This is a genomic window from Kitasatospora sp. NPDC004745, assembly GCF_042873275.1.
In the GTDB taxonomy this organism is placed as follows: Bacteria; Actinomycetota; Actinomycetes; order Streptomycetales; family Streptomycetaceae; genus Kitasatospora.
In genome coordinates this window covers 1-228,034 of the sequence record NZ_JBIALK010000002.1, presented here as the reverse complement: position 1 = coordinate 228,034, position 228,034 = coordinate 1, and the positions used below count along the sequence as shown (strand labels likewise).

Sequence of the window (228,034 nt, the reverse complement as noted above, 5' to 3'; positions counted from 1 at the left end):
TCCGGGGCGTCGGCGGCCAGCTCGGCGACGGCAGCGCGCCCGAGTTCCCCCAGGAGCCGCACGACGACGAAGTCCCGGCCGACCGAGACGGGCACGGGTCGTCCCCGCGCCCACGCCTCCCAGGTCGCGGTGGGGTCGGCGGTCTGCCGGCCGAGCCAGCGCATGCCCGCGATCACCTGGGTCGTGAGCTTGGCCTGCACGATGACCGCGGGCATCATCTCTACCTCTGTCTCGGGGTTCGAAGGGGTTGCGGATTCCGGCCCGCACCGGAGAGGGCGAGCCGGACAAGGAGGGGATGGGGCCCGAGGGGCACCGCCCGTCTACGGGGCTGCGCCGCTCTCGCGTCACTGGGCTCGGCTGTGGCGGCGTCGGGCGAGCGCGAGGGATCCACGCGCACGCCGCAGCGCCACGGCCAGGACGTCGTAGCCGGTCAGGGTGCCGGTGCCGTCCGGGGTGACCAGCCATTGCAGCGAGCCGACCCGGCCGACTCCCGGCGCCGGCATCAGCACCGCCGGGGGCGGGCCGCCGTCCTCGGGGACGGTCAGCAGGCAGGTGTCCCTCATCTGCCAGGCCGTCCCGGGGCGCACCGGCACCAGCCAGTAGCTCTGCCGAGCTCCGTGGTCGTACAGCACCGGGCCCAACGGCAGCCCGCTGGCGTACAGCTCGGCCACCAGCGCCGTGGTCAGGGACTCGCCGTGGACCCGGACCACGTCGAAGCGGCAGCTCACCTGCACCGGCGCCAGCTGGCCGTGCCGCCACTGGTCCGTGATCGTGCTCGGGGTGCTGCTGACGCCGGCGAGCCAGCGTCCGCCGAGGACGTGCGGCGGAACCCGGGCAAGCGCGCTCATCGTGTTCCTCTCGTCTGGATGTTGAAGGGCATGACCCGGCCGCCCCAGGCCGGGGGCAGTGGGGCGGCCGGGCGACCCGACGCCTTCCCGCGCTGCGGGTTGGGGAAGGCGCCGAGGCGGGTGTGGAGACCGATCGCCCCTGATCGGCGTCGCTGCGCAGCTCACGACGACCGGAGCCGCACCACCCGCTTCGGGGTGGACCATGTCGCCTACGCGGCGCGGAGGTTACTGGTGCGGCGGTTCGACCGCCCCACCGTGGTCAGCCGCCTCCGCGTGACAGCGGACGTCGCCACGGTGTGCGGCCCGAGGACGGGGATGGGCTTCTCCAGCTGCACTTCCGCATCAGCGGTGGCCTCACCGGAGGGGGGCGGCAGCTCCTGCACGCCCAGCTCGAACCATACGGACCAGCCCACCTGGGCCTCGCCATCGAGACGCGGGCCCCAGCCGATGTCGTCCGCGTAGCCGGCCACGACCACCAGGCCTCGACCACCGGTCGCGCCCAGGTCGTCGCAGCCGAGCATCTTCGGCACGGTCAGGCCGGGGTCGGTGATGGTGATCCGCAGCCGTTTGCGTGCGCAGTCAATGTCGCCTTCGATGAGCAACTCGGCTCTGTGAAGTTCGTGTTCGATCCGGCTGTACTTGATGGCGTTGTCGATGAGCTCGGACGAGGCGAGCCGAAGCGTGTACGCCTGTTCCTTCTCAAGGATGATGCCGGCCCGGACGACCTGGTCGGCGAGCAGATTGCGGACGGCGCCCAGGGACGCGGTTCCGAGCGGGACGTGGAGCTGTAGTACGCGGTGCAGCATGACGATTCCTCCGGGCCGGCAGGGCGGCGTCAGGTGTTTCCGGGGAAGCGGCCGTAGTGGTCGCGTGTGGCCGTCACGTGCAGCGTGGGGCTGTCCGACGGCTGGTTGCTAAGTCACAGGTGCATGCAAAGCGGTTCAAGACGGGCATCAAGACGCGAAGCGAATCGACTAGCTCTCCGCATCTCGGCAACGACAGGATGTCGCCTGACGATGCCTCAGCGCAACCCATACGACGGCGAAGATGCAAACATTCACTTCGACTCTGATTCCGGTCGCTCTGGACGAGCTGCGCGGTGGCGTGCAGGCTCTTCGGGCGGGCACACTGGTCCACTGAGCACAGGAGGGCATCCGACATGGCTACAGGCGAACGCGTACCGACCGTGCGTCAGCGCCGAATCGCGGGAGACCTACGTCGTCTTCGCGAGAAGTCAGGAATGTCGGCTGAGCAGGTCGTCAGCAAGCTCCCCGACCTCCTGAATCTGCCGAAGCTGAGCCGGTACGAGAACGCACGATCAGCGGTGAGGCCGGAGATCGTCGAGAAGCTACTCGACCTCTATGAGTGCGACGAGGGCCTCCGCGAGGTGCTGCTGGAGATCGCACGCCAGAAGGACCAGCGTGGCTGGTGGCGGGGCTACAGCGACACCATCAACCCGCTCTACACCGACCTGATCTCCATGGAGTCCCAGGCCGTGGAGATCAAGTCCTTCGAACTCGCCTTCATCCCGGGCCTCCTCCAGACCCCCGACTACGCGGCCGCGATCATCACCAAGCTGTCCGCCGTGACCACGGGCGTGGACGCGATGGTCGACGTGCGCATCGCACGACAGCGAGTGCTCACCCGGCTGGAGAACCCGGTGAAGTTGTGCGCGGTCATCCATGAATCCGCCCTGGCGATAAGCGCCGGCGACGGTGTCATGCGGGAGCAGCTCAACCGCCTCGCGAAGTTGAGCCGCCTCCCGAACATCCAGATCCAGGTCATGCCAGCGAACGCAAGGCCGAACCCGGGCTTCAATGGGGCCTTCACCCTCCTTGAGTTTCCACAACGCGCCCTCGACATCGTGCTGACCAGCGGCATGATCCGCAGCAGCTGGGTCGAGGACCCGACGGAGGTGGACACCTACCGCGGGGGTTTCCACGAGATCATGGCCGCAGCCCTGAACGTGGACGACTCCCTCGATTTCACCCAGAAGAGGGACGAACTCACATGACCATCGAGAACGCAGCTGCCCTGAACGTGACCTGGAGGAAGTCCAGCCGAAGCAACCAGAACGACAACTGCGTCGAGTTCGCGTTCGCGGCCGGGCCCGGCACGTTCGTCCGGGACTCGAAGGACCCCTCCGGGCCCGCGTTGGCTCTGAGCTCCGAAGCGCACTCTGCCTTCATCGCCGCCGCGGCGGCCGGAGAGTTCGACTTCGGGCTCGTCTAAGAGATCAGGCACAATACGGCCACGGTCCGGCGCAGATGAAGTGCGCCGGACCGTGCTGCTGTTCTACCCCATCCCTCTCAGGTCCACCAGAGGATCAGTCAGCAGCCGGTCTCAGTCCCCGCTCGGCCGGGATGCGTGGCGGCGAGCTTGCCATCCAACCGGAGCGCGCGGGCGGGGGCCTGCCAGCTTGTGGTGGGCCTCCGATCTGGCGCCCGGGGCCATCGGTCGTGCATGCGGGCCGCGGACGACCAGGAGTTGTAGCCCCGCTTCGGCGAGCTGCTGGCGGCGAGCTGACCGCCCCTCCACGGCGCCCAGGTGTGCCATCGACGGCAGAACGATCCCGTACAGCCCCGGGCGACCCGTGATCTCGTCGAGGTCGCCCTCGGTGATGACCCTCGTGAGGTTGAGCTCCCGCCGGGCGCAGAAGTCGGCGAGGACTGCTGCGAGGGCCACGTACCGGTTGGGCGTTCCGCTGGGCAGCCGCAGGAGACCAACCACGATCGGTGGCGGCACGGCCCGCTGCTCGGTGAGTTCCACTCTCGCTCCCTCGTTCCTGTCGGCCGGGTGGCTCGGTTGTTCCAGCGTGACGCCTGGGCGGCGGGAGTGAAATGCCGTGCTGTGGCAGTTGCGTAGCAGTTTGGACGCACCGCCAGGTCTTGGGGTGCTTCGATGGCCGTCAAGCCGGGAGGTGGTCATGGCGTCAGTAGTCGAATGGACCGGGGTTGAGGCGCGGGCGCTGAGGGTGGCGAGCCGCCGCAGCGTTCGGGTCTTCGCAGCGGAGCTGGGCGTGGCGGTGCGGACGGTGACGAACTGGGAGCGCCTGGGCGCGGGGACTCGGCCGCGTCCGGATACCCAGGCGATCTTGGATACGGCACTGTCCCGTCTCGACCTGGCCGGGGTCCTGCGGTTCGAGGCGGCGTTGGCCCAGCGGGGCCGGGCGCTGGCAGCCCCGGCGTCTGGAGGTCCTCGGCTATGGGAGTACGAGACGTGGTCCGACGATATCGAGCGGGCCGTCGCAGCAGCGTCCCAGCAGGACTTCATGGCCGCGTCGAATCTGCTGGAGCGGTGGCGGACCCGATGGCCGGTGAAGGAGTTGGATGACCGGGGCTTGTACTTGTTCGCGCGGACGACGGCGCTGGCTGGGGACCTCCAGCGGGATCGCGGGGTGCTGCTCGGACCGTGGTCGGCGTCTCGCTCGTACGCGGATGCCCGATCGGTGTTCGGCCAGCTCGGCATCCCTCGCCGGATCGCGCAGCTCGACCTGTCGCTCGCGGTCGTCGCCGAGATGTCCGGTGACCTGCACTGCGCTGCATCCCGCTACGAGAAGTTGTCCTGCGACGGGCGGCTGAGCGGACGGGATCAGCTCCGGGCGCACCTGTGGGTCGGCACCGCATTGGACAAGCAGGGTCTCCACAGTGCGGCGATGCCGCTGATGGCCTCCGCGATCCGGGGGTTCGAAGCGGCCGACGAGCAGGAGGACTGGGCGACCGCGCACCAGAAGTTGGCGCTGGCGCACCGCGGAGCCGGGGAGCTCGGGGAGGCCACACGGCTGATCTCGGTGGCGCAGTCGGCCGGCGGGGGCACCAGCCCGCTGCACCAGGTACGGCTGGCCACCGCGCACGGGCACGTCCTGCTGTCCGACAGGGCGACCGTCGACGAGGGACTCGCAGTGCTCGATAGAGCGGCGGCCACAGCCGCCACGTACGGTATGAGCCACCAGCTCCGCAGCATCGAGAGCATCCGCAAGGGCGTCGAACTGGGAGGTGGTGCCGTCAAGTTCAGGTAATCGGGAGAGATACGTGACCGGCACGACGAAGCGCGAGATCACCGACCAGCAGTGGGCGGACACCGCGCTGCTGTGGGACTACCAGCAAATGGGCCACGATCTTCGGCCGAGTGACGTGGCGATCGGGCTGGGCTCCCACGACCTCGGGGTTGCCGCGGAGACCGCTGACCTCTACCTGCGTGGCCTGGTGAAGCTGATCGTGTTCACCGGCGGCCCGAACCCGTCGAGGCCGGATCACTTCCCGCGCGGGGAGGCGGTGCACTTCGCCGAGCACGCCGTCTCCCTCGGGGTACCCGAAATCGCGGTGCTGATCGAGCCGAAGGCCCGCAACACCGGCCAGAACATCCAGTTCAGCCGCGAGGTCCTCGCCGACGCCGGGATGGCCGTGTCGTCGGTGCTGCTCGTGTCCATGCCGTACATGGAGCGCCGGGCCTTCGCGACGTGCCGGCGGGTGTGGCCTGAGGTGGAGGCGGTGTGCGCCTCCACGCCGATGGACCTGCACGACTACGTGAAGACGATCGGCGACGACACGCTCGTGATCGACAGCCTGGTGGGTGACCTCCAGCGGGTCATCGAGTACCCGAAGCTCGGCTTCGCCGTCGCCCAGGACGTACCCGGGAGTGTGTTCGATGCCTACCAGCGGCTCATCAAGGCTGGGTTCACCAGCCGGCTTCTCTGACCGCCCGCCCGTAACGGGCGCAGGGCTGGTGTGCACGGTCCACCAGCCGAACCTGCTGCCGCGGCTGTCCACGGTGGCGAAGATCTTCGCGGCGGACGTGTGGGTGGTGCTGGACGATGTCCAGCACGTCCGCCGCGACTACCAGCACCGAGCCCGCCTCGGCGCCCTGGACGGCGACACCACCCGGTGGCTGTCCCTTTCCACGCACCTGCCGAACGGCCGGGCCACCTTGATCCGGGACGCCCGCCTCACTGACCCGGTACGTGGTCGCCGTCGGCTTGAGGGCATCCTTCGGGAGCAGTACCGAGCGTCCCCGTTCTGGCCGCTGTTTGCGGAGCAGCTGCGCCCGCTACTGGCCCTGTTCGACGTTACCGACCGGACCGCCGAGATCACCGAGGCGTCCACCCGGCTCCTCCTGGGCGCGCTCGGCTGGACCGGCCGAGTGGTCCGCAGCAGTGACCTGGTGGCCGCGACCGGGCGCACCGAGCGGCTGGTGGACCTGTGCCGGGCGGTTGGCGCGGGCACCTACCTCTGCGGCACCGGCGGTAACGGGTACATCGAGCCGGACCGTTTCGCCCAGGCCGGAGTCGACCTCCGGCGGTTCATCGTGCCGGGCAACGGGGTGTGGCGAGGTGCCCGGTCGCTCAGCGCGGTGCACGCCTTGCTACTCCACGGGCCGGGCCGCGTCCGCGTGACCATCGTCGAGAACGCTGAGTACGTCGGTGAAGTGCGACCGAGCTCCCGTCCCCAGGCGCAGGCACCAGGATGGCCCGGGTGAAGACCACCTCCCCCGCCCAAGGCGCAGCGCCAGACCTGTGGCACCACTACGGCCGCACCCGCACCGAATCCGACCGGACCGTCCCCAGCTCCTTCTCCTGGGTCTGGGCCCAGGACGGCGGCCCCGGAGCCGAGGTGCTGGGTGACCTCGCCGGCTTGGTCGTGGCTGACCTCGGTGCGGGCGCCGCCCGGCATGCCGCCCACCTCGCCGTCCACCACGCCCCGGCCCGGGTCGACGCCGTGGACGCCTCCCCCGCCCAGCACGGGATGGCCAGCGACCTCTACGGTCACCTCGCCCCGCGCCTGCGCCCGGTGCACGCCGACGTGGTCGAGCACCTGGACACGCACCCCGGCAGGTACGACGTCCTCTACTCGGTGTTCGGCGCCGTCGACTTCACCGACCCCCGCCGGCTGCTCCCGGCCGCGGCCCGCGCCCTGCGTCCCGGCGGGCTGTTCGCCGCCTCCACGCTGGGCGACTACATCGGCGGAGCGCCCGCCGAGCCGGACGTGGTGGCCGCCGACGTCCCCGCCCGCACCCCGGACGGCAGCCCGGCGTCGATGCCGCGCTGGGTCCTCCAGGAACACGTCTGGGAGAAGCTGCTGGACGAGGCCGGGTTCACGGCGATCACCATCGACCGGCTCCCTCCCCCGGCATCGGGCGCGCGTACAGCTGACACCCTGCTGCTCCGAGCCTGCCAGCCGCAGTGAGCGAACTCACCGGTCAGGCGTGCCCTCCGGCGGGCGCTCCAGCGGCGGCACGCAGCTCGGTGAGGGCCGAGGCCAGACGGGCCGAGTCAACGGCGCGTGCGAGCTCGGCGGCCCGCGCCGCGTGGTGATCCGCTTCGGCGCGGTTGCCCTGCCGGTACAGCACGGTGGCCAACCGGGTGGTCGCCATCGCCCTCACTCGGACCTGGGCGGTGTCGGCGTCGGCCGCGCGGCGCAGGTCGGAAACGACCTGGGGGTCGTAGCGGCCGGTGGACGCCGAGAGCAGGTACAGGGCGAACCCGCTGTCGCTGCCGATCTTGGCTGCGGTGATGGTCTTCGTCCAGGCCGGTCCCGAGGCCAGGTCGCCGACGCGCCCATAGGCCCGTTCGGCGGCCAGCAAGTGCCCTGCCATCTGCCGTCCGTCGCCGTTCACGGCGTAGGCCTGGGCACGGACGGTGGCGAGCATCGCCCGCGCCGCCACGGGCAGGCGCCCACCCACCTGGTCCGCCAGCTCCAGTGCCTCCACTGAGCGGCGCAGGTGGATCTCCAGGCGGGCCGCGTTGGTCGCCACGTGGCACAGCAGCCCGGCGTCGCCGAACTCCCGGGCGGTGGCGAGGCCGAGGCGGAACAGCGGGCGGGCCTTGCTGTACCGGCCAGCGTCGAAGGACGCCCATGCGGTGAGGTTGGCCAGACGGCTGATCGCGCCGAGCAGCGCGGTGCGCACGTCTGGGGTGGTCGAGGCCTCGGTGAGGTCGACCGCGTCACGGAGTTCGCGCAGCGCGAGGTCGTGAACCGCCCGTCCCCCTTCACGCCGGTCCGCGCGTTCCAGCATGGCCGTGCGCTGCGTGATCATGGTGACGTCGCCCGCTCGCAGGCGCGATGGTGCGGGCCCGGGTGGCAGCAGGGCCGCCATGGCAGCCGTCAGTACGTCTCGGCGGAGCGAGTCACTCACCTCATCGCAGTGGAGTTTGGGTGCCAGGCCCAGGTCGGCCGGTGAGCCGCCCGTACGACGCACCGAACACCAGCACGCGAACCCGAGGACAAGGGGGATCGACCCCCACGGGGTGGTCGGCCCGGTGATCTGGCTATCCTGAGCCCGGCGCCTGCCGGTACCGCGAGACGCACATCTTGAGGGCCATCACCGGCAGGCGCCGCAGCCCGAGCCGACTACCAGCCGCCGCACGGCCAGCCCGCCTGGAGCTCCTCAGCCCGGCAGGGTCAGACGGCGCCGGGAGCGAATTCGCGGCGACGTGCTTTCACATCGGTAGCGGTTCCCTGCCACGCTGGTGTTAAGGGCGGATGGCCACTCCGGCCAGACAGGAGGCGTCGGCGTCGGCGATCTGCGGCGTGTCCGGTTCGGGGCGCCAGCGGGGGGTGGAGGCGATGCCGGGGTCGAGGAGGTTCCAGCCGTCGAAGAAGCGGGCGAAATCCGCGCGGGTGCGGGCCCGTACCGGGCTGCCGGCGTCGCGGTAGACCTGGGTGATGCGGGCCGCGTCCTGGGGAGCGTAGTCGGGGGTGAAGTGGCTGACCACGAGCGCGGAACCGGGGGTGGGCAGCGCGGCCTTGAACGCCTCGGCGATGTCGTGGGCGTCGTCGGCGGTGAAGTGGAGGAGAGCGACGAGGCTCAGGGCGATCGGCCGGGTGAAGTCGAGGACGCCGGTTTCGCGCACGGCGGCGAGGGCGGCGGCGGGGTCGCGGACGTCGGCCTGGACGTAGGCGGTGCGGCCCTCGGGGGTGCTGCGCAGGAGTGCCTGGGCGTGGGTGAGGACGATGGGGTCGTTGTCGGCGTAGACGATCCTGGCGCGCGGGTCGATGCCTTGGGCGACCTCGTGGAGGTTGGGCGAGGTGGGGATGCCGGTGCCGATGTCGAGGAACTGGTCGATGCCGGCCTTGGCGAGCGCCTGGGTGGCCCGCTGCATGAAGCCCCGGTTGGCGCGGGCCGCGGCGGGCGCCTGCGGGTAGACCGCGAGGACGTGTCCGGCGACTTCCCGGTCGGCCGGGAAGTTGGTCTTGCCGCCGAGGAAGTAGTCGTAGACGCGGGCTGAGTGCGGGCGGTGGATGGCGAGGTTGACCTCGATGTCCGGGGGGATCGTGGCGCTGTCGTCGCCGTGCTGGTCTGCTGCCATGCGTATCCCCCTGCGTCGACGGTGTCACGGCCGCAGGCCGGCGCGCGCCATCGACCGCGTGGCGCGGTGTGGCGAACCCCTGGCGCGGGCCTTCATCCACTATGCCCACACCTCATCGCGGGCAATCAAGAGCAAGCCGGACCGCCCGCCGGATCGTGACAACTCCCCAACCGGATGCGACCTACTCTGATCGCAAGTGACTGACCATTAGGTGATTCATAGTCACATATCGGACCTTACAAGCCCATTGGTGATCGTCTTCACATATGGCTTTCCGCCGCGATTGGATGTGCGTGTGGAAAACAGCAGTTCTCCACCAAGCTCAACCGGTTCCGCAGCGGAACCGGCCGAGCGTCGCCCCGCACGGGCCGACGAGGAGGATCATTGACCAGAGACGACGAGTGGGCGACCCTGAGGCCCGCCCACCGGCTGTCGTACGAGGCGCTCTGCGACGATCACGAGCGGGTCTGGCGGGGCCTCGCCCGCGCGCGGTTGCACAACCAGGACCTCATCGAGCGGGCCGTCGACGCCACGCGCGAGCGCCTGCGGCAAAACTGGAGCACCGTCCTGCGCCAGCCCTCCGCAGCCTTCTACGCTTGGATGACCGCGAAGGAGATCATCGCCGACCTCGCGCTGGGCGCAGGGCTGGGCGGCGCCCCGCCGCGGGCCGTCGTCCCGGACTGGGTGGCCGCGATCTACCGCGCCCACGCCCAGTGCCGCATCGGACTTGAGACGTTCGACAACGGCTACGACGACCTCTACGCGGCGATTCTGCGGCTGCCGGAGCGCCAGTACGACATGATCGTGCTCCGCTTCATGCTCGACCTCGACTACCCCCGGATCGCGGCCTACCTCGGCATCACCGAGACCAACGCCCGCACGACCACGAGCCAGGGCGTGGCCAAGCTCCGCCGCCTCCTCGGCGCCGACACCACCACCACGGAGGACATGCAGTGACGCATGGACGCGACCGCTGGGCAGCCGCCCCCTCGGACTGCAGGTACCCGAGCGCACCCGACCAGCCGGTGAGGCTGCCCGACGGCGCGTCCGTCCCCGACCTACGCCGCCTCGTACGCCCCCGCCCGCCGCTGGGCGCGGAACACGTCCAGGCGGGCTACGAACTCGACCTCGCCGCAACTCTGGTCATCGCCCAGCCTGAGGCCGCCGCCTCCTTGAAGCTCTTCACGAACAGCCGCCGCCGCATCCACCCGGGCGGGGCGCTCGTTCTTGCCGCACTCCTGCACCTCACCGGCCACACCGACGCCTGCCAGTTCTGGCTGCAGTTCGCCGCCGGCAGCGGCAACACCACCGCGGCCACCTGCCTCTCACTGCTGCACACCAGCCGCGGCGAACACAACGACGCCGACTTCTGGCGCCACCAGGCCGACGTCCTCGCCTCCGAGCCCGGTACGGCCACGGCAGGCAGCGCCACGGGGCTGGACATCCAGCTGCCCGCCGCGGTGTGGAACGAGGCCCTCGTCGCCTGCCACGAGGGCCTCACACTCCGCTTGCCCCCGCGCGTGGCCGCCGTCGTCCACCAGCTCCCCGTCGACTCCGACGACGAGGACCACGGCGAGATCCCCCAGCCCTCCCCCACCCTCGCCGACGACCTGGCCCGCGCCGCCAACCATCCACTGCCCATCTGAAACCCCGCCGCTGGGCGACGGGCTCTCGGCGCGGGCCGACGACGGGCGCGTGCCCTCCGACAGCCTGCCCGGCCCGCACAGCGTCCCGTAGCCTCGACAGCCGCTGAGCACGAGGTCTTCGACCTGGGTGTCGGACGGGCCCTGGAGCTTGGCCGGCTCCGGCGCCCGTGGTCCGGCTCACAGGGCGCCGCGCGTCTACCGGATGCGTCGCGCGGGGCGCAGGTAGCCGGTGACGAGGTGAGGGAGCCCGTCGTCGCCTGGCCCGGCCTCGTCCGGCCCCAGGACGTCTTGGAGTTGGGCAAGGTGTCGTTCGATGCCGCCGAGGTTGGCGGTGTTGTCCATGGTGACGACGCCGTCGACCACGAGGCGCAGCGGGTCGGTGAGGAGGCGGGCGCGGCGTTCGGCGAGGACTTCCAGGGCGACGGCGCGGGCGCTGTGGAGGCGCTGGTAGCGGGCTTGGAGGTCGGCGGGGTCGGTTGCGGGTCCGAGCTGTGCGAGGAGCCATGCCTTGGTTGCGTCGTCCATCGCGGTTTGTCCTTCGGGATGGGGTGAGGCCCGGCACCTGGGCGGTGCCGGGCCTTGGCCGGTGGCCGGCCGGGTTAGGTGGTGGTGGTCTTCGTTCGGCGGCGGGGGGCGGGTGTGTCCTCGGGCCCGTCGTCGTCCGGCTCGTCGTCGTCTTCGTCGTCGTACTGCTCGGCGTCGACGTCGTCGTCCGGTTCCCAGGCGTCGGGGTGGGTGATCCGGTCGGCGACCTCGGGTTCGGGTTCGTCGCCGGGCTGGAGGAGGAGGCGTTCCCCGGTGGTCGGGTGGTCGATGTGGACGGCGGTGGCGAGTCGGCGCGGCATCACAGCACCTTCGCGACGATGTGGGCGTCGGGGGTGTGGATGATCGGCATGCCGACTGCGGCGCCCTTGGTCCAGATCTGGACCGGGTCGTCCTGGACACCTCGGGTGATGATGATGCCGGGGGCGTCGGTCTTGTCGATCTCGGGGTTGGTGCCGCGGGCGAGGGAGAGGGACTCGGCGGTGGCTCCGTACAGGGTCTCGGCCCACTTCTTGCGGTCCGGGGGCAGGAGGATCCACCGGTCGTCCGGCAGGACCCGGGTGGGGGTGTTGTCGACGCGGACCTGGGCCTTGTAGATGGTGACGGGCGGGAGGCTGTAGTTGCCGCGTACGACGTTGACCTGCTGCGGGGTGAGCGTGGCGGTCGGCGTAGTCGCCGGGTTGACGGAGCCGTAGTAGGCGGCCCGGTACGCCGCGTTCTTGCCGAGGTAGGACAGGGCGCGGCGGGAGGTGAGGACCATCTCCGGCTCGGGCAGGCCGAGGTCGTCCAGGTACTGGATCCAGCCGAGCTCGTCGGTGATGGGGTCCGAGGTCGGATCCGACCACGGCTTCGGCGCGGTTGGCATGTTCGCGGCCGGAACGCCGAAGTCGACCTCGGTGGTGAGGCCGTTCTCGTTCACCAGGGAGAAGCGGCCGTCCAACAGGACATCGCCGGCGGCGAGTTCCATGCGGCTGCGGATGGCCTCAACATGCCTCTCGACGTCGTCGTAGAGCAGCTCGATCAGGCGGTCCTGGTTGGCCCCGTGGGACTGCTCGAGGAGCAGCTGCTCCTGTTCGCCCACCAGCAGCTTCTGCCCGAGGGCGGGGAGCAGGCCCTCGCGGGTGTTCTGCCAGGCCTGGCGCTCGGCGAACGGCACTGAGCTGTCGTAGGCGCGGTACTTCGCGGTGTTGACGTAGCGGCCGGTCTGACGGATGCGCCACTTCACCTCGTTGGCGACGGCGGTGGGCAGGATGTCCTGGGTGAGCAGGTAGTCCTTGGGGCTGGGGATCGATCGGGCGAACGCGGTCAGGTCGGTGGTGCTGACGCCGGTCAGCAGGTCCTGGATGGTCACGGCTCAACCTCCTTTCAGACGAAGCGGATCAGCGGGCCGGTGGACGACGGCAGGATCTTGCTGGGGTCGATGCCGCCGGGGACCTTCGCGGTGCGGACGACGCCGTGCCAGAGCATCGCGGCGGCGACCTTGGTCTGGCCGGGCGAGAACACGGCGTCGGCGAAGAGCAGGCCCGCCAGCTGCTGGCGGCCGTCGGTCGCGGCCGGGTCGAACGGGCCGTAGAGGCCGGACGCGGTGATCCGGGCGACGGGGACGCCGGACAGGACGCGGCTGTACGGCTGGATGGGGTCGGTGGACGCCTGGTAGTGGGTGCCGGCGGTGAACTTGGTGATGTCGAGGGTGATGGTCTCGGTGGAGTCGATGCCGTGCAGGGAGCCGAGCCAGCTGCGGTCGGCGGTGTACGACGCCGATGTGGAGATCGGCTGAACGGTCAAGGCGGCCCCTCCTCGGGGTCGGGTGGGCGGTGGGCTTCGGGCACTCACCGCGCGGTGGTGCTGTCCACGGGCAAGGAGGGGCGTGGTCCCCGCAGGTCCCGGGTGGCTGCCGGGTCAGGTGGCTGTCAGCTGGAGGGCAGGAAGCCGCGGCGGCGGGCCATGTCCAGGCCGGCGGAGCCGGGGGTGGTGGGGGCCTGGCCACGGGGCGGCGGCCCGCCGGCGGGCGATCCGCCGGGAGCGGGAGGCGGCGTGGTGGGTGCGGCGGTGCCGAACAGCTCGGGTCGGCGCTCCTTGAGGGCGGCGGCTGCGGTGGCAACAGCCTGTTCGTCGGCGTCGTCGGGCAGATCGAGAAGCCGGTCGGCGTCGGCGAGGTCGTCGCCGTTGGCGCCCAGTCGGGCGAGCGCGGTCTGACGGACAGCAGCACGGAGGCGGGCGAACGCCTCCTTCTCGCGCTGCTCGGCCGCCCGCTCGCGCTGCTCAGCGGCCTGCTCCCGGCGCTCCACCTCGGACAGCGCGGCCTGCTCGGCGGCGCGCTGCGCCTCGACCCACGTGGACAGGGCAGAGGCGTCAGCGAAGCCCAGGTCAGCCACGAGCTTCTTGACAGCGGCGCGCTCGCCCTGGGACTTCTCGCGGGCAAGAAGGCGAGTCAGGCTGTCCTGGGTGATCAGCGTGCTGCCGGCGTCCACCGTGGGCGGAGTGGTTGGCTGGCCCGTCGGGTCGGTCGCGGGCTGAGGCGACAGGGGGGCGGTCACGATACGGATTCCTCCGGAGCAGCGCCCCCGCGCCGATGATCAGTGTAGCCAGAAGAGAGACCGCGGGTCATGAGCTGCCCGGCTGGACTCTCATCAAGGAGCGGATGCCCACAAGTGGCGGCGCGGGCCCGCGCCCATTGCTCCCACCGGCCCATCATTGTCGTGTCACATATCAAATGGCACGATCTTGGGATTGGAGTAAATACTTATACGGCCGGAAGCACGCAGTCGACTGGCCGCTGTCTCCGTGACCAGCACGGTGTACTCTCGCCGGTCGGTGTCCAGCGGTACGATTCCGTAAGACTCGTCCACCTCGTCCTTAGCCAGGTGCAAGATCTCCCGGACCCGCTCCAGCGTTGCCTCGCCAGCTGGCAAGGTCACGTTGACGAGGAGAGTGTGTTCCTTGAGCATTTGCACCACCAGCTAGTTACTTAGTGCTGCTGAAGTAGCTTCAGCACTTCAGGGACGTTGATGACTCCATAGCCGTAGTCCTCGCTGAATCCCCAGCCGGTGGGATCGGCTGCGGTGCGTTGGAGCATCCGCCGAAGCCGCTCGGGAGTTAGTCGATGGGGTGACCACCTCGTCCGCAGGGCGGCAACCACGCCGGCTGCCACAGGGCAGGCCGTGGAGGTACCCGTGTCGGGCTTGTCCGGGCTCTTGGCCTGAGAACCGAGGAAATGAGTATAGGCACACAGATCTGGTTTCCGGGTTACGAGTCTGCCCGGTCCTTGAGACGAGTAACCTGTGCGGTCGCCATGGACGTTCACGCCCCCGACGGACAACACCTGGGGGTGCGAGTTACCACCGGCGATCGGCCGGGTCTCCCACCTACAGTCTTCGTGCTTGCACTCAGTCCCACAGTTGCCCGCGGCGAACAAGATGTCCGCACCTGCGTCGTCCAGGGCAGCGATTTGGCGGTTCAAGGGGTGCATGAGGTTGTCCGTGTAGTTGCCCGGATGGCCTGGCGGCAGGTCCCATCGAGGACTGTACAGTCCCCAGCTGTTACTGATCACGAGCGCATGCTCATCCTCTGTCGGTAGCACGTCCATGATCCGATGCAGGTGGTCGTAGGCTGCGACGGCATCGGATGTAAGCGCATCGACAGTAGGGAGCTCTGACCGGAGTAAGGCAAGGTCCAGAAGCTGTGCTCTGGGTGCCCCGATCAGCGCGCCGAAAGCGCACATCGTGCCGTGGGGAATGTCGGTCCGCCCTGGGGTGTGATGAACGCTTGGCGGACTCCAGCTGCGGTCCGTGTCCAATGAGAGCTGATGCTGATCTCCGTACGGACGACGCCTCGATAGGTGGTCGGCGCTGACTCCAAAGTCGACTACTGCGACCGCCACACCCCGCCCGTCAAGCTCGTCGGCATGGAGATCTTGGCTACAGATTGCATCTGCCACGTCCTCCCAGGTGCCCACCGCAGCGTCGGAGCCGCATGTCGGGAACGGCTCGATCACCGGGTCGGAAAAAACACCGACGATGCGTGGATGTGCGGCCGACAGCATTGCCATCCTCTCGGCAAGCTGATCATCGGATATCTGGCCTCGGACGATCACCGTGGCTTGATGCGGCTCGTAGGAGAAATGGAGCGGGGGTCGTAGCGAGAGAGGATCTCCGTCGGGCAGCGGTACAGGTCTTGGTAGGGCTATCGGCGGATAAGTCGGATCGAGTTCCACTCCCGGCAGATCACCGACCACGTCTTTGACCTTCTGCTTCCCGGGAACCTCGAGGACGGCTCTCGTCACTTCCCCTGGAAGGCGAAACTCGATCATCACACGCATGGCACACCTGCTCCCACCAACTACAGGTCCAGCTACCAGCGTTACTCGTCACGATGCGGCGCGCACCTGGGGATAGACGCACTGCGAGGTGCGGATAGGTGAGTCCAGGCGGCACAGGCGGCTGGTGAGCGTCCTCGCGCTGATCGGACTCGGCTGGTCACCACCGTGGCGCCCCCGGCGATCGGGCAGCCATTCAGCGGCTCGCCCGGGGACCCGCCAGACCGCGCCCATGAGAATCGGACACACATTCGAAATATCCAGCCTCGCCCTGTCAGTGGGGCTTGGCACTCTGGCGGCATGGACAAGGACCAGTTCATGCAGGGCCGCGTGTACGGGGCTGATCACGAGGAGCCCAGTCGGCGCCCCGGCCACGTGTACCGGGAACTGGTCGCTGGGCCCCTGGATGGGCTTCTCCTGGATGTCACGGGTTGGTCTGATGAGCAGCTGGCCGAAGGCACCGCGCTCCGAACAGAGATCGGCTCGCATGGCCCCGGCGGCCACGCCCACTACGGGCCGCGTGCTGCCGATCCGCGCAGGTGGGACTGGGAGGGCGACTCGGCCTGAGACTGCCTGCCGCGATGGCCTCAGAGGCCCAGCATGCCGCCGATCAGCTCGCCGAGGAGTCTCGCGATCACAAGTGCGCGGCGGAGGCTCCCCTACGGCGAAGCCGTGGGGGATAGGGGGTGAAGGAAGGACGCAGGAAGAAGAAAGGAAGGACAGGGTTCCACCGATGGAACTGGTGGGTTCCACCGATGGAACCTGCTGGGTTCCACTGGCGAAACCCACGTCCCGGTGAACGTGGGTTCCACTGATGGAACCCGAACCGGTCGCAGCGGAATCAGGCAGCGGCAGCAGCCGCCGAGGTGCGAGCCGTGATCCGTTCGATCTCCTGGACGGCGTCGTCGATTGGGTAGCCGGCGGCTGCGAGCATCCGCACGCTGGTCTCCAGCGACAGCACCCCGGCTACGTAGCCCTTGACGACTTCGTTGAGTACGCCGGCGCGGTCGGTCGGGGTGTGGGGGCCCCACGCGAGCCGTACCGGCAGCGTCTCGCCCTCGGGCCAGCCCTCGACGCGCCCGGCCTGGTAAAGGCGCTGGACCATGCGCAGCAGCAGGCTGTACTTGTGGGCACGGGCAAGGCGCATAGAGGCGACCAGCGAGTCCAGCGGGCCCAGCGCCAGCTGGAGAGCGTAGCCGGAGGGGACCGCGGCGGGGCTGATGGTGCCCAGCCCGGAGGACGTGAGCCTGCTGTTGCCGGCCAGCCGGTCCAGGAGGTGGTCGGTGCGGGCCCGGAGTTCGGCGAGCTGGGCGGAAGTGTCGAGGGTGTGCATGGAGCCGCCCTCGGCCAGCGACCACACGGTGCCTCCTCGCACCTGGAGCGGCAGCGTGGCCCCCGTCGTGCGGTCCTTGGGCAGGCGGATGCCGGACAGACCGATAATCGGCGAGCCGGTGGTGTCGCTGGCGGCGGCCGAGTCAGAGTCGGTCGCGGACAGCTCGTCGAGGACCTGCATGACTTTGGCGATCAGCGGCTGGCCCCAGTGCTCCCCTGCGTCCGGGATGGTGTTGGTGAGGTGGATGACCGGAAGAAAGTCGATTTGTAGATCCAATGCCTGAAGGACTTCGCCGTCCGAGCGGACCCGGTAGCGGGCCTTGTGCATCGGCAGGTTGTGGATGTCGTGCTGCGCCTTGAGGTCGTCGAGCAGCCATTCGGCGTCGGTGAGGTAGCAGGTGACGGCGGACGGGCGGCCCGGGGCCCACGGGTAGGTGCGCACGATCATCCCGGTCACCGGGTCTACCGTGTCGCCGACGGTCAGGACCGGGTCCCCGTCCGACCCCGTGACCGGCTCCCGCACCGGGAACCCGCTCTGCGAGCGGCCCGGCCCGCTCGCCGCGCCGATCGGCCCCAGCTCGTACGTGATCCGGCGAAGGCGGGCCTTCAACCCGCGGCGCTCGTCCTCCGGCAGCTCCCACGCCAGGTGGACACGCGCGGGGTACTCGGCGGCGTCGACTTCCTCGTCCGTCCACTCGGGAAAGTAGAACCCGGCGTCGACCGTGCGCAGCACCGGCCGCCCCTTCGAGGGCTCCCACGCCAGGGTGTACACGGCGTCCCCGCAGCGGACTGCCGACCGTTCGGCCTGCTGCATCCGGAACGGCAGCAGCTCGCGCTCGGCCCACACCCTAAGGCGTGCCTGCGCGCTCGCGGCATTCCGGACAGCGCCGGGGGCCACACCGTCCTTCTGCTCGGCGCCGGGCACGACGATCGTCTGCTCGGCCCCGAGGAGGTAGCCGAGCGCCGAGTCAATGACCTTCGACGCGTCGCCGAGCTCTCGCCGGTCGAGGCCAGTTTCGTCTCCGCTGGCTGCGGCCAGCTGCCCGGCCTGGTTGTTGTCGTAGGCGGCGAGCAGCTTGTACGCCTGCAGTCGCCGCAGGTCCTCGTCCGGTACCCAGCCCGAGGCCAGCTCGGCGAACGGCCCGACTCCGCGGCGTGGCGCAGCGGCCATCGCCGGCTTGTAGTTCAACCACGACCAGCAGTCGATCACAACTTGGCGAAGACCCACAGGGGCACTCCAGAACTACCAGGCCCCACGCCAACCACCAGCCTACGGGGCCACAGCAATTCCCTTCCCACCACCGACGTCCCGCTGCCACCATCGCCTCAACGAAGGAGAAACGATGGCACAAGCGATCTTCGACAAGTACGCGCTGGGCTTCAAGACCGCGCGGCACGCCGTCAGCTTCATGCCCGGCTGGGGCACGCACCGCCTCACCCTGCACCTGGAGTGCACGGCCACTGGGGTGTTCACCCCGAACGCGCCGCACGCCGTCGCGGGCTCACTCTGGGCCACCGACCTGCCGGGCCACAGCGGGTGGCTCGGACACTTCACCCTGCCCTGGCCGATCGGGACAACCGAGCACGGGACGAACGTCGGCCTCGACGTCGCCCTGACCGACGTCCAGCTTCACGGCCTGGAGAAGGCGCGGTCCGGCAAGGACCTCACCCTGCGCGCCGACCTCACCGTCACCGACCTCAGCGGGGGCGGCCACTGGCCCGCCCGCCAGGTCCAGGAGTCCATCACCGTTTCCCACGGTGAGTGGGCCAAGGCCCTGGCCAGCCTCAACCAGGGGGCGTTCGTCGACGTCCTCGTGCCGATCACTGACCTCGAGGACCGGGCCACCGCAGCACGCCGGATCCGCGAGGCCCAGGAAGCAATCCGCAACGGTGACTTCGAGGGCGCGGTCATCAAGTCCCGGGCCGCGCTCGATGCGGTACGAGACGCCTGCAGCACCGCCAAGGTCTACGACGCGGCCTCCAAGAAAAAGCCGCAAGAGCGCGACCAGACCGACCGGTGGGCGATGCTCATCCAGGCCGCCTACGCCCTGTGCAGCGGCGCCCCGCACGACGATGCCGGCACCACCGAGCACTTCACGTGGACGCGCGCCGACGCAGTCGCTGCGGTGGCCACGGCCGCGGGACTCCTCGCCCGTCTGGAAGACCTGCCGTAGGGACACTTTCACGCGATTCCCCAACGCGCACCGGGACGTTGGCCTACTGCGGCGCCTGTCGCTGACCTTGTGCCAGCGACGCCCCCTTGATTCGCGCAGCGATGAGAGGAGGTGAGATGAAGCAGCTCAGGGAGATCTATACGAAGATCACGACTAGGACTTGTCCGGTCGATCATGTGACTATCACCCGCCGTACTCGTTGGTCGGGGCATGGGGCGGGGAGATCTCACGGATGCCGAGTGGGAACGGCTGCGGCCGTTCCTGCCGGTCAGCAACAGGCGTTGTGGCCGATGGCGGGACCACCGGCAGGTGATTGACGGGATTCTGCACCGGGTGCGGACCGGTGTGCACTGGCGTGACTTGCCCGAGCGGTTCGGTCCGTGGAAGACGGTCTATGAGCGCCACCGGCTGTGGTCGGCCGACGGAACCTGGGAGCGCCTGCTCCAGCGGGTCCAGGCGGAAGCGGACGCGGCCGACGACATCGACTGGGACGTCTCGGTCGACTCCACCATCGTGCGGGCCCATCAGCACGCGGCCGGCGCCCGCACCGATCCGCCACCGGCTCTCTCGTCAAAGGGGGCTGGGCCGACAGAACACCAGGACGAGACGCCGTGGCAGAGCCTCGTCGCCCGCCTGGTGGAGGTGGTGCGGGAGGTGAGGGCCTGGGCCGCTCGCGGGGCGGGTTCACCACAAAGGTCCACCTGAGCGTGGACGGCCGCTGCCGCCCGCTGTCCCTGGTCATCACTGCGGGCCAGCGGGCGGACTGCACGCAGTTCGAGCCCGTACTGGAGAAGATCCGTGTCCCGCGGGCCGGTCCTGGCAGGCCGCGGAAGAAGCCGGACAGCGTGGCCGCCGATAAGGGCTACAGCAACGGGCCGTGTCACGACTACCTGCGCAGGCGCGGCATTCGGCACAGTATCCCGGAGAAAACGGACAGCCGGGCCGCCCGCCTGCGCAAGGGCTCACGCGGCGGGCGACCGCCGGGCTTCGACGAGGAGCGATACAGGAAACGCAACACCGTCGAACGGGCCATCAACAAGCTCAAGCACGCCAGAGCCGTCGCCACCCGATACGACAAACGTGGATACGTCTACCTCGGCACCGTCACCGCAGCAGCCCTCGTCATCTGGCTCCGCACATGATTGCCCGGACGGAACCCAAGCTGGCCGAGGGCATCGCACTGGGGCGGGGGAGAGTACCGTTGCCCCCCGCCGGGGCTGTCAGTCGTCGGTCGTGTTGTCCTCGAAGTAGAACCAGTTGTCACCGTTCTCGGCGGAGAAGATGTACACCTCGCTGTCCTCCGCCGCCGCCGCGACCGGCTTCTTGTAGACGACGATCGAGGACGCCTTGTTGTTGATGCTGTCCGGCAGTTGCGGAGTGTCCTGGTTCACGAGGTACTCGGTGCCGGTGAAGTCATTGTTGTCGTAGAGCTTCGCCTCGAAGCCTTCGGCGACCTTGACCGAGGAGATGAGGTCGGTCACATCATGGGCCAGCCTGTGGCGGCCCTCGGTGAGCGTGCTCCTCTGGCCGCGGAAGTTCGCCTGGCTCCAAACGGTTGCAGACATCAGAAGTCCCGTTCTCTCGAAGCGTTGTCTGAGAGGAGCTATGAGCAGCTCCGGCACGACGTTAGTAGATCAAGAAGTCAGTGACGGGGACCTGCCATGCAAGATTCATCCAATCGGGTGGATCATGGCTGAAGTTCTGGCGAAAGCACCGCAGCTGCGTCTCTGTCGGAGCATTAGGAGGCTGGAGGTCAGGTAGGGCAAGAGGACCCATGGGTCACGAGGCTCGACCATGATCGCCCGGACAAGGCCTAGTGGTCGGCACCCAAACGGCCATGAGGCCCGGGGGGTCGAGTGGTTGACCCGCGGCAAGAACCTCGCGCAGATAAGCTACGCGGTGGTCAGGATCGCCGCACCTATCCGCCACTGGTAGAACCCCGGGCCTTCATGGCGCCCAGGACGGGCCGCTCGGTGGCCTCCGGGCGGCTCGTCTGGCTCATCTCAGATGAGCCACGGTCACCGTAGCTCGTGAATCCCCATCCATGCGCATAGTTCGGCACTATCGAATGCACTAAACCAGGAACCCGCAGGACTCCAGCCCCGTCCTATCGCTGGAACGTGCAGCCGGCGTCGAAGGCGATCTCGTCCAGCTCAGCTTGACGCTGCGGCCCCAGCTTCGCCCACTCTGCCGCGCACAGGGCCTGCGACCGCTCGTACCCCCGCCCCTCGATCAACGCCTGTGCGAATCTCCCGGCGTCGATCGATCGCTTTTGCTTGACCTCAAACACTGCTGCCCATGACGCGCTCGCGTTCGGGTTCGGCCTGCTCGCGGTGTCCCCCGAAGCAGCGACCCCGGCTACCGCACCAGCAACTGCGACGGCCCCCACGAGCTCCACGGCGATCAGCCGCGCCCCCCTCAGCTTCATGGATCGCCAACCTACCATCGGGTTTGCCAGGGCCCCCTTCACGAGCGGGGCCCTGCCTCCCTGACGATCACAACGAGGCGCAACACTGGGCTGGTGACGTTGACTCTGTACCACTTCACGACCGCTGCGACGTGGCGCGAAATCGAGCGTTCGGGGCAGCTCGAACCGCGCAGCCACCAGGCCGCTCAGCTCGACTCCCGACCGCGGCTGTGGCTTACCGACGACCCAGAACACCCGGAGGCAACCGGCATCGACCCTGCTCGGGCTGAGCTGCTAGTGACCATCCACCCCGAGAACGGGGCAGTCCCCTGGACCATCGCTCGGGAAGAGGTGCCAGGGGCAGGAATAGAGCTGAACACCGAACGCGCCGAACCAAGTACCTGGTACGTCAGCTGGCTCCCTATATCCCTCGACCGCTGTAGCCAGGTCGTCGACCTCAGGGCCAACAGGGAAAACAAGGTGCTGCGAAAGCAAGCCCCTCCCACATCAGGCGGGCGTCCAACCGGCTGGAGGCTCACGTCTGCCGACGTCAAGCATCTTCGAGCCCATATCACGGAAGCCGTGGCTAACCTGGGCAACGGACGGATCCGAGACGGCCACGCACTGGAATGGGCGGCGTTTCGGGCACCGAAGCAGATGAACAAGCTAGAAGAGCTGGTCTCCGACCATAGCGACCGCGGGCTTGTCCGCACGTGGGCCGCTTGGGAGTACCTTGTCGAACGCGCGGTTCACGCTGTCGGCTATGCCCGACCTAACTCCTCCGCGGTCACCTCCCAGACCTGACAGACCGTGACGGCCACAGCGGTGGCGGTAGCCCTACTGTGGCCGTTACGCAATCAGCGGCGGCCGGCCATCCGACCGTCGTCCAGATCCTTCGGCAGGACAGAGAGCTGGTCCGGGTCGGCCAGTTCGGTCAGGCCATGCACCACAGCGTCCATTCTGTCTGGGCTGTCCATGCCAGCCACCCAGGTCACCATCTGCCCCTCCAGCTTCGGGTACTGGCCAACGTGGTGGACTCGGCCCTGCTCGTAGAGCTGCGCGATTGGCTCCGCCCTAAGCCGCTTACCGATCTTGGCGGTCACCTCCAGAATCATCGGCATGAGCATCCCGCGGGTCTGCCCGTCCCGGGCGAGCTGCTCCCAGGCCTGCGTGACCACCTGCTTGGCCATGTCACCGCCGTAGTTGGACTCGACCACGACGGCGTCTGCCCGAAGTTCCAGCGCCAGCCTGCACGCCGTGAGGCCCCAGTCGTTGGCGCCCATGTTCGCGCTGCGGTCCTCGAGGACGTACAGGTGGTCGTCGTAGCCGAGCGCAACGCCGACCACGCCGGTCTCGTCGCCGACCAGGCTCTCCCCGCCGGCGGGGTCGACAGCAACGACGACCCTGGCGAGGTCAAGGCCTGCGAACTGCACTGCGGTGATGCGGTTCTGGTCGATCCACGACCGCTGCCAGACACCGCCTTCCTGCGGACGGGGCTGCTGCTGGAACAGCGACCACCAGACTCGCTCCCCGACAGCGCGGCGGATCTTCGCCAGGGCCTTCCGCCCGTACCTGGCGGGCCACAGCGGTTCGCCGACCTTTCGGCCGAGCGCGTCGTCCGGGCTGTCCGCGACGGCTGGGAGGTTGATCGTGATCCAGTCCTCGGCGGTTTCGCTGGCGAGAATGCGGCCGGCGAGGTCGTCTTCGCTCCACCTGGTCTGGATGACGATCACGGAGCCGCCGGGCTCGATGCGGGTCAGGAGGACGGACTGCCACCACTCCCACAGCCGCTTGCGCATCGTGGGCGACTGGGCCTCCTGGTCGTCCTTGATCGGGTCGTCCACCACGGCCAAGTGGGCGCCCTTGCCCGTCAGGCCACCGCCGACGCCGGCACACACCAGACCGCCTTCGTGCCCGAGCAGGTCGAACCTGTTGGCCGCCTTGCTGCCCGGGTGGAGCGTGACGCCGATCTGCTCGCCCCACGCCGTGATCGCGTCCCGGATCCACCGGCCGTGGTCATCGGCCAGGTCTGCCGAGTAGGAGGCGATCATGACCCGGTGGTCGGGCCGCTGCATCAGGTACCACAGCGGTGCCCACCGGGCGGCGCGCCGGGACTTGCCGTGCCGCGGGGGCATCGTCAGGAGCAGCCGGATGGACTCCCCCGCGGCGATCCGCGCGAAGGCCTGGTCGATGAGGTCCAGGTGCTCGGCTTGCATCTCCCGGCCGCCGGTGAGCAGCGCGGCCATCGAGCCGGGCGAGCGGCGTAGTGCCATGTCCCGCTCGAAGGCGACCAGTTCAGCGCGGAGGGCGGGCGAGGCGGTCTCGGCGATCGCGCGGCGGCGATCGGCGGGCAGGCTCCGGTAGCGGGCGGCCAGCTCCGCCGATATCGCCATCAGGCGTCACCGCCCTCGGCGAAGGCGATGAGCCGGGCGAGCTCGTCGGCGGTCGCCGACTCGACCTCCAGCGGCCCGGCGTCCGGGCCGGACAGCTCAGTGCGTACCGGGCTGTCCAGGCCGAGCAGGCGGGAGTCCCGTTCCAGGATCCGCAGGGCCCGGTCGACCGCGGGGAGGTCCCCGTCCTTCACCGCTCGGCGGAACGCGACGAAGAAGAGCCGCTCCAGGCGAAGGTGGTGGATGGTGCGCAGCTCGTCCACCGACATGTCCAGCTCGGTGTGCCGCTCCTGGAGGGCCTGGCTGACGTCCTTGCAGGCGTAGCGGATCAGCGCGGCGTCGTCCGGCGCCTCCCTACCCTTCTGGTACAGCTCGACTCCGTAGCCCTGCGGGTACGCGAGCCCGTCGCTGTTGATCGTCGGGTCGGCCGCGAGCTTCCGGCCGATGGTCAGCCAGTCGACGCCGGCGAGCTTGAGCTCGACGGCGTCAGCACGGCGCTGCGCGATCGCGGCGCGCTGCGCCTTCGTGGGGCGGGCCATGACGCGGAACCTCCGTCAGGTGCGCCCCCGCGCCGCCTCAATGATCTCGCACTCGCGCCGACCCGCGCCCGCGACCAGCAGACTTGCCCTACTGTCAGCTACCGACGCATGCTTCAACCTGGGAGGTGACCGGGTGGACGAGGTGCAGCGGTTGGCTGACGCCGCTCTTGCTCGCGGGCTCCTCGTCTCAGCAACTGGCAGGCGCTCGCGTTGGGTTGAGGTCGGCCGCTCGCGTTTCGTGGCGCCTACATCGGCTAACTTGTCCGGCTGGATAGACCAGCTCGTTGCGGCTCATCCTGCACCCACCGACCCGCACTCGACTCAGGGGGTCGAACGCGTCCATATTCAGGCGGACGTTGCCTCTTTGTCGACCATTGGGCGGGTGACTTCCGACGCGGTCATGCAGGAGCTCAAGGCGTGGTCTCGGCTCGACACAGAGCCGCGGACCCGCGCTATCGCCGTGGACGCGATGCTGCGGACCCGCTCGACGACTCCCGCTGGTTCTCGCTCCGCGCCTCTGGTGATCATCACCGCCGCGACCGGGTCGGGGAAGTCGCGTACCGTCTTCGATGCGCTGCGCCGCCTGGGCGATGCCGTACTTGAAGGCCAACGCCGGGTCGACGCCCTCCCCACCGTCAGCTCTAGCTTCGTTCTCGACCTCAACGTGCCTACCGCACCCGAACGCCCAGCGGATTCCCGAGCACCGGAGGTCGACTCTCGGGCTGGCGGCGCGCACGCCCTACTGTTTTCTGCCGCAGCCGTTACCCGGAACTTCAATCAGTTATTCTCCGCGATCATCCTTCCCAGCCAGGCCCCCTTGCTGGACGATGTTCCCGACCAGCGCCATCCACCAGCCACGCCAGCCATTCCCGAGCCCTTGGCAATCGCGTGCGGAATTACAAGGTTGGCTCGGCCTCGCATCCCCAGGGCACCCGGCCCTCTCGGTGCGGCCGGTCGTTTCAGGGTGGACTCCGTAGCCGCTTGAGTTCTACACCCTCCCGGTAAATCCCTACTCGGAGGAATTTCATGAACTTCTTCGCCGACCCGGCGGTAATCGAAGCGGGGCTCAAGCTCATCGGACTCTGTGCAGCAGCCGCCGACCTGGCCGCGCAGGCATTGCGTCGCCGGACCCTTGCCGCGGCTCAGGCACGGAAGGCCCTCAGGCCGCGCGGGACCGTCACCCGGAAGTCCGCGCGCCGCCTGGTCGAGCTGCGGCGGCTGCGTCAGAGGCGCACCAAGGCGGCCGCGCGTCCGACCAGTCGGCGCTCGGCGGCCCGCCGGGTGAGTCCCGCCCGCCGGCGCCCGTAGCCCCCGGTCAGGGGGCCGGTCGGCTGACCGGCCCCCTGACCTGTGGCGAGCTATCCGTCGAACCTGCGGTCGGCCGTTAGAGCAGTCGCATCTGTTCAGGTCCTGCCGAAGCCGGGAGCGGGTGCGGCGGCGGGGCGTCAGGGGCGTCGCGGTTCTGGCGCAACCAGTGAGCGAACTGCCAGTTTCGGCAGGTGGCGTAGCCTCGCAGCTGTCGGCGGGGTTCGTCGGCGGGAATGTTGTCCGGCCCCCAACCGGTGATCGGCCGCGCGCCACGGAGTCGCACTTCGAGGCCGGGGACCAGGGCGGGCCCGTCCCAGTGGTACCCGGGGGCGAGCTCGAACGCAAGGTGCGCGTTGGCAGACCAGTTCCACGGGATGGGCAGGGCGCACAGGTACCAGGCCAGTGGAGGGTTGCTGCTGGCCAGGTGGATAGTCTGGAGCTTGGTGTGCGCCCGGACCGCGGGGCGGTCTGGCCGGCCGAAGGATCGCAAGCAGTGCTGGTCGAGCGCGACGTTTCGGATTCCCGCGAGCCACATGATGCTGTAGTCGTCGCGGGCTAGTATCTCGACGCGGATTTGGTCAGCCAAGGCCGCCCCTCATTCCTATTCGCTATTCATGAGAGAATTCCTCTCCATTACCAATTTTATCAACATTTCCACCAATTCATGATGCTTGTCGTGGCGGAAGCCGTTCGGATAGGGCATGTTAAATTCTTCGTCGAAGGCTTTTCGGTAGTCAGCTTCGTCGAGGGCCTTGGGGCTGCGGCAGACCGCCTTGATATTGGAGTCGGCGGCGTCGCGGATCTGGACGTCGTCGAAGTAGGCGCGCAGGAGCGGTTCCAGCGTCCCGGGGGTGTGGAAGCGAAGTTTCTGCCACTTGCCCTGGACGAAGTTCATCTCCACGTTGTTGTCATCGAGGAACGACATGTTCACCGCACCGCCGGTGGTCGCCCGGTTGGCGTTCTCCATCTGGAGTTCCTTGTAGAGCCCGCGGGTTCCGAGGCAGACCACACCGTCCTTGGCGCACAGAGCATTGACAGTTGCGAGCACCCAGTGCTGGTAATCCAGGCTGGTGGTGGCGTTGATGACGCTGTCGAGGACAACGATATCGGCGAGGCCGTGGTCGCGAACGTCCCGGTGCAGGGCACGGATCTGGCCGACGACGGCCCGGATGTCGACCGCGTACTTCCCGGGCGCGGTGCGGTAGGGCTCGTAGTCGAGGACCGCGAAGCCCTTACCCCGCAACATCTTGGCGTAGTCGCCATGGCCGGCTCCGAAGTCGATGACGCGCTGCTCAGGCTGGAGCCAGGGCAGCACCAGCTTCTCCCACGTCTCGGAGCCGTACGTGGGACCGGACTTGGCCTTGGAGCTGCGCTGCCGCAGGCGCTTCGGCTGGACGATGTGCTGGTTCCACACCGGGGCCTTGTCCTCGATGGCGGTCCAGTCGTAGACGCCGTACTCGCCGGTGAGGTCGGTGTACAGCTGGAGGGCGTCCGGGGACGGGACGGTCCAGGCGAGGAGGTCGAAGCGGTGCGCCGCGGCGACAACGGCGTACTCCGAGTTGAGGACGATCCTGCCCTGGTCGTCCATGACCACGGAGCCCCAGGGCCCGTGGCCAGCACACATCTGTCCGATCGCATTCACGAAGGACGCGTTCTTCTGCTCGTCGACGCGGATGGACTGCCACGGTACCCAGGTCCACTGGCCCATTTCGCCGGGGTCGGCGTGGACGACGCTCGACTCGGTCTCTACCTTGTTGTGGAGCAAGTTGAAGCGGATCTCGTCCTGGAGTCGGACGGTCGTGCCGAGCATCACGGCGGGGGTGTGGGTGATCCCGAGCGCGGTCATGCCCTTGGTTCGTTGGTGGCCCGCGACCAAGGTCCCGTTCTGGTTCAAGATCACGGGCTTGACGATGCCGTGGCGGGCGATGCTGGCCTTGAGCCGCTCGAACGCCTCGGGGCTGAGGCGGCGCGGGTTGTAGTCCGCGGGGCGCAGGTCGGCCAGCGGGTAGGCCTCGTGGAAGACCGTGGTGGGGATGCTCACGCGGCGGCCTGCTTGTGCGCGAGCTGCATCAGGTGCCAGCCGAAGCCCAAGTCGCCGTTGGTGTCCTCGACGAACTTCTCGTGCAACGCGTCGAGGGCCTGCACCTCCTCCGCGGTGATCCGCACCCGGGTGGAGGACCACTGCATGTAGCCCCACTGGAGGTAGTCCACGGTGGCTTTCTCGCCAGTGCCGGCGCCGTCGCTGGTGAGCTCCAGAGCGCCGGGCAGTTCGACGTCGTCGAGGAGGCCGTCGAGGTCGTCCTGGTCGTAGCCGGTGCCGTCGAGGTCGGGCAGGTCGGAGAGGATGTCGGCGAGCAGCGCGGTGTCGTAGCCCGCCAGGTCGCTGGTGCGGTTGTCGACGACGACTATGCGGGCGGCGGCCTCGTCGTCCACGTCGACCCAGGTGACGGCGATCTGCTCCCAGCCTCGCTGGAGAGCAGCTTCGTGGGTGTGGTTGCCGGCGAGGATCTCGTTCAGGCGGCCTGTGTGGCTGCCGCGGTTGACGACGATCGGCTTGAACTGTCCGTTGACGCTGAGGCTTTCAGCGACGGCTGCGACGTCGCCTCGGCGTGGGTTGCGGTAGTAGCGGTTCAGGTCGCCGATGGGAACGGCGTTGGGCAGGAGATCGTCGACGATCCGATCGATCGGGTCAGGCACGAGTGGTCCTCCGTAGGCCGAGTCCCCGCGCCCTACGCCGCAACAGCCTAAACGATCAGCTGCTCACTCCCGGGCTACGTTCTTCCCGCGAACCGTTCGGCTCGTGCTCGCCGGAGTCGAGAAGCGCCGAGGGGTGGCCGACTCGGCCAGCGCGAAGCGCGGTGATGATCTGGGGCCGGTGCCTGGGTTCGCTCCCGCGCAAGGCCAGCCACAGCATCACGGCGTTGCTGGCCGAGCGGCACGCCGACGCCGTGCAACGAACAAGTAGCAGGCACATGGCGGGGTCGGTGATCGCGTGAAGCATCGAGAGTCTCCTCTGGGTAGGGGCTGGTCCGTGGTTCGAGGAGATCGCTTCCGGGCCCTGTCCGGACAGGGAGTTGACCATGCCGCGGTCGTTGTCCGGACAGCGCCGGACAACACGGGCCAAGCGGCTTTCCGGTCTTCTACGCTTGGCCGACGACCGCTCGGTGCGCTGGAGGCGCGATGACTCTTGTGGACCTGACCAACTACCTCACGGGTTTGCGCGTCGCGGCTGGTGGCCCGACCGTCCGGCAGATCGCCGCTCAGGCTCACCTCGGGAAGACCACCGTCAGCGGGGCGTTCGCCGGGCGAAAGACCCCGACCTGGGCCGTGACGTCGGGGATTGTGAAGGCGCTTTCCGGCAACGAAGTGGTAGCACAACGACTCTGGGCCGCGGCTGCACGGCCGCCGCAGCCGCGTACGGACATCCCGCCGTGGCTGACCGACGTACAGGAAGACCCTCCGAGACTGGTCGCCGGCCATGGATTCGAGAGCGCCTGCGCTCTCGCGGCAACAGACCCTCGGCAGGCAGTCGAGGCCGCTTGGGAGGCAGTGCGGCTCACGGCCGTGAGCATCTCCCATCGGCACTACGCCGACATCCCCGGCAACTGGACGTCCAACATCGTCGCCACGTACGAGCGGGCCGAGGCAGATGGGAAGCTACCGGGCGGCAGCACGGCCACCGCTCACACCATCCACCGGTACTACCTGACCACCCGCGTCGACCCGAATCCGCCGCCGGTGTCCACCGCAATGCAGGTAGTCGTCCTCGCGTACAGGCTGGCGTGGGAAGCGTGGAAGCTGGTCGCGTCGTCGATTCCTTCCCTCGGCTACCCCGACGACCAGCTCCGGGTGAAAAACACGTAGGTGACGCTGGGGCGCGAAGGCGGCAGGTGCGCGCCCCCGTCGTTGCACCTCGCGCCCTCTGGTCAGCTCGGTCGTGGCGGTGCACGCTGGTCCCGCCCGGGGGTGTGAGTTGCCTCTGGTGGAACGCCACTCGGAGGGGCACGCGACCTCTCCGGTCCACAAGCCGCAGCCGCGGTCACGACTCGCCGTTCGGCCCGCCCTTTCGAACGAAGAGCGGGGGGGGGGGGGGGGGCCCCCCCGCCCCCCCCCCCCCCCCCCCCCCGCCGCCCCCGCCCCCCCCCCCCCCCGGGGGGGGGGGGGCGCCCCCCCCGCCGCCCCTGGGGGGGCGCCCCCCCCCCGCGCGCCCCCCCCCCGCGCGGCGGGGCCCCCCCGGGGGGGGGCGCCCCCCCCCCCCCCCCCCGGGGGGGGGGGGGGCGCCCCCCCCCCCGCCCCCCCCCGCTGCCTGGCCTCGCTCTACTGCAGCCCTACTCCCGTGCGTCGTCGGCGGCTCGCGCCTGCTCGGGCGTGATGGTGCCCGCGCACAACCGGTAGACGAGTTCGGCGCAGCTGCAGAACACTTCGCATGCCGAGTCGATCATGTCGCGTGCTGTGTCGAGGCGGTCGTACAGGTCGTCGAGCTGATCGTCGGTGATGGTGCTGGCTGTTGCCCTGGTCACGGCGGCTGGCCTCCCTCCCCTCGCTCCAGAAGGCGGTATCCGGTCCGGCGCTGCGTGCCGGTGCGGGTGGTGCCGCTCGAGTGCAGCGCGCCGGCGGTGATGGTGCGCTGCCGTTTCGGTCCCGCACCGAGGGTGGCGACATCGACTCTGTCTCCAGTGACGGCGAGCACCTCGATTCGTCGCTGTTCGTCTAGTGGGTGGCAAGCTTGGTAGACCTGTCCTGGGATCACCTGGTGTGCGCTCACCGGCTGTTGCACCGGCAGAGGCTGGAAACGGGGTCGCACCAGGAGTCACAGGCCCGACACCAGATGGCACCAGGTGACGGCGGGGTACGGTCGGGTTCCTGGTCAGTAGTCATTCGGGTTCCGTTCGGTCGGGACTTGAGCGCGCGCAGCAGCACGGCTCGGTGTTCGGCAGCGTTTGGGTCGGGCCATCGGGCGCTGTGGCGACGGGACATGGGGCGAGTCGGCGCTGCGAGTGCGGGGCGGGCGCTCTCTGCGATCAGGGCTCGTAGAGGGCCGTACCGCTCGGTCATCACCCGTCCGTACAGCTCAGGGTCCAGGGCGTCGTCCGCCTCGTAGGTGTCCACGCGGTTTCCTTCGGGTACGCGAGGACCCGCCCCAGGAGTGGGTGGGGCGGGTCCGGTTCATGGGGTGCGGTGCCCTGCGTGGTCTCATCTGGAGGCCGGTGTCTGAGCGGGTGGGGCGCGGGGGATTGCCGCCCGTCAGGCACGTTGTGAGGGCGCCGCGTTGCCATGGCGCTGTTGCCGAGATTCCCGGATGGGGCGGTCACCTCGGCAACGAGATGACCATAGCACTTCGATTAAGTTGCCACCTATCTTTGGGCGACAGCCTGGTGCAGCGGCACACCGAATCCGAGGGCATCGAACGGGGGCGTCCCCAGCTCATCAGCGTCCCCCAGGAGGAACAGGCCGTCCTGGTGAGGCCTCTCCGGCCGCCCGAAGTCCTTCGGGGTGAGCCCCTGCCACTTCGGGACCTCGGGCATCCGGGGCGGCGGAGGGGCGTTCAGTTCGACCGGGACCGGGATTCGGACCGCCACCGTCCTGGCGCGGGCTCCGCTCTCCCGGAAGGCGTCCGCCGGAAGGTGCTGGAACTCTCCGCCGAGCCGTTCGACCCGCTGGCGGAACCGCACCAGGCGCGGACTGTCGCCCGTGATCCCGTTGCCCATGACCGCCACCAGCGCCCCGCCTGGCCTGACGAAGCCCTCGGCGTGCTCAACGTGGCGCAGGTCCTGCCGGCCAGCGAACGGCGGGTTCATCACGACCGCGTCGTAGACCGGTCGGCGGGGCCGCTTGAGGAAGTCGCCCGTGACGACGCTTCGCGCGTACTCCCCGGCGCGTATGCGGGCGGCAGAGTCGGCGTCCAGCTCGATGCAGTCGACGATCGCGCCGCGGGCGGCGAGGCGCTCCGCGATGGCGCCGTCTCCGGCGGAGGGCTCCAGCACGGCCTGCCCGGCCCGCACCTGCGCGAGGTCGATCAGCCGCTCGACCAGGGGCGTCGGGGTGGGGAACATCTGCCGCTCGACGGTGCGCTCGCGTATGGTCTTCACCTCACCGGCCGCCAGGAGTTCGGTGAGCACCGCAGCCGCCTCCCGCTCGAAGACGTGGGCCCCTCGGCCGGGCACGTACCGGCCGCCGGCGGCGACCAGGAGCCGGTTCACCCTGGCGTACTGCTCGACGCCGAGCTGGGCGGGCAGGCGCAGGTCACGCCCGTCGCAGACCGCCCCGTCGAGGGCGGCTCGTTCGGCCGATCGGATCTTCACAGCTCTCCTTCGGGCTGGGGTGCCCGGCGGCGGCGGCCGGCGGGCGTAGGGGATGGGTCTGCACTGGTGATGCTGGTCGTGCGGGGGGCGCGCAACGGGGCGGGGCGGCCCGGTGTGGGCCGCCCCGCGTGCGGTCCGGTCAGGCGGCCAGGTCGACGGCAGCCTCGGCCTTCTCCGCGCCCCCCTCCTTCGTGCTGGACTCGGTGTCGGTCGGGTCCTGCTCGTCGGCTGCGGGCTTCGCGTCGACGGGGGTCTCCTCGGTAGCCGTGCGCTCCGGCTCGGTGGGGGTGACCGGCGCGTCCTGGCTGCCGGTCAGGTTCGGGGCGACTGCATCGGGGTTGAGGGCGATCTGCCGGGCGTCGGCCGCCGACTTGGCCTGCTTGACCTGGAACCGGGCGGCAGCCAGGGCCTTGCCAAGCCGGTCGAGCTGCTCCAGGCGGGCGCCGAACTGGCCGTCGAGGGCGATGACCAGCTCGGGCAGCGTCATCTTGCTGAGGGCGTCGAGGTCGGCGATGGTGCGCTCGGTCTTGTCCAGCTTGCTGCGGGTCGCGCGCTGGGCGGTCTCGCGCTCGGCGCGCTGCTCCTCCGTCAGGTCCTCGATCGCCAGGATGAACGGCTGGTTCTGCTGCTCCTTCACCTGGTAAGCGAAGTGGACCAGGTCGTTCTCGGTGGGGAAGTCGCCGCGGGCCCACTTCTTGAGGACTGCGGCCTGATTGGCCGGGGTCAGCTGCGAGATCTGGACGGCGGCCTGGGTGCCGATGGCGCCCCGGTTGACCTGCTCGGCGACCTCGGGGACCAGGTCGAGGAGCTTGAGGCGGAGGTTGACGAACTGGGTGGTCTTGCCGAAGTCCCGGGCGACGCTCTCCGGGGTGGCGCCGTCCTCATCGTCGAGGATCCGCCGGAAGGCCCGAGCCTCCTCGATCGGGGTCATGTCGGCCCTGTTCAGGTTCTCGGCGACCTGATCCTTGAAGGTCCTGATGGTGTACTCGGTCGTGGTGAGGACGGCCCTGAGCGTCTCGGCGCCGTTCATCTTGGCGGCGCGCCAACGGCGCTCGCCGATGACAAGCTCGTACCGCTCGTCTGCGCCCCAGCCGATCTGCCGGAGGATTGCGGGCTGGAGCTGGCCGCGCTCGGCCATCGAAGCGGCGAGCTCCATGAGTTCGGCGGTCTCGAAGTACTCGCGGGGCTGCCTGGGGTTGCGCTGGATGAGGTCGACCGGGATGTCGAGGATCGCGTCGCTGACGCCCGGGAGGCTGGTCGCAGCGGCCGGGGTCGCCGCGGCCACCGCGGCAACGTCGGCCGGTGCCGGGGCGGCCGCCGTGGTCACCTTCGGGGTGGCAGCCTTGCGAGCGGTCGGCTTGCGGGTCGCCGCCTTGGTGGCAGCGGTCTTGCCGACGGTGGTGGTCTTGACGGTCACTTCGGGCTCCACTCCAAGAGGTGGGGGGCTCCTCCCCCCCTTTCCTTATGAATTAATTTTATCCGCATTAGGAGGGGGGTGCAACCCGGATTTCGAAGTTTTCGCAGGTCAGGCCGGGTTTGAGCTAGCGCGCCCGGCCGCCGCATCCGCCCTCCCCGGCCTCATCATCGACGCTCGCAACATCCACCAGGGCCAACGCACACAGCAGGCGGTCCGCGGCGGCGCCCCCCAGCACCGGGCGACCAGACTTCTCGGCCTCCTGAACGCGCGCCAGCACGCGGTCGCGGTCGATCATCAGGAATTCCCCCTCGCAGCCCTCGGCTGCGGATCGCGTCAGTGAAGATGCGCACCACGGAGCTGCCGGCTACAGCCTCGGCAGCACGCCCCCGGGCCATCATGATCAACGGCCTTCCGGTAGCTTGCATCGTGGACTACCGATTGTCAACGAAGGCTAACAAACCCCGGAGGGGGACATCAGTGCAGACGGTGAGTGCGTCAAGGCGCCGGGCACGGTGATGAGCAGGCAGCCTGCGGCCACCCCGCCGACGACACTGGCCTCCAAGCTCGAGTATCTGCTGCGCCGCACAGCCGCGGCACTCGGGAACAGGCCGACCGTTCGTGAGCTGGCAGCACGGACCGCGCCCGCCCCCGGAGACAAGCCCGCGCTGTCGCACGCGGTCATCAGCGATCTACTAAATGGTAATAAGGCGAATCCTCCGTGTACTACGCTCGTCGCGGTCGCGCGCGCGTTCGATGCCCCGTCGGCTTACCTGCTCCCCGGCTGGGACGACCTCACCGGACTGACCGCTTTCGAGCAGGAGCCGGGGCTTCGGGAGGCCGTACGACTCGTCGCCGACCTCGGCCCCGAGGCCGTGGACGACCTACTCGCAGCCGCCCGGGAGATCCGCGCCCGGCACGCCCCCGGGGTTCCTCCGGTCCCCGAGGTGCCGGTAGTCCCGGAGCTGGCGCCGGAGCCGACACGGCCTGGCCGGCGACGAGGAGGTCGGCGAAGCGACGCCGACATGGCGGCTCGGGCTGCCGACAACTGAGGAGGCAAATCGGTGGGCGATGCCCTGATCTTCGGGCTCTGCACCGCTGTCGGGCTGGGCGCGACCGCAATGAACGTACGGGTGGCGTGGCGCCGTCGCTACGACGAGAGCTCCGGCATCTCGCGGTGGGCGCGGGCCAGCGCCTTCGCCGTGGTCACCATCGGCGTGCTGCTGGCCGTACCCGCCGTCGCGAGTGTGGTCGGGTCGCTGACCGGCGTGCCGAACATCGCCAAGTTGGGTGCGCACCTATGCGCCGTCGCTTGGTGCTGCAGCCTGCAGATCATGTTGGTCGACTGGGCGTACGAGCAGTGGGCGGTGCCCACCCATGTCGGATACCGGATCTTCCTCGGCTGCGGCGTCACCGCGGCGCTCGTCCCCTTGTTCATCGCCGCCTCCGACGACGCGCCCAACATCACTTACACCACCGATTTCGCGGGCAACCGGACTGTCATGGCCTACCTGCTGGTGTACCTGTCGTACGTGGCCGTCACCTGCGCCGAACTGACGTTCCTGTGCCTCAAGGCCGGTGCGATCAACGCCCGCGCCGGCCGTCGCCAGCAGGCCATCGGCCTGCGCATCGCCTCGGTCGCAGCCCTGTTCGGCATGGCCTACGGCGCAAGCAAGGGGTCCTACCTGATCAGCTACACCACGGGAAGCCCCTGGTCCCTCGCCTTGGAGCAGAAGCTGTCTCCTGCCCTGGCAGGCGTCGCGATCGTGGCGCTGATCGTGGGGTTGTCGATCTCGGCTTCCTCCGCGCTGCGCCGTACGCCGCCGGGACCGGCTGGCGAGGCCTGCGGGCCTGCGGACTGATCGACAGCACCGGGCGCCGCTTGTACTCACACCCCTCGGGTGCGCAGGCGGCGCCCGTACGACTCCAGCGCCCCGACGAAGTCCTGCTTCGTCAGGTCAGGCCACAGCGTCGGGCAGAAGTGCAGCTCGCTCTGGAAGCCCTGCCACGGCATGAAGCCGCTGAGCCGCTGCTCGCCGGAGGTACGCAGCACCAGGTCGGGGTCGGGCTGGCCGCTGGTGTAGAGGTGCCTCGCGATGTCCCGCTCCTCGAGGGCATCCGCGATTTGATCCGCGTCGTAGCCGCGGGCGGCGAGCTCGGCGACTGTCCTACGGAAGGCCCCGAGCAGCTCCTCCCGGCCGCCGTACGCGACTGCCAGATTGACCTGTACCCCGCCCGGTTGCTGATTCTCGGCGCCTGCCACCAGTCGCATGATGGCGGCCGTGCGGTGGGGAAGCAATCCGAAGTCCCCGATCGGCCGGACGTCCCACCGGCCGTCGCAATGCAGGTCGAGTGCCAGGTCCTCGATGATGCCCAGCAGCGGGGCGAGTTCGTCAACGGACCGCCGCAAGTTCGCGACCGACAGAACCCACAGCGTGACGACCTGGATGCCGCTCGCCGAGCACCAGCCGAGAACCTCATGCACCTTCTCGGCTCCGGCACGGTGCCCCTCTGAGGTAGACAGCCCGCGGGCCTTTGCCCACCGACGGCTTCCGTCGACGATGATGCCCAGGTGTCTCAGGTCCGTGGCCGGCGGGCCGTCGGACTGGACGGCCGCATCCGGGGTCAGCCGCGCCATCTCAGGACCACTCTGCCGGGCTCGATGTGCCTGACGCCCCGCGCGGACGCCTTGTTGACCTCGATGGCGTCGACGAAGAGACCTACCAGAGCGCGCTTCGAGGCGGCGGGCGCATGCTCCCACCACTTGATCGCGCCATCGACATCGGTCAGGTAAGGCGCGTTGACGACCTGCTCCAGGAAGCGCAGCCGCGCGCGCAGGGGCTTGATCTGTTCGGCGGCCCGCTTCTCAACCGCAACCAGAGTCTGGCGAGTTACCTCTCCCGCAAGGTAAGAGTCGGCCAGTTCGCTGGCTGCCTTCTTCAACTGGTCGACCTGCGCGCGGACCTCAACAGCCTGCTTGGCCCGCTCGACACGAGCGGCTTCGATCCTCTCCTGCGCACCGGGCCGGAGCAGCTCGGCGAGGACGTGCTCGCCAACGTAGTCCTCCAGGACGGCGGCGGCGATGCGCGTCTTTCCGCAGACCTCGCAGCGGTAGCCGGGTGTGTCGGCGTTCGATCGTGCGGAGGCCATCGGGTCGCCCGACTCTCCGCAGATCGCGAGGCCGCCGGTGAAGAGGTACTCGTAGGTGTCCTCACGCGGTTCGACGGCGGCCTCCGCGTCGATCGCCTGGATCTCGTGGAACTCCTCCGGCGTGATCATGGCCGGCTTGCCGCTCTCCACCAGCTCACCCTGGTCGCCCCGGGTGAGGCCGGCGATCTCTGGCGTCCGGAGCAGGCGGCCGACCGTCATGGTCGTCCAGTCCGAGCCGCGGGTGCCGCGAAAGCCTTCGCTGTTCATCCACTCGGCAATCGCGGCCTTGGACTGGCGCAGGCGGCGCCGTGAGGCGGCGCCTTGTACGCCCGGCACCTCAGACGCGCGTAGACGCTCGAAGGAGCTGTCCTCAAAGCCGAACATCCGTGGCGCCATGGGTCCTACCTAGCCGTTGCTGTTGTCGCGCATCCGCCAACCCCGACCGAGACAGCGGCAACTTGAAGTTAAGTTGCCACCATCTTGAGCGCGGTCGGCATCGCCTTACCGGAGCATCATCGGCACCCCGAGGGCCTCCCACAGCGACGCCGTGGAAACCTTCGTGGTCGCTCCCAGCCTAAGCGTCGTAGCCGGGAAGTCGCCCGAGCGGATCAGTTCCATCGCCTTGTTCCGGCCGATACCGAGCGCCCTGGCAGCCGTCTCAACGTTGACGATGGCTGGCAGATCAAGAAGCTCACGCAGAGTCAGGACACCGGACCCCGCCGAACTTGCCGTTGTTGCAGTTGTCACAGCTGCCGCGTTTCTCCCCCGCGCACAACTGCTCCGCAGCATACGGCACTGTCACCCGCCTGGGGCAAGATAGGTCGTTCGGGGACCAGCTAAAGCACGTTAAAACATCACCTATCTAACTTAAAGTAACCGAACGACGCCTATGGGGGGCGAGAAATTGTTCGAGGACAAGACATACAAGCGATGCGGCTGCCACGGGCCGCTCCTCCACAAGCGTGGGCCGCTCAAGGGCACGCCGAAGCTGGATCCCGCGGGCAACCAGTTGACCGGCCCGCTGGACAAATCGTGCCCGCTGCTCAACCGGCGCGACCACGGCTCCTGGTACTACAGCATCGAGTTGGACACCAAGGTGGGCGGCAAGCGCCAGCGCGCCGTCCGGGGCGGTTTCAAGACCCAGAAGAAGGCTGCTGCGGCCGCCAAGACGACCTACGAACAGTCCCGCGCAGGCCTCAAGGTCCTCTCGAAGGAGACGCTCGGGAACTACATGGCCAAGTGGCTCGAAGGGAAGCAAGACCTGGCCACGACCACGGTCCCAGGGTATGAGCGACACATCCGGCTCTACATCAGCAACTACATCGGCCACGTACCGCTCATCGAACTCGACGCAGATCACATCCGGGAGATGTTCAAGGCGATCAACGATGAGAACGAGCGGCGCGACGCACACCGAGCCCAGGTCGAAGCACTCGCCGAGGACGCCCAGGCCAAGGGGTTGATATGGCGCCAGACGCCGCCCGGCGACGCCCGAGCCGAAGCCCGAGCAGCCTGGAACGAAGCCAAGGCCCGCCTCACAGCGGAACGCAAGCAGCTTCACCGCATAACCGACACCCCGACCCAACACCGCATCAAAGCCACACTGTCGTCCGCCCTCGAAGACGCCGTGAAGGCACTGAAAGTCGTTCGGAACTGGGCCGCCCTGGTCGAGCTCCCCACGTACAAGCGCCCCAAGGCGCTCGTCTGGACAGCCATCCGGGTCGCAGAGTGGGCCCGCACCGGCGAACGCCCGTCGCCCGTGATGGTGTGGACGCCCGAACTCACCGGGGCCTTCCTGGACGCCGTCGCAGGGGACCGCCTCTACCCGCTGTGGCATCTCTTCGCCCTGCGCGGACTCCGCCGCGGCGAAGGCTGCGCCCTCCAGTGGTCCAGCATCGACCTCGAAGCCCGCACCATCCACATCTCCCACCAAGTGGTCGCGATCGCCAGCAAGGTCTTCAAGGAGGACCCCAAGGCCGACAGTGTGAGAACAATCACCATCGACCGCGAAACAGTAGAGCTGCTCCGGAGGTGGCAGGCGCAGCAGACCGCGGAACGCGAAGCCTGGAACGAGGCCCACAAGGACGACCTCTGGAAGGACACCGGCGCGGTCTTCACCAAGGAGAACGGGGAGCCGCACCACCCCGACTACCTGACCCACCGGTTCGAGCTGCTGATCACGAAGGCAGAACTGCCGCCCATCCGCCTACACGACCTCCGGCACGGAACAGCCGGCATCTCCAACGCCGCAGGCATGTCCATGAAGGACATTTCCGAGCTGCTGGGGCACTCCGGGATCCAGATCACAGCCGACACCTACACCTCGGTGTTCCCCCAGTTCCAGCATGCTCAGGCCGAGGCGACCCTTGCCGTGGTGCCCCGAGCGAACCGGGTGACGCCGGCAGCGGAGGCCGCTTCGAAGGCCGCCGACCCAACACGGCGCGAGCGGGCAGCCAAGAGGAAGCGGATCCGGGTGGCAGTCGGCGTCTGAGGCATCAATTCTGCGCGGGGATGGGGCCCGCGTGCCTCGTGAATCTCACGCTGGGATCTGCTCGATGGTTCCCAGGGAACGACTTCAGCGTCAACCCGTTCCCATGGCGTTCCCATCTGGGTGAAATCCAGCGTGGCATCCCGGTTTGCTGCTAGGTCTTGGCCTACAGTTCCAGTCGCAGGAGCGAACGTTTTCGCTGGTCAGAGCACACTTCTTGCTGGCACCCTGGTGGTCGATCAGGGGTGGGGCGGGTGGGACTCGAACCCACGACCAAGGGATTATGAGTCCCCTGCTCTAACCGGCTGAGCTACCGCCCCGGTTCGCCGCGCACCGGACATCGGCCACGGCAGCAGCAGACGGCCCCGAAAGGCCGTCCCGGGCAGCATAGCCGGTCGATCACCCGTGGTGCGCGCCGGGGGCGCACACGGGTGCGCACGGGTGTGCGCCTCTTCGGACCGTGCAGTCCGGCTGGCGTCCGGGCGTCCGCGCGGGCAGCCTGGACGGATGACGGTGCGTGGGACGGGAGCGACGGCCGGGGCGCTCGTGGCGGTACTGCTGGCGGCCGGGTGCACGACCTCCGCCGGACCGGGCGGCGGCACGCCCACGGTCACCTCGGCGCCGGCCGCGACCTCGGGACCGGCCGCCGCCGTCAGCAGCCACGGCTGGAGCCGGCAGCGGCTGCGCGGCGCGGTCGCCAGACGCACCGGCGTCACCCGCACCGCGAAGCCCACCGTGCTCAACGGCCTGGTCGGCGCCGTCTTCACCCGCAACGCGGACGGCGACCACTTCTGCACCGCCAGCGTCGTCGACAGCGCCGGCCTCAACCTCATCGTCACCGCCGCGCACTGCGTCTGGGACCTCGACCTCGGACAGCGCAGCGACCTCGTCTTCGTCCCCGGCTACCGGGACGGCGACACCCCCAGCGGCGTCTGGCCCCTGCTGTCCGTCGCCGTCGACGACGGCTGGAAGGACCACGCCGACCCGGACGTGGACGTCGCCTTCGCGGTCGTCCAGGCCCAGAACGGGAAGCAGGTGCAGCAGGTGCTCGGCGCCAACACCCTGGGCGTCAACCGCGGCTACCGGCTGCCCGTGAAGGTCACCGGCTACCCCGGCACCAGCGACGTCCCGATCACCTGCTCCAACACGACCACCGAACAGAGCCCCACGCAGCTGCGGATCGACTGCCCGGACTACACCGGCGGCACCAGCGGCAGCCCCTGGGTGACCGACTTCGACCCGAACACCAGGACCGGCACCGTGGTCGGCGTCATCGGCGGCTACCAGGAGGGCGGGGACACCCCGGACACCTCGTACAGCAGCTACTTCGGCGACCGCGTCCAGGCCCTCTACGACCGCGCGACCGGGTAGCCGGACGGCACCCGCCCCGGCGGCGGTGGCGCCGCCGGGCACGGCCTGGTAGATCTTCCTCTCGAACGGCGGAACGCACGAGCCCGGCACCCGCCCCCGAGGAGACGGAGCCCCGATGGCCCCCCGCCCGATACGGCCCGCGCACGCGGCACGGACGGTCGCGCTGGCGGCCCTGCTGGTCGCGGCCGGCACCGCGTGCGGCGGACAGGACCGGGCGCCCACCGCCGAGGTCGCGCAGCAGAACGCCGCGCGCGACCGCATCGGCACCCTCTCGATCCACACCGCGCAGGGCCCCCGGGCCTGCACCGCGAGCGTCGTGCGCAGCCCGAAGCACAATCTGCTGGTCACCGCGGCGCACTGCGTGCAGAGCCGCCGGATCGGCCTGCTGGACGGCCTGGTGTTCACCCCCGGCTACCGCAACGGCTACTCCCCCTACGGGAGTTGGCCCGTCCAGCGGATCACCGTCGACCCGCGCTGGGTCTCCGACGAGGACCCCGAGTACGACGTGGCCTTCGTCTCCGTGAGCCCGGTCGACGACCGGCAGGTCGAGGACGCGGTCGGCGGCAACCCGATCGCCACCGGCCAGGGCTTCGGCCAGTCCGTCTCGGTGACCGGCTACCCGAACCAGAGCGACGAACCGATCACCTGCACCGTCACGACCCGCTCGCAGAGCCCGACCCAGGAGCGCTTCGACTGCGGCGGCTACACCGACGGCACCAGCGGCAGCCCCTGGGTGACCGGCGGCGGCTCGGTCATCGGCGTGATCGGCGGCTACCAGGAGGGCGGGGAGACCGACGGCACCTCGTACAGCGTCACCTTCGACCAGCGCGTCGCCACGCTCTACCAGCAGGCGACCACCTGAGCCACCGGGGCGCCCCGGCCGGGGGGCCGGGCACCCCCGGCCCCCCGAACGCCACGGAGTGACGAAGGCAACACCGGGCGGAGCCGAGCCAGGACAACACGAAGGCCCCCCGGTCGTCCGAGGGGCCTTCGCTCTGAGCAGTCACCGGGCGGAGCCGGTGAAGCTCCCGCATTTGGACTCGAACCAAAAACCTGCCGGTTAACAGCCGGCTGCTCTGCCAATTGAGCTATGCGGGATCGTGGTGCCCAACCGCGCACCACGCACAGGAGGAGGGCCCTCACCAGGCCTCTCCTGAGCTCCCCCAATTGGACTCGAACCAATAACCTGCCGATTAACAGTCGGCTGCTCTGCCAATTGAGCTATGGGGGATCGGCTCCCGCCCCGGCCCCCGGTTTCCCCGGGCTCCGCGGCGCTCGCTGCGGGACATACATTAGCGCACTCGGGGGGGTGGTCCGCCAATCGCTTTCCCCGGCGGCCCGGGCTCCACCCGGCGCGCCCGGCGCGCGCCGGGCCCGGCCCCCGGGGATGCTGGGGGCGCGGACGGTTCGCCGTCCCGACTGACGGGTAGGGCAATGCGGCAGATGGCCGCCAGGAGAGGGTGGATCCGATCATGTGGAAGCTGTCGTTGGCCGCGGGGTTCGCGGCCGGCTACGTCCTCGGCTCGCGGGCCGGGCGCCAGCGCTACGAGCAGATCGCCAAGGTCACCCGGCAGATCGCCCAGAACCCCGCGGTGCAGGGCGCGACCGAGCGGGCCAGGCAACAGGCCGGCTCGGTCGCCGGGAAGGCCGCGGGCGCCGTCGCGGACAAGGTCGGGGACCGGCTGCCGAACGCGGTCACCGACCGCGTGCCGTACTTCAACCGGTCCCGGCCCGAGGACGACGGCTGGGGTACCTTCCGGCCGTGACGCGGGGGTGACGCCCGGGCGAACGGGGCCTCCCGGCCTCGTTCCGAACGGGCAACACCTCGCCCGGCCCGGACGCGCCGGGGGCCCCGCTGAGGCATGATCTCGACATGGCCATCGTCGCGGGGATAGACAGTTCGACCAACCGCACCCGGATCGTCGCGTGCGACGCGGACACCGGCGCCGTCCTGCGCTCCGGCAAGGCGCCGCACCCCGTCCCCGAGGCCGCGGACACCCGCCCCGGCGAGGCCGACCCGCAGCTGTGGCTGCACTCCCTCGGCGACGCCGCGGCGGGCGGACTGCTGGAGGGCGTCCGGGCCATCGGCGTCAGCGCGCAGCAGCACGGCATGATCGGCCTGGACGCGGGCGGCGTGCTGGTCCGGCCGGCGATCCTGTGGAACGACCCGCGCTCCAGCGGTGCGGCCGCCAAACTGCTGGACGCGCTGGGCGGCCCGGCCGCCTGGACCGCCGCGATCGGTGCCGTCCCCGCCCCGACCTACACCATCGCCAAGCTGCGCTGGCTGGCCGAGTTCGAGCCGGCCAACGCCCGCCGGGTCGCCGAGGTGCTGCTGCCGCACGACTGGCTGGTCTGGCAGCTGCTCGGCCACCCCAGGCGCCGCACCACCGACCGCGGCGACGCCTCCGGCACCGGCTACTGGTCACCGATCACCGGCGAGTACCGGCAGGACCTGGTCGAGCTGGCCCTCGGCCACGAGCTGAAACTGCCCGAGGTGCTCGGGCCCGCCGAACCCGCCGGGCACACCCCCGAGGGCCTGCTGATCTCGGCCGGCACCGGCGACAACATGGCCGCCGCCCTCGGCCTCGGCCTGCGCCCGGGCGACGCGGTGGTCTCGCTCGGCAGCGCCGGGACGATCTTCGCGGTGCACGAGCGGGCCGTGGTCGACGCCACCGGGCTGGTCTCCTCCTTCGCCGACGCCAGCGGCCGCCACCTGCCGATGGTCGCCACCCTCAACGCCGCCCAGGTGCTGCTGTCCACCGCCGCCCTGCTCGGCCGCGACCTGGACGGCCTGAGCGACCTCGCCCTGCACTCCTCCCCCGGCGCCTACGGGCTGGTCCTGCTGCCCTACCTGGACGGCGAGCGCACCCCGGCCCTGCCGCACGCGGCCGGCACCCTGACCGGCCTGCGGGCCGAGTCGCTGACGCCGCAGCACCTGGCCCGGGCCGCCGTCGAGGGGATGCTCTGCAACATCGCGGACGCGCTCGACGTGCTGCGGGCCCAGGGCGTCGGGATCAAACGGGTCTTCCTGCTCGGGGCGGCCGGGCGGCTGCCCGTCGTCCGGCACGTCGCCCCGCTGCTGTTCGGCGTTCCGGTCGTGGTGCCGCCGCCGGGCGCGCACGCGGCCCGCGGGGCCGCCCGGCAGGCCGCCTGGGCACTGGCCGGCACGCCCGAGCCGCCGGAGTGGCCGCTGCCGGACGCCGAGACCGTCGAACCCGACGGGGAGCAGGACCTGGCGATCGGATCCGCGGTGCGCCAGCAGTACCGGGCCGCCCGCGAGCAGGTCCACCCGGAGACGAAGGCCTGAACCGATCGGTGAAGATGCGTCACCGGCCGGCCGGTGGCAGCGTAGGACGGGACACGGCCACCAGAGGGTGAAGGGCGGCAGGATTCCATGGCGCTGCACAAGGGGACCGGCGACGACCGCCGGCTCAGCATCAGTCCGTTCGTCTCGACCGCGGACCCGCTGGGCGCGATGGAGCTGGCGCCACCGGTGCACCGGCTCGCCGACGGCCCGGTCGCGGCGGACACGGCGTACCAGCTGATCCACGACGAGCTGATGCTGGACGGCAACGCCAAGCTCAACCTGGCGACCTTCGTCACCACCTCGATGGAGACGCAGGCCACCCGGCTGATGACCGAGTGCCTCGACAAGAACATGATCGACAAGGACGAGTACCCGCAGACCGCCGAACTCGAACGGCGCTGCGTGGCCATCCTCGCCGACCTCTGGCACGCCCCCGACCCGGACAGCGCGGTCGGCTGCTCCACCACCGGCTCCAGCGAGGCCTGCATGCTCGCCGGCATGGCCCTCAAGCGCCGCTGGATGGCCCGCAACGCCGAGCGCTACGCCGCCGGTGCCCGGCCCAACCTGGTGATGGGCGTCAACGTGCAGGTCTGCTGGGAGAAGTTCTGCACCTTCTGGGAGGTCGAGGCGCGCACCGCGCCGATGGAGGGCGAGCGCTACCACCTCGACGCCGTGCGGGCCGTCGAACTCTGCGACGAGGACACCATCGGCGTCGTCGGGGTGCTCGGCTCCACCTTCGACGGCTCCTACGAGCCCGTCGCGGACATCTGCGCGGCCCTGGACGACCTCCAGCAGCGCACCGGGCTGGACGTCCCGGTGCACGTGGACGGCGCCTCCGGCGGCATGGTGGCGCCCTTCCTGGACCCGGAGCTGGCCTGGGACTTCCGGCTGCCCCGGGTGGCCTCGATCAACACCTCCGGGCACAAGTACGGACTGGTCTACCCCGGCGTCGGCTGGGCGCTGTGGCGGGACGCGGAGGCGCTGCCCGAGGAGCTCGTCTTCCGGGTCAACTACCTCGGTGGCGAGATGCCGACCTTCGCGCTCAACTTCTCCCGCCCGGGCGCCCAGGTGGTCGCGCAGTACTACGTCTTCCTGCGGCTCGGACGGGACGGCTTCCGGGCCGTCCACGGCGCCTGCCGCGAGGTCGCCACCTACCTGTCGGGGGCGATCGCGGAACTGGACGGCTTCCGGCTGCTCACCCGCGGCGACGAACTGCCGGTCTTCGCCGTCACCACCACCGACGGGGTGCCCTTCGACGTGTTCGACGTGTCACGGCGACTGCGCGAGCGCGGCTGGCAGGTGCCCGCGTACACCTTCCCGGACAACCGCACCGACCTCTCGGTGCTCCGGATCGTCTGCCGCAACGGCTTCTCCAAGGACCTCGCCGACCTGCTGCTGGCCGACCTGCGACGGCTGCTGCCGGAGCTGCGGCGCCAGCCCGTCCCGCTCAAGGAGCTCGGTGTGCCGGTCCGCGAGGGCTTCCACCACTGAGCCCCCCGACGGGCCGTCGGCGGGCGCCGGCGGGCCGCCCGGGACCCGTTCCGAAAATGATCACGGCGGGGAGGACGCCCTGGGGCGTCCTCCCCGCCGTGCGTCCCGGTAGACCGGGGCAGCCTCCCCCCGCGAGGCTGCCTCGGCCGTGGGGGAACCGGGGCGTGGATGCCGGACCCACGACCGGTGACCGGTCCGTGTCCGAACGTGTCCGCCGGTCGGTGAACCGCACCGGCCTGAGAACTCTGCACGACGGAAGACGGTTGTTCGAGCGTTCCCGGCGGTTGTGAGACACTTCCGTCCGTCTCAGCGCCATGACCTGGGGTTTGGGACGTCAGGCCGATGACTTTGGAGAAGCGGAGACACCCGAACGGCCCGGGCCGGAGCCCGTCCCGCTCTCCCCGTACCCCGTTCCCGTCTCGCACCGTTGGAAGGCCGCATGGGTTCCGCCTGGAAGAACCTGCCCGAAGAGCTGTCCGAGCCCGCCAGGGACCTGGCCGGGGAGCTCCGGACCATCAAGGACGCCGCCGGACTCTCGCTGGCCGAACTGGCCACCCGGACGCACTACAGCCGGGCCTCCTGGGAGCGCTGGCTGAACGGCAAACGGGTCATCACCCAGCAGGCGCTGGAAGCGCTGATCGGGACCGTGGACTGCGACGGGCCCGCCCTGCGGTCGCTCTGGGAGCGGGCCGTGGCCGCGCCCGGGGCCGGCGCGCCGGTGCCGGCGACGACCTCCGCCGCGGACGCCCCCGACGGCGGCCCGGCCGCCGGGCAGCCGGCCGACCCGGACCCCGCCCCCGAGGAGCCCGGCTCCGGGTCCGCGTCCGGGTCCGGCCTGTCGCTGTCCGTGCTGTGCGGGCCGACGCCGACCGCGACCGGACCGACCGGGTCCGCGCCGGCGGAGTCCGACGCCGTGGCTCCGGTCGTCGCCGAGCTCCCCGACGTGGCCGCGCCCGCGGTCGAGGCGGATCCCGTCCGGCCGCCCGCGGCCTGGTGGCGGCGCCCGGCGACGCTGCTCACCGCCGCCGCCGTGGTGGCCGCCCTGCTGGTGCTGGTCGGCGTGCGCGCCGCCACCCGGCACGACGAGCCGACGGCCGCCGCCGAGCCCGCCCCGACCTCCTCCATCGCTCCGACCGCCTCGGCGTCCTCGGCGTCACCGGCCAAGCCCGCCTCGGCCCCGCCCGCCTGCCAGGCCGTCGGCTGCGCGCACAAGGACCCGAAGACCACCGGCTGCGGCAAGGACGCCCGCACCCTGCAGACCGACGTCATCGGCAAGGTGGTCGTCTACCTCCGGTACAGCCAGACCTGCCAGGCCGCCTGGGCCGCGATCACCGAGGGCGAGCCGAACGACTACGCGACCATCACCGACAGCACCGGTGACAGCGAGACGGCCCTCATCCACTGGGGCTACGACAACTACTCGTCGATGCTGAACGCGGCCGACCCGCACACCGGCTTCGTGGTCTGCGGCTACCAGCCGGCCGGCCACGTCTGCACCACGGCCATCTCCGACCTGGCCGCCGTCGTGGCCTCCACCCCGATCCCGATCGGTCCCGCCTCGCCGCCCCCGGGCACCGGCGCGGGCGCGGCGAGCACCGACCCGGCCCCGGCCGCCACCGACCCGGGAGCGACCGCGCAGCCGTCCGGGACGCCGGGGGCCGCCTCGCCGTCCGCCGCGAGCCCGGACCCGGGTCAGTCGAGGTAGCCGCGCAGCTGCTCGGCGAAGGCGTGGTCGCGGAGCTTGACCAGCGTCTTCGACTCGATCTGGCGGATCCGCTCCCTGGTCACGCCGAACACCGCACCGATCTCCTCCAGCGTGCGCGGCCTGCCGTCGTCCAGCCCGTAGCGGAGCTGGACGACCTGGCGCTCCCGCTCGCCCAGGGTGGCCAGCACCGCGTCCAGGTGCTGACGCAGGAGCAGGAAGGTGGCGGACTCCGCGGGTGAGGTGGCGTCGGCGTCCTCGATCAGGTCGCCGAGCGCCACGTCGTCCTCCTCCCCCACCGGGGTGTGCAGCGAGATCGGCTCCTGGGCCAGCCGGACCAGTTCCCGCACCCGCGCCTCGGTCAGCTCCAGGGCGGCGGCGACCTCGGCCGCGGTCGGCTCCAGGCCGCGCTCCTGCAGCAGTGCGCGCTGCACCCGGACCACCCGGTTGATCAGCTCGACCACGTGCACCGGCACCCGGATCGTCCGGGCCTGGTCCGCCAGCGCCCGGCTCATCGCCTGCCGGATCCACCAGGTCGCGTAGGTGGAGAACTTGTAGCCGCGGGCGTAGTCGAACTTCTCCACGGCCCGGATCAGGCCGAGGTTGCCCTCCTGGACGAGGTCCAGCAGGGTCAGCCCGCGGCCGACGTACCGCTTGGCGACGGACACCACCAGGCGCAGGTTCGCCTCGATCAGCCGCCGCTTGGCGATCCGCCCCCGCACCACCAGGGTGTCCAGCTCGCGCGCCAGCGGGTCGGGGGGCGGGGGCTCGCCGTTCAGCCGCTCCTCGGCGAACAGGCCGGCCTCGACCCGGCGGGCCAGCTCCACCTCCTCGGCGGCGGTCAGCAGCCGGACCCGGCCGATCTCGCGCAGGTACTGGCGCAGCAGGTCCGCGGCCGGGCCGCTGCCGTCGGCCTGCGGACCGGGCTCCTCCTCCGCATCACGGTCGGCCTCAGCGTCGCGGTCGGCGTCGGCCTCGTCATCGGGCTCGGCGTCGACGTCGGCATCGGGCTCGGCGTCGAGCTCCCCGGCGGCCGGATCCGGGTCAGCGCTCTCGGGATGGCCCTCGGGCAGGCCCTGGGCGGGCACCCGGGCGCCGTCGGGCGGAGCCGCGCCGGCCCGGCCGTGGTCCGTCTCCTGCTCCCGCGCCGGCCCGGCGCGGTCCGGTCTCGTGGTGGTGATGGCGGTGGTCGGTGCGACAAGGCCTTGGTCCACGGGCAGCATCCCCTCGGGGCGGGCGCGACTCTGGCGGACCCGCGCTGTACGGAGGTGGGACGCCATCCAGTGTGCGGTACGCCACACTCCGTGGCCGAGACTCGTGCGCCGACTTTCTGCGCACTTCCCGGGGCGCGCCCGCATCTTCCCGCCGGGCGCGCGACCGTCCGGCCACGCCCGGGGGCGGCGCCCCGGGTCGAGGAGCCGCTGGGGCTCGTCCGGCAGGCCCCGGGGCTCAGAGCGCCGCGGCGCCCCGGCTGCGGAGCTGCTGGCCGTACTGCTGGAGCTGCCACAGCTCGGTCTGCACCGCGTGCAGCTGTTCGGCGTCGGCCCGGTGGCCGAGCCGCTGCAGGTAGCCGCGGACCTCGGCGATCCGGCGGTCGACGGCCAGCAGGCGCAGCTTGACCAGGAACTCCCCCGCGTAGACCGCGTCCACCTTGCGGCGGGAACGCACCGGCTCGACGGTCAGCTCGGTGACCAGCGAGCGCACCTGGTCGTCCGGGGACGCCTCGCGCACCGCGCTGGTGAAGTCCGGCAGGGTCGCCCCGTAGGCGGCGCCGCCGGCCTTGGCGACGGCCTGCCGCACGGCGGTGTACGGCGGGGTGGGGAACTCGTCCTCGCCGTAGTGGTCGAAGGCCGGGCTGACCAGGTCCGGGTGCTGGAGCGCCAGCTTGAGCAGCTCGCGTTCGACGAACTGGGCCGGGTCGCGCGGGTTGAGCCGGAACGCGGGCTGGGCGGGGCGCACCGCGGCGACGGGCTGCTCGGTGCGCCGCGCGGTGCTGCCGCGGGGGTTCTGCTGCTTCTCCCGCTCCCAGCGGGACAGCTGGGAGATCCGGCGGACCACGAACTGCTCGTCGCCGGGATTGACGCCGAGCATGCCGGCCAGGCGGATCGCGTAGCCGTGCCGGATCGACGGGTCCTTGATCTTCGCGACGATCAGGGCGGCCTCCTCCATCGCGGCGGCCTGCCCCTCGGGCGTCTCGACCCGGTGCTTCGACACCGCCGTGTTCAGCGCGAACTCGAAGAGCGGGACGGGGTTGTCGATCAGCTGCTTCACGGCCTCGTCGCCCTGGGCCAGCCGCAGGTCGCACGGGTCCATGCCGCCCGGGCTGACCGCGATGGAGGTCTTGGCCGCGAACTTCTGGTCGTCCTCGAAGGCCCGCAGGGCGGCCTTCTGGCCGGCCGCGTCGCCGTCGAAGGTGAAGACCGTCTCGCCGCGGTACTGCGAGGTGTCCATCAGCAGCCGGCGGATGATCTTGATGTGGTCCTCGGCGAAGGCCGTGCCGCAGGTGGCCACCGCCGAGGTGACCCCGGCCAGGTGGCAGGCCATCACGTCGGTGTAGCCCTCGACCACCACCGCCCGGCCCGACTTGGCGATCTCCTTCTTCGCCAGGTCGATGCCGTACAGCACGTGCGACTTCTTGTAGATCGGCGTCTCGGGGGTGTTCAGGTACTTCGGGCCGTTGTCGTCCTCGCGCAGCCGGCGGGCGCCGAAGCCCACCACCTCGCCCGCGATGTCCCGGATCGGCCAGACCAGCCGGCCCCGGAAGCGGTCGATCAGGCCGCCGCGCTGGCCCTGCGAGGCCAGACCGCCGAGCAGGATCTCCTTGTCGCTGAACCCCTTGCCGCGCAGGTAGCGGACCAGGTGCTCCCAGCCCGCCGGGGCGTAGCCGACGCCGAAGGTCCTGGCGGCCTCCTCGTCGAAGCCGCGCTCGGCGAGGAAGCGGCGGCCGATCTCCGCCTCGGGCGAGGCCAGCTGCTCCTGGTAGTAGGCGGCGGCCACCTTGTGCGCCTCGACCAGGCGGGTCCGCTCGCCCTGCTGGTGGCGGGGGCTGTAGCCGCCCTCCTCGTAACGCAGGGTGATGCCGGCCTGGGCGGCCATCCGCTCGACGGCCTCGGCGAAGGTGAAGTGCTCGATCTTCATCAGGAAGGCGATGGTGTCGCCGTTCTCCTGGCAGCCGAAGCAGTGGAAGACGCCCTTGGCGGGGTTCACGTAGAAGGAGGCGGACTTCTCGTCGTGGAACGGGCAGACGCCCTTGTACTCGCCGCCGCCACCGTTGGTCAGCTGTACGTAGTCGCCGACCACCGCGTCGATCGGCAGTGCGCTGCGCACCGCCTGTACGTCTTCGTCCCTGATCCGCCCGGCCACCCCGGAAGTCTACTGGGGCGGCCGGGCTTTCCGGCCGGGCGCGTCCCGCCGGGCGCCGGGGCGGGCCCGACCGGTCAGGCCCAGGAGGCGCCGACGAGCCTGGCGTGCAGGGCGAGGGCCGAGGCGTCGGTGAGGGTGGCGATCTGGTCGATGACCGTGCGCAGGGCGGCCCGGTCGTCCTCGGCCTCGTGGTACTGGGCGGCGAACACCGGGTCCAGGCCCTCGGGAGCGCGCCGGTTGAGCACGTCCGCCAGCTCGGCGATCACGATCCGCTGGCGGGCGCGCAGCTGGGCCTGCTCGTCGCGCTGCATCACGAAGCGGACGGCGACGGCCTTGAGCACCGCGCACTCCAGCCGCACGCCGCGCGGCACCACCAGCTCGGCCCCGTAGCGGGTGAGCCGGCCGGGGCCGTAGCGGGCCCGGGTGGCCTGCTCGGCGGCCAGGCAGAAGCGGCCGATCAGCTGGCTGGTGAGGTCCTTCAGCCCGGCCCGGGCGCGGGCCGTGCCGTCGTAGGAGCGAGGCCACCAGTCCTGGGCGAGCAGCCGGTCCAGGGCGGCGGCCAGCTCCTCCGGCTCGGCGTCCGGGGCGTAGCGCTCGGCGACCTTGAAGAGTTCGGACCGCTCGCCCGGGGCTCGCAGGGCGGCCGGCTCGATGTGGCCGGCCTGGAGGCCGTCCTCGACGTCGTGGGTGGAGTAGGCCACGTCGTCGGACCAGTCCATGACGGTGGCCTCGAAGCACTTGCGCCCGGCCGGGGAGCCGGCCCGCAGCCAGCGGAAGACCGGCAGGTCGTCGGCGTAGACGCCGTACTTGTGCGAGGCCGGGTCGGTGGGGTGCGCGCCGCGCGACCACGGGTACTTGGTGGCGGCGTCGAGGGCGGCGCGGGTCAGGTTGAGGCCGACGCTGCGGCCGGGCCAGGGGGCGAGCCGGGCGGCGGGCTGCTCGTCCTCGGGCGCGAAGCGCTTGGGTTCGAGCCGGGTGAGGATCCGCAGCGACTGGGCGTTGCCCTCGAAGCCGCCGCAGGCCTCGGCGGCCTGGTCGAGCGCCTCCTCGCCGGTGTGGCCGAACGGCGGGTGGCCGATGTCGTGGGCCAGGCAGGCCGTCTCCACGAGGTCCGGGTCGCAGCCCAGGGCGGCTCCCAACTCGCGCCCGACCTGGGCGCATTCGAGGGAGTGGGTGAGTCTGGTGCGGGGGAAGTCGGCGCGCATCGGGGCGACCACCTGGGTGGTGCCGGCCAGCCGCCGCAGCGCCGCCGAGTGCAGCACCCGGGCGCGGTCGCGCTGGAAGGCGGTGCGGCCGGGGCGCTTGTCCGGTTCGGGGACCCAGCGGGCCTCGGCGGCGTGGTCGTACGGGAACGGGGCGGCGGCGAGGCGGTGCGCGGTGTCATCCATATGCCACACACGGTACGCCGCGCCCCTGACAGCCGGGGTGTGCCGCGCACGAAGGGCGCGAGCCGGGGCGTGAATCCTGCGCCACGCGCTGGTGTCGTCCCGCCCCCTCCCACCGCCGGTGTCGTCCCGCCCCCGTCCCGCCGCGCAGGGGCTCAGCCCCGGACGGCCTTCAGGACGGCCGCCGCCACCGCCTCCTGCCCCTTGGCGTTCGGGTGGATCGCCGCCAGGCCGGGGGCCGGGAACGGCGGCTCGACCCAGCGGGCCGCCTCGCCGGCGCACATGTCGTGCCCGGCCGACGGGGCGGCCGCGTCCACGAACACCGCGCCGGCGCCCTCCGCCCGCTTCCTGAGCATCGCGTTCAGCTGCTGCTCCTTCTCCGACAGGAAGCCGAGGTCGCCGGGGGCCACCGCCTTGCCCAGCACCCGCTCGCAGCCCGCCGGGTCGGCCGGGAGCAGCGTCGGGTAGCCGACCACGTACACCCGGGCCCGCGGGGAGCGGCGCCTGATGTCCTGCAGGATCCCGCCGAGCCGCTCGCCGGCCGCGTCCACCCTGCGCTGCACGTCGTCGGTGCCGCCGGAGGCGTAGTGCGCGCGGCAGGGCGAGGCCGCGCGCGAGGCGCCGACCAGGCCCTTCACCGCGTCCACCAGGTTCTCCTTGGCGCACTCCTGGACGACCTCCATGAAGCCCGCGTCGTTGCCGCCGATGCCGACGGTGACCAGCCGGGTGTCCCCGGTCAGCGCGTCGAGCTGGGGCGGGTTGGTGCCGCGGCCGGTCTCCTGGGCGCCGGTGAGGTCGCCGGTGCGGGCGCCGCTGCAGCTGACGTCCTGGAACTGCGCGGCCGCCAGGCCGAGCCCCTTCGCCACCAGCGACGGGTAGTTGACCCCGGAGCGCGAGCAGCCCGCGGGTTCGCCCACCTGCGGGGCGATCTTCAGGCCGGCGGTGTAGGAGTCGCCGAGGGCCACGTACGGGCCGGTCGGCGGCGGCGTGGACTTCGCGGCCGGAGCGGGCACCGCGCCCGCGAAGCCCCCTCCGCCCGTGTCCGCTCCCCCGGCGCCGGTGCACCCGGCGAGCAGGAGCGCGGCGAGCCCGGCCGTCAGGGCGACGGTCGGGCGCGCGGGCGCGGGCATGGTCCGGTACGTGGTCCTCGGCATGGCATCCCCCCGGGGATAGGCGTCACAGCGGCTCCTCGCGGCGCGTCCCCCGACGCCGCAATCCCCAACGAACGGAGCCGGCGGATGACTCCCGGCCCGGACGGCCTCTCACCGCGGCGTCCTCGGGCCGGTGTCCCCGACGGCCGGGCGGACCGGATCCGCTGCGCGGACCGGATCGGCCGGGCAGGGCCTACTCGGCGCCGCGCTCGTGCTCGGCCAGGAACTGCTCGAAGCGCCGGCCCAGCTCGTCCGCCGAGGGCAGGTCGGCCGGCTCGGCCAGCAGGCTCTCCCGGTCCTCCCCGCCCGCCACCGCGTCGTACTGGCCCTCCATGCCGCGGATCGCCGAGCGCAGCTCGCCGTCGCCCTGCGCCAGCTGCTCCTCGATGTCCGCGTACACCTCGCCGACCCGCGCGCGCAGCCGGGTGCCCGGCAGCACCAGGCCGGTGGCGGACTGCACCGCCTCCAGGATCAGCACGGCCGCGGCCGGGTACTCCGAGCGGGCCACGTAGTGCGGCACGTGCACGGCGAAGCCCAGCACGTCGTGCCCGGCCTCGGCCAGGCGGTACTCCAGCAACGCCTGGGCGCTGCCCGGGACCTGGGCCTGCTCGAACCACTGCGGGTAACCGGCCGCGAGGTCGAGCCGGTTGCCGTGCGGGGTCAGACCGACCGGGCGGGTGTGCGGCACGCCCATCGGGATGCCGTGGAAGTCGACCGACAGCCGGACCTCGAAGCGCTCCGCCAGCTCGCGGACGGCCCGCGCGAAGCGCTCCCACTCGACGTCCGGCTCGGGGCCGGTGAGCAGCAGGAACGGCGCGCCCGCGGCGTCGCGGACCAGCTGCAGCAGGATCTCCGGCGGGTCGTAGGACGTCCACTGGTCGCGGTCGAACACCATGGCGGGACGGCGCGCCCGGTAGTCCACCAGGCGGTCGTGGTCGAAACGGGCCACGACCTGCGGCGATCCCGTCTCCAGGAGGTGGGCCACCACCTGGCCGCCGGCCTCGCCGGCGTCCATGAAGCCCTCGAAGTGGTGGAGCAGCACGAGGCCCGCGCCGGTGTCGCTCAGCTCCGCGTTGGCCGCGGCCACCGCGGCCACGCCCTGCTCGTCCAGCTCGTACAGCGCCTGGAAGTCACGCACCGCGCACCCAACCCCGTTCCCTACTCGTCACGGCCTACCGGATTCCTCGTCCTGTCCAGCGTGCCGGGCGCCGCCGGAATTCCCGACCGCGCCCGGCGGCGTGCCCGGGGGCCGCAGCCGACGCCTCCGGACCATGATCGCACCCGGCGACAAAGTCCCTGGTCACAGGGGTTCGGCGGCCCGCCCGGGGGCGCGTTCGACCGGGCCGCGCCGCCATTCGCGTGCCGCGAAGTGACGCACCGCCTTCTGGCGGGTATCGTCCTCTCGCTGCCTCGCATCGTCGCGTCGTCGTCACGTCGTCCCGTAACGCCGTCGGCCACGTCCCGGTCCGGTGCTCGGCCAGCCACCCACGACGCATCTTGCCTTCACCTGGCCGCCTGCTTCCCTTCGCGCTCTCGTTTCCTTCTCGGCCATTTCGCGGACGCACACTGTCCCTTCGCTCATCCCGCCGGACCGGTCCGAGGACCCGTGTCCGTTCCGGCACCGCGCCGCCCGTTCCGGGCCGCCGCCCCCGCCCCGCCCGACCGGACCTCCGGCGTGCGCCGGTCCCGGCGGACGGCCCCAGGACCGGGGCGAACAGTCCCCGCACCCCGTGCCGCACCCCGGCCCGGGAGGCACCCTCCGACCGATGAAGGACCGAAGGTTCCGTGCCCGTACCTGTCATCCTCACCGGCCGCACCGTGCGGCTGGAGCCCCTCGCCGCGCACCACGCCGAGGCCATCGCCGAGGCCGGCGCCGAGGACCGTACGACCTACGCCTTCACCGCCGTCCCGCACGGCCTGGAAGCGGCCCGCGAGTACATCGCCCGCGCCCTGGCCGACCAGGCCGCGGGGCGGTCGCTGCCGTTCGCCACGGTGAACGTCGCCGACGGCCGGGTGGTCGGCTCCACCCGGTTCCTGGAACTCGACTACTGGCAGGGCCCGGTGGTCTGGCCGCCGGTGCCCGGCGTGCCGTTCGGCGACCCGGCCACGGCCGTCCCGGACGCCGCCGAGATCGGCAACACCTGGCTCTCGCCGCGGGCCCAGGGCACCGGCATCAACACCGAGGCCAAGCTGCTGATGCTCCGCCACGCCTTCGAGACCTGGGGCGTCCAGCGGATCTCGCTGCGCGCCGACGCCCGCAACCTGCGCTCGCGGTCCGCCATCGAGCGGCTCGGCGCCACCTCCGAGGGGGTCCGCCGGGCCCACTCGCGCGGGCTCGACGGCGTGGTGCGCTCGACCGCGTTCTACTCGATCCTCGACTCCGAGTGGCCCGCCGTCCGGGACATCATCGAGCTGCGGATCGCCGCCGCCACCTCGCCCAGCGCCCCGGATCCGGCGATCAACCAGGAGTGCCTTAGACACGGCGGCAGCGGTGCCGGGCAGCTGATGATCACGGCCTGAAGGCCTCCCGCTCACCGGTGGCGGCGGTGCGCAGGATCCACGCCAGCAGCGCCGGGGCGTGCCGCTCCCCCGGCAGGGCCAGCCACCGGTTGTGACCGGCCTCCACGACCGCGGAGACCGGGCGCCGGCCGCCGCGGACCAGGGCGACCGCGACCTCCCAGATCGGGTGACCGCTCCGGGAGTCGCAGATCCGCACGGCTCCGCCGGCGGTGTGGACGGCCCACCGGTGGTCCAGGGCGGCCGGGTCGCCGCCGGTGCGGATCCGCTGCCACTGCTCCTCCGTCCACAGCACGTCCGGGACGGCCTGCGGGCGCGGGACCAGCATGGCGGCGCGGCCGCGGCCCCCGGTGACGGAGCCGGGCCGCGGGAACGCCCAGGCCGGCAGCGGCTCCCGGGCCGCCAGCCAGGCCGCCGGGATGCCCCGGGTGCCGGTGTGGGCGGCGACCACTCCCCCGGTGATCGCGGCCACGGTGTCCATGTCGCCGCCGGGCGCGACCGCCTCCCGGACGGCGGCCCGGTAGTCGGTCAGCCGCCGGGCCGCGCACCAGAGCGCGTAGGGGACGGTGTCGGCGGCGGACGTCCGGCTGCCGTTGCCGAGCACCCGGGCGGCCGCGAGCGGGTCCGGCTCGGCGAGCAGGGCGGCCGCCTCGGCCAGGCCGTCGTGGACGGCACCGCTCGGGGTGTGGTGGCGGACCTTCGCCAGGAAGCCGTTCGGCGTCATGGTCCCGGTCCGGGCCCGGACCGCCACCGCGGCGGCGACCGCGACCGCGACCGCGCCGTCCACCGCCTGCGGGTGGGTGTGGGTGGTCACCGCCGTCCGGGCGGCCAGCCGGACCACCTCGTCCAGGTCGTCGGCGAGCGCCGCCCCCAGCGGGGCGACCCGCATCGCGGCGCCGTTGCCGTAGGAGCCCCGGCCGTCGAAGAGAGCGGCGGCGAGCGCCCGGGCGTCGCCGCCCTCCCGGACCAGCCGGAGCATCCGGTTGGCGGCCGGGCCGTAGCCGCGGTCGAAGTCGTGGCGCAGGGCGAAGGCAAGCGTGAGGTCGGCCGGGTCGACGGTGCCGCGCTCGGTGACGGCCGCGTAGACCGAGCAGGCCATCTCGGTGTCGTCGGTCCACGGCCAGGGGCCGGGCGGGTCGGTGCGGTCGGCGAGGTGGGCGGCCGCGGTGGCGGGGACGAAGAACTGCGCTCCGAGGGCGTCGCCCACGGAGAGCCCGTTGAGCGCGTCGAGTGCGGGGCTGTCGGGTGGAGTCGTCATAGGCGGTCCAGCTCAGCGTCCGGACCGACGGTCCGTCAACATCATTCCCGCGGAAGCCTCCGACGGGCGATGTTTCGCATACATCCGAACGGGACGGGCAGCACCGGGTCATGACCCGCGCGAACCCCCTCGACCCCGTCGTGCTGCTCGGCGCCGACCAGCAGCACATCGCCACCCGGGCGCAGCTGCGCCGGCTCGGCGTGCCCTCCGGCACCATCGCCCACCGGCTGCGCCCCGGCGGGCCCTGGCAGCAGGTGCTGCCCCGGGTGATCTGCCTGCAGAGCGGCCGGTTGACCGGCCATCAGCGGCTGCGCGCCGCCCTGGCGTACGCGAGCCCCAAGGGGCGTGAGCCCCGGGCCGGGGAGGTGCTGCTGACCGGCCACGCGGTGCTCGCCGACGCGGGGCTGCCGAGCGCCGGGCACCCGGCCGACCTCGATCGCGTCGACGTCCTGATCCCGGGTCAACGCCGAGTGGCGGAGCGGGAGTTCGTCCGAATCCACCGGTCGGCCGGGCCGCTGCCGGGCGGTTACGAGCGGGACGACGGGCTGTGGAGCGCCACCGTGGCCCGGGCGCTGGCCGACCTCGCGCCGCGCGAGAGCGGGCAGCAGCGCTTCCGGGCGCTGTGCGCCGAGGCCGTCCAGCGGCGGCACTGCGAACTCGGCGAGCTGTTGGACCACCTGCTGGCCAGACCGGGCGCGCTCGGACTGCCGCAGGTGGCCCGGGTGGTGGAGGACCTCACGGCCGGGGTGCGGTCGGTGGTCGAGGGCGAGGCCCGGGAGGTGCTGGCGCACACCGGTCTGCCCGAACCGCTGTGGAACGCGGTGCTCTTCCTGGACGGCCGCTTCCTCGCCGTCCCGGACGCCTACTGGCCGCACGCCTGCGTGGCCCTGGAGATCGACTCCCGCGCCTGGCACCTGCGGCCCGCCGACCACGAGCGCGGCCTGGCCCGCGCCAACCGGCTGACGGCCGTCGGCCTCCCGGTGGTCCGCACCACTCCGACCCAGCTCCGCCGGGACCCGACCCCGCTCCTGCACGAGCTGACCGCGCTCCTCACCACCGGCCCGCACGGCCCGCACCGCCGGGTCAGCTGGCGCCGCGCCAGGTGACGCGGCGGCGGGCGGGCCGGGCGTACGCGGGGCCGGGGGTGGCGCGGAGCACCGGGCGTCGACCGCGCCGGTCAGCAGCGCGGGTCGATCTCCTGGAAGGTGGCGTAGTGGTCGGCGGACCAGTACTGTTCGCCGGCGTTGCCGGTGACGACCCGGCGGGTACCGCGGTCGTTGGAGCCGGGGGTGACCACGGTGTACTCGTGGTAGTAGCCGTCGCCCTTGCGCGGCAGCCGGCTCTCGCGGTTCTCGAAGACGATGCCGTCACGGTTGTACGGGTACGGGCCGCCCTTGGCGATCAGGCCGAGGGTGTCCTGGGCCTGGCCGGGGAGCTTGGAGCGGCAGACGTCGGCGAGCGCCGGGTCGGCGGGCACCCAGGTGCCGGCGGCGGGGCCGCCTCCGCCGGGCGGCGGCGTGGGCTTCGGGGCGGAGGGCCTGGGGGCCGAGGAGCCCGTGGTGGCGGCGGTGGGGGTCGCGGCGGCCCTGGGGTGGCTGCCGCCGCCCCGGGCCGAGAGCAGGTACCCGACCGCGGCGGCGATCGCGAGGATCACCACGGCCACGAGCACGGGCAGACGGTTGCGGCTGGTCATGCGCCCCAGCTTGGCAGGCCCCGGCGGCGGGGGCGGGGTGTCACGCGCGTGGCCGCCGCCACACGCACGTGGGCCGGGCGGGGACGGACGCCGTTGTCCGTCCCCGCCCGGCCGTGTTACGTACGCCGGTTCTCCTGCGCCGAGCTCCGGTGCACGCCCTCCCGGTGGGGAGGGGAGCGGTCAGTCCGGCTCGCGGCCGAGGAGGGGATGCCTACCCTCTCTCAGCGCGAGTCGCTGCCCGCCGTCTCGATGGCGGCGCGGCCGGCCTCCAGGCGCGCCACCGGGATCCGGAAGGGGGAGCAGGAGACGTAGTCCAGCCCCACCTCGTGGAAGAAGTGGACCGAGTCCGGGTCGCCGCCGTGCTCGCCGCAGACGCCGAGCTTGAGGTCGGGGCGGGTGGCCCGGCCGGCCTCGACGGCGTGCTTGACGAGCGAGCCGACGCCGTCGCGGTCGATGGTCTCGAACGGGGAGACCCCGAAGATGCCCTTCTCCAGGTAGGCGGTGAAGAACGAGGCCTCCACGTCGTCCCGGGAGAAGCCCCAGACCGTCTGGGTGAGGTCGTTGGTGCCGAAGGAGAAGAACTCGGCGGCCTCGGCGATCTGGCCCGCCGTCACGGCGGCGCGCGGCAGCTCAATCATGGTGCCGAGCTTGATGTCCAGCTGGACGCCGGTGGACTGGGCGACCTCGGCGAGCACGCGCTCGCACTCGTCGCGGACAAGCTCCAGCTCCTGGACGGTGCCGACCAGCGGGATCATCACCTCGGGGCGCGGGTCCCCGCCGGCCAGCTTGCGCTCGGCGGCGGCCTCGGCGATGGCGCGGACCTGCATGCCGAACAGGCCGGGGATGACCAGGCCGAGGCGCACGCCGCGCAGGCCGAGCATCGGGTTCTGCTCGTGCAGCTTGTGCACCGCCTGGAGCAGGCGCAGGTCGTTCTCGTTCGGGTCCTTGCGGGCCTCGGCGAGGGCGACGCGCACCGACAGCTCGGTGATGTTCGGCAGGAACTCGTGCAGCGGCGGGTCGAGCAGGCGGACGGTGACGGGCAGTCCGTCCATCGCCTGGAAGAGCTCCAGGAAGTCGCTCTTCTGCAGCGGCAGCAGGGTGGAGAGCGCGAGCTCGCGGTCCTTGTCGTTGTCCGCCAGGATCAGGTGCTCGACCTCCTTGCGGCGCTCCTCGCCGAGGAACATGTGCTCGGTGCGGCACAGGCCGATGCCCTGGGCGCCGTAGCGGCGGGCGCGCCCGCCGTCCTCGGCGTTGTCGGCGTTGGCGCGCACCGCGAGGCGGCGGCGGCCGTCGGCGTGCGACATCAGCCGGTGCACGGCCTGGACCAGCCCGCCCTGGACGTCGGCGCCGGCGTGCAGGGTGCCCTCGAAGTACTCGACGACGGGGGACGGCAGGACGGGTACCTCACCGAGGTAGACCTTGCCGGAGGCGCCGTCGATGGAGACGACGTCGCCCTCCTCGACGACCAGGCCGTCGGCGGTGGTGAACCGGCGGGACTTGGTGTCGACCTCCAGCTCCTCGGCGCCGCAGACGCAGGTCTTGCCCATGCCGCGGGCGACCACGGCGGCGTGCGAGGTCTTGCCGCCGCGCGAGGTGAGGATGCCCTCGGCGGCGATCATGCCGTCCAGGTCGTCCGGGTTGGTCTCGCGGCGGACCAGGATGACCTTCTCGCCGGAGCGGGACCACTTGACGGCGGTGTAGGAGTCGAAGACGACCTTGCCGATCGCGGCGCCGGGCGAGGCGGCCAGGCCCCAGCCGATCTGCTTGGACTCGGCGTTCGGGGCGAAGCGCGGGAACATGAGCTGCGAGAGCTGGCCGCCGGTGACCCGCATCAGGGCCTCGTCCAGGTCGATCAGGCCCTGGTCGACCAGCTGGACGGCGATCCGGAAGGCGGCCGCGGCGGTGCGCTTGCCGACGCGGGTCTGCAGCATCCAGAGCTTGCCGCGCTCGATGGTGAACTCGATGTCGCAGAGGTCGCGGTAGTGGTTCTCGAGCTTCTGCATGATCGCCATCAGCTCGTCGTACGACTTCTTGTCGAGCTTCTCCAGCTCGGACAGCTGCAGCGTGTTGCGGATGCCGGCGACGACGTCCTCGCCCTGGGCGTTGGACAGGTAGTCGCCGTAGACGCCCTGGGCGCCCGTGGAGGGGTCACGGGTGAAGGCGACGCCGGTGCCGGAGTCCTCGCCGAGGTTGCCGAAGACCATGCTGCAGACGTTGACCGCGGTGCCGAGGTCGTTCGGGATGCGCTCCTGCCGGCGGTACAGGCGGGCACGGTCGCCGTTCCAGGAGTGGAAGACGGCGTGGATGGCGAGGTCCATCTGCTCGCGCGGGTCCTGCGGGAAGGCCCGGCCGGTCTCGCGCTGGACGATGCCCTTGAACACCTCGACGAGTTCCCGGAGGTCGGAAGCGTCCAGGTCCAGGTCGTTGACGGTGCCCTTGGCGTGCTTGGCCGCGTCCAGGGCCTCCTCGAACAGCTCGCCGTCGACGCCCAGCACGGTCTTGCCGAACATCTGGACCAGGCGGCGGTAGGAGTCCCAGGCGAAGCGCTCGTTGCCGGACTGGGCTACGAGGCCGGTCACCGACGCGTCGGAGAGGCCGATGTTGAGGACGGTGTCCATCATGCCGGGCATGGAGAACTTCGCGCCGGAGCGCACCGAGACGAGGAGGGGGTCGTCGGCCTGGCCGAGCTTCTTGCCCATCTCCTGCTCGAGGGCGTCCAGGTGGGCGCCGATCTCCTCGTGGAGCGAGGTCGGCTCGCTGCCGGTCTCCAGGAAGACCTTGCAGGCCTCGGTGGTGATGGTGAACCCCGGGGGGACGGGGAGTCCCAGGTTGGTCATCTCGGCCAGGTTCGCGCCCTTGCCACCAAGAAGATCCTTGAGGTCCTTGTTTCCTTCGGTGAAGGAGTAAACAAACTTCTGCTGGGACGGCACGGGTCGGTCTCCTCGTACGCGGTTGCCCTGACGCCGGAGAACATACCCATTTCGAAGGCACTTCTCTGCCCCGAATAGGCCGTACGAGGCCGGTACCCAGCGGTAACCCGCTAGATCGAAAGCACATAAAGGCGTTCACCTCTGTTGGTGAAATCGTCCGGATGACGCTAGCCAGCGTTCAAGTCTTGAACGCAAGGAAACGTGAAGATCACACGATTCGGACGGAGGGTAGCGGCGCCGGGTCCGTCGCGTTGCCCCGGCTTGATTTCCTGCACCCGGATCCCCGATCCCCGGCCGACCGGCTTCGGGAAGCGATTCACCGCCGACCTGTCCAATTCGTCCACTGACCCGCCATCAGTCGACACCGTATGTGGCAAGAGTCACCAGCACATCTCGCCCTTCGAGCGTAGGCCACCTCCGCCGATCGTCGCACTCCGTCCACTCGCATGCCCGCAGCGTGACGATCGGGCGCCGAAAAGGAGCCCTCCTGTCCAGATTGGACAAGAGGGCTGGGACCGGGTGGCAGTGGACCCTCGGAGGCCCATTTCGCCACTAAGGACAGATCATCCGCCAGAGGTGTCCGATTCGGCGTCTTCGCCGGGTCGGGCGCAGTCGTACGGATCGTCCAACCACCCCTCCGGCAGGACCACCCGGTTGTTGCCGCTGGTGCGCCCGCGCGGGCCGTCCGCACCGGCCGGCCACCCCTGGGACTGCTCCACCTCGGACAGGGTTTCGGCCAGTTCGGCCAGGGAGGAGGAGCCGGCGAGCCGCACCCGCAGCTCGGAGCCGACCGAGAAGCCCTTGGTGTACCAGGCGACGTGCTTGCGGAAGTCGACCACGCCGCGTGCCTCGTCCCCGATCCACTCGCCGAGCAGCTGCGCGTGGCGCACCATCGCCCGGGCCACGTAGCCGAAGTCGGGGCGGGCGTAGTCGACGTCGCCCTCGAAGATCGCGACCAGGTCCTTGAACAGCCACGGCCGGCCCAGGCAGCCGCGCCCCACCACCACGCCGTCGCACCCGGTCTCGCGCATCATCCGCAGCGCGTCGTCCGCCGACCAGATGTCCCCGTTGCCGAGCACCGGGACGTGCGCGGGGACGGACTCGCGCAGCCGGGCGATCGCCGACCAGTCGGCCGTGCCGCCGTAGTGCTGGGCGGCGGTGCGCCCGTGCAGGGCGATCGCGGCCACCCCCTCCTCGGCGCCGATCCGGCCGGCGTCCAGGAAGGTGAGGTGGTCGTCGTCGATGCCCTTGCGCATCTTCATCGTCACCGGCAGCTCCCCCGCGTTGGCCACCGCCTCGCGCAGGATCTCGCGCAGCAGGTTGCGCTTGTACGGCAGCGCCGAGCCGCCGCCCTTGCGGGTCACCTTGGGCACCGGGCACCCGAAGTTGAGGTCGATGTGGTCGGCCAGGCCCTCGTCCGAGATCATCCGGGCGGCCTTGCCGACGGTCACCGGGTCCACGCCGTACAGCTGGATCGACCGCGGCTTCTCGCTCGGGTCGAACCTGATCAGCTGCATGGTCTTGGCGTTGCGCTCGACCAGCGCCCGGGTGGTGATCATCTCCGACACGTACAGGCCCTTGCCGCCGGACTGCTCACGGCAGAGCGTGCGGAACGGCGCGTTGGTGATGCCGGCCATCGGCGCCAGCACGACGGGCGGCCACACCCGGATCGGGCCGATGTCCAGCGGCGCGAACTCGGTGTCGGGCGCGGTGGGTGCGGACGTGGCTGTCATGCGCGGCTGACCTCGGGGCAGGGGACGGGGACTCTCCATTGTCCCCCACCCGGGTCACCGGCCCGGTGCGGGCCCGGTGCGGGCACCGCCCGGCGGCCGGGGCGGGCGCCGGCCGGCCCCGGGCCCCGGACGCCCGACCGCCCCGGGCTCAGGACGGGTCGATCGTGACCGACCCGGAGCCGACCGAGGCGTGGATCCGGTTCGGGCTGGCGGAGTCCGCCAGGTTCGGGTCGATGTGCCGGCTGCCGCTGCCCGCCTCACCGCTGAAGCCGTACCGGGTGCCCGTCGGCAGGGTCATCCGCAGCGAGCCGGAGGCCGTCCTGGCGTCCACCGACCGCGGGGCCTTCGCGAAGGCCAGCTCCAGCGCGCCCGAGGTGCTCTCCACCTCCACCCGCCCGGAGCTCAGGTCCACGCCCTGCACCATCCCGGAACCGGTGTGCGCGTACACCTCGCCCGAGATGTCGACCAGCCGCAGCTGACCCGAGCCGAGGTCCATCCGGACGCCGCCGCTCAGGCCCTCCACCTCGACGCTGCCCGAGCCCACCTCCCCCGAGACGTCGGTGCCGGCCGGCACCTCCAGATCGATCTGGGCGCCGCACCCGAAGTCGGCGACCGGCAGGACCTGCCGGCAGTCCATGCCGACGGTGAGCACGTCGCCCTCGAAGGTGGCCGACACCACCGGCTTGCGCACCGTCCAGTCCAGGTTCTGCCGCACCACCACGTGGCCGTCCCGGCCCGCCCTGATCCGCACCGCGGCGCTGCCGGTGTCCAGCCTGAGCCGGTGGACCGCCACGTCGTACGACTGGACGGAGGTGGTCTGCTGCTGCACCGCCACCGCCCAGGTCTGCACCCCGGCGCCGATCAGGCCGAGCACGGTCGCGACCGTCCCGGTGACCCGCCAGGCCCTGCGGACCGCCACCCCCTTCTCCCCCGCCACCGCTACCCGACCTCCAGGAACCGCAGCACCGCCATCACCCGGCGGTGGCTGTCGTCGGCCGGCGGGAGGTCCAGCTTGGTGAAGATCGAGTTGATGTGCTTGGCCACCGCGCTGTCGCTGACCACCAGCGCGCCCGCGATCGCCGCGTTGGAACGGCCCTCCGCCATCAGGCCGAGGACGTCCCGCTCGCGCGGGGTCAGCTTCTCCAGCGGATCCCGGTGCCGCCGCACCAGCAGCTGGGCCACCACCTCCGGGTCCAGCGCGGTGCCGCCCGCGGCGACCCGCTGCAGCGCGTCCAGGAAGTCGTCCACGTTGGCGACCCGCTGCTTCAGCAGGTAGCCCACGCCGCTGGTGTTGGTGGCCAGCAGGTCGGCCGCGTAGCGCTCCTCCACGAACTGGGACAGCAGCAGCACGGCGACCTCCGGCCACTCCCGGCGGATCACCATGGCGGCCTTCACGCCCTCGTCGTGGAAGCCCGGCGGCATCCGGACGTCCGCCACCACCACGTCCGGGCGGTGCTCCTCGACCGCGGCCAGCAGCTCGGTGGCGTCCCCGACGGCGGCCACGACCTCGAAGTCCACCGCCTCCAGGACCTTGACCAGGCCGACCCTCAACAGGACCGAGTCCTCGGCGATCACAGCACGCACGGCAACTCCACGGTGATGGTGGTGGGACCCCCGAGGGGGCTGAGAACGGAGAGGGTGCCGTCGACCGCGGCGGTGCGCTTACGCAGACCGGTCAGACCGGTCCCGCCGGCCGGATCCGCGCCGCCCACGCCGTCGTCGCTGACGACCAGGCGCAGCCGGCCGCCGGCCGTCCGCACCGAGAGGTCGACCCGCCGGGCGCGGGCGTGCTTGGCCACGTTGGTCAGGGCCTCGGAGACGGTGAAGTACGCCACCGCCTCCACCGTCGGCGAGACCGGCTCGGACAGGTCGACGTCCAGCCGCACCGGCAGCGGGGCCCGCGCGGCGATCCCGGACAGCGCGGCGTCCAGGCCGCGGTCCTCCAGGACGGCCGGGTGCAGGCCGCGGACCAGGTCGCGCAGCTCGTCGATGGCCGCCTGGGCCTCCTCGTGCGCGGCCACGATGACCTGCATGGCCTCGGGCGGCAGCACGTCCTTGAGGGTGCGCCGGGCCAGGCCCAGGTTCATCGCCAGGGAGGTCAGCCGCTGCTGGGCGCCGTCGTGCAGGTCCCGCTCGATCCGGCGGCGCTCGGCGTCCACCGCGTCCACCAGCCCGGCACGGCTCTCGGTGACCTCCTCCACCCGGCGCTCGAGCCTCTCCGCCCGGTTCGGGCCGAGCAGCAGGCCCGCCGCACGCACCTCCAGCCAGGCCGCCAGGGCCGCCAGCCACGGCGCGGCCGCCAGCAGCAGCACCCCGCAGAGCGTGATCGCGACGTCCAGCCCGGCCAGCTCGGAGCGCAGCCCGCCACTGGGCAGCAACCAGATCCAGCCGTACGTGCAGGCCATCACCAGCCCGGCACCCCAGGCGTACAGCACCGCCAGCGCGCCCACCGCCAGCAGCGGGCCGACCACCAGGTGGTAGGCGCTCTGGCGCCAGGTCAGGCCCAGCAGCCACCGGTGCCAACCGCCGGCCGGGCGCGGCGGCGGCACCTCCACCCCGTGCAGGGCGCGCAGCCGGCCGCGCTGGAGGGCCGTCAGCGGACGGGTACCGCCGAGGACGAGGACGAGCACCGGGAACAGCAGGGCGGACTCGGTGACGCCCAGCCAGACGGGCAGGGCGATCGGGATGCCGGCGGCTATCAGACGGGTGTCCCGCCAGGCCCCGGGCGACCACGGGGTGCGCCGGAGGCTCCTGACGAGCGCTCGGCGCAACGGTGTGGAGGACATGGCCGACAGCGTAGGGCCCGGTGATCATCGACCGCCATGAAGGGGGCGCCCCGGCGGGGGTGTACCTGGGTACACCCCCGATTCGGAGCGGGGCACCACCGACAACGGACCATGATCGACGGAATTCTTGGGCCCATGACGAGCAGCGCACCGCACTCCGCCACCCCGCCGCACCGGCGGCCCGCCCCCGGGAGCCACGGGGCTGCTCCCGACGGCGCGCCCCGCGCGGCGGGGCCGGAGGGCACGCTGCCCGTCGGGGCCGGCCGGGACGGCGGCGCGGCATGAGCACCGCCGTCCTGGCCGGCCGCCCGGCCGCCCCGTTCGTCCTGCCCGCACGCTTCGAGCGGGTGCCGGCGCTGGCCGCCGTCGCGCTGCTGCCCTGGCTCGCGGTCCTCGCCGTCTGCCACGAGACCCCGTGGGTGGTGCTCGACCTGGTCGAGCTCACCGCGCTGGTCTCGCTCGACGCGCTGCTGCGCCGGCGCAGCAGCGCCGCCGCCGTGGCCGGCGCGGCCGTCGCCCTGCTGCTCGCCGGGGACGCGCTGGCCGACGTCGCCTGCGCCGGGCCGGGCCACGCGGTGCTCGCCGCGCTGGTGATGGCGTTCCTCGTCGAACTGCCGCTCGCCGTGGTCTGCGTCCTGCTCGGCCGGGCCGCGGCGGCCGGACGCTGAGGCCGGTCCCTGAGGCCGGTCCCTGAGGCCGGTCTCTGAGGGTCGGTGCCGAGGCGGGGCGCCGGGGCCGCGTCGGCTCCCGCCGCGGGGTGCCGAGCAGGGGCGCCGGGCCGGTCAGCGGGTGGTGGGCAGACGGTTCATCAGCTCGCGGGTCTGCTCGTCGCGCGGGGTGTAGGTGATCATCCGGGTGCCGAGCCGGGGGCCGAGCCAGAGGTTGGTGTACTCGCAGTGCAGCAGTCCGACGCCCGGCACCCGGAAGCGCTTGATGCCGTTGCCCGGGCGCATCACGTCGTGCCGCTGCCAGGCCGCCTCGAAGTCCGGCGAGGCCCTGCGCAGCCGCGCCAGCAGCGTCTTCCAGGCCGGCTCCGCACTGTGGTCGGCCATCCCGGCGCGGAACCGGGCCACCATCACGTCGCGTTCGGTGTCGTGGTCCACGAGCACCTCGCGGAAGCGCGAGGGCGTGAACGCCAGCCACAACAGGTTCCGGTCCTCCGGGGCGAGGTCGGCGAGGTCCCCGACGATCCCGGTGTACTGGGCGTTGTACGCCAGCACGTCGTAACGTGTGTTGATCACTCCGGCCGGGCAGGGCGCCAGCTGATCCAGCACCAGGCGGATGCTGGGCGTCACCGACGGGCAGTCGACCACCGGCGCCGGGTCGTCCGCGCCCGCCAGGGTGAACAGGTGGGCGCGCTCGCTCGGGTCCAGCAGCAGCGCACGGGCGACCGCGTCCAGCACCTGGGCGGACACCTGGATGTCGCGGCCCTGCTCCAGCCACGTGTAACCAGGTCACCCCGACGGCGGCGAGCTGCGCGACCTCCTCCCGGCGCAGGCCCGGGGTCCGGCGGCGCCCGGTCATCGGCAGGCCGACCTGCTCGGGTGCGATCCGCTCGCGGCGGCTGCGCAGGAAGGCCGCCAGGTCGTGCCGACGGGCGTCGGCGGGGGTGTTCCGGGCTTGCGCGGGCGGGGTGACGAGGCTCATGGTTCCCAGCATGCGTCAGCCGCGATCCTGTTGCCAGGTACTTCTCATACCCGGATAACCACACTCTGGTACCAGGGTGCGGAGCAGCGGATCGTATGACCCGTGACCCGACACCTCGCCACCGCAGCCGCACCGGCCCGCGCCGCCACCACCCCCGGCAGCACCGCCACCGCCACCCGCCCCGCCGGCATCCCGGCCACCGACACCCCGGCCACCGGCGGCCCGTCGACCGCCCACCCCTCGACCGGCGGCCGCCCCGCCGTGGCCCCGTCCCCCGGGACCCCCTCCCTCGGCACCGCCGGGCTGGTCACCGTCCTGCTCGGGGCCTTCCTGCCGATGCTCGACTTCTTCATCGTCAACGTCGCGCTGCCCACCATCGACCACGACCTCGCCGCCGGCCCCGCCGTCCTCGAACTCGTCGCCGCCGGCTACGGCATCGCCTTCGCCGTGCTGCTGGTGCTCGGCGGCCGCCTCGGCGACATCTTCGGCCGGCGCCGGCTCTTCGTCATCGGCGCGCTCGCCTTCGCCGTCACCTCGCTCGCCTGCGGCCTCGCCCCCGGCGCCTGGAGCCTGGTCGCCGCCCGGGCCGCCCAGGGCGCCTCGGCCGCACTGCTGATCCCGCAGGTCCTCGGCACCATCACCGCCGCCACCGAGGGGGCCCGGCGCGGCCGCGCCCTCAGCGTCTACGGAGCCGTCGGCGGCATCTCCGTCGTGATCGGCCAGGTGCTCGGCGGCATGCTCGTCGCCGCCGACCTGTTCGGCACCGGCTGGCGCTCCGTCTTCCTCCTCAACGTGCCGTTCGCGCTGCTCGCGGTGGTCCTCGCCGTCCGCTACGTCCCGGAGAGCCGGGCCGCCAGCGCCGCCCGGGTCGACGTCCCCGGCACCGTCCTGCTCACCGCGGCCCTGGTCGCGCTGCTCGTCCCCCTCATGGAGGGCCGCGCCGCCGGCTGGCCGCTCTGGTCCTGGGTGATGCTGGCCCTGTTCCCCGTCCTCGCCGTCGCCTTCGCCCTCGTCGAACGCCGCGCGGAGCGGCGCGGCGACACCCCGCTCGTGCCGCCGACGCTGCTGCGCATCCCCGAGATGCGGCGCGGCCTCGGCATCGCCCTGCCCTACTTCGCCGGCTTCGGCGGCTTCATGTTCGTCATCGCCGTCGCCCTGCAGCAGGGCCTGCACCTGGGCCCGGTGGCGGCCGGCTGGGCACTCGTCCCGATGGCCGTCGGCTACTTCAGCGCCTCGCTCTCCGGCCCGCGGCTGATCGGCCGGTACGGCAGCCGGGTGCTGAGCGCCGGTGCCGTCGTCCAGGCCACCGGACTGGCCACCCTCGCCGCGACCGTGCTCACCGACTGGGCGCACTTCTCGCCGCTGCGGATGGCCCCCGGCGTCGCCCTGGCCGGCATCGGGCAGGGTCTCATCGGCACCCCGCTGTTCCGGGTCGTCCTCTCCAAGGTGCCCACCGCGCGCGCCGGCGTCGGCAGCGGCGTACTCGCCACCAGCCAGCAGGCCAGCCTCGCCCTCGGCGTCGCCACCCTCGGCACCCTCTACCTGTCGCTCTCCCCCGGTCTCGGCATGGACCGCGCCCTCGCCCTCTGCCTGGGTCTCCAGCTCCTCGGCTCGTTCACCGTCCTCTACCTGACCACCCGTCTCCCCCGCTCCATCGGCTGACCCGGCCGGCGGGTCACGGCGCGCAGGACGGCCCCGCGGTCACCCCGTGACCGCGGGGTCCGGCCGTTCCCGGCGGGGCGGTGCCCGTCGGGGCGTCACTCACCCCGCCCCGGGCCCGGGTGCCGGCACCCGGGCGGGGTGAGTACCCGTACTCATGCCGCGCCGGGGCGCCTGCGGAAGGCTCGTCCCGTACCTACCGCACACCCGAGGAGACCGTCGTGTCCGTCGAAGCCGCCCGTTCCGCCCACCGCACCGCGGTCGCCCGGCTCATGGTGGTCGGCGCGGGGTTCTGGGGGGCCGCCCCCTTCTACGCCCTGGCCATGCGGCCGCACCCGGGCGATCGGCTGCCGCCCCGGGAGAAGTGGGGTTCCGCCGAGTACGAGACGGCCCAGATCGACAACCTGGTCGCGGGGATCGGCTTCCTGATGATCCTGCTGGCGGCCGCCACCGCCGTGTGGTGCTGGGCCCGGGCGGCGCACCGCCTGCGGCAGGGGGCGGCGGGCGCGGCGGCCTTCGCGGCGGGGACGGCGCTCTACACCGGGCTGCTGGCCGTCGCCGGCGCGGGCGCGGTCTTCGGCGGCCTGCGCGATCCGGCCGCGGTCGGGGCGCTCGCCGTCCTGCTGCCCCTGAGCGCGGCCGCCCTGGTGGCCACGGCACTGCCCCGGATGCGTCGGACACCGTGGCCGGGCCTCGGCAGCGGGGCGGTCGAAGGCCGCTGACGTCGTGGCGGCCGGCGACCGCAGCGCCCACGGCCGCGGTGCCCCCACGGCCCGCACCGGCTCCCGCCCGCAGTGCCCTCCTGCCAGGCCCGCCCGGCCTTCCTCCCCGCGCTCCGGGCTGTCACCCTGGTCATCCGCCCCGCCGCGGCGGGCACCCCGTACCGACGGCCACCCCGAGGAGGGACATGACCCCAGACATCCACCAGGCACTGGACCTCCAGGAGGACGACAACCTCCTGGAGGCCGGCGCCGCCGCCCCGCCCAACCGCCCGCCGTACGACAAGGTGCTCGCCACCCGCCCGGTCCGCCGGCTCCCGTACGCCTGGGTGGCGCGGAGCAGGCCCGGCGCCACCCTCGTGGCCGTCCTCGGCACCTGGAGCGAGGGCGCCGGCCTGGCCCGGCTCACCGTCCTGCCGGACGGCACCGCCGAGGGCGGGATCATCGCCCGCGCCGACGCGCTCCCCGGCGACGCCGCCCGGTACGCCCGGAGCCAGCCGTACTGGATCACCTTCGCCGGGCCCGGCCGGCCGGCGCGGATCACCCCCACCCTCCTGAGCGACCCGGCGGCCGCCCTCCTCGTCCAACTGGCCTTCCCCGACGCGGAGTACTACGTCACCGTCGGCGAGGACCTGGAGTCGATCCACTGCCTGGCGGCCCCCGGCTCGCTGGCCGAGGTCCGCGACGACACCTACGGCTGGACGGCCCACCAGAGCGGCCGGCGCGCCCTGTGGGACGAGGCCGAACCCCTCCTGGCCGCCTGGCAGGAGGCCGGGCGCCCCGGCCCCACCGCCGTCCGGCTCCGGATCGCCCCGCACACCTGGACCGCATGGGTCCCGGGCCACCCCGCACTGCGCTGGGAGCACCGGTGCCCTGACGCGCCGCCCGGCGAAGTGTGAGAATCGCGTGATCTCCGGGACGGGCGGGGCGACACCTGGAAGGCTGTGGCCCCGATCCGACCGCACCACGACCACCCGGGGGAGCCACCCATGCCGCTGTTCGGCAGCCGCAAGAACCTTCCGAAGCCCCTGTGCGACGAGCACGGCCCGTGCAGGGAGCTCGCCAGGATCTCGGTCTTCGACGTCCGGGACCGGCTGCGGCTCCTGATCACCCCGACCAGCGGCCTGGGGCCGGACACGATGGCGCAGCGGATCGACGACGAGCTGTCGGTGGTCCTCTGCGTCGACGGGGGGAAGCGGGGCGGGGCGACGGCGGCCCTGTCGATCGCCGAGCACGCCGCCGACCAGTGGAGCATCAGCCGCCCGGAGCTGTGGGAGCGGGCGTTCGCCAACCTGCCCGCCCAGGACCTCAACCGGCGGTCCTTCAACGCCACCAACGGCGACACCCTGTACGCCGTCAACGGCACGGGCGCCTGGCCCGGCGCCGCCCGGGCGCTGCGCCTGGAGCAGGCCCTGGGCGGGATCGAACTGCCCTACGGCGCCCTGGTCACCCTGCCCACGGGCAACGCCTTCTGCGCCGCGCCGATCCGCACCAGCGCCTCGCTGAACGCGATCCGCTTCATGATCGACCTGTCCGGGAACCTCGCCGCCGGCGACCCGGCGCCGCTGACCTCGTCGATCTTCTGGTACCGCGACGGCTGGCTCGAGAACCTCAACGTCGGGACGAACGGCATGATGCGCCCCTCGGCCCGCTTCCGCGAGCTCGCCGACACCCTGCCGGCGGCCTGAGCGACGGGCTCCCACCCGGGCCGGGGCGCGCTCTTCCACAGCGCCCCCCGGGGGGCACCCCCGACTGCCGCCCCGAAACCCGCTGGCCCGGACCCGCCCCTTCATGTCAGAGTGACGATATGGACGAGAAGCACGTGGGGCACCCCGGCGAGGCCCGCAGCCGGGCCGAGTTGGCGGCGCTGACGGCGGCCGGAGCGCGGCCGAAGTGGGTGATGTTCTGGGGGCACACCGCGCGCGGGGGCGGGGGCACCCGGCAGGAGTGCCTGAGCCAGTGGTGGCCCGCGGAGTTCACCGTGGACGGGGTGACGTACCCGTCGGCCGAGCACTGGATGATGGCGGGCAAGGCCCGGATGTTCGGGGACGAGGCCATCGCGCGGCAGGTGCTGGAGGCGCGGACCCCGGCCCAGGCGAAGAAGCTGGGGCGGCTGGTCCGGGGCTTCGACGGCGAGGCGTGGGAGGCCGGTCGGTTCGAGCTGGTCGTCGAGGGCAACGTCGCCAAGTTCGGGCAGGACGAGCGGTTGCGGGCGTACCTGCTGGGCACGGGGGCGCGGGTGCTGGTCGAGGCCAGTCCGGTGGACCGGATCTGGGGCATCGGGCTCGCCGCGGACGACGCCCGGGCGGAGCGCCCCGCCGAGTGGCGGGGGGAGAACCTGCTCGGCTTCGCGCTGATGGAGGCCCGCGCACGGCTGGCCCCGTGAGGGCGGTCGTCCCGCTGCTGGACGGTGCCGTGCTGCTGTCGACGGGGGCGGCGCTGGCACTGGCGCCACGGGCGTGGCGGCGCGAGGTCCCGCCCGGGCGCGGGAGCCGGGAGGTCCCGCCCGGGCGCGGGAGCCGGGAGGTCCCGCCCGGGCGCGGGGGGCGCTTCGGCCCGGAGGCGGCGCTGGCCGTCGTCGTCGGACTGATCCTGCTCAACCAGGCCCTGTTCACGGTGTACGTCCGCCGGGTGCACGACGGCAGCGCCGCGTTCGTCGCCCGCCACCTGCCGCCCGGCTGGTTCGACCTGGCGGGCCCGAACGCGCTGCTCGACCGGCTGGCGGCGCACTTCCCCGCACCGGAGCTGCTGGCGCCCACCGTGCTCCGGGTCCAGGCGCTGCTCGAACTGCCGCTGGTGCTGCTGGCGTTCGCCGCCGTGCTGCGCCGGCTGGACCGGGGCCTGTACGTACGGGTGGCGCGCTCGCCGCTGGTCCCGTTCGCCGCCGCCTCCTACACGGTGGCGTTCTGCGCGGTGGAGTGGGACCTGCACAACCCGTACACCGTGGACGACATCGCGCTGCGGATCGTCTCGGCGCTGGTCACCCCGCCGTTGCTGGCCCGGATCGCCGGGCGGGAGCCGCCCGCCGACCGACCGCCGCGCAGCCCGGTGCTGTTCGTGGTCGACCTGTGGCTGTACGGCCACCTGATGCTGGTGCTGTACGACACCGTGCTGCTCTACAACCTGGGCCGGCTCGGCGGGCACCTGCCCGGCGCGCTCGCCGCGGTGGCCGCCCTGGCCGTCACCGCGGCGCTGCCGCGGTCCGCGCAGGAACCCGGCCCCCGGGTCGCCGCGCTCACCGCGACGACCGGCCGCGCGCTCGCCCTCTTCCTGGTGCCGGCGCTCGCGATCCGCTACGGCGCCTCCTTCGGCACTCCCCGGCTCGCCGCCGCCGCGGGCCTGCTGGTGGCGGCGGCCGCGCTGCGCCGGGAGTCCCTCCGACTGCTCCCCGCCGCGGCGGCGGGCCTGGCCGTCGGGTGCGCGGTGGCCGCGCTGCTGCCGGGGCCGTACTTCGAGGCGACGCTGCTCCGGAGCGCGACCGGCGCACTTCTCGCGGCGTCCGCCCTCTGCGAGCTCCTTGACACCACTCGGTCACGACTGGACGTGCTCCCTTAACTCCCCAGCCACATAACGACGCCAGGATGTCCCGCAGTCAGGGTCGAGATGGACAGGGTGGGGCGATCATGCGCATGCGGCCGACGGCAGAACCCGCGGGCCAGCACCTGGAAGGCGAGCACCAGGCGCACGAACTCCGGGCGGAGCTGGACGAGTTACTCCGGGCGAGCCGCTACGCGAGCCAGCGGGAGCGGCGGTTGAACGAGGCGCTGCGGGCGGCACCGGGCCGCCAGCGGCCGGACGGGGACCTGCTGCGCCAACTGGCCCAGGCCCGCACCCTGCGCGAGGGCCTGGGCGCCCGCTGCCTCCAACTGAGCGACCAGCTGGAGGACTTGCAGACCCGGCTGCGGCACCGGCAGTCCGAGCAGGCACCGCACCCCGCGCCGGCGGCACCGCCCGCCCGGCCCGACCTCGGCGCCCTGTCCGAACGGGTGTCGGCCCTGCACCGCGCCGGCGCGTTCGCCGAGGCCGCGGAGCTGCTCGCCCAGGCCGCGACCCGCCTCGAACCGGCCGACACCGCACTGCTGGTCGGCATGCTGGCCCGGCGCGGCCCGTCGGGCGCCTCGCTCCGGCTGGCCAGGAGCGCCGCCCGCTGCTCCCCGGAGCAGGCGGTGGCGGTGCTGGCGGAGTTGCGCGAGCTCGGGCTGGCCGAGGAGGCCGCGGAGCTGTTCCACACCTTCTGGGGCCTCCCGGCCGCCGAGCTGCCCGCCCTGCTGGCGGCGCTGGAGCGGGCCGGTCAGAGCGCGGACGGCGCCACGCTGCTCTGGGAGTGGGGCTCGGCGCCGACACCGGAGCTCACCGCGCTGGCCGACGGCCTGCGGCGCGCGAACCGCCGGGCCGACCTGCGGACCCTGCTGCGCCAGGCGGCGGGCCGGCCGACCGCGGACCTGGCCTCGCTGGCGACGGGCCTGCCGGCCGAGCTCGCCACCGTACTGCTGCACGAGCTGGCCGCGCTGCGCCCGCCGGCGGAGCTGGTCCGGCTGGCGGCCGCCCTGGAGACGGCCCCGGGGCTGTACGAGGAGCTGCTCGCGGCCCTGCTGGCCGACGCCGTCCGGCACCGGACCACCCTCGCCGCGCTGCGCAGCGCCGGCCTGCCGACCACGCCGGCCCCGGCACCGCGGTCCCGCTGGGGCCGCAGGTAGCTGCGCCGGGCCGCGACGGGCCGCGACGACGGGAGCCCCCGCCCGCCCGGTGAGGGCGGACGGGGGCTCCCGGAGGCGCCGGCCGGACTCAGCAGCCGATCAGTCGCGCGGCCAGGTACGACTTGACCTGGTCGAGCGAGACGCGCTCCTGCGACATGGTGTCGCGCTCGCGCACGGTCACCGCGTTGTCCTCGAGGGTGTCGAAGTCGACGGTGACGCAGAACGGCGTGCCGATCTCGTCCTGGCGGCGGTAGCGCTTGCCGATGGCGCCGGCGTCGTCGAACTCGACGTTCCACGCGGTGCGCAGGTCGGCGGCCAGGCCGCGGGCCTTCGGGGAGAGGTCGGCGTTGCGCGACAGCGGCAGGACGGCGACCTTGACCGGGGCCAGGCGCGGGTCGAGCCGCATGCCGACGCGCTTCTCCAGGACGCCCTTGGCGTTGGGCGCCTCGTCCTCGAAGTAGGCGTCGATCAGGAAGGCCAGCATGGCGCGGTTGAGGCCGGCCGCCGGCTCGATGACGTACGGGAAGTACCGCTCGCCGGACTCCTGGTCGAAGTACTTCAGGTCCTGGCCGGACGCCTCGCTGTGCACCCGCAGGTCGTAGTCGGTGCGGTTGGCGACGCCCTCCAGCTCGGAGAACTCGCTGCCGCCGAAGTTGAAGCGGTACTCGATGTCCACCGTGCGCTTGGCGTAGTGGGAGAGCTTCTCCTTCGGGTGCTCGAAGAAGCGCATGTTCTCGGTGCGCAGGCCGAGGCCGACGTACCAGTCCCAGCGCTGCTGGAGCCAGTACTCGTGCCACTGCTCGTCCTCGCCCGGCTTGACGAAGAACTCCATCTCCATCTGCTCGAACTCGCGGGTACGGAAGATGAAGTTGCCGGGGGTGATCTCGTTGCGGAAGCTCTTGCCGGTCTGGGCGATGCCGAACGGCGGCTTCTTGCGCGAGGTGGTCTGGACGGCCTTGAAGTTGGTGAAGATGCCCTGGGCGGTCTCGGGGCGCAGGAACGCCAGGCCGCTGGCCTCCTCGGTGACACCGAGGTGGGTCTTCAGCATGCCCGAGAAGTCCTTGGGCTCGGTGAACTGGCCCTTGGTGCCGCAGTCGGGGCAGTTGACGTCCTTGAGGCCGTTGGCCGGCGGGAAGCCGTGCTTGGCCTCGTACTTCTCCTCCAGGTGGTCGGCCCGGTGGCGCTTGTGGCAGGAGAGGCACTCGGTCAGCGGGTCGTTGAAGGTGGCGACGTGGCCGGAGGCCTCCCAGACCTCACGGGCGAGGATCACCGACGAGTCGAGTCCGACGACGTCCTCACGCGCCTGCACCATCGCGCGCCACCACTGGCGCTTGATGTTCTCCTTGAGCTCGACACCCAGCGGCCCGTAGTCCCAGGCGGCACGCGTGCCGCCGTAGATCTCGCTGCAGGGGTAGACGAAGCCACGGCGCTTGCTCAGGCTGACGATCGTGTCGATCTTGTCGGCGGCCACAGTGCTCTCTTCAGTACGTACGGCACGGTCAGGGCACGGCTGGTTGCGCGTACCCGAATACCTCAGGTTACCGGCCATATGGGTACGTGGTTCAAATCGGTATCGTCCGGTCTCCCCCACCCATCGTCACCTGCCGTTCACCCGTCCGAGTGAGTTGACAATCATTTCCACTAAAGATGAGAATGATTGTCATGATGATCCGACGACGCACCCGCAGCTCCATAGCCCTCGCCGCCACCGCCCTCGCCGCCTCCCTCGCCCTCACGGCCTGCGGCGGCAGCAGCAGCGCCCAGGACGCGAACGGCAAGCTGAAGGTCGTCGCCTCCTTCTACCCGATGGAGTACCTGGCCCAGCAGATCGGCAAGGACCACGTCGCGGTCACCGACCTCACCGCGGCCGGCGTCGAGCCGCACGACCTGGAGCTCACCGCCAAGCAGGTCGGCACCGTCCAGAAGGCCGACGCGATCCTCTACCTCAAGGGCCTGCAGCCCACCGTCGACCAGGCGGTCGCCCAGTCCGGCAGCAAGCACAAGATCGACGCCGCCGCCGCCAGCCCGCTGGTGGACCACCACCTCGACGAGGGCGCCGAGGACGGCGGGGCCGACGGGCACCGGCACGAGGGCCCGGCCGGCGACCCGCACATCTGGCTCGACCCGACCCGCTACGCGGCGGTGGCCAGGAGCGTCGGCGAGGAGTTCGCCAAGGCCGACCCGGCCCACGCCGAGGACTTCCGCCGGAACACCGACGACCTGGTCGGCCGGCTGACCGCGCTCGACGAGCAGTTCCGCACCGGCCTGAAGGACGCCGGCACCCGGACCTTCGTCACCAGCCACGCCGCCTTCGGCTACCTCGCCGAGCACTACGGCCTCACCCAGGTCGCCATCAACGGCGTCGACCCGGAGTCCGAGCCCACCCCGGCCCGCCTCGCCGAGGTGCAGAAGGCCGCCAAGGACAACGGCGTCACCACGATCTTCTTCGAGACCCTGGTCAGCCCCAAGCTCGCCGACACCGTCGCCAAGGACCTCGGCCTCAGGACCGCCGTCCTGGACCCCCTGGAGGGCGTCAAGGACCCGGCCAAGGACGACTACCTGACGGTGATGAAGCAGAACCTGGCCAACCTCCAGGCCGCCCTCGGCGCCACCAGCGCCGCCAGCTGACGGGACGACAGCACGCCATGACCCCTCCGACACCCCCGGCCGTCCGCCTCCGTGACGCCGTCGCCTCGCGCGGCGGCCGGCCGGTGCTGCGCGGCGTCGACCTCACCGTCCAGCCCGGCGAGGTGGTCGCCCTGCTCGGCGCCAACGGCTCCGGCAAGTCCACCACCGTCAAGGCCGTCATCGGCTCCGTCCCGCTGGAGCAGGGCTCCCTGGAGCTGTTCGGCGTCCCGTACGCCGGGTTCCGCGCCTGGCACCGGATCGGGTACGTCCCGCAGCGCACCACCGCCGCCTCCGGCGTCCCCGCCACCGTGCGCGAGGTGGTCTCCACCGGGCGCCTGCCGCAGCACCGGCTGCTGCCGTTCCGCCGCCGGGACCGCGCCGCGGTGGACCGCGCGCTGCACGCCGTCGGCATGCTGGAGCGGGCCGGGGACGGCGTCGCCGACCTCTCCGGCGGCCAGCAGCAGCGGGTGCTGATCGCCCGCGCCCTGGTCGGCACCCCCGACCTGCTGATCATGGACGAGCCGATGGCCGGCGTGGACGCCGCCAGCCAGCAGGTGCTCGCCGACACGCTGCGCGCCGAGGTCGCCCGCGGCGCCGCCGTCCTCCTCGTGCTGCACGAACTCGGCCCGCTGGAGCCGCTGATCGACCGCGCCGTGGTGCTGCGGGACGGCTGCGTCGCGCACGACGGCCCGCCGGTGCCCAACACCGGGCTGCACGCGCTCCCCGGCCACGACCACGTCCACCCGCACGCCGACCACACCCCGCCGAGGCTGCTCGCATGACCGAGATGCTGTCCTACGAGTTCATGCAGCGCGCCCTGCTCGCCGCCGTCCTGGTCGGGATCACCGCCCCGGCCGTCGGCATCTACCTGGTGCAGCGCCGGCAGGCCCTGATGGGCGACGGCATGGGCCACGTCGCGATGACCGGCGTCGGCCTCGGCTTCATCTTCCAGACCAGCCCGGTCTGGATGGCCGTCCTGGTCTGCGTGCTCGGCGCCGTCACCATGGAGCTGGTCCGCTCGCGCGGCAACCAGCGCGGCGACATCGCGCTCGCGATGCTCTTCTACGGCGGCATGGCCTGCGGCAAGCTGCTCGTCTCGCTCTCCGCCCAGGCCGGCGCCGGCTCGCTGGAGAGCTACCTGTGGGGCTCGATCCTCACCGTCGCCCCCGCGGACCTGACCGCCATCGCGGTGCTCGGCGCGGTGGTCGTCGCGGTCACCGTCGGGCTGCGGCGCCAGCTCTTCGCGATCTGCCAGGACGAGGACTTCGCCCGGGTCACCGGGCTGCCGGTGCGCACCCTCAACCTGCTGCTCGCGGTGATGGCGGCGGTCACCGTCACCGTCGCCATGCGGGTGGTCGGCCTGCTGCTGGTCAGCGCCCTGATGGTGGTCCCGGTGGTCGCCGCCCAGCAGCTGACCCGCTCCTTCGCCGCCACCCAGGCGGCCTCGATCGCGCTCGGCGTGGTGGTCTCGCTGGCCGGCGTCACCGGCTCCTACCAGCTCGACGTGCCCTCCGGTCCGGCCATCGTGCTGCTCGCGATCGCCGTCTTCGCGGTGTTCAGCGTGCTCGCGGCACCGCTCGCCCGGCGCCGCCACCGGGCCTCCGCGGACCCAGGACCGAAGGTCTGCGACGTCGAACTGCCGGACCGTCCGGCCGGGTCGCACCCGGGGCAACTCCCGGAACAGAGTTCGTCCGACACGACCACCCCGGGGCGGCGGGCAGGGCTGGCACAATGAGGTGCGAGACGCCCACCACCCCAGGAGGACCCACGGTGACCACCGCAGGCCCGTCGCCGCGCGCCCGATCGACCCGGCAGCGTGCCGCCGTCTCGGCGGCCCTGGACGAGATCGAGGACTTCCGCAGCGCGCAGGAGCTCCACGACATGCTCAAGCACCGCGGGGACTCCGTCGGTCTGACCACGGTCTACCGCACCCTCCAGTCGCTCGCGGACGCCGGTGAGGTGGACGTGCTGCGCACCGCCGACGGCGAGGCGGTCTACCGCCGGTGCAGCAGCGGGCACCACCACCACCTGGTCTGCCGGCACTGCGGCGCCACCGTCGAGGTGGAGGGCCCGGCGGTGGAGCGCTGGGCCAACTCGGTCGCCGCCGAGCACGGGTTCAGCGACATCGCGCACACCCTGGAGATCTTCGGCACCTGCGCGGAGTGCGCCAAGAAGGTCTGAGCGCGCCGCCCGGACGCGACGACGGCGAAGGGCCCGCGGGAGCTGCTCCCGCGGGCCCTTCGCCGTGCCCCGGCGCCGCGCCTCAGCGCTGGGTGGGCAGCCCCACCGGCGCCGGCACCTCGTTCGGGATCGCCCCGCCGAAGCGGCGGTCGCGCATCGCGTACTGCTCGCAGGCGCGCCACAGGTCCCGGCGGTCGAAGTCCGGCCAGAGCACGTCCTGGAACACGAACTCGGCGTACGCGGACTGCCAGAGCAGGAAGTTGGAGGTGCGCTGCTCGCCGCTGGGGCGCAGGAAGAGGTCCACGTCCGGCATGTCCGGGTGGTACATGTAGCGGGCGAGGGTCTTCTCGTTGACCTTCTTCGGGTCCAGCCGCCCGGCGGCGACGTCGGCCGCGAGGGCCTGCGCCGCGTCCGCGAGCTCGGCCCGGCCACCGTAGTTGACGCACATGTAGAGCGTGACGGCGTCGTTGCCCTTGGTCTGCTCCTCGGCGACCTGCAGCTCCTGGACGACGCTCTTCCACAGCTTCGGCATCCGGCCGGCCCAGCGGATCCGCACGCCCATCGCGTCCATCTCGTCCCGGCGGCGGCGGATGACGTCCCGGTTGAAGTTCATCAGGAACTTCACCTCGTCGGGCGAGCGCTTCCAGTTCTCGGTGGAGAACGCGTACAGCGAGATGTTCTTGACCCCGAGCTCGATCGCGCCCTTGAGGACGTCCAGCACGACGGACTCCCCGACCTTGTGGCCCTCGGTGCGCGGCAGCCCGCGCTCCTTGGCCCAGCGGCCGTTGCCGTCCATCACGATCGCGACGTGCTCGGGGACCAGCTCACCGGGGATCTTCGGCGGCCGGGCGCCGCTGGGGTGCGGGGTCGGGGGAACGTACTCCCGCTGCTTGCCGCCGCCGAAGAGCCGTCGCGCTGCCATGTGCTCACTTCTCCACGTATCTCATCGAGCGGATGCCCCGCTCCAAATGCCACTGCAGATAGGCCGCGACCAGGCCGCTGCCCTCCCGCCAGTACCGCGGCTCGCAGGAATCGGCCGTCTGCCAGTCCCCTGACAGCAGCGCCCCGAGCAGTACCAGTGTCTCAGGGGAGGGTACGGCACATCCCGGCACTCGGCAGTCCGGGCAGAGCACGCCGCCCGCCTGGAGCGAGAAGAAACGGTTCGGCCCCTCCAGGCCGCACTTGGCGCAGTCGGTGAAGCTCGCGCCGTACCCGTTCACCGCGAGCGACCTGAGCAGGAAGGCGTCCAGCACCAGGTGCGACTCGTGCAGGCCCGCCGCCAGCGTGCGCAGACCGCCCACCAGCAGCAGGTACTGCTGCACGGCCGGCTCGCCCTCGTTCTCGGCGAACCGCTCGGCCGTCTCCAGCATCGCCGTCCCGGCGGTGTAGCGGCCGTAGTCGGTGACGATCGAACCGCCGTACGGCGCGATGGTCTCCACCTGGGTGCAGAGCGGCAACCCTCGGCCGACCAGCTCACTCCCCCGGCTGAAGAACTGCACGTCCACGTGCGAGAACGGCTCCAGGCGGGCGCCGAACTTGGACTTGGTCTTCCGCACCCCGCGCGCCACCGCGCGCACCTTGCCGTGCTGGCGGGTCAGCAGGGTGATGATCCGATCGGCCTCGCCGAGCTTCTGCGCCCGCAACACGACGCCGTCGTCCCGGAAAAGACTCATGCCAGCCATTCTCCCCCAGCCGCCGGCCCCGGCCGACAGCCGGCGACGACCGCCGGGGCCCGGGCGGGCGCCGACAGCCGTGTTGCCCGCACCGAGTCCGTGGGGGAGGACCGTACGGTGCGGGTCACGGCGGGCCCGGAGGGGGGAGTCGGGCCCGTTTGTGGGGGATGGGGATGGCTCTGGGGTCCGGTCGGACGGTTCAGGAGGTCGGTTTCCAGGGGGCCGGTTCAGGAGGTCGGTTCAGGTCCAGGAGGTCGGTTCGGCGGGGCGGCCCGGCGCACCCGCCGCCGGGGCCCGGCCCGGAGCCGGAGACCGGGACGGGCGGGGCGACTAGTACGGCGCCCGGGTCGCCGCCTCCAGCAGCGCCCCGACCCGCGACGCCGGCAGGTCCAGACAGCGCCCGACCGCGGCCAGCGCCTCGCGCTCCTGCGGCAGGTAGCGGCCGTCGGCGAGGGCGATCGCCGCACCCTGCAGCAGCAGCCGCTCCCGGCCCTGGTGGGCCAGGTGCGGGGCGAGCGGTTCGAGCACCGCGTGCAGTTCCACCGCCAGGCCGGCGGCCTCCCCCAGCCCCTCGCCGGAGGGCTCCCCCAGCTCGTGGGCGTCGCGGAGTTCGCCGCCGAGCCCGGAGAGCGCGGCGAGCGCGGCCAGCACCTGCGCCTCGCCGCAGTCCTCGAAGCCGGCCTCGCGCACCGCCGTGCAGGCCGCCTCGCGGGCCGCCCGGTGGGCGGTGCCGCCGGCCGCGAGCAGGGCCAGCGCGATGGTGTACTGGGCGTCCCGCAGCATCGCTCCGAGGCGCACGCAGGTCGGTTGCTCCAGGCTCTCGACGCCGTACCGGCCGTGGCAGCCGGTGCACTGCACGCTGCCGATCACCGGGCCGAGCGGGAGCACCGGCGTCCCCAGCAACCGCAGCCACCGCCGGCCGTGCTGCCGGCGGTAGTTGCGGTCCCCGCCACAGCCGGGGCAGAAGAAGTCACCGAGAACGTCCGTCCGCCACCGCGGGCGAACACCCCACAACCTGATCACGGCGCCACTCCCCAGACATGGCAGGCGGCCTGCACAACTATGGGCAGGTCACGCGACCGGACACCTGGGCCGTCCCACCGACCCGGCTTTCCGGTGGATCGATGTTGCCACGGTTACCGGCACGTGTCAGTACCCCGAACGCCTTCCGACCCGAAAAGATGTGGCGCAGGACACAGCCGCCCCCAGGTGCGGCGAAGGGCCGCCCCGGAGGACGGCCCCGCCGCGTGCCACTCGTACGAACTACCCGCGCTGCGCCCGGTTGACGGCGCTGATCATCGCCTTCAGCGAGGCCAGCACGGTGTTGCCGTCGATGCCGACGCCCCACAGCACCTTGCCGTCCACCGCGCACTCCACGTACGCGGCGGCCTGGGCGTCGCCGCCCTCGCTCAGCGCGTGCTCGGCGTAGTCCAGGACGCGGACGTCCACGTCGATGCGGGCCAGCGCGTCCGCGAAGGCGGAGACCGGACCGTTGCCGACACCGGTCAGGGTGACCGGCAGGCCGTCCACCAGCGCGCCGGCGATCAGCGCGTCCCGGCCGTCCTCGGTGGTCAGGGTGCGCGAACCGCTCAGCGAGATCCGGCCCCACGGGTTCTCCGTGGTGGGCAGGTACTCGTCCTCGAAGACCCGCCAGATCTCGGCCGGGGTGACCTCGCCGCCCTCGGCGTCGGTCATGGCCTGGATGATCCGGGAGAACTCGATCTGCATCCGGCGCGGCAGGTCCAGCTTGTGGTCGTTCTTCAGGACGTACGCGACACCGCCCTTGCCGGACTGGCTGTTGACCCGGATGACCGCCTCGTAGGTGCGGCCGACGTCCTTCGGGTCGATCGGCAGGTACGGCACGCCCCAGGTGTGCTCCTCCACCGGGACGCCGGCCGCCTTCGCGTCCGCCTCCAGGGCGTCGAAGCCCTTCTTGATGGCGTCCTGGTGCGAGCCGGAGAAGGAGGTGTACACCAGGTCACCGGCGTACGGGTGGCGCGGGTGCACCTCCATCTGGTTGCAGTACTCGGCGGTGCGGCGCACCTCGTCGATGTCGGAGAAGTCGATCTGCGGGTCGATGCCCTGCGAGAACAGGTTCATGCCCAGCGTCACCAGGTCGACGTTGCCGGTCCGCTCGCCCTGGCCGAACAGGCAGCCCTCGATGCGGTCGGCGCCCGCCATGTAGGCCAGCTCGGCGGAGGCCACGGCGGTGCCGCGGTCGTTGTGCGGGTGGACGGACAGGCAGACGAACTCGCGGCGCGACAGGTTGCGCGACATCCACTCGAACTGGTCGGCCTGGACGTTCGGGGTGGCCCGCTCGATGGTGGCCGGCAGGTTCAGGATGATCTCGCGGCCCTCGCCGGGCTGCCAGACGTCCATCACCGCCTCGCAGACCTCCAGGGCGAAGTCCAGCTCGGTGTCGACGAAGATCTCCGGCGAGTACTGGTAGCCGAAGACGGTGTCCTCGCCCAGCAGCTTCTCGGCGTACTCCATCACCAGCCGGGTGCCGTCGGTGGCGATCGCCTTGGTGGCGGCCCGGTCGTTGCGGAAGACCACCCGGCGGAACAGCGGGGCCGTCGCGTTGTACAGGTGGACGGTCGCGCGCGGGGCGCCGACCAGCGACTCGACGGTCTTCTCGATCAGCTCCTCGCGGGCCTGGGTCAGCACCGAGATGGTGACGTCCTCCGGGATCGCCCCCTCCTCGATCAGCGACCGCACGAAGGCGTGGTCGGTGGCACCGGAGGACGGGAAGCCGACCTCGATCTCCTTGTAGCCCATCGCGACCAGCAGGTCGAACATCTTGCGCTTGCGGGCCGGGGACATCGGGTCGATCAGCGCCTGGTTGCCGTCCCGCAGGTCGGTGGAGAGCCAGCGCGGCGCCTTGGTGATCACCTTGCTCGGCCAGGTGCGGTCCGGCAGGTCGACGGTGTCGAACGGCAGGTAGCGCCCGTGCCGCATGCCCGAGGGCTGCTGGCGGACGGAGGCGCCGGTGATCGGGGTGGGGCGGTCGACGAAGGCGCGACCGGCGGGGATGGACGCGGCGGAGCTCTGCTCGGTCATGGAGTGACTCTCTCGGCTTCCTGTGATGCGTGGGTGCGGGGCGGGTCGGGGAAGATCAACACCGACTGGCCGGCCAGCTGCCGCTCGCGATCCTCCGTTGGATCGCCCGATGACGCGCACAGCTCGAATCCCCGCGGCGAGGGAGCCGGCCCGAAATGGACTACAGGCCCTCGACGCGGCAGCTAAGAAGAAGCAGCCCGTTGCGCATGATGTCCCCAGCGTAACCCAGGGCCGCGCGCCCCCGAAGTGATCCGGCCCACCGTTCCACTCCTTGAGACGCCGACCGGTCATGCCAAGAGTGGTGACATCCGGTCATCGAGGCCTCACCCTGGGCCACATGACTGCAGCAGTACCGATCTGCGCGATCGTCCCGCCGTACGTCCTGGACCGCCTCGCCGAGGCCGGTCACGAGCCCGCCGTCCGCTCCCTCGCACTCGACACCGCGCACCGCGCGGCCCGCCTCGCCCCTCCCCCGCCGCCCGCCGGCAGGGCGGCCCCGAGCCGGGTGATCGCCGACGCCGGTCACAGCCAGCGGCTGCCCGGCCGCACCGTCCGCACCGAGGGCCAGGCCCCGGTCGCCGACCAGTCGGTCGACCACGCCTACGACGGCCTCGGCGCCACCTACGCCCTGTTCTCCGACGCCTACGGCCGCCGCTCGATCGACGACCAGGGGCTGCGCCTGGACGCCACCGTGCACTACGGCCGGGACTACGACAACGCCTTCTGGAACGGCCACCGGATGGTCTTCGGCGACGGCGACGGCGAGATCTTCGGCGACTTCACCGCCTGCATCGACGTCATCGGCCACGAACTCACCCACGGCGTCACCCAGTTCACCGCCGGACTGCAGTACCAGGACCAGCCCGGCGCGCTCAACGAGTCGGTCTCCGACGTCTTCGGCTCGCTGGTCAAGCAGTACGCGCTGCGCCAGGACGCCGCCGACGCCGACTGGTTGATCGGCGCCGGCCTCCTCGCCCCCGGCATCCAGGGCGTGGCGCTGCGCTCCATGAAGGCCCCCGGCACCGCCTACGACGACCCCAGGCTCGGCAAGGACCCGCAGCCCGCGCACCTGCGGGACTACGTGGACACCGCCGAGGACAACGGCGGGGTGCACATCAACTCCGGCATCCCCAACCACGCGTTCTACCTGCTGGCCACCGCCCTCGGCGGCCCGGCCTGGGAACGCGCCGGCCGGATCTGGTACGACGCGCTGACGGGCCGCCGGCTGCCCGCCGACGCCGACTTCACCGCCTTCGCCCGGGCCACCGTGGCCGCCGCGCAGGCCCGTTACCCCGACCAGCCGTCGGTGGCGGACACCGTGACGGCCTCCTGGGCGCAGGTCGGGGTCAGCCCGGGCTGACCACCGTCCGGGAGGGCGGCCGGAGGGGAGTCGACGAGGGGCCGGAAGGGGGCCCGGAAGGCGCTCGGAGGGGGATCGGCGGCTGGTCGAGCCGGGCTTAAGGTCACGGTCGGGGAAAAGGCCCGGCAATCCCCCTCCCTGCGTAGCACCATGGACACCATGCGTATCCAGGTGACCCGGACCGGCGGCCTCGCGGGGATCGTCCGCCACGCGGAGCTCGACACCTCCGACCGCACGGACGCCCCGCACGTCCACGCGCTCGCCCGCGAGGCCGTCGCGGGCGGGCTGCGGGCCCCCTCCTACGGGGTGCCGGACGGCTTCCACTACGAGATCAGCGTCGACGGCCGCACGGTGCACTGCGCCGACCCGAAGCTCACCGACTCCCAGCGCGAGCTGGTCTCGCTGGTGCTGCGCGAGGGCGCGTAGGCAGGACGGTGCTGCGCCGCCCGGTGGCCACCCGCCCCCGCGTACGGCGAAGGCCCGCCCGGAGCACTCCGGACGGGCCCGCCCGGGCCGTCGGCCCGGCCGCGGCTCAGAAGCCGAGCTTGCGCAGCTGCTTCGGGTCGCGCTGCCAGTCCTTGGCCACCTTGACGTGCAGGTCGAGGTAGACCGGCGTGCCCAGCAGCGCCTCGATGTGCTTGCGGGCGGTGGTCCCGACGTGCTTCAGCCGCGCGCCCTTGGCGCCGATCACGATGGCCTTCTGGCTCTGGCGCTCGATGTAGACGTAGGCGTGGATGTCCAGCAGCGGGCGGTCCGCCGGGCGGCCCTCGCGCGGGAGCATCTCCTCGACGACGACGGCCAGCGAGTGCGGCAGTTCGTCCCGGACGCCCTCCAGCGCGGCCTCGCGGATCAGCTCCGCGATCATGACCTGCTCGGGCTCGTCGGTGAGGTTGCCCTCCGGGTAGAGCGGCATGCCCTCCGGCAGGAGCTTGGTGAGCAGCTCGGCGACCAGGTCGACCTGCTTGTCGCCGACCGCGGAGACCGGGATGATCTCGGCCCACTCGATGCCCAGCTCGACGCCGAGCTGCTGGATGGCGATCAGCTGCTCGGCCAGCCGCTTGGAGTCGACCAGGTCGGTCTTGGTGACGATGGCGACCTTGGGGGTCTTCTTGATCTCGGCGAGTTCCTTGGCGATGAACTTGTCACCGGGGCCGAGCTTCTGGTCGGCGGGGAGGCAGAAGCCGATCACGTCGACCTCGGCCCAGGTCGAGCGGACCAGGTCGTTGAGGCGCTCGCCGAGGAGGGTGCGCGGCTTGTGCAGGCCGGGGGTGTCGACCAGGACGAGCTGGGAGTCCGGGCGGTGCACGATGCCGCGCACGGTGTGCCGGGTGGTCTGCGGTCGGTCGGAGGTGATCGCGACCTTCGTCCCCACCAGGGCGTTGGTCAGGGTCGACTTGCCCGCGTTGGGTCGGCCCACGAAGCACGCGAAGCCGGAGCGGTACGGGGAGGAAGGGGCACTCATGCGCTCCATTCTCCCTGATCACCGGAGCCCCGCCGTCCGACCCCGCCCGGAACCCGCGACCGGCCGCCGGGGACGGGCCGCCTGCGGGCCGCGAACGGCCCCGGGAGCGGCCCGGGACCAGCCCGGATCAGCCCCGGCGCTCGCCCCTGGCGACGAGGGACATCACGATCAGCAGGACCAGGAAGGCGATGGAGCCCCAGAGCCAGAACGGCGAGCCGGTCTCCTGCCACTTGCCCATCCCCATCACGAACAGCAGCAGTCCGGCGAAGAACGCGACCGCCCCCATCTGCCCAGCCCCCTCACCGAGTTCACTCCCCCGGTGAGATTATCTGCTGAACACAGGACGGTGGTCGCCGGACCGTCGCCGCCCCCGCGGAGCCCGGGCCGGCCCCGGCGGGGCTCCGGACGCCCCGTGGGGCCCCGACCCCCGAACAGGGGCCCGGGCCGGGAGCCCGGGCAGCCCCCCGGACGGCCCCCGCGGTGCCTCAGCGGGCCTCGACCGCCACCCGCAGCACCCCGTCCACCCCGGCCAGCAGCACCGGCGTCCCGGCCCCGCCGAGGTCCCGGACGGCCGCCAGGTCGGCCTCGGCCGGCTGCTCCGCCTCGCTCACCACGGCGGCCGCCTCCAGCGACTTCGCGCCGCTGGCCACCGCCATCGCCACCGCCGTCTGCAGGGCGCTCAGCCGCAGCGACTCCAGCGCGACCGTCCCGGCCACGTAGGTGCGGCCGGTCTCGTCGCGCACCGCGGCCCCCTCGGCCACGCCGTTGCGGGCGCGGGCCGAGCGGGCCAGGGTGATGATCTTCTTGTCTTCGGGGTCGAGCTCGACGATGTCACTCATGCCGCCGAGCATAGGCGGCCCGCCCCGGCGCCGGTCCGGCGACCGGTCGCCCGCCCGGCGGAGCGGGCGGACCGGCCCGGGAAGGCTCCGGACTCAGTGCCCCACGGGATTGGGCGGCCCCGGGCGGAGGATCCTGACGAAGGTCTTCGGCCCGTTGGGCAGCGGCTCCTCGCGCCCGGCGCGCTCGCGCCAGTACGGGTTGTCGTGCGGCAGGTGGCTGCTCACCCTGCCGTACATCCCGAAGGTCGTCAGGACCACCCCGAAGACGAATGCGAACAGCACGTTCGCCATCCGGAAGTTGAGGATGTTGGCGTCCGGCCGCCCGAGCACCGTCAGGCCGTAGAAGCCGGAGAGGACGAACAGCACGCCGACGGCCATGTTCAGGTTGGACGCGAAGTTCCCGCCGATCACCGCGCCCACCACCAGGACCGCGCCCGCCACGATGGACAGGATGCTCAGCGCCCCGTTGGTCGACAGCCCGGCGACGTCCGAGCCGTGGGTGGAGAGGAAACCCGGGTGGTCGGCCAGCCCCAGGCACCCGAACACGATCAGGAAGACCCCCCCGAGCCCCGCACCGATCCGCCACACCGTGACGAGCCGGTTGTCGACGGGCAGTTCGTCTTGCAGCTTCATGGCGGCCTCCACCATGGTGTAGTCGGCCCGGCCGTGGTCCAGCCGTCCAGGCGTCACGGCACCGGGCAGTGATCCACAGGGCACCCCCTAGCTGTAGGGGTGGCTCCCCTGCATGTGCGGCACCTCGTGCATGTAGAGCGAGCCGCACTGCTGGCAGCAGCGCAGCCCCGTGCCCCACTCCTGCTCGGGCCGCGTGTCGGCGTCGTCGGCCATGCTGCGGCCGCAGAGCGCCGTCGCGGGGTCGGTCTCGCGTACCACGTGCCAGACCTTGACCCCGCCGGCCGTCCCCTGCGGGCCGTGCTCCGCGCGAAGTTGGTGCGTCATGCCCTCCATGGTCGCTCCGCGACCGCCCGGCCGCTACTCGCCGGACTCCGCCGCCGCCTCCTCGACCTCCCGGACGGGGGTGGCGACCATCGAGCCGATGCGGTTGCGGCGCCCCGCCGAGGACTCGGCGGTCAGCAGGATCCCGGCCAGGCCGGTGCCGGCCGGCTCGGGCAGCGGGATCTCGCAGGCGGAGCCGGGGATCGGCACCCGCCCGAGGTGCTTGGCCAGCAGGCCGCCCACCGTCTCGACGTCCTCGTCCTCCAGCTCGACGCCGAACAGCTCGCCGAGGTCCTCCACCAGCAGCCGGGCGGTGATCCGGTACGAGCCGTCGCCCAGGTCCTCGATCGGCGCGATCTCCCGGTCGTACTCGTCGGTGATCTCGCCGACGATCTCCTCCAGGATGTCCTCGATGGTGACCAGGCCGGCGGTGCCGCCGTACTCGTCGATCACGATGGCCACGTGCGAACGGCGCTGCTGCATCTCGCGCAGCAGGTCCGCGGCCGGCTTGGAGTCCGGCACGAAGACGGCCGGGCGCATCACCGCGCCGACCTCCTCGGACTCCGCCTCGCGGTTGATGTGGGTGCGCCGGACCAGGTCCTTCAGGTAGACGATGCCGACCACGTCGTCCTCGTTGTCCCCGACCACCGGGATCCGCGAGAAGCCCGAGCGCAGCGCCAGGGTGAGCGCCTGCCGGACGGTCTTGTGCCGCTCGATCATCACCAGGTCGGTGCGCGGCACCATCACCTCGCGCACGATGGTGTCGCCCAGTTCGAAGACCGAGTGCACCATCCGGCGCTCCTCGTCCTCGATCAGGTCGTCCTTCTCGGCGAGGTCCACCAGCGCGCGCAGCTCCGCCTCGGAGGCGAACGGGCCCTCGCGGTAGCCCTTGCCCGGGGTCAGCGCGTTGCCGAGCAGGATCAGCAGCCGCGGGATCGGGCCGAGCACGGCCGCCAGCGGCAGCAGCACGAAGGAGGCCGCGGTCGACGTGGTGAGCGGGTGCTGGCGCCCGATCGTGCGCGGCGAGACGCCCACCGCGACGAAGGACACCAGCACCATCACGCCGAACGCCAGCAGGACGGCCTGCCAGGTCGGCTCGACGTTGCGCACGCAGACCACGGTGACCAGCACGGCAGCCGCCATCTCGCTGGCCACCCGGATCAGGGTGGCCAGGTTGAGGTAGCGGATGGGGTCGGAGGCGAGGGTCAGCAGCCGCGCCGAACCGCGCCGGCCGACCCGCACCGCCTCCTCCGCCCGGAACCGGGAGACCCGGGAGATCCCCGCCTCGGCGCACGCGGCCAGCCAGCCGAGGACGACCAGCAGCACGGCACCCAGGATGAAGCTCGTACTCTCACCACTCACAGGGGTTCGGGCTCCGCGCTCAGTGGGTGGTGGGGGCCGGGGAGATGCCGCCGAGGCCGCGGCCCGCCCGCCAGTCGTCGAGGATGCGCTTCTGGAGGGCGAACATCTCCTCCTCCTCCTCAGGCTCCTCGTGGTCGTAGCCGAGGACGTGCAGCACGCCGTGGACGGTGAGCAGCTGCAGCTCCTCGTCCATCGAGTGCTTGGAGGGGGCGGCCTTGCCCTGCTGCTCGGCGACCTCGGGGCAGAGCACGATGTCCCCGAGCAGGCCCTGCGGCAGCTCCTCGCCCTCCTTGCCGGGACGCAGCTCGTCCATCGGGAAGGACATCACGTCGGTGGGTCCGGGGAGGTCCATCCACTGGATGTGCAGCTCCTCCATCGCCGCACCGTCCACCAGGATCACGGACAGTTCGGACTGCGGGTGGATCCGCATCTTGTCCAGGGCGAAGCGGGCGACGTCGAGGATGGCTTCCTCGTCGGCGTCCCAACCGGACTCGTTGGCGATGTCGATCGACATGACGGGCTGCGTACTCAGCTTTCGGTGCGATGGGACTGGCGGGGTGCGCGGGAGCCGCGCCGCTGGGCGGGCTTGCGGGCGGACGAGGGGTTCTCCTCGGCCTCCTGCCGGGCGTCCCAGCGCTCGTAGGCGTCCACGATCCGGCCGACCAGCTTGTGGCGGACCACGTCGGTGCTGGTGAGGACGGAGAAGTGGATGTCGGGCACGTCGGCCAGGATCTCCTGGACGACCTTGAGGCCGCTGCGGGTGCCGCCCGGGAGGTCGATCTGGCTGGTGTCGCCGGTGACCACCACCCGGGAGTTGAAACCGAGGCGGGTGAGGAACATCTTCATCTGCTCGGGCGAGGTGTTCTGGGCCTCGTCCAGGATGATGAAGGCGTCGTTGAGGGTGCGGCCGCGCATGTACGCCAGCGGCGCGACCTCGATGGTGCCGGCCGCCATCAGGCGCGGGATGGAGTCCGGGTCCATCATGTCGTGCAGCGCGTCGTAGAGCGGGCGCAGGTACGGGTCGATCTTCTCGTAGAGCGTGCCGGGCAGGAAGCCCAGCCGCTCGCCCGCCTCGACCGCCGGGCGGGTCAGGATGATCCGGTTGACCTCCTTGGCCTGCAGGGCCTGGACGGCCTTGGCCATCGCGAGGTAGGTCTTGCCGGTACCGGCGGGGCCGAGGCCGAAGACGATCGTGTGCTTGTCGATCGCGTCGACGTAGCGCTGCTGGTTGAGGGTCTTGGGGCGGATCGTGCGGCCCCGGTTGGACAGGATGTTCGCGGTGAACACCTGGGACGGCGCCGGGCTGTCCGGGTCCTCCGCGGCACCGCGGAGCATGGCGATGGAGCGCTCCACGGAGTCCTCCGTCAGGGGCTGGCCGGTGCGCAGCACCAGCATCATCTCGGTGAAGAGCCGCTGCACGAGCGCGACCTCGGCGCGGGCTCCGGTGGCGGTCACCTCGTTGCCGCGGACGTGGATGTCGGCGGCGGGGAACCCCTGTTCGATCACCCGCAGCAGTGAGTCCGCGGTGCCGAGCAGGGTGACCATCGGGTGCTTCTCGGGGATGACGATCCGGGCGCTGACGCGGCCGTCGTCGGCCGGTTCGGGGCGCGACTGTCCGTTGGTACGGGTCTGCGATGTGTCACTCATAGGTCGGCGCTGGGGCCTGCCTCATCCCATCCGTGGTGTCGTGTGCCGCTCGGTCCTCCGGGGCACCAGGGTACGCCGCGCACGTGATCGCCGCGGCGGGCGGCGGGGCCGCACCCGACGATGCTGCGGCAGATCGCGGGGCGGCGCGAGCCCTTTTCGGCGTGCTCCGCGCGGTTCAGCCCTGCCGCCTCGGCGGGACGGGCACCCGGGCGAGGTCCTCGGCGAGCACCAGGTGCCCGTCGAAGTGCTTGCGGGCGTCGGCCAGGTGCTGCCCGAGGTCCGGGTAGCGCTGGGAGAAGTGGGTCAGCACCAGGGTCCGCGCGCCGGCCTCGGCGGCGACCTTGGCGGCCTGCCCGGCGGTGAGGTGGCCGTGGTCCTCGGCGAGGCGGGCGTCGGCGTCGGTGAAGGTCGACTCGACGACCAGCAGGTCGGTGCCCTCGGCCAGTTCGTGGACGCCGTCGCAGAGCCGGGTGTCCATCACGAAGGCGAAGCGCTGGCCCGGCCGGGGCTCGCTCACCTCGTCCAGGGTGACCAGCCGGCCGTCGACCTCGGTCGCGCCCTCGTGCTGCAGCCGGCCGACCGCGGGGCCGTGGACGCCGAGGGCGGCGAGCCGCTCGGGCACCAGGCGGCGGCCGTCCGGCTCGGACAGCCGGTAGCCGAAGGACTCCACCGGGTGGGAGAGCCGCACGGCGTCCAGGGCGAACCGGGCGCCGGGCGCCGGCAGCGGGCCCGGCTCGTCGATCGGGCGGGGGCGCAGCACGGCCGTCTCGTGGAAGGCGGTGGCGTGCCGCAGCCGCTCGAAGTAGACCTCGCCGGAGGCCGGGAAGTAGACGTCCACCGGGTGGGGGACGCGGTCCAGGTTGATCCGCTGGATCACCCCGGCGAGCCCCAGGCAGTGGTCGCCGTGGAAGTGCGTCACGGCGATCCGGGTGATCTGGGTGGCCGAGACCCCGGCGTGCAGCATCTGCCGCTGGGTGCCCTCGCCGGGGTCGAACAGCAGGCCCTCGCCGTCCCAGCGGAGCAGGTAGCCGTTGTGGTTGCGGTGCCGGGTGGGCACCTGGCTGGCGGTGCCGAGGACGACGAGTTCGCGCTGTGACACGGAGAGCCTCAGACCATGCTCTCGGTCATCGGCTTGCCGCCGAGCACGTGGACGTGGGCGTGGAAGACCGTCTGGCCGGCGCCGGCCCCGGTGTTGAAGATCAGCCGGTAGTCCTCGATGCCCTCGTCCCGGGCCACCGCGCCCGCCTCGGCGAGCAGTTCGCCGGCGATCTGCGGCTCCGCGGCGGCCAGCGCGGCGGCGTTCGGGTAGTGGACGTGCGGGATGACCAGGACGTGCACCGGGGCCTTGGGGGCGATGTCGCGGAAGGCGAGCACCCGCTCGGTCTTGCGCAGGACGGTCGCCGGGATCTCGCCCGCCACGATCTTGCAGAACAGGCAGTCGGACTGCGGCTCGCCGGCCATCGGCTACTCCTCGGGTTCGGGTCGCGGGGCGGTACGGCGGCAGCCTAGCCGAGCCGCCCGACCGCCTGCTGGTACTCCTGCAGGTGCTTCCAGCGGACGGAGCGCATCCCGACGATGTCGCCGTCGTCCAGGTCGAAGTCCTCGGACAGCAGGGTGACCGCGAGGAAGACGAAGCCGAGCAGCCAGCGCCGGGTCAGCCGCCAGGTGTTCGGGCGCATGACGCCCTTGCGGCGCACCACCCGCATCGCCAGGATCCCCTTGCCCACGCTGAACCCGGTCAGGCGGGCGAGCACCACCTGGTTGAGGAAGGACGCGGCGAGTCCGACCAGCAGCAGCGCCACGAAGTAGGGCACGGCCGGGCCCGCGGCGTGGGACGCGTGGCCGGCCACCGCGTGCGCGGCGGGCCTGGGACGGCTGGCCGCGTTGGCGGCGACGAAGCCGAGGCCGACGGCGAACAGGAAGTCGAGCACGATCGCCAGGAAGCGCCGACCGCCGCCCGCCTCCTTGGGGCAGGGCGGCCGGTGCGCGGCGGGCTGCGGCTGCCCGTACGGCTGCTGGTGGGGCGCCTGCCGGTAGGGCGGGTACGGCGCCTGCGGCGGCTGGGGCTGCTGGTACTGCGGCTGCCCCGGGTACGGCTGGGCCTGCGGGTTCCGGCCGTGGGCGCCCTGCCCGTACGGGTCCTGGCCGTACGGGTCCTGGCCGTACGGGTTCTGCCCGTACGGGTTCTGGCCGTGGGCGCCCTGCCCGTACGGGTTCTGCCCGTACGGGTCCGGGTGCTGCCCGTACTGCTGCGGTTGCGGCTGCGGATAGCCCTGTGCCATGTGCTCCCCCGTGAGCTGTGGATGCTCGTTCCCGATCGGGATCGATCAAGAACAGCCCCGCATCCTACTCACCGCCCGGAGCGGGAAGTCGGCCCGTCCGACTTCCCGCTCCGCCGACTCCCGCTCCGCCGGCCTCCCCCGCCGCCGGCTTCCCCCGCCCCCGGGTGCGCGGGCGGCCCCGCTACTCCCAGGGCAGCGCGGGCGCCGGCCGGGCCGGGGTCGCGGCGAGGGCCTCCAGCGCGATCCGGACCCCCTCGGCCAGCTGCGGGTCCTCCCCGGCCGCCCACTGGTGCGGGGCGAACGGCACCTCGACGTCCGGGTCGACGCCGTGGTTCTCCACGCCCCAGCCGTAGGTCTCCAGCCAGAACGCGTACTTGGGCTGGGTCACCAGGGTGCCGTCGACCAGCCGGTACCGGCTGTCGATGCCGATCACCCCGCCCCAGGTCCGGGTGCCGACCACCGGGCCGAGGCCGAGCGCCTGGATCGCGGCGTTGACGATGTCGCCGTCCGAGCCGGAGAACTCGTTGCAGAGCGCGACCAGCGGCCCGCGCGGCGCGTCACCGGGGTAGGGCAGCGGGCTGGCGATGTCCCGGGCGACGTCCCAGCCGACGATCCGGCGGGCCAGCTTCTCGATCACCAGCTGCGAGGTGTGGCCGCCGCGGTTCTCCCGGATGTCGACGACCACGCCCTCCCGGGCCATCTCCGAGCGCAGGTCGCGGTGGATCTGGGCCCAGCCGGTGGTCTGCATGTCGGGGACGTGCAGGTAGCCCAGGCGCCCGCCGGACAGCTCGCGCACCGCGGCCCGCCGCCCGGCCACCCAGTCGTGGTAGCGCAGCGGCTCCTCGTCGGCGAGCGGCACGACCACCGGGTGCCGCTGGTCGGTGCCGTCCTTTCCGGCCACCGTCAGCTCGACCGGCTGCCCGGCGGTACCGGCCAGCAGCGGGGCCGGGCCGGTGACCGGGTCGACCGGGCGGCCGTTCACGGCCAGGACGGCGTCCCCCGGGCGGACGGCCGCGCCGGGCGCCGCCAGCGGCGAGCGGGCCCGCGGGTCGGAGGACTCGCCGGGCAGGATCCGGGCGATCCGCCACTGGTCGCCGTCCTTGACCAGGTCGGCCCCGAGCAGGCCCTGGCGCCGGGCCGGCTCGGTGTGCAGGCCGTGCGGCATCACGTAGGCGTGCGAGGTGCCGAGCTCGCCGTGCACCTCCCAGAGCAGGTCCACCAGGTCGTCGTGGGAGCCGACCCGGTCGACCAGCGGCCGGTAGCGGTCCAGGACACCGTCCCAGTCCACGCCGCCCAGGTCGGGGCGCCAGAAGTTGTCCCGCATCAGGCGGCCGTTCTCGTCGAACATCTGCCGCCACTCGGCGGCCGGGTCCACCGTCACCCGCAGCCGGGCCAGGTCGACGGCCACCTCGTCGTCCTCGCCGCCCGCCTTGTGGTCGGCCGGGACGATCCGCAGCTCGCCCTCGTCCAGCACCGCCACCCGGGTGCCGTCCCCGCTGACCGCGAAGGAGTCGAGCCCGTGCACCAGCTGCTCGGCGCGGCGCTTGCGCAGGTCGAAGCGCTCCAGGGTGGGCCGGGGCCGCTCGTCCTCCAGCGAGGCCGCCTCGTCCCCGAGTTCGCCGAGCAGCGGGACCCGGCTCCACAGCACGCCGTCCTTGACCGCCCTGAGCGAGTCGAAGCGGCCGCCCTCGACCGGGAACGGGACGATCCGGTCGGCGATGCCGTCCAGGTCGACCCTGGTCACCGGCGCGGCGTCGGCGGCGGCCTCCTCGCCGTCCGCCTTCTTGCCGCGCGGCTCGTCCTCGTCCCCGCCGATCGAACGCCCGGCCCGCTGCGGCCCGAACGGCGACGGCGTGTCCGCGGCCAGCGTGATCAGGTACGGGCGGCAGCCGTTGGGGAACGACAGGTCGAAGACGTGCGAGTCGTAGACCGGGTCGAAGTTGCGCACCGACAGGAACACCAGGTAGCGGCCGTCCGCGGTGAACGCCGGCGAGGTGTCGATGAAGCGCTGCTGGGTGGCCTCGCCGACGGTGCGGGTGGCCAGGTTGGCCAGCACGATCTGGCGCAGCGAGTACGGGCCCATCCCCGGCACCGGGCGCGACCACGCCAGCCACGCCGAGTCCGGGCTGAAGGCCAGCCCGCTCACCTCGCCGTCGGTGCTGCGGGCCAGCTCGTGCACGGTGCCGTCGGCGAGCGAGACCAGCAGCACCCGGCCGTCGTGCACGCCGAGCGCCGCCTGCTTGCCGTCCGGCGACACCACCAGGGAGTTCACCCGGCCGAGCTGCCCGGCCGCCAGCCGTCGGCGCTCGGCGCCCTGCACCGCGGGGGCGAACTCCAGGGCGTCCTCGCCCTCGGCGTCGCTGACCCAGAGCACGCCCTGCCCGCCGTCCTCGCCCGGGACGACCCGGGCCAGCCGGGCGCGCACGCCCGGCGTCTCGTCCAGCACCCGGGCCGGGCCCTCGCGGTGGGTCAGCCAGTGCACCCCGCCGCGCACCACCACGGCGCTCGCCCGGCCGGTGCGGTCGGGGGCGACGGACTCCAGCCAGTGCGCGGCGTACACCGGGCGCGGGCGGCGGCCGCTGCGCGGGCCGGCCAGCCGGACGTCCGGGCGGCGCGCCTCGGCACCGTCCAGGTCGTCCAGCAGCCAGAGGTCGCCGGCGCGGTGGAAGACCACCCGGGTGCCGTCGGTGCTGGCGTTGCGGGCGTAGAAGCCGTCCGGGGAGGTGGTGTGCCGGCGCAGGTCCGAACCGTCGGGGAGGCTGGAGTACAGCTCGCCGACGCCCTCGTGGTCGGAGAGGAAGGCGATCCGCTCCCCCACCCACAGCGGCGAGGAGAGCTGGCCGTCCAGCTCCTCGTGGACGCGGACGAACTCGTCCCGGCCGATCCACAGCTTGCCCGCCCGGCCGCCCCGGTACCGCTTCCACCAGGCCGGCTCGCGGTTGTTGACGGTGGCCAGCAGCACCCTCCCCCGGTCCTCGGCCGGGTCGGCACCCGCGCCGTCCGGCTCGAGGGCGAGCCCGCCGACCGGTCCGTACGGCAGCCGCTCCGACGCGCCGCCGTCCAGCGGCACGGCGTGCGCCCAGGTGCGGCGCAGCGTGGCCTCGCCCGCGGTGGTGGTGGCGATCGGGCGGCCGTCCGCCGTCCAGCCCTGCAGCTGGGTCTGGTCGCTGCCCCAGTGGGTGAGCCGGCGGGAGGGGCCTCCGTCGACCGGCACCACGTGCACCTCGGGCGCGCCGTCCCGGGTGGAGGTGAAGGCGATGTGCCGCCCGTCGGGGGCGAACCGGGGGTGGTGGACCGGCAGGTGGTCGGCCGTCAGCCGCCAGGCCCGGCCGCCGTCCAGCGGGGCCAGCCAGACGTCGTTCTCGGCGACGAAGGTGATCAGGTCACCGTGCAGATGGGGGTGGCGCAGGTAGGCGCCCGCAGGGGTGCTCAGGGGTTCCGTCACGCGGCCAGCGTAGGCACGTGCGCGTACGACGCGCTCCGCTTTTCGCAGACTCCGGCGCCCGGGCGAGCCGCCCGGTCCGGCCGGTCAGGACCAGCGGCCGGTGCGCCCCAGCAGCAGTGCGCCGGCGGCCACGCCGGCGGTCGAGGTGCGCAGCACCGAGGGGCCCAGCCGGTACGGCCCGGCGCCCGCCTCGGCGAAGGCCGCCAGCTCCTCCGGGGAGACCCCGCCCTCCGGGCCCACCACCAGCACCAGGTCGCCGCCCTCCGGCAGCCCGGCGTGCGCCAGCGGCCGGGAGCCCTCCTCGTGCAGCACGGCGGCGAACCCCGCGGCGGCCAGCACCGGCGCCAGCTGCCGGGTGGTCATCGGCTCGCGCACCTCGGGGAAGCGCAGCCGGCGGGACTGCTTGCCCGCCTCCCGGGCGGTGGCCCGCCACTTGGCGAGCGCCTTGGCGCCCCGGTCGCCCTTCCACTGGGTGATGCAGCGGGAGGCGGACCACGGGATCACCACGTCCACGCCGACCTCGGTCATGGTCTCCACCGCCAGCTCGCCGCGGTCGCCCTTGGGCAGGGCCTGGACGACGACGATCCGCGGCGCCGGCTCCGGCTCCCGGCGCACCGCCGCCACCGCGACGTCGATCGCGTCCTTGCCGAGCACCTCGGCGACCGTGCCGTCCACGCCCAGGCCCAGGCCGTCGGCGAGGGTCACCGCCTCACCGGCGGTCAGCCGCTTCACCGCGGCCGCGTGCCGCCCCTCCGGCCCGTCCAGGCGCACCACGGTGCCGGGCGCGGCGGCGGCGATCCGCTCGGTCTCGACGACGAAGACGGGGGCGGTCATGCGGGGAACCTCCGGTGGTGGGGCGGAGCGGGGGCGCTCCGGCTGGGCGGGCACGCGAAACCGGGCGGGCACGCGAAAGGGGTGCCGGGCGGATCCCCGGCACCCCCGCGCGGACGGCTACCGGCCGTTGAACGCGTCCTTCAGGCGCGAGAACAGGCCCTGCTGGCCCGGCGCGAACTGGCCGGCCGGCCGCTCCTCGCCGCGCAGCACCGCGAGCCGGCGCAGCAGCTCCTCCTGCTCGGCGTCGAGCTTGGTCGGCGTCTGCACCTCGACGTGCACTATCAGGTCGCCCCGGCCGCCCCCGCGCAGGTGGGTGATGCCCCGCCCGTGCAGCGGGATCGACTGCCCGGACTGGGTGCCCGGCCGGATGTCGACCTCCTCCAGCCCGTCGAGGGTCTGCAGCGGCACCTGGGTGCCGAGCGCGGCCGCCGTCATCGGGATGGTGACGGTGCAGTGCAGGTCGTCCCCGCGCCGCTGGAAGACGGTGTGGGTGGTCTCGGCGATCTCGACGTACAGGTCGCCGGCCGGGCCGCCGCCGGGGCCGACCTCGCCCTCGCCGGCCAGCTGGATCCGGGTGCCGTTGTCGACGCCCGCCGGGATCTTGACGGTCAGGGTGCGGCGGGCGCGCACGCGGCCGTCGCCGGCGCACTCCGGGCACGGGGTCGGCACGACGGTGCCGAAGCCCTGGCACTGCGGGCAGGGGCGGGAGGTCATGACCTGGCCCAGGAAGGACCGGGTGACCTGGGAGACCTCGCCCTTGCCGCGGCACATGTCACAGGTCTGCGCGGAGGTGCCGGGGGCCGCGCCCTCGCCGCTGCAGGTGGTGCAGGTGACGGCCGTGTCGACCTGGAGCTCCTTGGTGGTGCCGAACGCGGCCTCCTCCAGGGTGATCTCCAGCCGGATCATGGCGTCCTGCCCGCGCCGGGTCCGCGAGCGCGGTCCGCGCTGGCCGGCCGCGGCGCCGAAGAAGGCGTCCATGATGTCCGAGAAGCCGAATCCGGCCGCGCCGGCGCCGAAGCCGCCCGCGCCCGCGCCGCCGCCCGGGGACAGCGGGTCGCCGCCGAGGTCGTAGACCTGGCGCTTCTGCGGGTCGGAGAGCACCTCGTAGGCGGCGTTGATCTCCTTGAACCGCTCCTGCGTCTTCGGGTCCGGGTTGACGTCCGGGTGCAGTTCGCGTGCCAGGCGCCGGAACGCCTTCTTGATCTCGTCCTGCCCCGCATCCCGTCGGACGCCGAGTACCGCGTAGTAGTCCGTGGCCACCAAATGCTCCGCTTGTTCCGCCTGTAGAAGTGCTGCGACTGGACACCGCCGTTACCCGTGCAACGGCGGTCGATTGCTACGACTCGGCCAGGATCTGACCCACGTACCGCGCCACCGCACGCACCGCCCCCATTGTGCCCGGATAGTCCATCCGGGTCGGACCGATCACACCCAGTTTGGCCACGCTCTCGTCGCCCGAACCGTAACCGACCGACACCACCGAGGTGGAATTCAGCCCCTCGTAGGCGATCTCGCGCCCGATCCGGACCGTCATCCCGGCGTCCGCGGTCTCACCCAGGAGGCGGAGCAGGACGACCTGCTCCTCCAGGGCCTCCAGCACCGGCTGGATGGTGAGCGGGAAGTCGTGGCCGAAGCGGGTCAGGTTGGCCGTGCCGGCCAGCATGATCCGCTCCTCGTTCTGCTCGGCGAGCGCCTCGAACAGCGTCGCCAGGACGGTGGTGACGGTCGGCCGGTCCGCCTGCTCGAACATCGCCGGGAGCTCCTCCAGGAACCCCGGCACGTCCGGCAGCCGCTGGCCGGCGGCCCGCGCGTTGATCCGGGCCCGCAGGTCCGCCAGGACCGTCTCGCCGACGGTGCCCGGGCAGTCCACCATCCGCTGCTCGACCCGGCCGGTGTTGGTGATCAGCACCAGCATCACCTTGGTCGGGGCGAGGGCGACCAGCTCGATGTGCCGGACGGTGGAGCGCGACAGCGACGGGTACTGCACCACCGCGACCTGCCGGGTCAGCTGCGCGAGCAGCCGCACCGTGCGGGCCACGGTGTCGTCCAGGTCGACGGCGCCGTCCAGGAAGTGCCGGATCGCCCGGCGCTCGGGGGCGCTCATCGGCTTGATCTCGGCGAGCTTGTCGACGAACAGGCGGTAGCCCTTGTCGGTGGGGATGCGCCCGGCGCTGGTGTGCGGCTGGTGGATGTAGCCCTCCTCCTCCAGCGCCGCCATGTCGTTGCGCACGGTCGCCGGGGAGACCCCGAGGTTGTGCCGTTCCACCAGGGCCTTGGAGCCGACCGGCTCCTCGGTCCCCACGTAGTCCTGGACGATCGCGCGGAGCACGGCGAGCTTGCGGTCGTCCAGCTGGCGGATCTCACCGGCCATGGGGCACACACCTCCGTCTTCGCACGTTGTCCGTCTGTGTCACAGATGCTGCCGACCGCTCCGGGAAGGCCCCGGATCCGGTGACCGCCCTGGCACTCTGAACGTACGAGTGCCAGAACCGTACCTGCCAGTGTAAGGCCCGGGCCTTGAGGCAGGAACGGCCCGGCCGGAGTGATCCTGCCCGCAGTTCCCGGCGCGGGGGTGGTGCCGTGGGGCCGTCCGGGTGGCAGCATCGGAAGCGACGGCGAATGGAGGAGCAAGCGATGTCGAGCTCGGGCCAGCACACCCGTTTCGCGCCCGACCGCGGTCTGACCGGCCGCATGGTCGTGACGATGTTCGTGATCGGGTTGCTGTACGTCGGTTTCACCGGCCTGCTGATCGCGCTCCTGCGCGGCGCCTGGCCACTGATCGTCCTCATCTCCGGCGGGCTGTTCGTGGCCCAGTTCTGGTTCAGCGACAAGATCACCGAGCGGGCGATGGGCGCCCACCAGGTGAGCCCGGAGCAGTACCCGCAGCTGCACGGCACCATCGACCGGCTCTGCGCCCTCGCCGACATGCCCAAGCCCCGGGTGGCGGTCGCCGACAACGACATGCCGAACGCCTTCGCCACCGGCCGCAACCCGCAGAACGCCGTGGTCTGCGTCACCACGGGGCTGCTGCGCCGGCTGGAGCCCGAGGAACTCGAAGGGGTCCTCGCCCACGAGCTGTCGCACGTCGCCCACCGGGACGTCGCGGTGATGACCGTCGCCGGGTTCCTCGGCGTCCTCGCCGGCGCGATGACCCGGATCGCGGTGTACGGCGGCTTCATGGGCGGCGGCCGCAACAACAACGACCAGAACGCGGCCATCGTCGCCCTGATCATCCCGCTGGTGTCGATGGTCGTCTACGCCATCAGCTTCCTGCTCACCCGGCTGCTCTCCCGCTACCGGGAGCTCGCCGCCGACCGCGCCGCCGCCCAGCTCACCGGCCGGCCCAGCGCCCTGGCCTCCGCCCTGACCAAGGTCACCGGGCAGATCGCCGCCATCCCCAGCAAGGACCTGCGCCAGGCCCAGCCCTACAACGCCTTCTACTTCGCCCCCGCGCTCGGCGCCCGGGAGACCGCCGCCCAGCTGTTCTCCACCCACCCGACGCTGGAGAAGCGGCTGGACCAGCTGGCGAAGATCTCCGAGCAGCTCGGCCGCTGACCGCGGGGCTCCCCCGCCCACCGCCGCCGCGCCGCCTCACCGGCCCGCCGCCTCGTCACCCCTCCGCCCCGCCACCCCTCCGCCTCGACGCGAAAGGACCACCGTGGGAATCCTGGACGCCCTGTTCGGCCGCACCAAGCCCGTCAAGCCCGACCTCGACCAGCTGTTCGGCGTGCCGTCCGCCGCCCTCACCCTGGAGGCCGGCGCCGGGTTCACCCCCACCGGGCTCGGCTCGGTGTGCTTCGCCGCCGTCGAGGGCGCGGCCTTCGGCCAGGTCGAGCAGCAGGTGCGGGAGCTGCTGGACGCCGACACCGAGCGCGGCGGCGTCCCGGTGGAGGCCTCCAAGGACGGCTACGGCTACTCCTGGCTGCTCGCCCGGCACACCCCCGAGGAGCTGCCCGAGCTGGTGAACGACCTGCACGCGGTCAACAGCGAGCTGGAGGGGAACGGCTTCGGGCCGCAGCTGCTCTGCTCGCTGGTGGGCTTCCGCGACCCGCAGGGCCGGTCGCTCGCCCTCGTCTACCTGTACAAGCGCGGCACCTTCTACCCCTTCGCGCCGATGCCCGGCGGCGGCGAGCGGCGCAACAGCCCGCTCGAACTGCAGGTCAACGCCCTGCTCGGGAACGACCTGCGGCTGGAGAAGGACCTCAGCCGCTGGTTCCCGGTCTGGGGCGCGCCCGGACTCTGACGGTCCGTCCGCACTCCCTATAGTCGCCTGCATGCGCAGCCGCCAGTACGGACCCGACCTGACCCCGCCGTGGAAGAAGCAGACCCCCGCCCCGGAGGTGCCGGCCGACCGGGACCTGGTCGTCGAGGAGGCGGCCACCGGCTTCTGCGGCGCGGTGGTGCGCTGCGAGAAGACCGCCGAGGGCTTCACCGTCACCCTGGAGGACCGCTTCGGCAAGCACCGGGTGTTCCCCCTGGTGCCGCGCGGCTTCCTGCTGGACGGCCGGGTGGTCACCCTGGTCCGCCCGGCCGGCCCCGCCCCCGCCCGCACGCCCGGCCGCACCGCCTCCGGCTCGGTCGCCGTCCCCGGCGCCCGGGCCCGGGTGGCGCGCGAGTCGCGGATCTACGTCGAGGGCCGGCACGACGCCGAACTGGTCGAACGCGTGTGGGGCGACGACCTGCGCATCGAGGGCGTGGTCGTCGAGTACCTGCAGGGCGTGGACGACCTGCCCGCGATCGTCGCCGAGTTCGCCCCCGGCCCCGGCCGGCGGCTCGGCGTCCTGGTCGACCACCTGCTCCCCGGCACCAAGGAGCACCGAATCGCCGCCCGGGTCACCGGCGACGCCGTCCTGGTCGTCGGCCACCCGTACGTCGACGTCTGGCAGGCCGTGAAGCCCTCCTCGGTCGGCATCCCCGCCTGGCCCGACGTCCCCCGCGGCGAGGACTGGAAGCAGGGCACCTGCCGCCGCCTCGGCTGGCCGGCGGACACCCCCGCCGCCTGGAAGCACATCCTGTCCCGGGTGAACAGCTACAAGGACCTGGAACCCGAGCTCCTCGGGCGCGTCGAGGAGCTCATCGACTTCGTGACCCTCCCGGACTGACGTCCGGATCAGAGCGTTCCGAACTCACCGGTCTCCAGGGTCATCCCCAGGACGTCCACGGGGATCGGGTCCCCGAACTTGGTGGTGCGCCCGGACCAGTAGTCCGGAACGCCCGAGGCGGTCGCCGTGCGCGGCTCGGTGAGCATCAGGCACTCGCCCTTCGTCGGATCGACGATCAGGTAGACCGGGATCATCCCCCCGGCATAGATCTCCCGCTTGACGTGGTAGTCGCGGTGGACGCTCGTCCTCGAGACGACCTCGACGACGAGCGTCACCGCCGGTGCGGGGACCAGACGCCCGGGGCCCTCGACGGCGCCCCGCTCGATCACCACCAGGTCGGGCTGCGGCTCGCTGCCGTCCGCGGGGAACGCCACGTCCTGGGTCTGGAGCCGGTGCCAGCGGCCACGGGGAATCTGGTCGACGATGGACTCGATGATGAGGTTGTGGACCATGTCCGGCCCGGCCATCATCACGATTTCCCCCCTGATGAGCTCGGCCTTGACGCCTTCCGGGACCTCCAGGTTCTCGAAGATCCCCATCATCCGGTCATCGATGGCGGTCACTGCGCGCTCCCTCCGACGGCTGACACCACGTTAACGGCCGTCAGTCCACCAGGTCACGCACGACCGCGTCGGCGAGCAGCCGGCCCTGGAGGGTCAGGGTGGCGCGGCCGTCGGCGTACGTCCCCGCGGCGAGGAGGCCGTCGGCGAGGTGGCGGTCGGCGGCCCGGCGGCCCGCGGCGGTGAGCAGCTCCAGGGGGATGCCCTCGGCGAGGCGCAGTTCCAGGAGGACGCGTTCGACGCGGCGGTCCTCCTCGGTGAGGACCTCGCGGGCCTGCGCGGGGGTGCGGCCCTCGGCGAGGGCCTGCGCGTAGGCGGCCGGGTGCTTGGCGTTCCACCAGCGCACGCCGCCGACGTGGCTGTGCGCGCCGGGGCCGGCGCCCCACCAGTCGGCTCCGGTCCAGTACAGCTCGTTGTGGCGGCAGCGGCCCTCCGGGGTGGTGGCCCAGTTGGACACCTCGTACCAGGAGTAGCCGGCGGCGGCGAGCGCCTGCTCGGCGATCAGGTAGCGGTCGGCGTGCACGTCGTCGTCGATCATCGGCAGTTCGCCGCGCTTGACCCGGGCGGCCAGCCGGGTGCCCTCCTCGACGATCAGGGAGTAGGCGGAGACGTGGTCCGGTCCGGCGCCGATCGCGGCGTCCAGGGAGGCCCGCCAGTCGTCGTCGGACTCGCCCGGGGTCCCGTAGATGAGGTCCAGGTTGACGTGCTCGAAGCCGGCCCCGCGGGCCTCGGCGACGCAGGCCTCGGGGCGGCCGGGCGTGTGGTGGCGGTCGAGCAGCTGCAGGACGTGCGGGCGGGCGCTCTGCATGCCGAAGGAGATCCGGTTGTAGCCGCCCTCGCGCAGCTCCGCCAGGTAGGCCGGGTCGACGGACTCCGGGTTGGCCTCGGTGGTGACCTCGGCGTCCGGGGCGAGCCCGAACTCCTCGCGCAGCGCGGTGAGCATCTTCACCAGGTCCCGGGCGGGCAGCAGGGTGGGGGTGCCGCCGCCGAGGAAGACCGTCTGCACGGGGAGGTCGACCGGGCCGAGCACCTTGCGGGCCAGCCGGATCTCGGCGACCACGTTGTCCGCGTAGGTCTCCTGGGAGGCGACGGCCCCGGAGGAGCGCAGCTCGGTGGCGGTGTAGGTGTTGAAGTCGCAGTAGCCGCAGCGGCTGGCGCAGTACGGCACGTGCAGGTAGAAACCGAACGGCCGCTCGCCGAGCCCGGTCAGGGCGTGCGCGGGCAGGGAACCGTCGGACGGCACCGGATCGCCGTCGGGGAGTGCGGAGGGCATGACCCCATTGTCCCGTACGGCCCGGGTGTCCCGTGCGGCCCGCGCACCCCGTACGGTTCGCGCGACCGGGCGCGGACCGTACGGGGCGGGTGGCTCAGGCCTCGTTGGCGCCCGCGTACATCGCGGTGACGGCGTCCGCGTAGGTCCGCTCGACCACCGGGCGCTTGATCTTCAGGCTCGGGGTGAGCTCGCCGTGCTCGATGTCGAGGTCACGCGGCAGCAGGTGGAACCGCTTGATCGTCTGCCAGCGCTGCAGGTCCGCGTTGAGCCGCTTGACGAAGCCCTCGATCAGCTGGTGCACCTGCGGGTCGGCGACCACCTCGGCGTAGGACCGGCCGGCCATGCCGTGCTCGGCCGCCCACGGCATGATGACCGCCTCGTCGAGGCCGATCAGCGCGGTGCAGTAGTTGCGGCCGTTGCCGATCACCAGGATGTTGCTGACGAACGGGCAGACCGCCTTGAACTTGCCCTCGACCTCGCTGGGCGCGACGTACTTGCCGCCGGAGGTCTTGAACAGGTCCTTCTTGCGGTCGGTGATCCGCAGGAAGCCGTCGGCGCTGAGCTCGCCGATGTCCTCGGTGTGGAACCAGCCGTCGGCCTCCAGCACCTCGGCGGTCTTCTCCGGCAGGTCGTGGTAGCCGCGCATGATGCCGGGGCCGCGCAGCAGGATCTCGCCGTCCTCGGCGATCCGGACCTCGGTGCCGGGCAGGGCGCGGCCGACGGTGCCGATCCGGACGTCCTCCTCGCGGTTGACGCAGGAGCCGGCGCTGGTCTCGCTGAGCCCGTAGCCCTCCAGGATCGGCACGCCGGCGCCGAGGAAGAAGTAGCCGATCTCGGGGGCGAGGGCGGCGCTGCCGGAGACGGCACCGCGCAGCCGGCCGCCGAAGGCCGCCCGGATCTTGGCGTAGACGAGCTTGTCGGCCAGGGCGTGCTGGAGCCGCAGCCCGAGCGGGGCGGTGCCGGTGCCGGTGGCGATCCGGCTCTCCTGCACGGCCCGGGCGTGGGCCCGGGCGACCTTGGCGGCCCACAGGAAGATCTTGTACTTGGCCCCGCCCTCGGCACGGGCCCGGCCGGCGATGCCGTTGTACACCTTCTCGAAGATGCGCGGCGCCGAGGCCATCACGGTCGGCCGGATGGCCGGCAGGTTGTGGATGATCCGGTCGACCCGGCCGTCCACGGCCATCACGTGGCCGGTGGCGATCTGCCCGGAGATCAGCGTCTTGCCGAAGACGTGCGACAGCGGCAGCCACATGAACTGGACGTCGTCGGAGCGCAGCAGTCCGCTGGCCTCCTGGGCCCGGCCCTCGTACGCCCAGCAGTCGTGCACCAGGCGCACGCCCTTGGGGCGGCCGGTGGTGCCGGAGGTGTAGATGAGGGTGGCCAGCTGCTCCTTGTCGAGGGCGGCGACGGCCTTCTCGACGGCGTCCGGGTGCTCCTCCAGGTAGGCCGCGCCGCGCTGCTCCAGTTCGGCGAGGGTGAGCACCTCCAGGCCGCCGGTGGCGGGGGCCTCGGCGCCGGGCTCGGGCCCGTCGAAGAGGATGACCGTGCGCAGGTCGGGCAGCTGCCCGATCTGGTCGACGGCCTTGGCCAGCTGGGCGGTGTTCTCGGCGAACAGCGCTCTGGAGCCCGAGTTGGAGAGGATGAAGGCCGTCTCGTCGGCGTTGGTGCTCGGGTAGACGGTCGTCGTGGCGGCGCCCGCGCACATGTTCCCGAGGTCGGCGATGACCCACTCGAGCCGGGTGGAGGCGGCCAGGGCGACGCGGTCCTCCGGCTGGATGCCCAGCGCCATCAGACCGGCGGCCACCGCCTTGACCCGGGTGGCGGTCTGCGCCCAGGTGAGCGAGCGCCACTGCTCGGCGCCGGGGGCGCTGTCCGCGGCCTGCTCGTCGACCGGGGCCGGGTAGCGGTAGGCCTCGCCGTTCGGGGTCAGGGCGACCCGCTCCAGGAACAGGTGGGCGACGGAGGCGGGACGCCCGGCGACGATGTCGGCACTGCCGGAGTCGATCAGGGACTGCGCGGAACTCAACGAGGACCTCCGGGGGCGGGTGGCCGTCTGAGGGATTGTCGCGGCGTCCGTGGGGGCGGTCGCCGGGCCCCCGGTTCACCTGTTCGGTACCGGCGAGTAACAAGGGGGCAATCAGCAGCCTAGGGGGAAACCGGTCATTCCGTAAGGGGGCGAGGCCAGCTGGCACGCCCCCGCGGCGCCGGTGTCCGCCCCGCGACCCCTGCCCGACCCGCGGGAACGGGCCGGCGCGGACCGTACGACCGGGCCCGCGCCGACCTGACGACCGGGCCCGCGTGAACGATACAACCGGGCCCGCCGGGCGATTCGGCAAAGGACTGGACAAACCTCCGGCTCGCACCCCGCGAATCGCCTGTACGAGTGCACCAAAGACCGAGAATTGGGGTGCGAATCCACCCGCCGACGACAAGAGTGTGCCAGTGCTGATCAGACTGCTCAGGGCGTACCTGCGCCCCTACACCCGACCGATCGCCCTGCTGGTCGCCCTCCAGCTGGTGTCCACCCTCGCCGCGCTCTACCTGCCGACGCTCAACGCCGACATCATCGACGACGGGGTGGTCAAGGGCGACACCGGCTACATCCTGCGCGTCGGCGGCGTGATGATCGGCGTCACCCTCGTCCAGGCCGTCTGCTCGATCGGCGCCGTCTACTACGGCGCCCGCACCGCGATGGCCTTCGGACGGGACGTGCGCGCCGCCGTCTTCGACCGGGTGCAGACCTTCTCCTCCCGCGAGATGGGCCAGTTCGGCGCCCCCTCGCTCATCACCCGCACCACCAACGACGTCCAGCAGGTCCAGATGCTGGCCCTGATGAGCTTCACGCTCATGGTCGCCGCCCCGATCATGTGCGTCGGCGGCATCATCATGGCGCTCAACCAGGACGTCCCGCTGTCCGGCCTGCTGCTCGCCGTCATCCCGCTCCTCGCCGCCGTCGTCATCCTGCTGGTGCGCTCGCTGCGCCCCAAGTTCCGCAGCATGCAGGAGCGGATCGACACGGTGAACCGCGTCCTGCGGGAACAGATCACCGGCATCCGGGTCATCCGCGCCTTCGTCAAGGACGACCACGAGCAGGCCCGCTTCGCCGGCGCCAACGGGGACCTCACCCACGTCGCCCTCCAGGTCGGCCGGCTGATGTCCTTCATGTTCCCGGCCGTCATGCTGGTGGTGAACGTCTCCAGCGTCGCCGTGCTCTGGTTCGGCGCCCACCGGATCGACAGCGGCGGCATGGAGATCGGTGCGCTCACCGCCTTCCTCTCCTACCTGATGCAGATCCTGATGAGCGTCATGATGGCCACCTTCATGTTCATGATGGTGCCGCGCGCCGAGGTCTGCGCCGAACGCATCGACGAGGTGCTCGCCACCTCCTCCAGCGTCGTGCCGCCCGCCGCCCCCGTCACCGAGGTGCTGCGCCGCGGCAACCTCGAACTGCGCGACGTCGACTTCCGCTACCCCGGGGCCGAGGCCTCCGTGCTGCGCGGCGTCGACATCACCGCCCGCCCCGGCGAGACCACCGCCGTCATCGGCTCCACCGGCAGCGGCAAGTCCACCCTGCTCGGCCTCGTCCCCCGGCTGTTCGACGCCACCTCGGGACAGGTCCTGCTGGACGGCGTCGACGTCCGCGAACTCGCCGCCGACGCGATCGCCGAGTGCATCGGCCTCGTCCCGCAGAAGCCCTACCTGTTCTCCGGCACCGTCGCCAGCAACCTCCGCTACGGCCGGCCCGACGCCACCGACGAGGAGCTCTGGCACGCCCTGGAGATCGCCCAGGCCAAGGACTTCGTCGAGAAGCTCCCCGAAGGCCTGGACGCCCCCATCTCCCAGGGCGGCGGCAACGTCTCCGGCGGCCAGCGCCAGCGCCTCGCCATCGCCCGCGCCCTCGTCCGCAAGCCCGACGTCTACCTCTTCGACGACTCCTTCTCCGCGCTCGACTACGCGACGGACGCCCGGCTGCGCAAGGCCCTCGCCCGCGAGACCTCGAACGCCACCGTGCTGATCGTCGCCCAGCGCGTCTCCACCATCCGCGACGCCGACCGGATCATCGTCCTCGACGAGGGCGCGGTCGTCGGCACCGGCACCCACCGCGAACTGATGGCCGACAACCCGACGTACCGGGAGATCGTGCTCTCCCAGCTCACCGAGCAGGAGGCGGCGTGACCACCCCCGAGAAGGCCCCCGACAAGGCCCCCGAGGACCAGACCGACCCGGGCGAGGCCCCCGACCTGGGCAAGGCGCCCGGCCCGGGCAAGGCGCCCGGCCGCGGGCCCGCTGCGGCCGGCAGCGAGCTCCCCAGCGACTCGCAGGCCGCCGCCGCCCGCCGCGGCCCGGCCGGCCCGGGCCGCTTCATGGGCGGCCAGGGCACCGAGAAGTCCATGGACTTCAAGGGCTCCGGCAAGCGCCTGCTCGCCCTGCTGCGCCCCGAACGCGCCCTGCTCTCCGGCGTGCTGACGCTCGGCGTCGTCAGCATCGGCTGCGCCGTCGTCGGCCCCAAGATCCTCGGCAACGCCACCGACCTGATCTTCGCCGGCGTCGTCGGCGCCCGCTTCGCACCCGGCACCTCCAAGACCCAGGTCGTCGACGGGCTGCGCGCCCAGGGCCAGGGCGGCGTCGCCGACCTGCTCTCCTCCGTGGACTTCACCCCCGGCCAGGGCATGGACTTCGGCGCCATCGGCACCGTCCTGCTCTGGGTCCTGGCCATCTACGTCGCCTCCGCCGTGTTCGGCATCGCCCAGGGCCGGCTGGCCACCACGGCCATCCAGCGGGCCGGCTACCGGCTGCGCCAGGACGTCGAGGCCAAGCTCTCCCGGCTGCCGCTCAGCTACTTCGACAAGCAGCCCCGCGGCGAGGTGCTCAGCCGGGTCACCAACGACATCGACAACATCGGCCAGTCCATGCAGCAGACCATGGGACAGGTCGTCAACTCGCTGCTCACCGTGGTCGGCGTGCTCGCCATGATGTTCTGGATCTCCCCGCTGCTCGCCGTGATCGCCCTGGTCTCGGTGCCGCTGTCGGTGGTCGTCGCCGCCAAGGTCGGCCGGCGGGCGCAGCCGCAGTTCGTCCAGCAGTGGAAGTCCACCGGCCAGCTCAACGCCCACATCGAGGAGATGTACACCGGCCACACCCTGGTGAAGGTGTTCGGCCGCCAGCGCGAGTCCGCCGAGACCTTCCGCGAGCACAACGAGGCGCTGTTCGCCTCCAGCTTCCGGGCGCAGTTCATCTCCGGGATCATCCAGCCCGCGATGATGCTGATCGGCAACCTGCAGTACGTGCTGGTCGCCGTCGTCGGCGGCCTGCGGGTCGCCAGCGGCGCGCTGTCCATCGGCGACGTCCAGGCGTTCATCCAGTACTCGCGGCAGTTCAGCCAGCCGCTCACCCAGGTCGCCAGCATGGCCAACCTGGTGCAGTCCGGGGTCGCCTCCGCCGAGCGCGTCTTCGAACTGCTGGACGCCCCCGAGCAGACCCCCGAACCGGCCATGCCCGAACGCCCCGACACCGTCCACGGCCGGGTCGCCTTCCAGGACGTGTCCTTCCGCTACGAGCCCGGGAAGCCCCTCATCGAGGACCTGTCGCTCAAGGTCGAACCCGGCCAGACCGTCGCCATCGTCGGCCCCACCGGCGCCGGCAAGACCACCCTGGTCAACCTGCTGATGCGGTTCTACGAGGTCAGCTCCGGGCGGATCACCCTCGACGGGGTCGACATCTCCGCGATGTCCCGCGAGGAGCTGCGCTCCGGCATCGGCATGGTGCTCCAGGACACCTGGCTGTTCGGCGGCACCATCGCCGACAACATCGCCTACGGCGCCCAGGGCGCCACCCGCGACCAGGTCGTCGAGGCCGCCAGGGCCGCCCACGTCGACCGCTTCGTGCGCACCCTGCCGGACGGCTACGACACCGTCATCGACGACGAGGGCACCGGCGTCAGCACCGGCGAGAAGCAGCTGATCACCATCGCCCGCGCCTTCCTCGCCCAGCCGTCGATCCTCGTCCTGGACGAGGCGACCAGCTCCGTCGACACCCGCACCGAGGTGCTGATCCAGCGGGCCATGGCCCGGCTGCGCACCGGCCGCACCAGCTTCGTGATCGCCCACCGGCTCTCCACCATCCGGGACGCCGACGTGATCCTGGTGATGGAGAACGGCTCGATCGTCGAACAGGGCACCCACGACGAGCTGATCGCTGCCGACGGCGCGTACGCGCGGCTGTACCAGGCGCAGTTCGCGGAGGCCGTGGCCGAGGTGGACTGACCCGGACGGGCACGGGGGACGGCCGGAGGGCCGGGGCGGGACTCCACCGCCCCGGCCCTTCGCGTTCCGCACCGGCTTCGCTACCGTGGGCCCGTGATCTCCGAGGACGCGGCCAGGGCCGCCGGTGACGACGACACGGCCGGTGGGACGGGCAGGACGGGCGGGACCGGCGGCGAGCCCGGCGGCGCGACCGCCCGGGGCGGGACCGCCGGTACCGGGACCGCCCGCGCCGGGGTCGGCGACACGGCGCACGACACGGCAGACGACACGGGCGGGGACACGGGCGGGGACACGGGCGGCGACCGCGCGCCGGACGCCTTCGAGGCGAACCGGCGCTACCTCGGCTCCGTCGCCTACCGGCTGCTCGGCTCGTTCACCGACGCCGAGGACGTCCTGCAGGACGCCTGGCTGCGCTGGCGGGCCGCCGACCGCACCGCCGTCCACGACCCGCGCGCCTTCCTGACCACCGTCGTCACCCGGCTCTGCTACGACCAGCTCGGCTCCGCCCGGGCCCGCCGCGAGGCCTACTACGGCGAGTGGCTGCCCGAGCCGTCCGTCTCCTACGCCTCCGCCCCCGACTCCCCCGCCGACCTGGCCGAACGCGGCGAGTCCGTCTCGCTCGCGCTGCTCACCGTGCTGGAGCAGCTCACCCCGGCCGAGCGGGCCGCGTTCGTGCTGCACGACGTCTTCGCCGTCGGCTTCGACGAGATCGCCACCTCCCTCGACCGCACCCCCGACGCCACCCGGCAGCTGGCCTCCCGCGCCCGCCGGCGGGTGCGCGACGGCGGTCGGCGCACCGGCGCCGACCCGGCCGAGCACCGCCAGGCCGTCGAGGCCTTCGCCGCCGCCACCGCACGCGGCGACCTCCAGGCCCTCCTGGAGGTCCTCGACCCGGACGTGGTCTGGCACGCCGACGGCGGCGGCATCGTCCGCGCCGCCGCCCGCCCCGTCCTCGGCGCCTGGAACGTGGCCCGGCTGGTGGTCGGACTGGTCACCAAGTGGTCCACCCCCGACCACGGCTTCGGCTTCGCCCAGGTCAACGGCGAGCCGGGGATCGTCTGGTACGAGAAGGCCACCGGCACCGTCGGCGGCGTGGTCGCCCTCGACGTCGCCGACGGGCGGATCACCCAGGCGTACGTGGTGGTCAACCCGGAGAAGCTGGGCCACATCGACCCGATCGGCGTGTGACGACGGCCCGGTCGGCGTGTGACGACGGCCCGGTCGGCGTGTGACGACGGCCCGGCCGGCGTGTGACCGCGGCCCGGCCGGGATGTGACACGGGTCACCGTCACACTCCCGCCGGCCGCGTCGTCCCCCTCCCGAACAGCGCTCCGCGCGGGCGCACCGAATGGAGGCGGACGAGATGAGCGGCACCACCACCCACCAGCGGATCGTCGTACTGGGAGCCGGCTACGCGGGCCTCAGCGTCGCCAAGCGCGCCGGGAAGCGGCGCCCCGTCACCCTGGTCGCACCCGAGGAGCGGCTGCTCCACCGGGTCCGCCTGCACGAGACGGCGGCCGGTCACGGCCGGCAGTGGCCGACCATCGGCCACCTCGTCCGCGGCCGGCAGGTCGACCACCGGCGGGCCAGGGCCGTCGGGATCGACCTCGCCGACCACCGGGTCCGGCTCGACGACGGCACCACCCTCGGCTACGACACCCTCGTCTACGCCCTCGGCAGCCGCACCGCCTGGCACGACGTCCCCGGCGCCGCCGAGCACGCGTACTCCGCCGAGCAGGCCGCCGAAATCGACCGCCGGCTGCGCACGGCCGACCGGCCCGGCACCCTGGCCGTGGTCGGCGGCGGACCGACCGGCATCGAACTGGCCACCGAACTCGCCGAGAGCCACCCGCAGTGGCGGGTGCACATCGTCGCCGCCGGGCAGGTCGGCGGCATCTACTCGCCCAGGGGCCGCGCCCACGTCCTGCGCGCCCTCGACCGGCTCGGCGTCACCGTCCACGAGCAGGCCACCGTCACCGCGGTCACCGCCGACGGGCTGCGCACCACCACCGGCCCGGTCGACGCCGAGGTCACCGTCTGGGCCGCCTCGATGGAGCCCCACCCGCTGGCCGCCGAGGCCGGGCTGGCCGTGGACGCCCGCGGCCGGGCCGTCGTCGACGACCGGCTGCGGTCGGTCTCCCACCCGGACGTCCACGTGGTCGGCGACGCCGCCGCGGTGACGCTGCCCGGCATCGGCACCCTGCGGATGGGCTGCGCCACCGCCCTGCCGATGGGCCGCTACCTCGGCAAGCTGCTCGACGGGGCCACCACGGCGCCGTACTCGTTCAAGTACGTCGCGCAGTGCGTGAGCCTGGGCCGGCACGACGGGCTGCTCCAACTGATCCACGCGGACGACTCGATGCGGCCCACCGTGCTCACCGGCACGGCCGGGCGGCTGGCCAAGGCGGCGATCGTCGGCGGCGTCTACGGCGCGCTGAAGTAGCCCACGGCGGCCCGGCGGCGGCCACCGGCCGGACCGGACCCGGACGCGCGAAGGGGCCCGGGACGCGCGAAGGGGCCCGGGCGGATGCCCGGGCCCCTTCGGTCGCCTGCGGTTACTTCTTGTCCTTGGGCGCCTCGGCGTCGGTGGACAGCGCGGCGATGAAGGCCTCCTGCGGGACCTCCACGCGGCCGACCATCTTCATCCGCTTCTTGCCCTCCTTCTGCTTCTCCAGCAGCTTGCGCTTGCGCGAGATGTCACCGCCGTAGCACTTGGCGAGGACGTCCTTGCGGATCGCGCGGACCGTCTCACGGGCGATCACCCGGGAGCCGATGGCGGCCTGGATCGGCACCTCGAACTGCTGGCGGGGGATCAGCTTCTGCAGCTTGCCGGCCATCATCACGCCGTAGCCGTAGGCCTTGTCCTTGTGCACGATCGCGGAGAAGGCGTCCACCGCGTCGCCGTGCAGCAGGATGTCGACCTTGACCAGGTTGGCGCTCTGCTCGCCGATGGGCTCGTAGTCGAGCGAGGCGTAGCCGCGGGTCTTGGACTTCAGCTGGTCGAAGAAGTCGAAGACGATCTCGGCGAGGGGCAGGGTGTAGCGCAGCTCGACCCGGTCCTCGGACAGGTAGTCCATGCCCTGCAGGTTGCCGCGGCGGGACTGGCACAGCTCCATGATCGCGCCGACGAACTCGTTGGGCGCCAGGATGGTGCCGCGCACGACCGGCTCGTAGACCTCGGCGATCTTGCCGGTCGGGAACTCGCTCGGGTTGGTGACGGTGTGCTCGGTGCCGTCCTCCATGATCACCCGGTAGATCACGTTCGGGGCGGTGGAGATCAGGTCGAGGTTGAACTCGCGCTCCAGGCGCTCCCGGATGATCTCCAGGTGCAGCAGGCCGAGGAAGCCGCAGCGGTAGCCGAAGCCGAGCGCCACCGAGGTCTCCGGCTCGTACACCAGGGCCGCGTCGTTGAGCCGCAGCTTGTCCAGGGCGTCGCGCAGCAGCGGGTAGTCCGAGCCGTCCAGCGGGTAGAGGCCGGAGAACACCATCGGGCGCGGGTCCTTGTAGCCGCCCAGCGCCTCGGTCGCACCCTTGTGCATCGAGGTGATCGTGTCACCGACCTTGGACTGCCGGACGTCCTTCACACCGGTGATGATGTAGCCCACCTCGCCGACGCCCAGGCCGTCGGCGACCTTCGGCTCCGGCGAGATGACGCCGATCTCCAGCAGCTCGTGGGTCGCGCCGGTGGACATCATGGCGATCCGCTCGCGCTTGGTGAGCTGACCGTCCACGACACGCACGTAGGTGACCACGCCGCGGTAGGAGTCGTAGACCGAGTCGAAGATCATCGCGCGGGCCGGGGCGTCCTTGACGCCGACCGGGGCCGGGACGGTGTTGACGATGTGGTCGAGCAGGTCCTCGACGCCGAGACCGGTCTTGGCGCTGACCTGCAGCACGTCCGAGGGGTCGCAGCCGATGATGTGCGCGATCTCCGCGGCGTACTTCTCCGGCTGGGCGGCCGGCAGGTCGATCTTGTTCAGCACCGGGACGATCGTGAGGTCGTTCTCCAGCGCCAGGTACAGGTTGGCGAGGGTCTGCGCCTCGATGCCCTGGGCCGCGTCGACGACCAGGATGGTCCCCTCGCAGGCAGCGAGGGAACGGGACACCTCGTACGTGAAGTCCACGTGACCCGGGGTGTCGATCATGTTGAGGATGTGCGTCGTCCCGGCGTTCGGACCGGTCTTCGGCGCCCACGGGAGGCGGACCGCCTGCGACTTGATCGTGATGCCGCGCTCGCGCTCGATGTCCATGCGGTCGAGGTACTGGGCACGCATCTGCCGCGGGTCGACGACGCCGGTGATCTGCAGCATCCGGTCTGCGAGCGTCGACTTGCCGTGGTCGATGTGGGCGATGATGCAGAAGTTGCGGATCAGCGCCGGGTCGGTACGGCTGGGCTCTGGCACATTGCTGGGGGTCGCGGGCACCTTGGTCCGATTCTCCGTTGGTCCGGGGCCGGGGGTGTCCGGATCATCGCTGACCGGTTTCCCGGGGACCGGACAGTCTCGTCCGATCGAAATAGTCCCCCCATCCTCCCACGACCACGGCACCGGCCGCCGTTCGGTCCGCCCCGACCGCCCCCGAGGCGCTCCCGGGGCGCCCGTGGGGCGCTCCCCCGCCTTCCGCGGAACGTCCCCGGAACGGCAGGATGGCCCGCCATGATCCTGGAAAGCGCCCTGCTCGACGTCCTGCCCGGCCAGGAGGACGAATTCCTCGCCGCCTTCACCGAGGCCCGCCCCCTGATCGCCGTCCAGCACGGCTTCCGCTCCCTGGAACTGCGGCGCTGCCTCGACGAGGGCCGCGGCTCGCGCTTCCTCCTCCAGGTCGAGTGGGAGACCCTCACCGACCACACCGAGGGCTTCCGCACCTCCGCCGAGTACCAGCGCTGGCGGGAGCTGCTGCACCGCTTCTACCGGCCGTTCCCGGAGGTCGAGCACTACGGGGAGCCGGTGCTGCGGGCCTGACCGGACCCGGGCTCCGGCCGCGGCCGGTTTGGGTCGGCGGCGGGCCCCCTGGTAGCGTGGTCAGCTGCACCTGGCCCCGGCATGCCCTCTCAGCAGGACCGGCGGCCGCCGGTGCAGCCCGTTCAATCCTTTTCAGACAAGACTGAGGCTCCTTCGTGGCGAACATCAAGTCCCAGATCAAGCGCAACAAGACCAACGAGAAGGCGCGCCTGCGCAACAAGGCCGTCAAGTCCTCGCTGAAGACCGCTCTGCGCAAGGCCCGTGAGGCCGCTGCCGCCGGCGAGACCGAGAAGGCCGTCGTGCTGGCCCGCGCCGCCTCCAAGGCGCTCGACAAGGCCGTGAGCAAGGGCGTCATCCACGCCAACCAGGCCGCCAACAAGAAGTCGGCCATCACCAAGCGCGTCAACGCGGCCGCCCAGGCCTGACGCCCCGGGGGCCCCGGCCCCCACCGCCTCGGGACGCCCCGGCCCTCTACCCGGACCCCTGAGGCGCGCGAGACTCGCACCGTACGCGGCCTGCGTTCGCCACGCGGGTGCGGTGCACAGAGCAGTACGACAGGCGTCGCCGCCGACCTCCTCCCCGGAGGCCGGCCGCGGCGCCTGTCGCGTTCCGCGGTCCGGCCGCTATGGTCTGGTCACGCGCGATCGGAGGTGCGGGGAGCACCACGACACCGGGCCCGAGGGGGACTGACTCCATGACGACGCCACCACCACCGCCGCAGCAGCCTCAGCCACAGCCGGGGGCCCAGCCCGGAGCCCGGCCAGGGGCCCAGCCGCACCCGGGAGCGGTGAACCGGCCGGGATACGGCTTCCCGCAGCAGGCACCGGGGCCGGTCGCCGGAGCGGGCACGCCCGCGCCGGGCGCGTCGCCGGGCTTCGGACCGCCGACCGGACTGCTGCCGCCCGCACCCGGCGGCCTCCTCCCGGGAGCCGCCGCACCGGGCCACCCCACACCCGGGCGCCCCGGCGGCGGAAACCTGCGGCGCAACACCGTCTGGGCCTTCGTCGGTGCCCTGCTCGCCTCGGCCGGCTGGGCCACCGCCGTGCTCGTCGTCCCCGGCGTGGTCAGCACCGACTCCTCGCCCCGGAGCGTGAGCGCCTACCAGGTCTCCGACGACTTCTGCACCACCGGCAAGCCCTCCAGCCTGCTCACCACCTACAGCGCCTCCGACACCAGCCCGCCGACCCACCACAGCGACCGGCACCCCGCCCTGGACAGCATGAACTGCTCGATGTCGCTCAAGCGCACCGGCGCCAGCAGCTCCGACACCGACTACGCGTCCGTCTACCTGCGCGCCGACCTGCACAAGGCGGTCAACCCTGCACCCGAGTTCGCCGCCGCCAAGGAGGTCTACCGGGCGCGCGACTACCAGGTCACCGACGTCCCGGGGATCGGCGAGGAGGCGTACTTCCTGTACAAGGACGACGCGGGCAGCTCGGACAAGACCTGGCACAGCATCAGCGCCGAAGTGGACGTGCGGGACGGCGGGATGACGTTCTACATCTCCTACTCGGCCAGCTACACCGAGGGCAAGGGCAAGGTGCCGTCCAGGGACGACCTGCGGTCCGCCCTGCAGACGGACGCCCGCAACGCCGTCCGCTCGATGCACAAGTAGCCGTCGCCGCACCGCCGGACGTCCGGGGCGCGGACGGGGCCGGGGGTGAGGCCGGGGTCGGGCCGCGGGCGCCCGGTGGGCGCCCGCGCGGCAGGCAGGCCGTTGGCGGGGGTGCCGGTCGGGGCGCCGGGTGGGGTGCCGGTCGAGGATGCCGACCGGGGCGTCAGTAGGCGGGGCGGGACCCGGCCCGGGAGGCGCGGGCCACTGCGACCACCGCACGCTCCAGGGCGAAGGCGGGATCGTCCGAACCGCCCTTGACGGCGGCGTCGGCCTGGGCGATCGCGGTCAGCGCGGTGGCCACCCCGTCGCCCGTCCACCCGCGCATCTGCTGGCGGACCCGATCCACCTTCCACGGCGGCATGCCCAACTCGCGCGCGAGGTCGGCCGGGCGCATGTTCCGCCCGGCGGTCGCCAACCGCCCGATGCTGCGCACCCCGGAGGCCAGCGCGTAGGTGATGCCGGTCGGCGGCTGGCCCACGGCCAGCGCCCAGCGCAGCCGCTCCAGCGCCTCCGCGGCCCGGCCGGTGACCGCCAGGTCCGCCACCTCGAAGCCGGTCGCCTCGGCCCGCCCGCTGTAGTAACGGGCCACCACCGTCTCGTCGATCGTCCCCTCGACGTCCGAGGTCAGCTGGCTGCACGCGGCCGCCAGCTCGCGCAGGTCACTGCCGAGCGCGTCCAGCAGCGCCTGGCAGGCCTCCGGGGTGGCCGAACGGCCCAGCGTGCGGAACTCGCCCCGAACGAACGCCAACCGCTCGTTCGCCTTGGCCAGCTTGGCGCAGGCCACCTCACGACCGCCGGCCTTGCGCCCGGCGTCCAGCAGACCCTTGCCCTTCGCGCCGCCCGCGTGCACCAGCACCACGATCACTTCTTCGGCGGGCGACTCGATGTACGCCTTGACCTCCTTCACCGAGTCGGCGGAGAGGTCCTGCGCGGCGCGGACCACGATCACCTTGCGCTCCGCGAACAACGACGGCGTGGTCAGCTCGGCCAGGCTGCCGGGCTGCAGGCCACCGGGGGGCAGATCCCGCACGTCGGTGTCCGGATCCGCCGCCCTCGCCGCCGCCACCACCTGGGCGACCGCGCGGTCCAGCAGCAGCTCCTCCTGGCCGACCGCGAGGGTCAGCGGGGCGAGCAGGTCGTCGGGTGCACTCTTCCTGGCCATCGCCTACCAGCATCCCACGGGGCGCGGACACTCCCCGCCGGGCCGCCGGGTCCACCCCACCCGGCCCACCGGGCAGCCCCGGCGGGCCCGCCCTCCCCGGCCGCACCGGCCCGCGCCCGACCTGGAGAATGGTCCGGTGACCGAGAACCACACCACCGACCTGCCGGTCGTCGACGACCCGCACGCCCGGCAACTGCTCGTCCTGCCCGACCGCGAGGCCGCCGAGGAGGCCTCCGAGGAACTCAGCGCGACCCACCCCGACCTCGGCGAGCTCGACATCGTCCGCGACGCCCTGGCCGGGGAGGACGATGCCGAGGACGCCCAGTGGCTGGTCGTCGTCGAACCCCCGGAGGACGGCTGGACCCCGGCCCGACTCGGCGCCCTCGACGCCCTCGCCGCCGAGTACGAGGGCTGGCGCGAAGCGGGCTGATCCCCGACCCCGACGAACGGGTGAGCCGGTGAGCCCCGGGCCCGGGCCACGTGGCTCCGAACCCAGGAGTCGTGGAACTTCGAAGCCCTGGAACCCTGGGCATCGAGCATCGAGCTGGGCCCTGTGTGGCGCGCTCCGGGCCCGCCCGGAGCGCGCCGCAACCGTTTCCCGGGCCCCGCCCCGCCCCGCCCCCCGTCCCCTCCTCCCCACCCCACCCCTTTCCCTTCCCCACCCCATGAGGTGGGAGGAGAGGAGGGCAGGGGTCATCCGGGCGGGGCTCGCGGGGACCGCGCGCCCCGCCCGGGGGCGGAGGCCGTCACCCCGCCCCCACTCTCGCCGTGTGCATCCGCCCAGCGCGCTCCGTGCGCGCCCTGCGGGTGCACGGACACGCCGAGCGCGGCCGGGGAGTCACCCGTCACCGCGATGTCCCCCGCACGGTCGGTCCGCAGCACGCTCGCGCCCAGCGCCCGTAGCCGGTCCACCGTCCGCGGGGACGGATGACCGTAGGCGTTGCCCTCGCCGCACGAGATCAACGCCAGCCGGGGCCGCAGCTCGCCGGCCAGGGCCCAGTCCTGATGAGCCGAACCGTGGTGCGCCACCTTCAACACGTCCACCCTCCCCACCCGCCCCGACAAGGCGGCCTGCGCCGGTGGTTCGAGGTCACCCAGCAATGCCATCCGCAGGCCGTCCGCCGCCGACACCAGCAGCGCCACGCTGGCGTTGTTCGCCCCCGGCGCCTCCACCACGGACCCCGCCTCGGGCCACACCACCTCCCAAGACAGCCCCGCACCCGCCGACCGCCGCTCACCCCGCCCGGCCCGCAGCAGCGGTACGCCCGCAGCGGCCGACCACGCCGTCACCCTGGCGACCTCACCCGGCGGCTCGTCCAGAGTGGTGCCCTCGACTGCCCCGATCCGGCGACCCCGCACCACCCCCGGCACACCCTCGACATGATCGGCGTGGAAGTGCGTCAGCAGGAGCAACGGCACCTCCGTGACCCCGAGATCCCGCAGACACCTGTCCGCGGCATTCGGGTCCGGACCCGCGTCGACCACCACCGCCCGCTCCGGTACACCCGCCGCGAGGACCGACATGTCCCCCTGACCGACGTCGCACATCACCATCCGCCACCCCGGTGGCGGCCAGCCGGTGGCGATCCTCGTCAGCTGGGGCGGTCGCAGCAGCACGGCCAGCAGGACCACCAGCAACAGCCCCGTCACCAGCGCCCGCACCCATTGCCTCCGCCGCCGGGGGCGGGGGCGGGGCCGGAGATGAGGACGGACGGAGTCGGGTTCCGTGCGCCGCGGCAGCAGGAGCGGCGCCGCCCAGCAGGCCGCGAGGGCGCCCAGTGCGACTGTCACGACCCCGAACCACCCTCCCGGCCAGACGAGTTGGCCACCGGGGAGCTCGGCTCCGCGCCGGGCCACCAGCGCGAGCCAGCCCGCCGCCACCCCGGCCGGCTCGGCGAGCAGGCCGGCCGGGCCGGGCAGCAGCGGCTGCAGTACGAGCACCCCGAAACCGAGCAGCGTCGCCGGGGCCACCGCGAGCTCCGCCAGCAGGTTGCACGGGATCGCGACCAGGCTGACGTGACCGGACAGCAGCACCGTCACCGGCGCGCACAGCGCCTGCGCGGCGGCCGTCGCGGCGAGGGCGCCCGCCAGGTGGTGCGGCCAACCCCGGGAGCGCAACGCCGCGGCCCAGTGCGGCCCGAGGACGAGCAACCCTGCCGTGGCGAGCACCGAGAGCAGGAAGCCGAAGGACCGTGCGAGGAACGGGTCCAGCAGGACGAGGACCAGGACCGTCCCGGCGAGCGCGGGCACCGCCTGCCGGGGGCGGCCGGTGGCCAACGCGAGCATGCCGATCAGTCCCGTCCCCGCGGCCCGCAGCACGCTGGGTTCCGGGCGGCAGACGGTGACGAAGGCCAGCGTCAGGGCCGTCCCGAGCAGCGCGCTGGTGCGCAGCGAGAGCCCCAGTGCCGCGGCCAGCCCGCGTCGCTCGGAGGTCCCGGCCAGCCCGGGGGCGCCCAGCAGCACGCCGAGGACGATCGCCAGGTTGGCCCCGCTGACCGCCACCAGGTGCACCAGGTCGGTGGCCCGGAAGGCGTCCTCCAGGTCGTCGGGCAGGCGGGAGGTGTCCCCGACGACCAGGCCCGGGATCAGCCCCCGCGCATCCGGCGGGAGCCCGTCGGTGGCCGTGCGCAGGCCCGCGCGCAGCCGCCCGGCGATCCGCTGCGGAAGGCTCGGTGGAGCGAGTTGCCGTGGCGGCTCGTGGGCGACCAGCAGGGCCGCGGACTCGGTCTCGTGCCCCTCGCCCGCCGGACGCACCTCGGCCTCCGCCGCCAGCCGCTGGGACGGGAGCAGCCGCTGCCAGGGCTCGGCCTCCGGGCCCCGGACCATGACGGTCACGGGTGTCCGCGTCCGGGTGCTCCGGCCGTCCGGGAGGAGCGTGACGCGGTCGGCCACCGCTTGGACGGTCAGGAGGGTCTGCCCTCCCGCGGGGCCGCTGCGGGACGTGTGGGACGCCGGGTCCCCGACGACGGTCAACTCCACGTCGACCGCCCGGGCGGACCGGTCCGGGGAGTGCGGCGCCGCGTGCTCGGCCGCCCGGGCGAGCTCCGGCAGCGGCCCGCGGTGCAGGTCGGCGGTGTGCAGCGGGGTCGCGACCGCGGCGGCGGCCCCGGTGAGCAGGACGGCCGCCAGCGTCACCGCCGCCCCTCGGCGGCGCCGGAGCCCGCGTCCGGCCAGGAGCAGGCCGGCCACCGCCGTCGCGGCGGCCGCGAACCCGAAGGCGTGGACGTGGTGGTGCGGCGCCAGGCCGAGGAGCGCGGCGGTGACCGCCCAGGCCGACACGGCCGGCAGCAGCAGTCGGAAGTCGGCACCCGCGGAGCGGGCGGTCGAGGCCTGGTCGATGGTGACGGGCATGGCGGTACCCCCTCTCGGCGGGTGGCGGCGGACCGCCTCGGGCGGACGGTCGACGATGGACGGATCGGATGGGTGGACGTCAGAGGGTGAGCAGGGGGCGGAGTTCCGCGAACGTCCGCGCGCCGATTCCGCTGACCTGTCGGAGCTGGTCGAGCGAGCGGAACGAGCCGTGCGACGTGCGGTAGGCGAGGATGCGCTGGGCCAGCGTCGGGCCGACGCCGGGGAGGGTGTCGAGCTGTTCGAGGGTGGCGCGGTTGAGGCTGACGGGTGGTCGGGGCCCGGCGGGCGTCGGGAGGCCGCCGGGCCCGGCGGCGGGGGCGGGCGCAAGGGCCGACTCGCCGACGAGGATCTGCTCGCCGTCCGTCAGCACCCGGGCCAGGTTCAGGTTGTGGGTGTCCGTCTCCGGCTGCGGGCCTCCCGCGGCCTTCAGTGCGTCGGCCACCCGGGACCCGCCCGGCAGGGTGTGCAGACCGGGGAGGTGGACCCGCCCGCCGACGTCGACCACCACGGCCGACCCTGCGTCGGGCGCACCGGGCGGGCCGGGGCCCCCGGTCACGGCCGCCGCCGCGCCACCGGCACCGGCACCGCCCGCGCTCTCGGCGGTGGTCTCGCCCGGGGACACGACGGGCTCGGCCGCCGTCGGCCCTGCCGACCCCGGAACGGACGCCAGCGCCGGCACCGGGAGCGCCTGCGGCCGGGCGAACCAGAAATGCTGCACGGCGTAGCCGACGGCGAACAGCAGCAGCACGGCCAACCCGGCCACCGCCCGCCGGTCGAGCGCCAGGGCCGCGCCGAACCGGAAGCGCGGCGCGATCGCCGGGCCGAAGGAGTCCTGTGGTCCCGGCGGTTCCGGCGCGCCCGGCACGTCGGAGGCGGACGGCGGCGCCGGAGCACCGCGCACGCTCCCCGACTCCGCCGTCGGTACCGGCAGCCCCTCACCTACCGGCGGCCCCGCCCCCGCCGGCGGCCCCGTCGCCGGGGGCTCCCCGGTCACGGTGCCGGAGCCGGGCGCACCGGTGCCGGAGGCGGGGGCACCGGTGCCGGAGCCCGAGCCGGCCACGGGGGCTCGCGCCCCGGCAGTCCGGTCACCGTCCACAGGCAGCAGCGCCGCCATCCGCAGTCGTACGGTCTCGTCGGTCTCGTGGCGCTTCGCCGCGCCCAGGCTCAAGCTCGTCATGCCGAGGACGGTAGGAGCCCTCGGACCGGCGCGCAGAAATTACCCAAACCCTGTGGAAAACCCGGGGGTTGTGGATAAAACAGATCGCTCGCACGAGTGAGTTGAGCCTCGACGAGTTGACCAGGAGCCGCTCAGCGCGGCGCGACCACCACCGCGAGCAGCCCCGGCCCGACGTGTGCGCCGATCACCGCGCCCACCTCACCCACGTACAGCTCGCGCAGCCCGGGCACCCGCGCGCGCAACCGCTCCGCGAGCGGCTCGGCCCGGTCCTCGGCCGCCAGGTGGTGCACGGTGATGTCGACCTCCCCGTCCCCCGAACGCTCGACCGCGATCTCCTCCAGCCGCGCGATCGCCCGTGACGCGGTGCGCACCTTCTCCAGCGGCTCGATCCAGCCCCCGTCCAGGTGGAGCAGCGGCTTGACCGCCAGCGCCGACCCGAGCAGCGCCCGGGCCGCCCCGATCCGGCCGCCCCGTCGCAGGTGTTCCAGGGTGTCGACGTAGAAGAACCCGCTGGTCCCGGCCGCGCGCCGGGTCGCCGCGTCAGCCGCGGAGGCGAGGTCCTGCCCGGCCTCGATCGCCTCGGCGGCGGCCAGCACCCCGTACCCGAGGGCCATGCCGACCAGTCGGCTGTCCACCACCCGCACCGGCACGGGTGCCTCGGCGGCGGCCAGCCTGGCCGCCTCGACCGTGCCGGACAGCTCGCCGGAGATGTGCACGGAGACGACGCCCTTCGCCCCGGCCTCGGCGGCGGCCCGGTAGGTGGCCGCGAAGGTCTCCGGGTTCGGCCGGGAGGTGGTCACCCGCTGCTTGCCGCGCAGCGCCTCGGCGACGTCCTTCGGCGAGATCTCCACACCCTCGCAGAGCACCGAGTCGCCGACCACGACGCTGAGCGGGACGACGGTGATCCCGTGGCGGTCGAGGGCCTCCTGCGGCAGATAGGCCGTGGAATCGGTGACGAGTGCGAGGTCGGAGGGCATGAGGCGGAGGTTACTCCCCGTTCGTCGCCGAGGACAGCGCCCTGCTGCGGGCCCCGTTCAGCCGGCCGTGGGCCCCGCCGACGGCTTCCGCAAGCGCTGCGCCAGCTTGGCCAGCGGGTCGGCGAGCCCGAGCAGCTCCTCCGCACCCGCGCGCCCCTTCCCGTCGGTCAGCCCGGCCCGTGCCGCCGGCTCTCCCGCACCCCCCGCGGCCCCGGCGGAGCCCGACGAGCCCGACGTACCGGACGAACCCGACGCGGACGATCCGGAAGCGGACGACGCCCCGGACGACGGCCCGTCCCAGTGCCGCAGCGCCCCGGCCTCGCTCTCGCACTCCTGGCTGAGCCGGCCGAGCTCGTCGTCGGCGAACCGGTGCATCCGGTCCTGCGCGGCCCAGCGCATGGTCTCCGCCGAGCGGGTGATCCGTTCGGCACGGCGGCGCAGTTCGGGCAGCTTGGCGGCGATCCGGGCGACGTCCGGCTCCCGCTCGAGCATCCGCAGTTCGGCGTCGAGTTCGGCGGCGTGCGCGTCGAGCCTGGTCAGCAGGGCGAGGGACTCACCGAGCTGGCCGTCCTGGGGCAGCCCGCCCTCCAGCACCTGCCGGGTGCCGTCGAGGGAGGTGCGCAGGCCCAGCCGGACGGCGGCGATCTGCCCGGGCGGCCCGGCCTTGGTGTAGGTCTTCGCCTTGAGGGTGGCGTTCTCCACGGCGCGGCGGGCGTTGGCCTCGTGCTGCCCGATCTTCGCGGCGACCGTCTTCGCCGCCCGCACCGTGCCGACCACGGCCAGTACCAGCGCCGCGATCCCGAAGAGCAGGACCAGGCCGATCATCACGCCGAACACGTCCATCGCGAGCCACCTTCCGCCACCGTTTCGGCCCCCACCGGTCCCAACGCGGGCCGCCCTGCCGAGGGTTCCACCGTAGCCGCCGCACGGGGCCCGGGGGCCGGCCGAACGGGCCCCGGCGGCGGAGATCAGGGACAGATCGGGGATTCCCCCAAGGGCACAGGGCGCGCAGGGAGAGGAGCGGGAGCCGGAGCACGGCGGAGAGCGCCGGAGCACGGCGAAGGGCGGGCGCCCCGGAGGACGCCCGCCCACACACCACGCTCGACCGGCACACCGACCGACCGCCGACCGACCGCCCGCCGACCGCCCGCCGCCGACCGGTCACCCGATCCACCGGCCACCCGGTCGACCAGTCACCCGATCACCGAGTCACCGAGTCACCGAGTCACCGAGTCACCGAATCACCGAGTCACCCGGTGACGATGTTCACCAGCTTCGGAGCCCGCGCGATCACCTTGCGCACCGGCGCGTCGCCCAGCGCCGCGACGACGGCCGGGTCGGCCAGCGCCAGCGCCTCCAGCTCGGCGTCCGAGATGCCCGGGGCGACCTCCAGCCGCGCCTTGACCTTGCCCTTGATCTGCACCACGCAGGTCACCGACTCGTCCACCACGTACGCCGGGTCGGCGACCGGGTAGTCGGTGTGCGCCAGCGACTCGCCGTGGCCCAGTCGGCGCCACAGCTCCTCGGCGATGTGCGGGGCCAGCGGCGCGACCATCAGGACCAGCTGCTCGGCCACGGCGCGCGGCGTGGAGCCGCGCTTGACCAGGGCGTTGTTCAGCTCGATCGCCTTGGCCACGGCCGTGTTGAAGCGCAGCCCGGCCATGTCGGCACGGATGCCGTCGATCGCCTTGTGCAGGGCCCGCAGGGTGGCCTCGTCCGGCTCCTCCTCGGTGACGACCAGCTCGCCGGTGGTCTCCGAGACGACGTTGCGCCACAGCCGCTGCAGGAAGCGGTACGAGCCGACGACCGCGCGGGTGTCCCAGGGGCGGGAGACGTCCAGCGGGCCCATCGACATCTCGTACAGGCGCAGCGTGTCGGCGCCGTACTCGTCGGCGATGTCGTCGGGGGCGACGGCGTTCTTCAGGGACTTGCCCATCTTGCCGGCCTCGCGCTTGACCGGCTCGCCCTGCCAGGAGTAGGCCCCGTCGCGCTCCTCGACCTCGGCGGCGGGCACCGGGAAGCCGCGCTCGTCGCGGTAGACGTCCGCGGTGATCATGCCCTGGTTGAACAGCTTGTGGAACGGCTCGACGGAGGAGACGTGGCCCAGGTCGTGCAGCACCTTGTGCCAGAAGCGCGCGTACAGCAGGTGCAGCACGGCGTGCTCGGCACCGCCGACGTACAGGTCGGCGCCGCCGGCCGGCTTGGTCGCGGTCGGGCCCAGCCAGTAGCGCTCGTTGGCGGGGTCGACCACGGCCGCGTCGTTGGACGGGTCGACGTAGCGCAGCTCGTACCAGCAGGAACCCGCCCAGTTGGGCATGGTGTTGGTCTCGCGGCGGTACCGCTTCGGGCCGTCGCCCAGGTCCAGCTCGACGTTGACCCAGTCCTCGTTGCGCGACAGCGGGGTCTTGGGCGAGGAGGTGGAGTCGTACGGGTCGTAGGTGTGCGGCGAGTAGTCGTCGACCTCGGGGACCTCGACCGGCAGCATCGACTCGGGCAGCGCGTGCATGACGCCGTCCTCGTCGTAGACGATCGGGAAGGGCTCGCCCCAGTACCGCTGGCGGCTGAACAGCCAGTCGCGCAGGCGGTAGTTGACGGTGCCCTCGCCGATGCCGCGCTCGGCCAGCCAGCCGGTCACGTGCGCCTTGGCGTCGACGACGCTCAGGCCGTCCAGGGTCAGGCCGTCCCGGGTGGAGTTGACGATGACCGAGTCGTAGGTGTCGAACGCGTCGTCCCAGGCCGCCGGGTCCTCGCCGCGCCCGTCGGTGGGCTCGACGACGCAGCGCATCGGCAGCGCGAAGGCGCGGGCGAACGCGAAGTCGCGGTGGTCGTGGGCGGGGACGGCCATGATGGCGCCGGTGCCGTAGCCCATCAGCACGTAGTCGGCGATGAACACCGGGACGGCCGCGCCGCTGACCGGGTTGACGGCGTAGGCGCCGGTGAACACGCCGGTCTTGACCTTGGCCTCGACCTGGCGCTCGACGTCCGACTTGGCGGCGGCGGTGGCGCGGTAGGCGGCGACGGCCTCGGCGGGGGTGGCGGCACCGCCGGTCCACTCGGCGGGCACGCCCTCGGGCCAGGCGGCCGGGACGATCGAGTCGACCAGACCGTGCTCGGGCGCCAGCACCATGTAGGTGGCGCCGAACAGGGTGTCCGGGCGGGTGGTGAAGACGGTGATCTTCTCGTCGGAGCCGACGGCGAAGTCGACCCGGGCGCCTTCGGAGCGCCCGATCCAGTTGCGCTGCTGCAGCTTGATGGCCTCGGGCCAGTCCAGCAGGTCCAGGTCGGCGATCAGCCGGTCGGAGTACGCGGTGATGCGCATCATCCACTGGCGCAGGTTGGACTTGAACACCGGGAAGTTGCCGCGCTCGGAGCGGCCGTCCGCGGTGACCTCCTCGTTGGCCAGGACGGTGCCCAGGCCGGGGCACCAGTTGACCGGCACCTCCTTGGCGTACGCCAGCCGGTACTCGCCCAGCAGCTCGTCCCGCTCGGCGGCGGACAGCTCGGCCCAGGCGCGGCCGTCCGGGGTGGCGCGCTCACCGGACTCGAACCCGGCGACGAGTTCGGCGATCGGGCGGGCCTTGCCGGCGGCCTCGTCGTACCAGGAGTTGAAGATCTGCAGGAAGATCCACTGGGTCCAGCGGTAGTACTCCGGGTCGATCGTGGAGATCGAGCGGCGCGGGTCGTGGCCCAGGCCCAGCCGGCGCAGCTGCTGGCGCATGTTGGCGATGTTGGCCTCGGTGGAGACCCGCGGGTGGGTGCCGGTCTGCACCGCGTACTGCTCGGCGGGCAGGCCGAAGGCGTCGTAGCCCAGCGTGTGCAGCACGTTGTGGCCGGTCATCCGCTGGTAGCGGGCGTAGACGTCGGTGGCGATGTAGCCCAGCGGGTGGCCGACGTGCAGGCCCGCACCCGAGGGGTACGGGAACATGTCCATGATGAAGCTGTGCGGCCGCGCGGCGACGTCACCGGCCGACGGGTCGGCCAGCGCACCGGTGGGGTTGGGGGCGTGGAAGGTGCCCTCCTTCTCCCAGATGTCCTGCCAGCGGGACTCGATCTCCGCCGCCAGCGCAGCGCTGTACCGGAACGGCTCGGTCACGGTCTCGGCCGTGCCGGACGCAGGGGTCGTCTCGCTCATGGTCCTTCAAGCTCCATCGGTGTCAGTTGGCGAACCGCGCACACGGCCGGCCCGTGAACGGGGGCGGAAAACAAAAAATCCCCTCGCAGGAGGGGACGCCACGCCGACTCCGGCCCCGCCCGAGGGCGCAGCCGGTCCTGGTCAGCGCGGCCGACTAAGGAGCAGGCGCACGGTTCGCATGGGCTCAGGGTACCGCAAGCGGGTCGGCCCGCTCCCGGGTGTACCGCCCTGCGGACCGCCCGCCGCACGCCCTCACGGACCGCCCGCCAGCCGCCCTTCACGGACCGCCGGGGGCGCGCCCCGCACCGGCCGCCCGCCGCACGCCTGCCCCGGACCCCACACGCCTCCCTCGGACCCCACACTCCTCCCTCGGGCCCCGCCCGCCACCGGGGCCGGGCCGCCGCCACCGGAGCCGGACCGTCACCGACGGGCGGCGGCCGACGCACCAGGCCCGCCCCTCACCTCCCGGCCTGCGCCGCCACCCGCCCCGCCGTGTCGAAGTCCCGCAGCGCCCGGGCCAGCCGCTCGGACTGCATGCCCGAGGCGAGCGTCCGGGCGAGCGCCGCGGTCCGGGCCGCCTCCCGCTGGTCGCCGAGGCGCCGGTGGGTCTCGGCGAGGCGGACCATCAGCAGCGCCTTCGACCGGGCCCGGCCGGCCCCGAGGCCCGCGACGGCCTCCGCGAGCAGCGCCTTGGCCAGCCGGTACTGGCCGAGCGCCAGGCGCCCCTCCCCCACCATCCCGGCGAGGTCGGCGCGGGCCTCGGCCGTGCCGGGCACGCCGTCGAGCTCGGCGAAGGCCCTGGCGGCGGCCCGCTCGGTCCGTTCCGCCTCGCCCCGGCGTCCGTGCGCGCGGGCGATCCGGCCGAGCTGGCGGGCCCGCCCGACGGGGCTCAGCGCGGCGGCGTGGACGGTCAGGGCCCGGTCGAGGGCGTCGACGGCGTCCAGGCCCCGTCCACCCGCGCCCTGCGGGGCGAGCGCCACCAGGGCGCCGAGCACGGCGACGCCCAGCCGGGGCTCACCGCTGACGTGGGCGGCGCGCAGCGCGGCGACGAAGGCCCGCTGGGCGGCCGCGTCGTGGCCGAGGTCGTAGGCGGCCCAGCCGGCCAGCCGGGCGAGCCGGCTGGCCGTGCCGTAGAGCTCGCGGCCGAGCCGTTCGTCGTACGCGCCGAGCTCCAGCAGCTTGGCCACCATGGCGAGTTCGGCGCGGGTGGGGCCGAGGACGAGGCCGCCGCCGCAGGAGCGTTCGAGCCGCTGCTTGCTGCGGTAGGAGAGGCCGAGGTCGCCGACCAGGCCGGGGTCGATGCGCAGGGCCCCCTCGCCGCCGCCGACGGGTGGCGGCGGGGAGGCGAGCCGTTCGGCGGCCTGGTCGAGGTCGGCGCCGCGGAAGAGGTCGGTGAGGCGGACCGGTCCGGCGTCGGTGGCGGCCTCGCGCAGCGCGGTCTGGGCGGTGTCGGCGGTCCACGGGTCGGTGAGCAGCCGGGGCGAGAGGATCTTGGCGCCGCGGTGGCCGCCCATCCGGCCCCAGAGCTGCTCGTACGTGACGGCGATGCCGAGGGTGCGGCTGAGGACCTCGCAGACGGTCTGGTCGTGCGGGCTGCGCGGCACCATGCCGCGGTCGCGCCACTTGTAGGGGGCGGTGGAGCTGATGGCCAGGCCCGGCGGCAGGGCGAGGCTCACCTCGCGGGCGAGCCGTTCCGGACTCCAGCCGAGCTGGTGCAGTATCCGGGCCAGTTCCTCGTTCCGCCTTCGCTCCAGATCGGCCATGGCACGAAGGTAGCGGTCTTTCCGGGTCTCCCGCCGGTGGCATGAGCAGAACGACGAAGGGCCGCCTCCCTTTTCGGAAGACGGCCCTCGACTGCTGTGGAGCTATGGGGAATTGAACCCCAGACCTCTTGCATGCCATGCAAGCGCTCTACCAACTGAGCTATAGCCCCTTGACCTGCGATGTCACCGGGGGCTTTCGGCCGTTTCCGTCCGGTTTCCCTCGGCGACATCGACTACTTTACACGGTCCCGGGGGTGCTCCACGAATCCGTTTCCCGCGGCCGCCGACCGGGCCGTGACCTGCGTGGTCCGCCGGCTGCCACGGGCCCCGGACGGGTCGCCGTGCACCCGGTCGCTCCCGCCACCCCGACCCGACCCGACGGACGCACCCCGACGACCCGGCCCGACGGACGCACCCCCACAACGCGAGAGGCCGCCACCCGAAGGGTGACGGCCTCTCCACTGCTGTGGAGCTATGGGGAATTGAACCCCAGACCTCTTGCATGCCATGCAAGCGCTCTACCAACTGAGCTATAGCCCCGCGACACGGGCTCCCCTGCCTGAACAGGATCGCTGGTGCGGAGTGGAGCTATGGGGAATTGAACCCCAGACCTCTTGCATGCCATGCAAGCGCTCTACCAACTGAGCTATAGCCCCGCACTCACCGGATCTCCCGCTTCCCTTCCGGGCCGCGTTCCTTCCCTGCGAACGAGGAAGACTCTAGCTGGTCAGGCCCGGAACTGCGAAATCCGCCCTCTCGGGGCCCTTCCGGGCCCCCTCCGTCCCACCCGTGACGCACCCGTCGCTCAGGTGTCGTCGCCGATCACCGGCTGCGGGAGCGTGCCCGCGTTGTGCTCCAGCAGGCGCCAGCCGCGCGCCCCCGAGCCGAGCACCGACCAGCAGCAGTTCGACAGTCCGCCGAAGCACTCCCACTGGGCGGGCTCCAGGTCGAGCAGCCGCCCGAGCATGGTGCGGATGGTCCCGCCGTGGCTGACCACCACCAGCGTCCCGTGCTCCGGCAGCTTGGCGACGGCCTCGAGCACCACCGGGACGGAGCGGTCGGCGACCTCGGTCGCCAGTTCGCCGCCGCCGCGCCGGACCGGCTCGCCGGCCGCCCAGGCCGCGTACTCCTCGGGGTAGCGCTCGCGGATCTCGGCGTTGGTCAGGCCCTGCCAGGAGCCCGCGTAGGTCTCCCGCAGGCCCTCGTGGTGCTGGACGTCGAGCCCGGTGACCTGGGCCAGCTCCTCGGCGGTGCGCCGGGCCCGGACGAGGTCGGAGGAGATCAGCAGGTCGGGCCGCAGGCCGGAGAGCAGCCGGGCCGCCCGCTGGGCCTGCAGGACGCCCTGCCCGGTCAGCTCGATGTCCGTGGTGCCCTGGAATCGGGACTCGAGGTTCCAGGAGGTCTGACCGTGCCGCCAGAAGACGATGCGCGGGCCCCGCGCGTCCCGGCTCAGTGCAGGTCCTCGGGCTTGCCGAAGTCGTCCGCCGGGGCGACGGCGTTGCCCGCCCCGTCGGTGTGGGCGTCGGGGCGGTTGCGCGAGGCGACGGCGTCCTCGGGCAGGGGCAGCTCGGGGCAGTCCTTCCAGAGGCGGTCCAGCGAGTAGAAGGAACGCTCCTCGGAGTGCTGGACGTGGACGACGATGTCCAGGTAGTCGAGCAGGATCCAGCGGCCCTCGCGCTCGCCCTCGCGGCGCACCGGCTTGATGTCCAGCTGCTCGCGCAGCTGGTCCTCGATCTCCTCGGCGATGGCCCGGACCTGGCGGTCGTTGCCGGCGGAGGCGATCAGGAAGGCATCGGTGATCGACAGCACCTCGCTGACGTCGAAGGCGATGATGTTGTGCGCGAGCTTGTCGGCCGCCGCCTGCGCGGCGACGGTGATGAGCTGCTGGCTGTGGTCGGTGACGGTCACGGTGTTCTTCCGGCTCGGCGGCTTGGGTGCCCCCGGCGCTCGGCCGGGGGTGCCTTCCAGGATCTCACGCCGCCGAGGCGGCCCCGGAACGCTTTTCCGGGGCCGCGCCGCCGCCCGCCGGGCCCGCCCGGGCCGGGGCCCGGGGCCGGGTCCGGCCCGGGCGGGCCCGCCCTACTGGTTCTTCGGCGGCTGGTAGTCCTTGCCGAGCACCACCACGAGGTCCGCGTTCTGGGCGTCCCCGACCTTCTTCGCCGCGGTGTCCGGCAGGCCGAGACTGGTCGCCAGCGACTTCGCCGCGGCCTGCCGGGCGTCGTCGGTGTAGCGGATCTCACTGGTGGCCTGCGGGGCGGTCCTGGAGCCGCCGGGGATGAAGGTCAGGCCGGAGTTGACCACCTGGACCTGTGCGGCGGCGGCCGCCTGGTCGTTCCCGGTGGCGTCCTGGATCGAGACCCGGGCCGGGGCCTCGCCGGAGGCCGCGGACTTCACGGTGCCGCCGAGCACGTCCTTGACCTGCTTGCCCGCGGTGGCCTCGTCCAGGCCGCCGTCCGGCTTGACGGTCAGCGCGGTGGTGCCGAGGTGGCCGTCCTTCGCCTGCTGGGCGAGCTGGGCGAGCACCCCGGCGAGGGCGTCCTCGGGCAGCGAGGGGTCGAGCACCGCGTTCATCCGGTGCACGTCGTCCTTGGCGTCCTTCAGCTCGGTGGGCATGGTGCGCAGGACCGCGTCCATCACCTGCCCGAAACGGGCCAGCTGGGCGTCGCGGTTCTCCCCCTGCGCCTGCAGGGTGGCGTAGGCGACCGCGGCCTTTCCGTTGAGCATGGTGTTCTTGCCCGCCGCGGAGAGCAGCTTGCCGTCCGGTTTGCCGCCCTCGTGGGTCTCGGCGTTGGTGTCCACGCGGACTCCGCCGAGCTGGGAGACCAGCATCTCCAGGTACGGGGTGTCCAGGCGCCAGGTGCCGGCGACCGGGGCCCCGAGCACGGTGGACAGGCCGTCGCGGGTGGCCGAGGCGCCCATGCTGTCCATGGCCTGGCCGACGGTGGTGACCGGCGGGTCGCCGGGGCCGGGCAGCCGCAGGGTGTCGGGCAGCAGCAGGACGGTGCCCTTCTTGCCGGTGACGTCGTTGACCAGCAGCGCGCTGGAGACCTTGCCCTGCAGGTCGCGCAGGTGCACCACGTTGACCTGGCGCGGGCCGGCCGCGCTAGCCGCGGTCTGCTTGTCGCCGGTGAACCAGAGGTAGCCGCCGGTGCCGGCCGCCGCGAGGGCCACCACCACGCCGAGGCCGATCAGCCGGTTGCGCAGCTTGCGGCGGCGCTCGGCGCGCACCTCGCTGCGGGACTCGGCGAACTTCAGCCAGTCGATGACGTCCTCGGTCTCCTCCGCCTCCTCGTCGACGAAGGTGAACTCGCCCGTGGGGTAGTCGTCCTTGGACGCCTTCGAGCCGGCCTTGCCGGCCCGGGCCCCGCCGACCATCTCGGACGGCTGCTCGGGCTTGGCCGGGGCCGCGGCGGGCTTGGGCGCGCGCGGGCGCGGCGGCGCGGGGGCCGGGGGCTCGGCGGTGACGGCTGGTCCGGGTCGCTGCCCGGACCGGGCCCCGGGCTCGGGCTCGGGTTCGGCCACCGCAGGGGCGGCCGGGTAGGCCTGCTGCTGGTAGCCGTCGTAGCCGTACTGCTGGTCCTGGTAGCCGTAGCCGCCCTGCTGCTGGTACGCCTGGCCGGCCTGTCCCGGCTGCACGGGCTGCCCGTACGGGTCGTACTGCTGCTCGTACTGGTCGTACTGCTGCGGCTGCTGCTGGTAGGGCTGCTGCTCCTGGTAGCCGTAGGCGTCCTGGGAGTACACCGGCTGCCCGTACTGGTCGTACTGCTGCGGCTGCTGCTGCGGCTGCTGGTACGCCTGGTACGGCTGCTGGTACTGCCCCGTCGACCACTCCTCCGGCTGCTGGTGCTGCTGGCCGCCGCTGCGATCACTCACGCCCGCTCCTGGTCAGGTCCGGTGCGGCGCGTACAGCGCCCGCTTGTCGATGTAGCGGACCACGCCGTCCGGGACGAGGTACCAGACCGGTTCGCCCTTGGCGACCCGGTTGCGGCAGTCCGTGGAGGAGATGGCCAGCGCCGGGACCTCCACCAGGGAGACCCCGCCCACCGGAAGCCCGGCGTCCGACAGAGTGTGCCCCGGGCGGGTGCATCCGATGAAGTGGGCGAGCGAGAAGAGCTCCTCGGAGTCGCGCCAGGACAGGATCTGGGCGAGCGCGTCGGCACCGGTGATGAAGAAGAGGTCGGCGTCCGGGTGCATGGCGTGCAGGTCGCGCAGGGTGTCGACGGTGTACGTCGGGCCCTCGCGGTCGATGTCGATCCGGCTGACCGAGAACTGCGGGTTCTCGGCGGTGGCGATGACCGTCATCAGGTAGCGGTCCTCGGCCGGGGTGACCTGGCGGTCGCTCTTCTGCCACGGCTGCCCGGTCGGGACGAAGACCACCTCGTCCAGGTGGAACGCGCTCGCCACCTCGCTGGCGGCGACCAGGTGGCCGTGGTGGATCGGGTCGAAGGTTCCGCCCATCACGCCGAGGCGCTTCTTCACCGGTTCCGGTCCGCCGGGATTCCCGGCCTGCTCTCCCATGCCGCCACACCTTACGCGACGCCCGTTACGGTGCGGGAACGCCCGGGTGGGGGTCCTCCGCAGACGCCTCGGGGAGCGTCCGGCGCACGGGCCGGACGCCCCCCGGGCGGCGTCGGGACGGGCTCAGCGGTCCCGGTTGAAGCGGGTGGTGACGAAGAGCAGGAGCAGCAGGATGAACAGTGCGGCGCCACCCGTCAGGTACGGGTTGAGGCTGTCGTGGTTGCCCCCCTCGCCCTCGGCGAGCAGGTTCAGGACGGGGAGTGCGGCGGCAGTGTTCATGGTCGGCGTGACCTTCTCGGCTCGGGTGAACGGACCTGGGGTTCTTCCGGGCCAGTGAGGGCCCACCCGTCATCGTACGGGGGGTCACACCGCAACCGCTCGGCGGCCCACCGCCGCTGACCGGGGGTGAGCCCCGCCGGGGCGGGCAGCAGGTGCGACGCGCCCCGGGCGGGGCCCCGCGGGGCCTCAGTTGCCGCGGAAGGCGCGCGCCATGATCCAGACCAGCAGGCCGACGCCGACGAACGACGCCACCACGATGATCCGCAGGAAGATACCCGGGCCGGCCTCGTTCGAGATGGGCGTGGCCAGGCTGACAAGCGCGTCGGTGGACATCTGCGGGCTCCTCGAACTGCTCGGTACCGCGGCCGGGTCCGGTCTCGGTTCTCCAGGGCATTCAGGGTAAACCGGCCTCACACCGGCGGCCCCCACCGGCCCCCGCGGCGCGGCCGGCCCGGGTCCTGGTGCCCGCCCGGCCCGGGTACGCGTGCCCGCCCGGGGACGAGTACGCAACCACGGACGTTGCAGATTCAGTCGTTGAAGGAGCACAGCAGCGGGGGGCCGGCCGCCGGGCCGGGGCCGCCGTCGACCAGGAGGTACCCGGACCATGACCGACCCGACCGTGAAGACCCCCAGCCGGCGCCGCCAGCGCTTCGCCGGCATCTCCACCCGTGCCTGGGAGCACCCGGCGGACCGGTCCGCCCTGGTCGCCCTGCGCAAGCTGACCGGCTTCGACGACGTGCTGAAGAAGCTCGCCGGGCTGGTCTCCGAGCGCTCGATCCGGCTGATGTTCCTGGCCACCGCCGTGAAGACCTCCGAGCGCCAGTTCCCCGAGCTGTACGACATGGTGCGCGACGCGGCCTACGTGCTCGACCTGGAGAAGGTCCCGGACCTGTACGTGACCCAGGACCCGACGGTCAACGCGTACTGCATCGGCATCGACTCCCCGGTCATCGTGATCACCAGCGGCCTGGTCGACCTGATGGACGAGGAGGAGCTGCGCTCGGTCATCGGCCACGAGGTCGGCCACGCGATGTCCGGCCACGCCGTCTACCGGACGATGCTGATGATCCTCACCAACATCGCCACCCGGGTCGCCTGGGTGCCGCTCGGCAACCTGGCGATCATGGCGGTCGTCACCGCGCTCAAGGAGTGGTTCCGCAAGGCGGAGCTGTCCAGCGACCGCGCGGGCCTGCTCGCCGGGCAGGACCTCCAGGCGTCCATGCGGGCCCTGATGAAGCTGGCCGGCGGGCACGACCTGGCCGAGCTGAACGTCGACGCCTTCCTGGAGCAGGCCGAGGAGTACGAGAAGGCCGGGGACCTGCGCGACGGCGTGCTCAAGCTGCTCCAGGTGCTGCCGCAGAGCCACCCGTTCGCGGTGGTCCGGGTCGCCCAGCTGAAGAAGTGGGCCGAGAGCGAGGACTACCGCTCGATCCTGGCCGGCGCCTACCCGCGCCGGGCGGACGACCCGAACACCTCGGTCGGCGAGCAGTGGAAGGCCGCCGCCGACCACTACACGTCCTCGGTGAAGGACAGCAAGGACCCGCTGATGGGCCTGATCCGGGACGTCGCCGGCGGTGCCGCGAACGTCGGCGGCAAGCTCCGCGACACCTTCACGGGCGCCGCCCGCCCGTCCGCCGCCCCGCGCGAGGACGGCGAGGACCGCGGCAAGGGCTGACCCGCCCGCCCGTCGACGGCCGGTGCCCCGCCCCGGGGCGCCGGCCGTCGCCGTACCCGGGCGGCGAAGAGACCCCGTACCCGGGCGGAGAGGAAGCCCCGCACCCGGGCGGAGAGAGAAGCCCCGCACCCGGGCGGGGAGCAGGCCCGGACCCCGCCGCGGCGGCGGGGAAGCCCCGGCCACGGGCGGCGCGAAGCGCCCGGACGCCGGGGAAGACCCCCGGGAGCCGTGCCTCAGCCGCCCGCCAGCACCCCGCAGACCTGCCACGCCGGGTGCGCGTGGTTTCCCGGGTCGATCGCCGCCGGCGCCGGGACCTGGGTGCCCTGCGCGGTCGCGAGCACCGGCTGCAGGAACCCGGCCATCGAACCGCTGCAGGGCTGGGGGCCGGCCTGGATGACCGAGTCCACCAGCCGCAGCTGCGCCGAGGCGAGGTCGACCCGGTCGAACTGGAAGGTCAGCTGCCGCCGCACGGTCTCCAGGGTCACCGGCGCGCCGGCCGGGGCTCCGGCCGCCTTCAGCGCGTAGACGAAGGTGTGGTCGGTGGTGATCTGCAGGGTGCCGCTGTCCGCCTCGTCGATCCGCATAGCACCGGTCACCTTGACGGAGTCCGCGGCGAGCGCGACCTGTGCCGGGTCGAAGCGGACCAGCCAGCCGGTGAGCGCGTGGTGCCGGTCGTCGACGGGCTGGGCGACGCTGGTGTCGAACTGGGCCTGCTCCCCCGGGGTCACGAAGGCCCGCACGTCGTCGGTGGCGCCCTGGACGAGGGTGCCCGGAGCGAGCGACGAGGCGACCAGGTAGCGCTGGACGGTGTCGAGCGCCTTGGTGACCTCGACCCGGCTGAAGTGCTCGGTGGCGGCCCCGCTCGGGGTGCCCAGGCCGATCGCACCGTCGCTGTAGCCGACCGGCAGCGCGGCGAACGGATCGGCCGGGTCGGCGACCGGTTTGACCGCCGCGGCGGGGCTCAACGCGACCAGACTGACGGTCAGTTGACTGCCCTCGGGCCGGGCCGAGATCCGGTTCGGCGAGCTGACCCCGAAGTACACCGCGGCCCCGAAGGCCAGCAGGATGAGCAGCAGCAGGGCGAGCGCCTGCCGCGGGACGGTGCCCAGCGGACCGAGCCGCACCCGGGCCCGGGTGGCCTTCCCGAAGGACCCGGCCAGCCGCTCCCGGGCGGACAGCTCCTGGATCCGGGCAGCCCGGACGAACGATTCGTCGAAAACGACGGACCGGTATTCGTCCTCGTTGCCGGAACCACCGTCGGGCGTACCCTCCGGAGGTTCTCGCGGGTCACCCATGACACCAGGGTAAGCCGGATCCGGGCCGCTCCACGAGGGCGCTCACACAGATTCCCGGGAGCGCTCCGTGACCACCCGCCCCGACCCGCACCGCCGCTACGACGTCACCCCGCGGGTGCGGTGACCACGAGCGACGGCTCGGCCGGCGCGGGTCGCGGGTCCGTCCCGGCGCTGCTGCTGCCGGACTCGGGGCGCCGGGGCGCGCCGGCCGGCCCGCCCACGCCCTGGTAGATCGCCGCGACGGCGACCGCCACCAGGCTCACGCCCATGATCACGGCGAGGATCCAGGCCACCGGCCGGTGCCAGCGCTGCTGCGCCACGTACCGTCCGCGCCCGCGCAGCGGGTCGGCACCCCGCCCGCCCCGGCGGCGGCCCTGGCGGCCGGTCGCCCGGCCCGGGCCCGACCAGGGGTCGGGGTAGTGGTGGTCGTCGTCGAGTCCGCTCGGGTACGGGCGCAGCTCCAGCGGCAGCCCGTCCCCGGCCGTGACGTCATACCCCCAGCCCGGGCCCGCGGAGTCCGGCTCGAACCGCGCCTCGGCGGCGGCGAGCTGCCGCTCCTTGGCCGTCGGCTCGTGCACGGCGGCGGACCGGACGAAGGCCTCATCGAAGACCACGGTGGCGAACTCGTCGTCCGCACCACCGTGGTCGGCGCCGTCGGGGTACGGCAAGCCCCCCACATCCTCAGCCACGGATTCAGCGTATTACCGGGCGGGCGATTTGTCTGTGGCTCCTCGCAGTTGGTCCGTCGCCCGTGTGACGCGGGGCGCTCCGGGCCGGGTCAGCCGGCGTCCGCGGCCCCGCCGACGGTCTGCGTCGCCTCGCCCCGCACGTGCCCGTCACCAGTGACGATGTACTTGGTGCTGGTCAGCTCGGGCAGGCCCATCGGGCCGCGGGCGTGCAGCTTCTGGGTGGAGATCCCGATCTCCGCGCCGAAGCCGAACTCACCGCCGTCGGTGAAGCGGGTGGAGGCGTTGACGGCGACGGTGGTCGAGTCGACCAGCTGGGTGAACCGCCGGGCGGCGGCCTGCGAGGTGGTGACGATGGCCTCGGTGTGGCCGGAGGACCAGCGGCGGATGTGCTCCACCGCGGCGTCCAGCGAGGGCACCACGGCCGCCGCCAGGTCGTAGGAGAGGTACTCGGTGCCCCAGTCCTCGTCGGTGGCGGGCACCGCGGTGACGCCGGTGCCCTCGGCGGCCTTGAGCACCGCGTCGTCGCCGTGCACGGTGACCCCCGCCTCGGCGAGGGCGGCCAGCGCGAGCGGCAGGAAGGCGTCCGCGACGTCCTGGTGGACCAGCAGCGTCTCGGCGGAGTTGCAGACGCTGACCCGCTGCGCCTTGGAGTTCAGCAGGATGCCGACGGCCATCGCCAGGTCGGTCCGCGCGTCCACGTAGACGTGGCAGTTGCCGGTGCCGGTCTCGATCACGGGGACGGTCGAGCCCTCGACCACGGCGCGGATCAGCGAGGCGCCGCCGCGCGGGATGAGCACGTCGACGAGGCCCCGGGCGCGCATCAGCTCCTGGACGGACTCGCGGCTCTCTCCCGGCACCAGCTGGACGGCGTCGGCGGGCAGTCCGGCGGCGGCGACGGCGTCCCGCAGGACGGCGACCAGCGCGGTGTTGGAGCGGTAGGCGGAGGCCGAGCCGCGCAGCAGTACGGCGTTGCCGGACTTGAGGCAGAGGGCCGCGGCGTCCACGGTCACGTTCGGCCGGGCCTCGTAGATGATGCCGACCACGCCGAGCGGCACCCGTACCTGGCGCACGTCCAGGCCGTTGGGCAGCGTGTAGCCGCGCAGCACCTCGCCGACCGGGTCGGGCAGGCCGACGACCTGGCGCACGTCGGCGGCGATCGCGGCGATCCGCTCGTGGTCGAGGCTCAGCCGGTCGATCACCGACTCGGCGGTGCCGGCCTCGCGGGCCCGGGCCACGTCCTCGGCGTTGGCCGCGGTGATCTCGGCGCTGCGGGCCACCAGCGCGTCCGCGATCGCCAGCAGCGCGGCGTCCTTCGCCCGGCGCGGCAGCGGGGCGATCGCGGCGGCGGCCTCCCGGGCTCGGCGCGCTACGGCGAGGACGGGGCTGTCGGCGGTGGCGAGGTCGCTGGTCATGCGCCCAGGGTAGCGACTGCGCCGGCCGTGCCGGTCCGCCGTTTCGCCATCCGAACGCCGGGCCGGACGCACCCCGCCGCAGCCGGCCCGCGCGCACCGGCCGGGCCGCGCGATCACCCCGCCCGGACGCACCGCGCCCGGACCCACCGCACCCGCCGCCCGCCCGGCGCTCAGTACGGGTGCACGCCCCCCAGGTGCGGCGACGGGTCGCCGAAGCCCTCCGCCACCCGCTTGTGGTACGTCGCCCGGTCGACCACCTCCAGGCCGACGATCTCCCACGGCGGCAGGTTGGCGGTGAGCTTGTGCTCGCCCCACAGCCGCAGCGCGATCGCCGCCGCGTCGTGCAGGTCCCGGGCCTGCTCCCAGTACCGGATCTCCGCGTGGTCGGCGGCGTAGCGCGCGGTCAGGAAGAACGAGTGGTCGTGCGCCAGCCGCTCCAGCGAGGCCCGCAGCGAGGACAGCGGGGTCACCTGCCCGGACACGCTCAGCACCACGTGCCAGAGCCGGGCCTGCTCCGGCACGGTGGGCGGCTCCCCCTCGTCGGCGCGCTGCGCCGGCGGCCTGCGCACCCCTCGGGGCCCCTGCGGCGGCGGACCGGCCGGCTGCGCGGGGGCGTCCCCGCGTCCGCCGTCGATGCTGGTGAGCCGCCGGCCCGCGGTCCCCGCGGTCAGCGCCGTCTCGCGCCTGCGTTCCACCGGCGGCCTCCTGTTCGGCGATGTCGTGTCGTCCCCCCGCACCGGTCCCGCCGGCCCTCGGCCGACCGGTCCGGCTGCACCCCTCCTCGCCCGCGGCCGGGCCGCTCCCCCTGCGGAGCGGCCCGCCGACCGCGCTCCGCCGGCCGGCCGGTGCCGGCGCGTGGGCCGGTCAGCCGCGCAGAACGACCAGGTCGTCGCGGTGGACGACCTCGCGCTCGTACGCGGCGCCGAACTCCTGGGCCAGGTCGCGGGTGGACCGGCCGAGCAGGCGGGGCAACTCCCTCGCATCAAAGTTGACCAGTCCACGAGCCACGATGTGGCCGTTTTCGGCAAGAAGGTCCACCGGATCACCCGCGGCGAACTCCCCGTCGACCTTGGTGACCCCGGCCGGCAGCAGGGAGGCACCGCCCGAGACGACCGCCGTGACGGCGCCCGCGTCCAGGTGCAGGGCCCCGCGCGGGCTGCTCGCGTGGGCGAGCCAGAGCATCCGGTCGGAGGTGCGGCTGCCGGTGCGCAGGAACAGGGTGCCGGTGGGCCGGCCGGCCAGCGCGTCGGCGGCGTGGCTGGCGGCGGTGAGCACCACCGGGATGCCCGCTCCGGTGGCGATCCGGGCCGCCTCGACCTTGGTGACCATGCCGCCGGTGCCGACGCCCGCCTTGCCCGCGCTGCCGATCTCGATGCCGTCGAGGTCGTGCGGGCCGCTCACCCGGTCGATCCGGCTGGTGCCGGGCCGGGAGGGGTCGCCGTCGTAGAGCCCGTCGACGTCGGAGAGCAGCACCAGCAGGTCGGCCCGGACGAGGTGGGCGACCAGGGCCGCGAGCCGGTCGTTGTCGCCGAACTTGATTTCGGCGGTGGCGACGGTGTCGTTCTCGTTGACGACCGGCATCGCGCCCATCGCGAGCAGCTGGTCGAGGGTGCGGTAGGCGTTGCGGTAGTGGGCGCGCCGGCTGGCGTCCTCGGCGGTGAGCAGGACCTGGCCGACCCGGATGCCGTAGCGGGCGAAGGAGGCGGTGTAACGGGCGACCAGCAGGCCCTGACCGACGCTGGCGGCGGCCTGCTGGCGGGCGAGGTCCTTGGGGCGCTTGTCGAGGCCGAGCGGCGCGAGCCCGGCGGCGATGGCGCCGGAGGAGACGAGGACCACCTCGGGCGCGTCCGGGCGGGCCCGCACCTTGGCCAGCGCGTCCACCAGGGCGTCGACCCGGTCGGCGTCCAGGCCGCCGGCCGCCGTGGTGAGTGAGGAGGAGCCGACCTTGACGACGATCCGCCGCGCGGTCAGCACCTCCTGCCGCAGTGAGTCCTCGCTCATCTCGCTGTACGCCCTTCCGGTGTGGTGCTGGTGCGGCGGGCCGGGCCCGGCCGTCGCCCCCGAAATCTACGCGATCCGCACAGGTCGCCCTCCGGTTGTTTCACCGGCTGGACCCGTCCCGGTCACGGCCTCGCCACAGCGCGGCCGACAATCCGGATGGCTGGTATGGTCCCTGACCGCAAGCCAGATCGGGGGACGGCTTCTTGCCCGCTGAACCCATTCGTCTTCGACTCTCGTGTCATCGGGCGGCACCGCAATGGGCAGGCCGGCAACGGTTCGCGGTCGCGCGCCCAGGAAAGCGCACCATGCGTACGTACACCACCAAGCTCACCGTCGCCGCCCTGGCGGCGGCCACCGCGCTGTCGCTCGCGGCCTGCGGCCCGGACAACGCGGACACCCCGGCGGGGACGGGCGGCGCCACGGGCGCGGCCCCGGCCCAGACCGGCGCGGCGACCGGCGGCGCGGCCACCGGCGGTGCCGCGACCGGGGGTGCCGCCACGGGCGGCGCGGCCGGCGGCTCGACCGCGGCCCCGACCGGCGCGACCGGCGGCGCGGCCACCGGCGGGGCGGCCACCGCCGGTGCCACGGGCGGGGCGGCCACGGCCGGCGCGACCGGTGGCGCGGCCACCGGCGGCGGCGCGGGCGGCGGCAAGCTGCCGCAGGCCGGCACCGCGGTGAAGTTCGGCCAGCCCGCCACCGTCGACTTCGCCGACAAGACCTTCAACGCCGCGGCCAAGCTGGAGATCACCGTCACCGGCGTGACCCCCGGCTCGCTCAAGGACTTCCAGGACGCCAAGGCCCCCACCACGGGCCTGGACGGCCGGGCGATCTACTACGTCAGCTGGACGATGAAGAACCTCGGGGACTCCAAGCTGACCTTCGCGGCGCCCAACTCCAAGTTCAAGGTCTACGACGCCTCGGGCGGCACCGCCAGCTTCGCCAACCCGACCGGCTCCACCCCCGTGGCCAAGTGCACCACCCCGAGCTTCTCGGGTGCCACCAAGGGCGTCGAGTTCAAGGGCTGCGACATCGTCAGCTTCCCGGCCGGCGGCGTCCCGGCGATGGTCGGCTACGGCGACTCGACCGACATCACCAAGGTCCAGGCGGCCTGGACGAAGTGACGTCCCGCCGGCGCTGAACACGCGAGCGGCCCCCGCCACCCGGACGGGTGGCGGGGGCCGCTCGCGGCTGCGCGGACTCAGTCCTCGTCGTCGCCCTCGATGGCGGCCTGGCGGCCGCTGGAGAGCGCCTCGAAGGCGAGGAACTCGGCCTCGGCCGCGTCCCGGCCCTTCTGCTTCTCGCGGCGGCGGTCGACGGCCGGGCGCGGGTTCTCGAAGCGGTGGTCCTCGCCGCGGCGGCCGAGCATCTCGGCGCCGGCGGCCATGGTCGGCTCCCAGTCGAAGACCACGGCGTTGTCGTCCGGGCCGATGATGACGGTGTCGCCCTCGTGGGCGCCGACCTTCCAGAGCCGGTCCTCGACGCCGAGGCGGGCCAGCCGGTCCGCCAGGTAGCCGACGGCCTCGTCGTTGGAGAAGTCGGTCTGGCGGACCCAGCGCTCCGGCTTGCTGCCGCGGATGCGGTAGGCGCCGTCCTCCTCGGTGATGGTGAAGCCGGCGTCGTCCACGGCGACGGGCCGCAGCACGATCCGGGTCGACTCCTCGACGGGCTTGGCGGCCCGCGCCTCGGCGACGATCTGGGCCAGCGCGAAGCTCAGCTCGCGCAGGCCCTTGCGGGAGGCCGCGGAGACCTCGAAGACGCGGTAGCCGCGCTCCTCCAGGGACGCCCGGGTGAGGTCGGCGATGTCCTGGCCGTCCGGCACGTCCACCTTGTTGAGCGCGACCAGGCGCGGCCGGTCCTCGAGACCGCCGTACTGGGCCAGCTCGGCCTCGATGGTCTCCAGGTCGGTCAGCGGGTCGCGGCCCGGCTCCAGGGTGGCGCAGTCCAGCACGTGCACCAGCACCGAGCAGCGCTCGACGTGCCGCAGGAACTCCAGGCCGAGCCCGCGGCCCTGGCTGGCGCCGGGGATCAGGCCGGGCACGTCGGCGATGGTGTAGACGGTGTCGCCGGCGGTGACCACGCCCAGGTTGGGGATCAGGGTGGTGAACGGGTAGTCCGCGATCTTCGGCTTGGCGGCGGAGAGCACCGAGATCAGCGAGGACTTGCCGGCGCTCGGGTACCCCACCAGGGCCACGTCGGCGACGGACTTGAGCTCCATGACGATGTCACGGGCCTCACCGGGCTCGCCGAGCAGCGCGAAGCCGGGCGCCTTGCGGCGGGCCGAGGCGAGCGCGGCGTTGCCGAGGCCGCCGCGGCCGCCCTGGGCGGCGACGAAGCTGGTGCCGTGGCCGACCAGGTCGGCGAGCACGTTGCCGCTGCGGTCCAGCACCACGGTGCCGTCCGGCACCAGCAGGACGAGGTCCTCGCCGTCCGCGCCGGTGCGGTTGCCGCCCGCGCCGGGCTTGCCGTTGGTGGCCTTGCGCTTGGGCGAGTGGTGGTACTCGAGCAGGGTGGTGATCTGAGCGTCCACGGTGAGGATGACGCTGCCGCCCTCCCCGCCGTTGCCGCCGTCCGGGCCGCCGAGCGGCTTGAACTTCTCGCGGTGCACGGAGGCGCAGCCGTGGCCCCCGTTACCCGCGGCGACGTGAAGTTCGACGCGGTCCACGAAGGTGGTCATGGGTGTGCCTCCAGTACGGATGAGTCTGCTTCTACCTGCGTAAAGCATGAAGGGTGGACCGGAACATTCCGGCCCACCCTTCATTGTGAGTCTGGTGTGACTCAGGCCTCGGAGGCCACGATGTTGACGACCTTGCGGCCGCGACGGGTGCCGAACTGCACCGCACCGGCGGTCAGCGCGAACAGCGTGTCGTCGCCGCCACGGCCGACGCCCGCACCCGGGTGGAAGTGGGTGCCGCGCTGGCGGACGAGGATCTCGCCGGCGGAGACGACCTGGCCGCCGAAGCGCTTCACGCCGAGGCGCTGGGCGTTCGAGTCACGGCCGTTACGGGTAGAGCTTGCGCCCTTCTTGTGTGCCATTTTCGGCTATCCCCTTACTTGCTGACCGAGTCGATGCTGGTGATGCGCACCGCGGTGTGCTTCTGACGGTGACCCTGGCGACGGCGGTAGCCGGTCTTGTTCTTGTAGCGCAGGATGACGATCTTGTCACCCTTGGTCTGGTCGACCACCTCGGCGTGGGCCTTCACGCCGGCGAGGACCCACGGGTCGGAGGTGACGGCCTCGCCGTCGACGACCAGGATGGTCGAGAGCTCGACCGAGTCACCCGGCTTGGCCTCGATACGGTCGATCTCCAGCACGTCGCCGACGGCGACCTTGTGCTGGCGGCCGCCTGCGCGAACGATCGCGTACATGCGGTACCTGCTTTCCTTGCTCGGTCGGAACTCCCGACGCCAGCCACCTGGGTACGGACACAGAGGCCTCTCCCCTCGGAACCGCGCGGACGCGGTCACCTCGGGAAGGTGATGTGCTCGGGAGCGTGGCGTAGACACGCCGAGGGTCAAGAATACGGACCGCCCGCCCGGGGGGCAAACCGGCCCGTACGGCCCGGGGCGGGAAGGGTCCCGCCCCGGGCCGGGGCACTACTCGGCGGCCGTATCACCTTCGGCCGCCGCGGCCTTCTTGGCCGCCGCGCTCGTCCGCTTGGTGGCGGTCTTGCGGGCGGTGGTCTTCTTGGCCGCCGCGGTCGTCTTCTTGGCGGCGGTCTTCTTCGCGGCGGTCTTGCGGGCGGCCCGCTTCTTGGGCGCCGGCGCCTCCTCCGCGGACTCCTCGACCGCGGACCCCTCGACCGCGGCCTCGGCGGCGGGGGCCTCGACGGCCTCCGTCTCCGCGACGGCCCCGGCCTCGGTCTCCGCGACCTCGACGGCCTGCGGCTCCTCGGCGGCGGGGGACTCGGCCGCGGGGGCCTCGACGGCCACCACGGGCTCGGCGGCCGGGGCGGCGGCCTCCAGGGCCGCCTCCAGCGCCGCGTCGGCCCGCGCCTGCAGCACCACGATCTCGGCACCGCCCGGCGTACCGGCCGGAGCCGTCGCCTTGCGCACCGCGCGGCGGCGGGTGCGGCCGGCCGGGGCCGCCGTGACGGCCGGGATCTCGACCAGGTCCGGCTGGGCCGCCGGGGCCTCGGCCGACTCCTCGGTGCCCGGGACCTCCAGGGCCAGCTGGCCCTCGATCTCCTCGCGCACCGGCTCGACCGCGAGCTCGGCATCGGCCTCGACCTCGGCCTCGGTCACGGCGGCCTCGACGGCCTGCGGCTCCTCGTGGGCCGCCCCGCCCTTGCCCCGGCGGCGGCGCTTGCCGCTGCCCGCGGCCGGCTCGACGGCCGGCGCGACCGGGGTGTGGACGTGAGTGCTCGGCTGCTCCATGTGGACGATCACGCCGCGGCCGTTGCAGTGCACGCACGGCTCGGAGAAGGACTCCAGCAGGCCCTGGCCGACCCGCTTGCGGGTCATCTGGACCAGGCCCAGCGAGGTGACCTCGGCCACCTGGTGCTTGGTCCGGTCCCGGCCCAGGCACTCCAGCAGGCGGCGCAGCACCAGGTCGCGGTTGGACTCCAGCACCATGTCGATGAAGTCGATCACGATGATGCCGCCGAGGTCGCGCAGCCGCAGCTGGCGCACGATCTCCTCGGCCGCCTCGATGTTGTTCCGGGTGACCGTCTCCTCCAGGTTGCCGCCCTGGCCGACGAACTTCCCGGTGTTGACGTCGATGACGACCATCGCCTCGGTGCGGTCGATCACCAGCGACCCGCCGCTGGGCAGCCAGACCTTGCGGTCCAGCGCCTTCATCAGCTGCTCGTCGATCCGGTAGGTGGCGAACACGTCCACCTCGGAGGTCCACCGCTGGAGCCGCTCGGCGAGGTCCGGGGCCACGTTGGAGACGTAGTCGTGGATGGTGTTCCACGCCTCGTCGCCGGAGACGATGACCTTGGTGAAGTCCTCGTTGAAGATGTCGCGGACGACCCGGACGGTCATGTCCGGCTCGCCGTACAGCAGCGCGGGGGCGTTGCCGGTCGCGGCCTTCTTCTGGATGTCCTCCCACTGCTGCTGCAGTCGCTGGACGTCGCGGGTCAGCTCCTCCTCGGAGGCGCCCTCGGCGGCGGTGCGCACGATGACGCCCGCGTCGTCCGGGACGATCTTCTTGAGGATCTGCTTCAGGCGGGCGCGCTCGTTCTCGGGCAGCTTGCGCGAGATGCCGGTCATCGAGCCCTCGGGCACGTACACCAGGTAACGGCCGGGCAGCGAGATCTGGCTGGTCAGGCGGGCGCCCTTGTGGCCGATCGGGTCCTTGGAGACCTGCACCAGCACGGACTGGCCGGACTTCAGCACCGACTCGATCCGGCGCGGGCCGCCGTGGCCGCCCAGCGCGCCGAAGTTGACCTCACCGGCGTACAGCACCGCGTTGCGGCCCTTGCCGATGTCGACGAACGCGGCCTCCATCGACGGCAGCACGTTCTGGACCTTGCCCAGGTAGACGTTGCCGACGTACGAGGTGGCCTGCTCCTTGTTCACGTAGTGCTCGACCAGCACGCCGTCCTCGAGGACGCCGATCTGGGTCCGCTGGCCGTTCTGGCGCACCACCATGACGCGCTCGACGGACTCCCGGCGGGCCAGGAACTCGGCCTCGGTGATGATCGGCACCCGGCGGCGGCCCAGCTCGCGGCCCTCGCGGCGGCGCTGCTTCTTGGCCTCCAGACGGGTCGAGCCCTTGATGGACTGCACCTCGTCCGGGTCGAAGGACGGCTCGGTGGAGCGGCGGCGCGGCTCGCGCACCTTCACGACCGTGCGGACGCCGTCCTCGGTGGTCTCGGCGGTCTCGACGGCACCGGCCTCGCCGCTGCGGCGGCGACGGCGGCGACGGCGGCGCGAGGAGGACAGGCCGGCGGCCAGGTCGTCGTCCTCGTCGCCCTCCTCGTCGGCGGCCTCGGCCGGCTCCTCGGCGGCGGGCTGCTCGGTCTCGAGGGCCTCGTTCTCGAAGTCCTCGGACTCGCCGCGGCGACGGCGGCGGCCACCCCGGCGGCGACGGCGCGACGGACGGCCGTCCTCCTCCCAGTCGCCCTCGGTCTCCGGACCGGCGACGGGGGCCTCGACGACGGGCGCCTCGACGGCCGGCGTCTCGACCGGAGCCTCGGCGGCCTTCTCGGCGGCCTTCTCCGCGGCGCGCTCGGCCCGCTCGGCCTTCTCCGCGGCGCGCTCGGCGGCCTTCACGGCCCGCCCGCCCTTGGAGCGGGTCGGCGGCTGCACCCGCACTGAGGTGCGCACGCGACGGCGGCGGCCGACGCCGCTGTACTCGAACTCGTCCTCCTCGCGCTCGGCGACGGCCGGCTCCTCGGCCTGGGCCGGGGCGGCGGCGGCCGGCTGCTGCGGCTGGGCCGCGGGCTGCGCGACGTACGGGGCCGGCTCCTGGAACACCGGGGCCTGGAAGATCGCGGTGGACGGGCGGACGGCACGGCGGCGCACCCGGCCGGTCGGCTCGGCGACCGGCGCCGGGGCGGGCTCGGGCTCGACGGCCGCGGCCTCCTCGACCGGCTCCTCCTCGACGGGCTCCTCGGCGGCGGGCTCCTCGACCGGCGCCTCGACGACCGGCGCGGCCTCGACCACGCGGCGGCGACGGGCCCGGCGGGCCGGAGCCGCAGGGGCTTCCTCGGCCTCGGCGGCGGGCTCCTCGGCCTGCGCCGGGGCGGCGACGGGCTCCTCGGCCGGGGTCTCGGCGGCGGCCGGCGTACCGGCGGGGGCCTCGGCACGCTTGCGGGTGCGACGGGCCCGGACGGGCTTCTCGGCCACCGGCTCGGCGGCCGGAGCGGCCTCGGCGGGCTCCTCGACGGCCTTCTCGGCCGCCTTGGCCGCCTTCGCCGCGGTCGGCTCGGCGGCGACGGCCTCGGCCGCCTCCGGGGTCCCTGCGGGGGCCTCGGCACGCTTGCGGGTGCGACGGGCCCGGACGGGCTTCTCGGCCACCGGCTCGGCGGCCGGAGCGGCCTCGGCCGCCGCGGCCTCGGCGGCGGGCGCCTCGGCCGGGACGACCGTCTCGGCGGCCTCGGTGGCCGCGCCCTGCGGAGTGCCCGCGGGGCGGGACACCGCGCGACGGCGGCGGCGCGGCGGCGCCGCGGACGCGCCCTCGCCGCCGGTCGGGGCGGTTTCGTTCTGTTCCGTGGCCGCGGTCTGCTGCGGATCGGTGTTATCGAGCATGCGGGTGGATCTCCCGTCAGGCCCCCGGGCTCCGCATCCGGGCACGGCACGGCACGGGCGGCCGGCCGGCATCGCGACGATGCTCGGGCCGGACCCATTCACGGTGCCGCCGCGCGGACGCGAGGCCGCACAGGGGCTCGTAGTCTCGCTCGGCGCCCCGCCCTCGGCGGGGTGTCGAAAGTCTTCTGGTCTGACCAGTCTTCTGAGGTTTTCCCAAGCTGCGCCGTCCCCCAACCCCGGGTGGCTCCCGGACGGGGTTCCCGGGCCCACCGACCATCCTGGTCGGCGGGCCGCAGGTGGCCGGCCTGTGCTGCGACGACGCTCGCTCCCCTGGGGAGCCGCGGGAACCTGGAGGACCGTCGGGCCCAGTGAGGCACTGGGCCCGGCCTCCGCCCGTCAGGCGGACGCGGCCCCGCGCACCCCGGCGGCCGTCAGCCGGCCGGGGCCGCGGCGCGGTCGAGCGCCAGCGGGTCGGTCACCGTGCCGGTCTCCTCGTCGAGCGGCCCCTGCGCCAGCCTGGTCACCTCTGCGGGGACCGGCGGCGCCAGGTCGGCCGTCGCACGGAGACCGGACAATACGTCGTCGGGTCGTACGGCGGGTGTGGCGTGTCGTACTACCAGCCGCAGTATCGCACAGGGACGGCCGGTCCGAACATCGTGGTCCGCTCCGGCGGCCGTGTCCGCACCGCCGTCGACCTGCGGCGGGACGAGGTCCAGCGCCGCCACGGCGCCGCGCGCGTCGAAGACCCGCACGCCGTTCTTGGTCGTGCGTTCGACCTCGACCCGCTCCTCGGCCAGGAACGCCTTGACCGCGCCGGCCGCCTCGTCCGGCTCGACGCCGTCCAGCCGGACCAGCCACTCGGAGGCCTCCAGGCGCTCCACGAAGTTCGGCGTCCGCACCTCGACCGCGTCGATCACGTCCAGGCCGGGCGGCAGCGACTCGTCCAGCTGCGCCCGCAGCTCCTCGGGGTCGCGCAGGGCGGCCAGACCGATCTCCAGGTACTCCGCCTCGCTCGCCACCCCGGTCGGGGCCGCGTTGGCGTAGGAGACCTTCGGGTGCGGGGTGAAGCCGGCCGAATAGGCCATCGGCACGGCGGACCGGCGAAGGGCGCGCTCGAAGGCGCGCTGGAAGTCGCGGTGGCTGGTGAAGCGGAGCCGGCCGCGCTTGGTGTAGCGGAGACGGATCCGCTGCACCGTCGGCGCGGGCGGCGGACCGTCGGGCGTACGGCGTGCCAGGGTCGCTCAGTCCTTAGTCAGTTGTCCCCGTCCGGCGCGGCGAACTGCCGCCACGGTCCGGACTCTGTCACCTCAAAGGGTACGCGCCCCGCCGCCCCCCTCGCTCCGCCCCTGGTCAGCCGTACGCCGACGACCCCCGGCCGGAGCGTTCCGGCCGGGGGTCGTCGGACCCGGGGACTACTTGTTGACGACGCTCAGCGGCAGCAGCTTCTTGCCGGTCGGGCCGATCTGGATCTCCGTCTGCATCTGGGGGCACACGCCGCAGTCGAAGCACGGGGTCCAGCGGCAGTCGTCGACCTCGAACTCCTCCAGGGCGTCCTGCCAGTCCTCCCACAGCCAGTCCTTGTCGAGGCCGCTGTCCAGGTGGTCCCAGGGCAGCACCTCCTCGTAGGTCCGCTCGCGGGTGGTGTACCAGTCGACGTCGACGCCGGTGCCGGCCAGGCCCTTCTCGGCGCAGGCGATCCAGCGGTCGTAGGAGAAGTGCTCGCGCCAGCCGTCGAAGCGGCCGCCGTCCTCGTAGACCGCGCGGATGACGCCGCCGACCCGGCGGTCGCCGCGGGAGAGCAGGCCCTCGATGATGCCCGGCTTGCCGTCGTGGTAGCGGTAGCCGATGTTCTTGCCGTACTTGCGGTCACCGCGGATCGAGTCGCGCAGCTTGGCCAGGCGGGCGTCGGTGTCCTCGGCGGACAGCTGCGGGGCCCACTGGAACGGGGTGTGCGGCTTGGGCACGAACCCGCCGATGGAGACGGTGCAGCGGATGTCGTTCTGGCCGGTGACCTCGCGGCCCTTCTGGATGACGTTCTTCGCCATCTCGCCGATCTGGAGCACGTCCTCGTCGGTCTCGGTGGGCAGGCCGCACATGAAGTACAGCTTCACCTGGCGCCACCCGTTGCCGTAGGCGGTGGCGACGGTGCGGATCAGGTCCTCCTCCGACACCATCTTGTTGATCACCTTGCGCATGCGCTCGCTGCCGCCCTCGGGGGCGAAGGTGAGGCCCGAACGGCGACCGTTGCGGGACAGCTCGTTGGCGAGGTCGATGTTGAAGGCGTCGACGCGGGTGGACGGCAGCGACAGGCCGATCTTGTCGTCGGTGTAGCGGTCGGCCAGGCCCTTGGCGATGTCGCCGATCTCGGTGTGGTCGGCGCTGGACAGCGACAGCAGGCCGACCTCCTCGAAGCCGGTCGCCTTGAGCCCGCGCTCGACCATCTCGCCGATACCGGTGATGCTTCGCTCCCGCACGGGGCGCGTGATCATGCCGGCCTGGCAGAAGCGGCAGCCGCGGGTGCAGCCGCGGAAGATCTCCACGGACATCCGCTCGTGGACGGTCTCGGCGAGCGGGACGAGCGGCTGCTTCGGGTAGGGCCACTCGTCGAGGTCCATCACGGTGTGCTTGGACACCCGCCACGGCACGCCCGGGGCGTTCGGCACGACGCGGCCGATCCGGCCGTCGGCCAGGTACTCCACGTCGTAGAACCGCGGCACGTAGACCGCACCGGTGCGGGCCAGGCGCAGCAGCACCTCGTCGCGCCCGCCGGGGCGGCCCTCGGCCTTCCAGGCGCGGACGATGTCGGTGATGTCGAGCACGGCCTGCTCGCCGTCGCCGACGACCGCGCAGTCGATGAAGTCCGCGATCGGCTCGGGGTTGAAGGCCGCGTGGCCGCCCGCCAGGACGATCGGGTCCTCGTCGGTGCGGTCCCTGGACTCCAGCGGGATGCCGGCCAGGTCGAGCGCGGTCAGCATGTTGGTGTAGCCGAGCTCGGTGGAGAACGACAGCCCGAAGACGTCGAAGGCCTTGACCGGGCGGTGCGCGTCCACGGTGAACTGCGGGACCCGGTGCTCGCGCATCAGCGCCTCGAGGTCGGGCCACACGCTGTAGGTGCGCTCGGCGAGCACGCCCTCGCGCTCGTTGAGCACCTCGTAGAGGATCATGACGCCCTGGTTGGGCAGGCCGACCTCGTAGGCGTCGGGGTACATCAGCGCCCAGCGGACGTCGCAGGCGTCCCAGTCCTTGACGGTCGAGTTCAGCTCGCCGCCGACGTACTGGATCGGCTTCTGGACGTGCGGGAGGAGGGCCTCCAGGCGTGGGAAGACCGATTCGACAGTCATGTACTAGGAACCCTTACGACGTGATTCGGTGCCGCGCGCATCGACAGGCGACGGCTGGGAGGGGTGACCCTCAAGGGTAGCCCAATCCGGGGAACGGCCTTCCGGCCGCACACCGCGCCCCGCTCCCGCCCCGCTCCCGCGCCGGAGCCCCGCCCGCGCTCCGGCGCGACCCTCCCCGCGGGCGCCTGCCCCCCGGCACGCGCAGTGCGCGCCCGCCGGCCCGCGCCGTCCGCCGTTGACATGTCCGGAGCGCCCGTGCGGTACTGACAGGGCGCCGTCAGAGACCTCTGCACCCCTTCCGGACAGGGGAGTTGGGCCGTACGCTCAGGCCCTCGCCGACTCCCTCACCCCGGCGACCCGTTCCCGGCCCGCAGCGCCCCCGTCCCCGGCTGCGCAGGCCGCGTCCGGCGGTGCGGCCCGCTCCCCGGCGGCCCGGCGACCGGGGCCCGCGGGTGCACCGGAAGGACGCCCAAGGAGAACCATGACCGACACCGACCGGCGGATCCGTCCCTCCCGGCCCCTCGACACCCGGCCGGCCCGCTACCCCACCGCGGCACAGACGGAGGCCGCGGCACGGCGGCTCGCGCTGCGCCACCCCGAGCGGTGCCGGCTGCGCGAGGCGGGCCGCTCCCGGGCCGGGCGCCCGCTGCTGCTGCTCTCCGTCGACCGGGGGCCGCGCGCGGTCCTGGTGGTCGGCGGGCCGCACCCGAACGAGCCGGTGGGGACGGCCAGCGCGCTGCGGCTGGCCGGGCTGCTGCTGGACCGCCCGGCCCGGCCGGGCGTCTCCTGGCACCTGCTGCTCTGCCTGGACCCGGACGGCGCCGCGCTCAACGCGGGCTGGCTGGACGGCCCGCTCACCATGGACCGGCACTACGAGCACTTCTTCCGCCCCTCCTTCACCGAGCAGCCCGAACTGCTGCCGGCCCCCGGCTCCGGCCTCCCGCCGATGCCGGAGAGCCTGGTGCTGACCGGCCTGATCGACGAGCTGCGCCCGTTCCTGCAGTGCTCGCTGCACGGCGTGGACTTCGGTGGTGCCTTCGTCCAACTGACGGCTCCGGTACCGGGGTTGCCCGAGCAGTTCGCCTGCTCGGTGCGCCGCGCGGGCATCCCGCCGGACGTCGACTCCTTCGACGCGATCGGCTGGGCCAGCCCCTCGCCGGGCACCTACCTGATGCCCTCGGCCGACGGCGCCGACCGATCCAGGGCGCTGCCGGACCGCCCGGAGCTGTCCACCTGGTCCTACGCCGGGCGCCACGGCGGGGTGACGGCCGTGCTGGAGGTGCCGATGTGGGCCGTCGAGGCGGTCGCCGACGGCCGACCGCACCCGGCGGTGGAGCGGACGGTCGGCGACGCGGCCCGCACGCTGCGCGAGCGCGCCGAGGAGCTGTCCGGCCTGCTGGCGCTGGTGCCCCCGCACACCCGGGCGGCGCACGGCGAGCTGGTGCGCGCGGCGGAGTTCACCCTGGAGGTCTGCCCGGCGGTGGCGGACGAGTGGGTGGCGCGCTGGTGCGCGGAGCCGCTCACGGTGTCCCGGGTGACGGCGGCCGGGATCGTGGCGGCCCGGATCCCGCTGCGGGTGGCGTCGATGCTGCTGCGGTTGCTGGCGGACACCGGCGGTCCGGCGGTGGAGGCGGCCCGGGTCCGCGCCGGGGCGGTGGCCGCCGAGAGCCTGGACCGGCTGCGGGCCGGGTTCGGCGCGCAGTGGGTGCCGGTGCGCACGCAGGTCGCCCACCAGACCAGGACGGTGCTGGCGGCCGCCGACTGCCTGCTCTGACCGCGCCCGCCCGGCCGCCGGCCCCCGTGGGGGCGCACGACCGGGCGGGAACGCCGAGGGCCGGCCCGGGAGGACTCCCGGACCGGCCCCGGTGAACGGGCCGGCCGCGCCGGCGGGCCGACGTGCCGGTCAGGCCGCTATCGGCCGCTGGCTGCGCACCGCCTGCAACAGCCCGACCGCGAGCCAGACCGCGAACATCGACGACCCGCCGTAGGAGACGAAGGGCAGCGGGATGCCGGCCACCGGCATGATGCCCAGGCACATCCCGATGTTCTCGAAGGCCTGGAAGGAGAACCAGGCGATGATCCCGGCCGCCACGATCGTCCCGTACAGGTCGGTCGCCTGGCGGGCGATCCGGCAGGCCCGCCACAGCACCACGCCGACCAGCACGATGATCGCCAGCGCGCCGACGAAGCCGAGCTCCTCGCCGGCCACCGTGAACACGAAGTCGGTCTGCTGCTCCGGGACGAACTGCCCGGTGGTCTGCGTCCCGTGGAAGAGCCCCTTGCCGGTCAGGCCGCCCGAGCCGATCGCGATCCTGGCCTGCGCGGTGTTGTAGCCCACGCCGGACGGGTCCAGCTGCGGGTTGGCGAAGGCGGCGAAGCGGTCGATCTGGTACTTGCTGAGCACGCCGAGCTTCCAGATGGCCACGCAGCCGCCCGCGCCGGCCAGGAGCAGCCCGAGCACCCAGCGGTTGGCGGCGCCCGAGCCGAGCAGGATGCCCAGCACGATCGCGGCCATCACCATCACCGAGCCGGCGTCCGGCATCAGCAGCACTATGCACATCGGCAGGCAGGCCCAGACCAGGCCGCGGAACACCGCCCGGTGCGAGGGGTACTCCCGCTCCCCGGCGTCCACCTGGTCCGACAGCACGACCGCCATCGCGAGCACGATCGCCAGCTTCGCGAACTCGGCGGGCTGGATCGAGAAGCCGCCGCCCAGCTGGATCCAGGAGTGCGCTCCGTTGATGGTCGAGCCGAGCGGGCTGAGCGTGGCGAGCAGCATGAGGATCACGCCGACGTACAGGAACGGCACCAGCGTGCGGAAGCGCCGACTCCCTATGCCTATCACCACCGCGCACAGGACCAGCCCGACCACCAGGTTGGTGAGGTGCCGGTACAGGAAGTACTGCGGGTCGCCGTGGGTGAGCGAGTCGCGTCCGCGGGTGGCGGACCAGACCAGCAGCGAGCTGCCGAGCGAGAGGGCCAGCGCGGCCAGCAGCAGTATCCAGTCCAGCCGCCAGAGCGGGGAGTCCTTGGCGAGGGCCTTGGAGACCCCGCTGCGCTGCGGGGCCAGCCGCAGCTGCCGGTACGAGCCGTAGGAGGTCATGCCCGCCCCCTTCCCGGGCCGCGGTTCGGTTCGAGTGCGGCGCCGGCCGCGGTGCCGAGGACGGGCCGGTCGGCCGGCTGCGGCGGGTCGAGGAAGGCCGGGGCCGCGGCCGGCAGGTCCTGCACGGCCGACAGGGTCAGCGGCGCGGGAGCGGCCTGCGCGGCGCCCGGCAGGGCCGGGTCGGCGGCGGTGCCGCGCGCGGGGTCGGCGGTGACGGTGTACGCGGCGGGCTTGATGACGGCGGTGCCGTCCGGGTTGAACTTCGGCAGCTCGGTCTGCGGCGCGGGCAGCAGCGCCTTGCCGTTGTCGATGTTGCCCTTGTCGTCGACGCCGTAGAGGGCCTGGTAGATCCGTCGGATCGCGTCACCCGAGCCGCCGGAGCCCGTGCCGCCCTGGCTTATCGTCATGACGACCGCGTAGTCCTTGCTGTACGTGGTCAGCCAGGAGGTGGTCTGCTTGCCCTCGACCTCGGCGGTGCCGGTCTTGGCGTGCAGCTCGATCTTGTTCTGCGGCCAGCCGGCCCCGGCGAACTTCCAGGCCGCGGTGCCGCTGGTGATGACGCCCGCGGTGGCCTGGTCGATGTAGCTCAGCAGCTTCTGGTCGCCGGGGAACTTGGCGTCCTCGTGCGGGGCGATCTCGCGGACGAGATCCCCGCTCGGGCTTATCACGGCCTTGGCGACGGTCGGCCGGTAGAAGGTGCCGCCGTTGGCCAGCGCCGAGTAGATCCGGGCCATCTGGACCGGGGTGACGAGCGTGTCGCCCTGGCCGATCGCGAAGTTGACGGCGTCACCGGCGCGCATCTGGTAGCCGTCGACGCAGTTCTCCCGGGCGATCTGGTCGGAGAAGCTGGTGCCGCCCTTCTCCGCCTGCTTGCACCAGGCGTCCTTGTTGTTGTCGAAGAAGGACTGCTTCCACTGCCGGTCCGGCACCCGTCCGGTGACCTCGCTGGGCAGGTCGATGCCGGTCTTGGCGCCGAGGCCGAACTGGTGGGCGGTCTTGAAGAACCAGTCGCCCGGGTCCTTCTTCGGCTTGATGCCGCCGTCCTTCATCCACTGGTCGTAGGCGAGGCCGTAGAAGACGGTGTCGCAGGAGACCTCCAGGGCCTTCTCCAGGGAGATCGCGCCGAAGTTCTCGCTCTCGAAGTTCTTGAACTCGCGGCCGCCGATGGTCATGCTCTTCGGGCAGTCGTACCGGCCGTCGAGCGAGTAGCCGGCCTGCACGGCGGCGGTGGTGGAGATGACCTTGAAGGTCGAGCCGGGGGCGGACTGACCCTGTATGGCCCGGTTCAGCAGCGGGAAGTTGGAGTCCTTGCTGGTCAGCGACTGGTAGTCCTTGCCGGTGATGCCGCCGACCCAGAGGTTGGGGTCGTAGGTCGGTGCGCTGGCCATCGCGACGATCCGCCCGGTGTGCACGTCCATCACGACGGCGGCGCCGGAGTCGGCCTCGTAGTTGCGGTTGGTGACCTTGTCGAAGGTCTTCCGGGCGTCGGCCATCGCCTGGGCCAGGTTGTCCTCGACCACCTTCTGCACCCGGGCGTCGATGCTGGTGACCAGGTTGTTGCCGGTCTGCGGGGCCGCGGTGCCGGCGGTGCCGATGACCCGGCCGAGGTTGTCCACCTCGAGCTGGGTGATGCCGGCGGTGCCGCGCAGGTCGCGGTCGTAGACCGACTCCAGGCCGGCCCGGCCGATCTGGTCGGCCGGCAGGTAGCGGTCCAGGCCGGTCTTGTCGGCGGTCTTGCTGACCTCCTCGTCGGTGACCGGCGAGAGGTAGCCCAGCACCTGGGCCATGTTGGCGCCCTCGGCACCGGTGTAGCGACGCACGGCGGTGGGCTGCGCGGTGATCCCGGGGAAGTCCTCGCGGCGCTCCATTATCTGCATCGCCTGCTGGGTGGTCGCCTCCTTGGTGACCGGGATCGGCTGGTAGGGCGAGCCGTTCCAGCAGGGCTGCGGGGTCTTGGCGTCGCAGAGCCGGACCTTCTCCTGCACGTCCTTGGCGGGCATGCCCAGCACCTCGGCGAGCCGGGTGAGCACGGCCTTGCCGCCGTCCTTCTGCTGCAGCAGCGAGGTGCGGCTGACGGAGACCACCAGCCGGGTCTCGTTGCCGGCCAGGATCCGCCCGGAGGCGTCCAGGATCTCGCCGCGGACGGCCGGTTCGACGACCTCGCGGATGTGGTTGCCGGTCGCCTTGGCGGTGTAGACGCTGGCGTTGCGGATCTGCAGGTACCAGAGCCGTCCGCCGAGGGTGGCGAGCAGCGACAGCACCAGGATCTGCAGCACCACCAGACGGATCGTCACCCGCCGGGTACGGCCGGTCTCGGGGATGTTGCTCACGTCTCGTGCGCTCCTGGGTGCGGGAAGTCGGGAGGTCGGGGGCCGGGGCGGGGCCGGTTACGGGCGCTTGGCGAAGCCGGGCACGCGGCGCTTCTTGTAGGACGGGCCGGTCGAGACCTCGCGCGTGGTGCGGTAGCGGGCCAGCGTGCCCAGGCCGGGGCCGCCCTCGTCGTCGCCGCTGGCGGCGGTCACCGGGTCGCGCCCGAAGCGGCGGCCGACGAGCATGACCAGCGGCACCACGAAGGGCGCCAGCAGCAGGTCGTACAGCAGGGCGCTGATCACCAGGCCGCCGAGGCCGACGTGCCGGGCGGCGGTGTCGCCGACGAGGGCGCCGACCATCGCGTAGAGCAGGGTGGAGGCGACCGCCGCGGCGGCCACCACCAGCAGCGCGCTGGAGACGGACCGCTGGCGGCCGTGCTCCGGGCGCAGCAGCCCGGCGGCGTATCCCATCAGGCAGAGCACCAGGGCGTAGCGGCCGATCGCGTGGTCGGAGGGCGGGGCGAGGTCGGCCAGCAGGCCGGCCGAGAAGCCGACCAGGCAGCCGCCGGACGGCCCGTAGACCATGGCGAGGCCGACCACGACGAGCAGCAGTATGTCCGGGGTGGCCCCCGGCAGCTGGAGCCGCCCGAAGACGCTGACCTGCAGGATCAGGCCGAGCAGGATCAGGACGGCGGAGACGGGGATGCGGGCGAGGCGCATGGCTCAGTTCCCCCCAGTGGGCTTGGCGGGCGGGGCGGCGGAGGCGGCCGGGGCCTGTCCCTGGGCGGGTGCGGCGGCCGGGCTCTGGGCCTGGGCCGGCGGCAGGACGCCGTCGCGCGGGTCGGTGCGCGGCGGTACGACCACCACGCCGACCAGGTCCAGCCGGGTGAACTGGACGAAGGGCTCGACCATGATGGTCTTGGTCAGCTGGCCCGGGGTGGCCTCGACCTCGACCACCTTGCCGACCGGCACGCCGGGCACGAAGGGGCGGCCGCTCTGCGAGCCGAAGGTGACCAGCCGGTCGCCGTTCTTGACCTGGGCCTTGCCGTTGAGCAGCGAGACCTTCATCGGGCTGGTGCCGCCGCCGGAGGCGAAGCCGATCTCGCCGCTGCCCTCCAGCCGGGTGCCGGCCGAGAAGCCGGGGTCGGAGGCGAGCAGCACGGTGGCGGTGGTCGGGGCGACGGTGGTGATCCGGCCGACCAGGCCCTGTCCGTTGATGACGGTCATGTCGCGGGCGAGTCCGTCGTCGCTGCCGGCGTCGATGGTGATGGTCCAGGAGAAGCCCTGGGCCGGGCCGATCGCGATGACCTGGGCGGCCTTGACGGTGTAGCCGCCGGCACCGGCGGTGCGCAGCAGGTCGTCGAGCTGCTTGGTGCGCCCGGTGGCCATGTCGGAGGAGGCCAGCTTCTGCCGCAGTTCGGTGTTCTCGCGGGCGAGCTGGTCGGTGCGGCCGCTGTCGGTGGCGGCGTCGCGGAAGGCGCGGACGGTGTCGGCGACGGGGTCGACGACGGTGGCGGCGCCCCGTTCGACCGGGCCGAGGACGCTGGCGGCGGCGTGCCGGGCGCCGCCGAGCGGGGAGTCCTCACCGCCCTTGATGTCCACGGTGATGAGTGCGAAGGCGACCGCCACCAGCAGGATGAGCAGCAGCCGGCTCTCTCGTGTGTCCCTCACGGTGCTGGTACTGCCCCTTCGTACCTGGCCGGCCGCCCGGGCTGTGGGGCTCGGGCGGCGGCCCGTTCAGTTGAGTGTCGGATGTCTCGTCGGTGCTAACGGCGCGGCTGGGCGTCCAGTACCTGCTGGAGCGCCTCGAACTCCTCGACGCACTTGCCGGAGCCGAGCGCGACGGAGTCGAGCGGGTTCTCGGCGATGTGGATCGGCATGCCGGTCTCGCGGCGCAGCCGCTCGTCGAGGCCGCGCAGCAGGGCGCCGCCGCCGGTGAGCACGATGCCGCGGTCCATGACGTCGCCGGCCAGCTCGGGCGGGCACTGGTCGAGGGTGGTCTTCACCGCGTCGATGATCGAGTTGACCGGTTCGTCGATGGCCTCGCGGACCTCGGCGGCGGAGATGACCACGGTCTTGGGCAGGCCGCTGACGAGGTCGCGGCCGCGGATCTCGGCGTGCTCGTCCTTCTCGCCCTCCAGGCCGAAGGCGCTGCCGATGCTCATCTTGATCTGCTCGGCGCTGCGCTCGCCGAGGAGCAGCGAGTACTCCTTCTTGATGTGCTGGACGATCGCGTTGTCCAGTTCGTCGCCGGCGACCCGGATGGACTGGGCGGTGACGATGCCGCCGAGGGAGATGACGGCGACCTCGGTGGTGCCGCCGCCGATGTCGACGACCATGTTGCCGGTGGCCTCGTGGACGGGCAGGCCGGCGCCGATGGCGGCGGCCATCGGTTCCTCGATGATGTGGACCTGGCGGGCGCCGGCCTGGGAGGAGGCCTCGATGACGGCGCGGCGCTCGACGCCGGTGATGCCGGAGGGGACGCAGACCACGACCCGCGGGCGGGCGAGGTAGCGGCGGCGGTGGATCTTGAGGATGAAGTAGCGGAGCATCCGCTCGGTGATCTCGAAGTCGGCGATCACGCCGTCCTTGAGCGGGCGGATGGCGACGATGTTGCCCGGGGTGCGGCCGATCATCTTCTTGGCCTCGGCGCCGACCGCGAGGATGCCGCCGGTGTTGGTGTTCACCGCGACGACGGACGGCTCGTTGAGGACGATCCCCTTGCCCCGGACGTACACCAGCGTGTTGGCAGTTCCAAGGTCGATCGCCAAGTCGCGGCCGATGAACGACAGGTTGCTCGCCATGGGGTGAGGTGCCTTCCCGGGCTCGGAGTTCATGGGGGGTGGACGAGAGCGCGCGCCCGCACGGGGGCGGAGACCAGCTGAGCTGCCTTACCGGGCCCTTGAGTCGCGTCCATCGTAGTCACGCCGCGCGGTACGGACGTCGACGTGGGGCATACCGTCCATTGTCCGGAGCGTGATCGCTTCTCCGAGCATTGGGACGCCGTGTCGGCGCCCCTGGTTGCTTATTTCACGATAAGAATGCCCCGGCCGGGCCAATGGTCCCGACCGGGGCAGCCCCGAGGTCCCCGGGCGTGTCGCCCGGACCGGCTCAGGCGTGGGCCGGGAAGAAGATCTTGATCTCGCGCTCGGCCGACTCCGGGGAGTCCGAGGCGTGGATCAGGTTCTCGCGGGTGATCGTCGCGTAGTCGCCGCGGATGGTGCCGGCGCCGGCCTCCAGCGGGTTGGTCGCACCGGCCAGCATCCGGATGCCCTTCACGACCTCCTCGCCCTCGACGATCAGGGCGATCGACGGGCCGGAGGTCATGAACTCCAGCAGCGGCTCGTAGAACGGGCGCCCGACGTGCTCCTCGTAGTGCTGCTCCAGCGTCGCCCGGTCGAAGGTGCGCAGCTCGGCCGCGGTGAGCCGCCAGCCGGCCTTGCGCTCGATGCGGCTGATGATCTCGCCGGCCAGGCCGCGGCGGACGGCGTCGGGCTTGAGCAGGACCAGAGTGCGCTGGGACACGGTGCGTCTCCTGGGGATTCGGTTCGGCGGAAGTCGGTTCGACGAGCGGGGGCCGACACGCCAGAGGTTACCTTGCGTGAGCGGCGGGTCCGCCCGCTGGTCCGGACCTTCAGACGCCGGCGACGGCCGCCTCCGCGGCCGCGCGGGCGGCCTTGAACGCGTCCACCTTGCGGCCGTAGTGCACCGAGCACCACCACAGGCCGGCGAAGACCAGGCCGAGCACGAACATCGTCGGCAGGACGAGGCCGCTGGCGACCAGTCCGATCTGGAGCGCCCAGCCGATCTGGACCGCACCGGGCCGGTTGATCATGCCGCAGAGCAGCACGCACAGCGCCATCGCGATGCCGCTGACGATCCACACGGTGGCGGTGGAGACGTCGGAGAGCTGCATCGCGACCAGCGCGGCGAACATGATCAGCAGCGCCTCGCCGATCAGCGTCGAGGAACAGAGCGTCCTCATGTCACTTCCTCCCGAGCAGCAGGCGGGCCTCGCCCACCGTGATGACCGAACCGGTGACCAGCACCCCGGCACCGCCGAGGTCGCCCTCCTCCTCGGCGAGGGTGACGGCGGCGGCGATGGCGTCGTCGAGCCGCGGCTCGACCTGGACGCGGTCCTCGCCGAAGACCTCGACGGCGAGGGCGGCCAGCGCGTCGACGTCCATCGCGCGGTGGGTGGAGTTCTGGGTGATGACGACCTCGGCGAGGATCGGCTCGAAGGCCTCCAGCACGCCGGCCACGTCCTTGTCGCCGGAGGTGCCGATCACGCCGACGAGCCGGGTGAAGCCGAAGGACTCGCCGAGGGCGGCGACGGTGGCGCGGGCGCCGTGCGGGTTGTGCGCGGCGTCCAGGATGATCGTGGGGCTGCGCCGGACGACCTCCAGGCGGCCCGGCGAGGAGACGCCGGAGAAGCCCTGGCGGATCTTGTCGGGGTCGAGCTGCCCGCCGCGGGCGCCGCCGACGCCGAAGAAGGCCTCGACCGCCGCCAGCGCCAGCGCCGCGTTGTGCGCCTGGTGCTCGCCGTGCAGCGGGATGAAGACGTCCTCGTACTCCTCGCCGCCGAGCCCACGCAGCGTCACCAGCTGCCCGCCGATGGCGAGCTCACGGCGGATCACGCCGAACTCCATGCCCTCGCGGGCGACGGTGGCGTCCACCTCGACGGCGCGCCGCAGGATGTTCTGGGCGGCGTCCAGCTGCTGCTGGGCGACGACGGCGACGGCCCCCGACTTGATGATCCCGGACTTCTCGACCGCGATCTCGCCGGTGGTCCCGCCGAGCTTGTCGGTGTGGTCCAGCCCGATCGGGGTGATCACGGCGACGGCGGAGTCGATGACGTTGGTGGCGTCCCAGGAGCCGCCCATGCCGACCTCGACCACGGCGACGTCCACCGGGGCGTCGGCGAAGGCGGCGTAGGCCATGCCGGTCAGCACCTCGAAGAAGGACATCGGCACGGGCTGCTGGGCGTCGACCATCTGCACGTAGGGCTCGATGTCGCGGTAGACCTCGACGAAACGCTCGGGGGTGATCGGGGCGCCGTCGAGACTGATCCGCTCGGTGACGGTCTCCACGTGCGGGCTGGTGTAGCGGCCGGTGCGCAGCTCGAAGGTGTTGAGCAGCTGCTCGATCATCCGGGCGGTGGAGGTCTTGCCGTTGGTGCCGGTGATGTGGATGGAGGGGAAGGACCGCTGGGGCTGGCCCAGGATGTCCATCAGCGCCTCGATCCGGTCGAGCGAGGGCTCCAGCTTGTTCTCCGGCCAGCGCTTGGAGAGCTCCACCTCGACGTCGCGCAGGGCGTCGCCGGTGTCGCCGTCGGCGGGGCGGAGGGTGTACGGGTTCGGGTCGGCCTTGTCGCTCACGACCACAGTCTACGGAGCGGTGGCGGGCGGTCCTCACGGGGTGAGAACGGCCACTTTGGCCGGTGTTTCCAGTTTGCCCCCTTTACTATTGATTTGGCGATTTGATCCGCAACGAAGCATCGATTCGCACCCCGAGGAGTCACTCCGCCTTTGATTCACGAGGAGAACCGCGCCATGCCCGACGCCCTGCACGACTGGATCGTGCTCCGCCAGGACTCCGTGGTCTGGTTAGCCGGACTCGTCTCGCTGGCCCTCGTCGGCTACATGGCCTTCGTCTTCGCGCGCTTCCTCGTGTACTGGGCCGGCTCCCGGCACGCCTTCCGGCACGACCGGCCCGCCGAGCCCGGCGACCCCGCGGCCTTCCAGTGGCACCTGGTGATCCCCTGCCGCGACGAGGAGGCCGTGGTCGCCCAGACCCTGGCCGGACTGCGCGAGAGCGCACCCGAGGCCCACCTCTGGGTGATCGACGACGACAGCGAGGACGCCACCCGCGAGCTGGTGCTCGCCGCCGCGGCCCACGACGACCGCGTCCACCTCGTCCAGCGCCGCCGCCCGCACGCCCGGATCGGCAAGGGCGCCGCCCTCAACGCCGCCTACCGCGAGATCTCCGCCCGGCTCCCCGCCTCGGCCGACCGCTCGCGCGTGGTGATCGGCGTCGTCGACGCCGACGGGCGGCTCGACCCCGGCACCCTCGCCCGGGTCTGCAACGCCAAGGCGCTCGGCCGCCCCGACACCGGCGCCGTCCAGATCGGCGTGCGCATGCGCAACGCCGACGACGAACTCCCGCTGCCCGGCCGCGGCCGCGCCGCCAACGCGCTCGCCCGCGCCCTGGTCCGGATGCAGGACGTCGAGTTCCAGGCCAACAACGCCGGCATGCAGCTGCTGCGCCGCCGCACCGGCAGCGTCGGCCTCGGCGGCAACGGCCAGTTCGTCCGCCTCACCGCCCTCGACGCGCTCACCGCCGAGGAGGGCCGGGCCGGCCGCCCCTGGCCCGAGCGCGCCCTGCTGGAGGACTACGAGTCCGGCCTCGACCTCCGGCTGGCCGGCTGGCGGCTCACCCACGTCACCGAGACCCAGGTTTCCCAGGAGGGCCTGGTCTCGCTGCGCCGCTTCCTCACCCAGCGCACCCGCTGGGCCCAGGGCAACATGCAGTGCCTGCGGTACACCGGACGGGTGCTGCGCTCCCCCCACTACACCCCGGCCGGCAAGGCCGAGGTGCTGTACACCTTCCTGCAGCCGGTGGTCTGCGTGCTGCTCGTCCTGCTGACCCCGCTCTCGCTCGCGATCACGGCGGCCGGACTGGTGCTCTTCCCCGCGGAGACCGCCGACTTCCAGCTCCGGTTCGGGCCGTACATGCTGCTGGCCTTCGTGATCGCCACCCTGCCGATGGTCTTCTGGGGCCTCGCCTACCGCCGGCTCGTCCACCCCGACCGCAGCCGGCTCACCGGGCTGCTCTGGGGCGTCCTGGTCTGGCTGTACGCCTACCACCTGTTCGTCGTCGCCACCCGGGCCGCCGTCCGGATCGCGCTCGGCCGCAACGGCTGGGCCAAGACCCGGCGCAACGCCGAGAAGGTCGCCCTCGGCGCCCCCACCGCACTCGAGTCCTGAGCCGGCCCCACCGCCCCGGCCCCCGCCCGGCCCCCCGAGCCCCCGACCCCCGCGGAGCCCTCACCCATGAGCACCTGTCTTCCCCCCGCCAGCGTCGCCGTCGTCCTCGGCACCCGCCCCGAGCTGGTCAAGCTCGCCCCGCTGATCCACGAGCTGGGCGACGCGACCCGCCTGGTGCACACCGGCCAGCACTGGGACGAGGCCATGTCCGGCCGCTTCCTGCGCGACCTGGACCTGCCCCGTCCGGAGCTGCTGACCGGCGTCGGCGGCCGCCCGCGGGCGGGCCAGATCGCCCAGTCCCTCGGCCAGCTGGACGCCGCCTTCGCCGAGGACCGACCCGCCGCCGTGGTCGTCCAGGGCGACACCAACGCCACCCTCGCCGGGGCGCTGGCGGCCAACGCCCGCGGGATCCCGCTGGTGCACGTCGAGGCCGGGCTGCGCAGCTTCGACCGGGCGATGCCCGAGGAGCACAACCGGGTGATGGTCGACCACGTCGCCGACCTGCTCTGCGCCGCCACCGGGGACAACGTCGCCAACCTGCGCGCCGAGTCGCTCGCCGAGGAGCGGATCGCCCTCACCGGCAACACCGTCGTCGAGGTGGTCCGCCGCCAGCTGCCGGACGGCGCCACCCGCGCCGCACTGCTCGCCGCCCACGGGCTGCGGCCGGACGCCTACGTGCTGGCCACCGTGCACCGCCCGGAGAACACCGACACCGCCGGGGCGCTCGGCGCCGTGCTGGCCGAGCTGGACCGGATCGCCCGGGCCGGCACCCCGGTGCTGTTCCCGATGCACCCGCGCACCCGGGCCGCCGTCGAACGCTTCGGCCTGGAGCGGCTGCTGGACCGGCTCGCCGTCACCGGGCCGGTCCGCTACGCCGACTTCCTCGGCCTGGCGCGCCACGCCGCGCTGCTCGTCTCCGACTCCGGCGGCGTGCAGGAGGAGTGCACCGTCCTCGGCCGCCCGCTGCTCGTGGTGCGCCGCTCGACCGAGCGCCCGGAGGCGGTCGCGGCGGGCTTCGCCGCGCTGGTGGGCCCCGGCGAGGAGCTCGGCGAGCTGGCCCGGGCCTGGCTGGCCGACACCCCCGAACGGCTCGCCCGGCTCGCGGCCACCCCGAGCCCGTACGGCGACGGCCTCGCGTCGGCCCGGATCGCCGCGCTGACCGCCGCCGCCGCCGAGTCGGCCGACGAGGCCGCGGCCGACGACGCAGTACAGCTGGCGGCCGCGTAGCGCCCTCTTGACAGCCGGATTGGTCTACTCCACCTTGTGAGGCAAGTCTCCTTCCCCGACAGGGACTTGAGTTGTCGGTAGCTCCCACACGCGCACCATCGACACCCCGGACGGCATCCCACCCCCACCACCGGGACGCCGCCGGGCCTCCCCCACCGGAGATGGAGTCATGCCACCTTTCCGACACCGGCGCCCACGCGCCGGCCGCTCCCTGCTCGCCGGGGCCTGCGCCATGGCCCTGGGCCTGACCGGGCTCCTCCTCGCCACCGGCCCCGGCGCCCGCGCCGCCGACCCCGACCTGATCACCAACGGCGGCTTCGAGACCGGCACCCCGGCCGGCTGGACCTGCGGCAGCGGCGCCGTCCAGAGCACCACCGTGCACTCCGGCCGCTACGCCCTGCAGTCCACCCCCGGGGCGGGCGACACCGGCGAGTGCACCCAGACCGTCGCCGTGAAGCCCTCCTCGACGTACACCCTCGCCTCCTGGGTCCAGGGCTCGTACGTCTACCTGGGCGCCCGCGGCACCGGCGGCACCGACCCCAGCACCTGGACCACCTCGGCGGGCTGGGGCCGGCTCAGCACCGGCTTCACCACCGGCCCGAGCACCACCAGCGTCACCGTCTACCTGCACGGCTGGTACGGGCAGCCCGCCTTCCTGGCCGACGACGTGTCACTCATCGGCCCCGGCGGGCCGCAGCCCTCGCAGAGCCCGACCACCACCACGTCCCCCAGCCCGACCGCGACCGGCAGCCCCTCCCCCACCGGCACCGGCAGTGGCAGCCCCACCGCGACCGCCACCGGCAGCCCGACCGCGACCTCGACCGGCCGGCCCCCCGGCCTGCCCAAGCACATCCTCACCGGCTACTGGCAGAACTTCGACAACGGCGCCACCGTCCAGCGGATCAGCGACGTCCCGGCGGCCTACGACGTCATCGCGGTCTCCTTCGCGGACGCCACCGCCACCCGGGGCGGCCTGAGCTTCACCCTCGACCCCGCGCTCTCCACCCGCCTCGGCGGCTACACCGACGCCCAGTTCAAGGCCGACATCGCGGCCAAGCGGGCGGCCGGCAAGCGCGTGGTGCTCTCGGTCGGCGGGCAGAACGGCACCGTGTGGGTGGGCGACGCGGCCTCCGCCGCGACCTTCACCAGCACCGCCTGGGCGCTGATGCAGTCCTACGGCTTCGACGGGATCGACATCGACCTGGAGAACGGGGTCAACGCCGCCTACCTGGGCCAGGCACTGCACGCCCTGGCGGCGAAGGCCGGCACCGGATTCGTCCTCACCATGGCTCCGCAGACGATCGACATGCAGTCGACCGGCACGGAGTACTTCAAGCTGGCGCTGAACGTGAAGGACGTCCTCACCATCGTCAACATGCAGTACTACAACTCCGGCGCGATGAACGGCTGCGACGGGAACGTCTACTCGCAGGGCACCGAGAACTTCCTCACCGCCCTGGCCTGCATCCAGCTCAAGGGCGGGCTGCGGCCCGACCAGGTCGGGATCGGGGTGCCCGCGTCCACCAGCGCGGCGGGCGGCGGGTACGTCGCCGCGAGCACCGTCGCCAACGCCCTGGACTGCCTGGCGGCCGGCACCGCCTGCGGCAGCTACCGGCCGGACACCACCTGGCCCGGCATCGGCGGGGCGATGACCTGGTCCACCAACTGGGACGCCCGGGCGGGCAACCCGGTCGCCACCACCATCGGCGCGCACCTGCACGCCATGCCCTGACGGCGGCGGGCCCGGGGCGGGGCCCTCAGACCCCGGCCCGGGCCTCCGGGACGTGCACCGCGCCCCCGTGACGGCGGCGCAGCTCGGCCGTGATCTCGGCCAGTTCGCCCTCGGGCAGCAGCGGCAGCATCATCGCCACGCCCTGCAGCAGACCGCCGAGCAGGAAGGTGGTGTCGGCCGTCGAGGCGACCAGCCCGCGCACCTCCGCCACCTCGCCGGCCGCCACCGCCTCGATCAGCCGGGCCGCGTCCGCGCTCTCCTCGTCCACCGCGACGGCACCGCTGTCGGCCGGGGCGCGCCGGGCCATCGCCCGCAGCACCCGGTCGCCGACCTCGGGGGCGTACGCCTTGCGGACGGCCTCGGCGGCGATCCAGGCGAGCAGGGTGGTCACCTCGCGCCCCGCGTGCTCGGCGAACAGCTGGTCCAGCTCGCGGTCGAAAGCGAGCTGGTTGCCGTGCCGGAAGGCGAGCAGCAGGGTCGCCGCCCTGGCCTTGGCCTCCTCGACCGCCTCGGCAGGCAGTTCGTCGGCCAACTCCTCGGTCACCACCACGCCATGCCCTCCCGTCCGTCCGTTCAGCAGAAACGCTCCGCACAAACGCTCAGCGGAAACTCCGAGCACACCGTACACATCCGACCTGCAAACTTCCGCGAACCCGCGCGGGCAAGACCGGAATGAATTCGCTCGGAATAAGACCTCACCCGGTCCAGGATGAATATTCGCCGGAAGGGAGCAATGTTGCTGCGCTATTAGGCGTAACGGGAACGGCCGCGGCCCGGCCGGGTCGCCGGGCCGGGGAACGCCGAGGGGCCGCACCCCGCGCGTCGCGGAGTGCGGCCCCTCACCGGCCGGTACGGGCTCAGCCCTGCGGCAGCGCCGCGAGCTGGGCGGTGATCCGGGCGATGTCGGCCTCGGCGGCCTCCTGGCGGACCTTGATCTTGGCGACCACCTCGTCCGGCGCCTTGGCGAGGAACGCCTCGTTGCCGAGCTTGGCGGTGGTCTGCGCCTTCTCCTTCTCGGCGACCGCGAGGTCCTTGGCGAGGCGCTTGCGCTCCGCCGCGACGTCGATGGTGCCGGAGAGGTCGAGCGAGACGGTGGCGCCGGCGACCGGCAGCGAGGCGGTGGCCACGAAGCCCTCCTCCGGGACGGTCAGCCGCAGCAGCGAGCGGATCGCGTCCTCGTGGACGGCCAGCACGGTGCCGTCCAGCTCCAGCTTTGCCGGGACGCGCTGGCGGTCCTTGAGGCCCTGGCTCACGGCGAACCTGCGGACCTCGGTGACCACCTGCTGCAGCGTGGCGATCTCGGCCTCGGCCGCGGCGTCGCGGTAGCCGCTGTCGGTCGGCCAGTCGGCGATGACGACGGACTCCGCACCGGTGAGCGTGGTCCACAGCGTCTCGGTGACGAAGGGCACGATCGGGTGCAGCAGCCGCAGCGTGACGTCCAGGACCTCGCCGAGCACCCGGCGCGCGGCGTCGGCCTGCGGGCCGCCCTTGGCCAGGGTGGTCTTGGAGAGCTCGACGTACCAGTCGAAGACCTCGTCCCACGCGAAGTGGTAGAGCGCCTCGGACAGCTTGGAGAACTGGTAGTCCTCGTACAGCCCGTCCACCTCGGCGACGGTGCTGTTGAGCCGCGACAGGATCCAGCGGTCGGCCGCGGTCAGCTCCTCCGGCGCGGGCAGCGGGCCCTCGACGGTGGCGCCGTTCATCAGCGCGAAGCGGGTGGCGTTCCAGATCTTGTTGGCGAAGTTGCGGGCCGCCTGGACCCAGTCCTCGCCGATCGGGACGTCGACGCCCGGGTTGGCACCGCGCGCCAGCGTGAAGCGCAGCGCGTCGGAGCCGTACTTGTCCATCCAGTCCAGCGGGTTGACGACGTTGCCGAAGGACTTCGACATCTTCTTGCCGTTCTGGTCACGGACCATGCCGTGCAGCGCGATGGTGTGGAACGGCGGGGTGCCGTCCATCGCGTAGAGGCCGAACATCATCATCCGGGCGACCCAGAAGAAGAGGATGTCGTACCCGGTGACCAGGACGGAGTTCGGGTAGAACTTCGCCAGGCTCTCGGTCTGCTCGGGCCAGCCGAGCGTGGAGAACGGCCACAGGCCGGAGGAGAACCAGGTGTCCAGGACGTCGGTGTCCTGGTGCCAGCCCTCGCCGGCGGGCGGCTGCTCGTCCGGTCCGACGCAGACGACCTCGCCGTTCGGGCCGTACCAGACCGGGATCCGGTGGCCCCACCACAGCTGGCGCGAGATGCACCAGTCGTGCAGGTTGTCGACCCAGTCGAAGTAGCGCTTCTCCATCTCCTGCGGGTGGATCTTGACCTTGCCGTCGCGGACCGCGTCGCCCGCGGCCTTGGCGAGCGGGCCGACCTTGACCCACCACTGCATGGACAGCCGCGGCTCGATGGTGGTCTTGCAGCGCGAGCAGTGGCCGACCGAGTGGACGTACGGGCGCTTCTCGGCGACGATCCGGCCCTCGGCGCGCAGCGCGGCGACGATCGCCGAGCGGGCCTCCAGGCGGTCCAGGCCGAGGAAGGGGCCGTGCACGGTGATGACCGCGTGCTCGTCCATGACGGCGATGTTCGGCAGGTCGTGCCGCTGGCCGATCTCGAAGTCGTTCGGGTCGTGGGCGGGCGTCACCTTGACGGCGCCGGTGCCGAACTCCGGGTCGACGTGGGCGTCGGCGACGACCGGGATGCGACGGCCGGTCAGCGGCAGCTCGATCTCGGTGCCGACCAGGTGCCGGTAGCGCTCGTCCTCCGGGTGGACGGCCACGGCCGTGTCGCCCAGCATCGTCTCGGCGCGGGTGGTGGCCACGACGATCGAGGCGTCGCCCTCGCCGTAGCGGATCGAGACCAGCTCGCCGTCGTCGTCCTGGTACTCCACCTCGATGTCCGAGATGGCGGTGAGGCAGCGCGGGCACCAGTTGATGATGCGCTCGGCGCGGTAGATCAGCTCGTCGTCGAAGAGCTTCTTGAAGATGGTCTGGACGGCCTGGGACAGGCCCTCGTCCATGGTGAAGCGCTCGCGGGACCAGTCCACGCCGTCCCCGAGGCGGCGCATCTGGCCGGAGATCTGGCCGCCGGACTCCGCCTTCCACTTCCAGACGCGCTCGACGAAGGCCTCCCGGCCCAGGTCGTGGCGGGACTTGCCCTCCTTGGCGAGCTCGCGCTCGACCACGTTCTGGGTGGCGATGCCGGCGTGGTCCATGCCGGGCTGCCACAGCGCCTCGAAGCCCTGCATCCGCTTGCGGCGGACCAGCGCGTCGATCAGCGTGTGCTCGAAGGCGTGGCCCAGGTGCAGGCTGCCGGTGACGTTCGGCGGGGGGATGACGACGGTGAACGGGGGCTTGTCGCTCTTCGCGTCGGCGGCGAAGTAGCCACGCTCCACCCAGCGCTCGTACAGCTCGCCCTCTACGTCCGCTGGGGTGTAGGTCGTCGGGAGGGTTGCTGCTTCGTCCCCGGTGGTGCTCACGGGGCGCTGGTTCGTCGTGTCGGTCACGACGCACAGTTTACGTAACCGCGGGCACGTGTTACGAACCGCTTTCGCCCCTCGGACGCGAGCCGCCCGAACGGGTCGCCGCCGGGCGCCGTGCGGTACCGTTCCCGGACACTCGTCCGGTTTGCCGCACGGGTACGGAGCAGATCCACACCATGACAGGCCGCGGGTGCGGCGGGGGAGCACAGACGCAGATGTACGGCCAGGGACAGCAGTATCCGCAGGGACAGCCCCAGCAGCCGTACGGGGGGCAGCCCCCGTACGGCCCGCCGCAGCCGCAGCAGCCGTACGGCGCGCCGCAGCCCCAGTACGGCTACCCGCCGCAGGGCGGCCAGCCGTACGGCGCGCCCCAGCAGCCCTACGGCGCCCCGCAGCAGCCGTACGGCGTGCCGCCGCAGGCCCCGTACGGCCAGCCGGGCTACCCGGCCCCGCCGAAGAAGGGGAAGACCGGTCTGGTGGTCGGCCTGGTGGTCGGTGCGCTGGTGCTGGGCGGCGGCGGCTTCGCCGCGTGGAAGTTCATGGCCGGCGACTCCGGCGGCAACTACAAGATCTCCGCGCCGCAGTCGCTGCCGGACGGCTACGTCCAGAAGTCCTCCAAGGAGGAGGCCGTCGACCCGAGCAAGGCCGAGGCCGCGAAGTTCGGCAAGAACCTCACCGCGCTGGCGACCAGCTACGCCAAGGGCTCGGACCCGCTCGACACGCTCTCGATCCTCGGCGTCTACGGGGACATCAGCGACCCGGGGCAGGTCATCGACGACTCCAAGAAGGACAGCGGCGGCGCGACCTGGTCCACCCCGCTGACCGACTACCCGGCGCAGGACGCCCACAGCTCCTCGGCGCGGCTCGCCTGCGGTGTGGTCAGCGTCATCGCGGGCAAGGCCGGGCCGACGATCTGCGTGTGGGCGGACAACTCCACCACCGGCCGGATCACCTTCAGCAAGGTCAGCCTGACCGGCGGCGCGCAGGGGGTCACCCCGGCGCAGGCGGCCGACAAGGCCCGGGCGATCCGCGACGCGATGAAGGTCGCCAAGTAGCCCGCCGGGCCGGCCGGCGGCAGTAGCCCGCCGGGCCGGCCGGCGGCGACGCCGCACCGGCCCGGAACGAGCAGGGGCCCCGCACCGTCCGGTGCGGGGCCCCTCTCCGTCCGGAGGGCGGGTCAGGCGCTCTTCTCGCGCCGCTCGCGCTTGATCATGTCGCGCGGGACGAGGGTGGGGATGGCGTGCTTGGAGACGACGTCCCCGGTGACCACCACGCGGGCGACGTCCTGACGCGAGGGCACCTCGTACATCACGGACATCAGCACCTCCTCCATGATGGCCCGCAGACCGCGCGCGCCGGTCCCGCGCAGGATCGCCTGGTCGGCGATCGCCTCCAGCGCGTCGCGGGAGAACTCCAGCTCCACGCCGTCCAGTTCGAAGAGCTTGCGGTACTGCTTGACCAGCGCGTTCTTCGGCTCGGTGAGGATCTGCAGGAGCGCCTCGCGGTCCAGGTTGTGCACGCTGGTGATGACCGGCAGACGGCCGATGAACTCGGGGATCATCCCGAACTTCACCAGGTCCTCGGGCATCACCTGACGGAAGTGGTCGCTGGCGTCCGACTCCCGCTTGGAGCGGATGTTGGCGCCGAAGCCGATGCCCTTGGCGCCGGCCCGGCCCTCGATGATCCGCTCCAGGCCGGCGAACGCGCCGCCGACGATGAACAGCACGTTGGTGGTGTCGATCTGGATGAACTCCTGGTGCGGGTGCTTGCGCCCGCCCTGCGGCGGCACCGAGGCGGTGGTGCCCTCCAGGATCTTCAGCAGCGCCTGCTGCACGCCCTCGCCGGAGACGTCCCGGGTGATCGACGGGTTCTCGCTCTTGCGGGCGACCTTGTCGATCTCGTCGATGTAGATGATCCCCGTCTCGGCCTTCTTGACGTCGTAGTCGGCCGCCTGGATCAGCTTGAGCAGGATGTTCTCGACGTCCTCGCCGACGTACCCGGCCTCGGTCAGCGCGGTGGCGTCCGCGATCGCGAACGGCACGTTGAGCATCCGGGCGAGGGTCTGCGCCAGCAGCGTCTTGCCGGAGCCGGTGGGGCCCAGCAGCAGGATGTTCGACTTGGCCAGCTCGATGGCGTCCTCGCGGCCGTTGCCGCCGCTGCGGCCCGCCTCACCGGCCTGGACCCGCTTGTAGTGGTTGTAGACGGCGACCGACAGCGCCTTCTTGGCGAGGTCCTGACCGACCACGTACTGGTCCAGGAACTCGTAGATCTCCCGCGGCTTCGGCAGTTCCTCGAAGCGCACCTCGGAGGTCTCGGCGAGTTCCTCCTCGATGATCTCGTTGCACAGGTCGATGCACTCGTCGCAGATGTACACGCCTGGGCCGGCGATCAGCTTCTTCACCTGCTTCTGCGACTTGCCGCAGAACGAGCACTTGAGCAGGTCGCCACCGTCTCCGATGCGTGCCACGAGGTGCTTCCCCTTCGCCAGGGGCCCCGCAGGGGTTCCGGGGCCTGGTGCTGTGGACCGTCAACGCCGTCGGCGATCGGTCTCGCTATCCGACGGTACTCTGCCGGGCCCCTGATTCCGTCCTCTTCGCCGGGTCTGCCCTACGCCCTGGGCGAATTGATACCGAACAGATGCCGTGACGGAGGCCGCCGATGAGCCGGAGCGGGGCGCGCGGACTCGATACGCGCCCCGCTCCGGAGGGTGCCGGCCTCAGGAGGTCAGCGAGGTCTTGCGGGTGGAGATGATCTGGTCGATCAGGCCGTACTCGACGGCCTCCTCGGCGGTCAGGATCTTGTCGCGCTCGATGTCCTCGCGCACCTGCTCGACCGACTTGCTGGAGTGCTTGGAGAGCATCTCCTCCAGCTGCTCGCGCATCCGGAAGATCTCCTTGGCCTGGATCTCCAGGTCGGACACCTGGCCGCGGCCGGTCTCGGTGTACGGCTGGTGGATCAGGATACGGGCGTTCGGCAGCGCCATCCGCTTGCCGGGGGTGCCGGCGGCGAGCAGCACGGCCGCGGCGGAGGCCGCCTGGCCCATGCAGACCGTGGTGATGTCCGGCTTCACGTACTGCATCGTGTCGTAGATGGCCGTCAGGGCCGTGAACGAGCCGCCGGGCGAGTTGATGTACATCTGGATCTCGCGGTCCGGGTCCATCGACTCGAGGCAGAGCAGCTGCGCCATGATGTCGTTCGCCGAGACGTCGTCGACCTGCGAGCCGAGGAAGATGATGCGCTCCTCGAACAGCTTCGCGTACGGGTCGTACTCGCGGATGCCCTGCGTGGTGCGCTCGACGAAGCGCGGGACGATGTAACGGCCCTCGGCACGCATGTCCTCGACGCGGGCCTGGGCGGCCGACAGGCTGGGGATGTTCATGGGGGTCCTTGTCCTCCGGGGCGTTGTGGCTGTGGTGTCGTGGGCCGGGCCGAGGCTCAGGCGCCCGTGCCGCCGCCGCCGGGGACGTCCGCGGCGCTGTGCATGATCGCGTCGATCAGGCCGTACTCCAGGGCCTCCTCCGGCGTGAACCAGCGGTCGCGGTCGGAGTCCCGGGTGATCTGCTCGAAGGACTGGCCGCTGTGGAAGGCGATCAGCTCGGACATCCGCTTCTTGGTGCGGAGCAGCTGCTCGGCCTGGATGCGGATGTCGGTGGCCGAGCCGCCGAGGCCGGCGGAGGGCTGGTGCATCAGGATGTTGGCGTTCGGCAGCGAGAAGCGCTTGCCCTTGGCGCCCGCGGTCAGCAGGAACTGGCCCATCGAGGCCGCCATGCCCATCGCGATGGTGACGACGTCGTTCTTGATGTACTGCATGGTGTCGTAGATCGCCATGCCCGCGGAGATCGAGCCGCCCGGGGAGTTGATGTAGAGGAAGATGTCCTTTTCCGGGTCCGCGGCCAGCAGCAGCAGCTGGGCGGTGATCTTGTTGGCGATGTCGTCGTCGACCTGCTGGCCGAGGAAGATGATCCGCTCGTTGAGCAGCCGGTTGTACACCTGGTCGCCCAGGCCGCCGAGCACGTCACCAGAGGCGGCGTGCGGCGCCATCGGGCCAGGCATCTGCATCTGCGGGAACGTCACTTAGCCACCTGCTCAGTCGATTTGGACGGTCGCTCCGCGACCGTCACGGTGTCGCACAGCTTCCGGGTATCACGTCGTGATTGTTGCTGTCCAAGGACCCTAACGCGCAGGCCGGGCCGCAGAATCCCTCACGCAGAACTGTTCGCTGTGAGCGCAGGGTCGCGCGCCCCGCCCCGGGCGGAATGACGCGGAATGACAGCGGGCCCGGACACCGTACGGCGTCCGGGCCCACTGCGCGCCTCAGGGGCTACCGGGGCGATCAGGCCTCGGTCTTCTCCTCGGCGGAGGTCTCCTCGGCGGCGGCCTCGACGGTCTCGGCCGTCTCGTCCTCGTCGTCGAAGTTGATCTCGTTGCCCTCGGTGTCGACGACCTTGGCGGCCTCGACCACGGTGGCCAGCGCCTTGCCGCGGGCGACCTCGCCGACCAGCAGCGGCACCTGGCCACCCTGGACGACCTGCTGCGCGAACTGGTCCGGGGTGAGGCCCGAGCCGGCGGCGCGGCGGATGAGGTGCTCGGTCAGCTCCTCCTGGTTAACACCCAGCTCCTCGTCGGCGACGATCTGGTCCAGGACGAACTGGGTCTTGATGCCCTTCTTCGCCTGCTCCTCGATCTCCGCGTCCCACTCCTCGCGGGTCTTGCCCTGGGTCTCCAGGTAGGAGTCGATGTTCAGGCCCATCGGCTCGAGCTGGTGGTGCTCGAGGTTGTGCTTGCGGGTCTGGATCTCGTCCGCGAGCAGCTTCTCGGGGAACTCGATCTCGACCAGGCCGAGCAGCGCGTCCAGCACCTTCTCCTGGGCCTGGGTGGCCTGGTCGTACTCCTTCATGCGCTCCAGGCGCTTGCGGGAGTCGGCGCGCAGGTCCTCCAGGGTGTCGAACTCGCTCGCCAGCTGGGCGAACTCGTCGTCCAGCTCCGGCAGCTCCTTCTCCTGGACGGCGGTGACGGTGACGGTGACCTCGGAGGTCTTGCCCGCCTGGGTGCCGCCCTTGAGCTCGGTGGCGAAGGTGGCGGTGCCACCGGCCTCCAGGCCGGTCACGGCCTCGTCGATGCCGTCGATCAGACGGCCCGAGCCGATCTCGTAGCTGACGCCGGTGGCGGTGCCGTCCTCCGGCACCTCACCGTCGACCTTGGCCTCGAGGTCGACGACCACGATGTCGCCGGCGGCCGCGGCGCGCTCGACGTCCTTGACCGAGGAGAAGCGCTCGCGCAGCTGCTCCAGGGACTTCTCGACGTCCTCGTCGGAGACGGCGATCGGGTCGACGGTCACCTCGATGGAGGCGAAGTCGGGGAGGGTGATCTCCGGGCGGATGTCCACCTCGGCGGTGAACTTCAGGTCACCGCCGTCGGCGATCTTCTCGACACCCTCGATGTTGGTGATGTCGGGCTGGCCGAGGACCTCGATCTTGCCCTCGTCGACGGCCTGCGTGTAGAAGCGCGGCAGGGCGTCGTTGACGGCCTCCTCCAGCACGGCGCCACGGCCGAAACGCTGGTCGATGACGCGAGCCGGGATCTTGCCCTTGCGGAAGCCCGGAACCGTGACCTGCTGGTTGATCTTCTTGTACGCCGCGTCGAGGCTGGGCTTGAGCTCCTCGAAGGGCACCTCGACGGTGAGTCGAACCCGGGTCGGGTTCAGAGTCTCGACGGCGCTCTTCACGGTTAGGTCTCCTATGGGCTTGCGGTCAGGTTGCCTCCGCCGTCCCCATGCGGCCGGCCGGGGCCGTACGAGCGGGTCGGGCGAGACGGGCGATGGGCGGTTGGAGCTGCATCTCCCGCGGGGGTCGGACGGTGAGGTTGACTCCTCGCCCTCGGGCGGTGGACCTGGGTTGGGACCGCAGGGACTACCGCCAGCGCCCCATCCTACCGGTACCACGAAAGGCGGACGCCAGACGCCACCTCGTCACCCACACAGAACAGGGCCCCGCCCCCTGGACGAGACCCTGCCGCACTGTCGGGGTGACCGGATTCGAACCGACGGCCTTCCGCTCCCAAAGCGGACGCGCTACCAAACTGCGCCACACCCCGTGGTGCCGAGAGGAAGCGTACACGCCGGGCCTTGGCGGCTCGCCGAGTTGTTCCGGGCGGCCCGGAAGGACTTCGGACGGACTCCGGAAGGACCCGGAAGCGGGTGGACGGGAAATGCGGTGTGCGCGGAGGCGACCGGACCAGGTACGCTGTTCCCCGAACTTCCGGCCGGAGACGTCCGGGGGATCGCGCGGGCGTAGCTCAATGGTAGAGCCCTAGTCTTCCAAACTAGTCACGCGAGTTCGATTCTCGTCGCCCGCTCCTCGAACCGGCCCCGGTGCGCCTGCGCGCACCGGGGCCGGTGTCGTTTCCGCGGCGGCCCTCCCCCGGGCCCACCCCCTCGACCGTTCCCGCCGCCCTCCTCAGAGCCCCAGCCGGCCGGCCCGGGCGGCGGCCCGGTCGAGCAGCCGGTGGACGTCGGCCTCCCGGGTGGTCGGCCGGTCGTTGTACTCGTCCGGGGAGCTCACCGGGCGGCCGGTCGCGTGCAGCACCTCCATCAGCTGCACCCGGGCGGTGCGGACGGTGGCCGGGGTGCCGTAGCCGTGCCCGAGGACGGCGGCCTGGGCGCCGAGCAGGCAGACCCGGCCGCGCGCGTCCCACATCGCGCCCTGCAGCCAGCCGACGGCCCCGATGTAGCGGGAGGCGAGCCGCAGGTGGTCGGCCGCGGTCACCGGCACCGGGCGGGCGGGGCGTCGCAGCACCCGGTCGACCACGGTGGCCCGGGGCTCCGGGTACCCGGCGTGCCACGGCTGTGGCGCGGCGCCGTACGGGCAGACGTACGGCACCGGGCGGCGCGCGGGGCCGGGCAGCGAGGCGAGGTAGGCCTCGATCTCGGCGACCAGTCCGGAGCCGTCCGGCCCGGCGGGGAACGGCGGCGCGAGGGCCGGGACGGGTCGAGGGGGCGTCAGGTCGGTGCGGGGCATGGGGCTCTCCAGCCGGACGGCGGCCCCCGGCCCGAGAACCGGGGGGTCAACGCTCTCCAAACTGGAACATTCAGGACATTTCCGCGACCGGAGGGCCGAACGGCCCCGGCGGTTTCCCGGTTGGGTTCCGGGCCGATAGCCTCGGCGGCGTTCGAGCGCAGTTCGAGCGCGAGCTCACCCGCCGCGCTCCGAGGTGGAGGAGTCCCGGTGCGTCCCCAGGAGCGACTGGCCGTCATACAGCGCTGCGTGACGCGGGAGATGGCACGCCTCGGGCACGTCTTCACCGCCGACGGCGAGGTGGTGCGCGGCCCCGGGACCACGGCGGTCGCGGTGCGCGAGCACCCCGGCGGCGACGGCTCGGGCCACGTCGACCTCGGCTACGTGCTGCACCTGGGCCGCGCGGACGGGCCGGTGGTCTGGGACTGCGCGGCCGGCCTCGGCAAGACCGAGGAGGAGAAGCTCGCCAACGCGGTGCGGATGTGGGCGACCACCACCGCCTCGGTGCTGGTCGAGCTGGCCGACGGGCGCGGCGTCTACGCCGACCACGCGGACCACCCCGAACTCCCGGGCTGGCACGCCGTGCAGGGGCCGGCGGCGGTGTTCGGCTTCGGCAACGAGCACCTGGCGGCCTGGCTCGCCGAGCACCGGGTGATGGCGGCCCTCGCGCCCGCGCTGCGGCCGCAGTTGACCGGGCCGGGGCCGGTCGGGGTGAAGCTCTTCCTGGGCGGGAAGGCCGACGACGACGTCGCCGAGGTCCGGGTCGACGGCGAGGTGTCCGAGGCGGCCTCGGCGGCGCTGCGCGCGCTGGACTGGCCGCGCGGCGAACGACTCTGCTGGGCGCGGCTGTTCGTCCTGCTCACCGCCGAGCGGGCAGCGCCGGTCGAGGCCGCGCCGGCGCGTGCCGAGGCACCCGCACCGATGCGTCCTCCGGCCCCGGCGGCGGTCCGCCCCCGGGGGCTGTTCGCCCGCTGGCGGGAGGCCAGACGGGCCGGCCGGTGATCCCCTCGCGGGGGTGCGGACGGCCCGGCCCGGTCAGCCGCCGGTGATGCTCGAGATGCTGTGGGCGAGGTTCGCCAGCAGGGAGTTGATCGAGCCCGCGACCGTGGTCTCGTGCAGCATGAAGCCGAACAGGGCGGCGACGATGCCGTGCGCGATCTTCATCTGCTTGTTGCGGATGAAGATGATGCACAGGATCGCGAACAGGACCAGCGCGGAGACGGAGAGTGCCACCCGGACTCACTTCCTCGTTTCATAGCGTGGTGCCGCCGCCCGGCGGCACCTGCGAAGCCGGACCCCGGCCTGTCCGACGGTCCCGAGGCGGAATCCCGGACCGACCGGCACGCCGCCGGCGAAGGGGCCCGGTCCGGTCGAACGTTGTCTGCCTTGCCGCACGTGACGCCCCCAATCCCCCGAATCCTGAACAGTCCCGCCCGGACTCAGTGTGGTCGACCGTGCCGATTGCGTAAAGGTCTGACAGTCAGCCCAACGCCGATATCCTGCGATGCGAGACGAGTTTCCGCCGACCGGGACGATAGCCGAGCCGTTCTGACGAAACGTCGGCGGGGCCGCGCTGAGCGGCCGGGAAGCGGCCGGCGGCGGGTAACGGAAGCGGCAGGTCCGGTCAGCCGACGGGGCGTCCGATTTGGCCGAAGATCAGCTGCCCGGCTTGACAGCACCTGCCCCCGGCATGTGCCGCCGCGGCCGGGCCGGATCCGGCGGTCCGGCAGTGGTCCACGGGACGCGTCCCGGACCCGTCCCGGACCCGTCCTAGTCGCGCCAGAGCAGCAGGACGGCGCGGTCGTCGTTGATGTCCCGGGCCACCGTCTCGATCAGGGCCGCCGCCGCACCCGCACCCGCACCCGGCCCGCTGCCGGGAACCAGGCGGTCCGCCTCCCCCATCAGCCGGTCCATCCCCTCGGAGAGGTCCCGGCCAGGCTCCTCGACCATGCCGTCGGTGCAGAGCATCAGCACGTCGCCGCGGTTCAGCCGGCCGCGCACGCCGTCGAACTTGGCGCCGTCGTAGATCCCCAGCAGCGGGCCCTCCGCCTCCTTGACCTCCCAGTGCCCGGCGCCCGCCAGCCGCTGCATCCCGGGCAGGTGCCCGGCCGACAGCAGCTCGTACTCGCCGGTGTCCAGGTCCAGCACCAGGTGCACCGCGGTGGCGAAGCCCTCCTCCCACGACTGGCGCAGCAGGTAGCCGTTGGCGGCGGGCAGGAAGTCGTGCGCGGGCAGCGAGCCGACCAGGCCGCCGAAGGCCCCGGACAGCAGCAGTGCCCGGGAGCCGGCGTCCATGCCCTTGCCCGAGACGTCCGCGAGGACCACCTCCAGCAGCCGCTGGCCCGGACCGGTCCGGGCGGCGACCACGAAGTCCCCGGAGAAGGACTGCCCGCCGGCCGGGCGCAGCGCCATGTCCGCGTGCCAGCCGCTCGGCAGCTCGGGCACCCGGCTCTGCACCCGCAGCCGCTCGCGCAGGTCGAACAGCATGGTCGAGCCGCCCCACCAGGGCACCCCGACCCGGGCCCGGAACTGGGCCAGCAGCAGGCCGCCCACCCCGGCGGCGCCGACCACCAGGGCCGCGCCCGGGGTCACGCCGTAGGTGTAGGCCTCGGGGTTCTCGCTGGCCACCCGCTGGCCGGTGTGGATCACGGACTCCGCGGAGAGGCCGAGCGCGGCCAGCGCGTACAGCACCACCAGGCTGCCGGGGCGCAGCAGCAGCGCACCGGCCAGGATCGGCAGGACCAGGGCCGTGGGCGGGGCCCAGGCGGGCATCCAGACGTTGAGCACGATCAGCAGCGGCACGAGCAGGGCGAGCGCGCAGAGCACCGGCCAGTCGGCGGCCCCGCCGCGGAAGTAGTCGACCCCGGCCGTGCGCAGCCTTCGGCGGGCCCGGCGGAGCACCATGCGCAACCGGGCCGTCACGGGCGCGGACGCCTTGGCGGCGCCGGGCCTCGTCGCAGTCGTCTGGGGCGGTGCGCCCGGCGGTCTGCCAGCCATGGGGCCCGACCCTATCCACGGGTACCGCCCGGCGTCGACGGCTCGGACGGTGGCGAATGCGCCGTGGCGCGGGCCGGTCAGCCGGTTTCGGCCGATCGGCGCCGCGGCGGGCGCGACGTCAGGAGGCGTGCGCCGGTTGGGCGTACGAACCACACGGGCGGCGCACGCGCCCCGCGCGGGGCGCCGATCGCACGCCGGGGACCTGTGTCCGATGACACAGGCCGGCCGGGCCGCGGACCGCTCGGGCCGCTCGGGCCGCCGGACGCGGCGGTGGGCAGCGTCGGCGGGCGACAGGCGACAGGAACGACGACGGCCGGCCGCACGCGAACGTGCGACCGGCCGTCGGAGGAGGGTGGACGGGGAGGGATCAGCCCTGCGGGTGGTGGGCCGGGATCGGCGGGAGCTCGCCGGTGGTCTCGTACTCGCTCAGCATCTCGATCCGGCGGGTGTGCCGGGGCTCGCCGCTGTAGGGGGTGTTGAGGAAGATCTCGACGAACTTCGTGGCCTCCGCGAGGGTGTGCATCCGGCCGCCGACGGAGATCACGTTGGCGTTGTTGTGCTCGCGGCCGAGCGAGGCGGTCTGCTCGCTCCAGGCCAGCGCCGCACGCACGCCCTTGACCTTGTTGGCGGCGATGGCCTCGCCGTTGCCCGAGCCGCCGATCACGACGCCCAGTGCCTCCGGGTCGGCGGCGGTGCGCTCGGCGGCGCGCAGGCAGAACGGCGGGTAGTCGTCCTCGGCGTCGTAGATGTGCGGCCCGCAGTCGACCGGCTCGTGGCCGGCCTCCTTGAGCCACTCCACGAGGTGGTTCTTCAGTTCGTATCCGGCATGGTCGGAGCCCAGGTACACGCGCATGCCATGAGTGTGGCATGCGCCTGGCCCCGGGCTCCGCACAGGGCCGGGCGCGCCCGGCGCCCCTGACGCCCGGTTCGCCGGGAAGGGCCTCAGCGGCGGCCGAGGAGCTTCCAGGCGAGCGGGAGGGCGCCGGCGGCGAGGACGGCCTTCAGGGCGTCGCCGACGAGGTAGGGGTAGAGGCCGAGTTCGGCCGCCCGGGCGAGCGGGACGTGCAGCGACAGGGCCAGGTACGGGACGCCGACCGCGTAGACGGCGAGGCTGCCGAGAACCATCGTGACGGCGGTGTTGACCGGGGTGCGGTCGGCGCCGCGGCGGGCCAGCGCGCCGGTCAGGCCGGCGGCGAGGACGAAGCCGAGCACGTAGCCGAGCGAGGGCATCGCCCAGCCGGAGGTGCCCTCGGCGAACCAGGGCATGCCCGCCATGCCGGCCAGCAGGTAGAGGCCGAGCGAGGCGACGCCGCGGCGGGTGCCGAGCGCGGTGCCGACCAGCAGGGCGGCGAAGGTCTGGCCGGTGACGGGCACCGGGGAGCCGGGGACGTTGACGGACAGCTGGGCCGCCACACCGGTCAGTGCGGCGCCGCCGGCCACCAGGGCCAGGTCGCGGGCCTGGGCGCCGAGGCGGGTGGTCGCGGACGGCAGCAGGTCGGCGAGGACGGCGCGGCGCGGTATCGGGGTGGTGGCAGTGGCCATCGGGGGTCTCCTCCGGGGGTGCTCAGGTGAGTGAACACCTGTGAACCTACGTGGTGATCCACTCCGCCACCGCCACGGTTTCGGACAAAGCCCCGCCCTCGACCGTTGTCGGGTCCGGCCCATTCCGGCCCAAACCGACGGCGGGTGACCACCCGGTCGCAACCGGTGACCGTCCGGACCACATGGTGGGCCCGCCGCCGACCACGTTGGCATGACCCGAGGTGTCCCCGGATATTGGACAACTCATGCCGCATTCCGCACAGTCTGGAACCAACCCTATGGCCCCCACCTCCGCGCCCACCGCGCCCGGGACCACCGACACCGGCGCTCCCCCGGCCTCCGGCCAGCAGCTCTCGCACGGCCTCAAGCAGCGCCACCTGTCGATGATCGCGCTGGGCGGGGTGATCGGCGCCGGCCTGTTCGTCGGCTCCGGCGCGGGCATCGCGGCCGCCGGCCCCGCGATCATCCTGGCCTTCACCCTCTCCGGCCTGCTGGTCATGCTGATCATGCGGATGCTCGGCGAGATGTCCGCCGCCCGGCCCGCCTCCGGCTCGTTCTCGGTGCACGCCGAGAAGGAGGTCGGCCCCTGGGCCGGGATCACCGCGGGCTGGATGTACTGGGTGATGCTGTGCTGCGGCGTCGCGGCCGAGGCCACCGCCGCCGGGAAGATCGTCAACGGCTGGGTCCCGGGCGTCTCCGCCTGGGTCTGGGTCGGCCTGTTCATGGTCTTCTTCTGCGCCAGCAACCTCACCGCCGTGAAGAACTTCGGCGAGTTCGAGTTCTGGTTCGCCACCATCAAGGTCGCCGCGATCATCGCCTTCCTGGTCCTCGGCGGGCTCGGCGTGGCCGGGGTGCTCGGCCCCGGCTCCCCCGGCACCGACAACCTGACCGGCCAGGGCGGCTTCCTGCCCACCGGCGTCAGCGGACTGATCGTCGGCCTGCTGGCCTCGGTCTTCGCCTACGGCGGCCTGGAGACGGTGACCATCGCCGCGGCCGAGTCCGACGACCCCAAGAAGAACGTCGCCAACGCGGTGCGCACGGCGGTGTGGCGGATCGCGATCTTCTACATCGGCTCGATGGCCCTGGTCGTCACCCTGGTCTCCTGGAAGGACCCGGCGGTCGTCGCCGACGGCCCGTACGTGACGGTGCTGCGCCACCTGGGCGTGCCCGGCGCCGGGACGATCATGGAGGTGGTGGTGCTGATCGCGCTGCTCTCCGCGATGAACGCCAACATCTACGGCGCCTCCCGGATGGCCTACTCGCTGGTCGGCCGCGGCCAGGGCCCCAAGGCACTGGCCAAGGTGAGCGGCGGCGTGCCGCGCCGGGCGGTGCTGGTCTCCTGCCTGTTCGGCTTCGGCGCCGTGCTGGCCGCCAAGTTCTGGCCCGACACCGTGTTCACCTGGCTGATGAACACCACCGGTGTGGCCATCCTGGTGGTCTGGCTGTTCATCTGCATCGTCCAGCTGAAGATGCGCCGCCGGCTGGAGCGCGAGGCGCCCGAGCTGCTCACCGTGAAGATGTGGGGCTACCCGTACCTGACCTGGGTGGCGATGGCCGCCGTGGTCGGCATCCTCGGCCTGATGACCACCACCGAGGGCAACCGGGAGCAGCTGTACGCGGCCGGGGTGCTGGTCGTCCTGCTGATCGCCGCCGGCCTGGTCAAGCAGCGCCGGGACGCCGCCGCCCGCTGAGCCCGCACGCACGCCCGGAGGCCCGGTACCGACCAGCGGTACCGGGCCTCCGGGCGTGCAGGGGCGTCGCCTACTCGAAGGACGGGCCCGCCGTACGGGTCCGCTTGATCTCGTAGAAGCCCGGGGTGGAGGCCACCAGCAGGGTGCCGTCCCACAGCCGGGCCGCCGCCTCGCCCTTGGGGGCCGGGGTGACGACCGGGCCGAAGAAGGCGACCCGCTCGCCGTCCGCGCCCTCGACCGCGATCACCGGGGTGCCGACGTCCTCGCCGACCAGGGTGATGCCCTCCTTGTGCGAGGCCCGCAGCGCCTCGTCGTACTCCTCCGTGTCGGCCGCGTCGGCCAGCTCGGCGGGCAGGCCGGCCGCCACCAGGGCGGCCCGGACGGTCTCCCGGTTCTGCGGCAGGCCCTGGTTGTGGAAGCGCAGGCCGAGCTCGGTGTAGAGCCGGCCGAGCACCTCGTCGCCGTGCTGCTGGGCGGCCGCTATGCAGACCCGCACCGCGCCCCAGGCGTTGTCCAGCAGCTCGCGGTAGTTCTGCGGCAGGTCGCGGTGCTCGTTCAGCACCGACAGGCTCATCACGTGCCAGTTCACGTCCACCGGGCGCAGCTGCTGCACCTCGATCAGCCAGCGGGACGTCATCCACGCCCACGGGCAGGCCGGGTCGAACCAGAAGTCGGCGGTCTTGCGCTCAGCGGCAGTCGTCACTGCGGTCGTCCTTCGTGAGTGCTAGTGGATCGGGGAGGTGTTCCACCCCGAGCAGCCCAACACCCCGCGGGCGCCGCTGATTCCGGCCCGCCACCACGGCTGTGCAATGGTACCGGCGCCGGAGGGCGTGAAAGGATGCCCCTGCGGGGCGCGGACACCGCGTGCCGAGACCGCACCACCCACAGACGCACCACCGTGCGAGCCGGACAAAGGAGTACCGCCGTGCCGGGCAAGAACCTGAGCCGCGACGAAGCCCAGCAGCGGGCCAGCATCCTGGCCGTGGACGGCTACCGGGTCCGGCTGGACGTGACCTCCGCCCCCGATCCCGCGGCCGCCGTCTTCCGCTCCACCACCACGGTCGCCTTCCGCTGCTCCGAGCCCGGCGCCGCCACCTTCCTCGACCTGCTCGCGCCCGCCGTCCGCTCGATCACCCTGAACGGCCGCACGATCGACCCGGCCACCGCCTACGACGGCGCCCGCGTGCACGTCGACGGCCTCGCCGCCGAGAACGTCCTCACCGTCGAGGCGGACTGCGCCTACAGCCGCACCGGCGAGGGCCTGCACCGCTTCACCGACCCGGTGGACGGCGAGACGTACCTCTACACCCACTACGAGCCGGCCGACGCCCGCCGGGTGTTCGCGACCTTCGAGCAGCCCGACCTGAAGGCCCCGTTCACCTTCACGGTGACCGCCCCCGCCGCCTGGGACGTCCGCTCCAACGCCGTCCACGAGACCGTCACCACCGAAGGCGCCGCCCGGACCTGGGAGTTCGCGCCGACCAAGCCGATCTCCACCTACCTGACCGCCGTCGTGGCCGGCCCGTACCACGTCGCCGCCGACCACTACAGCCGCGAGCTCGCCGACGGCACCACCCTGGACGTCCCGCTCGCCGCGCTGTGCCGCAAGTCCCTCGCCCAGTACTTCGACGCGGACGAGATCCTCGGCGTCACCAAGCTCGGACTCGACTTCTTCCACGAGGAGTTCGACTACCCGTACCCCTTCGGCAAGTACGACCAGGTGTTCGTCCCCGAGTACAACATCGGCGCCATGGAGAACCCGGGCTGCGTGACCTTCAAGGAGGAGTTCGTCTTCCGCTCGAAGGTCACCGACGCCGCCTACGAGAGCCGCGCCAACGTCATCCTGCACGAGATGGCGCACATGTGGTTCGGCGACCTGGTCACCATGCGCTGGTGGGACGACCTGTGGCTGAAGGAGTCCTTCGCGGACTTCATGGGCTCCTACGGCCTGATCGGCGCCCGCACCCGGTACTCCTCGGCCTGGGTGACCTTCGCCAACCAGCGCAAGGCCTGGGCGTACCGGCAGGACCAGCTGCCCACCACCCACCCGATCACCGCCGACATCCGCGACCTCGAGGCCGCCAAGCTCAACTTCGACGGCATCACCTACGCCAAGGGCGCCTCCGTCCTCAAGCAGCTGGTGGCCTACGTCGGTTCCAAGGCCTTCTTCGAGGGCGCCCGCCGCTACTTCAAGCGCCACGCCTTCGGCAACACCGAGCTCACCGACCTGCTGGACGTGCTGGAGGAGACCAGCGGCCGCGACCTGCGTTCCTGGGCCGCCGCCTGGCTGCAGACCGCCGGGGTCAACTCGCTCACCCCGCAGCTCACCACCGACGCCGCGGGCCGGATCACCGAGCTCGCCGTCGTCCAGGACGGCGACGTGCTGCGCCCGCACCGGATCGCGGTCGGCCTCTACGACCGGGACCCGGACGGCGCCCTGGTGCGCTCGGAGCGGATCGAGCTCGACGTCACCGGCGCGCGCACCGTCGTCGCCGAGGCCGTCGGCCGCCCCCGCCCGGCGCTGGTCCTGCTCAACGACGACGACCTCACCTACTGCAAGATCCGCTTCGACCCCGACTCGCTGGAGACCCTGCGCGCCGGTCTCGGCGACATCCGCGACGACCTGGCCCGGGCGCTCGCCTGGTCCGCCGTCTGGAACCTCACCCGGGACGGCCTGATGCCGGCCCGCGACTACGTCGCCCTGGTGCTGCGCTTCGCCGGCCGGGAGGGCAACATCGGCGTGCTGCAGTCGCTGCACCTCCAGGCGAAGACCGCCGTCGACCTCTACGCCGACCCGGCCTGGCGGGCCGAGGGCGGCCGCCGGCTGGCCGACGGCGCCCTGCACGAGCTGCGCGCCGCCGTCCCCGGCAGCGACCACCAGCTGGCCTGGGCCCGCTTCCTGGCCCAGACCGCGGGCGGCGCCGAGCACCTCGGACTGGTCCGCGGCCTGCTGGCCGGCAGCGCCCGGATCGACGGCCTGGACGTCGACCAGGAGCTGCGCTGGGCGCTCTGGCTGGCCCTGGCCGCCGCCGGCCAGGCCGGGGACGAGGAGCTGGCCGGCGAGCTGGCCGCCGACAACACCGCCAGCGGGCGGCGCCAGTACACCCAGTGCCTGGCAGCCCGGCCCACCCCGGAGGCCAAGGCGGCCGCCTGGTCGGCCGTCGTCGACTCGGACGAGCTGCCGAACGCCCTGGTCGAGGCCAACATCGCGGGCTTCTCGGTGGCCGCCCACCGCGACCTGACCGCGCTGTACGCGGCGCCCTACTTCAAGCTGCTGGAGCGGGTCTGGTCCGAGCGGACCATCGAGATCGCGATGCGCATCGTCGCCGGATTCTTCCCGCGGGCCCAGACCGGCGAGCCGACCCTGGCCGAGGCGGACGCCTGGCTGGACGGCCACCCGCAGGCCGCTCCGGCGCTGCGCCGCCTGGTCCTGGAGTGCCGCGACGACCTGGCCCGCGCCCTGCGGGCGCAGGCCTGCGACCGCGCCTGACGGAGCTGCGAGGGGCCCGCCGTGTCCGCACGGCGGGCCCCTGCGCGCACCCCGGCCCGTGGTCAGCCGCGGCGCAGGCCGCGGTCCAGGGCGGCGATGGCGCTGCCCTGGGCGTCGTCGCCGTCCAGCGACCAGACCATCACGCCGCCCAGGTCGTTCTGGCGGACGTACCGGGCCTTCTGGGTGAGCACCTCGGCGGTGTCGTAGCTGTAGAAGGTGGAGCCGTCGTACTTCCACGACGCGCCGTGGTCGCGGTCCCAGTAGACCTTGCCGGGCAGGGCGTTGACCTCCTTGTAGGAGCGGTCGGGGGCGGCGGCGGTGGCGCTCTGGTAGAGGCCGCCGCGCGCGCCGGCCGCGACGCCCGTCCAGCCGTGGCCGTACAGCGGGGCGCCGAGCACCGTCTGCTCGGACGGCAGGCCGCGCTCCTGGTAGTGCACGACGGCGGCGTCGGCGCTGCGCCGGCGCGGCTCGGGGTCGGTCGGGTCGGAGTACAGGTTGGCCTGGTGGTTGGCCGGGCCCGTGCCCTCCCAGGGGCCGTGCAGGTCGTAGGTCATCACGTTGAGCCAGTCCACGGAGTCGCTCAGCGCGGGCAGTTCGAGCCGGTCGGCGACGGTCTCGTTGGCGGCGACGGCGGCGGTCAGCAGGTAGTGCTTGCCGCCCTTGCCGTGCTTGCCGCCCCTGGCGCCGAGTTCGTCGAGCTGGCGGCGGAACTCCTGCATCAGCAGGGTGTAGTTGCGCCCGTCCTCGGGGCGGACCACGTTGCCCGGGTCCCCGCCGCCACCGGGGTACTCCCAGTCGATGTCGATGCCGTCGAAGACGCCCGCGGCCGCGCCGGCGCCGCCCTCCGGGGAGCCCGGCAGGACGGGCAGGTCGCCCTTGAGGTAGAGGTCGATGCAGGAGGAGACGAACTTCTTGCGGGCGGCGTCGGTGGCGGCCGCGTCGGAGAAGTACTTGGACCAGCTCCAGCCGCCGAGCGAGATGACGGTGCGCAGCTGCGGGTTCTTCGCCTTGAGCTTGCGCAGCTGGTTGAAGTGGCCCTTGAGCCGCTGGCCGGGGGTGTCGGCCACGCCGTCCACCGAGTCGGCGGCGGAGAAGGCTCGCTGGTAGTCGTTGTGGGCGTCGCCCTGGCCGGGGGCGTCGGTCTCGTAGCAGGTGCCGTCGGCGGAGACGTTGCCGAAGGCGTAGTTGACGACGGTGAGCTTCCCGGCCTGGCCGGACTCCTGGACCCGCTTGGCGGAGCTGTCGGCGCCCCACTGCGTGAAGTAGCCGACGCGCTGGCCCTTCAGCTTCGGGCCCTGGTGGGCTTCGGCGGCGTTGGCGGTGGCGGGGGCGGCGAGCAGCGCGGCGACGGTGGCGGCGGCGAGCAGGGCTGAGGCGCGAGTGGGCATACCGGACCTGTTCTCTGAATCGGCGTCAATTGGTCTGGACCAGCTGGCATAGAGGTTTAGTCCATGACGGGCGCACCGCACAAGGGGCGGGGCCGGGAGACGCGGCATGCAGAAGGGGCCGGACCGCGTGGTGCGGTCCGGCCCCTCAGGCCTGGCGGGGTGCTCAGCCGATCAGCGAGCGCAGCACGTACTGCAGGATGCCGCCGTTGCGGTAGTAGTCCGCCTCACCGGGGGTGTCGATGCGGACGACCGCGTCGAAGGTGACGTCGCCGGCGGTGACCCGGACGGTCTTCGGGGTGCGGCCCTCGTTCAGCTCGGTCACGCCGGTGAAGGAGAACGTCTCCTCGCCGGTCAGGCCCAGGCTGTCGGCGTTCTGGCCCTCCGGGAACTGCAGCGGGAGGACGCCCATGCCGATCAGGTTCGAGCGGTGGATGCGCTCGTAGGACTCGGCGATGACGGCCTTGACGCCGAGCAGCGCGGTGCCCTTGGCCGCCCAGTCGCGGGACGAGCCGGAGCCGTACTCCTTGCCCGCCAGCACGACCAGCGGGATGCCGGCGGCCTGGTAGTTCTGCGAGGCGTCGTAGATGAACGACACCGGCGCGTCGGCCTGGGTGAAGTCGCGGGTGTAGCCGCCCTCGGTGCCCTCCGCGATCTGGTTGCGCAGACGGATGTTGGCGAAGGTGCCGCGGATCATGACCTCGTGGTTGCCACGGCGCGAGCCGTAGGAGTTGAAGTCACGCTTCTCCACACCGTGCTCGGTGAGGTACTGCGCCGCCGGGGTGCCCGGCTTGATGTTGCCGGCCGGGGAGATGTGGTCGGTGGTGACCGAGTCGCCCAGCTTGGCCAGGACGCGGGCACCGGCGATGTCGGTCACCGGGCTCGGGGTCTTGGCCATGCCCTCGAAGTACGGGGGCTTGCGGACGTAGGTGGACTCGGCGTCCCACTCGAAGGTGTTGCCGGTCGGGACGGGCAGCGACTGCCAGCGGTGGTCGCCGGCGAAGACGTCCTGGTAGCCCTTGTCGAACATGGCCTCGTCGATGGAGCCGGCGACGACCTCGGCGACCTCCTGCTCGGACGGCCAGATGTCGGCGAGGAACACGTCGTTGCCGTCGGCGTCCTGGCCCAGGGCGTCGCGGGTGATGTCGACGTTCATGTTGCCGGCGAGGGCGTAGGCGACCACCAGCGGCGGGGAGGCCAGGTAGTTCATCTTGACGTCCGGGTTGATCCGGCCCTCGAAGTTGCGGTTGCCGGAGAGCACCGAGACGACGGCGAGGTCGGCCTCGTTGACGGCGGCCGAGACCTCCTCGGGCAGCGGGCCCGAGTTGCCGATGCAGGTGACGCAGCCGTAGCCGACCAGGTTGAAGCCCAGCTTCTCCATGTACGGGAGCAGGCCGGCCTTCTCGTAGTAGTCCATGACGACCTTGGAGCCGGGCGCCAGGGTGGTCTTGACCCAGGGCTTGACGCGCAGGCCCTTCTCCACGGCCTTCTTCGCCAGCAGGGCGGCGCCCAGCATGACGGAGGGGTTGGAGGTGTTGGTGCAGGAGGTGATCGAGGCGATCACGACCGCGCCGTTGTCGATCTCGTAGGTCGAGCCGTCGGGGGCGGTGACGGCGGTCGGCTTCGAGGCCTCGGCGGCGTAGGTCGGCAGCGCCTCGGCGAACCGGGCGGCGGCCTCGGCCAGGATCACGCGGTCCTGCGGGCGCTTCGGGCCGGAGATCGACGGGACGACGGTGGAGACGTCCAGCTCCAGGTACTCGGAGTAGACCGGCTCGACCGACGGGTCGTGCCAGAGGCCCTGCTCCTTGGCGTACGCCTCGACCAGGGCGAGCTGCTGCTCGTCGCGGCCGGTGAGCTTCAGGTAGTTGATGGTCTCGGCGTCGATCGGGAAGATCGCACAGGTCGAGCCGAACTCCGGCGACATGTTGCCGATGGTGGCGCGGTTGGCCAGCGGGATCGCGGTGACGCCCTCGCCGTAGAACTCGACGAACTTGCCGACCACACCGTGCTTGCGCAGCATCTCGGTGATGGTGAGCACGAGGTCGGTGGCGGTGGTGCCGGCCGGCAGCTGGCCGTTCAGCTTGAAGCCCACCACGCGCGGGATCAGCATGGAGACCGGCTGGCCGAGCATCGCGGCCTCGGCCTCGATGCCGCCGACGCCCCAGCCCAGCACGCCCAGGCCGTTGACCATGGTGGTGTGCGAGTCGGTGCCGACGCAGGTGTCCGGGTAGGCCTGGCCGTTGCGGACCATGACCGTGCGGGCCAGGTGCTCGATGTTGACCTGGTGGACGATGCCGGTGCCCGGGGGGACGACCTTGAACTCGTCGAACGCGGTCTGGCCCCAGCGCAGGAACTGGTAGCGCTCCTTGTTGCGGCCGTACTCGATCTCGACGTTCTGGACGAAGGCGTCCGGAGTGCCGAACTTGTCGGCGATGACCGAGTGGTCGATGACCAGCTCGGCCGGGGCCAGCGGGTTGATCTTGGCCGGGTCGCCGCCCAGCTCCTTGACGGCCTCACGCATGGTGGCGAGGTCGACCACGCACGGCACACCGGTGAAGTCCTGCATGATCACGCGGGCCGGCGTGAACTGGATCTCCTGGCTCGGCTGGGCGTCGGCGTCCCAGTTCCCGAGCGCGCGGATGTGGTCGGCGGTGATGTTCGCGCCGTCCTCCGTGCGGAGCAGGTTCTCCAGCAGCACCTTGAGGCTGTACGGCAGCCGCTCGGAACCCTCGACGGCGGAGAGCTTGAAGATCTCGTACGACTCGTCGCCCACCTGCAGCGAGCTGCGGGCGTCGAAGCTGTTCGCGGACACGACTGACTCCTTCTGGGTGCTTCGTGCTATATCCGGCCGTCAGGATGGTAAGGTCAGCCTTACTTAGGCTTACCTTGCCTGCTGTGCCGGCGAGCGCCTCTCGGTAAGTATCTTGATATCGAGATATATCGTAAGGGGCAGTTATCTCGATGTCGAGATAAACCATAGTGCATGCTGCCGTCTTCACCACCGCAGGCATGCCCGGGCGGACGTCGGTGCAGCTCAGCGGCCGTCCGGACCGCGGCGGCGGCGCTCCAGCCTGATCAGCCAGACGAGTCCCGCCACCACCGCGGCGGCCACCAGCAGCACCGCCACCAGCTCACCACCGGAACCGCCGGTCGGCGACGGGGCCACATCGGCCAGCAGGATCGTCGTCATGCCATCTCCTCCTCGTTCCGCACCGGGCCGCCCCCGCGGACGGTCCCCGGACCCAGCACCAGCATCAGCAGCACCGGGAACTCCAGATAGGCGTGGTAACTGGCCACCGCCGCGTACAGCGCCCGGCCCTGCGCGTAGTCCACCGCGAAGAGCACCGCCAGCAGCCCGCCCGCCGCAGCGCCCAGCGCCCAGGGCCGCCCGCCGCGCAGCGCCGGCACCCGGGCGTCGAACCCCTCCGCCGCCTCCGGCGCGTACCGCGGCAGGAACCACACCCAGACCACGTAGTGCATCGTCTGCAGGAAGGCGAACACCGCCAGGAAGCGCAGGCCCACCCCCGGCGTCAGCCACGCCGGCGGGGTGTAGGCCGCCACCAGCCGGCCCGTCCAGCCCTGGGCGCCCCGCGCCAGCCAGCGGTCCAGCACCCCGCCCAGCAGCAGCGCCGGCACCACCAGCACCCACCCCGCCTGCAGCACCAGGAACGCCGTGCGCCCCCGGGTCAGCCGGCGCGACCACTCCCACAGGAACAGCAGCGGCACCACGTTGTGCAGGTGCGCCAGCACCACGAAGTGGTACGCCGGGAACGCCAGCGACGCCGAGGCCGCGACCGCCAGCACCAGCCCGGCCGCCGCCAGCGGCAGCCGCCGGCCGCGCAGCCCGTACTGGCAGGCCGCCGCCAACAGCCCGTAGGCCAGCAGGATCTCCGCCCGCTGCGCGAGCGGCGAGGGCGGCAACAGGCGGCAGACCACGATCCCGGTCACCAGGGCCAGCAGCAGCCGCAGCAGCGGACCGGCCAGCACCGCGGCGAAACGGCCCGCCACGTAGCGCAGCTCCAGGACGTTGTGCAGCAGCCCGAAGGCCGCGAGACCCAGCACCGCCAGACCGGTCGGCGCCCGCAGCGCCAGCACCAGCGCCGCGGCGGCCGCCAGCGCGAAACCCGTCAGCGGCGCCGCACCCAACCGGGCGGCGGCCCCCGGCGCGGGCCAGACGGCCGGGACCGCGGCCGGCCCCGCACCCGGTACGACGTCGGTGGCCATGGTCCCCTCCCCGTGGCACGATCCCCGCCGTGCCCTACGCCCTCGCCCTGGGCCTCACCCTGCTGGTCGAGGTCCCCGTCTACACCGCCGCCCTCACCCGGGCCGGCGGCATCCGCCCCGGCCGGGCGGCGGCCGCCGCCGTCCTGGTCAACCTGGCGACGCACCCGCTGCTGTGGAGCTCCCTGCGGCACTTCTCCGCCGGGCCCGCCGCAGCGTACTGGACGGCCTTCGGGCTCGGCGAGGCCGCCGTCTGCGCGGTCGAGGCCGCCCTGCTGGCGCCGCTCGCCGGGACGTCGGTGCGCGGCCCGCTGCCCTGGGTCGCCGCCGCCACGGCCAACGCCGCCTCCGTCCTGGCCGGGCTGCTGCTCGGGCGGTAGGGCCCGCGGCGCCGGGTGTCGGTACGGTGGGCCGTCGAACCGCAGGTAGCCGCGGAGACGCGCTGGAACGGGCCGGGGGCCGACCGATGATCGTGGTGGACGCATCCGCACTGGTGCTGGCACTCGCCGACGGGGGCGAGCGCGGGGCCGCCGCCCGGGCCGAACTCGCCGCCGACCCCGACTGGACGGCCCCCGAACACGTCGTCGTCGAGGTGATGCAGTCGCTGCGCGGCCTCTACCTCGCCAGGGAACTGACCGCCGACCGGGTCGCCGAGCTCACCCGCGAACTGGCCGGGCTGGCGATCCGCAAGGTCGAGGTGGCACCGCTGCTCGCACGGATCTGGGAGCTCAGGGACAACCTCACCCCGGACGACGCCGCGTACGTGGCCGTCGCCGAGCTCCACGGGGTGCCGCTGGTCACCGCCGACCTGCGGCTGATGCGCGCCAGCGGGCCGCGCTGCGAGATCCGGGGGATCCGGCGGGCCGCGGACCGGGCCTGACGGTGCCCTCGGCGGCCCGGCCGCGTTAGCAGGGTGTCCGTCGTCCTGCCCGTGGGAGGCCCCCGATGCCCGCTCCGTTCGCCGCCGCGCTGCTGCCGCTCGCCCTGCTCGCCCCCGCCGCGTCGCCGGTCTCCCTCGTCGAGGCCGACTTCGACCCGGCGACGGCCTTCGTCCCGCCCGCCGCCGTCAGCTACGCGGACGACCTCGTGCCGTACGGCTCGCACGCGACCGTCGTCACCGACCGCTCGGCGCCCGGACGCACCGTGCTCACCGTGACCGTCACCGGGCTCGCGCCCGGACACGAGTTCCCGGCGCACCTGCACACCGGCGCCTGCGGGGCCGACCCGGCCTCGTCCGGGCCGCACTACCAGGACGCCGTCGACCCGGTGCAACCATCGACCGACCCGGCCTACGCCAACGACCGCAACGAGCTGCGGCTCGTGCTGCGCACCGACGAGCGGGGCGACGCCACCGCCTCGGCCGCGGTGGCCTGGCAGCCGCGGGCGGGCCAGGCCCGCTCGCTGGTGCTGCACGCGGGCACCCCGGCCGGCCCGCACGCGGCGGGCGACCGGGTGGCCTGCGTCAGGCTGGAGAAGTAGCCCCCGGGCCCGTGCGCGGGCCGGGGTGGCCGGGGCGGGACGGGATCCAGGGCCGGGGGCGGGGTCGAGCGTCGTCAGGAACCGAGGGTGGCGACCAGGACCGCCTTGATGGTGTGCAGGCGGTTCTCGGCCTGGTCGAAGACGACGGAGTGCGCCGACTCGAACAGCTCGTCGGTGCACTCCAGCTCGGTCATGCCGGTCGCCTCGTACATCTGCCGGCCGACCACCGTGCCGAGGTCGTGGAACGCGGGCAGGCAGTGCAGGAACTTCACGGCCGGGTTGCCGGTGGCCCGGACGGTGTCCATCGAGACCTGGTACGGCTTGAGCAGCTCGATCCGCTCGGCCCAGACCTCCTTGGGCTCGCCCATCGACACCCAGACGTCGGTGTAGAGGAAGTCCGCGCCGGCCACGCCCTCGGCCACGTCCTCGGTGAGCGTGATTCGGGCGCCGGTGGAACCGGCCAGCGCCTCGGCCGCCTTGCGGACCTCCTCGGCCGGCCACAGCGCGCGCGGGGCGACGATCCGGATGTCCATCCCCAGCAGGGCGCCGGTGACCAGCAGCGAGTTGCCCATGTTGGAGCGGGCGTCGCCGAGGTAGGCGAGGGCGACCCCGGTGAGCGGCTTGGTGGTGTGCTCGGTGATGGTGAGCACGTCGGCGAGCATCTGGGTCGGGTGCCACTCGTCGGTGAGGCCGTTCCAGACCGGGACGCCGGCGTGCGCGGCCAGCTCCTCGACGACCTCCTGGCCGTGGCCGCGGTACTCGATGCCGTCGAACATCCGGCCGAGCACCCGGGCGGTGTCCCGGATGGACTCCTTGTGGCCGATCTGCGAGCTGGCCGGGTCGAGGTAGGTGGTGGAGGCGCCCTGGTCGTGGGCGGCCACCTCGAAGGCGCAGCGGGTGCGGGTCGAGGTCTTCTCGAAGATCAGCGCGATGTTCTTCCCGCGCAGCCGGGGCTGCTCGGTGCCCGCATACTTGGCCGCCTTGAGCCCGGCGGCGAGGTTCACCAGGAAGCGGAACTCCTGGGGCGTGAAGTCGAGCTCCTTGAGGAAGTGCCTGTTCCGGAGGTTGAAGGCCATACCGGGCTCCTGGGACGACGGGACGTACGGGAAAGCGGCAAGTGTATACGACGTTCAGAATTTCTATACAAAGCAAGGGTGAACGAGGGGGGAGACCGGACGGACTCCCCCCTCGTACCAGTCTGCCCAGTCCTCGGTACCAGTCCGCCCGGTCCTCGGTACCAGTCCGCCCGGTCCGCCCGGTCCGCCCGGTCCGCGCCCGGGACGGCCCCGTCGGCGGACTACAGGCGCGGATCCACCGGCTCGGACTCCAGTGCCAGCACCGCGAACACCGGCTCGTGCACCCGCCACAACGGCTCACCGGCCGCCAGCCGGTCCAGCGCCTCCAGACCCAGCGCGTACTCGCGCAGCGCCAGCGACCGCTTGTGCCCCACCGACCGCTCGCGCAAGCGGTCCAGGTACTCCGTGTAGTCCGGGCCGTAGACGATCCGCAGGTACTCCCGGCCGCGCACCTTCACGCCCGGCTGCACCAGCCCGCCCGGACGGCCCTCGCCCCGCGCGGTGCGCACCAGCGAGGCCAGCGGCTTGACCACCATGCCCTCGCCGCCCGCCGCGGTCAGCTCCTCCCACCAGGCCGTGGCGGCGGCCAGCGAGGCCTCGTCCGCGGTGTCCACCAGCAGGCGGCCGGTGCGGCGCAGCAACGGCTCCCGGGATTCCCCGGCGTGGGCGCCCCCGGCCTCCCCCGCGCGGGTGCCGTCAGCGGCGTCCGGCACCCGGGACGCGTCCCCGCAGGCCGCCTCGTCGGCGTCCACCAGCCGGTCGATCCAGGCCAGGTGCTCGTCGTGCGGACGCACCGCCAGGTTAGCCCCCTCCGCGGCCAGCACCTGGAACGGCGCCAACCGGACGCCCGACAGGCCCTCGGTCGGCCAGCAGTAGCGCCGGTACGCCTCGGTGAACGCCTCCGCGTCCGCCGCCCGCCGGCGCTGGCGGCCGGTCAGCTCCGCCACGTCCAGCCCTCGGCCGGCCGCCCGCTCCAGCGCGGCCAACGCCTCCGGCAGCGCCGCGCCCGCCGCCGCACCGACCGCCGCGTACTGGCGGCGCAGCAGCTCGACGGCCTTCAGCGACCACGGCATCAGCTCGGCGTCCAGCAGCAGCCAGCCGGTGCCCAGCTCGTCGAAGAGACCCGACCGCTCGGCGGCCTCCCGCACCCGGCCCAGCACCGCGACGGTCAGCTCCTCGTCGGCGAGGAACGCCCGGCCCGTCCTGGTCCAGACCGCGCCCGGGCCGGCCACGCCGAACCTCCGCTCCAGCTCCCCGTCGTCCCGCGACACCAGCACCACCGCGCGCGAGCCCATGTGCTTCTCCTCGCAGACGAGGTGCCGCACGCCGTCCGCGCGGTAGCCGGCGAACGCCTCGTACGGGTGCTCCAGGTGGCCGTCCCGGCGGGAGGCCGCGCTCGGCGCCATGGTCGGCGGCAGGTAGGCGAGCAGCCGCGGGTCCAGCGCGAATCGGCTCATCACCTCCAGCGCCGCGGCGGCGTTCTCCTCCCGCACCGCGACCCGCCCGTGCAGCGCGGTCTCGACGCTGCGCCGGCCCGCCACGTCGGCGAGGTCCAGCGGACGGCCGTCGCGGGCGCCCGGCGCGTCGCTCACCAGCGGCCGCACCGGCGCGTACCACTCGCGCTCGGCCGGCACGCCCACCACCTCGCGCTCGGGGTAGCGCAGGGCCGTCAGGCTGCCGCCGAACACGCAGCCGGTGTCCAGGCAGAGGGTGTTGTTGACGAAACCCGCCGTCGGCACCGGGGTGTGGCCGTACACCACCAGCGCCCGGCCGCGGTACTCCTCCGCCCAGGGGTAGCGCACCGGCAGCCCGAACTCGTCGGTCTCGCCGGTGGTCTCCCCGTACAGCGCGTGCGAGCGGACCCGGCCGGAGTTGCGGCCGTGGTAGCGCTCCGGCAGACCGGCGTGGCAGACCACCAGCGCCCCGCCGTCCAGCAGGTAGTGGCTGACCAGACCGCGCATGAACTCCCGCACCTCGGCCCGGAACTCCTCGGACTCCCCGGCCAGCTGGTCCAGCGACTCCTGCAGGCCGTGGGCGACGGTGACCTTCTTGCCGTCCAGCGCGCGGCCCAGCTTGTTCTCGTGGTTTCCGGGCACGCAGAGCGCGTGCCCGGCCGCGACCATCCCCATCACCAGGCGCAGCACACCCGGCGTGTCCGGGCCGCGGTCGACCAGGTCCCCGACGAACACGGCGGTGCGGCCCGCCGGGGGCACCGCGTCCACCGGGCGGCCCCGGGCGTCCCGGGTCAGCGTGTAGCCGAGACGGGTCAGCAGGGTCTCCAGCTCGGAACGGCAGCCGTGGATGTCGCCGACGATGTCGAACGGGCCGGTCAGGTGGCGCAGGTCGTTGTAGCGCTTCTCCAGCTCGATCCCGGCCGACGCCACCTCGGCCGCACCGCGCAGGACGTGCACCTTGCGGAAGCCCTCGCGCTCCAGACCCTTGAGCGAGCGGCGCAGCTCGCGGTGCTGGCGGGGGACGACGTGCGCCGCCAGCCGGCGGTCCGGACGGCTGCGGTTGCGTTCCGCGCACACCCCGGGCGGGACGTCCAGCACGATCGCGATCGGCAGCACGTCGTGGTCGCGGGCGAGCTGCACCAGCCGTCGCCGCGCCTCCGGCTGCACGTTGGTGGCGTCCACCACGGTCAGCCGACCGGCCGCGAGGCGCTTGCCGACGACGTAGTGGAGGACGTCGAAGGCGTCGCCGGAGGCGGACTGGTCGTTCTCGTCGTCGGCGACCAGACCGCGGCAGAAGTCGGAGGAGACCACCTGCGTGGGCAGGAAGTGGCGCCGGGCGAAGGTCGACTTGCCCGAGCCGCTGGTGCCGATCAGGACGACCAGGGAGACGTCGGTGACGGGGAGGCGGCGGGCGGCCGTCCCCTCCCCGGCTCCTTCGGTCCTTCCGTCGGTGGCTTCGTCGGTCATCGGGGATCGCCTCCTTCGGGCGTGGGGGTGCCGGGCGTGGTGGGGGTGCCGGGCGTGGTGGGGGTGCCGGGCAGGGCGGGGGTGCCGGGCAGGGCGGGAGCGTCGGGGGCGTCGGGGGCGATCCGGAAGAGCGCCAGCTGGGTCGGCGCACCGACCTCCCCGTCCTCCGGACCGACCGGGCGCAGCTCCACCGCGTACCCGTACGTGGCCGCGACCCGCTCCGCCCAGCCGCGGAACTCGGCCCTGGACCACTCGAAGCGGTGGTCGGCGTGCCGGACCGCGCCCGCCGGCAGGCTCTCCCAGCGCACGTTGTACTCGACGTTCGGCGTCGTCACGACCACCGCACCGGGCCGGGCCGCCCCGAACACCGCGTACTCCAGCGCGGGCAGCCGCGGCAGGTCCAGGTGCTCGATCACCTCGCACAGCACCGCCGCGTCGAAGCCCTTCAGCCGGGCGTCCGTGTAGGTCAGGGCGCCCTGTTCCAGCGTCACCCGGGCGGCCTGCCGCTCCGGCAGCCGGTCCAGCCGCAGGCGGCGGGCCGCCGCCTGCAGCGCCCGCGCGGACACGTCCAGGCCGAGGACCGCCGTGAAGCGGGCGTCCTTCAGCAGCTCGCCGACCAGCTCGCCCTGGCCACAGCCGAGGTCCGCCACCCTGGTCGCGCCCGTCTCGCGCAGGGCCAGCAGGATCGCGGCACGCCGCTGCTCGGCGAGCGACGGCGGCTTCGGGCCGTCCGGCACCACGGTCGGGTCCACGGCCTCGGCGGTGAGGGGCCCGGACACCCCGGGCCGCTCCCCGCTGTCCGGGCGGTCCTCCTCCAGCGGGCGGTCGTCGACCGCGTTGTCGACCTCCTCGGGGGTGCGGTCGTCCGCCTCCGCGAGCCGGGCCAGCTCCAGGCGCTCCATCGCCGCGCGGGTCAGCGACCAGCGCCGGGACAGGTAGCGGCGGGCGATCAGGGCGCGCTCCGGGTGGTCCGCCAGCCAGCCCTCGCCCGCGGCGAGCAGCTTGTCCACCTCGTCCGGGGCGACCCAGTAGTGCTTCGCACCGTCCAGCACCGGCAGCAAGACGTACAGCTGCTGCAGGGCGTCGGCCAGCCGCACCGACTCCGAGGCCAGCGCGAGCCGCACGTACCGGGACCCGCCCCACTGCGGGAAGGCCTCGTCCAGGGGAACGGTCCGTGCCTCGACCCGCCAGCCCAGCGGCTCGAACAGCCTGGCCACCAGCTCCGGGCCGCCGCCCTCCCCCGCACCGTTCGCCGGCACCGCGGGCAGCTCGATCCGCAGCGGGCGCGGCCGGTCCGCCAGCCCGGGCCGGGCCGGACAGTCGCCCTTCATCGCCGACCGGAACACCGTCCGCAGCGCCACCGCGAGCAGCGAGGACGCCGCGTAGGGGCGGTCGTTGACGTACTGGGCGAGCGCGAAGTCGGGCGAGCCGCCGCGGCCCTTGCCCCGGCCCCGGCGGACCAGCGCGATCGGGTCGACGTCCAGCAGCAGCGCCGCCGTGCAGACCTCGTCGCCCGCCTCGGGGTAGAAGACGTGCGCCTCGCCGTGCGACGTCGCGAAACGCTGGACCTTGTCCGGGTGCTTGTGCAGCAGGAAACCGAGATCGGTCGCGGGGCTCCCGGCGCTGCCGGTGGTGGAGATCGACATGAACACCCGCCCGAGTATCGCCGAGCGCGCGGGGACCCGGCACCCGGGTTTTCACCCGCCGGGCGGCCTGGTCGGCGGCCTCCGGACCGGCCCGTCGGGCCGGTCGGGCACCACCACGACCCCGGCCGGGCGCCGTGTCCGCACGATGGGCGTGTTCGGCAGCCCGGGCCCGCATTGGCTAACGTGCACGATGTGACTGCTGAATCCACCTCCCTCCCGAACGGCGCCGTCGCCGCGGGTCTGGCCACCATCGCCGCCGACGGCACCGTCCTCGACACCTGGTTCCCCGCCCCGGCCCTGGCCGCCGAGCCGGGCCCGGCCGGCACCGTCCGCCTGACCGCCGAGCAGGCCGAGGCCGAGCTCGGCGCCGGCGCGGCCGAGGCGCTGCGCGCCGACGCGCGCCGCGGCGTCGAGGTGGTCGCCGTGCGCACCACCATCGCCTCGCTCGACGAGAAGCCGCTCGACACCCACGACGTCTACCTGCGTCTGCACCTGCTCAGCCACCGTCTGGTCCAGCCCCACGGCCAGAACCTGGACGGCATCTTCGGTCTGCTCGCCAACGTGGCCTGGACCAGCATCGGCCCCGTCCCGGTGGACCAGGTCGAGCAGGCCCGTCTCGCGGTGCGCGCCCAGGGCGGCCAGCTCGCCGTGTACGGCATCGACAAGTTCCCGCGGATGACCGACTACGTCGCCCCGAGCGGTGTGCGCATCGCCCACGCCGACCGCGTCCGCCTCGGTGCCCACCTGGCCGCCGGCACCACCGTGATGCACGAGGGCTTCGTCAACTTCAACGCCGGCACCCTCGGCACCTCCATGGTCGAGGGCCGGATCAGCGCGGGTGTCGTCGTGGGCGACCACAGCGACATCGGCGGCGGCGCCTCGATCATGGGCACCCTCTCCGGCGGCGGCAAGCAGGTCGTCTCGGTCGGGCAGCGCTGCCTGCTCGGCGCCAACGCCGGCATCGGCATCTCGCTCGGCAACGACTGCGTCGTCGAGGCCGGCCTCTACGTGACCGCCGGCACCCGGGTCACCACCCCGGACGGCACGGTGGCCAAGGCGGTCGAACTGTCCGGTCAGGACAACCTGCTGTTCCGCCGCAACTCGCAGACCGGCGCCGTCGAGGTCATCGCCCGCTCCGGCTCCTGGGGCGGCCTGAACGCCGACCTGCACGCCCACAACTGACCTGCGGGCGCACGCCGTCGGGGGCCCGGAGCCGAGACCGCTCCGGGCCCCTCCGCGTGGCCCGGCGCCGTCAGGGCTTGCGGTGGCGCCCCGGCGCCCGGCGCGGCTGCGCCGGCCAGGCCGACCGCACCACGCCGTCACCCTCGATGCCGTGCAGGATCCGCTGCGCCGCCGCATAGTCCTCGGCGACGGCCTCGGGCAGCCACTGGTAGCCGTCCCAGCGCACGATCAGCCGCGGCTGCGCCGGCGCCACGTGCGCGCCGCGCCCCCGGCCCGCGTCCCCGCCGCCGCGGCTGCTGTCGTGGATGCCGTCGCGGGTACCGCCGTGGCCGCCGTCGCCTTCGGTGACTCCGAGCCCCACGGCCCGCAACTGCCCGACGGGCCGCCGCCGTTGTTCCCGCCTCGCCGCCCACTGGGCCAGCGGCTCCTCCTCGTCCATCGCCCCAGTCTGGCCCCTCGACCCCGGTGAGGGGCAGCCGAATCACCCTCCCGAGCGACACCCCGACACAGCCTGACGCACCGCCCGCGCCGACGGCCGCCGCCCTTCCCGGGCCTCACCCGGACCGGCCCGCACCGGACGGCGCCGGGCCCGTCGGCGCGGCGCCGAAGGCCCGGCGGCCGACCCGGGGAGCCGTATCCTCGCCGAGTGGACCGGCTCAGCGCCCTCCGCGGGCTCCGGCCCGTCGAAGCACTCGAGGAGCAGCTCGCCGCGCAGGTCGTCCAACTCCTCGACCGCTCCCGCCAGTAGGGCCTGCACCCACGCTTCCAGGGATCCGTTCGCCAACGCGGCGTTCGGCACCCGGCTGACCGGTGGCGGCCCCATCACCTCCCACCCCGACCCGCCGTCCGCGCGGAACAGCAGCCGGTACCAGTAGGGCTGCCAGTACGGCTTCTTCAACGAGGATCAACTCCCGGTGTCGTCTCGGTCGGTGAGCCCCTCCGGGGCCGGCCGTGCGGAGCCGGACCGGCCCCGGAGGGGGTGGGGGCCGGACCGGAGCGCCGCGGGGGACGCTCCGGACCTGCTCGGCGCAGCCCGGACCCCGCCGGGCTCAGCCCGTGGGGCCGCTCGGTGCAGGGGCGAGCTCGGCGGCCAGCCTGCTCAGCTCCGGCCCGTACGCGGGGTCGGTCAGGGCGGCGGCGAACTGGGCCCGCAGGTAGGCGGCGGGGTTGCCGGTGTCGTACCAGGTGCCGTCGATGACCTGCCCGTAGACGGCGCGCCGGGCCGCGTACGCGTTGATGGCGTCGGTCAGGTAGACCTCGTCCTCCGGCTTCTCGTGCCACCGGCGGGTGAGGTCGCGGATCTCGTCGACGATGCCGGGGGTGATCACGTACCCGCCGATGGCCGCGAAGGAGGAGGGGGCGTCGACCGGCTTCGGCTTCTCGACCAGGCCGGTGATCCGCAGCGAGCCGTTCCCGAGGTCCTCCTTCACCACCGGCACGCCGTAGCGGTAGGAGTCCTCGGGCGCCATCGGCATGAGCGCGAGGACCGGCGCGTTGGTCTGCTCGTACGCCCGGATGAGCTGCTGCGCCCGGGGCACCTCGGCGACGAAGACGTCGTCCGGCCAGAGCACCAGGAACGGCTCGTCGCCGAAGTGCCGGGCGGCGTTGAGGACCGGGGTGCCGTTGCCGTACGGGCCGTGCTGGTACAGGTAGCTGATGTGCCCCTTGCGGGACAGCTCCCCGATCTCCTCCACCGCGTCCGCGAAGGCGGCCTTGCCGTCGCGGCGCAGCTGCTCCACGAGGACGGGGTTGGGGCGGAAGTGTTCCTGGATCAGGCTCTTGTCACCCGAGACGACGATGGTGATGTCGGTGACCCCGGAGTCGACGAGCTCACGGACGGTGTGCTCGATGACGGGCTTGTCCCCGACGGGGAGCATCTCCTTCGGGGTCGCCTTGGTCATGGGCAGCAGACGGGAACCAAGGCCGGCGGCCGGGATGACGGCTCGGCGAATCGTCTTGGGAGCCATGTGACCCTCTCTCATGTGCGGTGATAATGCGCCGTGTTGGCGCGAAGGCCGATCGACGCTACCAGCGATGGAGGCGTGATCGTTTTCGGTGGTCGTGCGGCGCCCCACGCCCGACGCCGCACGTCGGAGGCCGCACGCCGGAGGCCCGAAGCGGGCCCGCGGGGTGGCGAGGGCCGCGGGGTCGGCGGGGCCGGAAGCCCGCAGGTGCCGGCCCGGAGCCGCCCCGCCCTGGGCATGCCAGGGGGCGCGCTTTAGCCCAGGCTGCTCCGCGGCGGCAACCCCGGCTCACCCGGGAGGCTTACGGCCCAGCGGAGTTGGACCGCATCGGGTGGTGCGCGGTGACCGGCCGCCGGAACGGTTCGTTGGGCGCTGCGGCGGGGCGTGCGCCTCCGGTGGCAAGGCGTCTGCCACCCCCGCCGCGCGGCCGGGCCACCGCCGGCCGCTTCACACCGCACTACCGATCCGAAGAGGTCCCGTCATGTCCGAACCCTCTGCCACGCCGCAACTCCCGAGCAGCTCCACGGTCTCGGGCGCCGGCGCATCGGCCGGGCCCGCCGCGCCCAAGAGCCTGCTGGAGCAGATGCAGGAACTGCTCGCCTCGGTGACCGCGGACATCGCCGAGCTGCAGTCCGCCACCGCGGCCGGCTACCCCGCCGGCACGGACACCTCCGCCGCTCCGACCGCGCCGGGCGCCCGGTAGTCCGGAACCCCCTCCGCCGGTCCGCCCTCACCCGGCGGGCCGAGCCGGACCACGAGTATCGGTGAACCGCGACCGGCCGGCGCGGCCTCCCCCCGGCCCGGCCCTGCCGCACGCGCCGCCTCCTCGGCCCGGCTCGCCGCCTTCCGCAGCAGCCCGGTGAGGTCCTTGCACTCCGACACCGCGTCGACGCCGTCGATGCACGTCCAGTAGAGGCTCTCGGTGTCGGCGCCACAGGCCAGCACCACCAGCGTCTCCCCGACGTCCCGCAGGAGCCCGTCGAGCTCCCCCAGGGCCGTGGCCGGGTCACCCAGTTCGGTGAGGCGCCCGGCCCGCCCGCCGTTCAGCACCGCGGCCCTGACCACCGAGCGGTCCAGGCAGACCGCCGCGTGCGCGCCGGCCTCGGACAGCTGCTGGCCCAGACCGGTGAGCCCGTCGTCGTCCAGCTCCGCCAGCCGGGCTCCCACCGCCTCGGTGAGCAGCGCGGCCTGCCGCGCCTCGGCCAGGACGTCCGGTACGTGCCTGGCCTCGGCCAGGGCGTGCCGGGCCCTCCTGATCAGTCGCAACGCCTCCATGGCGGCCACTCCCCTCGCTCGCTGTCGCCGTGGGACCGGCGGCCGCCGGAGGGGCGGTCGTGCGGTCACGGCGAAAGCGTGCGGCGAAGCCGTCGGGCCCGCATCCAGGAATGCGGAAGCTGTGGACAACTCCGGGGTTGTGGATGACTTCCGTCCCTCACAAGGGTTGGTCGCCCACGTCCGGGTTGACGTCCGACGGCTCGGCCGGCACCGGGAAGCGGGATTCGTTGCGCTCGATCTTGGCCGCGAGTGCCTCCAACGGGTCCACCCCGACGACCGTGCAGAACTGCACCAGGTACGCGAGGACGTCCGCGACCTCGTCCCGCACCCGGTGGGCGCGCTCCGGGTCGGACATCACCGCGGCCGCCTGCTCGGGCGTCAGCCACTGGAAGATCTCCAGCAGCTCCCCGGCCTCCACGCTCAGGGCCGCCGCCAGGTTCTTCGGGGTGTGGAAGGGCTCCCACCGCCTGGCCGCCGCGAAGTCCGACAGCCGCTGCCGAAGGCCCTCCATCGTCGGACCCGAGGGCGCCGGCGCCCCCGGCGATCCCGCGGGCTCCGGCGATCCAGCGGACTCCGGCAACCCCGGCGACGCCGCGGATCCCGCAGCACCCCCGGCCGCCTCAGCAGCCCCGGCCCCCGCAGCCCCGGCCGGCCCCGCCGGCCCCGTCACTCGTTCGTTCACCCGTCCAGGTCTACCTCATCCGCCGCCGCTCCCGCCGCGTCCCCCCGCCCGCACTGGGCCGGCACCCGGGCCGCCCCGGACCGCAGCACGGTGTGCCCGGAGTCCGGGTCGCGCCGGCACTCGACCAGCGCGGCCGCGCCCGCGCCCAGGTCGGCCGCGCCCAGCGCCTCCCGCGCCGCCGCCGGTTCCTGCAGCGCGGCCAGGACCCGCAGCTGGTTGCGTCCCGACATCTCCCGTGCGAGCCGCAGCAGCGAGGCGGTCTGCTCGGTGGAGAGCCCGGCCCCGAGGTCCTCGGCGAGCACGGTGAGCTGCCGGTGCGCCCAGGGCACCTCGGCGGCCGGGTCGAGGTCGAGCACGCCGGCGCCGGTGAGGAGCACGGCGGCGAAGGCGAGGTGGCGCAGCATCCCGTCGGAGGCCTGGTCGGCACCGGTCCGCCCGAGGACGCCCTCGTCGAAGACCGCGAGGACGCGCCGTTCCGGCCCTTCGCCGCGGTGCGCGAGGGCGAGCCCGAGCAGCGGGTGCGGGGCGGCGGACTGGACGACGCGCAGCAGCTGCCCGTAGCGCCGCGGGCACTCGCCGGCCAGCCGGGCGATGACGGCGGAGACGTTGGCCGCGTTGCTGCGCAGCCGGGCCTGCGGGTCGGGGCGGGCCCAGCCCCGCATGAGGGCGGGGACGGGGTGGACGGGGAAGACCTCGCGCAGGGCGGTGAGCAGGTCCTCCGTGGCGGCGAGGACCAGGCGTTCGCCCGGGGAGGAGCCGGCGACGCGCAGCGGGAGCTGCGCGCTGATCATGGTGCCGCTGGGGAAGGGCGCCCGGATGTCGCCCTGGCGGGTGTCGTTGTGCCAGCAGACGTTGACGCGCCGCTTGCGGACGTCCTGCTCGCCGGTGTCGACGAGGGTGCGGCCGTCCAGGGTGAGCGATTCGCGGGCGATCCGGACCGGGCCGTCGGTGCGCACGACGACGTCGAGCCGGATCCGGCCGTGCGGGGAGCGGACGGTGCAGCCGAGGATGATCGCGTCCCGCCCGTGCGGGACGCAGCCGGCGAGGCCGCCCCGGACGGGCTTGGCGAGGGGGCCGGTCCGGTCCGGCAGTCCGTCGAGGGAGCCGGCGACCTCCTCCCCGAGGGCGAGCCGGGAGAGCACGGCGAGGGCGTCGAGGGCGTTGGACTTGCCCACCCCCGCGGGCCCGTGCAGGACGGTGAGGGGGGCGAGCGGCAGGACGGCCCGCCGGTAGGACTTGAACGAGGTGAGCCGGAGCTCCTCGACCGTGGGGCGTGTTACGGGCGGCCGATCGGGCCCCGGGGCGCCCGGTCGGAGGTGGGCCGGCGCGGCGGGCCGGGTGGCGTCGCGGTTCACCCGTCGGACGTTAGCCGCAGCCCGGTCGGCAGAAACGTGCCTGCTCGGCAGATTCATCCCAACGTGGCGGACCCGCCCGGTCCGGTGACCGACCGCGCAGCGCCGGGCGGCCGCCGACCGCCCACGCCTGCGCCTGTGCCTGCGCCGTCACCGACGGCGTGGGCCGCGCCGTCACCGGAGGCCTCGGCCGCGGCGTCCCGGCCCCGCACCGCTCAGCGCCGGTAGGCGGCCACCGTCACCGAGGCGGTGACCTCGACCGGGTCGGGCAGCCCGGCGAGGGCCTCGGCGAGCCGGCCGGGGTCGGTGTGCCAGGCGCTGGGGCCCATGCCGACGACGGTGCGGACCTCGTCCGGGCCGAGCCGCAGGGTGAACTCGACCTGCCGCTGCCCGGCCGGGGTCAGGTGGGGGTTGAGCTTCTCGTCGATCCGCCGCTGCTTCTCCTCGTCGACCGACAGCAGCCCCAGCGCGTCGACGAGTTCGCGCAGGTGGCGCGAGGTGGGCGAGACCAGCAGCAGGGTGGCGCCGGGGCGCAGCACCCGGCGGATCTCGGGCCCGTTGCGGGGTGCGAAGACGTTGAGCATCAGCCCGGCGGAGGCGTCCCGCAGCGGCAGCGGCCGCCAGGCGTCGCAGACCACGGCGCCGATCCGGGGGTGGGCCCTGGCCGCGCGGCGCAGCGCGTACTTGGAGATGTCCAGGGCGGCGCCGGCGCGGTCGGGCAGGGCGTCGAGCACGTGGGCCAGGTAGTGGCCGGTGCCGGCGCCCAGGTCGGCGACGAGGCCGTCGGGGTCGGCGGCCCCGGCCTCCTCCGCGAGGGCCTCGGCGATGGGCCGGTAGTGGCCGGCGGCGAGGAAGTCGGCGCGGGCGGCGACCATCTCCGCGGTGTCACCGGTGCCGGTGTGGGCGTCGCCGGCGAGGAGGCTGACGTAGCCCTGCTTGGCGAGGTCGAAGCTGTGTCCGGCGGGGCAGCGCAGGGTGCGGTCGTGCCGGGTGAGGGCCTGCGCGCAGTGGGGGCACGCCAGGTAGTGCTCGATGTCCTGCAGCAACGTTCCGTCTTCTCTCGCCGTTCGCCCCGCGCACCCGCGGACCCACGGGTCCCCGGACGCCCCGGGGTCCTGCTGGCCCGGTGGCCCTGGGCAGCCAGCCTAGGCCCTCCGGGCAGACCGGGCCGGAGCCGTGCCCTCGCACCTGCCCGCCCCGGTTCGGTCTGCCCGGGGCGCCGGCGGCCCCGGGGCGACGACAGCGTGGCACCGCTCCCCCGACCGCTCCCCGACCGGGCTACCCGACTGGCTACCCGACCGGGATCCGCCCCCGCTCCGCCGCGACGCGCAGGGCGAGCGCGGCGAGCGCCTCGGGCGCACCGGCCCGGCCGCGGATGCCGGGGAAGGCGTTGACGTCGACGATGACGGGCTCCGCCGGGCCGTCGAGCAGGTCGACGCCGTAGACGTCGAGCCCGAACACCTCCCCGACGCGCAGGGCGAGCGCGGCCCGGTCGGCGGGCGGCTCCCAGTCCTCGGCCGGCCCCGACTTCCCCGAGCCGGAGGCGAGTTCGGACTGCCGGCGGGCCGCGAAGACCTGCCGGTCGACCACCCACAGCTTCTGGTCCCAGCCGGTCCCCGGGACGAAGGGCTGGGTGACGACGGGCTCGTCGGGCCAGCGCGCGGCGAGTTCGCGCAGCCGGTCGGGATCGTCGACCCGGGCGACCAGGTCGTGCCGCCTGCTGTGCCGGCTCTTGACCACGAACGGGTGGGCGGGGGCGACGAGTTCGGCCAGTCGGCCGGCGTCACCGGTGGCCGCGAAGGGGAGCCCGGCGCCGCGCGCGAGCTCGGCCATCCGCACCCGGTCCTGGCAGAGTTCGGTCGCCGCGGCCGAGTTGACGACGGGCGCACCGCGGCGCTCCAGCTCCCGGGCGAGCGCGAGTGCCTGCGGCGTGCGGGCCTTGAGCAGGTAGACGTCCGCCGACGCGTCCGCCGGTCCGGCGGGGTCGACGGCCAGCACCTCGTGCCGGCGCCCCAGCAGTGCGGCGGTCGCCGCGAGCACCGGGTGCCCGGGGTCGCCGGTGATCAGCCCGATCCTCATATCGCCCCGCCGAAGTCCCGACCGCCGAAGTCCCGGCCGCCGAAGTCACCACCGAACTCGCCACCGAAGTCCCGGCCCGCGAACTCACCACCGCCGAGGTCCACCCCGCCGAACCCTCCGCCGGCCGGTACCAGCGCCGGGGCGGGCGCCGAGACGGCCGTCCCGCTGCGCGCGAGCCGCAGCACCGCCCGGGCGACCCTGGACACCGCGTCCGGCACCTTGCGGAAGCTCGGGAAGTCGTTGATGTCCACGACCACCGGCCCGTCCGGTCCGAGCAGCACGTCGACGCCGTACAGGTCGAGTCCGAACACCTCGCCGACCTGCGCCGCGATCCGGGCGACCTCGGCGGGCAGCGGCACCTGTCGTTCGCGGACGCCCTGCCCGGGGTGGATCGGGGAGGAACGTTCCGTCGCGAAGAGCTCCCCGTCGACGCAGTACACCTTGAGGTCGGTACCGGAGTTGGGCACGTACGGCTGGGCGATCAGCAGCCCCTCGCCGGCGAGCTCGGGGCCAAGGTCGAGCAGGTGGTCGGGGCTGGTCACGAGCCGGACGGCGCGCCCGGAGCTGCCGTCGGCGGGCTTCACCACGAGCGGGTACTCGGCGGCGGGGATCTCGGCGAGCCGCTCCCAGCGGGCGGCGGCGTAGGTCACGGGGACGGGCAGGCCGCGGGTGCGGGCGATCACGGAGGCGAGCGCCTTGTCGCGGACGCTCCGGATGGAGCGGACGTCGTTGACGGTGGTGAGGCCGACGGCGGCCGCCGCCTCCAGCAGGGTGAGCCCGGGACCGCCGGACACCGTCTTGAGCACCCAGGCGTCGTGGCTGCCGGCCCGGACCGCCTCGGAGATCGCCATCAGCGAGTCGCCGGGGCGCAGCACGTCCACGTGGTGTCCCCACTCGGTGAGCCGGCGCACCACGTCGAGCGGCATGCCGTCCTGCCGGTAGTGCTCCTCCACCAGAAAGCAGAGCCTCATGGGCCTGTCTTCCCCCCTTGCCTTGCCGAGTGCGGACGTCCGCCGTCCCCCTCCGGCAGTTGTGAAGGCATCAGCATGCCACGCGGTGTACACACAAGATCGCTGCGAGCCGGTAAGCGTTCGGCAACAATCGGGCTCCCGGCCCGGTGCCGGGCGGCGGGTGCCGGTCCGGGAGACGCGTGCGGACGGCGGCGGGCTCCGGGGACAAAGCGGTGGCGGCCCCGGCGGGCCCCCTGCTTGGATGCACGCCGTGACTTCTGCCGATCATGATCCCGACCGTTCCCTGCTCGACGCGATCGAGCGCTACTACGACGCCGTGCCGCGCAGCGCCGCACGGGCCGAGGACTTCGGCCCGCTGACCCTGTTCGTCCGCGAGGGCGCGGGCTGGCCGTACTACGCCCGCCCCACGCTCGGCCACCGGGGCCCGGCCGCCACCGCCGCGGACGTCCGGCGGGTACTGGGGCGTCAGCGCGAGCTGGGGCTGCCGGAGGCGTTCGAGTGGGTGGCCGAGCACGACCCCGCGCTGCGCGCCGCGGTGGAGGCCGCCGGGCTGGTGGTGCACGAGCACCCGCTGCTGGTGCTGGGCCCCGGGGACGAGCCGGCCCCGCTGCCCGGGCTGCCGGAGGGGACGCGGGTGCGGGTCCTGGCCGCGGACGCGCCGGAGCTGGCGTCCGCCGTCACCGTCCCGCACCTGGCGTTCGGCGACCCGGGCACCGGGGTGGGCACCGCCGGTGCGGCGGAGCTGGCGGAAGCCGTCGGGCGGATGGTCGCGGAGGGCTCGGTGGAGCGGATCGCGGGTCGGATCACCGCCGGCACCACCGTGCTGGCCGCCGCGCTGGCGGACGGTGCGGCGCTCTGCGCGGGCCAGCACAATCCGGTCGGCGCGGTCACCGAGGTGGCCGGGGTGGGAACGCTGCCGTCGGCGCGGCGGCGCGGGCTGGGCCTGGCGGTGACGGCCGCCCTGGTCGCGCACGCGCGGGCGAACGGCGTGCGGACGGTGTTCCTGTCCGCGGCCGACGAGGACGTCGCCCGGATCTACCGCCGGGCGGGGTTCCGCCCGTTCGCGACGGCCCTGATCGCCGAACCGGCCCCGGAGCGGTCCGGATCCTGACCTCCCCGGCCCCGGCGGCCGCAGAGGTCGATCGGGCCGCACGGGCCGGTCGGACGGCTGGCGGGGCGGTACCGCCCCGGGCGCGGGGCGACCGGGACGGGGACCGAAGCGGCGGCGGAAGGACGGGGCGGGGCGGGGACGGCGACGGGGACGGCCGTCAGTCGTCGTCCTCGTCCTCCGCCCCGCTGACACCCTCCCCCTCGGCCTCGTCCACCACCCACGCCGACAGCCGCTCGGCGACGCCCGACACCCCGAGCCGGCCCTCCCGGATGGCCCGGGCGAGGCTGCGCACCTCGCGCGCGGTGGTGGCGACGGTGCAGCCGCTGGCGACCAGGTAGGCGTAGGCGACGGCCGTCGCGAAGAGTTCGTTGGTCTTCTCCAGGGCCGGCACCCGGATCAGCTGGTGCATCAGGGCGGCGGCGCGGTCCTGCGGTTCGGGGTAGACGTCGATGTCGAAGATCTCCGCCTGGTGCCGGGTGACGGCCGCGAGCAGTGATCCGTAGTCGGTGACCTGCGGGTCACCGGGGGTGTACTGCTCGGCGGTCATGAGCAGCCACGAGAGGTCGACCTCCAGTTTCAACGGCGCACGTCCTGCAGGTCGCCCGGCTCCCCGAACTCGGCGAGGAAGGCCGTCTCGTACTCCTTCATGAACTGGGCCGCCGCGTCGACGAAGGCCCGCCCCGCCTCGCCCATGTCCTGCTGGACCAGGCGCTCGATGTACTGGTTCATGCTGATCCCCTGCTGCTCCGCCCGTTCCCGGGCCATCTCGGCGGTCGTGGCGTCCACCCGGACGTTCAGCTGCTTCTTACCCATGAATCCCAAGCTAGCGCTGAAGTGCTAGCACAACAAGGGCGCGCGCACCGACGCCGCACGCCCCGAACGAGCCCCCCGCACCCCCGCACCCCCGTAGGCCCCGAGACCCCGGCCGCCCGAGCACCCCCTGAACGCGCGACGGCCACGCCCGCGGCGAGGAGCCGCGGCCGTGGCCGCCCGGAGTCGGAACCGGAGTCGAACCCGGAGCCGGAACCGGAACCGGATCAGAACCGGGCCCGGATCAGAACTGGGTGCTGACCGTCACCCCACTGAAGTCGGTGGCGGCGTACAGGCTCACGTAGCGGTAGCCCGCGGTCGGGTTGGTCACCGTGATGCTCTGCGCGGTGCCCGGGTTGGTCGAGGAGGCGGTGAAGGCGTTCGGCGAGGCCCAGGTGTCCGCGTTGTAGTACAGGTACGCGGTGCCGGTGCCGCCGGAGGTGGTGACCTTCAGCGTGCTGGTGCCGGCCGGCAGGTAGACGTACAGGTAGTCGAGGTTGCCGGCGGTGGCGGTGCGGCCGGCGCGCGAGCAGTTCTGGCCGAGCGCGTCGGTGCGCTGGTCGGTGCAGGCCGGCGGGGTGGTGGTGCCGGTCCCGGTGGTGACGGTGACGGAGGCCGGGGTGCTGGCGGTCCGGCCGGTGTCGTCGGTGACGGTCAGCGCGACGGTGTAGGTGCCCGCGGCGGCGTAGCCGTGCGACGGGTTCCGCTGGTCGGACGAGGTGCCGTCGCCGAAGGTCCAGTGCCAGCCGGTGATCCGGCCGGGGCCGGTCTGCACGGACCGGTCGGTCAGCGTGACGGTGGGTCCGCTGACGCTCTGGTCGAAGAGCGCGGTCGGGCCGGCCGCGTAGCAGGCGCCGCCGGCGCAGGCGTCGAGCCAGGCGTCGAAGTCGGCGTCGTAGCCGGTGCCGATCCCGTTGTAGACGGCGTAGCCGCCGGGGTAGTCGCCGGTGCGGAAGCGGCCGAGCATGGCCTGGACGTCCGCCGGGTGCTTCTCGACCATGTAGCGGACGGCGAGGTAGCCCCACGGGTAGGTGCGCACCGTGTCCGAGTTGTCGTAGGTGTTCTGGAAGACGGTGCTGAGCTTGTAGGTGTGCTTGGCGGCCTCGGCCATCGCCTGGGTGTCGGTGGTGCCGCGGTAGGCGTAGGACTCGTACTCGGCGACGCCCTCGATCCACCAGATGTCGGGCACGGAGATCTCCGTGGAGAAGTTGCCCTTCATGTCGTAGATGCCGTCGAGGTAGTGCGTGTACTCGTGGTTGAGGTTCCACACGTTGGCGGTGAAGCCGTCGTTCCACGACTTCTGGTACATCACGCACACGGCCCGGTTGTTCGGGTCGGTCGGGTCCATGACGGTCTGGCCGCCGTTGTTGGTGGAGTTGCCGAAGATCGCCCAGGAGTAGGTCAGGTAGTCGGCCTGGTTGGCGAAGACCGCGAGGGTGAGGTCCTTGCCGTACGGGTTGACCGGCCCGCCGTCCTTCACCAGGTTGTGGAAGAAGGTGTCCTCACCGCGCAGGCTGGCGCAGACGGCGGCCAGGTCGGCGGGCGACAGCGCCTCGGTCTGGATGGTGCGGTTGTCGCAGACCAGTTGGGCGGGCAGCACGGCCGCGGTGAGCTTCGCCGGCAGGTCACAGGTGCCGTAGTAGGAGCACTGGCCGGGGTCGAAGGCGTTGGCCTGGTAGGCGGTGTGGACGTACAGCGGGCCGGTGGGGCCGGTGATCCGGGAGGCGTCGAGCACCGCCTTGACCTGGCCCTTGACGGCGGCCTCGACGGCGGGGCCGTCGCCGGCCATCCGGCCGAGGTCGTTGCCGGCGTTGACGTCGAGGTAGGCGTTGGCGGTGCCCAGCAGGTCCTTGTGGTTGATCGCGAAGGAGCCCAGGGCGGTGCCGATGCTCGGGTCGGCGCTGACGGCCCGGACGAAGTCGGTGTTCCAGTTGCCCCGCCACAGTGGCGCGGACAGCACGGAGTTGACGGCCTTGAGCATCTTCGGGAAGGCGTTGTACGAGGCGTCGTAGCCGTTCAGCACCTGCTTGTAGACGCCCAGGTAGGAGCCCTGCAGGTTGGCGCTGTCGGTGAGGACCAGCACCTCGGCGAGCACCGCGCCGTTGTCGTCGGTGACGTCCGTCCAGTGCCGCCCCGCGAAGAAGGCGTCGAGTCCGGCCTTGCTGGCGGCGGTGAGCGCGGCGTCGTAGGGCCCGACCGCGCCCGCGTTGTTGGACTGCACGTAGTAGCCGGCCCGCAGGAAGAGCACGAGCTGGAGGATGCCGGCGGAGTTGTTCCCGGCGTAGGTCGCCGCCAGGCCCTGGTAGGCCTTGGCCACGGTGAGCATCTGCGGTTCCTTGAAGATCCGGCCCGCGTCGGCGCCGGTGACGTTGAACAGCGTGTTGACGCAGTCCGTGGTCGAGCTCTCGAGGAAGGAGACCAGGTCGGAGCCGCTGCGGCTGCCGAAGTCGGCCGGGGTGCAGGTCTGCGCGGCAGCGGCCGTTCCCGCGCCGGCGGCGGCCGCCTTCAACGCGCCGGCCTCCCCGCTCGCGTGGCGGGCGGCGGCCGCGGGTGCCTGCGGGCGGCCCGGGGCGGGCGCGGTCTGCACGGTGGTGCCGGCCGGCTGGCCCAGCACGGCCTGGCCGAGCAGCGCGGGCGGCAGCGGTGCGGCGGCGGGCGCCACGGCGGGCGCCACGGACTCGGCGGGGTCGGCCGTGAGGAAGGCGCCCAGCGGTTGGGGAACGGCGGTGGCGGCGCCGGTGGCGGCGCCGATGCCCGCCGCCGGTGCGGCGGTGGACGGCCGGGCCGAGGGCCCGGGCGCGGCGAGCGCGGGGACCGGCAGCAGGGTCGCGGCGGTGGCACAGCCGGCGACGACGCCGGCCATGAGCGTGGGCAGGGGTATGCGAAGGCGCACTCTGGGGTCCTTCTCCGTGGGGGCGGTGACTGGACTACTGCCGAGGCATGGGGGAAGTCGACGTGATCCTGCCATCGGGCGCCGCGTCAGAACAATGTCACAGGTCATATGACATGAGGCGCGTCCGGCATAACACCGCCCCACCAGGGGCGTTCGGGGGGACGCCGGAACGAGGACCCGCCGCCCGGACCGCCCGCGGAACCGACCCGCACGCCCCGCCGGGCCCGCGACGGCCTACGGCCGGACCGGCCGGTACGTCCGCGCCGCCCAGGCCTGGAAGGTCGGCGAACCGGAGATCAGGTCCCGGTAGGCCGCGGCCGCCGCACCGAACAGCGTCTCCACCACCTCCCCGCTCACCCCCGCGGCCCGCCAGGCCAGCAGGTGGCGGACCCAGATCGGGGTCCCCGCGAGCGGCTTCACCAGCACCTCCGCCAGCGGGCGGGTGGTCGCCTGGACGACGGAGATGCCGAGCCCGGCGGCGATCATCTCCTGCAGCTCCAGCCGACCGCCGAGGAACTCGTGCACGGTCACCGGGGTGAAGCCCGCCGCGGCGCAGGCGCCGTAGAAGACGGCGTGCCAGCCGGCCCCGTCGTCGGGGGTGAGGAACCAGTCCTCCTCGGCCAGGTCCACCAGCGCGATCTCGGTGCGGTGCCGCAGCCGGTGGCCGGCCGGGAGCACCACGAAGGCCGGCTCGGTGACGATGCCGCGGTGCGCGACGGCCGGCGAGTGCCGCAGCTCCCGGCCGGGGTAGTCGACGGCGACGGCGGCCTCGGCGTCGCCCTGCTCCAGCAGCTCGACGATGTCGGAGGAGCGGTAGACGGAGCTCAGCGTGAAGCGCTGCTCGGGCCGCTGGTGCCGGGCCCGGGTGACCAGCCCGGGCAGGATCGGCGAGATCGTCGCGGCCAGCCGCAGCTCCTGGCGGACCGGCCCGTCGGGGGCCGTCGGGCGGCGGCCCAGGCAGTCGGCGCGGGTGAGCAGGTCGCGCGCGGCGGCGACCACCTCGACGCCGAAGCAGGTCGGTGCCACGCCGGCGGCCGTGCGCTCGAACAGCGGGGCGCCCAGGTGGCGCTCGATCCGGCGCAGCTGCGTACTGGTGGCCGGCTGCGAGGCACCGAGCAGGACGGCGGCCCGGCCGACGCTCCCGGTGTCGGCGATGGCGCACAGCACGCGCAGGTGCCGCAGTTCCAGCTCCATGACCCTCCCCCTCGCGCCCCGGCGGACGGCAGTGCAACAGCACACATGACATGTCGGCCGCTCACCTTCGCCCCGCGCGAATCGCCACGTCAAGCCCCTGCCGTGGCCCGGACGGCCGCACCGGCAGTCGCCTTTACCCGCGCATTGCGTCCCCCTGACCGGCCCCTGACCGGCCCCGGGCGGGCCCCGGTCGGCCTCCGACCCGCCGCCGGCCGGCGCCCGCCCGGTCACGTCCCCCGGCACCCCGCCGACGGCGCGCCGTCACGGACCCCCGCCCCGACCCCGGCCCCCGCCCCGACCCCGGCCCCCGCACCGCCCGACGCCCCCCACCAGGACGAGTGAGACTTGAAGAGTCCTTCATCTTCCGGGACTCTGAACTCTCCTGAGCTTTCCGCGGAGCGGCACCGACCGGTGTGGAGGCCGGCAATGACAGCGATGTTCGACCAGGAGCTGCGCGAGCAGCTCGCCCAGGCCCGCCGGGACCTCGCGGCGGCCCGGGCCGAAGAGGACGCCGACGGCGTCGACGCTTACGAGGGCCGGATCGCCGGACTGCTCCGGCTCGCCGCCCAGCACGGGATCGACCTCCCGCACAGCGCCGACGAGGAGGAACGCAACGAACCCTGACGGCATCCCGCGCAGGGCACCCGACAAGGACGGAGGCGGCACCCGGAGGACCCCGGGCACCGCCTCGTCGTCATGTCGGACCGCGCCGACCGCGGGTCACTGCCCGGCCGGCTCCAGGATCGCGACGCACTCGAAGTGGTGCGTCATCGGGAACAGGTCGAAGGCCCGCAGGGACACCGGCCGGTAGCCGCCCTCGCGGAAGAACGCCAGGTCCCGGGCGAGCGCCGCGGGGTCGCAGGCGACGTACGCGATGCGGCGCGCCTCCAGGCCGACCAGGTGCGCGACGGTCTCCCGCCCGGCGCCGGAGCGCGGCGGGTCCAGGACGATCAGGTCGGTGGCGGTGATGCCGGTGCGCGGCAGCAGCGTCTCCACCCGGTCGCACTCGATCTGGACGTTGTCCAGCGCGGCCAGGTTGTGCCGGGCGTCGACCACGGCCTGCTTGGCGGACTCGATGCCGAGCACCGCGCCCTCCTCGCCGACCCGGTCGGCCAGCGCGCCCGCGAACAGGCCCACACCGCAGTACAGGTCGAGCGCGTTCTCGCCCCACTGCGGGTCCAGGCCGTCCAGGACGGCGTCGACCAGGGTGTCCGGCGCCTCGGGGTGGATCTGCCAGAAGCCGCCGTTGCTGACCCGCCAGGTCCGCCCGGCCGCCCGCTCGCGGACGAAGGAGCGCCCGTGCACGCGGTGCACGTCGCCCTGCTCGTCCACCCGGGCGATCGAGACCGGCTTGTCCAGCTCGACCAGCGGCAGCTGGGCGCCGGGGCGCGGGGTCAGCACGACCTGGCGGTCCGAGGAGCCGGTCGCGGCGAACACCTCGACCGAGGCGACGCCCGGCCAGTCCCGGCCCTCGACGCCCAGCTCGGTCACGCCCTCGGCGGCGATCAGGCAGCGGTCCACCGGCTGCACCTCGTGCGAGCGGTGCTTGCGCAGGCCGACCTTGCCGGTCTCCGCGTCCACCGCGTACTGCACCCGGGTGCGCCAGGCCGGCACCTGCCCGGCCGGGAGCTTGCCGCCGACCGGCTCGACGCTGCCGTCCCAGCCCGCCTCGGCCGGGGTGAGCCCGGCCAGCTTGGCCAGCTGCTCGGTGAGCACCTGGCCCTTGAGCTTGCGCTGCCCGCCGGGGGTGACGTGCTGCCAGTCGCAGCCGCCGCACTTGCCGGGCCCGGAGAACGGGCACGGCGGAGCGATCCGCTCCTTGGCGGGCTCCAGGACCTCGACGGCGTCGGCGCGCAGGAACCGGGACGTCGTGGTGCCCTCGGTGACCAGCGCGACCACCTTCTCGCCCGGCAGCGCGTGCCGGACGAACAGCACCCGGCCCTCGTGCCGGGCCACGCAGTGACCGCCGCCGTGCGCGACCGGGCCGACCTCGACCTCGTAGCGCTGCCCGACGAGCGGGTCACCGGACGGCGTCTCGGGCCGGGCCGCCCGGGCGGTGGTGCGCAGCGCCTTCGGCGGCCGCACGGCCTGCTTGCGCGGAGCCTTGCCCGACCCGCCCTTGCCGGCCGACCGGCCCGCCGCGTCCTTTCCCGCGGAGGCCTTGCCCGCAGAGGCCTTACCTGCAGCGTCCCTGCCCGCGGCCGTCCGGCCCCCGCCCTGCGGCGAGGCGCCCTTGCCGGCCGCCGGGGAGCCCTTGCCCGCCGCGGCCGGGGCCGCAGCGGAGCCGCCACGGCCCGTCGACGGCTCCTGCGTCCGCTCGCCCGGGGCGAGCGGCGCGGTGCGCGCGGTGTACCCGTCGCGGTCGGTGGCCTCCGGACGGGACGGCTTGCCCCAGCGCGGCCGGGCTGCCTGCCCGGGCTGGGTGCCGCCCCGACGGGCGCCCTTGCCGGAGCCGCCGGAGGAACGGGGCGGATTGTTGCGGGTCACTGGGAGGAGTCCTTGCTGCGGTCGGAGGGGGCCCCGGTGCTCGGACCGGTGGCGACGGAATCCTTCGACTGTACGGCCTTCGGCGCCCGCGGCTCGCCACGGCGGACGGCACCCGGCGCGGACCAGGCCTTCTGCGGCTTGCGCCGCTCGGAGGACTCCAGCTGCCACGGCACCGAGGTGACCATCACGCCGGGCTTGAACAGCAGGCGCCCCTTGAGCCGAAGCGCGCTCTGGTTGTGCAGCAGGTGCTCGTACCAGTGGCCGACGACGTACTCGGGGATGTAGACCGACACCACGTCGCGCGGGCTGCTGCGGCGCAGGTTCTTGACGTAGTCCAGGACCGGACCGGTGATCTCGCGGAACGGCGAGTCCAGCACCTTGAGCGGCACCTCGATGCCGCGCTCGTCCCACTCCCGGCGCAGCGCCGCGGTGTCCTCCGGGTCGACGTTGACCGAGACGGCCTCCAGGGTGTGCGCACGGGCGAGCCGGGCGTAGGCCAGGGCGCGCAGCGCCGGCTTGTGCAGCTTGGAGACCAGCACGATGGCGTGCACCCGGGTGGGCAGCACCACGTCGTCGGGCTCCTCCGCGGCGGTGAGCTCGTGGGAGACCCGGTCGTAGTGGCGGCGGATGCCCTTCATCATCACGAACAGGACGACCATCGCCGCGATCGCGATCCAGGCGTGGCTGATCTTGGTCACCAGGACGACGATGAGCACGGCCATGGTCATCACCAGGCCGAAGGTGTTGATCGCCCGGCTGCGCTGCATGTGGCGGCGCTTGGCCGGGTCGGTCTCGGTGCGCAGCAGCCTGGTCCAGTGCCGGATCATGCCGGACTGGCTCATGTTGAAGGACACGAAGACGCCGACGATGTACAGCTGGATCAGCCGGTTCGGTTCGGCGTTGAAGGCGATGACGAACAGGATCGCGGCGATCGCCAGCAGGATGATGCCGTTGGAGAAGGCCAGCCGGTCACCTCGGGTGTGCAGCTGGCGCGGCAGGTAGCGGTCCTGGGCGAGGATCGAGCCGAGCACCGGGAAGCCGTTGAAGGCCGTGTTGGCGGCGAGCACCAGGATCAGGCCGGTGACGGCGGCGACGAAGTAGAAGCCGGGCGTGAAGTTGTTGAAGACGGCTTCGCTGATCTGGGCGAGCGCGGTCTTCTGGTGGTAGTCGGCCGAGGAGCCGACGAGCTGCTCGGCCGGGTTCTCGGCCATCTGGACGCCGGTGAGGCGGGCCAGCCAGATGATGCCCATGAACATCACGACGGCGATGCTGGCCATCATCAGCAGCGTGGTGGCGGCGTTCTTGCTCTTCGGCTTGCGGAAGGCCGGGACGCCGTTGGAGATCGCCTCCACGCCGGTGAGCGCGGCACAGCCGGAGGAGAACGACTTGAGCAGCAGGAACACCATCGCGAAGCCGGCCAGCGAGTCGTTGCCCGGGGTCGCGGCGAGGTGGAAGCCGGAGCTCTCGGCGGGCATGTCCTGGCCCAGCACGAAGTGCCGGAAGACCCCGTAGCCGACCATGCCGATCACGCCGACCATGAAGGCGTAGGTCGGGACGGCGAAGGCGGAGCCGGACTCGCGCACACCGCGCAGGTTCATGCCCATCAGGATCACGACCACGACGACCGACAGGGTCAGCTCGTGGCCGCGCAGTGAGGGCACGGCGGAGACGACGTTGGCGACGCCCGAGGTGGTGGAAACGGCCACGGTGAGCACGTAGTCGACCATCAGGGCGCTCGCGACGACGAGGCCGGAGTTGGGCCCGTGGTTCACGGTGGCGACCTCGTAGTCGCCGCCGCCACTCGGATAGGCGTGGACGTTCTGCCGGTAGGAGGCGACCACGGCGAGCATCACGATGGCGACGACGAGGCCGATCTGCCACGAGAAGTGGATCGCCGAGGCGCCCGCCACGGACAGCGTGAGCAGGATTTCCTCGGGGGCGTACGCGACCGAGGAGAGCGCGTCCGAGGCGAAGACGGGCAGCGCGATCCGCTTGGGGAGAAGCGTTTCGCCCAGCTTGTCGCTGCGCAGGGCGCGCCCGATCAGGATGCGTTTCGGTAGGTCAGTCGGCATAGGCACGTTAAGGAATCGTAGGGGCTCCCGAGCAATGCTCCGCCGTTTGTCCCCCCCTTCGTCGCGACTGCGTACTACGGACCGGCTAGCGTGTCGGATACGAGCCGACGGGCAACACATGCGTTGCGGGGTCGGCGCCCCACGAGAACGCTCGTCCCGGGATGCCGGGCGGGAAAGGGAGATGAACGGTGTTTGCGCAGGTCAAGAACCCTACGGGACGGGTGAGGTAGCGCCGGTGCACATCGTCATCATGGGCTGCGGCCGCGTGGGCTCGGCCCTCGCGAGAGCTCTGGAGAAACAGGGCCACTCGGTGGCCGTCGTCGACCAGGACCCGACCGCGTTCCGTCGGCTGGGCGCCGGCTTCAACGGGCGCCGGGTGACCGGCGTCGGCTTCGACCAGGACACCCTGCGCGAGGCGGGCATCGAGGAGGCCGGCGCGTTCGCCGCGGTCTCCAGCGGCGACAACTCCAACATCATCGCGGCCCGGGTGGCCCGGGAGAACTTCGGCGTCGAGAACGTCGCGGCCCGGATCTACGACCCCCGCCGTGCCGAGGTCTACCAGCGGCTGGGCATCCCGACCGTGGCGACGGTCCGCTGGACCGCCGACCAGATGCTGCGCCGGCTGCTGCCGAGCGGCTCCGAGCCGCTGTGGCAGGACCCGAGCGGTGGCGTCCAGCTGGCCGAGGTCGCGTACGACCCGGCGTGGGTGGGCCGGCGCATCGGCCTCATGGAGGAGGCCTCCGGCGCCCGGGTGGCGTTCGTCACCCGGCTCGGCGAGGGCGTGCTGCCCACGCCCCAGATGGTGGTGCAGGAAGGCGACCTGGTGCACGTGATGCTGCGCCGGGGCGACCTGACGGCGGTCGAGGCCGCGTTCGCGCAGGGGCCGAAGGAGGAGGGTCACTGATGCGGGTCGCCATTGCCGGGGCCGGTGCCGTGGGCCGCTCGATCGCGGGCGAGCTGCTGGAGAACGGCCACGAGGTCCTGCTGATAGACAAGAACCCCAACTCCATCTCGGTGGAGCGGGTGCCGATGGCCGAGTGGCTGCTGGCCGACGCCTGCGAGATCACCTCGCTGGACGAGGCCGCCCTGCAGCGCTGCCACGTGGTGATCGCCGCGACCGGCGACGACAAGGTGAACCTGGTCGTCTCGCTGCTCGCCAAGACCGAGTACGCGGTGCCGCGGGTCGTCGCCCGGGTGAACAACCCGAAGAACGAGTGGCTCTTCAACGAGTCCTGGGGCGTGGACGTCGCCGTGTCCACCCCGCGCCTGATGTCCGCCCTGGTCGAGGAGGCGGTCAGCGTCGGCGACCTGGTCCGCCTGATGCGCTTCAGCCAGGGCAACGCCAACCTGGTCGAGCTGACCCTGGCGGCCGACACCGAGCTGGTCGGCACCCGGGTGGGCGACGTGGCCTGGCCGCAGGACACCGCCCTGGTGACGATCATCCGCGAGGGCCGGGTGCTGGTGCCGGGCAAGGACGACACCCTGGAGGGCGGCGACGAGCTGCTCTTCGTGGCCGCGCAGGAGCGCGAGGAGGAGCTCGAGGACCTGCTCTCGGCGACCTCCGGCGCCCAGTAGGGCCACCACGACGAGGGCGAGGGCCCGCACCCCGGTGGGTGCGGGCCCTCGCCCTCGGTCCGTCCGTCGCCGGCTAGCCGGCCGGCTCCTCCTCGTCGTCCAGCTGCGCCTTGATCGGCGGCGGCGCCTTCAGCAGGATCTGCCAGGTGACGTACATCGCCAGCAGCATCGGCGGGATGCCGAGGGCGACCTTCAGCCAGCCGAGCAGGTTGACGTTGTGGGTGAAGTACAGCGGGAACAGGACCACCGGCTTGAGTCCCATGATCACCACCCAGGCCCAGGTCGCCTTGGTGTAGGCGGCGAAGCGGCCCGGGTTCTCCTTGCGCCAGGTGAACATCTCGCCGGTGACCGGGCCGAGCATCACGCCGATCATCGGCCAGCGCACCAGGGCGGAGACCGCCAGGGCGATGCAGTAGGCGACGTTCCACAGCAGGCCGGGCAGGTAGAAGTCCTCGGCGCGGCCGCTCTTCATCGCGATCCAGGCGCCCAGGGCGACGCCGAACACCCCGCTGAAGGCGTGCTGGACGGTCTCCCGCCGGGCCAGCCTGGTCACCACGAACACCGCGCACAGGGCCAGCGCCGCCCAGGCGGCGGAGCTGACCTGGTGGGTGATGTTGTACGTGACGATGAAGACCAGGCCGGGCAGCGTCATGTCGATCATGCCGCGCACGCCGCCGAAGGCCTGCAGGACGGTGTCGGCGGCCTCCTTGGAGGCGGCGGCCTTGCGGGCCGCCTCCTCGGCCTCGCTGAGCACGACGGCCTCGCGGACGGCCGCACCCGCCTCGTCCACGCCGTGCGGCGCGGTCGACGCGTGGTGGGCGGCGGCCAGGTCGAGCTGGGCGGCGGACTCGCCGCCGGGCTGGTTGCTCACGCTCATTCGCTCCCGTGTCCGACCGGACGCAGCTCGTAGCGGGGGTTGAACAGCACGCGGCGCCCGCGTGCGTGACTGATCCGGCCACTGGCGACCAGCCGGCGGCCCGGCTCTATGCCCGCGATCGAGCGGCGGCCGAGCCAGACCACGTCCAGCGCCTCGGTGCCGTCGAAGAGTTCGGCCTCCAGGGCCGGCACCCCCGCCCGCGGGCGCAGGGTCACCGTGCGCAGCGTGCCCGCCACGGTGACCAGCTCGCGGTCCGAGCACCCGGCGATCGGCGTGCAGCCCGATTCCGCCGCGCTCTCCTGGCGCAGCTCCTCGGCCTGCAGCTCCTCGGCCGAGGAGGTCAGCCGGCTGAGCATGCGGCGGAAACGCCCCTGCGGCTGGTCGCTGCTGTTGTCACCACTCATGTCGGAAGGGTACCGGTTTCCGTGCCCCCGGCGGCAGGCCGTGCGGCCGCCGGGGGAGCCCGTGGTCAGCCCTCGAACCGGTACCCCATGCCCGGTTCGGTGATGAAGTGGCGCGGGTGGGAGGGGTCGCGCTCCAGCTTCCGGCGCAGCTGCGCGAGGTAGACCCGCAGGTAGTTGGTCTCCGTGCGGTAGGCCGGGCCCCACACCTCCTGCAGCAGCTGGGTCTGGCTGACCAGCCGGCCGGCGTTGCGGACCAGCACCTCCAGCAGGTGCCACTCGGTCGGAGTGAGGCGGACGTCGGTGCCGTCCCGGTTGACCTTCTTCGCCGCGAGGTCGACGGTGAAGCTCTCGGTGACCACCAGGGAGTCGTCCTCGCCGGCGACCGGCTCGGCCCGGCGCACCGCGGCGCGCATCCGGGCCAGCAGCTCGTCCATGCCGAACGGCTTGGTGACGTAGTCGTCGGCGCCGGCGTCCAGGGCCTCGACCTTCTCGTCCGAGGCGTGCCGGGCCGACAGCACGATGATCGGCACCCTGGTCCAGCCGCGCAGACCGCGGATCACCTCGACGCCGTCCATGTCGGGCAGGCCGAGGTCGAGCACGACGACGTCCGGATGGCGCGCCGCGGCCAGCTCCAGGGCGCTCGCGCCGTCATGGGCCGCGTCGACCTCGTACTTGCGGGCCTTGAGGTTGATCACCAGCGCGCGGACGATCTGCGGTTCGTCGTCCACGACGAGGACCCGGGTCATGTGCGGGCTCCGCCTTTCGGGGCTGTCGGACTTGGGACTGGGGTACTGGGGTACTGCGCTACGGAGGTTCCGGGGGGCACCGGAACGCAGGGGCCGCGGGGTGCGGCGCCGGCGGTCACGTGATCAGCCGCGAGAGCGGATCCCGGCCGTCGCCGACCGCCTCCGCCGGATCCGGCGGGCGCTCGGCGGCGGGCAGGCTGACGACCATGGTCAGGCCGCCGCCCGGGGTGTCCTCGGCGGTGACGGTGCCGTCCATCGCCTCGACGAAGCCGCGCGCCACCGCCAGCCCGAGGCCCACCCCGGCGCCGCGCGGCGCGTCCCCGTAGCGCTGGAACGGCGCGAAGATCCGCTCCTTGGCGTCCTCGGGCACGCCAGGGCCGCGGTCGACGATCCGCAGCTCGACCCGGCCCGGCCCGCCCGGCTGCTGCAGGGCGTCGGCCTTGACCAGGACCTTCACACCGTCCGGGCTGTACTTGACGGCGTTCTCGACCAGGTTCGCCAGCGAGCGCTCCAGCAGGCCGCCGTCGGCCCGGATCATCGGCAGCGTCTCGGGCACGTCCAGGCGCACGGCCTCCGGCGGCACCCCGCCGAGCGCGAACGGCACCACCTCGTCCAGGTCGGTCTCCTGGATCAGCGGGGTGACGGTACCGGTCTGCAGTCGGCTCATGTCCAGCAGGTTGTTGATCAGGTGGTCGAGCCGGTCGGCCCCGGCCTCGATGCCGGCCAACAGCTCCGCCTCGTCCTCCGGGTCCCACTCCACGTCGGCCGAACGCAGCGAGCTGACGGAGGCCTTGATGCCGGCCAGCGGGGTGCGCAGATCGTGCGAGACGGCGGCCAGCAGGGCGGTGCGGATCCGGTTGCCCTCCGCCTCCCGGCGCGCGGCGACGGCCTCCCTCGCCAGCCGGCGACGCTCCAGCACCACGGCGGCCTGCGCCGCGAAGGCGCCCAGCAGGCGCCGGTCCGCCCCCGGCAGCACCCGGCCGCGCAGCACCAGTGCCAGGCTGTCCCCGACGGGGACGTCCACGTCGGCCTCCTCCGGCCGCTCCGGCGGCCGCGGGCCCGCGGCCGCCACCGTCGCCCAGGGGGCGAGCGGCTCCGGGCGCTCCAGCAGCGCCGCGCTCTCCTGCCCGAAGGTCTCCCGCACCTGCTCCATCAGGGCGGTCAGCACGCCGTCCCCGTTCGGCGCACCGCGCAGCACCGTCCCGGCCAGGGCGCTGAGCGTCTGTGCCTCCGTCTGGCTGCGGGCCGCCTGGTGGGTGCGCCGGGCCGCCAGGTCCACCACCGAGGCGACCGAGATGCCGACCACCGTGAATATCGCCACCGCCATGATGTTCTGCGGCTCGTTGATCGTGAAGGTGTGCAGCGGCGGCGTGAAGTAGTAGTTCAGCACCGACGAGCCGACCAGTGCCGAGGCGATCGCCGGCAGCAGCCCGCCGACCAGCGCCGCGCACACCGTCAGGGCCAGGAACAGCAGCATGTCGGTGGAGAGGCCCAGCCCGCCGACGGCGTTCAGCACCAGGGCCAGCACCGGCGGGCCGGCGAGCCCGATCAGCCAGCCCGCGATCGTCCGGGACCGCCCCAGGTCGGTGATCCGGCGCACCGGCACCCGGCCGCGCCCGTGCCCGGCGTGCTCGTGGGTGACCATGTGGACGTCGATGTCGCCGGCCTCCCGGGTCACCGTGGTGCCCACGCCCGGCCCGTAGAGGTACTGCCAGGCCGGCCGGCGGCTGGTGCCCAGCACGATCTGGGTCGCGTTCACCCCCCGGGCGAAGTCCAGCAGCCCGCCGGCCGGATCGTCGCCCAGCACCGCGTGGAACGTCCCGCCGAGGCTCTCCACCAGCGCCCGCTGCTCGATCAGCGCCTGCGGAGACCCGGACCCGGAGAGCCCGTCCGAACGTGAGATGTGGACCGCGAGCAGCTCGCCCCCGGAGACCCTCGCCGCGATCCGGGCAGCGCGGCGGATCAGCGTCGCACCCTCCGGACCGCCGGTCAGGCCGACCACGATCCGCTCCCGCGCCTGCCAGGTCCCCTCGATGCCCTGCTCGGCCCGGTACTTCTGCAGGTACTCGTCCACCCGGTCGGCCGTCCACAGCAGCGCCAGTTCGCGCAGCGCGGTCAGGTTCCCGGGACGGAAGTAGTTCGCCAGGGCGGCGTCGATCTTCTCCGGCGCGTACACGTTGCCGTGCGCCAGCCGGCGCCGCAGCGCCTGCGGGGACATGTCGACCAGCTCGATCTGGTCGGCCCGGCGGACCACCTCGTCCGGCACGGTCTCCCGCTGGCGCACCCCGGTGATGCCCTCGACGGCGTCGCCCAGCGACTCCAGGTGCTGGATGTTGACGGTGGAGATCACGTCGATGCCGGCCGCCAGCAGCTCCTCCACGTCCTGCCAGCGCTTCGCGTGGCGGCAGCCGGGGACGTTGGTGTGCGGCAGCTCGTCCACCAGCGCCACCTGCGGACGGCGGGCCAGCACGGCGTCCACGTCCATCTCCGTGAACACGGCCCCGCGGTGCGCCACCTGCCGCCGCGGCACGACCTCCAGCCCGTCCACGAGCTCCGCGGTCCGCAGCCTGCCGTGGTCCTCCACGAAGGCGACCACGACGTCCGTGCCACGCTGCCGGCGCCGGTGCGCCTCGGCGAGCATGGCGTACGTCTTGCCGACCCCGGGGGCAGCCCCGAGGTAGATGCGCAGCCTGCCTCGTCCCATGAGCACCATTCTTGATCCGGACTTGCCCGGCAGCCACCCCCGGACACCTGTTCCCCTCCCTGCGAGACTACGGCGTGAGCGGCGGATTTCCGCTGATCCGTGCACTGATCACACGGTTTTAGCGGCATATTGACGGCGCCCCGCCCCTCGCCGGGGAGCGGGCGCAGGTGCCTGGAAGACGTCCCGGAAACGCGAAGAACCCCCGCCGGGATATCCGGCGGGGGTTCTTCGTGAATGATTGTTCGGCGGCGTCCTACTCTCCCACAGGGTCCCCCCTGCAGTACCATCGGCGCTGTGAGGCTTAGCTTCCGGGTTCGGAATGTAACCGGGCG

At 72.8% G+C, this 228,034-nt stretch carries 201 protein-coding genes, 8 tRNA genes, 1 rRNA gene and 1 pseudogene (1 of these 211 cut by a window edge); 70 read left to right on the top strand and 141 right to left on the bottom strand.

Going from position 1 to position 228,034, the window contains the following annotated elements; all coding sequences use genetic code 11:
* The 3 genes from ACFYUY_RS04510 to ACFYUY_RS04500 all read right to left on the bottom strand — a co-directional run.
* Positions 1-218, bottom strand: partial view of a hypothetical protein gene (locus tag ACFYUY_RS04510; protein WP_387897828.1) — the 5' end (the start) only. It extends 289 nt beyond the left edge of the window; the window shows 218 of its 507 coding nt (coding positions 1-218); it begins with the start codon at positions 216-218; its stop codon lies beyond the left edge, outside the window.
* Between the two features lie 126 nt (positions 219-344).
* Entirely contained in the window at positions 345-848 is a 504-nt protein-coding gene (locus ACFYUY_RS04505; protein ID WP_387897825.1) for a hypothetical protein, read from the bottom strand.
* Positions 849-1,057: 209 nt separating this feature from the next.
* Positions 1,058-1,654, bottom strand: a complete 597-nt coding sequence (locus tag ACFYUY_RS04500; RefSeq protein ID WP_387897823.1) for an ATP-binding protein — start codon at positions 1,652-1,654, stop codon at positions 1,058-1,060.
* Between the two features lie 353 nt (positions 1,655-2,007).
* Between ACFYUY_RS04500 and ACFYUY_RS04495 the strand changes: the two genes are divergently transcribed.
* Together ACFYUY_RS04495 and ACFYUY_RS04490 are read left to right on the top strand one after the other, a co-directional pair.
* A complete protein-coding gene (locus ACFYUY_RS04495; RefSeq protein ID WP_387897820.1) occupies positions 2,008-2,862 on the top strand; it encodes a helix-turn-helix domain-containing protein in 855 nt (284 codons plus the stop codon).
* On the top strand, positions 2,859-3,080 hold the full coding sequence (locus ACFYUY_RS04490; protein ID WP_387897818.1) for a DUF397 domain-containing protein: 222 nt from the start codon (positions 2,859-2,861) through the stop codon (positions 3,078-3,080). The genes ACFYUY_RS04495 and ACFYUY_RS04490 overlap by 4 nt, the downstream gene beginning before the upstream one ends.
* Before the next feature lie 111 nt (positions 3,081-3,191).
* Here the strand turns inward: ACFYUY_RS04490 and ACFYUY_RS04485 are convergent, their stop codons facing one another.
* Complete coding sequence (locus ACFYUY_RS04485) at positions 3,192-3,617, bottom strand: hypothetical protein (protein ID WP_387897815.1); 426 nt, start codon at positions 3,615-3,617, stop codon at positions 3,192-3,194.
* Between the two features lie 157 nt (positions 3,618-3,774).
* Here ACFYUY_RS04485 and ACFYUY_RS04480 point away from each other — a divergent pair, with 157 nt between their 5' ends.
* Genes ACFYUY_RS04480 through ACFYUY_RS04465 form a run of 4 tightly spaced genes read left to right on the top strand, consistent with a single transcriptional unit; the run spans position 3,775 to position 7,030 of the window.
* Positions 3,775-4,866, top strand: a complete 1,092-nt coding sequence (locus ACFYUY_RS04480) for a helix-turn-helix domain-containing protein (RefSeq protein ID WP_387897812.1) — start codon at positions 3,775-3,777, stop codon at positions 4,864-4,866.
* A 13-nt stretch (positions 4,867-4,879) separates the two neighbouring features.
* Positions 4,880-5,545 carry a YdcF family protein gene (locus tag ACFYUY_RS04475; protein WP_387897810.1) on the top strand — a complete coding sequence of 222 codons (666 nt, stop codon included), beginning with the start codon at positions 4,880-4,882 and terminating at the stop codon, positions 5,543-5,545.
* Between the two features lie 28 nt (positions 5,546-5,573).
* Positions 5,574-6,323, top strand: a complete 750-nt coding sequence (locus ACFYUY_RS04470; protein WP_387897808.1) for a WbqC family protein — start codon at positions 5,574-5,576, stop codon at positions 6,321-6,323.
* Positions 6,320-7,030 (top strand): methyltransferase domain-containing protein, encoded by a 711-nt coding sequence (locus ACFYUY_RS04465; protein ID WP_387897805.1) that lies wholly within the window; start codon positions 6,320-6,322, stop codon positions 7,028-7,030. The genes ACFYUY_RS04470 and ACFYUY_RS04465 overlap by 4 nt, the downstream gene beginning before the upstream one ends.
* Positions 7,031-7,043: 13 nt before the next feature.
* Here the strand turns inward: ACFYUY_RS04465 and ACFYUY_RS04460 are convergent, their stop codons facing one another.
* The gene (locus tag ACFYUY_RS04460; RefSeq protein WP_387897802.1) at positions 7,044-7,880 is read right to left on the bottom strand and encodes a hypothetical protein; all 837 of its coding nucleotides are present in this window, start codon (positions 7,878-7,880) and stop codon (positions 7,044-7,046) included.
* A 436-nt stretch (positions 7,881-8,316) separates the two neighbouring features.
* Positions 8,317-9,153 carry an SAM-dependent methyltransferase gene (locus tag ACFYUY_RS04455; protein ID WP_387897800.1) on the bottom strand — a complete coding sequence of 279 codons (837 nt, stop codon included), beginning with the start codon at positions 9,151-9,153 and terminating at the stop codon, positions 8,317-8,319.
* A gap of 384 nt (positions 9,154-9,537) precedes the next feature.
* On the opposite strand from ACFYUY_RS04455, the gene ACFYUY_RS04450 reads away from it, so the two are divergent.
* Entirely contained in the window at positions 9,538-10,110 is a 573-nt protein-coding gene (locus tag ACFYUY_RS04450; RefSeq protein WP_387897797.1) for an RNA polymerase sigma factor, read from the top strand.
* On the top strand, positions 10,107-10,799 hold the full coding sequence (locus tag ACFYUY_RS04445) for a hypothetical protein (RefSeq protein WP_387897795.1): 693 nt from the start codon (positions 10,107-10,109) through the stop codon (positions 10,797-10,799). Before ACFYUY_RS04450 ends, ACFYUY_RS04445 begins: the two co-directional genes overlap by 4 nt.
* A gap of 195 nt (positions 10,800-10,994) precedes the next feature.
* On the opposite strand, the gene ACFYUY_RS04440 is transcribed toward ACFYUY_RS04445, so the two are convergent.
* From ACFYUY_RS04440 to ACFYUY_RS04410, 7 genes are all read right to left on the bottom strand, one after another.
* Entirely contained in the window at positions 10,995-11,324 is a 330-nt protein-coding gene (locus tag ACFYUY_RS04440; RefSeq protein ID WP_387897793.1) for a hypothetical protein, read from the bottom strand.
* Positions 11,325-11,398: 74 nt separating this feature from the next.
* Positions 11,399-11,644: a hypothetical protein gene (locus ACFYUY_RS04435; RefSeq protein WP_387897791.1), complete on the bottom strand. Its 246-nt coding sequence runs from the start codon at positions 11,642-11,644 to the stop codon at positions 11,399-11,401.
* Positions 11,644-12,693: a major capsid protein gene (locus ACFYUY_RS04430; protein WP_387897788.1), complete on the bottom strand. Its 1,050-nt coding sequence runs from the start codon at positions 12,691-12,693 to the stop codon at positions 11,644-11,646. Before ACFYUY_RS04430 ends, ACFYUY_RS04435 begins: the two co-directional genes overlap by 1 nt.
* A gap of 14 nt (positions 12,694-12,707) precedes the next feature.
* Entirely contained in the window at positions 12,708-13,127 is a 420-nt protein-coding gene (locus ACFYUY_RS04425; protein WP_387897786.1) for a head decoration protein, read from the bottom strand.
* A 125-nt stretch (positions 13,128-13,252) separates the two neighbouring features.
* A complete protein-coding gene (locus ACFYUY_RS04420) occupies positions 13,253-13,879 on the bottom strand; it encodes a hypothetical protein (protein ID WP_387897784.1) in 627 nt (208 codons plus the stop codon).
* Positions 13,880-14,044: 165 nt separating this feature from the next.
* Positions 14,045-14,296, bottom strand: a complete 252-nt coding sequence (locus tag ACFYUY_RS04415; protein WP_387897781.1) for a hypothetical protein — start codon at positions 14,294-14,296, stop codon at positions 14,045-14,047.
* A gap of 14 nt (positions 14,297-14,310) precedes the next feature.
* Positions 14,311-15,660: a S8 family serine peptidase gene (locus tag ACFYUY_RS04410; RefSeq protein WP_387897778.1), complete on the bottom strand. Its 1,350-nt coding sequence runs from the start codon at positions 15,658-15,660 to the stop codon at positions 14,311-14,313.
* 297 nt (positions 15,661-15,957) lie between these two features.
* Between ACFYUY_RS04410 and ACFYUY_RS04405 the strand changes: the two genes are divergently transcribed.
* On the top strand, positions 15,958-16,224 hold the full coding sequence (locus ACFYUY_RS04405) for a hypothetical protein (protein ID WP_387897776.1): 267 nt from the start codon (positions 15,958-15,960) through the stop codon (positions 16,222-16,224).
* A gap of 274 nt (positions 16,225-16,498) precedes the next feature.
* On the opposite strand, the gene ACFYUY_RS04400 is transcribed toward ACFYUY_RS04405, so the two are convergent.
* Positions 16,499-18,160, bottom strand: a complete 1,662-nt coding sequence (locus tag ACFYUY_RS04400; protein WP_387897774.1) for a hypothetical protein — start codon at positions 18,158-18,160, stop codon at positions 16,499-16,501.
* A gap of 172 nt (positions 18,161-18,332) precedes the next feature.
* Here ACFYUY_RS04400 and ACFYUY_RS04395 point away from each other — a divergent pair, with 172 nt between their 5' ends.
* Both ACFYUY_RS04395 and ACFYUY_RS04390 read left to right on the top strand, forming a co-directional pair.
* A complete protein-coding gene (locus tag ACFYUY_RS04395) occupies positions 18,333-19,163 on the top strand; it encodes a hypothetical protein (protein ID WP_387897771.1) in 831 nt (276 codons plus the stop codon).
* A gap of 210 nt (positions 19,164-19,373) precedes the next feature.
* Positions 19,374-20,305 (top strand): IS5 family transposase gene (locus ACFYUY_RS04390; protein ID WP_387897768.1). Its coding sequence is split into 2 segments (ribosomal slippage): positions 19,374-19,710 and positions 19,710-20,305, totalling 933 coding nucleotides; the frame shifts between segments, so codons are not numbered across the junction.
* 78 nt (positions 20,306-20,383) lie between these two features.
* Here the strand turns inward: ACFYUY_RS04390 and ACFYUY_RS04385 are convergent.
* Together ACFYUY_RS04385 and ACFYUY_RS04380 are read right to left on the bottom strand one after the other, a co-directional pair.
* Positions 20,384-20,728 carry a hypothetical protein gene (locus ACFYUY_RS04385; protein WP_387897765.1) on the bottom strand — a complete coding sequence of 115 codons (345 nt, stop codon included), beginning with the start codon at positions 20,726-20,728 and terminating at the stop codon, positions 20,384-20,386.
* Positions 20,729-21,270: 542 nt separating this feature from the next.
* Positions 21,271-21,591 carry a hypothetical protein gene (locus ACFYUY_RS04380; RefSeq protein ID WP_387897762.1) on the bottom strand — a complete coding sequence of 107 codons (321 nt, stop codon included), beginning with the start codon at positions 21,589-21,591 and terminating at the stop codon, positions 21,271-21,273.
* Between the two features lie 93 nt (positions 21,592-21,684).
* On the opposite strand from ACFYUY_RS04380, the gene ACFYUY_RS04375 reads away from it, so the two are divergent.
* Positions 21,685-22,374: a hypothetical protein gene (locus ACFYUY_RS04375; protein WP_387897759.1), complete on the top strand. Its 690-nt coding sequence runs from the start codon at positions 21,685-21,687 to the stop codon at positions 22,372-22,374.
* A gap of 53 nt (positions 22,375-22,427) precedes the next feature.
* Here the strand turns inward: ACFYUY_RS04375 and ACFYUY_RS04370 are convergent, their stop codons facing one another.
* Positions 22,428-23,963, bottom strand: coding sequence for a terminase large subunit domain-containing protein (locus ACFYUY_RS04370; protein ID WP_387897756.1), 1,536 nt, complete (start codon positions 23,961-23,963; stop codon positions 22,428-22,430).
* Positions 23,963-24,499, bottom strand: coding sequence for a hypothetical protein (locus ACFYUY_RS04365; protein ID WP_387897753.1), 537 nt, complete (start codon positions 24,497-24,499; stop codon positions 23,963-23,965). The genes ACFYUY_RS04370 and ACFYUY_RS04365 overlap by 1 nt, the downstream gene beginning before the upstream one ends.
* Positions 24,500-25,525: 1,026 nt before the next feature.
* Between ACFYUY_RS04365 and ACFYUY_RS04360 the strand changes: the two genes are divergently transcribed.
* The gene (locus ACFYUY_RS04360) at positions 25,526-25,807 is read left to right on the top strand and encodes a hypothetical protein (RefSeq protein WP_387897750.1); all 282 of its coding nucleotides are present in this window, start codon (positions 25,526-25,528) and stop codon (positions 25,805-25,807) included.
* A gap of 76 nt (positions 25,808-25,883) precedes the next feature.
* Here ACFYUY_RS04360 and ACFYUY_RS04355 read toward each other — a convergent pair whose 3' ends face one another.
* Genes ACFYUY_RS04355 through ACFYUY_RS04345 form a run of 3 tightly spaced genes read right to left on the bottom strand, consistent with a single transcriptional unit; the run spans position 25,884 to position 28,504 of the window.
* Entirely contained in the window at positions 25,884-26,393 is a 510-nt protein-coding gene (locus ACFYUY_RS04355) for a hypothetical protein (RefSeq protein WP_387897748.1), read from the bottom strand.
* Between the two features lie 15 nt (positions 26,394-26,408).
* Positions 26,409-27,848, bottom strand: a complete 1,440-nt coding sequence (locus ACFYUY_RS04350) for a ParB N-terminal domain-containing protein (protein ID WP_387897745.1) — start codon at positions 27,846-27,848, stop codon at positions 26,409-26,411.
* Positions 27,845-28,504 (bottom strand): ParB N-terminal domain-containing protein, encoded by a 660-nt coding sequence (locus ACFYUY_RS04345; protein WP_387897742.1) that lies wholly within the window; start codon positions 28,502-28,504, stop codon positions 27,845-27,847. The genes ACFYUY_RS04350 and ACFYUY_RS04345 overlap by 4 nt, the downstream gene beginning before the upstream one ends.
* A 483-nt stretch (positions 28,505-28,987) precedes the next feature.
* On the opposite strand from ACFYUY_RS04345, the gene ACFYUY_RS04340 reads away from it, so the two are divergent.
* Entirely contained in the window at positions 28,988-29,671 is a 684-nt protein-coding gene (locus tag ACFYUY_RS04340; protein WP_387897740.1) for a hypothetical protein, read from the top strand.
* A gap of 464 nt (positions 29,672-30,135) precedes the next feature.
* Here ACFYUY_RS04340 and ACFYUY_RS04335 read toward each other — a convergent pair whose 3' ends face one another.
* The 4 genes from ACFYUY_RS04335 to ACFYUY_RS04320 form a co-directional block, all read right to left on the bottom strand.
* Entirely contained in the window at positions 30,136-30,327 is a 192-nt protein-coding gene (locus ACFYUY_RS04335; protein WP_387897737.1) for a hypothetical protein, read from the bottom strand.
* An 834-nt stretch (positions 30,328-31,161) separates the two neighbouring features.
* Positions 31,162-32,109: a hypothetical protein gene (locus tag ACFYUY_RS04330; RefSeq protein ID WP_387897735.1), complete on the bottom strand. Its 948-nt coding sequence runs from the start codon at positions 32,107-32,109 to the stop codon at positions 31,162-31,164.
* A gap of 139 nt (positions 32,110-32,248) precedes the next feature.
* Positions 32,249-33,526, bottom strand: a complete 1,278-nt coding sequence (locus tag ACFYUY_RS04325; protein ID WP_387897732.1) for a ParB/RepB/Spo0J family partition protein — start codon at positions 33,524-33,526, stop codon at positions 32,249-32,251.
* A 124-nt stretch (positions 33,527-33,650) separates the two neighbouring features.
* Positions 33,651-33,821, bottom strand: a complete 171-nt coding sequence (locus ACFYUY_RS04320) for a hypothetical protein (RefSeq protein ID WP_387897730.1) — start codon at positions 33,819-33,821, stop codon at positions 33,651-33,653.
* A gap of 220 nt (positions 33,822-34,041) precedes the next feature.
* On the opposite strand from ACFYUY_RS04320, the gene ACFYUY_RS04315 reads away from it, so the two are divergent.
* Together ACFYUY_RS04315 and ACFYUY_RS04310 are read left to right on the top strand one after the other, a co-directional pair.
* On the top strand, positions 34,042-34,575 hold the full coding sequence (locus ACFYUY_RS04315; RefSeq protein WP_387897727.1) for a hypothetical protein: 534 nt from the start codon (positions 34,042-34,044) through the stop codon (positions 34,573-34,575).
* 12 nt (positions 34,576-34,587) lie between these two features.
* On the top strand, positions 34,588-35,385 hold the full coding sequence (locus tag ACFYUY_RS04310) for a hypothetical protein (RefSeq protein WP_387897724.1): 798 nt from the start codon (positions 34,588-34,590) through the stop codon (positions 35,383-35,385).
* Positions 35,386-35,411: 26 nt separating this feature from the next.
* On the opposite strand, the gene uppS is transcribed toward ACFYUY_RS04310, so the two are convergent.
* Both uppS and ACFYUY_RS04300 read right to left on the bottom strand, forming a co-directional pair.
* Entirely contained in the window at positions 35,412-36,161 is a 750-nt protein-coding gene (gene uppS, locus ACFYUY_RS04305; RefSeq protein ID WP_387897721.1) for a polyprenyl diphosphate synthase, read from the bottom strand.
* Positions 36,149-37,069: a recombinase family protein gene (locus tag ACFYUY_RS04300; protein ID WP_387897718.1), complete on the bottom strand. Its 921-nt coding sequence runs from the start codon at positions 37,067-37,069 to the stop codon at positions 36,149-36,151. Before ACFYUY_RS04300 ends, uppS begins: the two co-directional genes overlap by 13 nt.
* Before the next feature lie 508 nt (positions 37,070-37,577).
* Between ACFYUY_RS04300 and ACFYUY_RS04295 the strand changes: the two genes are divergently transcribed.
* On the top strand, positions 37,578-39,164 hold the full coding sequence (locus ACFYUY_RS04295; protein ID WP_387897716.1) for a tyrosine-type recombinase/integrase: 1,587 nt from the start codon (positions 37,578-37,580) through the stop codon (positions 39,162-39,164).
* Between the two features lie 243 nt (positions 39,165-39,407).
* Here ACFYUY_RS04295 and ACFYUY_RS04290 read toward each other — a convergent pair.
* A tRNA-Ile gene (locus ACFYUY_RS04290) sits at positions 39,408-39,481 on the bottom strand.
* 187 nt (positions 39,482-39,668) lie between these two features.
* Between ACFYUY_RS04290 and ACFYUY_RS04285 the strand changes: the two genes are divergently transcribed.
* Together ACFYUY_RS04285 and ACFYUY_RS04280 are read left to right on the top strand one after the other, a co-directional pair.
* A complete protein-coding gene (locus ACFYUY_RS04285) occupies positions 39,669-40,532 on the top strand; it encodes a hypothetical protein (RefSeq protein WP_360210078.1) in 864 nt (287 codons plus the stop codon).
* Positions 40,533-40,647: 115 nt separating this feature from the next.
* Positions 40,648-41,394, top strand: a complete 747-nt coding sequence (locus tag ACFYUY_RS04280; RefSeq protein ID WP_360210080.1) for a trypsin-like serine protease — start codon at positions 40,648-40,650, stop codon at positions 41,392-41,394.
* A gap of 163 nt (positions 41,395-41,557) precedes the next feature.
* On the opposite strand, the gene ACFYUY_RS04275 is transcribed toward ACFYUY_RS04280, so the two are convergent.
* Both ACFYUY_RS04275 and ACFYUY_RS04270 read right to left on the bottom strand, forming a co-directional pair.
* Positions 41,558-41,630 (bottom strand) — tRNA-Asn (locus ACFYUY_RS04275).
* A 60-nt stretch (positions 41,631-41,690) separates the two neighbouring features.
* Positions 41,691-41,763 (bottom strand) — tRNA-Asn (locus ACFYUY_RS04270).
* Between the two features lie 238 nt (positions 41,764-42,001).
* On the opposite strand from ACFYUY_RS04270, the gene ACFYUY_RS04265 reads away from it, so the two are divergent.
* The 4 genes from ACFYUY_RS04265 to ACFYUY_RS04250 all read left to right on the top strand — a co-directional run bounded on the left by ACFYUY_RS04265 (position 42,002) and on the right by ACFYUY_RS04250 (position 47,035).
* Positions 42,002-42,298: a hypothetical protein gene (locus ACFYUY_RS04265; RefSeq protein ID WP_387898648.1), complete on the top strand. Its 297-nt coding sequence runs from the start codon at positions 42,002-42,004 to the stop codon at positions 42,296-42,298.
* Between the two features lie 107 nt (positions 42,299-42,405).
* Positions 42,406-43,839 (top strand): FGGY family carbohydrate kinase, encoded by a 1,434-nt coding sequence (locus ACFYUY_RS04260; protein WP_360210084.1) that lies wholly within the window; start codon positions 42,406-42,408, stop codon positions 43,837-43,839.
* A gap of 87 nt (positions 43,840-43,926) precedes the next feature.
* Positions 43,927-45,330: a glutamate decarboxylase gene (locus ACFYUY_RS04255; RefSeq protein WP_387897711.1), complete on the top strand. Its 1,404-nt coding sequence runs from the start codon at positions 43,927-43,929 to the stop codon at positions 45,328-45,330.
* 439 nt (positions 45,331-45,769) lie between these two features.
* Positions 45,770-47,035 (top strand): DUF2690 domain-containing protein, encoded by a 1,266-nt coding sequence (locus ACFYUY_RS04250; protein WP_387897708.1) that lies wholly within the window; start codon positions 45,770-45,772, stop codon positions 47,033-47,035.
* On the opposite strand, the gene ACFYUY_RS04245 is transcribed toward ACFYUY_RS04250, so the two are convergent.
* From ACFYUY_RS04245 to ACFYUY_RS04225, 5 genes are all read right to left on the bottom strand, one after another.
* On the bottom strand, positions 47,023-48,255 hold the full coding sequence (locus ACFYUY_RS04245) for an RNA polymerase sigma factor (RefSeq protein WP_387898645.1): 1,233 nt from the start codon (positions 48,253-48,255) through the stop codon (positions 47,023-47,025). The two genes, ACFYUY_RS04250 and ACFYUY_RS04245, sit on opposite strands and share 13 nt — an antisense overlap.
* 226 nt (positions 48,256-48,481) lie before the next feature.
* Positions 48,482-50,395: a DNA primase gene (gene dnaG, locus ACFYUY_RS04240; RefSeq protein WP_360210090.1), complete on the bottom strand. Its 1,914-nt coding sequence runs from the start codon at positions 50,393-50,395 to the stop codon at positions 48,482-48,484.
* Positions 50,396-50,469: 74 nt separating this feature from the next.
* On the bottom strand, positions 50,470-51,783 hold the full coding sequence (locus ACFYUY_RS04235; protein WP_360210092.1) for a deoxyguanosinetriphosphate triphosphohydrolase: 1,314 nt from the start codon (positions 51,781-51,783) through the stop codon (positions 50,470-50,472).
* A 152-nt stretch (positions 51,784-51,935) separates the two neighbouring features.
* Positions 51,936-52,934: an SGNH/GDSL hydrolase family protein gene (locus ACFYUY_RS04230; protein WP_360210094.1), complete on the bottom strand. Its 999-nt coding sequence runs from the start codon at positions 52,932-52,934 to the stop codon at positions 51,936-51,938.
* Between the two features lie 190 nt (positions 52,935-53,124).
* Entirely contained in the window at positions 53,125-54,069 is a 945-nt protein-coding gene (locus tag ACFYUY_RS04225) for a PAC2 family protein (RefSeq protein ID WP_360210096.1), read from the bottom strand.
* Positions 54,070-54,716: 647 nt separating this feature from the next.
* On the opposite strand from ACFYUY_RS04225, the gene ACFYUY_RS04220 reads away from it, so the two are divergent.
* On the top strand, positions 54,717-55,451 hold the full coding sequence (locus ACFYUY_RS04220) for a GNAT family protein (RefSeq protein WP_360210098.1): 735 nt from the start codon (positions 54,717-54,719) through the stop codon (positions 55,449-55,451).
* Here ACFYUY_RS04220 and ACFYUY_RS04215 read toward each other — a convergent pair.
* A complete protein-coding gene (locus ACFYUY_RS04215; RefSeq protein WP_387897703.1) occupies positions 55,441-56,706 on the bottom strand; it encodes an ADP-ribosylglycohydrolase family protein in 1,266 nt (421 codons plus the stop codon). The two genes, ACFYUY_RS04220 and ACFYUY_RS04215, sit on opposite strands and share 11 nt — an antisense overlap.
* A gap of 110 nt (positions 56,707-56,816) precedes the next feature.
* Between ACFYUY_RS04215 and ACFYUY_RS04210 the strand changes: the two genes are divergently transcribed.
* Positions 56,817-57,812, top strand: coding sequence for a hypothetical protein (locus ACFYUY_RS04210; protein WP_387897701.1), 996 nt, complete (start codon positions 56,817-56,819; stop codon positions 57,810-57,812).
* 71 nt (positions 57,813-57,883) lie between these two features.
* On the opposite strand, the gene ACFYUY_RS04205 is transcribed toward ACFYUY_RS04210, so the two are convergent.
* The 6 genes from ACFYUY_RS04205 to ACFYUY_RS04180 form a co-directional block, all read right to left on the bottom strand.
* Positions 57,884-58,399: a ribonuclease gene (locus ACFYUY_RS04205; RefSeq protein ID WP_360210104.1), complete on the bottom strand. Its 516-nt coding sequence runs from the start codon at positions 58,397-58,399 to the stop codon at positions 57,884-57,886.
* 221 nt (positions 58,400-58,620) lie between these two features.
* Positions 58,621-61,329: a pyruvate, phosphate dikinase gene (gene ppdK / locus ACFYUY_RS04200; RefSeq protein WP_360210106.1), complete on the bottom strand. Its 2,709-nt coding sequence runs from the start codon at positions 61,327-61,329 to the stop codon at positions 58,621-58,623.
* Positions 61,330-61,892: 563 nt separating this feature from the next.
* The gene (dusB, locus tag ACFYUY_RS04195) at positions 61,893-63,062 is read right to left on the bottom strand and encodes a tRNA dihydrouridine synthase DusB (protein WP_387897698.1); all 1,170 of its coding nucleotides are present in this window, start codon (positions 63,060-63,062) and stop codon (positions 61,893-61,895) included.
* A 148-nt stretch (positions 63,063-63,210) separates the two neighbouring features.
* Positions 63,211-63,981, bottom strand: coding sequence for a DUF4097 family beta strand repeat-containing protein (locus ACFYUY_RS04190; RefSeq protein WP_387897695.1), 771 nt, complete (start codon positions 63,979-63,981; stop codon positions 63,211-63,213).
* A 20-nt stretch (positions 63,982-64,001) separates the two neighbouring features.
* Positions 64,002-64,646 carry a response regulator transcription factor gene (locus ACFYUY_RS04185; RefSeq protein WP_360210112.1) on the bottom strand — a complete coding sequence of 215 codons (645 nt, stop codon included), beginning with the start codon at positions 64,644-64,646 and terminating at the stop codon, positions 64,002-64,004.
* Positions 64,634-65,848 carry a histidine kinase gene (locus ACFYUY_RS04180; RefSeq protein WP_387897692.1) on the bottom strand — a complete coding sequence of 405 codons (1,215 nt, stop codon included), beginning with the start codon at positions 65,846-65,848 and terminating at the stop codon, positions 64,634-64,636. The genes ACFYUY_RS04185 and ACFYUY_RS04180 overlap by 13 nt, the downstream gene beginning before the upstream one ends.
* A 281-nt stretch (positions 65,849-66,129) precedes the next feature.
* On the opposite strand from ACFYUY_RS04180, the gene ACFYUY_RS04175 reads away from it, so the two are divergent.
* Positions 66,130-66,516: a hypothetical protein gene (locus ACFYUY_RS04175; protein WP_360210116.1), complete on the top strand. Its 387-nt coding sequence runs from the start codon at positions 66,130-66,132 to the stop codon at positions 66,514-66,516.
* A gap of 114 nt (positions 66,517-66,630) precedes the next feature.
* On the opposite strand, the pseudogene ACFYUY_RS04170 reads toward ACFYUY_RS04175, so the two are convergent.
* Positions 66,631-67,507: pseudogene (locus ACFYUY_RS04170) on the bottom strand (helix-turn-helix transcriptional regulator).
* Positions 67,508-67,597: 90 nt separating this feature from the next.
* Here ACFYUY_RS04170 and ACFYUY_RS04165 point away from each other — a divergent pair.
* From ACFYUY_RS04165 to ACFYUY_RS04135, 7 genes are all read left to right on the top strand, one after another.
* Entirely contained in the window at positions 67,598-69,157 is a 1,560-nt protein-coding gene (locus ACFYUY_RS04165) for an MFS transporter (protein ID WP_387897690.1), read from the top strand.
* A 218-nt stretch (positions 69,158-69,375) separates the two neighbouring features.
* Positions 69,376-69,876 carry a hypothetical protein gene (locus ACFYUY_RS04160; protein WP_387897687.1) on the top strand — a complete coding sequence of 167 codons (501 nt, stop codon included), beginning with the start codon at positions 69,376-69,378 and terminating at the stop codon, positions 69,874-69,876.
* 185 nt (positions 69,877-70,061) lie between these two features.
* Complete coding sequence (locus ACFYUY_RS04155; RefSeq protein WP_387897684.1) at positions 70,062-70,772, top strand: hypothetical protein; 711 nt, start codon at positions 70,062-70,064, stop codon at positions 70,770-70,772.
* A 90-nt stretch (positions 70,773-70,862) separates the two neighbouring features.
* Positions 70,863-71,561 carry a hypothetical protein gene (locus tag ACFYUY_RS04150; RefSeq protein ID WP_387897682.1) on the top strand — a complete coding sequence of 233 codons (699 nt, stop codon included), beginning with the start codon at positions 70,863-70,865 and terminating at the stop codon, positions 71,559-71,561.
* 119 nt (positions 71,562-71,680) lie between these two features.
* Complete coding sequence (locus ACFYUY_RS04145; protein WP_387897679.1) at positions 71,681-72,259, top strand: NADAR family protein; 579 nt, start codon at positions 71,681-71,683, stop codon at positions 72,257-72,259.
* Complete coding sequence (locus tag ACFYUY_RS04140; protein WP_387897676.1) at positions 72,256-73,428, top strand: hypothetical protein; 1,173 nt, start codon at positions 72,256-72,258, stop codon at positions 73,426-73,428. The genes ACFYUY_RS04145 and ACFYUY_RS04140 overlap by 4 nt, the downstream gene beginning before the upstream one ends.
* Positions 73,429-73,496: 68 nt before the next feature.
* Positions 73,497-74,570, top strand: a complete 1,074-nt coding sequence (locus ACFYUY_RS04135; RefSeq protein WP_360210130.1) for a hypothetical protein — start codon at positions 73,497-73,499, stop codon at positions 74,568-74,570.
* A gap of 88 nt (positions 74,571-74,658) precedes the next feature.
* Here the strand turns inward: ACFYUY_RS04135 and ACFYUY_RS04130 are convergent, their stop codons facing one another.
* Entirely contained in the window at positions 74,659-76,041 is a 1,383-nt protein-coding gene (locus ACFYUY_RS04130) for a glycine--tRNA ligase (protein ID WP_360210132.1), read from the bottom strand.
* Between the two features lie 191 nt (positions 76,042-76,232).
* On the opposite strand from ACFYUY_RS04130, the gene ACFYUY_RS04125 reads away from it, so the two are divergent.
* The 4 genes from ACFYUY_RS04125 to ACFYUY_RS04110 are packed head-to-tail and all read left to right on the top strand — an operon-like array spanning position 76,233 to position 79,379.
* Complete coding sequence (locus tag ACFYUY_RS04125) at positions 76,233-77,198, top strand: metal ABC transporter solute-binding protein, Zn/Mn family (protein WP_387897673.1); 966 nt, start codon at positions 76,233-76,235, stop codon at positions 77,196-77,198.
* 17 nt (positions 77,199-77,215) lie between these two features.
* Positions 77,216-77,980, top strand: coding sequence for a metal ABC transporter ATP-binding protein (locus ACFYUY_RS04120; protein WP_360210136.1), 765 nt, complete (start codon positions 77,216-77,218; stop codon positions 77,978-77,980).
* Complete coding sequence (locus ACFYUY_RS04115) at positions 77,977-78,933, top strand: metal ABC transporter permease (RefSeq protein WP_360210138.1); 957 nt, start codon at positions 77,977-77,979, stop codon at positions 78,931-78,933. Before ACFYUY_RS04120 ends, ACFYUY_RS04115 begins: the two co-directional genes overlap by 4 nt.
* 35 nt (positions 78,934-78,968) lie before the next feature.
* Positions 78,969-79,379, top strand: a complete 411-nt coding sequence (locus ACFYUY_RS04110) for a Fur family transcriptional regulator (RefSeq protein WP_360210140.1) — start codon at positions 78,969-78,971, stop codon at positions 79,377-79,379.
* An 82-nt stretch (positions 79,380-79,461) separates the two neighbouring features.
* Here the strand turns inward: ACFYUY_RS04110 and ACFYUY_RS04105 are convergent, their stop codons facing one another.
* The 4 genes from ACFYUY_RS04105 to leuA all read right to left on the bottom strand — a co-directional run bounded on the left by ACFYUY_RS04105 (position 79,462) and on the right by leuA (position 84,112).
* On the bottom strand, positions 79,462-80,301 hold the full coding sequence (locus ACFYUY_RS04105; protein ID WP_360210142.1) for an isoprenyl transferase: 840 nt from the start codon (positions 80,299-80,301) through the stop codon (positions 79,462-79,464).
* Positions 80,302-80,305: 4 nt separating this feature from the next.
* Positions 80,306-81,052 (bottom strand): DNA repair protein RecO, encoded by a 747-nt coding sequence (gene recO / locus ACFYUY_RS04100; RefSeq protein ID WP_387897671.1) that lies wholly within the window; start codon positions 81,050-81,052, stop codon positions 80,306-80,308.
* 330 nt (positions 81,053-81,382) lie between these two features.
* Positions 81,383-82,066 (bottom strand): TerB family tellurite resistance protein, encoded by a 684-nt coding sequence (locus ACFYUY_RS04095; RefSeq protein ID WP_387898643.1) that lies wholly within the window; start codon positions 82,064-82,066, stop codon positions 81,383-81,385.
* Between the two features lie 249 nt (positions 82,067-82,315).
* A complete protein-coding gene (gene leuA, locus ACFYUY_RS04090; protein ID WP_360210148.1) occupies positions 82,316-84,112 on the bottom strand; it encodes a 2-isopropylmalate synthase in 1,797 nt (598 codons plus the stop codon).
* Positions 84,113-84,449: 337 nt separating this feature from the next.
* Here leuA and ACFYUY_RS04085 point away from each other — a divergent pair, with 337 nt between their 5' ends.
* Both ACFYUY_RS04085 and ACFYUY_RS04080 read left to right on the top strand, forming a co-directional pair.
* On the top strand, positions 84,450-85,472 hold the full coding sequence (locus tag ACFYUY_RS04085) for a M4 family metallopeptidase (RefSeq protein WP_387897669.1): 1,023 nt from the start codon (positions 84,450-84,452) through the stop codon (positions 85,470-85,472).
* 159 nt (positions 85,473-85,631) lie between these two features.
* The gene (locus ACFYUY_RS04080) at positions 85,632-85,898 is read left to right on the top strand and encodes a protealysin inhibitor emfourin (RefSeq protein ID WP_360210152.1); all 267 of its coding nucleotides are present in this window, start codon (positions 85,632-85,634) and stop codon (positions 85,896-85,898) included.
* A 106-nt stretch (positions 85,899-86,004) separates the two neighbouring features.
* Here ACFYUY_RS04080 and era read toward each other — a convergent pair whose 3' ends face one another.
* The 15 genes from era to hrcA form a co-directional block, all read right to left on the bottom strand.
* On the bottom strand, positions 86,005-86,934 hold the full coding sequence (era, locus tag ACFYUY_RS04075; RefSeq protein WP_360210154.1) for a GTPase Era: 930 nt from the start codon (positions 86,932-86,934) through the stop codon (positions 86,005-86,007).
* A 127-nt stretch (positions 86,935-87,061) separates the two neighbouring features.
* The gene (locus tag ACFYUY_RS04070; RefSeq protein WP_360210156.1) at positions 87,062-87,220 is read right to left on the bottom strand and encodes a hypothetical protein; all 159 of its coding nucleotides are present in this window, start codon (positions 87,218-87,220) and stop codon (positions 87,062-87,064) included.
* Positions 87,221-87,419: 199 nt separating this feature from the next.
* Positions 87,420-87,773, bottom strand: a complete 354-nt coding sequence (locus ACFYUY_RS04065; RefSeq protein WP_387897666.1) for a cytidine deaminase — start codon at positions 87,771-87,773, stop codon at positions 87,420-87,422.
* Between the two features lie 93 nt (positions 87,774-87,866).
* On the bottom strand, positions 87,867-88,406 hold the full coding sequence (locus ACFYUY_RS04060; protein ID WP_360210160.1) for a DUF4383 domain-containing protein: 540 nt from the start codon (positions 88,404-88,406) through the stop codon (positions 87,867-87,869).
* An 87-nt stretch (positions 88,407-88,493) separates the two neighbouring features.
* The gene (locus ACFYUY_RS04055) at positions 88,494-88,730 is read right to left on the bottom strand and encodes a hypothetical protein (RefSeq protein ID WP_360210162.1); all 237 of its coding nucleotides are present in this window, start codon (positions 88,728-88,730) and stop codon (positions 88,494-88,496) included.
* A 33-nt stretch (positions 88,731-88,763) separates the two neighbouring features.
* Complete coding sequence (locus ACFYUY_RS04050; RefSeq protein ID WP_387897663.1) at positions 88,764-90,089, bottom strand: hemolysin family protein; 1,326 nt, start codon at positions 90,087-90,089, stop codon at positions 88,764-88,766.
* Positions 90,090-90,108: 19 nt separating this feature from the next.
* On the bottom strand, positions 90,109-90,603 hold the full coding sequence (gene ybeY / locus ACFYUY_RS04045) for an rRNA maturation RNase YbeY (protein WP_030061268.1): 495 nt from the start codon (positions 90,601-90,603) through the stop codon (positions 90,109-90,111).
* Between the two features lie 14 nt (positions 90,604-90,617).
* Positions 90,618-91,736: a PhoH family protein gene (locus ACFYUY_RS04040; RefSeq protein ID WP_387897660.1), complete on the bottom strand. Its 1,119-nt coding sequence runs from the start codon at positions 91,734-91,736 to the stop codon at positions 90,618-90,620.
* A gap of 175 nt (positions 91,737-91,911) precedes the next feature.
* Complete coding sequence (locus ACFYUY_RS04035; RefSeq protein ID WP_360210166.1) at positions 91,912-92,835, bottom strand: ribonuclease Z; 924 nt, start codon at positions 92,833-92,835, stop codon at positions 91,912-91,914.
* 8 nt (positions 92,836-92,843) lie between these two features.
* The gene (locus ACFYUY_RS04030; RefSeq protein ID WP_360210168.1) at positions 92,844-93,197 is read right to left on the bottom strand and encodes a histidine triad nucleotide-binding protein; all 354 of its coding nucleotides are present in this window, start codon (positions 93,195-93,197) and stop codon (positions 92,844-92,846) included.
* 44 nt (positions 93,198-93,241) lie between these two features.
* Complete coding sequence (locus tag ACFYUY_RS04025; RefSeq protein WP_387897657.1) at positions 93,242-94,018, bottom strand: RDD family protein; 777 nt, start codon at positions 94,016-94,018, stop codon at positions 93,242-93,244.
* A gap of 181 nt (positions 94,019-94,199) precedes the next feature.
* Positions 94,200-97,463: a PDZ domain-containing protein gene (locus tag ACFYUY_RS04020; RefSeq protein WP_360210172.1), complete on the bottom strand. Its 3,264-nt coding sequence runs from the start codon at positions 97,461-97,463 to the stop codon at positions 94,200-94,202.
* An 84-nt stretch (positions 97,464-97,547) separates the two neighbouring features.
* Entirely contained in the window at positions 97,548-98,297 is a 750-nt protein-coding gene (locus ACFYUY_RS04015; protein ID WP_387897654.1) for a 16S rRNA (uracil(1498)-N(3))-methyltransferase, read from the bottom strand.
* Positions 98,298-98,414: 117 nt separating this feature from the next.
* Positions 98,415-99,557, bottom strand: a complete 1,143-nt coding sequence (dnaJ, locus tag ACFYUY_RS04010) for a molecular chaperone DnaJ (protein WP_360210176.1) — start codon at positions 99,555-99,557, stop codon at positions 98,415-98,417.
* A 76-nt stretch (positions 99,558-99,633) separates the two neighbouring features.
* Positions 99,634-100,668, bottom strand: a complete 1,035-nt coding sequence (gene hrcA / locus ACFYUY_RS04005; protein WP_360210178.1) for a heat-inducible transcriptional repressor HrcA — start codon at positions 100,666-100,668, stop codon at positions 99,634-99,636.
* 263 nt (positions 100,669-100,931) lie between these two features.
* On the opposite strand from hrcA, the gene htpX reads away from it, so the two are divergent.
* The 3 genes from htpX to ACFYUY_RS03990 all read left to right on the top strand — a co-directional run bounded on the left by htpX (position 100,932) and on the right by ACFYUY_RS03990 (position 103,399).
* Positions 100,932-101,852 (top strand): zinc metalloprotease HtpX, encoded by a 921-nt coding sequence (gene htpX, locus ACFYUY_RS04000; protein WP_360210180.1) that lies wholly within the window; start codon positions 100,932-100,934, stop codon positions 101,850-101,852.
* Between the two features lie 103 nt (positions 101,853-101,955).
* Positions 101,956-102,540 carry a hypothetical protein gene (locus tag ACFYUY_RS03995; RefSeq protein WP_360210182.1) on the top strand — a complete coding sequence of 195 codons (585 nt, stop codon included), beginning with the start codon at positions 101,956-101,958 and terminating at the stop codon, positions 102,538-102,540.
* A gap of 31 nt (positions 102,541-102,571) precedes the next feature.
* On the top strand, positions 102,572-103,399 hold the full coding sequence (locus ACFYUY_RS03990) for a DUF3097 domain-containing protein (protein ID WP_360210184.1): 828 nt from the start codon (positions 102,572-102,574) through the stop codon (positions 103,397-103,399).
* Between the two features lie 8 nt (positions 103,400-103,407).
* Here ACFYUY_RS03990 and ACFYUY_RS03985 read toward each other — a convergent pair whose 3' ends face one another.
* The 3 genes from ACFYUY_RS03985 to ACFYUY_RS03975 form a co-directional block, all read right to left on the bottom strand.
* Positions 103,408-103,962 (bottom strand): Uma2 family endonuclease, encoded by a 555-nt coding sequence (locus tag ACFYUY_RS03985; RefSeq protein WP_387897651.1) that lies wholly within the window; start codon positions 103,960-103,962, stop codon positions 103,408-103,410.
* Positions 103,963-104,002: 40 nt separating this feature from the next.
* Complete coding sequence (hemW, locus tag ACFYUY_RS03980) at positions 104,003-105,232, bottom strand: radical SAM family heme chaperone HemW (protein WP_387897648.1); 1,230 nt, start codon at positions 105,230-105,232, stop codon at positions 104,003-104,005.
* Between the two features lie 94 nt (positions 105,233-105,326).
* Positions 105,327-107,258, bottom strand: coding sequence for a long-chain fatty acid--CoA ligase (locus ACFYUY_RS03975; protein WP_360210190.1), 1,932 nt, complete (start codon positions 107,256-107,258; stop codon positions 105,327-105,329).
* 416 nt (positions 107,259-107,674) lie between these two features.
* On the opposite strand from ACFYUY_RS03975, the gene ACFYUY_RS03970 reads away from it, so the two are divergent.
* The 4 genes from ACFYUY_RS03970 (at position 107,675) to ACFYUY_RS03955 (ending at position 113,938) form a co-directional block, all read left to right on the top strand.
* A complete protein-coding gene (locus ACFYUY_RS03970) occupies positions 107,675-109,408 on the top strand; it encodes an ABC transporter ATP-binding protein (protein WP_387897645.1) in 1,734 nt (577 codons plus the stop codon).
* A gap of 188 nt (positions 109,409-109,596) precedes the next feature.
* On the top strand, positions 109,597-111,495 hold the full coding sequence (locus ACFYUY_RS03965) for an ABC transporter ATP-binding protein (RefSeq protein ID WP_360210214.1): 1,899 nt from the start codon (positions 109,597-109,599) through the stop codon (positions 111,493-111,495).
* A 93-nt stretch (positions 111,496-111,588) separates the two neighbouring features.
* Positions 111,589-112,683 carry an RNA polymerase sigma factor SigJ gene (gene sigJ / locus ACFYUY_RS03960; RefSeq protein WP_387897642.1) on the top strand — a complete coding sequence of 365 codons (1,095 nt, stop codon included), beginning with the start codon at positions 111,589-111,591 and terminating at the stop codon, positions 112,681-112,683.
* Between the two features lie 175 nt (positions 112,684-112,858).
* On the top strand, positions 112,859-113,938 hold the full coding sequence (locus ACFYUY_RS03955) for an NAD(P)/FAD-dependent oxidoreductase (RefSeq protein ID WP_387897641.1): 1,080 nt from the start codon (positions 112,859-112,861) through the stop codon (positions 113,936-113,938).
* Positions 113,939-114,050: 112 nt separating this feature from the next.
* Here the strand turns inward: ACFYUY_RS03955 and lepA are convergent, their stop codons facing one another.
* Positions 114,051-115,919, bottom strand: a complete 1,869-nt coding sequence (lepA, locus tag ACFYUY_RS03950; RefSeq protein ID WP_360210197.1) for a translation elongation factor 4 — start codon at positions 115,917-115,919, stop codon at positions 114,051-114,053.
* Between the two features lie 231 nt (positions 115,920-116,150).
* On the opposite strand from lepA, the gene ACFYUY_RS03945 reads away from it, so the two are divergent.
* The 3 genes from ACFYUY_RS03945 to ACFYUY_RS03935 all read left to right on the top strand — a co-directional run bounded on the left by ACFYUY_RS03945 (position 116,151) and on the right by ACFYUY_RS03935 (position 118,071).
* Complete coding sequence (locus tag ACFYUY_RS03945; RefSeq protein WP_387897638.1) at positions 116,151-116,456, top strand: antibiotic biosynthesis monooxygenase family protein; 306 nt, start codon at positions 116,151-116,153, stop codon at positions 116,454-116,456.
* A gap of 155 nt (positions 116,457-116,611) precedes the next feature.
* Positions 116,612-116,881: a 30S ribosomal protein S20 gene (rpsT, locus tag ACFYUY_RS03940; RefSeq protein ID WP_196951699.1), complete on the top strand. Its 270-nt coding sequence runs from the start codon at positions 116,612-116,614 to the stop codon at positions 116,879-116,881.
* Positions 116,882-117,243: 362 nt separating this feature from the next.
* On the top strand, positions 117,244-118,071 hold the full coding sequence (locus ACFYUY_RS03935) for a hypothetical protein (RefSeq protein ID WP_360210201.1): 828 nt from the start codon (positions 117,244-117,246) through the stop codon (positions 118,069-118,071).
* Between the two features lie 163 nt (positions 118,072-118,234).
* Here the strand turns inward: ACFYUY_RS03935 and holA are convergent, their stop codons facing one another.
* Positions 118,235-119,233 (bottom strand): DNA polymerase III subunit delta, encoded by a 999-nt coding sequence (gene holA, locus ACFYUY_RS03930; protein ID WP_360210203.1) that lies wholly within the window; start codon positions 119,231-119,233, stop codon positions 118,235-118,237.
* 136 nt (positions 119,234-119,369) lie between these two features.
* Here holA and ACFYUY_RS03925 point away from each other — a divergent pair, with 136 nt between their 5' ends.
* A complete protein-coding gene (locus tag ACFYUY_RS03925; RefSeq protein ID WP_360210205.1) occupies positions 119,370-119,663 on the top strand; it encodes a hypothetical protein in 294 nt (97 codons plus the stop codon).
* 263 nt (positions 119,664-119,926) lie between these two features.
* Here the strand turns inward: ACFYUY_RS03925 and ACFYUY_RS03920 are convergent, their stop codons facing one another.
* The 15 genes from ACFYUY_RS03920 to ACFYUY_RS03850 form a co-directional block, all read right to left on the bottom strand.
* Positions 119,927-122,584 carry a ComEC/Rec2 family competence protein gene (locus ACFYUY_RS03920; protein ID WP_387897633.1) on the bottom strand — a complete coding sequence of 886 codons (2,658 nt, stop codon included), beginning with the start codon at positions 122,582-122,584 and terminating at the stop codon, positions 119,927-119,929.
* Positions 122,585-122,663: 79 nt separating this feature from the next.
* Positions 122,664-123,761: a helix-hairpin-helix domain-containing protein gene (locus tag ACFYUY_RS03915; protein WP_387897630.1), complete on the bottom strand. Its 1,098-nt coding sequence runs from the start codon at positions 123,759-123,761 to the stop codon at positions 122,664-122,666.
* Between the two features lie 131 nt (positions 123,762-123,892).
* Entirely contained in the window at positions 123,893-124,738 is an 846-nt protein-coding gene (locus ACFYUY_RS03910) for a DegV family protein (protein WP_387897627.1), read from the bottom strand.
* 57 nt (positions 124,739-124,795) lie between these two features.
* On the bottom strand, positions 124,796-125,581 hold the full coding sequence (locus tag ACFYUY_RS03905; protein WP_360221785.1) for a hypothetical protein: 786 nt from the start codon (positions 125,579-125,581) through the stop codon (positions 124,796-124,798).
* Between the two features lie 406 nt (positions 125,582-125,987).
* Positions 125,988-128,870 carry a leucine--tRNA ligase gene (gene leuS / locus ACFYUY_RS03900; RefSeq protein ID WP_387897624.1) on the bottom strand — a complete coding sequence of 961 codons (2,883 nt, stop codon included), beginning with the start codon at positions 128,868-128,870 and terminating at the stop codon, positions 125,988-125,990.
* A gap of 458 nt (positions 128,871-129,328) precedes the next feature.
* Entirely contained in the window at positions 129,329-130,633 is a 1,305-nt protein-coding gene (locus ACFYUY_RS03895) for a hypothetical protein (RefSeq protein WP_360221791.1), read from the bottom strand.
* A 97-nt stretch (positions 130,634-130,730) separates the two neighbouring features.
* Positions 130,731-130,803: transfer RNA gene (locus ACFYUY_RS03890), tRNA-Ala, on the bottom strand.
* Between the two features lie 297 nt (positions 130,804-131,100).
* Positions 131,101-131,173 (bottom strand) — tRNA-Ala (locus ACFYUY_RS03885).
* 43 nt (positions 131,174-131,216) lie between these two features.
* A tRNA-Ala gene (locus ACFYUY_RS03880) sits at positions 131,217-131,289 on the bottom strand.
* 149 nt (positions 131,290-131,438) lie between these two features.
* The gene (locus ACFYUY_RS03875; RefSeq protein WP_360221827.1) at positions 131,439-132,086 is read right to left on the bottom strand and encodes a histidine phosphatase family protein; all 648 of its coding nucleotides are present in this window, start codon (positions 132,084-132,086) and stop codon (positions 131,439-131,441) included.
* On the bottom strand, positions 132,083-132,541 hold the full coding sequence (gene rsfS / locus ACFYUY_RS03870) for a ribosome silencing factor (protein ID WP_360221793.1): 459 nt from the start codon (positions 132,539-132,541) through the stop codon (positions 132,083-132,085). The genes ACFYUY_RS03875 and rsfS overlap by 4 nt, the downstream gene beginning before the upstream one ends.
* Before the next feature lie 171 nt (positions 132,542-132,712).
* Positions 132,713-134,506 (bottom strand): LCP family protein, encoded by a 1,794-nt coding sequence (locus tag ACFYUY_RS03865; protein WP_387897620.1) that lies wholly within the window; start codon positions 134,504-134,506, stop codon positions 132,713-132,715.
* A gap of 12 nt (positions 134,507-134,518) precedes the next feature.
* A complete protein-coding gene (gene nadD, locus ACFYUY_RS03860; protein WP_360221799.1) occupies positions 134,519-135,151 on the bottom strand; it encodes a nicotinate-nucleotide adenylyltransferase in 633 nt (210 codons plus the stop codon).
* Positions 135,152-135,274: 123 nt separating this feature from the next.
* The gene (locus tag ACFYUY_RS03855; protein ID WP_360221802.1) at positions 135,275-135,430 is read right to left on the bottom strand and encodes a hypothetical protein; all 156 of its coding nucleotides are present in this window, start codon (positions 135,428-135,430) and stop codon (positions 135,275-135,277) included.
* A gap of 186 nt (positions 135,431-135,616) precedes the next feature.
* Complete coding sequence (locus tag ACFYUY_RS03850) at positions 135,617-135,763, bottom strand: hypothetical protein (protein WP_360221805.1); 147 nt, start codon at positions 135,761-135,763, stop codon at positions 135,617-135,619.
* 271 nt (positions 135,764-136,034) lie between these two features.
* Between ACFYUY_RS03850 and ACFYUY_RS03845 the strand changes: the two genes are divergently transcribed.
* Positions 136,035-137,105 carry a M48 family metallopeptidase gene (locus ACFYUY_RS03845; protein ID WP_360221808.1) on the top strand — a complete coding sequence of 357 codons (1,071 nt, stop codon included), beginning with the start codon at positions 136,035-136,037 and terminating at the stop codon, positions 137,103-137,105.
* A 233-nt stretch (positions 137,106-137,338) separates the two neighbouring features.
* On the opposite strand, the gene ACFYUY_RS03840 is transcribed toward ACFYUY_RS03845, so the two are convergent.
* The 5 genes from ACFYUY_RS03840 to proB all read right to left on the bottom strand — a co-directional run bounded on the left by ACFYUY_RS03840 (position 137,339) and on the right by proB (position 142,502).
* On the bottom strand, positions 137,339-138,400 hold the full coding sequence (locus tag ACFYUY_RS03840; protein ID WP_360221811.1) for a hypothetical protein: 1,062 nt from the start codon (positions 138,398-138,400) through the stop codon (positions 137,339-137,341).
* 104 nt (positions 138,401-138,504) lie between these two features.
* The gene (locus ACFYUY_RS03835) at positions 138,505-139,089 is read right to left on the bottom strand and encodes a hypothetical protein (protein WP_387897616.1); all 585 of its coding nucleotides are present in this window, start codon (positions 139,087-139,089) and stop codon (positions 138,505-138,507) included.
* Between the two features lie 89 nt (positions 139,090-139,178).
* A complete protein-coding gene (locus ACFYUY_RS03830; protein WP_360221817.1) occupies positions 139,179-140,501 on the bottom strand; it encodes a glutamate-5-semialdehyde dehydrogenase in 1,323 nt (440 codons plus the stop codon).
* A gap of 170 nt (positions 140,502-140,671) precedes the next feature.
* Positions 140,672-141,196 carry a hypothetical protein gene (locus ACFYUY_RS03825; protein WP_360221820.1) on the bottom strand — a complete coding sequence of 175 codons (525 nt, stop codon included), beginning with the start codon at positions 141,194-141,196 and terminating at the stop codon, positions 140,672-140,674.
* A 169-nt stretch (positions 141,197-141,365) separates the two neighbouring features.
* Positions 141,366-142,502 carry a glutamate 5-kinase gene (gene proB / locus ACFYUY_RS03820; RefSeq protein WP_360221823.1) on the bottom strand — a complete coding sequence of 379 codons (1,137 nt, stop codon included), beginning with the start codon at positions 142,500-142,502 and terminating at the stop codon, positions 141,366-141,368.
* Between the two features lie 305 nt (positions 142,503-142,807).
* Here proB and ACFYUY_RS03815 point away from each other — a divergent pair, with 305 nt between their 5' ends.
* Positions 142,808-143,623: a hypothetical protein gene (locus ACFYUY_RS03815; protein WP_387897611.1), complete on the top strand. Its 816-nt coding sequence runs from the start codon at positions 142,808-142,810 to the stop codon at positions 143,621-143,623.
* 77 nt (positions 143,624-143,700) lie between these two features.
* Here the strand turns inward: ACFYUY_RS03815 and obgE are convergent, their stop codons facing one another.
* The 6 genes from obgE to ACFYUY_RS03785 form a co-directional block, all read right to left on the bottom strand.
* Positions 143,701-145,176, bottom strand: coding sequence for a GTPase ObgE (gene obgE, locus ACFYUY_RS03810; RefSeq protein WP_360211508.1), 1,476 nt, complete (start codon positions 145,174-145,176; stop codon positions 143,701-143,703).
* A 101-nt stretch (positions 145,177-145,277) separates the two neighbouring features.
* Positions 145,278-145,535, bottom strand: a complete 258-nt coding sequence (gene rpmA, locus ACFYUY_RS03805) for a 50S ribosomal protein L27 (RefSeq protein ID WP_360211510.1) — start codon at positions 145,533-145,535, stop codon at positions 145,278-145,280.
* 14 nt (positions 145,536-145,549) lie between these two features.
* The gene (rplU, locus tag ACFYUY_RS03800) at positions 145,550-145,867 is read right to left on the bottom strand and encodes a 50S ribosomal protein L21 (RefSeq protein ID WP_188307842.1); all 318 of its coding nucleotides are present in this window, start codon (positions 145,865-145,867) and stop codon (positions 145,550-145,552) included.
* Positions 145,868-146,095: 228 nt separating this feature from the next.
* Positions 146,096-149,695 carry a ribonuclease E/G gene (locus ACFYUY_RS03795; protein ID WP_387897608.1) on the bottom strand — a complete coding sequence of 1,200 codons (3,600 nt, stop codon included), beginning with the start codon at positions 149,693-149,695 and terminating at the stop codon, positions 146,096-146,098.
* 431 nt (positions 149,696-150,126) lie between these two features.
* Positions 150,127-150,888, bottom strand: a complete 762-nt coding sequence (locus ACFYUY_RS03790) for a TIGR03936 family radical SAM-associated protein (RefSeq protein WP_360211514.1) — start codon at positions 150,886-150,888, stop codon at positions 150,127-150,129.
* Between the two features lie 219 nt (positions 150,889-151,107).
* On the bottom strand, positions 151,108-153,036 hold the full coding sequence (locus ACFYUY_RS03785; protein WP_387897605.1) for a TIGR03960 family B12-binding radical SAM protein: 1,929 nt from the start codon (positions 153,034-153,036) through the stop codon (positions 151,108-151,110).
* A 481-nt stretch (positions 153,037-153,517) separates the two neighbouring features.
* On the opposite strand from ACFYUY_RS03785, the gene ACFYUY_RS03780 reads away from it, so the two are divergent.
* Entirely contained in the window at positions 153,518-154,810 is a 1,293-nt protein-coding gene (locus ACFYUY_RS03780) for a M14 family zinc carboxypeptidase (protein ID WP_387897602.1), read from the top strand.
* Between the two features lie 129 nt (positions 154,811-154,939).
* On the opposite strand, the gene rodA is transcribed toward ACFYUY_RS03780, so the two are convergent.
* The 8 genes from rodA to ACFYUY_RS03740 all read right to left on the bottom strand — a co-directional run bounded on the left by rodA (position 154,940) and on the right by ACFYUY_RS03740 (position 163,826).
* Positions 154,940-156,139, bottom strand: a complete 1,200-nt coding sequence (rodA, locus tag ACFYUY_RS03775; RefSeq protein WP_360211556.1) for a rod shape-determining protein RodA — start codon at positions 156,137-156,139, stop codon at positions 154,940-154,942.
* Positions 156,136-158,469 carry a penicillin-binding protein 2 gene (gene mrdA / locus ACFYUY_RS03770; RefSeq protein WP_360211558.1) on the bottom strand — a complete coding sequence of 778 codons (2,334 nt, stop codon included), beginning with the start codon at positions 158,467-158,469 and terminating at the stop codon, positions 156,136-156,138. Before mrdA ends, rodA begins: the two co-directional genes overlap by 4 nt.
* Before the next feature lie 57 nt (positions 158,470-158,526).
* The gene (gene mreD, locus ACFYUY_RS03765; RefSeq protein WP_360211560.1) at positions 158,527-159,168 is read right to left on the bottom strand and encodes a rod shape-determining protein MreD; all 642 of its coding nucleotides are present in this window, start codon (positions 159,166-159,168) and stop codon (positions 158,527-158,529) included.
* A 3-nt stretch (positions 159,169-159,171) separates the two neighbouring features.
* A complete protein-coding gene (mreC, locus tag ACFYUY_RS03760; RefSeq protein ID WP_387897598.1) occupies positions 159,172-160,119 on the bottom strand; it encodes a rod shape-determining protein MreC in 948 nt (315 codons plus the stop codon).
* A 95-nt stretch (positions 160,120-160,214) separates the two neighbouring features.
* Entirely contained in the window at positions 160,215-161,240 is a 1,026-nt protein-coding gene (locus tag ACFYUY_RS03755) for a rod shape-determining protein (RefSeq protein WP_030256393.1), read from the bottom strand.
* A gap of 319 nt (positions 161,241-161,559) precedes the next feature.
* Positions 161,560-161,973 (bottom strand): nucleoside-diphosphate kinase, encoded by a 414-nt coding sequence (gene ndk / locus ACFYUY_RS03750; protein ID WP_360211564.1) that lies wholly within the window; start codon positions 161,971-161,973, stop codon positions 161,560-161,562.
* Positions 161,974-162,082: 109 nt separating this feature from the next.
* Entirely contained in the window at positions 162,083-162,433 is a 351-nt protein-coding gene (locus ACFYUY_RS03745) for a DUF4233 domain-containing protein (protein ID WP_360211566.1), read from the bottom strand.
* A gap of 1 nt (position 162,434) precedes the next feature.
* Positions 162,435-163,826, bottom strand: coding sequence for a folylpolyglutamate synthase/dihydrofolate synthase family protein (locus ACFYUY_RS03740; protein WP_360211568.1), 1,392 nt, complete (start codon positions 163,824-163,826; stop codon positions 162,435-162,437).
* A 174-nt stretch (positions 163,827-164,000) separates the two neighbouring features.
* Here ACFYUY_RS03740 and ACFYUY_RS03735 point away from each other — a divergent pair, with 174 nt between their 5' ends.
* The 3 genes from ACFYUY_RS03735 to ACFYUY_RS03725 all read left to right on the top strand — a co-directional run bounded on the left by ACFYUY_RS03735 (position 164,001) and on the right by ACFYUY_RS03725 (position 168,393).
* Positions 164,001-165,434: a glycosyltransferase family 2 protein gene (locus ACFYUY_RS03735; RefSeq protein WP_387897595.1), complete on the top strand. Its 1,434-nt coding sequence runs from the start codon at positions 164,001-164,003 to the stop codon at positions 165,432-165,434.
* A gap of 66 nt (positions 165,435-165,500) precedes the next feature.
* Positions 165,501-166,661: a non-hydrolyzing UDP-N-acetylglucosamine 2-epimerase gene (wecB, locus tag ACFYUY_RS03730; protein WP_387897593.1), complete on the top strand. Its 1,161-nt coding sequence runs from the start codon at positions 165,501-165,503 to the stop codon at positions 166,659-166,661.
* Positions 166,662-166,830: 169 nt separating this feature from the next.
* A complete protein-coding gene (locus ACFYUY_RS03725; RefSeq protein ID WP_387897591.1) occupies positions 166,831-168,393 on the top strand; it encodes a chitinase in 1,563 nt (520 codons plus the stop codon).
* Positions 168,394-168,418: 25 nt separating this feature from the next.
* Here the strand turns inward: ACFYUY_RS03725 and ACFYUY_RS03720 are convergent, their stop codons facing one another.
* Positions 168,419-168,943 (bottom strand): hypothetical protein, encoded by a 525-nt coding sequence (locus ACFYUY_RS03720; protein ID WP_387897589.1) that lies wholly within the window; start codon positions 168,941-168,943, stop codon positions 168,419-168,421.
* A gap of 307 nt (positions 168,944-169,250) precedes the next feature.
* A complete protein-coding gene (locus ACFYUY_RS03715; RefSeq protein WP_360211578.1) occupies positions 169,251-171,887 on the bottom strand; it encodes a valine--tRNA ligase in 2,637 nt (878 codons plus the stop codon).
* A 191-nt stretch (positions 171,888-172,078) separates the two neighbouring features.
* On the opposite strand from ACFYUY_RS03715, the gene ACFYUY_RS03710 reads away from it, so the two are divergent.
* A complete protein-coding gene (locus ACFYUY_RS03710) occupies positions 172,079-172,918 on the top strand; it encodes a hypothetical protein (RefSeq protein WP_387897586.1) in 840 nt (279 codons plus the stop codon).
* 122 nt (positions 172,919-173,040) lie between these two features.
* Here ACFYUY_RS03710 and clpX read toward each other — a convergent pair whose 3' ends face one another.
* From clpX to ACFYUY_RS03685, 5 genes are all read right to left on the bottom strand, one after another.
* Positions 173,041-174,330 (bottom strand): ATP-dependent Clp protease ATP-binding subunit ClpX, encoded by a 1,290-nt coding sequence (gene clpX / locus ACFYUY_RS03705; protein WP_063347569.1) that lies wholly within the window; start codon positions 174,328-174,330, stop codon positions 173,041-173,043.
* 249 nt (positions 174,331-174,579) lie between these two features.
* Positions 174,580-175,242 carry an ATP-dependent Clp protease proteolytic subunit gene (locus ACFYUY_RS03700; protein WP_359975274.1) on the bottom strand — a complete coding sequence of 221 codons (663 nt, stop codon included), beginning with the start codon at positions 175,240-175,242 and terminating at the stop codon, positions 174,580-174,582.
* Positions 175,243-175,298: 56 nt separating this feature from the next.
* Positions 175,299-175,916, bottom strand: coding sequence for an ATP-dependent Clp protease proteolytic subunit (locus ACFYUY_RS03695; protein WP_360211667.1), 618 nt, complete (start codon positions 175,914-175,916; stop codon positions 175,299-175,301).
* A 280-nt stretch (positions 175,917-176,196) separates the two neighbouring features.
* Positions 176,197-177,588 carry a trigger factor gene (gene tig / locus ACFYUY_RS03690; protein WP_360211582.1) on the bottom strand — a complete coding sequence of 464 codons (1,392 nt, stop codon included), beginning with the start codon at positions 177,586-177,588 and terminating at the stop codon, positions 176,197-176,199.
* Positions 177,589-177,882: 294 nt separating this feature from the next.
* Positions 177,883-177,956 (bottom strand) — tRNA-Pro (locus ACFYUY_RS03685).
* Between the two features lie 190 nt (positions 177,957-178,146).
* Here ACFYUY_RS03685 and ACFYUY_RS03680 point away from each other — a divergent pair.
* A tRNA-Gly gene (locus ACFYUY_RS03680) sits at positions 178,147-178,217 on the top strand.
* A 101-nt stretch (positions 178,218-178,318) separates the two neighbouring features.
* Here ACFYUY_RS03680 and ACFYUY_RS03675 read toward each other — a convergent pair.
* Positions 178,319-178,879, bottom strand: a complete 561-nt coding sequence (locus tag ACFYUY_RS03675) for a hypothetical protein (RefSeq protein WP_387897584.1) — start codon at positions 178,877-178,879, stop codon at positions 178,319-178,321.
* 207 nt (positions 178,880-179,086) lie between these two features.
* Between ACFYUY_RS03675 and ACFYUY_RS03670 the strand changes: the two genes are divergently transcribed.
* Positions 179,087-179,878 (top strand): DUF6348 family protein, encoded by a 792-nt coding sequence (locus tag ACFYUY_RS03670; RefSeq protein ID WP_387897581.1) that lies wholly within the window; start codon positions 179,087-179,089, stop codon positions 179,876-179,878.
* A gap of 33 nt (positions 179,879-179,911) precedes the next feature.
* Here the strand turns inward: ACFYUY_RS03670 and ACFYUY_RS03665 are convergent, their stop codons facing one another.
* From ACFYUY_RS03665 to ACFYUY_RS03650, 4 genes are all read right to left on the bottom strand, one after another.
* The gene (locus tag ACFYUY_RS03665) at positions 179,912-180,109 is read right to left on the bottom strand and encodes a hypothetical protein (RefSeq protein ID WP_360211588.1); all 198 of its coding nucleotides are present in this window, start codon (positions 180,107-180,109) and stop codon (positions 179,912-179,914) included.
* A gap of 537 nt (positions 180,110-180,646) precedes the next feature.
* Positions 180,647-181,780, bottom strand: a complete 1,134-nt coding sequence (locus tag ACFYUY_RS03660) for a PP2C family protein-serine/threonine phosphatase (RefSeq protein WP_387898639.1) — start codon at positions 181,778-181,780, stop codon at positions 180,647-180,649.
* A 460-nt stretch (positions 181,781-182,240) separates the two neighbouring features.
* Positions 182,241-182,726: a ribose-5-phosphate isomerase gene (locus ACFYUY_RS03655; protein WP_360211592.1), complete on the bottom strand. Its 486-nt coding sequence runs from the start codon at positions 182,724-182,726 to the stop codon at positions 182,241-182,243.
* 89 nt (positions 182,727-182,815) lie between these two features.
* Entirely contained in the window at positions 182,816-183,415 is a 600-nt protein-coding gene (locus ACFYUY_RS03650; protein ID WP_360211594.1) for a biotin transporter BioY, read from the bottom strand.
* 278 nt (positions 183,416-183,693) lie between these two features.
* On the opposite strand from ACFYUY_RS03650, the gene ACFYUY_RS03645 reads away from it, so the two are divergent.
* On the top strand, positions 183,694-185,106 hold the full coding sequence (locus ACFYUY_RS03645; protein WP_360211596.1) for an amino acid permease: 1,413 nt from the start codon (positions 183,694-183,696) through the stop codon (positions 185,104-185,106).
* Between the two features lie 70 nt (positions 185,107-185,176).
* On the opposite strand, the gene ACFYUY_RS03640 is transcribed toward ACFYUY_RS03645, so the two are convergent.
* Entirely contained in the window at positions 185,177-185,809 is a 633-nt protein-coding gene (locus ACFYUY_RS03640; RefSeq protein WP_360211598.1) for a DsbA family protein, read from the bottom strand.
* 222 nt (positions 185,810-186,031) lie between these two features.
* Between ACFYUY_RS03640 and pepN the strand changes: the two genes are divergently transcribed.
* The gene (gene pepN / locus ACFYUY_RS03635) at positions 186,032-188,596 is read left to right on the top strand and encodes an aminopeptidase N (protein WP_387897577.1); all 2,565 of its coding nucleotides are present in this window, start codon (positions 186,032-186,034) and stop codon (positions 188,594-188,596) included.
* Positions 188,597-188,658: 62 nt separating this feature from the next.
* On the opposite strand, the gene ACFYUY_RS03630 is transcribed toward pepN, so the two are convergent.
* The 4 genes from ACFYUY_RS03630 to ACFYUY_RS03615 all read right to left on the bottom strand — a co-directional run bounded on the left by ACFYUY_RS03630 (position 188,659) and on the right by ACFYUY_RS03615 (position 194,205).
* On the bottom strand, positions 188,659-189,984 hold the full coding sequence (locus ACFYUY_RS03630; RefSeq protein ID WP_387897575.1) for a glycoside hydrolase family 18 protein: 1,326 nt from the start codon (positions 189,982-189,984) through the stop codon (positions 188,659-188,661).
* Positions 189,985-190,147: 163 nt separating this feature from the next.
* The gene (gene acnA, locus ACFYUY_RS03625) at positions 190,148-192,793 is read right to left on the bottom strand and encodes an aconitate hydratase AcnA (RefSeq protein WP_360211604.1); all 2,646 of its coding nucleotides are present in this window, start codon (positions 192,791-192,793) and stop codon (positions 190,148-190,150) included.
* Between the two features lie 222 nt (positions 192,794-193,015).
* Entirely contained in the window at positions 193,016-193,171 is a 156-nt protein-coding gene (locus ACFYUY_RS03620; RefSeq protein WP_360211606.1) for a hypothetical protein, read from the bottom strand.
* Positions 193,168-194,205 carry a hypothetical protein gene (locus tag ACFYUY_RS03615; protein WP_360211608.1) on the bottom strand — a complete coding sequence of 346 codons (1,038 nt, stop codon included), beginning with the start codon at positions 194,203-194,205 and terminating at the stop codon, positions 193,168-193,170. The genes ACFYUY_RS03620 and ACFYUY_RS03615 overlap by 4 nt, the downstream gene beginning before the upstream one ends.
* Positions 194,206-194,234: 29 nt before the next feature.
* On the opposite strand from ACFYUY_RS03615, the gene ACFYUY_RS03610 reads away from it, so the two are divergent.
* The 3 genes from ACFYUY_RS03610 to ACFYUY_RS03600 all read left to right on the top strand — a co-directional run bounded on the left by ACFYUY_RS03610 (position 194,235) and on the right by ACFYUY_RS03600 (position 195,681).
* Positions 194,235-194,582: a hypothetical protein gene (locus tag ACFYUY_RS03610; protein WP_360211610.1), complete on the top strand. Its 348-nt coding sequence runs from the start codon at positions 194,235-194,237 to the stop codon at positions 194,580-194,582.
* A gap of 95 nt (positions 194,583-194,677) precedes the next feature.
* Positions 194,678-195,082 carry a type II toxin-antitoxin system VapC family toxin gene (locus ACFYUY_RS03605; RefSeq protein WP_360211612.1) on the top strand — a complete coding sequence of 135 codons (405 nt, stop codon included), beginning with the start codon at positions 194,678-194,680 and terminating at the stop codon, positions 195,080-195,082.
* Between the two features lie 65 nt (positions 195,083-195,147).
* Positions 195,148-195,681 carry a superoxide dismutase family protein gene (locus tag ACFYUY_RS03600; protein WP_360211614.1) on the top strand — a complete coding sequence of 178 codons (534 nt, stop codon included), beginning with the start codon at positions 195,148-195,150 and terminating at the stop codon, positions 195,679-195,681.
* Between the two features lie 74 nt (positions 195,682-195,755).
* Here the strand turns inward: ACFYUY_RS03600 and argF are convergent, their stop codons facing one another.
* From argF to ACFYUY_RS03585, 3 genes are all read right to left on the bottom strand, one after another.
* Positions 195,756-196,757 (bottom strand): ornithine carbamoyltransferase, encoded by a 1,002-nt coding sequence (argF, locus tag ACFYUY_RS03595; protein WP_360211616.1) that lies wholly within the window; start codon positions 196,755-196,757, stop codon positions 195,756-195,758.
* Positions 196,758-196,978: 221 nt separating this feature from the next.
* Complete coding sequence (locus tag ACFYUY_RS03590) at positions 196,979-199,678, bottom strand: polynucleotide kinase-phosphatase (protein WP_360211618.1); 2,700 nt, start codon at positions 199,676-199,678, stop codon at positions 196,979-196,981.
* Positions 199,675-201,330 (bottom strand): 3' terminal RNA ribose 2'-O-methyltransferase Hen1, encoded by a 1,656-nt coding sequence (locus ACFYUY_RS03585; RefSeq protein ID WP_387897569.1) that lies wholly within the window; start codon positions 201,328-201,330, stop codon positions 199,675-199,677. Before ACFYUY_RS03585 ends, ACFYUY_RS03590 begins: the two co-directional genes overlap by 4 nt.
* A gap of 186 nt (positions 201,331-201,516) precedes the next feature.
* Here ACFYUY_RS03585 and dapD point away from each other — a divergent pair, with 186 nt between their 5' ends.
* Positions 201,517-202,506, top strand: a complete 990-nt coding sequence (dapD, locus tag ACFYUY_RS03580; protein ID WP_387897566.1) for a 2,3,4,5-tetrahydropyridine-2,6-dicarboxylate N-succinyltransferase — start codon at positions 201,517-201,519, stop codon at positions 202,504-202,506.
* A gap of 70 nt (positions 202,507-202,576) precedes the next feature.
* On the opposite strand, the gene ACFYUY_RS03575 is transcribed toward dapD, so the two are convergent.
* Positions 202,577-202,945 (bottom strand): DUF6087 family protein, encoded by a 369-nt coding sequence (locus ACFYUY_RS03575; protein ID WP_360211624.1) that lies wholly within the window; start codon positions 202,943-202,945, stop codon positions 202,577-202,579.
* A gap of 610 nt (positions 202,946-203,555) precedes the next feature.
* A complete protein-coding gene (locus tag ACFYUY_RS03570) occupies positions 203,556-204,473 on the bottom strand; it encodes a UTP--glucose-1-phosphate uridylyltransferase (protein ID WP_387897562.1) in 918 nt (305 codons plus the stop codon).
* A 478-nt stretch (positions 204,474-204,951) separates the two neighbouring features.
* Here ACFYUY_RS03570 and ACFYUY_RS03565 point away from each other — a divergent pair, with 478 nt between their 5' ends.
* Positions 204,952-205,173 (top strand): hypothetical protein, encoded by a 222-nt coding sequence (locus tag ACFYUY_RS03565; protein ID WP_360211628.1) that lies wholly within the window; start codon positions 204,952-204,954, stop codon positions 205,171-205,173.
* On the opposite strand, the gene ACFYUY_RS03560 is transcribed toward ACFYUY_RS03565, so the two are convergent.
* From ACFYUY_RS03560 to ACFYUY_RS03535, 6 genes are all read right to left on the bottom strand, one after another.
* On the bottom strand, positions 205,119-205,745 hold the full coding sequence (locus tag ACFYUY_RS03560; RefSeq protein WP_387897559.1) for a DUF6099 family protein: 627 nt from the start codon (positions 205,743-205,745) through the stop codon (positions 205,119-205,121). The genes ACFYUY_RS03565 and ACFYUY_RS03560 overlap by 55 nt on opposite strands.
* Before the next feature lie 157 nt (positions 205,746-205,902).
* Positions 205,903-206,256 carry a nucleotide pyrophosphohydrolase gene (locus ACFYUY_RS03555; RefSeq protein WP_387897556.1) on the bottom strand — a complete coding sequence of 118 codons (354 nt, stop codon included), beginning with the start codon at positions 206,254-206,256 and terminating at the stop codon, positions 205,903-205,905.
* A 167-nt stretch (positions 206,257-206,423) separates the two neighbouring features.
* Complete coding sequence (locus ACFYUY_RS03550) at positions 206,424-207,782, bottom strand: AAA family ATPase (protein ID WP_387897553.1); 1,359 nt, start codon at positions 207,780-207,782, stop codon at positions 206,424-206,426.
* Positions 207,783-207,994: 212 nt separating this feature from the next.
* A complete protein-coding gene (locus tag ACFYUY_RS03545) occupies positions 207,995-208,825 on the bottom strand; it encodes a putative RNA methyltransferase (protein WP_360211636.1) in 831 nt (276 codons plus the stop codon).
* A 244-nt stretch (positions 208,826-209,069) separates the two neighbouring features.
* Positions 209,070-209,858, bottom strand: a complete 789-nt coding sequence (locus tag ACFYUY_RS03540; RefSeq protein WP_360211637.1) for an alpha-L-glutamate ligase — start codon at positions 209,856-209,858, stop codon at positions 209,070-209,072.
* A complete protein-coding gene (locus ACFYUY_RS03535) occupies positions 209,855-210,829 on the bottom strand; it encodes a RimK family alpha-L-glutamate ligase (RefSeq protein WP_387897549.1) in 975 nt (324 codons plus the stop codon). The genes ACFYUY_RS03540 and ACFYUY_RS03535 overlap by 4 nt, the downstream gene beginning before the upstream one ends.
* 250 nt (positions 210,830-211,079) lie before the next feature.
* Here ACFYUY_RS03535 and ACFYUY_RS03530 point away from each other — a divergent pair, with 250 nt between their 5' ends.
* Positions 211,080-211,940: a GNAT family N-acetyltransferase gene (locus ACFYUY_RS03530; protein WP_387897546.1), complete on the top strand. Its 861-nt coding sequence runs from the start codon at positions 211,080-211,082 to the stop codon at positions 211,938-211,940.
* Between the two features lie 157 nt (positions 211,941-212,097).
* On the opposite strand, the gene ACFYUY_RS03525 is transcribed toward ACFYUY_RS03530, so the two are convergent.
* The 4 genes from ACFYUY_RS03525 to ACFYUY_RS03510 form a co-directional block, all read right to left on the bottom strand.
* The gene (locus ACFYUY_RS03525) at positions 212,098-212,520 is read right to left on the bottom strand and encodes a fic family toxin-antitoxin system, toxin component (protein WP_360211643.1); all 423 of its coding nucleotides are present in this window, start codon (positions 212,518-212,520) and stop codon (positions 212,098-212,100) included.
* The gene (locus ACFYUY_RS03520) at positions 212,517-212,753 is read right to left on the bottom strand and encodes a toxin-antitoxin system HicB family antitoxin (protein WP_360211645.1); all 237 of its coding nucleotides are present in this window, start codon (positions 212,751-212,753) and stop codon (positions 212,517-212,519) included. Before ACFYUY_RS03520 ends, ACFYUY_RS03525 begins: the two co-directional genes overlap by 4 nt.
* Positions 212,754-212,994: 241 nt before the next feature.
* On the bottom strand, positions 212,995-215,643 hold the full coding sequence (locus tag ACFYUY_RS03515; RefSeq protein ID WP_387897541.1) for a collagenase: 2,649 nt from the start codon (positions 215,641-215,643) through the stop codon (positions 212,995-212,997).
* 234 nt (positions 215,644-215,877) lie between these two features.
* Entirely contained in the window at positions 215,878-216,837 is a 960-nt protein-coding gene (locus tag ACFYUY_RS03510; protein WP_360211649.1) for a LysR family transcriptional regulator, read from the bottom strand.
* A gap of 426 nt (positions 216,838-217,263) precedes the next feature.
* Here ACFYUY_RS03510 and ACFYUY_RS03505 point away from each other — a divergent pair, with 426 nt between their 5' ends.
* Positions 217,264-217,461, top strand: a complete 198-nt coding sequence (locus tag ACFYUY_RS03505) for a hypothetical protein (protein ID WP_360211651.1) — start codon at positions 217,264-217,266, stop codon at positions 217,459-217,461.
* 96 nt (positions 217,462-217,557) lie between these two features.
* Here ACFYUY_RS03505 and ACFYUY_RS03500 read toward each other — a convergent pair whose 3' ends face one another.
* The gene (locus ACFYUY_RS03500; protein WP_387898637.1) at positions 217,558-218,904 is read right to left on the bottom strand and encodes a class I SAM-dependent RNA methyltransferase; all 1,347 of its coding nucleotides are present in this window, start codon (positions 218,902-218,904) and stop codon (positions 217,558-217,560) included.
* Between the two features lie 416 nt (positions 218,905-219,320).
* Entirely contained in the window at positions 219,321-221,396 is a 2,076-nt protein-coding gene (locus tag ACFYUY_RS03495) for an APC family permease (protein WP_387897538.1), read from the bottom strand.
* 235 nt (positions 221,397-221,631) lie between these two features.
* Here ACFYUY_RS03495 and ACFYUY_RS03490 point away from each other — a divergent pair, with 235 nt between their 5' ends.
* Positions 221,632-222,300, top strand: a complete 669-nt coding sequence (locus ACFYUY_RS03490) for a TrkA family potassium uptake protein (protein ID WP_360211655.1) — start codon at positions 221,632-221,634, stop codon at positions 222,298-222,300.
* The gene (locus ACFYUY_RS03485) at positions 222,300-222,971 is read left to right on the top strand and encodes a TrkA family potassium uptake protein (protein WP_218206906.1); all 672 of its coding nucleotides are present in this window, start codon (positions 222,300-222,302) and stop codon (positions 222,969-222,971) included. The genes ACFYUY_RS03490 and ACFYUY_RS03485 overlap by 1 nt, the downstream gene beginning before the upstream one ends.
* Before the next feature lie 73 nt (positions 222,972-223,044).
* Here ACFYUY_RS03485 and ACFYUY_RS03480 read toward each other — a convergent pair whose 3' ends face one another.
* The 5 genes from ACFYUY_RS03480 to rrf all read right to left on the bottom strand — a co-directional run.
* A complete protein-coding gene (locus ACFYUY_RS03480; protein WP_387897534.1) occupies positions 223,045-223,842 on the bottom strand; it encodes a DUF3159 domain-containing protein in 798 nt (265 codons plus the stop codon).
* Positions 223,843-223,844: 2 nt separating this feature from the next.
* Complete coding sequence (locus ACFYUY_RS03475) at positions 223,845-224,252, bottom strand: OB-fold nucleic acid binding domain-containing protein (RefSeq protein ID WP_360211659.1); 408 nt, start codon at positions 224,250-224,252, stop codon at positions 223,845-223,847.
* Between the two features lie 65 nt (positions 224,253-224,317).
* Entirely contained in the window at positions 224,318-224,998 is a 681-nt protein-coding gene (locus tag ACFYUY_RS03470; protein ID WP_350749961.1) for a response regulator, read from the bottom strand.
* 115 nt (positions 224,999-225,113) lie between these two features.
* Positions 225,114-227,702 carry a sensor histidine kinase KdpD gene (locus ACFYUY_RS03465; RefSeq protein ID WP_360211661.1) on the bottom strand — a complete coding sequence of 863 codons (2,589 nt, stop codon included), beginning with the start codon at positions 227,700-227,702 and terminating at the stop codon, positions 225,114-225,116.
* A 240-nt stretch (positions 227,703-227,942) separates the two neighbouring features.
* Positions 227,943-228,034, bottom strand: a 5S ribosomal RNA gene (rrf, locus tag ACFYUY_RS03460); the annotation flags it as partial.

Coding starts and splice junctions, on each gene's coding strand:
- ACFYUY_RS04505 (WP_387897825.1), bottom strand. CDS start 848: ATGAGCGCGCTTGCCCGGGTTCCGCCGCACGTCCTCGGCGGACGCTGG.
- ACFYUY_RS04500 (WP_387897823.1), bottom strand. CDS start 1,654: ATGCTGCACCGCGTACTACAGCTCCACGTCCCGCTCGGAACCGCGTCC.
- ACFYUY_RS04495 (WP_387897820.1), top strand. CDS start 2,008: ATGGCTACAGGCGAACGCGTACCGACCGTGCGTCAGCGCCGAATCGCG.
- ACFYUY_RS04490 (WP_387897818.1), top strand. CDS start 2,859: ATGACCATCGAGAACGCAGCTGCCCTGAACGTGACCTGGAGGAAGTCC.
- ACFYUY_RS04480 (WP_387897812.1), top strand. CDS start 3,775: ATGGCGTCAGTAGTCGAATGGACCGGGGTTGAGGCGCGGGCGCTGAGG.
- ACFYUY_RS04460 (WP_387897802.1), bottom strand. CDS start 7,880: ATGATCACGCAGCGCACGGCCATGCTGGAACGCGCGGACCGGCGTGAA.
- ACFYUY_RS04455 (WP_387897800.1), bottom strand. CDS start 9,153: ATGGCAGCAGACCAGCACGGCGACGACAGCGCCACGATCCCCCCGGAC.
- ACFYUY_RS04440 (WP_387897793.1), bottom strand. CDS start 11,324: ATGGACGACGCAACCAAGGCATGGCTCCTCGCACAGCTCGGACCCGCA.
- ACFYUY_RS04435 (WP_387897791.1), bottom strand. CDS start 11,644: ATGCCGCGCCGACTCGCCACCGCCGTCCACATCGACCACCCGACCACC.
- ACFYUY_RS04410 (WP_387897778.1), bottom strand. CDS start 15,660: ATGCGTGTGATGATCGAGTTTCGCCTTCCAGGGGAAGTGACGAGAGCC.
- ACFYUY_RS04405 (WP_387897776.1), top strand. CDS start 15,958: ATGGACAAGGACCAGTTCATGCAGGGCCGCGTGTACGGGGCTGATCAC.
- ACFYUY_RS04400 (WP_387897774.1), bottom strand. CDS start 18,160: ATGGCCGCTGCGCCACGCCGCGGAGTCGGGCCGTTCGCCGAGCTGGCC.
- ACFYUY_RS04395 (WP_387897771.1), top strand. CDS start 18,333: ATGGCACAAGCGATCTTCGACAAGTACGCGCTGGGCTTCAAGACCGCG.
- ACFYUY_RS04385 (WP_387897765.1), bottom strand. CDS start 20,728: ATGTCTGCAACCGTTTGGAGCCAGGCGAACTTCCGCGGCCAGAGGAGC.
- ACFYUY_RS04380 (WP_387897762.1), bottom strand. CDS start 21,591: ATGAAGCTGAGGGGGGCGCGGCTGATCGCCGTGGAGCTCGTGGGGGCC.
- ACFYUY_RS04370 (WP_387897756.1), bottom strand. CDS start 23,963: ATGGCGATATCGGCGGAGCTGGCCGCCCGCTACCGGAGCCTGCCCGCC.
- ACFYUY_RS04365 (WP_387897753.1), bottom strand. CDS start 24,499: ATGGCCCGCCCCACGAAGGCGCAGCGCGCCGCGATCGCGCAGCGCCGT.
- ACFYUY_RS04360 (WP_387897750.1), top strand. CDS start 25,526: ATGAACTTCTTCGCCGACCCGGCGGTAATCGAAGCGGGGCTCAAGCTC.
- ACFYUY_RS04340 (WP_387897740.1), top strand. CDS start 28,988: ATGACTCTTGTGGACCTGACCAACTACCTCACGGGTTTGCGCGTCGCG.
- ACFYUY_RS04320 (WP_387897730.1), bottom strand. CDS start 33,821: ATGATCGACCGCGACCGCGTGCTGGCGCGCGTTCAGGAGGCCGAGAAG.
- ACFYUY_RS04315 (WP_387897727.1), top strand. CDS start 34,042: ATGAGCAGGCAGCCTGCGGCCACCCCGCCGACGACACTGGCCTCCAAG.
- uppS (WP_387897721.1), bottom strand. CDS start 36,161: ATGGCGCGGCTGACCCCGGATGCGGCCGTCCAGTCCGACGGCCCGCCG.
- ACFYUY_RS04300 (WP_387897718.1), bottom strand. CDS start 37,069: ATGGCGCCACGGATGTTCGGCTTTGAGGACAGCTCCTTCGAGCGTCTA.
- ACFYUY_RS04285 (WP_360210078.1), top strand. CDS start 39,669: ATGACGGTGCGTGGGACGGGAGCGACGGCCGGGGCGCTCGTGGCGGTA.
- ACFYUY_RS04280 (WP_360210080.1), top strand. CDS start 40,648: ATGGCCCCCCGCCCGATACGGCCCGCGCACGCGGCACGGACGGTCGCG.
- ACFYUY_RS04260 (WP_360210084.1), top strand. CDS start 42,406: ATGGCCATCGTCGCGGGGATAGACAGTTCGACCAACCGCACCCGGATC.
- ACFYUY_RS04255 (WP_387897711.1), top strand. CDS start 43,927: ATGGCGCTGCACAAGGGGACCGGCGACGACCGCCGGCTCAGCATCAGT.
- ACFYUY_RS04250 (WP_387897708.1), top strand. CDS start 45,770: ATGGGTTCCGCCTGGAAGAACCTGCCCGAAGAGCTGTCCGAGCCCGCC.
- ACFYUY_RS04245 (WP_387898645.1), bottom strand. CDS start 48,255: ATGCTGCCCGTGGACCAAGGCCTTGTCGCACCGACCACCGCCATCACC.
- ACFYUY_RS04235 (WP_360210092.1), bottom strand. CDS start 51,783: ATGGATGACACCGCGCACCGCCTCGCCGCCGCCCCGTTCCCGTACGAC.
- ACFYUY_RS04230 (WP_360210094.1), bottom strand. CDS start 52,934: ATGCCGAGGACCACGTACCGGACCATGCCCGCGCCCGCGCGCCCGACC.
- ACFYUY_RS04215 (WP_387897703.1), bottom strand. CDS start 56,706: ATGACGACTCCACCCGACAGCCCCGCACTCGACGCGCTCAACGGGCTC.
- ACFYUY_RS04210 (WP_387897701.1), top strand. CDS start 56,817: ATGACCCGCGCGAACCCCCTCGACCCCGTCGTGCTGCTCGGCGCCGAC.
- ACFYUY_RS04205 (WP_360210104.1), bottom strand. CDS start 58,399: ATGACCAGCCGCAACCGTCTGCCCGTGCTCGTGGCCGTGGTGATCCTC.
- dusB (WP_387897698.1), bottom strand. CDS start 63,062: ATGACAGCCACGTCCGCACCCACCGCGCCCGACACCGAGTTCGCGCCG.
- ACFYUY_RS04180 (WP_387897692.1), bottom strand. CDS start 65,848: ATGTCCTCCACACCGTTGCGCCGAGCGCTCGTCAGGAGCCTCCGGCGC.
- ACFYUY_RS04175 (WP_360210116.1), top strand. CDS start 66,130: ATGAGCACCGCCGTCCTGGCCGGCCGCCCGGCCGCCCCGTTCGTCCTG.
- ACFYUY_RS04155 (WP_387897684.1), top strand. CDS start 70,062: ATGACCCCAGACATCCACCAGGCACTGGACCTCCAGGAGGACGACAAC.
- ACFYUY_RS04150 (WP_387897682.1), top strand. CDS start 70,863: ATGCCGCTGTTCGGCAGCCGCAAGAACCTTCCGAAGCCCCTGTGCGAC.
- ACFYUY_RS04145 (WP_387897679.1), top strand. CDS start 71,681: ATGGACGAGAAGCACGTGGGGCACCCCGGCGAGGCCCGCAGCCGGGCC.
- ACFYUY_RS04135 (WP_360210130.1), top strand. CDS start 73,497: ATGCGCATGCGGCCGACGGCAGAACCCGCGGGCCAGCACCTGGAAGGC.
- ACFYUY_RS04125 (WP_387897673.1), top strand. CDS start 76,233: ATGATGATCCGACGACGCACCCGCAGCTCCATAGCCCTCGCCGCCACC.
- ACFYUY_RS04120 (WP_360210136.1), top strand. CDS start 77,216: ATGACCCCTCCGACACCCCCGGCCGTCCGCCTCCGTGACGCCGTCGCC.
- ACFYUY_RS04115 (WP_360210138.1), top strand. CDS start 77,977: ATGACCGAGATGCTGTCCTACGAGTTCATGCAGCGCGCCCTGCTCGCC.
- ACFYUY_RS04105 (WP_360210142.1), bottom strand. CDS start 80,301: ATGGCAGCGCGACGGCTCTTCGGCGGCGGCAAGCAGCGGGAGTACGTT.
- recO (WP_387897671.1), bottom strand. CDS start 81,052: ATGAGTCTTTTCCGGGACGACGGCGTCGTGTTGCGGGCGCAGAAGCTC.
- leuA (WP_360210148.1), bottom strand. CDS start 84,112: ATGACCGAGCAGAGCTCCGCCGCGTCCATCCCCGCCGGTCGCGCCTTC.
- ACFYUY_RS04085 (WP_387897669.1), top strand. CDS start 84,450: ATGACTGCAGCAGTACCGATCTGCGCGATCGTCCCGCCGTACGTCCTG.
- ACFYUY_RS04080 (WP_360210152.1), top strand. CDS start 85,632: ATGCGTATCCAGGTGACCCGGACCGGCGGCCTCGCGGGGATCGTCCGC.
- era (WP_360210154.1), bottom strand. CDS start 86,934: ATGAGTGCCCCTTCCTCCCCGTACCGCTCCGGCTTCGCGTGCTTCGTG.
- ACFYUY_RS04070 (WP_360210156.1), bottom strand. CDS start 87,220: ATGGGGGCGGTCGCGTTCTTCGCCGGACTGCTGCTGTTCGTGATGGGG.
- ACFYUY_RS04065 (WP_387897666.1), bottom strand. CDS start 87,773: ATGAGTGACATCGTCGAGCTCGACCCCGAAGACAAGAAGATCATCACC.
- ACFYUY_RS04060 (WP_360210160.1), bottom strand. CDS start 88,406: ATGAAGCTGCAAGACGAACTGCCCGTCGACAACCGGCTCGTCACGGTG.
- ACFYUY_RS04055 (WP_360210162.1), bottom strand. CDS start 88,730: ATGACGCACCAACTTCGCGCGGAGCACGGCCCGCAGGGGACGGCCGGC.
- ybeY (WP_030061268.1), bottom strand. CDS start 90,603: ATGTCGATCGACATCGCCAACGAGTCCGGTTGGGACGCCGACGAGGAA.
- ACFYUY_RS04040 (WP_387897660.1), bottom strand. CDS start 91,736: ATGAGTGACACATCGCAGACCCGTACCAACGGACAGTCGCGCCCCGAA.
- ACFYUY_RS04030 (WP_360210168.1), bottom strand. CDS start 93,197: ATGGCCGGCGAGCCGCAGTCCGACTGCCTGTTCTGCAAGATCGTGGCG.
- ACFYUY_RS04025 (WP_387897657.1), bottom strand. CDS start 94,018: ATGGCACAGGGCTATCCGCAGCCGCAACCGCAGCAGTACGGGCAGCAC.
- ACFYUY_RS04015 (WP_387897654.1), bottom strand. CDS start 98,297: ATGACCGCCCCCGTCTTCGTCGTCGAGACCGAGCGGATCGCCGCCGCC.
- hrcA (WP_360210178.1), bottom strand. CDS start 100,668: ATGGCCGGTGAGATCCGCCAGCTGGACGACCGCAAGCTCGCCGTGCTC.
- htpX (WP_360210180.1), top strand. CDS start 100,932: ATGTCGAGCTCGGGCCAGCACACCCGTTTCGCGCCCGACCGCGGTCTG.
- ACFYUY_RS03990 (WP_360210184.1), top strand. CDS start 102,572: ATGCGCAGCCGCCAGTACGGACCCGACCTGACCCCGCCGTGGAAGAAG.
- hemW (WP_387897648.1), bottom strand. CDS start 105,232: ATGCCCTCCGCACTCCCCGACGGCGATCCGGTGCCGTCCGACGGTTCC.
- ACFYUY_RS03965 (WP_360210214.1), top strand. CDS start 109,597: ATGGGCGGCCAGGGCACCGAGAAGTCCATGGACTTCAAGGGCTCCGGC.
- ACFYUY_RS03955 (WP_387897641.1), top strand. CDS start 112,859: ATGAGCGGCACCACCACCCACCAGCGGATCGTCGTACTGGGAGCCGGC.
- ACFYUY_RS03945 (WP_387897638.1), top strand. CDS start 116,151: ATGATCCTGGAAAGCGCCCTGCTCGACGTCCTGCCCGGCCAGGAGGAC.
- holA (WP_360210203.1), bottom strand. CDS start 119,233: ATGGCCAGGAAGAGTGCACCCGACGACCTGCTCGCCCCGCTGACCCTC.
- ACFYUY_RS03920 (WP_387897633.1), bottom strand. CDS start 122,584: ATGCCCGTCACCATCGACCAGGCCTCGACCGCCCGCTCCGCGGGTGCC.
- ACFYUY_RS03915 (WP_387897630.1), bottom strand. CDS start 123,761: ATGACGAGCTTGAGCCTGGGCGCGGCGAAGCGCCACGAGACCGACGAG.
- ACFYUY_RS03910 (WP_387897627.1), bottom strand. CDS start 124,738: ATGCCCTCCGACCTCGCACTCGTCACCGATTCCACGGCCTATCTGCCG.
- ACFYUY_RS03905 (WP_360221785.1), bottom strand. CDS start 125,581: ATGGACGTGTTCGGCGTGATGATCGGCCTGGTCCTGCTCTTCGGGATC.
- leuS (WP_387897624.1), bottom strand. CDS start 128,870: ATGAGCGAGACGACCCCTGCGTCCGGCACGGCCGAGACCGTGACCGAG.
- ACFYUY_RS03895 (WP_360221791.1), bottom strand. CDS start 130,633: ATGGCCGATCTGGAGCGAAGGCGGAACGAGGAACTGGCCCGGATACTG.
- nadD (WP_360221799.1), bottom strand. CDS start 135,151: ATGGGAGAGCAGGCCGGGAATCCCGGCGGACCGGAACCGGTGAAGAAG.
- ACFYUY_RS03855 (WP_360221802.1), bottom strand. CDS start 135,430: ATGAACACTGCCGCCGCACTCCCCGTCCTGAACCTGCTCGCCGAGGGC.
- ACFYUY_RS03850 (WP_360221805.1), bottom strand. CDS start 135,763: ATGTCCACCGACGCGCTTGTCAGCCTGGCCACGCCCATCTCGAACGAG.
- ACFYUY_RS03845 (WP_360221808.1), top strand. CDS start 136,035: ATGACCGACCCGACCGTGAAGACCCCCAGCCGGCGCCGCCAGCGCTTC.
- ACFYUY_RS03840 (WP_360221811.1), bottom strand. CDS start 138,400: ATGGGTGACCCGCGAGAACCTCCGGAGGGTACGCCCGACGGTGGTTCC.
- ACFYUY_RS03830 (WP_360221817.1), bottom strand. CDS start 140,501: ATGACCAGCGACCTCGCCACCGCCGACAGCCCCGTCCTCGCCGTAGCG.
- proB (WP_360221823.1), bottom strand. CDS start 142,502: ATGAGCGAGGACTCACTGCGGCAGGAGGTGCTGACCGCGCGGCGGATC.
- ACFYUY_RS03815 (WP_387897611.1), top strand. CDS start 142,808: ATGCGTACGTACACCACCAAGCTCACCGTCGCCGCCCTGGCGGCGGCC.
- obgE (WP_360211508.1), bottom strand. CDS start 145,176: ATGACCACCTTCGTGGACCGCGTCGAACTTCACGTCGCCGCGGGTAAC.
- rpmA (WP_360211510.1), bottom strand. CDS start 145,535: ATGGCACACAAGAAGGGCGCAAGCTCTACCCGTAACGGCCGTGACTCG.
- rplU (WP_188307842.1), bottom strand. CDS start 145,867: ATGTACGCGATCGTTCGCGCAGGCGGCCGCCAGCACAAGGTCGCCGTC.
- ACFYUY_RS03795 (WP_387897608.1), bottom strand. CDS start 149,695: ATGCTCGATAACACCGATCCGCAGCAGACCGCGGCCACGGAACAGAAC.
- ACFYUY_RS03785 (WP_387897605.1), bottom strand. CDS start 153,036: ATGACTGTCGAATCGGTCTTCCCACGCCTGGAGGCCCTCCTCCCGCAC.
- ACFYUY_RS03780 (WP_387897602.1), top strand. CDS start 153,518: ATGACCGACACCGACCGGCGGATCCGTCCCTCCCGGCCCCTCGACACC.
- rodA (WP_360211556.1), bottom strand. CDS start 156,139: ATGACCTCCTACGGCTCGTACCGGCAGCTGCGGCTGGCCCCGCAGCGC.
- mreD (WP_360211560.1), bottom strand. CDS start 159,168: ATGCGCCTCGCCCGCATCCCCGTCTCCGCCGTCCTGATCCTGCTCGGC.
- ACFYUY_RS03745 (WP_360211566.1), bottom strand. CDS start 162,433: ATGAGGACGCTCTGTTCCTCGACGCTGATCGGCGAGGCGCTGCTGATC.
- ACFYUY_RS03735 (WP_387897595.1), top strand. CDS start 164,001: ATGCCCGACGCCCTGCACGACTGGATCGTGCTCCGCCAGGACTCCGTG.
- wecB (WP_387897593.1), top strand. CDS start 165,501: ATGAGCACCTGTCTTCCCCCCGCCAGCGTCGCCGTCGTCCTCGGCACC.
- ACFYUY_RS03725 (WP_387897591.1), top strand. CDS start 166,831: ATGCCACCTTTCCGACACCGGCGCCCACGCGCCGGCCGCTCCCTGCTC.
- ACFYUY_RS03710 (WP_387897586.1), top strand. CDS start 172,079: ATGTACGGCCAGGGACAGCAGTATCCGCAGGGACAGCCCCAGCAGCCG.
- ACFYUY_RS03700 (WP_359975274.1), bottom strand. CDS start 175,242: ATGAACATCCCCAGCCTGTCGGCCGCCCAGGCCCGCGTCGAGGACATG.
- ACFYUY_RS03695 (WP_360211667.1), bottom strand. CDS start 175,916: ATGCCTGGCCCGATGGCGCCGCACGCCGCCTCTGGTGACGTGCTCGGC.
- ACFYUY_RS03675 (WP_387897584.1), bottom strand. CDS start 178,879: ATGCCCCGCACCGACCTGACGCCCCCTCGACCCGTCCCGGCCCTCGCG.
- ACFYUY_RS03660 (WP_387898639.1), bottom strand. CDS start 181,780: ATGGTGCTCCGCCGGGCCCGCCGAAGGCTGCGCACGGCCGGGGTCGAC.
- ACFYUY_RS03655 (WP_360211592.1), bottom strand. CDS start 182,726: ATGCGCGTGTACCTGGGCTCCGACCATGCCGGATACGAACTGAAGAAC.
- ACFYUY_RS03650 (WP_360211594.1), bottom strand. CDS start 183,415: ATGGCCACTGCCACCACCCCGATACCGCGCCGCGCCGTCCTCGCCGAC.
- ACFYUY_RS03645 (WP_360211596.1), top strand. CDS start 183,694: ATGGCCCCCACCTCCGCGCCCACCGCGCCCGGGACCACCGACACCGGC.
- ACFYUY_RS03630 (WP_387897575.1), bottom strand. CDS start 189,984: ATGCCCACTCGCGCCTCAGCCCTGCTCGCCGCCGCCACCGTCGCCGCG.
- ACFYUY_RS03620 (WP_360211606.1), bottom strand. CDS start 193,171: ATGACGACGATCCTGCTGGCCGATGTGGCCCCGTCGCCGACCGGCGGT.
- ACFYUY_RS03615 (WP_360211608.1), bottom strand. CDS start 194,205: ATGGCCACCGACGTCGTACCGGGTGCGGGGCCGGCCGCGGTCCCGGCC.
- ACFYUY_RS03600 (WP_360211614.1), top strand. CDS start 195,148: ATGCCCGCTCCGTTCGCCGCCGCGCTGCTGCCGCTCGCCCTGCTCGCC.
- argF (WP_360211616.1), bottom strand. CDS start 196,757: ATGGCCTTCAACCTCCGGAACAGGCACTTCCTCAAGGAGCTCGACTTC.
- ACFYUY_RS03590 (WP_360211618.1), bottom strand. CDS start 199,678: ATGACCGACGAAGCCACCGACGGAAGGACCGAAGGAGCCGGGGAGGGG.
- ACFYUY_RS03575 (WP_360211624.1), bottom strand. CDS start 202,945: ATGGACGAGGAGGAGCCGCTGGCCCAGTGGGCGGCGAGGCGGGAACAA.
- ACFYUY_RS03570 (WP_387897562.1), bottom strand. CDS start 204,473: ATGGCTCCCAAGACGATTCGCCGAGCCGTCATCCCGGCCGCCGGCCTT.
- ACFYUY_RS03565 (WP_360211628.1), top strand. CDS start 204,952: ATGTCCGAACCCTCTGCCACGCCGCAACTCCCGAGCAGCTCCACGGTC.
- ACFYUY_RS03560 (WP_387897559.1), bottom strand. CDS start 205,745: ATGGAGGCGTTGCGACTGATCAGGAGGGCCCGGCACGCCCTGGCCGAG.
- ACFYUY_RS03555 (WP_387897556.1), bottom strand. CDS start 206,256: ATGGAGGGCCTTCGGCAGCGGCTGTCGGACTTCGCGGCGGCCAGGCGG.
- ACFYUY_RS03540 (WP_360211637.1), bottom strand. CDS start 209,858: ATGAGGATCGGGCTGATCACCGGCGACCCCGGGCACCCGGTGCTCGCG.
- ACFYUY_RS03535 (WP_387897549.1), bottom strand. CDS start 210,829: ATGAGGCTCTGCTTTCTGGTGGAGGAGCACTACCGGCAGGACGGCATG.
- ACFYUY_RS03520 (WP_360211645.1), bottom strand. CDS start 212,753: ATGGGTAAGAAGCAGCTGAACGTCCGGGTGGACGCCACGACCGCCGAG.
- ACFYUY_RS03510 (WP_360211649.1), bottom strand. CDS start 216,837: ATGGAGCTGGAACTGCGGCACCTGCGCGTGCTGTGCGCCATCGCCGAC.
- ACFYUY_RS03505 (WP_360211651.1), top strand. CDS start 217,264: ATGACAGCGATGTTCGACCAGGAGCTGCGCGAGCAGCTCGCCCAGGCC.
- ACFYUY_RS03495 (WP_387897538.1), bottom strand. CDS start 221,396: ATGCCGACTGACCTACCGAAACGCATCCTGATCGGGCGCGCCCTGCGC.
- ACFYUY_RS03485 (WP_218206906.1), top strand. CDS start 222,300: ATGCGGGTCGCCATTGCCGGGGCCGGTGCCGTGGGCCGCTCGATCGCG.
- ACFYUY_RS03475 (WP_360211659.1), bottom strand. CDS start 224,252: ATGAGTGGTGACAACAGCAGCGACCAGCCGCAGGGGCGTTTCCGCCGC.
- ACFYUY_RS03470 (WP_350749961.1), bottom strand. CDS start 224,998: ATGACCCGGGTCCTCGTCGTGGACGACGAACCGCAGATCGTCCGCGCG.
- ACFYUY_RS03465 (WP_360211661.1), bottom strand. CDS start 227,702: ATGGGACGAGGCAGGCTGCGCATCTACCTCGGGGCTGCCCCCGGGGTC.